This window comes from Cellvibrio sp. UBA7671 (assembly GCA_002483145.1).
In the GTDB taxonomy this organism is placed as follows: Bacteria; Pseudomonadota; Gammaproteobacteria; order Pseudomonadales; family Cellvibrionaceae; genus Cellvibrio; species Cellvibrio fibrivorans.
On sequence record DLHJ01000019.1, the window covers coordinates 230,687 to 461,372 of the forward strand.

At 48.8% G+C, this 230,686-nt stretch carries 199 protein-coding genes and 1 tRNA gene (1 of these 200 only partly in view); 149 read left to right on the top strand and 51 right to left on the bottom strand.

Annotated features, from left to right (window positions below):
* Window positions 1-427: 427 nt before the first annotated feature.
* The 13 genes from ppc to B4E62_RS20085 all read left to right on the top strand — a co-directional run bounded on the left by ppc (window position 428) and on the right by B4E62_RS20085 (window position 16,910).
* The gene (ppc, locus tag B4E62_RS20025) at window positions 428-3,043 is read left to right on the top strand and encodes a phosphoenolpyruvate carboxylase (RefSeq protein WP_331353309.1); all 2,616 of its coding nucleotides are present in this window, start codon (window positions 428-430) and stop codon (window positions 3,041-3,043) included.
* A gap of 371 nt (window positions 3,044-3,414) precedes the next feature.
* The gene (locus B4E62_RS20030; protein ID WP_331353310.1) at window positions 3,415-4,671 is read left to right on the top strand and encodes a methyl-accepting chemotaxis protein; all 1,257 of its coding nucleotides are present in this window, start codon (window positions 3,415-3,417) and stop codon (window positions 4,669-4,671) included.
* A 9-nt stretch (window positions 4,672-4,680) separates the two neighbouring features.
* Window positions 4,681-5,043, top strand: coding sequence for a response regulator (locus B4E62_RS20035; RefSeq protein WP_133685375.1), 363 nt, complete (start codon window positions 4,681-4,683; stop codon window positions 5,041-5,043).
* 57 nt (window positions 5,044-5,100) lie between these two features.
* The gene (locus tag B4E62_RS20040; RefSeq protein ID WP_310075000.1) at window positions 5,101-5,406 is read left to right on the top strand and encodes an STAS domain-containing protein; all 306 of its coding nucleotides are present in this window, start codon (window positions 5,101-5,103) and stop codon (window positions 5,404-5,406) included.
* 10 nt (window positions 5,407-5,416) lie between these two features.
* Entirely contained in the window at window positions 5,417-7,612 is a 2,196-nt protein-coding gene (locus tag B4E62_RS20045; protein ID WP_331353311.1) for a chemotaxis protein CheA, read from the top strand.
* Window positions 7,609-8,118 (top strand): chemotaxis protein CheW, encoded by a 510-nt coding sequence (locus tag B4E62_RS20050; protein WP_310074996.1) that lies wholly within the window; start codon window positions 7,609-7,611, stop codon window positions 8,116-8,118. Before B4E62_RS20045 ends, B4E62_RS20050 begins: the two co-directional genes overlap by 4 nt.
* A gap of 40 nt (window positions 8,119-8,158) precedes the next feature.
* A complete protein-coding gene (locus B4E62_RS20055; protein WP_331353312.1) occupies window positions 8,159-9,823 on the top strand; it encodes a methyl-accepting chemotaxis protein in 1,665 nt (554 codons plus the stop codon).
* A 63-nt stretch (window positions 9,824-9,886) separates the two neighbouring features.
* The gene (locus B4E62_RS20060; protein WP_331353313.1) at window positions 9,887-11,512 is read left to right on the top strand and encodes a methyl-accepting chemotaxis protein; all 1,626 of its coding nucleotides are present in this window, start codon (window positions 9,887-9,889) and stop codon (window positions 11,510-11,512) included.
* A gap of 100 nt (window positions 11,513-11,612) precedes the next feature.
* Complete coding sequence (locus B4E62_RS20065; RefSeq protein WP_331353314.1) at window positions 11,613-13,136, top strand: methyl-accepting chemotaxis protein; 1,524 nt, start codon at window positions 11,613-11,615, stop codon at window positions 13,134-13,136.
* Window positions 13,137-13,177: 41 nt separating this feature from the next.
* Window positions 13,178-13,999 (top strand): CheR family methyltransferase, encoded by an 822-nt coding sequence (locus B4E62_RS20070; protein WP_331353315.1) that lies wholly within the window; start codon window positions 13,178-13,180, stop codon window positions 13,997-13,999.
* 4 nt (window positions 14,000-14,003) lie between these two features.
* Complete coding sequence (locus B4E62_RS20075; RefSeq protein WP_331353316.1) at window positions 14,004-14,525, top strand: chemotaxis protein CheD; 522 nt, start codon at window positions 14,004-14,006, stop codon at window positions 14,523-14,525.
* A 115-nt stretch (window positions 14,526-14,640) separates the two neighbouring features.
* Window positions 14,641-15,687: a chemotaxis response regulator protein-glutamate methylesterase gene (locus tag B4E62_RS20080; RefSeq protein ID WP_310074984.1), complete on the top strand. Its 1,047-nt coding sequence runs from the start codon at window positions 14,641-14,643 to the stop codon at window positions 15,685-15,687.
* Complete coding sequence (locus B4E62_RS20085) at window positions 15,684-16,910, top strand: EAL domain-containing response regulator (protein ID WP_331353317.1); 1,227 nt, start codon at window positions 15,684-15,686, stop codon at window positions 16,908-16,910. The genes B4E62_RS20080 and B4E62_RS20085 overlap by 4 nt, the downstream gene beginning before the upstream one ends.
* A gap of 90 nt (window positions 16,911-17,000) precedes the next feature.
* On the opposite strand, the gene B4E62_RS20090 is transcribed toward B4E62_RS20085, so the two are convergent.
* Window positions 17,001-18,461, bottom strand: coding sequence for an alkaline phosphatase PhoX (locus B4E62_RS20090; protein WP_331353318.1), 1,461 nt, complete (start codon window positions 18,459-18,461; stop codon window positions 17,001-17,003).
* Between the two features lie 184 nt (window positions 18,462-18,645).
* Between B4E62_RS20090 and B4E62_RS20095 the strand changes: the two genes are divergently transcribed.
* From B4E62_RS20095 to B4E62_RS20125, 7 genes are all read left to right on the top strand, one after another.
* Complete coding sequence (locus B4E62_RS20095; protein ID WP_331353482.1) at window positions 18,646-19,035, top strand: VOC family protein; 390 nt, start codon at window positions 18,646-18,648, stop codon at window positions 19,033-19,035.
* Between the two features lie 52 nt (window positions 19,036-19,087).
* Entirely contained in the window at window positions 19,088-20,020 is a 933-nt protein-coding gene (locus B4E62_RS20100; protein ID WP_331353319.1) for a hypothetical protein, read from the top strand.
* Between the two features lie 64 nt (window positions 20,021-20,084).
* The gene (gene bdpA, locus B4E62_RS20105) at window positions 20,085-21,602 is read left to right on the top strand and encodes a BAR domain-like protein A BdpA (RefSeq protein ID WP_310074975.1); all 1,518 of its coding nucleotides are present in this window, start codon (window positions 20,085-20,087) and stop codon (window positions 21,600-21,602) included.
* Between the two features lie 173 nt (window positions 21,603-21,775).
* Complete coding sequence (locus B4E62_RS20110) at window positions 21,776-24,139, top strand: YfiR/HmsC family protein (RefSeq protein WP_331353320.1); 2,364 nt, start codon at window positions 21,776-21,778, stop codon at window positions 24,137-24,139.
* A 173-nt stretch (window positions 24,140-24,312) separates the two neighbouring features.
* On the top strand, window positions 24,313-26,505 hold the full coding sequence (locus B4E62_RS20115; protein ID WP_331353321.1) for a TonB-dependent receptor: 2,193 nt from the start codon (window positions 24,313-24,315) through the stop codon (window positions 26,503-26,505).
* A gap of 47 nt (window positions 26,506-26,552) precedes the next feature.
* Window positions 26,553-27,347: a citrate synthase gene (locus tag B4E62_RS20120; protein WP_331353322.1), complete on the top strand. Its 795-nt coding sequence runs from the start codon at window positions 26,553-26,555 to the stop codon at window positions 27,345-27,347.
* Between the two features lie 5 nt (window positions 27,348-27,352).
* Window positions 27,353-28,936, top strand: a complete 1,584-nt coding sequence (locus tag B4E62_RS20125; RefSeq protein ID WP_331353323.1) for an SDR family oxidoreductase — start codon at window positions 27,353-27,355, stop codon at window positions 28,934-28,936.
* Between the two features lie 87 nt (window positions 28,937-29,023).
* Here B4E62_RS20125 and B4E62_RS20130 read toward each other — a convergent pair whose 3' ends face one another.
* From B4E62_RS20130 to B4E62_RS20150, 5 genes are all read right to left on the bottom strand, one after another.
* Window positions 29,024-31,558, bottom strand: coding sequence for a two-component system response regulator (locus B4E62_RS20130; protein WP_310074964.1), 2,535 nt, complete (start codon window positions 31,556-31,558; stop codon window positions 29,024-29,026).
* 129 nt (window positions 31,559-31,687) lie between these two features.
* A complete protein-coding gene (locus tag B4E62_RS20135) occupies window positions 31,688-33,559 on the bottom strand; it encodes a thiamine pyrophosphate-binding protein (protein WP_310074962.1) in 1,872 nt (623 codons plus the stop codon).
* A 275-nt stretch (window positions 33,560-33,834) separates the two neighbouring features.
* Window positions 33,835-34,695: an ABC transporter ATP-binding protein gene (locus B4E62_RS20140; protein WP_310074960.1), complete on the bottom strand. Its 861-nt coding sequence runs from the start codon at window positions 34,693-34,695 to the stop codon at window positions 33,835-33,837.
* A gap of 110 nt (window positions 34,696-34,805) precedes the next feature.
* A complete protein-coding gene (locus B4E62_RS20145) occupies window positions 34,806-35,783 on the bottom strand; it encodes an ABC transporter permease (protein ID WP_310074958.1) in 978 nt (325 codons plus the stop codon).
* A 90-nt stretch (window positions 35,784-35,873) separates the two neighbouring features.
* The gene (locus tag B4E62_RS20150; protein WP_414633277.1) at window positions 35,874-37,250 is read right to left on the bottom strand and encodes a CmpA/NrtA family ABC transporter substrate-binding protein; all 1,377 of its coding nucleotides are present in this window, start codon (window positions 37,248-37,250) and stop codon (window positions 35,874-35,876) included.
* A gap of 547 nt (window positions 37,251-37,797) precedes the next feature.
* Here B4E62_RS20150 and B4E62_RS20155 point away from each other — a divergent pair.
* The 4 genes from B4E62_RS20155 to B4E62_RS20170 all read left to right on the top strand — a co-directional run bounded on the left by B4E62_RS20155 (window position 37,798) and on the right by B4E62_RS20170 (window position 42,728).
* Window positions 37,798-38,961, top strand: a complete 1,164-nt coding sequence (locus B4E62_RS20155; RefSeq protein WP_331353325.1) for a tetratricopeptide repeat protein — start codon at window positions 37,798-37,800, stop codon at window positions 38,959-38,961.
* A 130-nt stretch (window positions 38,962-39,091) separates the two neighbouring features.
* Window positions 39,092-40,744: a diguanylate cyclase gene (locus B4E62_RS20160; RefSeq protein ID WP_331353326.1), complete on the top strand. Its 1,653-nt coding sequence runs from the start codon at window positions 39,092-39,094 to the stop codon at window positions 40,742-40,744.
* A gap of 472 nt (window positions 40,745-41,216) precedes the next feature.
* Complete coding sequence (locus tag B4E62_RS20165) at window positions 41,217-41,546, top strand: hypothetical protein (protein WP_331353327.1); 330 nt, start codon at window positions 41,217-41,219, stop codon at window positions 41,544-41,546.
* A 153-nt stretch (window positions 41,547-41,699) separates the two neighbouring features.
* Window positions 41,700-42,728, top strand: a complete 1,029-nt coding sequence (locus B4E62_RS20170; RefSeq protein WP_331353328.1) for a hypothetical protein — start codon at window positions 41,700-41,702, stop codon at window positions 42,726-42,728.
* Window positions 42,729-42,896: 168 nt separating this feature from the next.
* Here B4E62_RS20170 and B4E62_RS20175 read toward each other — a convergent pair whose 3' ends face one another.
* Window positions 42,897-44,720 carry an endo-1,4-beta-xylanase gene (locus B4E62_RS20175; protein ID WP_331353329.1) on the bottom strand — a complete coding sequence of 608 codons (1,824 nt, stop codon included), beginning with the start codon at window positions 44,718-44,720 and terminating at the stop codon, window positions 42,897-42,899.
* 404 nt (window positions 44,721-45,124) lie between these two features.
* On the opposite strand from B4E62_RS20175, the gene hflX reads away from it, so the two are divergent.
* Window positions 45,125-46,489 carry a GTPase HflX gene (hflX, locus tag B4E62_RS20180; protein WP_310074943.1) on the top strand — a complete coding sequence of 455 codons (1,365 nt, stop codon included), beginning with the start codon at window positions 45,125-45,127 and terminating at the stop codon, window positions 46,487-46,489.
* A gap of 33 nt (window positions 46,490-46,522) precedes the next feature.
* Window positions 46,523-46,798: a hypothetical protein gene (locus B4E62_RS20185; RefSeq protein WP_331353330.1), complete on the top strand. Its 276-nt coding sequence runs from the start codon at window positions 46,523-46,525 to the stop codon at window positions 46,796-46,798.
* 25 nt (window positions 46,799-46,823) lie between these two features.
* Here B4E62_RS20185 and B4E62_RS20190 read toward each other — a convergent pair whose 3' ends face one another.
* Window positions 46,824-47,309 (bottom strand): DUF3833 domain-containing protein, encoded by a 486-nt coding sequence (locus tag B4E62_RS20190; protein ID WP_310074940.1) that lies wholly within the window; start codon window positions 47,307-47,309, stop codon window positions 46,824-46,826.
* 233 nt (window positions 47,310-47,542) lie between these two features.
* Here B4E62_RS20190 and B4E62_RS20195 point away from each other — a divergent pair, with 233 nt between their 5' ends.
* From B4E62_RS20195 to B4E62_RS20210, 4 genes are all read left to right on the top strand, one after another.
* Entirely contained in the window at window positions 47,543-48,361 is an 819-nt protein-coding gene (locus B4E62_RS20195) for a DUF1080 domain-containing protein (protein WP_331353331.1), read from the top strand.
* Window positions 48,362-48,456: 95 nt separating this feature from the next.
* Window positions 48,457-48,942 carry a glutathione peroxidase gene (locus tag B4E62_RS20200; protein ID WP_331353332.1) on the top strand — a complete coding sequence of 162 codons (486 nt, stop codon included), beginning with the start codon at window positions 48,457-48,459 and terminating at the stop codon, window positions 48,940-48,942.
* A 37-nt stretch (window positions 48,943-48,979) separates the two neighbouring features.
* Window positions 48,980-50,080 carry an aspartyl protease family protein gene (locus B4E62_RS20205; RefSeq protein ID WP_331353333.1) on the top strand — a complete coding sequence of 367 codons (1,101 nt, stop codon included), beginning with the start codon at window positions 48,980-48,982 and terminating at the stop codon, window positions 50,078-50,080.
* A gap of 188 nt (window positions 50,081-50,268) precedes the next feature.
* Window positions 50,269-50,868, top strand: coding sequence for a DUF998 domain-containing protein (locus B4E62_RS20210; RefSeq protein WP_331353334.1), 600 nt, complete (start codon window positions 50,269-50,271; stop codon window positions 50,866-50,868).
* A gap of 90 nt (window positions 50,869-50,958) precedes the next feature.
* On the opposite strand, the gene dinB is transcribed toward B4E62_RS20210, so the two are convergent.
* Window positions 50,959-52,089: a DNA polymerase IV gene (gene dinB / locus B4E62_RS20215; RefSeq protein WP_331353335.1), complete on the bottom strand. Its 1,131-nt coding sequence runs from the start codon at window positions 52,087-52,089 to the stop codon at window positions 50,959-50,961.
* A 223-nt stretch (window positions 52,090-52,312) separates the two neighbouring features.
* On the opposite strand from dinB, the gene B4E62_RS20220 reads away from it, so the two are divergent.
* A complete protein-coding gene (locus tag B4E62_RS20220) occupies window positions 52,313-53,866 on the top strand; it encodes an alpha-N-arabinofuranosidase (RefSeq protein WP_310074928.1) in 1,554 nt (517 codons plus the stop codon).
* A 55-nt stretch (window positions 53,867-53,921) separates the two neighbouring features.
* On the opposite strand, the gene B4E62_RS20225 is transcribed toward B4E62_RS20220, so the two are convergent.
* Window positions 53,922-54,608, bottom strand: coding sequence for a mobilization protein (locus B4E62_RS20225; protein ID WP_310074926.1), 687 nt, complete (start codon window positions 54,606-54,608; stop codon window positions 53,922-53,924).
* 165 nt (window positions 54,609-54,773) lie between these two features.
* The gene (gene cysK / locus B4E62_RS20230) at window positions 54,774-55,685 is read right to left on the bottom strand and encodes a cysteine synthase A (RefSeq protein WP_331353336.1); all 912 of its coding nucleotides are present in this window, start codon (window positions 55,683-55,685) and stop codon (window positions 54,774-54,776) included.
* 199 nt (window positions 55,686-55,884) lie between these two features.
* On the opposite strand from cysK, the gene B4E62_RS20235 reads away from it, so the two are divergent.
* Window positions 55,885-56,319: a hypothetical protein gene (locus B4E62_RS20235; RefSeq protein WP_310074922.1), complete on the top strand. Its 435-nt coding sequence runs from the start codon at window positions 55,885-55,887 to the stop codon at window positions 56,317-56,319.
* Between the two features lie 14 nt (window positions 56,320-56,333).
* Window positions 56,334-56,855, top strand: coding sequence for a hypothetical protein (locus B4E62_RS20240; RefSeq protein WP_310074921.1), 522 nt, complete (start codon window positions 56,334-56,336; stop codon window positions 56,853-56,855).
* A gap of 103 nt (window positions 56,856-56,958) precedes the next feature.
* Here B4E62_RS20240 and B4E62_RS20245 read toward each other — a convergent pair whose 3' ends face one another.
* From B4E62_RS20245 to B4E62_RS20260, 4 genes are all read right to left on the bottom strand, one after another.
* On the bottom strand, window positions 56,959-57,966 hold the full coding sequence (locus tag B4E62_RS20245) for a choice-of-anchor A family protein (protein ID WP_310074918.1): 1,008 nt from the start codon (window positions 57,964-57,966) through the stop codon (window positions 56,959-56,961).
* A gap of 158 nt (window positions 57,967-58,124) precedes the next feature.
* Window positions 58,125-59,264 carry an ABC transporter permease gene (locus B4E62_RS20250; RefSeq protein ID WP_331353337.1) on the bottom strand — a complete coding sequence of 380 codons (1,140 nt, stop codon included), beginning with the start codon at window positions 59,262-59,264 and terminating at the stop codon, window positions 58,125-58,127.
* Window positions 59,261-60,235: an ABC transporter ATP-binding protein gene (locus B4E62_RS20255; RefSeq protein ID WP_331353338.1), complete on the bottom strand. Its 975-nt coding sequence runs from the start codon at window positions 60,233-60,235 to the stop codon at window positions 59,261-59,263. The genes B4E62_RS20250 and B4E62_RS20255 overlap by 4 nt, the downstream gene beginning before the upstream one ends.
* The gene (locus B4E62_RS20260; protein ID WP_310074911.1) at window positions 60,228-61,199 is read right to left on the bottom strand and encodes an HlyD family secretion protein; all 972 of its coding nucleotides are present in this window, start codon (window positions 61,197-61,199) and stop codon (window positions 60,228-60,230) included. Before B4E62_RS20260 ends, B4E62_RS20255 begins: the two co-directional genes overlap by 8 nt.
* Before the next feature lie 193 nt (window positions 61,200-61,392).
* Here B4E62_RS20260 and B4E62_RS20265 point away from each other — a divergent pair, with 193 nt between their 5' ends.
* The 5 genes from B4E62_RS20265 to B4E62_RS20285 all read left to right on the top strand — a co-directional run bounded on the left by B4E62_RS20265 (window position 61,393) and on the right by B4E62_RS20285 (window position 64,982).
* Window positions 61,393-61,806 carry a DUF350 domain-containing protein gene (locus B4E62_RS20265; protein ID WP_310074909.1) on the top strand — a complete coding sequence of 138 codons (414 nt, stop codon included), beginning with the start codon at window positions 61,393-61,395 and terminating at the stop codon, window positions 61,804-61,806.
* 27 nt (window positions 61,807-61,833) lie between these two features.
* On the top strand, window positions 61,834-62,418 hold the full coding sequence (locus B4E62_RS20270; protein ID WP_310074907.1) for a DUF1190 domain-containing protein: 585 nt from the start codon (window positions 61,834-61,836) through the stop codon (window positions 62,416-62,418).
* A gap of 3 nt (window positions 62,419-62,421) precedes the next feature.
* Window positions 62,422-63,594: a glutathionylspermidine synthase family protein gene (locus B4E62_RS20275; protein WP_310074905.1), complete on the top strand. Its 1,173-nt coding sequence runs from the start codon at window positions 62,422-62,424 to the stop codon at window positions 63,592-63,594.
* Between the two features lie 101 nt (window positions 63,595-63,695).
* The gene (locus B4E62_RS20280) at window positions 63,696-64,301 is read left to right on the top strand and encodes a hypothetical protein (RefSeq protein WP_331353339.1); all 606 of its coding nucleotides are present in this window, start codon (window positions 63,696-63,698) and stop codon (window positions 64,299-64,301) included.
* Window positions 64,302-64,331: 30 nt separating this feature from the next.
* Entirely contained in the window at window positions 64,332-64,982 is a 651-nt protein-coding gene (locus B4E62_RS20285) for a hypothetical protein (protein WP_331353340.1), read from the top strand.
* An 85-nt stretch (window positions 64,983-65,067) separates the two neighbouring features.
* Here the strand turns inward: B4E62_RS20285 and B4E62_RS20290 are convergent, their stop codons facing one another.
* On the bottom strand, window positions 65,068-65,613 hold the full coding sequence (locus B4E62_RS20290; RefSeq protein ID WP_331353341.1) for a sugar O-acetyltransferase: 546 nt from the start codon (window positions 65,611-65,613) through the stop codon (window positions 65,068-65,070).
* A gap of 73 nt (window positions 65,614-65,686) precedes the next feature.
* On the opposite strand from B4E62_RS20290, the gene B4E62_RS20295 reads away from it, so the two are divergent.
* Together B4E62_RS20295 and B4E62_RS20300 are read left to right on the top strand one after the other, a co-directional pair.
* Window positions 65,687-66,169, top strand: coding sequence for a DUF1456 family protein (locus B4E62_RS20295; protein ID WP_331353342.1), 483 nt, complete (start codon window positions 65,687-65,689; stop codon window positions 66,167-66,169).
* Window positions 66,170-66,173: 4 nt separating this feature from the next.
* Window positions 66,174-66,737: a DUF1415 domain-containing protein gene (locus B4E62_RS20300; protein ID WP_331353343.1), complete on the top strand. Its 564-nt coding sequence runs from the start codon at window positions 66,174-66,176 to the stop codon at window positions 66,735-66,737.
* A 65-nt stretch (window positions 66,738-66,802) separates the two neighbouring features.
* Here B4E62_RS20300 and B4E62_RS20305 read toward each other — a convergent pair whose 3' ends face one another.
* The 3 genes from B4E62_RS20305 to B4E62_RS20315 all read right to left on the bottom strand — a co-directional run bounded on the left by B4E62_RS20305 (window position 66,803) and on the right by B4E62_RS20315 (window position 72,034).
* Window positions 66,803-69,841, bottom strand: coding sequence for a TonB-dependent receptor domain-containing protein (locus B4E62_RS20305; protein ID WP_310074896.1), 3,039 nt, complete (start codon window positions 69,839-69,841; stop codon window positions 66,803-66,805).
* Between the two features lie 341 nt (window positions 69,842-70,182).
* The gene (locus B4E62_RS20310) at window positions 70,183-71,172 is read right to left on the bottom strand and encodes a Gfo/Idh/MocA family oxidoreductase (protein WP_331353344.1); all 990 of its coding nucleotides are present in this window, start codon (window positions 71,170-71,172) and stop codon (window positions 70,183-70,185) included.
* A gap of 31 nt (window positions 71,173-71,203) precedes the next feature.
* Window positions 71,204-72,034 carry a CvfB family protein gene (locus B4E62_RS20315; RefSeq protein ID WP_310074892.1) on the bottom strand — a complete coding sequence of 277 codons (831 nt, stop codon included), beginning with the start codon at window positions 72,032-72,034 and terminating at the stop codon, window positions 71,204-71,206.
* Between the two features lie 164 nt (window positions 72,035-72,198).
* On the opposite strand from B4E62_RS20315, the gene B4E62_RS20320 reads away from it, so the two are divergent.
* Both B4E62_RS20320 and B4E62_RS20325 read left to right on the top strand, forming a co-directional pair.
* The gene (locus B4E62_RS20320) at window positions 72,199-73,296 is read left to right on the top strand and encodes a site-2 protease family protein (protein WP_310074890.1); all 1,098 of its coding nucleotides are present in this window, start codon (window positions 72,199-72,201) and stop codon (window positions 73,294-73,296) included.
* 155 nt (window positions 73,297-73,451) lie between these two features.
* Complete coding sequence (locus tag B4E62_RS20325; protein WP_331353345.1) at window positions 73,452-76,400, top strand: TonB-dependent receptor; 2,949 nt, start codon at window positions 73,452-73,454, stop codon at window positions 76,398-76,400.
* Between the two features lie 84 nt (window positions 76,401-76,484).
* On the opposite strand, the gene B4E62_RS20330 is transcribed toward B4E62_RS20325, so the two are convergent.
* Together B4E62_RS20330 and B4E62_RS20335 are read right to left on the bottom strand one after the other, a co-directional pair.
* Window positions 76,485-76,931 carry a hypothetical protein gene (locus B4E62_RS20330; protein ID WP_310074886.1) on the bottom strand — a complete coding sequence of 149 codons (447 nt, stop codon included), beginning with the start codon at window positions 76,929-76,931 and terminating at the stop codon, window positions 76,485-76,487.
* Between the two features lie 293 nt (window positions 76,932-77,224).
* The gene (locus tag B4E62_RS20335; RefSeq protein ID WP_331353346.1) at window positions 77,225-78,865 is read right to left on the bottom strand and encodes a DUF3300 domain-containing protein; all 1,641 of its coding nucleotides are present in this window, start codon (window positions 78,863-78,865) and stop codon (window positions 77,225-77,227) included.
* 210 nt (window positions 78,866-79,075) lie between these two features.
* Between B4E62_RS20335 and minC the strand changes: the two genes are divergently transcribed.
* From minC to B4E62_RS20370, 7 genes are all read left to right on the top strand, one after another.
* Complete coding sequence (gene minC, locus B4E62_RS20340) at window positions 79,076-79,837, top strand: septum site-determining protein MinC (protein ID WP_331353347.1); 762 nt, start codon at window positions 79,076-79,078, stop codon at window positions 79,835-79,837.
* 93 nt (window positions 79,838-79,930) lie between these two features.
* Window positions 79,931-80,740: a septum site-determining protein MinD gene (minD, locus tag B4E62_RS20345; protein ID WP_310074879.1), complete on the top strand. Its 810-nt coding sequence runs from the start codon at window positions 79,931-79,933 to the stop codon at window positions 80,738-80,740.
* 3 nt (window positions 80,741-80,743) lie between these two features.
* A complete protein-coding gene (gene minE, locus B4E62_RS20350) occupies window positions 80,744-81,001 on the top strand; it encodes a cell division topological specificity factor MinE (protein ID WP_310074877.1) in 258 nt (85 codons plus the stop codon).
* Between the two features lie 107 nt (window positions 81,002-81,108).
* Complete coding sequence (locus tag B4E62_RS20355; protein WP_331353348.1) at window positions 81,109-81,759, top strand: 3'-5' exonuclease; 651 nt, start codon at window positions 81,109-81,111, stop codon at window positions 81,757-81,759.
* Between the two features lie 37 nt (window positions 81,760-81,796).
* Window positions 81,797-82,414, top strand: a complete 618-nt coding sequence (locus B4E62_RS20360) for a YceI family protein (RefSeq protein ID WP_331353349.1) — start codon at window positions 81,797-81,799, stop codon at window positions 82,412-82,414.
* Between the two features lie 68 nt (window positions 82,415-82,482).
* The gene (locus B4E62_RS20365) at window positions 82,483-84,024 is read left to right on the top strand and encodes a helicase HerA-like domain-containing protein (protein ID WP_331353350.1); all 1,542 of its coding nucleotides are present in this window, start codon (window positions 82,483-82,485) and stop codon (window positions 84,022-84,024) included.
* 224 nt (window positions 84,025-84,248) lie between these two features.
* Window positions 84,249-85,913 (top strand): di-heme-cytochrome C peroxidase, encoded by a 1,665-nt coding sequence (locus B4E62_RS20370; RefSeq protein WP_331353351.1) that lies wholly within the window; start codon window positions 84,249-84,251, stop codon window positions 85,911-85,913.
* 72 nt (window positions 85,914-85,985) lie between these two features.
* Here B4E62_RS20370 and B4E62_RS20375 read toward each other — a convergent pair whose 3' ends face one another.
* A complete protein-coding gene (locus tag B4E62_RS20375) occupies window positions 85,986-86,489 on the bottom strand; it encodes a M48 family metallopeptidase (RefSeq protein WP_310074861.1) in 504 nt (167 codons plus the stop codon).
* 452 nt (window positions 86,490-86,941) lie between these two features.
* On the opposite strand from B4E62_RS20375, the gene B4E62_RS20380 reads away from it, so the two are divergent.
* Genes B4E62_RS20380 through B4E62_RS20390 form a run of 3 tightly spaced genes read left to right on the top strand, consistent with a single transcriptional unit; the run spans window position 86,942 to window position 90,400 of the window.
* Window positions 86,942-88,399, top strand: a complete 1,458-nt coding sequence (locus B4E62_RS20380; protein ID WP_310074857.1) for an undecaprenyl-phosphate glucose phosphotransferase — start codon at window positions 86,942-86,944, stop codon at window positions 88,397-88,399.
* Window positions 88,389-89,546 (top strand): hypothetical protein, encoded by a 1,158-nt coding sequence (locus B4E62_RS20385; protein ID WP_310074855.1) that lies wholly within the window; start codon window positions 88,389-88,391, stop codon window positions 89,544-89,546. The genes B4E62_RS20380 and B4E62_RS20385 overlap by 11 nt, the downstream gene beginning before the upstream one ends.
* 38 nt (window positions 89,547-89,584) lie before the next feature.
* Window positions 89,585-90,400, top strand: coding sequence for a polysaccharide pyruvyl transferase family protein (locus B4E62_RS20390; protein ID WP_310074853.1), 816 nt, complete (start codon window positions 89,585-89,587; stop codon window positions 90,398-90,400).
* Window positions 90,401-90,478: 78 nt separating this feature from the next.
* Here B4E62_RS20390 and B4E62_RS20395 read toward each other — a convergent pair whose 3' ends face one another.
* From B4E62_RS20395 to B4E62_RS20440, 10 genes are all read right to left on the bottom strand, one after another.
* Window positions 90,479-91,969: a lipopolysaccharide biosynthesis protein gene (locus B4E62_RS20395; RefSeq protein WP_331353352.1), complete on the bottom strand. Its 1,491-nt coding sequence runs from the start codon at window positions 91,967-91,969 to the stop codon at window positions 90,479-90,481.
* A gap of 64 nt (window positions 91,970-92,033) precedes the next feature.
* Entirely contained in the window at window positions 92,034-93,110 is a 1,077-nt protein-coding gene (locus B4E62_RS20400; protein WP_331353353.1) for a glycosyltransferase family 4 protein, read from the bottom strand.
* A 5-nt stretch (window positions 93,111-93,115) separates the two neighbouring features.
* Window positions 93,116-93,883: a WecB/TagA/CpsF family glycosyltransferase gene (locus tag B4E62_RS20405; protein WP_331353354.1), complete on the bottom strand. Its 768-nt coding sequence runs from the start codon at window positions 93,881-93,883 to the stop codon at window positions 93,116-93,118.
* Window positions 93,880-95,061: a glycosyltransferase family 1 protein gene (locus B4E62_RS20410; protein WP_331353355.1), complete on the bottom strand. Its 1,182-nt coding sequence runs from the start codon at window positions 95,059-95,061 to the stop codon at window positions 93,880-93,882. The genes B4E62_RS20405 and B4E62_RS20410 overlap by 4 nt, the downstream gene beginning before the upstream one ends.
* 64 nt (window positions 95,062-95,125) lie before the next feature.
* The gene (locus B4E62_RS20415) at window positions 95,126-96,172 is read right to left on the bottom strand and encodes a glycoside hydrolase family 5 protein (protein ID WP_310074840.1); all 1,047 of its coding nucleotides are present in this window, start codon (window positions 96,170-96,172) and stop codon (window positions 95,126-95,128) included.
* Window positions 96,169-97,299, bottom strand: a complete 1,131-nt coding sequence (locus tag B4E62_RS20420) for a glycosyltransferase family 4 protein (RefSeq protein WP_331353356.1) — start codon at window positions 97,297-97,299, stop codon at window positions 96,169-96,171. The genes B4E62_RS20415 and B4E62_RS20420 overlap by 4 nt, the downstream gene beginning before the upstream one ends.
* Window positions 97,296-98,591 carry a polysaccharide biosynthesis protein GumE gene (locus tag B4E62_RS20425; protein ID WP_331353357.1) on the bottom strand — a complete coding sequence of 432 codons (1,296 nt, stop codon included), beginning with the start codon at window positions 98,589-98,591 and terminating at the stop codon, window positions 97,296-97,298. The genes B4E62_RS20420 and B4E62_RS20425 overlap by 4 nt, the downstream gene beginning before the upstream one ends.
* An 11-nt stretch (window positions 98,592-98,602) precedes the next feature.
* Complete coding sequence (locus B4E62_RS20430) at window positions 98,603-99,535, bottom strand: polysaccharide biosynthesis tyrosine autokinase (RefSeq protein WP_331353358.1); 933 nt, start codon at window positions 99,533-99,535, stop codon at window positions 98,603-98,605.
* On the bottom strand, window positions 99,532-100,950 hold the full coding sequence (locus B4E62_RS20435; RefSeq protein ID WP_310074834.1) for a Wzz/FepE/Etk N-terminal domain-containing protein: 1,419 nt from the start codon (window positions 100,948-100,950) through the stop codon (window positions 99,532-99,534). The genes B4E62_RS20430 and B4E62_RS20435 overlap by 4 nt, the downstream gene beginning before the upstream one ends.
* A 12-nt stretch (window positions 100,951-100,962) precedes the next feature.
* The gene (locus B4E62_RS20440; RefSeq protein ID WP_331353359.1) at window positions 100,963-101,799 is read right to left on the bottom strand and encodes a polysaccharide biosynthesis/export family protein; all 837 of its coding nucleotides are present in this window, start codon (window positions 101,797-101,799) and stop codon (window positions 100,963-100,965) included.
* 425 nt (window positions 101,800-102,224) lie between these two features.
* Here B4E62_RS20440 and glyA point away from each other — a divergent pair, with 425 nt between their 5' ends.
* Complete coding sequence (gene glyA / locus B4E62_RS20445; RefSeq protein ID WP_310074830.1) at window positions 102,225-103,490, top strand: serine hydroxymethyltransferase; 1,266 nt, start codon at window positions 102,225-102,227, stop codon at window positions 103,488-103,490.
* A 126-nt stretch (window positions 103,491-103,616) separates the two neighbouring features.
* Here the strand turns inward: glyA and B4E62_RS20450 are convergent, their stop codons facing one another.
* Window positions 103,617-104,045: a collagen-like protein gene (locus B4E62_RS20450; protein ID WP_331353360.1), complete on the bottom strand. Its 429-nt coding sequence runs from the start codon at window positions 104,043-104,045 to the stop codon at window positions 103,617-103,619.
* A gap of 374 nt (window positions 104,046-104,419) precedes the next feature.
* On the opposite strand from B4E62_RS20450, the gene B4E62_RS20455 reads away from it, so the two are divergent.
* The 20 genes from B4E62_RS20455 to greA all read left to right on the top strand — a co-directional run bounded on the left by B4E62_RS20455 (window position 104,420) and on the right by greA (window position 124,511).
* A complete protein-coding gene (locus B4E62_RS20455) occupies window positions 104,420-105,133 on the top strand; it encodes a hypothetical protein (RefSeq protein WP_331353361.1) in 714 nt (237 codons plus the stop codon).
* A gap of 163 nt (window positions 105,134-105,296) precedes the next feature.
* Entirely contained in the window at window positions 105,297-106,766 is a 1,470-nt protein-coding gene (locus tag B4E62_RS20460) for a M12 family metallo-peptidase (protein WP_331353362.1), read from the top strand.
* Window positions 106,767-107,008: 242 nt separating this feature from the next.
* Complete coding sequence (locus B4E62_RS20465; protein WP_331353363.1) at window positions 107,009-108,184, top strand: glycoside hydrolase family 88 protein; 1,176 nt, start codon at window positions 107,009-107,011, stop codon at window positions 108,182-108,184.
* A 123-nt stretch (window positions 108,185-108,307) separates the two neighbouring features.
* Complete coding sequence (locus tag B4E62_RS20470) at window positions 108,308-109,258, top strand: hypothetical protein (RefSeq protein ID WP_331353364.1); 951 nt, start codon at window positions 108,308-108,310, stop codon at window positions 109,256-109,258.
* A gap of 180 nt (window positions 109,259-109,438) precedes the next feature.
* Window positions 109,439-109,903, top strand: a complete 465-nt coding sequence (gene nrdR / locus B4E62_RS20475) for a transcriptional regulator NrdR (protein ID WP_310074004.1) — start codon at window positions 109,439-109,441, stop codon at window positions 109,901-109,903.
* A gap of 7 nt (window positions 109,904-109,910) precedes the next feature.
* Window positions 109,911-111,050 (top strand): bifunctional diaminohydroxyphosphoribosylaminopyrimidine deaminase/5-amino-6-(5-phosphoribosylamino)uracil reductase RibD, encoded by a 1,140-nt coding sequence (ribD, locus tag B4E62_RS20480; protein ID WP_331353365.1) that lies wholly within the window; start codon window positions 109,911-109,913, stop codon window positions 111,048-111,050.
* 12 nt (window positions 111,051-111,062) lie between these two features.
* Window positions 111,063-111,638 carry an RDD family protein gene (locus B4E62_RS20485; RefSeq protein WP_331353366.1) on the top strand — a complete coding sequence of 192 codons (576 nt, stop codon included), beginning with the start codon at window positions 111,063-111,065 and terminating at the stop codon, window positions 111,636-111,638.
* Window positions 111,639-111,671: 33 nt separating this feature from the next.
* Window positions 111,672-112,328 (top strand): riboflavin synthase, encoded by a 657-nt coding sequence (locus tag B4E62_RS20490; protein ID WP_310073276.1) that lies wholly within the window; start codon window positions 111,672-111,674, stop codon window positions 112,326-112,328.
* Between the two features lie 31 nt (window positions 112,329-112,359).
* Window positions 112,360-113,475, top strand: a complete 1,116-nt coding sequence (gene ribBA / locus B4E62_RS20495; protein WP_310073278.1) for a bifunctional 3,4-dihydroxy-2-butanone-4-phosphate synthase/GTP cyclohydrolase II — start codon at window positions 112,360-112,362, stop codon at window positions 113,473-113,475.
* A gap of 50 nt (window positions 113,476-113,525) precedes the next feature.
* Window positions 113,526-113,996: a 6,7-dimethyl-8-ribityllumazine synthase gene (gene ribE, locus B4E62_RS20500; protein ID WP_310073279.1), complete on the top strand. Its 471-nt coding sequence runs from the start codon at window positions 113,526-113,528 to the stop codon at window positions 113,994-113,996.
* Between the two features lie 82 nt (window positions 113,997-114,078).
* A complete protein-coding gene (gene nusB / locus B4E62_RS20505; RefSeq protein WP_331353367.1) occupies window positions 114,079-114,567 on the top strand; it encodes a transcription antitermination factor NusB in 489 nt (162 codons plus the stop codon).
* A gap of 85 nt (window positions 114,568-114,652) precedes the next feature.
* Window positions 114,653-115,618: a thiamine-phosphate kinase gene (gene thiL / locus B4E62_RS20510; protein ID WP_331353368.1), complete on the top strand. Its 966-nt coding sequence runs from the start codon at window positions 114,653-114,655 to the stop codon at window positions 115,616-115,618.
* Window positions 115,618-116,112 (top strand): phosphatidylglycerophosphatase A family protein, encoded by a 495-nt coding sequence (locus B4E62_RS20515; RefSeq protein WP_331353369.1) that lies wholly within the window; start codon window positions 115,618-115,620, stop codon window positions 116,110-116,112. The genes thiL and B4E62_RS20515 overlap by 1 nt, the downstream gene beginning before the upstream one ends.
* Before the next feature lie 9 nt (window positions 116,113-116,121).
* Window positions 116,122-116,763, top strand: coding sequence for a retropepsin-like aspartic protease family protein (locus B4E62_RS20520; RefSeq protein WP_331353370.1), 642 nt, complete (start codon window positions 116,122-116,124; stop codon window positions 116,761-116,763).
* Window positions 116,764-116,828: 65 nt separating this feature from the next.
* Window positions 116,829-117,431, top strand: a complete 603-nt coding sequence (gene ribA, locus B4E62_RS20525; protein ID WP_331353371.1) for a GTP cyclohydrolase II — start codon at window positions 116,829-116,831, stop codon at window positions 117,429-117,431.
* 42 nt (window positions 117,432-117,473) lie between these two features.
* On the top strand, window positions 117,474-118,277 hold the full coding sequence (gene dapB / locus B4E62_RS20530; protein ID WP_310073288.1) for a 4-hydroxy-tetrahydrodipicolinate reductase: 804 nt from the start codon (window positions 117,474-117,476) through the stop codon (window positions 118,275-118,277).
* A 43-nt stretch (window positions 118,278-118,320) separates the two neighbouring features.
* Complete coding sequence (locus B4E62_RS20535) at window positions 118,321-119,229, top strand: DUF808 domain-containing protein (RefSeq protein WP_331353372.1); 909 nt, start codon at window positions 118,321-118,323, stop codon at window positions 119,227-119,229.
* A gap of 399 nt (window positions 119,230-119,628) precedes the next feature.
* Window positions 119,629-120,789 carry a glutamine-hydrolyzing carbamoyl-phosphate synthase small subunit gene (carA, locus tag B4E62_RS20540; protein WP_331353373.1) on the top strand — a complete coding sequence of 387 codons (1,161 nt, stop codon included), beginning with the start codon at window positions 119,629-119,631 and terminating at the stop codon, window positions 120,787-120,789.
* Between the two features lie 11 nt (window positions 120,790-120,800).
* Entirely contained in the window at window positions 120,801-124,022 is a 3,222-nt protein-coding gene (gene carB, locus B4E62_RS20545; protein ID WP_331353374.1) for a carbamoyl-phosphate synthase large subunit, read from the top strand.
* A gap of 9 nt (window positions 124,023-124,031) precedes the next feature.
* Window positions 124,032-124,511 carry a transcription elongation factor GreA gene (gene greA, locus B4E62_RS20550; protein ID WP_310073297.1) on the top strand — a complete coding sequence of 160 codons (480 nt, stop codon included), beginning with the start codon at window positions 124,032-124,034 and terminating at the stop codon, window positions 124,509-124,511.
* A 76-nt stretch (window positions 124,512-124,587) separates the two neighbouring features.
* Here the strand turns inward: greA and B4E62_RS20555 are convergent, their stop codons facing one another.
* The gene (locus B4E62_RS20555) at window positions 124,588-124,890 is read right to left on the bottom strand and encodes a YhbY family RNA-binding protein (protein ID WP_133684458.1); all 303 of its coding nucleotides are present in this window, start codon (window positions 124,888-124,890) and stop codon (window positions 124,588-124,590) included.
* A 409-nt stretch (window positions 124,891-125,299) separates the two neighbouring features.
* Here B4E62_RS20555 and ftsH point away from each other — a divergent pair, with 409 nt between their 5' ends.
* The 7 genes from ftsH to B4E62_RS20590 all read left to right on the top strand — a co-directional run bounded on the left by ftsH (window position 125,300) and on the right by B4E62_RS20590 (window position 131,896).
* Window positions 125,300-127,207, top strand: a complete 1,908-nt coding sequence (gene ftsH / locus B4E62_RS20560; protein WP_331353375.1) for an ATP-dependent zinc metalloprotease FtsH — start codon at window positions 125,300-125,302, stop codon at window positions 127,205-127,207.
* A gap of 99 nt (window positions 127,208-127,306) precedes the next feature.
* Window positions 127,307-128,167, top strand: a complete 861-nt coding sequence (folP, locus tag B4E62_RS20565) for a dihydropteroate synthase (protein WP_310073302.1) — start codon at window positions 127,307-127,309, stop codon at window positions 128,165-128,167.
* 36 nt (window positions 128,168-128,203) lie between these two features.
* Complete coding sequence (glmM, locus tag B4E62_RS20570; protein WP_310073303.1) at window positions 128,204-129,541, top strand: phosphoglucosamine mutase; 1,338 nt, start codon at window positions 128,204-128,206, stop codon at window positions 129,539-129,541.
* Window positions 129,542-129,763: 222 nt separating this feature from the next.
* Complete coding sequence (gene tpiA / locus B4E62_RS20575) at window positions 129,764-130,525, top strand: triose-phosphate isomerase (RefSeq protein ID WP_310073304.1); 762 nt, start codon at window positions 129,764-129,766, stop codon at window positions 130,523-130,525.
* A 40-nt stretch (window positions 130,526-130,565) separates the two neighbouring features.
* The gene (secG, locus tag B4E62_RS20580; protein WP_331353376.1) at window positions 130,566-130,979 is read left to right on the top strand and encodes a preprotein translocase subunit SecG; all 414 of its coding nucleotides are present in this window, start codon (window positions 130,566-130,568) and stop codon (window positions 130,977-130,979) included.
* 13 nt (window positions 130,980-130,992) lie between these two features.
* Window positions 130,993-131,077 (top strand) — tRNA-Leu (locus B4E62_RS20585).
* Between the two features lie 81 nt (window positions 131,078-131,158).
* On the top strand, window positions 131,159-131,896 hold the full coding sequence (locus B4E62_RS20590; RefSeq protein ID WP_331353377.1) for a tRNA-uridine aminocarboxypropyltransferase: 738 nt from the start codon (window positions 131,159-131,161) through the stop codon (window positions 131,894-131,896).
* Between the two features lie 309 nt (window positions 131,897-132,205).
* On the opposite strand, the gene B4E62_RS20595 is transcribed toward B4E62_RS20590, so the two are convergent.
* Entirely contained in the window at window positions 132,206-133,312 is a 1,107-nt protein-coding gene (locus B4E62_RS20595; protein ID WP_331353378.1) for a DUF3530 family protein, read from the bottom strand.
* Between the two features lie 80 nt (window positions 133,313-133,392).
* On the opposite strand from B4E62_RS20595, the gene rpe reads away from it, so the two are divergent.
* The gene (rpe, locus tag B4E62_RS20600) at window positions 133,393-134,076 is read left to right on the top strand and encodes a ribulose-phosphate 3-epimerase (RefSeq protein WP_331353379.1); all 684 of its coding nucleotides are present in this window, start codon (window positions 133,393-133,395) and stop codon (window positions 134,074-134,076) included.
* A gap of 107 nt (window positions 134,077-134,183) precedes the next feature.
* On the opposite strand, the gene B4E62_RS20605 is transcribed toward rpe, so the two are convergent.
* Entirely contained in the window at window positions 134,184-134,399 is a 216-nt protein-coding gene (locus tag B4E62_RS20605; RefSeq protein WP_331353380.1) for a hypothetical protein, read from the bottom strand.
* A 12-nt stretch (window positions 134,400-134,411) separates the two neighbouring features.
* On the opposite strand from B4E62_RS20605, the gene trpE reads away from it, so the two are divergent.
* The 4 genes from trpE to trpC are packed head-to-tail and all read left to right on the top strand — an operon-like array spanning window position 134,412 to window position 138,384.
* Entirely contained in the window at window positions 134,412-135,923 is a 1,512-nt protein-coding gene (gene trpE / locus B4E62_RS20610; RefSeq protein WP_414633275.1) for an anthranilate synthase component I, read from the top strand.
* Window positions 135,920-136,501, top strand: a complete 582-nt coding sequence (locus B4E62_RS20615) for an aminodeoxychorismate/anthranilate synthase component II (protein ID WP_331353381.1) — start codon at window positions 135,920-135,922, stop codon at window positions 136,499-136,501. The genes trpE and B4E62_RS20615 overlap by 4 nt, the downstream gene beginning before the upstream one ends.
* Before the next feature lie 19 nt (window positions 136,502-136,520).
* Complete coding sequence (gene trpD, locus B4E62_RS20620; RefSeq protein ID WP_310073317.1) at window positions 136,521-137,552, top strand: anthranilate phosphoribosyltransferase; 1,032 nt, start codon at window positions 136,521-136,523, stop codon at window positions 137,550-137,552.
* 31 nt (window positions 137,553-137,583) lie between these two features.
* Window positions 137,584-138,384 carry an indole-3-glycerol phosphate synthase TrpC gene (gene trpC, locus B4E62_RS20625; RefSeq protein WP_331353382.1) on the top strand — a complete coding sequence of 267 codons (801 nt, stop codon included), beginning with the start codon at window positions 137,584-137,586 and terminating at the stop codon, window positions 138,382-138,384.
* A gap of 94 nt (window positions 138,385-138,478) precedes the next feature.
* Here trpC and crp read toward each other — a convergent pair whose 3' ends face one another.
* A complete protein-coding gene (crp, locus tag B4E62_RS20630; protein ID WP_133684469.1) occupies window positions 138,479-139,114 on the bottom strand; it encodes a cAMP-activated global transcriptional regulator CRP in 636 nt (211 codons plus the stop codon).
* Between the two features lie 261 nt (window positions 139,115-139,375).
* On the opposite strand from crp, the gene B4E62_RS20635 reads away from it, so the two are divergent.
* Window positions 139,376-139,795: an OsmC family protein gene (locus B4E62_RS20635; RefSeq protein WP_310073319.1), complete on the top strand. Its 420-nt coding sequence runs from the start codon at window positions 139,376-139,378 to the stop codon at window positions 139,793-139,795.
* Between the two features lie 82 nt (window positions 139,796-139,877).
* Here the strand turns inward: B4E62_RS20635 and coq7 are convergent, their stop codons facing one another.
* Window positions 139,878-140,525, bottom strand: a complete 648-nt coding sequence (gene coq7, locus B4E62_RS20640; protein ID WP_331353383.1) for a 2-polyprenyl-3-methyl-6-methoxy-1,4-benzoquinone monooxygenase — start codon at window positions 140,523-140,525, stop codon at window positions 139,878-139,880.
* Window positions 140,526-140,668: 143 nt separating this feature from the next.
* Between coq7 and B4E62_RS20645 the strand changes: the two genes are divergently transcribed.
* The 5 genes from B4E62_RS20645 to B4E62_RS20665 all read left to right on the top strand — a co-directional run bounded on the left by B4E62_RS20645 (window position 140,669) and on the right by B4E62_RS20665 (window position 147,050).
* Complete coding sequence (locus B4E62_RS20645; protein ID WP_331353384.1) at window positions 140,669-143,356, top strand: glycoside hydrolase family 3 protein; 2,688 nt, start codon at window positions 140,669-140,671, stop codon at window positions 143,354-143,356.
* Between the two features lie 105 nt (window positions 143,357-143,461).
* Complete coding sequence (locus B4E62_RS20650) at window positions 143,462-144,943, top strand: AAA family ATPase (RefSeq protein WP_310073322.1); 1,482 nt, start codon at window positions 143,462-143,464, stop codon at window positions 144,941-144,943.
* 9 nt (window positions 144,944-144,952) lie between these two features.
* Window positions 144,953-145,519, top strand: coding sequence for a 1,6-anhydro-N-acetylmuramyl-L-alanine amidase AmpD (gene ampD / locus B4E62_RS20655; protein WP_374725277.1), 567 nt, complete (start codon window positions 144,953-144,955; stop codon window positions 145,517-145,519).
* Between the two features lie 48 nt (window positions 145,520-145,567).
* Window positions 145,568-146,533 (top strand): regulatory signaling modulator protein AmpE, encoded by a 966-nt coding sequence (gene ampE, locus B4E62_RS20660; RefSeq protein WP_310073323.1) that lies wholly within the window; start codon window positions 145,568-145,570, stop codon window positions 146,531-146,533.
* 34 nt (window positions 146,534-146,567) lie between these two features.
* A complete protein-coding gene (locus tag B4E62_RS20665) occupies window positions 146,568-147,050 on the top strand; it encodes a YajQ family cyclic di-GMP-binding protein (protein WP_310073324.1) in 483 nt (160 codons plus the stop codon).
* A 70-nt stretch (window positions 147,051-147,120) separates the two neighbouring features.
* Here B4E62_RS20665 and B4E62_RS20670 read toward each other — a convergent pair whose 3' ends face one another.
* Together B4E62_RS20670 and B4E62_RS20675 are read right to left on the bottom strand one after the other, a co-directional pair.
* Window positions 147,121-148,422 (bottom strand): AmpG family muropeptide MFS transporter, encoded by a 1,302-nt coding sequence (locus tag B4E62_RS20670; protein ID WP_310073326.1) that lies wholly within the window; start codon window positions 148,420-148,422, stop codon window positions 147,121-147,123.
* Window positions 148,423-148,481: 59 nt separating this feature from the next.
* Window positions 148,482-148,814 (bottom strand): MGMT family protein, encoded by a 333-nt coding sequence (locus tag B4E62_RS20675; RefSeq protein ID WP_310073328.1) that lies wholly within the window; start codon window positions 148,812-148,814, stop codon window positions 148,482-148,484.
* A 177-nt stretch (window positions 148,815-148,991) separates the two neighbouring features.
* Here B4E62_RS20675 and B4E62_RS20680 point away from each other — a divergent pair, with 177 nt between their 5' ends.
* The 6 genes from B4E62_RS20680 (at window position 148,992) to B4E62_RS20705 (ending at window position 154,719) form a co-directional block, all read left to right on the top strand.
* On the top strand, window positions 148,992-150,014 hold the full coding sequence (locus tag B4E62_RS20680) for a DUF481 domain-containing protein (RefSeq protein WP_331353385.1): 1,023 nt from the start codon (window positions 148,992-148,994) through the stop codon (window positions 150,012-150,014).
* Between the two features lie 31 nt (window positions 150,015-150,045).
* Window positions 150,046-150,597 carry an FxsA family protein gene (locus B4E62_RS20685; protein WP_331353386.1) on the top strand — a complete coding sequence of 184 codons (552 nt, stop codon included), beginning with the start codon at window positions 150,046-150,048 and terminating at the stop codon, window positions 150,595-150,597.
* A gap of 275 nt (window positions 150,598-150,872) precedes the next feature.
* Window positions 150,873-151,163 carry a co-chaperone GroES gene (locus B4E62_RS20690; RefSeq protein ID WP_310073334.1) on the top strand — a complete coding sequence of 97 codons (291 nt, stop codon included), beginning with the start codon at window positions 150,873-150,875 and terminating at the stop codon, window positions 151,161-151,163.
* Window positions 151,164-151,254: 91 nt separating this feature from the next.
* A complete protein-coding gene (gene groL / locus B4E62_RS20695) occupies window positions 151,255-152,898 on the top strand; it encodes a chaperonin GroEL (RefSeq protein WP_331353387.1) in 1,644 nt (547 codons plus the stop codon).
* A gap of 291 nt (window positions 152,899-153,189) precedes the next feature.
* Window positions 153,190-153,774 carry a superoxide dismutase [Fe] gene (sodB, locus tag B4E62_RS20700; protein ID WP_331353388.1) on the top strand — a complete coding sequence of 195 codons (585 nt, stop codon included), beginning with the start codon at window positions 153,190-153,192 and terminating at the stop codon, window positions 153,772-153,774.
* A gap of 153 nt (window positions 153,775-153,927) precedes the next feature.
* Window positions 153,928-154,719 carry a hypothetical protein gene (locus B4E62_RS20705; protein ID WP_331353389.1) on the top strand — a complete coding sequence of 264 codons (792 nt, stop codon included), beginning with the start codon at window positions 153,928-153,930 and terminating at the stop codon, window positions 154,717-154,719.
* 74 nt (window positions 154,720-154,793) lie between these two features.
* Here B4E62_RS20705 and B4E62_RS20710 read toward each other — a convergent pair whose 3' ends face one another.
* A complete protein-coding gene (locus B4E62_RS20710) occupies window positions 154,794-156,905 on the bottom strand; it encodes a methyl-accepting chemotaxis protein (protein WP_331353390.1) in 2,112 nt (703 codons plus the stop codon).
* Between the two features lie 154 nt (window positions 156,906-157,059).
* Between B4E62_RS20710 and B4E62_RS20715 the strand changes: the two genes are divergently transcribed.
* The 12 genes from B4E62_RS20715 (at window position 157,060) to B4E62_RS20770 (ending at window position 170,407) form a co-directional block, all read left to right on the top strand.
* Entirely contained in the window at window positions 157,060-158,580 is a 1,521-nt protein-coding gene (locus B4E62_RS20715; protein WP_331353391.1) for a fumarate hydratase, read from the top strand.
* Between the two features lie 297 nt (window positions 158,581-158,877).
* Window positions 158,878-160,041: a methyl-accepting chemotaxis protein gene (locus B4E62_RS20720; RefSeq protein WP_331353392.1), complete on the top strand. Its 1,164-nt coding sequence runs from the start codon at window positions 158,878-158,880 to the stop codon at window positions 160,039-160,041.
* Between the two features lie 21 nt (window positions 160,042-160,062).
* Window positions 160,063-160,341 (top strand): STAS domain-containing protein, encoded by a 279-nt coding sequence (locus B4E62_RS20725; RefSeq protein ID WP_331353393.1) that lies wholly within the window; start codon window positions 160,063-160,065, stop codon window positions 160,339-160,341.
* 48 nt (window positions 160,342-160,389) lie between these two features.
* The gene (locus B4E62_RS20730) at window positions 160,390-160,674 is read left to right on the top strand and encodes an STAS domain-containing protein (RefSeq protein WP_331353394.1); all 285 of its coding nucleotides are present in this window, start codon (window positions 160,390-160,392) and stop codon (window positions 160,672-160,674) included.
* 5 nt (window positions 160,675-160,679) lie between these two features.
* Window positions 160,680-162,389 carry a SpoIIE family protein phosphatase gene (locus tag B4E62_RS20735; protein WP_331353395.1) on the top strand — a complete coding sequence of 570 codons (1,710 nt, stop codon included), beginning with the start codon at window positions 160,680-160,682 and terminating at the stop codon, window positions 162,387-162,389.
* Between the two features lie 36 nt (window positions 162,390-162,425).
* Window positions 162,426-162,791 (top strand): response regulator, encoded by a 366-nt coding sequence (locus tag B4E62_RS20740; RefSeq protein ID WP_331353396.1) that lies wholly within the window; start codon window positions 162,426-162,428, stop codon window positions 162,789-162,791.
* A 68-nt stretch (window positions 162,792-162,859) separates the two neighbouring features.
* A complete protein-coding gene (locus tag B4E62_RS20745; protein WP_331353397.1) occupies window positions 162,860-164,857 on the top strand; it encodes a chemotaxis protein CheA in 1,998 nt (665 codons plus the stop codon).
* A gap of 53 nt (window positions 164,858-164,910) precedes the next feature.
* Window positions 164,911-165,390, top strand: coding sequence for a chemotaxis protein CheW (locus B4E62_RS20750; protein WP_331353398.1), 480 nt, complete (start codon window positions 164,911-164,913; stop codon window positions 165,388-165,390).
* A gap of 12 nt (window positions 165,391-165,402) precedes the next feature.
* Window positions 165,403-167,754: a methyl-accepting chemotaxis protein gene (locus tag B4E62_RS20755; protein ID WP_331353399.1), complete on the top strand. Its 2,352-nt coding sequence runs from the start codon at window positions 165,403-165,405 to the stop codon at window positions 167,752-167,754.
* 71 nt (window positions 167,755-167,825) lie between these two features.
* Entirely contained in the window at window positions 167,826-168,674 is an 849-nt protein-coding gene (locus B4E62_RS20760; RefSeq protein WP_331353400.1) for a CheR family methyltransferase, read from the top strand.
* Complete coding sequence (gene cheD / locus B4E62_RS20765) at window positions 168,671-169,285, top strand: chemoreceptor glutamine deamidase CheD (RefSeq protein ID WP_331353401.1); 615 nt, start codon at window positions 168,671-168,673, stop codon at window positions 169,283-169,285. Before B4E62_RS20760 ends, cheD begins: the two co-directional genes overlap by 4 nt.
* 54 nt (window positions 169,286-169,339) lie before the next feature.
* On the top strand, window positions 169,340-170,407 hold the full coding sequence (locus B4E62_RS20770; protein ID WP_331353402.1) for a chemotaxis response regulator protein-glutamate methylesterase: 1,068 nt from the start codon (window positions 169,340-169,342) through the stop codon (window positions 170,405-170,407).
* A 23-nt stretch (window positions 170,408-170,430) separates the two neighbouring features.
* On the opposite strand, the gene B4E62_RS20775 is transcribed toward B4E62_RS20770, so the two are convergent.
* On the bottom strand, window positions 170,431-172,722 hold the full coding sequence (locus B4E62_RS20775; protein WP_331353403.1) for a PAS domain S-box protein: 2,292 nt from the start codon (window positions 172,720-172,722) through the stop codon (window positions 170,431-170,433).
* Window positions 172,723-172,930: 208 nt separating this feature from the next.
* Here B4E62_RS20775 and B4E62_RS20780 point away from each other — a divergent pair, with 208 nt between their 5' ends.
* Window positions 172,931-173,290, top strand: coding sequence for a 4a-hydroxytetrahydrobiopterin dehydratase (locus B4E62_RS20780; protein WP_331353404.1), 360 nt, complete (start codon window positions 172,931-172,933; stop codon window positions 173,288-173,290).
* A gap of 28 nt (window positions 173,291-173,318) precedes the next feature.
* Here B4E62_RS20780 and can read toward each other — a convergent pair whose 3' ends face one another.
* Window positions 173,319-173,948 carry a carbonate dehydratase gene (gene can / locus B4E62_RS20785; RefSeq protein WP_310073370.1) on the bottom strand — a complete coding sequence of 210 codons (630 nt, stop codon included), beginning with the start codon at window positions 173,946-173,948 and terminating at the stop codon, window positions 173,319-173,321.
* 152 nt (window positions 173,949-174,100) lie between these two features.
* Here can and sbcB point away from each other — a divergent pair, with 152 nt between their 5' ends.
* The 18 genes from sbcB to B4E62_RS20875 all read left to right on the top strand — a co-directional run bounded on the left by sbcB (window position 174,101) and on the right by B4E62_RS20875 (window position 195,563).
* Window positions 174,101-175,579, top strand: a complete 1,479-nt coding sequence (sbcB, locus tag B4E62_RS20790) for an exodeoxyribonuclease I (RefSeq protein WP_331353405.1) — start codon at window positions 174,101-174,103, stop codon at window positions 175,577-175,579.
* Window positions 175,580-175,728: 149 nt separating this feature from the next.
* A complete protein-coding gene (locus B4E62_RS20795; RefSeq protein ID WP_331353406.1) occupies window positions 175,729-177,624 on the top strand; it encodes a methyl-accepting chemotaxis protein in 1,896 nt (631 codons plus the stop codon).
* A gap of 233 nt (window positions 177,625-177,857) precedes the next feature.
* Window positions 177,858-179,075: an argininosuccinate synthase gene (locus B4E62_RS20800; RefSeq protein ID WP_310073377.1), complete on the top strand. Its 1,218-nt coding sequence runs from the start codon at window positions 177,858-177,860 to the stop codon at window positions 179,073-179,075.
* Between the two features lie 318 nt (window positions 179,076-179,393).
* Window positions 179,394-180,848: a cytochrome-c oxidase, cbb3-type subunit I gene (ccoN, locus tag B4E62_RS20805; RefSeq protein WP_310073379.1), complete on the top strand. Its 1,455-nt coding sequence runs from the start codon at window positions 179,394-179,396 to the stop codon at window positions 180,846-180,848.
* A 10-nt stretch (window positions 180,849-180,858) separates the two neighbouring features.
* Entirely contained in the window at window positions 180,859-181,470 is a 612-nt protein-coding gene (gene ccoO / locus B4E62_RS20810) for a cytochrome-c oxidase, cbb3-type subunit II (protein ID WP_310073381.1), read from the top strand.
* Window positions 181,470-181,637 carry a cbb3-type cytochrome c oxidase subunit 3 gene (locus B4E62_RS20815; RefSeq protein ID WP_310073383.1) on the top strand — a complete coding sequence of 56 codons (168 nt, stop codon included), beginning with the start codon at window positions 181,470-181,472 and terminating at the stop codon, window positions 181,635-181,637. The genes ccoO and B4E62_RS20815 overlap by 1 nt, the downstream gene beginning before the upstream one ends.
* Before the next feature lie 24 nt (window positions 181,638-181,661).
* Window positions 181,662-182,579 carry a cytochrome-c oxidase, cbb3-type subunit III gene (ccoP, locus tag B4E62_RS20820; protein WP_310073385.1) on the top strand — a complete coding sequence of 306 codons (918 nt, stop codon included), beginning with the start codon at window positions 181,662-181,664 and terminating at the stop codon, window positions 182,577-182,579.
* A 103-nt stretch (window positions 182,580-182,682) separates the two neighbouring features.
* A complete protein-coding gene (gene ccoG / locus B4E62_RS20825; RefSeq protein WP_310073388.1) occupies window positions 182,683-184,089 on the top strand; it encodes a cytochrome c oxidase accessory protein CcoG in 1,407 nt (468 codons plus the stop codon).
* Between the two features lie 23 nt (window positions 184,090-184,112).
* On the top strand, window positions 184,113-184,682 hold the full coding sequence (locus tag B4E62_RS20830) for a FixH family protein (protein WP_331353407.1): 570 nt from the start codon (window positions 184,113-184,115) through the stop codon (window positions 184,680-184,682).
* 11 nt (window positions 184,683-184,693) lie between these two features.
* Window positions 184,694-187,120 carry a heavy metal translocating P-type ATPase gene (locus B4E62_RS20835; protein WP_331353408.1) on the top strand — a complete coding sequence of 809 codons (2,427 nt, stop codon included), beginning with the start codon at window positions 184,694-184,696 and terminating at the stop codon, window positions 187,118-187,120.
* Between the two features lie 21 nt (window positions 187,121-187,141).
* Window positions 187,142-187,345: a cbb3-type cytochrome oxidase assembly protein CcoS gene (ccoS, locus tag B4E62_RS20840; protein WP_331353409.1), complete on the top strand. Its 204-nt coding sequence runs from the start codon at window positions 187,142-187,144 to the stop codon at window positions 187,343-187,345.
* Window positions 187,342-188,208: a sulfite exporter TauE/SafE family protein gene (locus B4E62_RS20845; protein WP_310073394.1), complete on the top strand. Its 867-nt coding sequence runs from the start codon at window positions 187,342-187,344 to the stop codon at window positions 188,206-188,208. Before ccoS ends, B4E62_RS20845 begins: the two co-directional genes overlap by 4 nt.
* A gap of 158 nt (window positions 188,209-188,366) precedes the next feature.
* Complete coding sequence (locus B4E62_RS20850; protein ID WP_310073396.1) at window positions 188,367-190,091, top strand: hypothetical protein; 1,725 nt, start codon at window positions 188,367-188,369, stop codon at window positions 190,089-190,091.
* Between the two features lie 33 nt (window positions 190,092-190,124).
* Window positions 190,125-190,508: a lactoylglutathione lyase gene (gloA, locus tag B4E62_RS20855; protein ID WP_310073397.1), complete on the top strand. Its 384-nt coding sequence runs from the start codon at window positions 190,125-190,127 to the stop codon at window positions 190,506-190,508.
* An 82-nt stretch (window positions 190,509-190,590) separates the two neighbouring features.
* Window positions 190,591-192,210: a protein adenylyltransferase SelO gene (locus tag B4E62_RS20860; protein ID WP_331353410.1), complete on the top strand. Its 1,620-nt coding sequence runs from the start codon at window positions 190,591-190,593 to the stop codon at window positions 192,208-192,210.
* Between the two features lie 81 nt (window positions 192,211-192,291).
* A complete protein-coding gene (gene djlA / locus B4E62_RS20865; protein ID WP_331353411.1) occupies window positions 192,292-193,101 on the top strand; it encodes a co-chaperone DjlA in 810 nt (269 codons plus the stop codon).
* A 668-nt stretch (window positions 193,102-193,769) separates the two neighbouring features.
* On the top strand, window positions 193,770-194,012 hold the full coding sequence (locus tag B4E62_RS20870; protein WP_331353412.1) for a hypothetical protein: 243 nt from the start codon (window positions 193,770-193,772) through the stop codon (window positions 194,010-194,012).
* Window positions 194,013-194,069: 57 nt separating this feature from the next.
* Window positions 194,070-195,563, top strand: coding sequence for a glycosyl hydrolase family 18 protein (locus B4E62_RS20875; protein ID WP_331353413.1), 1,494 nt, complete (start codon window positions 194,070-194,072; stop codon window positions 195,561-195,563).
* Window positions 195,564-195,753: 190 nt separating this feature from the next.
* On the opposite strand, the gene B4E62_RS20880 is transcribed toward B4E62_RS20875, so the two are convergent.
* Window positions 195,754-196,578: a universal stress protein gene (locus B4E62_RS20880; RefSeq protein WP_310073405.1), complete on the bottom strand. Its 825-nt coding sequence runs from the start codon at window positions 196,576-196,578 to the stop codon at window positions 195,754-195,756.
* A 177-nt stretch (window positions 196,579-196,755) separates the two neighbouring features.
* On the opposite strand from B4E62_RS20880, the gene B4E62_RS20885 reads away from it, so the two are divergent.
* Window positions 196,756-197,229 carry a MaoC family dehydratase gene (locus B4E62_RS20885; RefSeq protein WP_331353414.1) on the top strand — a complete coding sequence of 158 codons (474 nt, stop codon included), beginning with the start codon at window positions 196,756-196,758 and terminating at the stop codon, window positions 197,227-197,229.
* Between the two features lie 69 nt (window positions 197,230-197,298).
* Here B4E62_RS20885 and B4E62_RS20890 read toward each other — a convergent pair whose 3' ends face one another.
* The 4 genes from B4E62_RS20890 to pyrC are packed head-to-tail and all read right to left on the bottom strand — an operon-like array spanning window position 197,299 to window position 201,410.
* On the bottom strand, window positions 197,299-199,293 hold the full coding sequence (locus tag B4E62_RS20890; RefSeq protein WP_310073407.1) for a S9 family peptidase: 1,995 nt from the start codon (window positions 199,291-199,293) through the stop codon (window positions 197,299-197,301).
* 19 nt (window positions 199,294-199,312) lie between these two features.
* The gene (locus B4E62_RS20895) at window positions 199,313-199,663 is read right to left on the bottom strand and encodes an MmcQ/YjbR family DNA-binding protein (RefSeq protein ID WP_331353415.1); all 351 of its coding nucleotides are present in this window, start codon (window positions 199,661-199,663) and stop codon (window positions 199,313-199,315) included.
* A gap of 28 nt (window positions 199,664-199,691) precedes the next feature.
* A complete protein-coding gene (rnt, locus tag B4E62_RS20900) occupies window positions 199,692-200,363 on the bottom strand; it encodes a ribonuclease T (RefSeq protein ID WP_374725278.1) in 672 nt (223 codons plus the stop codon).
* A 9-nt stretch (window positions 200,364-200,372) separates the two neighbouring features.
* Complete coding sequence (gene pyrC / locus B4E62_RS20905; protein WP_331353416.1) at window positions 200,373-201,410, bottom strand: dihydroorotase; 1,038 nt, start codon at window positions 201,408-201,410, stop codon at window positions 200,373-200,375.
* 183 nt (window positions 201,411-201,593) lie between these two features.
* Between pyrC and B4E62_RS20910 the strand changes: the two genes are divergently transcribed.
* From B4E62_RS20910 to recO, 12 genes are all read left to right on the top strand, one after another.
* Window positions 201,594-202,643, top strand: coding sequence for an OmpA family protein (locus B4E62_RS20910; RefSeq protein WP_331353417.1), 1,050 nt, complete (start codon window positions 201,594-201,596; stop codon window positions 202,641-202,643).
* 185 nt (window positions 202,644-202,828) lie between these two features.
* Window positions 202,829-204,235 carry a Do family serine endopeptidase gene (locus B4E62_RS20915; protein WP_331353418.1) on the top strand — a complete coding sequence of 469 codons (1,407 nt, stop codon included), beginning with the start codon at window positions 202,829-202,831 and terminating at the stop codon, window positions 204,233-204,235.
* Window positions 204,236-204,627: 392 nt separating this feature from the next.
* A complete protein-coding gene (locus tag B4E62_RS20920) occupies window positions 204,628-205,677 on the top strand; it encodes a glycoside hydrolase family 11 protein (RefSeq protein WP_310073418.1) in 1,050 nt (349 codons plus the stop codon).
* A gap of 118 nt (window positions 205,678-205,795) precedes the next feature.
* Entirely contained in the window at window positions 205,796-206,749 is a 954-nt protein-coding gene (locus B4E62_RS20925) for a HEAT repeat domain-containing protein (protein ID WP_310073420.1), read from the top strand.
* A gap of 393 nt (window positions 206,750-207,142) precedes the next feature.
* A complete protein-coding gene (locus B4E62_RS20930) occupies window positions 207,143-208,210 on the top strand; it encodes a glycoside hydrolase family 11 protein (RefSeq protein WP_331353419.1) in 1,068 nt (355 codons plus the stop codon).
* A gap of 95 nt (window positions 208,211-208,305) precedes the next feature.
* Window positions 208,306-209,118: a HEAT repeat domain-containing protein gene (locus tag B4E62_RS20935; RefSeq protein WP_331353420.1), complete on the top strand. Its 813-nt coding sequence runs from the start codon at window positions 208,306-208,308 to the stop codon at window positions 209,116-209,118.
* A 174-nt stretch (window positions 209,119-209,292) separates the two neighbouring features.
* Window positions 209,293-211,083 (top strand): translation elongation factor 4, encoded by a 1,791-nt coding sequence (gene lepA / locus B4E62_RS20940; protein WP_414633278.1) that lies wholly within the window; start codon window positions 209,293-209,295, stop codon window positions 211,081-211,083.
* 50 nt (window positions 211,084-211,133) lie between these two features.
* The gene (gene lepB / locus B4E62_RS20945) at window positions 211,134-211,982 is read left to right on the top strand and encodes a signal peptidase I (RefSeq protein WP_331353421.1); all 849 of its coding nucleotides are present in this window, start codon (window positions 211,134-211,136) and stop codon (window positions 211,980-211,982) included.
* A gap of 53 nt (window positions 211,983-212,035) precedes the next feature.
* Window positions 212,036-212,470 carry a DUF4845 domain-containing protein gene (locus B4E62_RS20950; protein ID WP_331353422.1) on the top strand — a complete coding sequence of 145 codons (435 nt, stop codon included), beginning with the start codon at window positions 212,036-212,038 and terminating at the stop codon, window positions 212,468-212,470.
* A gap of 3 nt (window positions 212,471-212,473) precedes the next feature.
* On the top strand, window positions 212,474-213,154 hold the full coding sequence (rnc, locus tag B4E62_RS20955) for a ribonuclease III (RefSeq protein WP_331353423.1): 681 nt from the start codon (window positions 212,474-212,476) through the stop codon (window positions 213,152-213,154).
* 63 nt (window positions 213,155-213,217) lie between these two features.
* Entirely contained in the window at window positions 213,218-214,144 is a 927-nt protein-coding gene (era, locus tag B4E62_RS20960) for a GTPase Era (RefSeq protein WP_331353424.1), read from the top strand.
* A 9-nt stretch (window positions 214,145-214,153) separates the two neighbouring features.
* A complete protein-coding gene (gene recO / locus B4E62_RS20965) occupies window positions 214,154-214,864 on the top strand; it encodes a DNA repair protein RecO (RefSeq protein WP_331353425.1) in 711 nt (236 codons plus the stop codon).
* 31 nt (window positions 214,865-214,895) lie between these two features.
* Here the strand turns inward: recO and B4E62_RS20970 are convergent, their stop codons facing one another.
* A complete protein-coding gene (locus tag B4E62_RS20970; RefSeq protein ID WP_331353426.1) occupies window positions 214,896-217,700 on the bottom strand; it encodes a response regulator in 2,805 nt (934 codons plus the stop codon).
* 157 nt (window positions 217,701-217,857) lie between these two features.
* Here B4E62_RS20970 and cysM point away from each other — a divergent pair, with 157 nt between their 5' ends.
* The 6 genes from cysM (at window position 217,858) to B4E62_RS21000 (ending at window position 226,442) form a co-directional block, all read left to right on the top strand.
* Window positions 217,858-218,745 carry a cysteine synthase CysM gene (cysM, locus tag B4E62_RS20975; protein WP_310073437.1) on the top strand — a complete coding sequence of 296 codons (888 nt, stop codon included), beginning with the start codon at window positions 217,858-217,860 and terminating at the stop codon, window positions 218,743-218,745.
* Between the two features lie 82 nt (window positions 218,746-218,827).
* Window positions 218,828-220,282 carry a CotH kinase family protein gene (locus tag B4E62_RS20980; RefSeq protein ID WP_331353427.1) on the top strand — a complete coding sequence of 485 codons (1,455 nt, stop codon included), beginning with the start codon at window positions 218,828-218,830 and terminating at the stop codon, window positions 220,280-220,282.
* A gap of 67 nt (window positions 220,283-220,349) precedes the next feature.
* Window positions 220,350-221,855 carry a 23S rRNA (uracil(1939)-C(5))-methyltransferase RlmD gene (gene rlmD / locus B4E62_RS20985; protein WP_331353428.1) on the top strand — a complete coding sequence of 502 codons (1,506 nt, stop codon included), beginning with the start codon at window positions 220,350-220,352 and terminating at the stop codon, window positions 221,853-221,855.
* Window positions 221,856-221,912: 57 nt separating this feature from the next.
* Window positions 221,913-224,153, top strand: coding sequence for a GTP diphosphokinase (relA, locus tag B4E62_RS20990; protein WP_310073444.1), 2,241 nt, complete (start codon window positions 221,913-221,915; stop codon window positions 224,151-224,153).
* 10 nt (window positions 224,154-224,163) lie between these two features.
* Window positions 224,164-224,958, top strand: coding sequence for a nucleoside triphosphate pyrophosphohydrolase (mazG, locus tag B4E62_RS20995; protein WP_310073446.1), 795 nt, complete (start codon window positions 224,164-224,166; stop codon window positions 224,956-224,958).
* 224 nt (window positions 224,959-225,182) lie between these two features.
* Complete coding sequence (locus tag B4E62_RS21000; RefSeq protein ID WP_331353429.1) at window positions 225,183-226,442, top strand: HD-GYP domain-containing protein; 1,260 nt, start codon at window positions 225,183-225,185, stop codon at window positions 226,440-226,442.
* Between the two features lie 68 nt (window positions 226,443-226,510).
* On the opposite strand, the gene B4E62_RS21005 is transcribed toward B4E62_RS21000, so the two are convergent.
* Complete coding sequence (locus B4E62_RS21005) at window positions 226,511-227,323, bottom strand: pseudouridine synthase (protein ID WP_414633276.1); 813 nt, start codon at window positions 227,321-227,323, stop codon at window positions 226,511-226,513.
* 226 nt (window positions 227,324-227,549) lie between these two features.
* Here B4E62_RS21005 and B4E62_RS21010 point away from each other — a divergent pair, with 226 nt between their 5' ends.
* Window positions 227,550-229,775, top strand: a complete 2,226-nt coding sequence (locus B4E62_RS21010) for an NADP-dependent isocitrate dehydrogenase (RefSeq protein ID WP_331353430.1) — start codon at window positions 227,550-227,552, stop codon at window positions 229,773-229,775.
* A gap of 95 nt (window positions 229,776-229,870) precedes the next feature.
* Here B4E62_RS21010 and cspD read toward each other — a convergent pair whose 3' ends face one another.
* Window positions 229,871-230,125 (bottom strand): cold shock domain-containing protein CspD, encoded by a 255-nt coding sequence (cspD, locus tag B4E62_RS21015; RefSeq protein ID WP_331353431.1) that lies wholly within the window; start codon window positions 230,123-230,125, stop codon window positions 229,871-229,873.
* 321 nt (window positions 230,126-230,446) lie between these two features.
* Between cspD and clpS the strand changes: the two genes are divergently transcribed.
* Window positions 230,447-230,686, top strand: the 5' portion of a protein-coding gene (clpS, locus tag B4E62_RS21020) for an ATP-dependent Clp protease adapter ClpS (protein WP_310073450.1). 132 nt of this gene lie beyond the right edge of the window; the window shows 240 of its 372 coding nt (coding positions 1-240); the start codon lies at window positions 230,447-230,449; its stop codon lies beyond the right edge, outside the window.

The window sequence follows — 230,686 nt, forward strand, 5'->3', positions numbered from 1 at the left end:
GTATGGCTTACGGCTATTACCGCTGATGGGCATAGTATTTGCTGATGTCCCTGGTGTATCGGCGAATAAAGCGCTGCTGTGTTTTTATTTCCGGATGGGGTTAATGGTTGATGCCATTGTCAGTGGCTTTTTGGTGGACTGACACCGTGGACGTCGTATTGTTAGCTCCTTTGGGTGTAAATTCTGTGCATTTTCTGAGCTTGGCATGCCCGCTCTTGTTTGGTGCGCTTGCATCGCAGCCTGCACCTTTGTAATCTGCGCGGCCGCGAAAAAGCCCGAATAATTCTATAACGCGAGTTTTTATCATTAAGTAAGCTATTCCTGCTGCCATTTTCTACCCATAAAAGGGGTGATGGCGTAGAATGCCGCCCGCTTTTGGTGATTCGCTTGTGCGTTTTTTAATCCCTCGATTTGTTGGAGAAACCCAATGTTAAAGCTGCCTGAAACCCTGCGCGAAAATGTCCGCCTGCTGGGGGAGCTCTTAGGTGAGACGATTCATGCCCACGAAGGTGCAGAACTGTTTACCAAGGTAGAAGGTATTCGCAAGTTGGGTAAGGCCATCACCAAAGCGGAGAATGGTGATTCTGCCCCGCTGGTGGCGATGCTGAGCAGCCTGGATGACCAGAACATCCTGCCAATAGTGCGCGCCTTTAACCAATTCCTGAACCTGGCGAACATCGCCGACCAGGAGTACTTCTCCAGCGCTGAAGCCGAGCGCGATGACAGTTTGCAAACCATGATTCAGGAGTTTGCCGAAGTACACGGCAAAAACGCCCTGACCGAGATTATCAACAAGCTGCGGATTGAATTGGTACTCACGGCACATCCGACTGAAGTCACCCGCCGCACCCTGATTCGCAAGTACGACCAAATCGTCGATACTCTTGCCGATCGCCAAAACGGCAGCTTGCTGACCTTCGAGCAAGACAAACTACGCGGCCGCTTACACCGTTTGGTGGAAGAGATCTGGGCTACCGACGAAATCCGTACCACTCGCCCAACCGCCGTCGATGAAGCCAAATGGGGTTTTGCGGTAATTGAAAACAGCCTCTGGCAGGCAGTGCCGGACTTTATCCGCCACTTGGATCGCATGTGCACCCGCCATTTGGGCGAGTCGCTGCCGGTGGATATCCGCCCCATCAAGTTCTATTCATGGATGGGCGGCGACCGCGACGGCAACCCGAATGTAACCCACAAAATTACCCGCGAAGTGTTGTTGCTAGGCCGCTGGATGGCCGCTGAACTCTATTCGCGCGATGTCTACAGCCTGGGTGGCGACCTGAGTATGATCGAGGCGAGCGATGAGTTGCGCGCCCAGTACCCCGACAGTACCACCCCGTATCGCGATGTGATGTTTGATCTTCGTCGCCGTATCCAATCCACTTTGGAGTGGGCAGAAGCGCGCTTGCAAGGCCGTTCGGTAGAAGTGCCGGTTGACCTAATCACCAGCCGCGAAGATTTGTTGTCCCCTTTAATGCTCTGCTTCCGCTCACTTAACGAGGTTGGTTTACCGCATATTGCCAATGGTCCGCTGGTCGATACGATTCGCCGTATTCACTGCTTCGGCATCAACCTTGTGCCGCTCGATATCCGTCAGGATGGCGACCGCCATGTGCAGGCGATTGATGAGTTGGTGCAATACCTCGGCATTGGCGAATACCGCGAGTGGCCGGAAGAACAACGTCAGGCTTTCCTGTTGGAATCTCTCACCAGTAAGCGTCCGCTCTTGCCGATTAGTTGGCCAATGAGCGACGAAACTGCTGAAGTCCTGGCAACCTGCCGCGTAGTGGCGCAAGAGCCGCGAGAAATTCTCTCGCACTATGTGATTTCCATGGCGCAGCAGCCATCAGACGTTCTGGCTGTTGCCCTCTTGCTCAAAGAGTGCGGCATGACCTGGAATATGCCGATTGTGCCGCTGTTTGAAACCCTTGACGACCTTGACCGCGCGCCGATTGTGATGGAGCGCTTGTGGGACCTGGAGTGGTATCAACAGTATTCTGCGCAGCAGCAAACTGTGATGATCGGCTACTCCGACTCCGCTAAAGATGCGGGCAAGCTGGCGGCAACCTGGGCGCAATATAAAGCGCAGGAAAAACTGGTCGCCCTGGCCGATAAATTCGATGTATCCCTGGTGCTTTTCCACGGCCGTGGCGGTACTGTTGGTCGCGGCGGCGGCCCGGTAGAAAAAGCTATGGCATCGCAACCGCCGGGTTCGGTCAAAGGCCGTATCCGCGTAACCGAACAGGGCGAGATGATCCGCTACAAGTTTGGTTTGCCGCGTGTAGCCTTCAGCAGCCTTTCCTCTTATGTCGTGGCGACTATGCGCGCGACTATGGCGCCTAACGCTGCACCTAAACCCGAGTGGCGCGATCTGATCGAACGGATGGGCAAGGCGAGTCTTGAGGCTTATCGCGCAGTTGTTCGCGGTCACAAAGACTTCGTTCCTTACTTCCGCAACCTGACTCCCGAGCAAGAGTTGAGCTTGCTGGCGTTAGGCAGCCGCCCGGCCAAACGTAAATCCACCGGCGGTGTAGAAAGCCTGCGTGCCATTCCCTGGGTATTCGCCTGGACGCAAGTGCGCCTGAACCTGCCAGCTTGGCTGGGTACCCGTCAGGCATTTGAATATGCGATGCAACATGACCCGGCGCTGCTGGAAGATATGGTCAGCAACTGGGCATTTTTCTCCAGCTTCCTCGATCTGTTGGAAATGGTGATCGGCAAGGCCGACGGCCCTATCTGTACCTATTACGAAGAGCAGTTGGTGCCGGTGGAGTATCGTGGCTTGGGTCAGGAATTGCGCGGCGATTTGAAAGCGCTCGAAGGCCTGATCAACAAGATGAAAAAGCAGGATGTGTTGTTGAACGATGACCCTATGCTGCGCCAATCGCTGGAAGTGCGTAAACCTTATGTCGATCCACTGAACTACTTGCAGGCTGAGTTGCTCAAGCGCTATCGCAGCAGTGAAACCATCAGCCCGGATCTTGAGCGTGCACTCAAGGTAACTATGGCTGGTATCGCGGCGGGTATGCGCAATACGGGTTGATCGGCTTGTGGTTGCTGCCGGCTCCGTATTTTAGCGGGGCTGGAGTGCCTGTTGTCTCTATATTCTTCTCTTTACAAATCGATTTCCCATCGATAACAAAAAACAGCGCAATGGAATCTTTCCATTGCGCTGTTTTTTTATGTGCCCCAACACGAAACCCAGCAGATTTTTTGCGAAGAAATAGCATGAATAGAGCCGTCAATTTTCCGTGTTAAGTCCGCGTCGTCCTGAGTAATTTCACTCAAAGTAGCCTCTTTGACACCTATATAAACCCCGTCTATACCTAGTTAACCCATATGGCAGCAAAGTGTGCAGGGATAACGACCTACAACATCCTGCGTTTTTGCTATTGAATTTGACGGATACAACCCATGAATAGCAGCTACTTCCACGGGAACTCTCCCGTTTCTTACCCACTTACACATACGCAGCGCGGCTCATCACAGGTCGTGGTGATTGGGGCAATCGCAGTTATGGGCTTGATTGCGCTCTTGTTGCTTTCGCTTGCAGAATTGTCGATGGTCTGGAAGGCGTTATTGCTGTTAGCCCTATTGTCTGCTGCGGTAATTGCCGGAGTGCAAGTCTTACAAGCGGCAAAGCGCGAGAGCGATACCCAGATGGCCTTGGCGCAAGCGCAAAGCGGGCAACAACTCGCGCAAATGTATCGGCCGCTGCTGGAAAACTACCAGCATTTACTGAAAGAAATCCTGCCGCTGTGGCAGCGCCAAACTGAATTGGCGCGGCATCAGCTGGAAGGCAGTATCACCGAATTGGTGGGGCGTTTTTCCGATATCCATCAGCGCTTGCAAGCGGCGGTGGCCAGTTCATCGTCTACTGCCAGCAGCATGAAAGGCGATAACGGATTGGGCGGGGTGATTCATTTCGCCAACGACGAATTAAGCCAAATCACCCACACTCTGCGTCAGGCCATTGATCAGCGCGATGAGTTGCTAACAGAAATTTCCGGCCTTTCCAAAATCACGGTTGAACTGAGTGGGATGAGTGCAGAGGTTGCGGGCATTGCATCGCAAACTAATTTGCTAGCGCTTAACGCTGCCATTGAAGCGGCGCGCGCTGGTGAATACGGGCGCGGGTTTGCAGTGGTGGCTGATGAAGTGCGCACACTATCTACCCGCTCGGGTGAAACTGGTGCACGTATTGGTCGCCGTATCGAGCAAGTCAATTCTGCGTTGCAAACAACATTGGACAGAACTGCTGAATACGCTGCTGAAGATAATTCCCGCTTAACAAAATCAGAAACTTCCATCGCGCAAGTGCTCGAACAATTCCAGCACTCCAGTGAACATATTTTGCAGTCAGCACACGTCTTGGAACAGGAGAGTGCAGCGGTTCAATCGAGTGTTGAAGAGGTGCTGGTGAATTTGCAATTCCAGGATCGCGTCAGCCAAATCCTGGGGCACGTCATTGATGATATGGAAAAACTGGTTGGTGCGATTGCCGATCAGGAAACCCGCTTGCGCCACGGTGAGCCGGTGATTGCCATTGATACCGGTGAATGGCTGCGTTCTCTGCAAAAAACTTATACCACACTAGAGCAGGTTGATGTGCATCGCGGCAGCGGAGCACAAGCCAAAGGTTCAAACAATTCAGAAATCACGTTTTTTTAGGAGTAGTGAATGTCCAAAGTAATTCTCGTCGTAGATGATTCTGCCAGCGTGCGGCAAGTGGTGGGCATTGCGCTCCGCGGTGCTGGTTATACCGTTGTTGAAGCCAGTGATGGCAAAGATGCACTAACCAAATTGGATGGGCAAAAAATCAATTTGGTGATCTCGGATGTGAATATGCCCAATATGGATGGCATTACCTTTTTGAAAGAAATGAAAACAAAAGCCAACTACAAATTTACCCCGGTGATCATGCTCACGACGGAAGGTGCAGAAGAGAAAAAGCGCGAAGGCCAAGCTGCAGGTGCAAAAGCCTGGATTGTTAAACCCTTCCGCCCTGAACAAATGTTACAAGCAGTTTCCATGCTGATTTGATAGGAGCTCTATTTTATAGGACTCTCTTTTACAGGATTTTTTTAATAGGTGTAGGCCATGAATATTTCGCGCAAAAAGAGCAAGGACACAACCACGCTAATATTTGAAGGCGACCTCACTATTTATTACGTCGCCCATATCAAAGACGAATTATTTGCCGATTATGAAAAATTGGCTGATAAGGTCGCGCTGGATTTGGCCGCTGTCGGTGAAATAGATACTGCGGGAGTGCAGCTGCTGCTATTCGCGAAAAAGTTTTTTGCTTCGGTACACCGCCCATTATTTATTACCAAGAGCAATGAATCTGTAGAAAGTGTGTTGACTGCGTTGGATGTAAATACCCAATTTGCTATGGAATCATAAGGAATCCACTATGAATCTTGACGGTGCCTTACAGACCTTCTTCGCCGAAGCGGATGATTTGCTCAGCTCCATGGAGGCGGCATTGCTGCGTTTGGATGAGGGTGATAAGGATATGGAAACCATCAATGAAATTTTTCGTGCAGCACATACGATCAAAGGTTCGGCCGGTTTATTTGGGTTGGATGATATTGTCAGTTTTACGCATATTGTGGAAAACGTATTGGATCGCGCGCGCGACGGAAAAATTGTCATCACCAGCGATTTGCTGAGTATTTTTTTGCCGTGTCGCGATCACATCGCAGTGTTGGTGGAAAATGCGCGGCAGGAACAGGAAAACGATGCAGAATGCCTTGCGCAAGGCAAAGCACTACTTGATTCATTGCAACCTTGGTTGGAAGCAGTACCACAACCTGCTGTGGCCAGTGTACCTGTCATCGGCGCATCGCCGAAAAAAAGTAGTGGTGCTGAGGCCAATCACGATGCCTGGCATATCTCAGTGCGCTTGGGGCCAGATTTGTTACGCAATGGCATGGATCCTCTGTCTATTTTACGTTTTCTGCGCACATTAGGTGACATTACCCATATCACCACCATCACCGACCACTTGCCCGAATATAACGATTACGATCCAGAGCAGCTGTATCTCGGTTTTGAAATTACCCTGGTAAGCAATGCCTCGCAGCAACAAATTGAAGATGCGTTTATGTTTGTGCGCGACGACTCGGATCTCAAATTGATTCCGCCGCGCAGCAATATCGAAGCCTATGTCAATTTGATTAAGTCCCTGCCTGAAAATACCCAGCGCTTAGGAGAAATTTTGGTAAAAAGCCATGCGATTAGCTTTCAGGAATTAGATGCTGCATTGGCAACGCAAAAACAGCAGGCAAAAACCACCGGTGCGGTGGGGATGTTGGGCGATATTCTTATTGAAGAACAATCGATCGCCCCCGAAATTGTCAACGCAGCGCTCGATAAGCAAAAGAAAATCAGCGAGAAAAAGACCAGCGGTGAAAATCGTTTTATCCGTGTTGATGCCGAGCGTTTGGATGTTTTGATTAATTTAATTGGCGAATTGGTTATTAATCGCCAGCGCGTTGATTTGCTGTCATCAAAAATGGGTAACCCAACATTGATCGAAGCGGTTACTTCCATGGGTAACTTTACTGAGGCGATCCGCGATGCGGCGCTCACCTTACGCATGGTTCCGATTGGCGATACTTTCCAAAAATTCAAACGCGTTGTGCGCGATACGGCCAAATCCATTGGCAAAGAAATCGAGCTGGAAATTGAAGGCGCGGAAACCGAGCTGGATAGATCCATGGTGGAAAAATTAAATGATCCACTAATGCATATTGTACGCAATGCAATGGATCACGGCATCGAAGCCATTGCAGTGCGGCAAACGCGCGGCAAACCCGATTCCGGCACCATCAAACTTACCGCGCGTCATGACGCGGGCAATATTGTGATTGGCATCCACGATGACGGTGGTGGTTTGGATGTGGAGCGCATCCGCAAAAAAGCCATTGCCAATGGGATTTTGGAGGAGGGTATCCATCTCTCGCGTCAGGAGTTGTTCCAATTAATTTTCCATCCCGGTTTGTCCACTGCTGAGCAGGTGACCAACTTGTCCGGCCGCGGTGTGGGCATGGATGTGGTCAAACGCAATATTGAAGAGTTGCAGGGTGGCATTGAAATCGAAAGTGAAATTGGCGTGGGTACCAGTTTTAGTATTCGTTTGCCCCTGACCCTCGCAATCATTGATGGCTTCCACGTCACGGCTGGCCATATTGATTTTATTGTGCCGCAAAACACCATTCTTGAATGTGTGGATTTAAATTCCTTGAGTCATGTGCAAGGCCAGAATTGCGTTAATTTGCGTGGCGAGCAAGTGCCTTACATTCGCTTGCGTGAAATTTTTTCACTGCAGCCCAAAGACCACAGTCGCGAAAAAATTGTGGTGGTGCAATTTGGTGAAAAACGTGCGGGCATAGTGGTTGATGAACTGCACGGCGAAATTCAAACCGTCGTAAAACCTATGGGGCCTATTTTTCAAGCACTCAAAGGCATCGGCGGCTCCAGTCTTTTGGGTACAGGGGCAGTAGCCTTGATTCTGGATATCCAACAGTTAATCGGGTTTGCAATTAATCGCGAACATTTACGCAACAATGCCTTTTTGGTAAGTGCGCAGGAGCAGGAAGAATGAACCAGCCAAGCAGACAAAAAAAGACTCAATCAGTAGAAGTCATCAAGCAGTACCTGACCTTTCGCATTGGTAATGAAAACTACGGGTTGGAGTTGTCGCAAACCCGCGAAATTATTGAGTACAGCGGCATCACCGAAGTGCCGTTAATGCCCAATTTTTTGCGCGGGGTTATTAACCTGCGTGGTGAGGTGGTGCCGGTTATTGATTTGGCAGTGCGCTTGGGGCGTAAATCAATCGAGGTGCAAAAGCGAACCTGCATTATTGTAGTTGAGTTGCAAAACAATGAACAGAACCATGTGCTCGGGTTGCTTGCTGATTCGGTCAGTGAAGTGATCGAAATGAATGATGAAAATATTGAAGATGCCCCTTCTTTTGGTGCCAATATCCGCGCCGATTTTATCCAGGGCATTGCCAAGCGAGAGGATGAGTTTGTGGTATTGCTGGACGCAAATAACGCCTTGTCTATCCGCGAGCTTGCTCATTTGGTTGAAGCACAGTTGCAATAACCCTTCCCGTTAATAATTCAGAATTTTTGAGGGATTAGTAATGTTCAGCAACCCCACCTTGAAGTTTAAAATATTATTGCTTAGCGCGTTGATTGTGCTTGGCTTATCTACATTGGGGATTACCGCCTATGTGCAAATCCGCTCCTATAATGCCGTCGTGGATGATACTGCCACCCATAGTCAACGGCGCTCGGATATATTGGCCGAAATTCAAGCGGCGGCAATTAATTTCAAGACCCAAGTGCAAGAATGGAAAAATATTCTTATCCGTGGCAACGACGCTGAACAATTTACCAAATATGTTGATGGTTTTATCAAGTCTGAAGAAATCGTACAGAAGCATCTCTCTGCTGCACTGGCGCTACAAAAGGAAGAGGGGGTTCCAACTGAGGCGGTAATCCTATTACAGAAGGAGCACGTGCAGCTGGGGAAAAATTATCGCGAAGCTCTAAAAAGTTATGATCAGGAAAATCCCGGCACAGGAAAAGTGGTTGATAAACTGGTGAGCGGTATGGATCGCGAAACCAGCAAACAAATGCAGGAACTGGCAGATTTTACTACTGCTGGATTCGATCAGTTTTTACATGATTCGGATGTGAAGACTGAAAATATTTATAACGACACCGTGCGCCTGCTGTTGATCATTTGCCTCGGTGCATCGGCCATTATTATTGCAATAATGATATTTATATTCCGCGATATGTTTAAACTCCTTGGTGGCGAGCCTGCCTATACCGCGAGTGTGGTTTCGCAAGTGGCTGACGGGCATCTTAATATTGATATCCAACTCAAAAACGGCGACAAGAGTTCGCTGCTCGCGAGTGTGGCCAATATGAGCAAACAGCTTGCTGAAATTATTGGCGATGTACGCAGTTCGGCCGATGCACTTTCATCTGCTTCTGAAGAGGTCAATGCGACTGCACAGTCCCTTGCTAAAGGTGCATCAGTTCAGGCGGCAAGCGTTGAAGAAACCTCTGCATCTATGGAGCAAATGTCTGCCTCCATTTCGCAAAATAGTGAAAACGCCAAAATTACTGATGGCATGGCTCAAAAAGCGGCACGTGATGCTGCTACAGGCGGTGAGGCGGTAATGGGTACTGTAGAAGCTATGCAAAAAATTGCGGAGCGTATCAGTGTGATTGATGACATCGCTTACCAAACCAATTTGCTCGCATTAAACGCTGCAATTGAAGCCGGGCGCGCAGGAGAGCATGGGCGCGGATTTGCAGTAGTGGCATCAGAGGTTCGCAAGTTGGCTGAGCGCAGCCAGGTAGCTGCGCAAGAAATTGGCACACTCGCACTGGATACAGTTAAGCGTGCTGAATTAGCGGGAACCATGCTCAAGGATATGGTTCCTGCCATTCGCAAAACGGCTGATTTGGTACAGGAAATTGCGGCTGCCTCTTCTGAGCAAAACGCTGGTGTTGCCCAAATTAATGGCGCGATTGGTCAGGTAAGCCAAACACTACAACAAAATGCCGCCGCTTCTGAAGAATTAAGCTCCACATCTGAGGAAATGAGTGCACAAGCTATTCGCCTGCAGGAATCCATGACCTATTTTACGCTTGATAACCATCGTGCTAAAAAAACTATTCAACCCGCCAATAAAAAGCCATCAGCAGGTAATAAGCCGAAATCTGTTAGCCATAAAACGAATCCTGTAAATGATGATGAATTAGATAAAAATTTTGTACGTTACAACTGACAACGAAACGGCTTGATTTAATTATTAGGCAAAGCGATCAATGGATGTTAATGGAGTTAGAAAATGACTGTCGCAAAAAAAATGCTGCTGTTGGTGGCTACTGCATTGCTGGGAATTATTATTCTGGCTGGTGCTGCGCAAGTGCAAATCAATACTGTCTTTGAGCAGACGAATTACAGTAACGAAAATGTTATTCCCAGTATGCACTTATTATCGGAAATACAAAACAATGTATACCGTACGCGTATCCGCCTTAATCGTCACATTCTCAATACCGATACCACTCAATCGGAAAAGCTTGAAGCAAGTATGAATGATGCAATTGCCAAGGTTAGAGAGGGATTTAAAGAATATGAAACCATGCTTGCTGATGAAAAAGACCGTAAGCTATTGGAAGAAAATATTAAGAGTTTTGATCGTTACCTATCACATGTTCCTGCAATCTTAGCCGCTTCAGAAAAAAATCAATTGGAGGTGGCTCGGGATTTGTTAGAGGTTGCAACACCCGATGCATTGGCAGCGTCTGCAGCAATTGAAAATCATGCTGTTTACAATATGGAGATAGCAGAAAATTCCAAAAATCTGGCGTTAGCTACTAAATCACAGGCAACGACTTATTCCATCATTATCTCTGTGGTTACTTTATTGGCAATTGCTGCAATTGGTTTTTTCATTGCGCGGAATCTACTGCGCCAATTGGGTGGTGAGCCAGACTATGCCGCTGCTGTTGTAGCAAAAATCGCCGAGGGTGATTTAACTGTGCAAGTGAATACCAGACAAGGTGATAGCTCCAGCATGTTGGCGGCGATCCGCGAAATGTCCAATACCTTGTCGCAAGTGTTAGGTGAGGTGCGCAGTTCTGCCGATGCTTTGGCTTCTGCATCGGAAGAAGTCAACGCAACGGCGCAATCACTTGCAAAAGGCGCATCAGTGCAGGCCGCAAGTGTGGAGGAAACATCTGCGTCAATGGAGGAAATGTCTGCCTCCATTATGCAAAACAATGAGAACGCCAGTATCACTGACGGAATGGCCCAAAAGGCGGCTATCGATGCGGCTACTGGTGGTTCAGCAGTGGCAAGTACTGTCGAGGCTATGCAAAAAATCGCCGACCGTATTGGGGTAATAGATGACATTGCCTACCAAACAAATTTGCTCGCACTTAATGCTGCTATTGAAGCAGGGCGTGCCGGGGAACACGGGCGCGGTTTTGCAGTGGTGGCTTCAGAGGTACGCAAGTTAGCTGAGCGAAGCCAGGTTGCTGCACAGGAAATTGGTTCGCTCGCGGGTGAAACGGTAAGCAAAGCTGATAACGCGGGCAAACTCCTGCAAGAGATGGTTCCCTCGATTCGCAAGACCGCCGATTTGGTGCAAGAAATTGCGGCCGCGTCTACTGAGCAAACAGCGGGTGTTAATCAAATTAACGCTGCTATTGGTCAAGTTAGCCAAACCATGCAACAGAATGCTGCTGCTGCCGAAGAATTAAGTTCTACGTCAGAAGAACTCAGTTCACAGGCATTGCGTCTACAAGAGGCCGTGAGCTATTTCACTCTGAGTAACCAGGATTCACGCCCTTCTTATTCTCGCGCACCAAAAGCCAATGTTCAGTCTCAGCCGCAACCGCGCAAAAAAGCGGATAAGAAAATGCTGAGTGATGACGATCTGGATAAAGACTTTGTACGCTATTCCTAAGAGACAATTGCTTATTCTTTGCTAACCACAGTTAATCCGGTCGGTAAATAAAACAGGATGCCAGCTTATGTTCAGCAAACTCAGTCTAAAAGCAAAGCTTATGATTCTGACCTGCCTGATTATGCTCGGCTTGGTTGGTTTGGGTGCGTCTGCACTTTTTCAGCTACAAAAATACAACACCACGGTTGATGAAAAGCTCACACAAATCCAGATGCAATCGGATTTGCTTTCTGCTGTTGATAGTTCCTCGCTGCAGTTGCGCATCCAGATTCAAGCGTGGAAAAACATCATGATCAGTGGCAATGAAAAGTCCCAGTATGAGCGCTATTTGAAAGCGTTTAATGCGTCCACTGAAAAAGTTAAAACCAATTTAAAATCCGGTATTGCGCTGCAGGAAAAATTAGGACAAAACTCTGAGGAGCTCACTTACTTTTTGGCAGAGTACGACCGTGTGCTCGACCGGTACAATCGCGCACTGCAGCGGTTTGATTTTAATGACCCTGCTACCGGTTTGAAGGTGGATGGACGTGCGGCGGGAATTGTGTCGGCTCTGGGCGCCAATATTCTCGTGGTATCAGAGCAAATGAGCGAGCAATTTAATCAATTGGTCATCAGCACCGATGAAGAAATTGCACGCCTTTATTCCGCATCATTACGCACCTTCGGCATTATTTTATTGGTGGCCATTGCATTTATTCTCGGCGTGTTAATTTATATCTTTCGCGATCTATTCCGCACTTTGGGTGGCGAGCCTGCTTACACCGCGAGTGTGGTTAGTCAGGTAGCTGATGGCAATTTGGATGTGGCGATTGAGTTGCGCGCAGGCGATGATCGCTCACTGCTAGCCAGTGTCGATAATATGTGTAAACAACTGGGGCAAATTATTGCGGAAGTACGTTCTTCCGCAGATTCACTTTCTTCAGCGTCGGAAGAGGTGAATGCAACTGCGCAATCGCTTGCAAAAGGTGCCTCTATGCAGGCAGCCAGTGTGGAAGAAACATCAGCCTCGATGGAACAAATGGCAGCCTCAATTGCACAAAATAATGAAAATGCCCGTGTCACCGATGGGATGGCACAGAAGGCGGCGAACGATGCTGCTTCTGGTGGTGCTGCGGTGGTAGGAACTGTGGATGCAATGCAAAAAATTGCCGAGCGAATCGGTGTGATTGATGACATCGCCTACCAAACGAATTTGCTTGCGCTCAATGCGGCAATTGAAGCAGGACGCGCCGGTGAGCATGGGCGCGGGTTTGCGGTAGTTGCATCGGAAGTACGCAAATTGGCTGAGCGCAGTCAGCGAGCCGCGCAAGAAATAGGTACGCTCGCCACCGATTCAGTAAAACAAGCGGATAGTGCGGGAAAATTATTGCAAGAGGTGGTACCCGCCATTCGCAAGACTGCCGATTTAATTCAGGAAATAGCCGCGGCTTCAGGCGAGCAGACTACCGGTGTTAATCAGATCAATTTGGCAATTGGCCAAGTCAGTCAAACCCTTCAGCAAAATGCAGCGGCATCTGAAGAGTTGAGTTCAACGTCGGAAGAGATGAGTGCGCAGGCGCTGCGTTTGCAGGAGTCGATGACTTATTTCAAATTGGTTGGCGATAAACAGCGCAGGACGAATTAAATGAACTGTGCTGATAAAAGTAAATAATGATGAGTCACGCTATGGAAATGGACAGCGCAACACCTATCCCCTCAGATAAAGAGTTCCAGTTATTTCAGCAGTTAATTCAGGATAAGTTGGGGATTTTTTTACCTGCACAAAAAAAAGCGTTGTTAAGTAATCGTTTGTGGAAGCGTTTGCAGGCGTGTCAGGTTAAAGGCTTTGGCGATTATTATCGCTTGATCCAGAGCCCTCAAGGCAAAGGCGAGTTGAATATTGCGCTGGAACTGATTACTACTAACGAAACCTATTTTTTTCGCGAGCAAAAACATTTTGATTATTTGCAGGAAGAGATTCTGCCCAAATTGCGGCCGGGTACCAATTTCCGAGTGTGGAGTGCAGCCTCTTCCACCGGTGAGGAACCTTACAGTATCGCTATGGTATTGCGCGACCGCTGCCCCAGTGAATGGGAACTATTGTGTTCGGATGTAAACCGCACTGTAGTTGAACAAGCAAAAATTGGTATTTATCCAGATATGCGTGTAAAAAATATTCCACCTGAATATTTACGCCGGTTTTGCCGGAAAGGTGTTGGCCCCCAGCAAGGTAATGTGCGCGTAACTGCCGAGTTGCGCGATGCAGTGCAATTTTTTACATTGAATTTGCATGAGGATTTTCCCGATATTGGAAAATTCGATCTTGTGTTTTTGCGCAATGTATTGATTTATTTCGAGAATGACAACAAGTCAAAAATTTTGGAGCGGATTGCCGATAAATTAAATCCAGGAGGGATATTGTTTGTTGGCCATTCCGAAAGTTTGCATGGTATCAGTACCCGTTTTACGCCGGTAAAACCTGCCATTTACCGTTTGGCTGGGCGGTGAACCTATGGCCGTCGCGACGGTTATCAAACCATTGCACAGCATACATCCTGGCGAGTGGTACTTCGGTGTTGAATACGAGCGTTTGCATACCGTGTTGGGTTCCTGTGTTGCGTTAACCGCGTGGCATCCGGCACTCAAAATTGGTGGTATGTGCCATTACTTATTGGCCATTGAGCCAAATAAAAAAAATACCCCTGCGGCGGGTGGCGGGCCTAGCCAGCAGCGAATGATTGCAGGTGATTGTCGCTATGCCAATAACGCTCTGGAACAAATGAAACGCTCGATGCAAGCCTATGCTGATATGAATGAATTCCAACTCGGCATATTTGGCGGTGGCGATATGTTTGCCTACAGTACGCCAACCTCGATTGGTTTCGACAATATTGCTTATGCGCGCCAATGGCTAATACGCGAAAAGCTCAAGCCTCTCCACGTCGATGTGGGGGGCTCTATTTCCCGCTCGTTAATGTTGGTTATACCCACCGGTGAAATTCAGTTAAAACATTATCAGATGAATCAGCCTTGAATGATTGAAATAACGGTTTGATCGACAATACTTTATAAATTGCAGCATCGCCGGTGCAAGTGTTCTGGTAGCTGAGTCGATTGATACTTAAAACGCGCTGAAAAGTTGAGAGATTATGACAATTGATGTGTTGGTAGTGGATGATTCAGCGGTTGTGCGCCAAGTGCTCAGTGGCGTGCTCAATGAAGCGCCGGACATTAATGTCTATGCTACTGCGTCGGACCCCATTTTTGCCCAACAGCAAATGCAAAAAAAATGGCCCGATGTGATTTTGCTGGATATTGAAATGCCGCGCATGGACGGTTTGACTTTCTTGCGCCAGCTGATGCATGAAAAACCTACGCCAGTAATTATTTGTTCGTCGCTGGCGGAGAAGGGTGCCGAGTTGACATTACAGGCGCTCTCGGCGGGTGCTATTGATGTGATTACCAAACCGCAATTAGGCGTTAAGGATTTTTTATTGGAGGCAAAACATTTGCTCTGGCAAACCGTGCGCGGTGCAGCCGGCGCTCATGTGTCGCGTCGGGTGGCGACGGTTGATACCAAAAAAGCGGCGCCGTTAATACCTGCCTCGGATCTGGTCTCTATGACCGCCACTACCGATACGATTATCGTGATTGGTACTTCAACAGGTGGCACACAAGCGCTGGAGGAAATCCTCAGCAAAATTCCGCGCACTTGCCCAGGTATCGCTGTGGTGCAACACATGCCAGAAAAGTTTACCGCAGCCTTTGCCAAGCGTTTGGATGGTTTGTGTGAAGTGGATGTAAAAGAGGCGGAGAGTGGTGATCGCCTGATCCCCGGGCGAGTGCTCATCGCACCGGGCGGGCATCACCTCGAAGTACAGCGCTCGGGTGCCCAGTATATTGCCAAGGTATTTCGCGGCCCAAGCGTGAACCGCCACTGTCCGTCAGTCGATGTTCTGTTTCGCTCTGCTGCTCGCGCCGCCGGGCGCAATGCCATGGGCATCATCATGACGGGCATGGGGGATGATGGCGCGAGAGGGTTGTTGGAAATGCGGCAAGTTGGTTGTAGAACCATCGCGCAGGATGAGCAATCCTGTGTTGTCTTTGGCATGCCGAAAGAGGCGATTAGTCTCGGTGCCGCGAAAGAAGTTATGCCTTTATCCCAGATTCCCGCAGTATTAGGGGGCAAGGCATGAAGTCCGTTATCTCCGAATTGAGTGTATTGGTCACTGATGACAGTTTGACCCAGCGCCAGTACGCCAAAGAGTTGTGCCAGGACTTGGGTGTCAGCGATCTCCATGACGCTGCCAATGGCGTTGATGCCTTGCAGGTGCTCGAATCGCGCAGCGTAGATGTGGTGTTGATCGACCTTGAAATGCCGATTATGGATGGTGTTGAATTAATCCGTTCGATGGCGCAGAAAAAGTATGTGAGCAGCGTCATTATCCTCAGCGCTAAAGATCCCATTTTAATTGCCAGCGTCGGCACCATGGCCGAAGCAGACGGCTTGCATGTGCTTGGTACTTTTCAAAAGCCGCTCCTGCCAGATGCGCTTGAATGCAGTTTGCTGCGCTTTATCCAGGATGCAAAAAACCAGGCCGCCGAGCCCAAAGCCGCGCCCGAGAATGAAGTCACCGCGGTTGAGCTGGGGCAGGCAATTACCAATGGTGAATTGACATTGGCATTCCAACCCAAACTCACTGTGCATGGGTTGATGCTAAAAGGAGTCGAGGCTTTGGCGCGCTGGAAACATCCGCACAAAGGCACTATTTCCCCCGGTGTTTTTATCCCCTTGGCTGAGCGCCATGGCATGATTGATTCGCTTACCCGGCATCTGCTGCAGGTAGCTTTCCAGCACAAAAAAAATTGGCAAAATTACGGTTTGCGTTTCAATCTCGCGTTTAATTTGTCGCCGCTCTCACTGGCAGATTCGGATATGGTGGAGTGGTTGTGCAAGCTCACCGAAGATTACGGCATAGCGCCCGCTGACGTGACTTTTGAGATTACGGAAAATGCGCTGCTCGGAGAATTGGCAAGCGCTATCCGCACACTCGCACGCTTGCGCTTAAAAGGTTTCCATATTGCGATTGATGATTACGGCACTGGTTTTGCGAATGCGCAGCAGCTCTCGCGTGTGCCTGCAACGGAATTAAAAATTGATCGCTCATTGGTACATCGCTCTGCTGCGCGGCCGCAACAGCGGACGATTTTAGCCAGCACGGTCGATCTCGCCAAAAATCTGAATCTCACTACCGTTGCAGAAGGTGTGGAGACGGAAGAGGATTTTAAAATAATTTATGATTTAGGCGTGGATCTGGTACAGGGTTACTATTTTTCCAAACCGTTATTTCCTGATGATTTACTGGCGTTTATCAAAACTGGATTAAGCCAATTGCGCCGGCAGCATGAGCGCAAATAAACAATACAATATTGTTTGTTGACCAATCACATTAAAAAAATCCCGGCGCGTCCGGGATTTTTTTAATGCGTAAAGTTTATGGAAAAGTGATCAGGCTGGGCGCAGTGTTTGCCATGGGCCGGTAATGGCCAGTGTTAATCCCGGTTGTTGGATATTCACAAACAAGGTAGTACCGTCGGGTGAGAAACAGGCGCCGCAAAATTCACCTTTTTTCTTATGCGCATTCATCGCCAGAGTATAAATTTTCCCTTGCGGTGTCAGGCCGCGCAAGTAATTGGTGTTGTCGCGCTCACCGGAATAACTATCCTCGCACACAATTAAATCACCCCAGGGGGCGATGGTGAGGTTGTCACAACCTTCCAGATAGGCGCGATCCTGGCTTTCATAGGTCAGTTCAAGTTTGCCCGGCGCTTCATGTTCGCGCGCGGTACCCTCGTAGGGGCTGGGTTGATAGCGCCATATTTGCCCCAAGCCTTTGTTGCCGCCCGTGGTGGCAGTAAAAAATAATTCTCGCGTCTGTGGCTGCGTGTTGTCGCGCAGGGCAAAGGCGAGGCCTTCGCAGCGGGCAAAAATAGCGGCGCCCTTTGCTTGGCCACGTGCAGCTAAATCAGCCTCTGGGGCGATGACATTATCCAGGTCTATCCAGTCGCACAGGAATTCTTGTTGCATGACAACATTGCGTGCGTGGGAATCTTTTTCATCATCGCGCCAGTTGCGGGTATTGGCAGAGTGCCAATCGCGGATCACCAGCGCCTGCAGTTTGCCACCTTTGTGCAATTCGCCCGGGGTAGCAGGGATAAATCGATAAAAGAGCGCGTCCTTGGCATCTTCCGTTTGGTACACAATGCCGGTGGTGATATCGACTGCGCAGGCTTCATGGGCGAAACGCCCCATCGCAGTCAAGGGGACTGCCGCGACTAATTCAGTCGCACTGGCGGGAACCTCAAACACAAATCCGTGATCTTTGCCAAAACCCTGTTTAGTGCCATAAGTAGTCTCTTCGCAGGTGAGCCACGACCCCCAGGGTGTTGCTCCGCCTGAGCAATTGCGCGATGTACCGGCGAGGCTCAAATGGCTGCGCTCGATTTTGCCGGAGCTGTGGTTGTACAAGAGCGTGGTGGTGCCGCCATTAGCCGGTAAGCCGTTGCGATAAAAATCAAAGGCTTTATGGCCCACGCTGTTTCTCGCCCGTTTCTTATCGCCACTGAAAGCATCCACATCACCCCAGGAGGAGCTCAATTCATGGTTGCGCACCAAGACGGTCTGTGTGGGATTCATTGCAACGGGGAAGGCCGCCATACCATCGGGAGCGCCGGGCATGATCAATCCATCGCTCATGGGGTCGCCAGTGCGCGCGATGATTTGGTAGTGGAAACCGGCAGGCAAATCGATTATCTGGTGCGGGTCTTTAATGAGCGGACCATATTTATCAATGCCGTATTTGGGGTCGCGCGCATAGGCTTCAGCCCGGGCGGGCAAATGGCGAAAGGCGGCCAGGGCGATTGCAGCGGCACCTGCATTGTGTAAAAAATGACGGCGGGAGAGACTCATAATATATCCGTGAGTGTTTTTTTATTCAGATAAGATACAGCCAAATGACGGCAGCATAACGACTGGCTGGTTTACAAAGGTAAAAGCCGTCGTCTTTTGTAAAGTGAAGGTTATACTAAAATGCGCCCATTGCGAGTATCAGGCGATGAGTAGTGAGTGTTAAGAAATGAAGAATGCGTTATCCATGTTGCAGGCAGTTCATCACCTAGCCTTGATCTGTTCGGATTATGAAAAATCCAAACATTTCTATGTCACTATTTTAGGTCTGCAGGTTATTGCCGAGCATTATCGTGCGGCACGATCCTCGTGGAAGTTGGATTTGGCATTACCGGATGGCACCCAGCTGGAATTGTTTTCATTCCCCAATCCGCCCGCGCGCCCGTCGCAACCCGAAGCATGCGGTTTGCGCCACCTGGCATTTGTGGTGCGCGATCTTGACCGGACTGTTGCTTGGCTGGAATCCAATAATATTTCGGTAGAGCCTATTCGCATCGATGAATACACCTTAAAACGTTTTACGTTTTTTCAAGATCCCGATGGTTTGCCGTTGGAATTGTATGAGTTGCCGGAATAACGTTTTTTGTCCAACAATGTTGTCCAACGACCTATTTACATGAGATAAGACTGTGTTGAAAAAATGGTTGCTCGGTAGTTTATTGTTGCTCAGTGGGCTGATTAGTACTGGCATGGCTCACGCGCGCGAATTGGTCATTGCGTTTGACCATACCTTGCAAGCATCCACTTCATTGGATGCAATGGCGCGCTCGCAAATGTTGGTGCGCAATCTGGCCACGGCGGGTGTTCCACAAGCGATGTTTTTAATTAAAACCAAAGGTGCTGATCAAAAAGACAAAGCGCGTTTGGCGCTGTATAGCGATAAAGGGCATTTGCTGGTGAATGCCGGCCATGGTCATAGCCTGGTGACCAAGAGTGATCTCTATGTGTATGAAATTGGCATTATGAAAGCCAATCGCATATTGCAGGCTTATAGCGGCTATAAAAAACATGTGCACTTTTCTTATCTGCATGAATTTGGCGACGCCAACATCCAGCGTGAACTTGCGGATTTTTTGCAAGAGCGCGGCTATCGCCCTGCATTTACCGGTGTGAATGCCATGCGCGGTGTGGATCAATATCTGGATCAGTTGTACCAGAAAAAAATCCGCAGCAATCGCGCAGTGAATATGGCATCGCTGGAGGGAGCCTATATTGATCTGATCACGCAGTCGCTCGTGCAAGAGGACGCCAAAGCATTTAATGTATTGGGTTATTCTCCGCGGCAAGTGCTGGTGCTGCAGGAAAATGATTTGGCGGCGTATTTTATCGTTGCGTTGGCTGATCGTTTAGTCGCCCAGGGCTGGACTATTATCGCGGCCGAGCGCGCGATGAACGATCCTATCGCTAATCCTATTGCGGCAAATCGCTGGGGCGCAAATGGCTATTTGAATTCCATAACCCGCTTGCCTGATGAGCGCGTGGCTTATGCGCGCGTACTCGGTGAGCGTAAAACTGCAGTGGATAATTTTTTGCAAAATCGGATCCCGGGTTTTATTGAATAACATCCAGCGTTCATTGCTGTTTTATCGGTTACCTATGTATTTTTTTAAGGATTGCGAGACCACCATGTTAAAAACAATCGCGAGTGTTTTGGTTTTATCCACCGCCAGCCTGATGGCATCGCTGGCGTTTGCCCAGCAGAAATCGGTTATTTTCAAAAACGGTTTTGAAAGCGATTCCGACCATAAAAAATGGGCGCTAATATACGGTGCAAAATTTACCGGTGAGCAGGCGCGTACGGGCACTGGCGCACTGCAAATAGAGCAGGGCGAGGCATCAGTGCGTTCGCGGGTGAATTTAAGTGAGCAGGGTACGCTGGAGTTTTGGATCAAAACTTCATCGCCCGCTACCCAATACAAAATCAATGTGCTGGTAGCTGCCAACCAAAATGTAGACAGTGGTTGGGTGCAGGTTGGTCAAATTTTGGGTAATAACGATTCGGCGGAATACCATGCAAAGCGTATTTCTATTGACGACCCTGGCAAAAAATACTTGCGTCTGGATTTTGAAATTACCAATGGCCAGGTATGGATTGATGACCTGAGCGTAGAAAAAATTCTGCTGGATACGGCGCTGCAAAAAAATCAGGAAAAAGTGATTGCAGAAGTGCTGGGCAAATTACGCGATGACAAAAATTATCAGGTGCAGGCGGACGCGCTGCGTACGCTGGGTAAAAATTACGCTGCACAGATCGATGTGCAGCGCCAATATCTGGAATACGCCAATGGTATTTATTCCAGTGTGACACTGGTACTCGCCACCTCAGAGCGGGGCAAGATGGCTAACCCGCTTGGTTACCAAACCTTTAAAGGCATAGTGAGCGATGTGAAGATGGTGGCATCACCCATACAAAAGGCGCGTATGGATTCGCTGTTAAAACCCCTGGGTGATATAGCAACCGCTACCCTGAATGTAATGACCCAGGGAGCCTATGCAGCGTTCGCAGAACCCTTTAAAACCATAGTGGCAACTACCTTCGATAAAGTGGCCTATGAAAATGCCGGTGTGGATCGCAAAACACGTAAGTTTGCTGAAGAAAACGGTTTAAAAACCTTTTCCAAAGCCGAAGGTTTTCTGGGAGAAGTGGAAAAAGAATTAAACACGGTGGTTGCTCTGGACAAAGATTTAATGGATATCCAGCGTGAGGTTGATAAATTTCGCAAAGATTTGGACAAGCATTTAAAGGAATCACTGATTGCCGGTGGTATGGGACGTGGTCAGGAAAATTACAACCGTGTCATGAGTAAAGACGAAGCTATTCGCAGTGCGGCGCTGGAGGAAATCAACAGCTACTTTACGTTGCAAGCAGAGAGCTATCAAAATCATTCCAGCTCCAATACCGAGTTCGTGCAATTCATGATGAAAGCCACTGGTACTATGGAGGAAACCCAAGTGTTTAAAGAGCGCTTCAATCAAATCGCTTCGTCGGTCATTACATTTTATGACAAGTTTGATCGCTCGGTCGCGAAAGACCAAAACCCCTTCTCTGACGAAAAAGACCGCGGGCTCTGGGAATCCCACGCGGTAAAAGTCCGCACTTATATCCAGGAGTCCAAGGCCGCATTTGCTAAAGCCTATATGTAGCTTATGTCCGGCACTTTTGATTAGCGTTCAGTTATTAAAAGAGGCACCTACGGGTGCCTCTTTGTATTCTGTGCAAGAGTAATTTTACTCCCGTGCTGCAACCTGCAAGACCTATCAATAGCGGAATGAACAAGCTATGCTTCAGTGATTAAAAATAGATAAGACCAACGACAATGTTAACAACCCCCTTCCTGTCAGTAGCCATCGCTACACTCGGCCCTCGGCTGCCACAGCAAGCAAGGCAGCAGGTTTTTTCGTTGCTGTTTATCCCTCTGATCCTGATAGTGTTTATCTGCTGCACCACACCTGCGTGGGCGCAGGGACTCAATAAGGAAAAAATTACCGCCTCTTATTTGTACAACTTTGCCAAAAACATTGAGTGGCCCAATCAGGCGACCATGACCTCTTTTGATATCGCCGTCTATGGAGCAAGCTCCCCGGCATTAATGAATGAGTTGGCGGTTTTACGCGACAGGGTAAAGCTGCGCGATCTGCCGATTACCGTTAACCAGGTGAATCGAGTGGACTCACTGGCGAATTACCATCTGGTGTATGTTGAGCAGGTGAATGCGAAAATAATCGCGGATATTTACGACGAGCTTGAAGGCAAGCCGGTCTTGCTGGTTACTGATTCCTATAACAACAAGCAGCTGGTGATGATAAACCTGATCACTACAGAAAATGATCGCCTTAAGTTTGAAGTCAATAAATCCAACATCATCAACCATGGCTTAACCCCGCTGCCGGAGTTAATTTTAAACGGCGGGACTGAAATTGATGTTGCCAAACTTTACCGCGAGGGACAGGCCTCACTGGTTGCGCTGCAAAAACAATTGCGTGGCCGGGAAAAAATACTCAGTGAATTAACGGAAGCGATTAAAACGCAAGAGGAGATGACGGCGCGCCTGCAGGGACAAATGGCTGAGTTAAACCAAAATATCCACAAAAGCGATGCGTTAATTGCCGAGCAAAAAATACTCCTGCAAAACCAACAGGCACAAATCGAAACCAGTAAGCAAGAACGTGAAGCACTATTGCGAGAAGTAGAGCTGCGCACCAAAGAGTTGGACGAGCAACAGACTCATCTGCGCACTATTTTGCAGGAGATTGATACGCGCGAAAAACGTCTGACCTATTTGAATACGACGATTAAATCGCAAGAAAATACCATCCTTAAACAAAAAAATGCCATTGTCGATCTTGATGAATTAGTTGACTCACAACAAGTGGCATTGCGTTATTTGTGGGGCTCAGTGATTTTGGGAGCCTTATTAATTATCACCGTATTGTTTGCCTACACGATCAAACGCCGCGATAACCAACGTTTGGCTGCGCATAGCCAGGACTTGCAAATTGCGCGCGACCGGCTCGCGATTGCCAAGCGCAAAGCGGAAGATGCAAGCAAGGCAAAAAGTGAATTCCTGTCACTTATGAGCCACGAATTACGCACGCCGCTGCAGGCAATTATTGGTTATACCGAAGTGGTGATTGAAGAACTTAAACTGGCGGATGACGAGCATCACCTGAAAGATTTAAACCGGGTGATACTCAATAGTGAACGTTTGTTAAAACTGATCAATGGTGTGCTGGATCTGGCCAAAATTGAATCAGGCCGCATGGATCTTGATTTAACCGAAGTGAAATTGTCGAGTTTGGTCGAGGAGGCCTTGGGTACCGTTGCGCCGCTGATGGAAAAAAATGCCATACAGTTGCAGGTTGATGTTGATGATGGTGAGTCCCTGCCGGTTGCCGATCCGGAAAAATTGCTGCACATCTTGATTAACCTGTTGGGCAATGCGATTAAATTTGCTCCCAACGGCCAAGTGCGGATCAAGGCTTACCATCAACCGCAACAAATTTATATCAGTGTTGCCGACACGGGAATCGGCATTTCGAAAGAGCAGCAAGCCACCATTTTTGATCCCTTCAAACAGGCTGATTCTGGCACAACACGCAAATTCCAGGGCAGCGGTCTGGGGTTATCCATCACTCGCCAGTTGTGCGAGCTAATGGGGGGCGGAATTCGTGTTGAAAGTGACTTGGGAGCGGGCTCCAAGTTTATTGTTGAGCTGCCACTGCCGATCACTCCTACAGCGGTGCAGGCACCCAAGTCCGATGATGAGCCGCAAATATCGGTACCGGCAGCGTTGACGCCCGCTGGCGAGCAGGTGGTGATGATCGACGATGATCCGGCATTTCTGGACATCATGGCGCGCACTATTCGCGCGGAAGGCTACAACGTGCACACCGCCAGTGATGCGGAAAGTGGTTGGCGCTTAATTCAGGCGATTAAACCCGACGTGATTACGCTGGATTTATTTTTGCCTGACCAGCACGGTTGGATTTTGTTTGAGCGAATCAAAGCCGATCCCGATGTGTGCGACATTCCTGTAATTGTGATTTCCATGATTGAAGAGCGTAAGCGTTTCAATCGCCAACCGGCGGAAGAATATTTAACCAAACCGGTGAGACGCGAAACCCTTAAACACGCCATCCAGCGCCTCGCACCGCATAAAAATACTGAACCTCTATTCTAAAGTTGCATCAATCTGCTTTGCTTTCATGCAAAGGTAAACTATCTTTAAGCACTCTTAGTGCAAAAAGTGCTTAGACCCAGTTTCTTAGATGATCAGCTATCTGTCAGGTTTAATGGTTTATCGAGTGATTTTGTCAGCGGAATGACGTAGGCCCTTTTGAATAGGTTGTCATTATGCGCGTGATAAGAACACCAACGACTCCGCTTGCATTGGCTTTAGCCCTTTGGGCTGGCAGCGCTAACGCAGAAACGGGCGCACAATCCTCCTCCAGTGACTTTTACAACCTATCGCTGGCCGAACTGGGTCAGGTCGAAATTTCTATCGCTACGGGCAATAGCACACCGCTTGATCGCGCTCCAGCGACGGCAACGGTTATCTCCGCCAGTGAAATCCAAGCCATGGGTGCCCGCAATCTGAATGAAGTACTGGAAACCGTTCCGGGCTTACATGTGTCTCTCTCATCCTTAAGCCGATTGGATTCGGTGTATTCCATTCGCGGTATTCACACTGGCTTGAACCCACATGTATTGTTAATGCTGAATGGAATACCCGTCCAGTACAACGCTCAGGGTGGCCGCCCAACCTTATTTCGCTTACCTTCGGCCAGCATTGAACGAGTGGAGGTCATCCGTGGGCCAGGCTCAGCAATTTATGGTGCGGATGCGTTTTCGGGGGTGATCAATGTTATTACTAAAGATGCATCGGCAATAGATTCAACACGAGTGGGTGCAACATCCGGATCTTTTGGCACGCGCGAATTGTGGTTGGAGACGGCCGCCGATTGGCAAGCCGTGGATATTGCCTTCACTATGGCCTACCAAAAATCGGACGGTGATAGCGAGCGGAGGGTAAGTACCGATTTGCAATCCACACTCGATTCACTCTTGGGCACCAAAGCATCGCTGGCTCCCGGCAGTTTATCTACCCGTTATGAGGTACTTGACTCGCATCTGGCGTTGAGCGGCAAACAATGGCAATTTAATTTTTGGAACTGGTTATCGCGCGATGCTGGCGTCGGTGCGGGGGCTGCTCAGGTGCTTGATGCCTCAGGAAGTGACGATAGCGACTTATGGATGGCCGACTTCACTTACCGTTTTGATAACGACGATAGCGAATGGGATAAGAGCGTACGACTCAGCTATTTTCGCTATGATCAGGAATCCACATTTACGCTCTTTCCCAGCGGTGCAGTATTGCCAATTAGCAAGCAGGAGGGCAATCAGGGCAACATTGACTTTGCCCAACCTAATGCCAACTGGACGTTATTTTCTGAGGGGTTAATTGGTAAACCAGGAGGAGCAACGGAAGATGCGCAATTGGATTACGTTGCGATCTTTAAGGGCCTGGATTCTCATCAAGTGCGCGCCGCAGTGGGCGCTCGCGACCAGTCTGCAGAACCGCGCGAGCACAAAAATTTTGGTCCTGGTGTACTTACTGGATCGGAAATGATAGTCGATGGAACCTTAAAGGATGTAAGCGGCACTGAGTATGCTTTTTTGTCCAATTATTCGCGCACTATCGGTTACGTATCCCTGCAAGATGAGTGGCAGATGACAGGCAATTTGCAATTGACCAGCGGAGTGCGTTACGACCATTACTCGGATTTTGGTTCAACGACCAATCCGCGTGTCGCACTGGTGTGGGCAACTAACGAGCGCTTGACAACCAAACTTATGCATGGTCGCGCATTTCGTGCGCCTTCATTTACTGAAAAAGCCAGCAAAAATAATCCTGTGTCATTGGGGAATCCGGCTGTTGGGGCGGAGCGCATAGCAACCACAGAATTGTCATTGAATTTTTATGTATCTGAAAACGTGGGAACTAACCTGACATTATTTGATTATCGCGCGACCGATCTGATTGAGTTTGTTCCTTCCGACCTTACCAACAAAATTGCCAAAAATACGGGCGATCAAGAAGGTGATGGTTACGAGGCAGAGTTGAATTGGCGACCACTGAATAACTTTTCGTTAGCATCCAGTTACTCTTATCAAAATGCGCGTGATCAAAGCACCGGTGCCGCTGTTCAGGATGCGCCAGCAAAACAATTCAAGTTAATGTTGGACTGGGAGTTTTTACCTGATTGGCATTGGCATAACCAATATATCTGGGTGGGTGACCGCAGTCGTCGTCTGGCAGATCCAATTCTTAAAACCCCGGGTGATAACCGCGCTCCAATCGCCAATTACAGTTTGTGGGATATGAATCTGCGCAGAGCCAATGTGCTGCAAAATCTGGATTTGATGATTGCCGTGCGCAACGTTGCGGATAGAGACGCGCGTGAGCCAAGCAGTGGTGAAATTCCGGAAGATTATTTGTTGGAATCGCGCAGTGTTTTGCTGGAGCTAAGTTATAGATTCCATTGAGTGCCACCTAATTATCACTCATCTCTAATCATTGCCGGACTTTACTGATGCAAGAAAAAAATACCAATCAGGTGCGCAGCAGAAATGAAATTTTTGCAGAGCGGACCAGCACTAAAATTTACCTCGAGCAACCTAGTGATGATAATCCTTACATCGCCAGTGCCGCTTTTTGTCATGGCTATGATGTCAGTGAGCTGATGGCGAAGCGGTCATTTACCGATGTGTTTTACTTATTGTTTCGTGGTGAGTTACCAGCACCGGATGAAGTTCAAATTCTGCAACAACTGATGATTGCCCTCATCAATCCCGGTCCCCGCCATCCCGCCACTCGCGCAGCGATGAACGCTGGTATCGGTAAAACAGATCCTGCCCACATATTGCCAATTGGCGCGGCACTGCTCGGCGGTGAGTATCACAGCGGCGGATTAGTGGAAGAGGCGATGCGTTTTTTACGCAAGCAACAAAATCAAGATGCTGCCGTTTGTGCTGCGGCGCATGTGGAATCCTCAACGCCTATTCCAGGGTTTGGTGCCTACTACGGTGGCATTGATCTCCTTGCAAACAAGCATGCTGCGCAACTCGCGCAACTACCCGGCGCAGGTAAAGCTTTGAAATGGGGTATGCAATTGAGTTATGCGCTTGAAGCAAAAGGTATGGGCTGGCTAATGCCTGGCGTTGCTTCTGCCGTCTTATCGGATTTGGGGTTCCAGCCCAAAGCGGGTGTGTGTTTGTATCAATTAATGGGAGCACCAGGTGTGGTTGCCCATGGCCTCGAACTGGCCAATAAACCTATTACTGCGATGCCTTTTGTCTCTGATGAAAATTATTTTATTGAGCGGTGATGGGCATGTCTGAAAAAACATTTAGCGATCAACATATCATTGACACACTCAATGCACGCCGTGGAAAAATAATCAGCAAGACGGGTGGTTGGTTTCCTGGCAAGGGCGTTTTCAGTCATGGCTATTCCATGATGGATGATTTGGTGGGGAAAAAATCCTACTTCCAGATTGTGGTATTAAATGCGACGGGGAAAATGATTTCCACCGAGTTTGCCCATTGGATAGAGGTTGGTTACTCGTGCCTTAGCTGGCCTGATCCGCGCATTTGGTGTAATCAAATTGGGGCGCTTGCAGGTGGCGCGCGCACCTCGGCAATTGCAGCAACAGCCATGGGGGTGCTGGCGACAGATTCGCGCACCTACGGCGTTTACCCATTGAAAGAAGGCGTGCAATTTATTCAAACGGCCCTGGCGAGTCATCAGCAAGGATTATCTGCCGAGCAGATAGTTGCGAACGTGCCCTCGCGCGGAGGCAAGCCGTTAATTGTGGGATATATTCGCCCCATTGCAAAAGGTGATGAGCGTATCCGTGCCATGGCAAGCATCGCTGAAGGATATGGTTTTCCAGTGGGTCCGCATCTTGAATTAGCTATGGCAATTGAGGGTGTCTTGCAGGAAAAATATGACGAGGGAATGAATGTTAATGGCTATGTATCTGCCGTAATGGCAGACCATGGTTTTTCACCGGATGAGGTGTATCAAATATTTACCACCTTGGTCGCCAGTGGCGTAACTGCCTGTTATCTGGATACCTACCATCAGGCTCCGGATACATTTCTACCACTGCGCTGTGATGATATTGATTATCAGGGTGTTGCTGTACGACCTATACCTGACTTTCAACCTACCAATCAAAGAGAACTTGCAATGCAAAAAATAGCGTTAGTGACCGGTGGCAATTCCGGAATCGGATATGCAACGGCAAAATTATTAAAAGCGCGTGGTTATGCTGTGACTATTTCCGGACGCAATGCGCAGCGGGTTGCTGAAGCGGCGAATGAACTCGGTGTAGATGCTGTGGTAGCCGATATGGCAAATCCGGCGGATGTCGCCAGATTAGCTTCGCACTTTCAGGGTAAAGCACTCAATGCATTGGTGAATAACGCCGGCATTGCACGTTTTATTCCTATGCAATTTTGCAGTGCGGCTGATTTTGATGAGGTCATGAATACTAATGTGCGTGGTCCGTTGGATTTAATTAAAGGCCTGTTACCCGCGCTGGAGAAAGCTAAGGGGAGCATTACGAATGTGTCCTCTGCCGTGGTCAATAACGGGTTGGCAAATGCAGTTTTGTATGCAGCTTCTAAAGGAGCGCTTGAAGCGGCAACCAAAAGTCTTGCGATTGAATTGGCTCCTGTTAATGTGCGTGTCAATGCAGTATCGCCGGGCGCTATTGATACACCGATCATTACCAAGTTCGGCTTGGATGAGCAAACGATTGCGGCAGCCAAGGCGCATATGGAAACGCAAATCCCATTGCGACGTTATGGCAAGGCAGAAGAAGTTGCTGAAATAATTGCGGCGCAGCTGGAGTCAAGTTATACCACGGGTGCAATTTGGGCTGTTGATGGCGGCGTAAATGTAACCTGACGTTGGGTGAATAACCTGGTTCTGTTGATTATTTTTTTATGGAATTGCACTTGGTAATCCAAGTGCAATTTTCGAATCATGATCGATTTACGGCAATGAACCCACAGCCTGTTGCGTAAATAACTGCGCTATCGGCAACGGATGCCCAATGTGATACCCCTGCACAAAATCAATGCCCATGGTTTTTAAAATATCGAGAATTGCCTCATTCTCAACATATTCCGCCACCGCTTTTTTACCCAATGCCTGAATCACCTGGATCATTGATTTGACCAGCGTCTGGTCGATCTTATCGCGGTGCAGGTTTTGGATAAATGACCCATCCAGTTTAATGTAATCCGCGGGCAAATCTTTTAAATAGGCAAAGCTACTGAAGCCGGAGCCAAAATCGTCCACTGAAAAACTGCAGCCCAATTTGTGCAGCTCGGCAATTACCCGCTGGGTGATATGCAGGTTAAACAAACTCGCACTTTCAGTGAGTTCAAAGGTGATGCGTTTGGGGTCAACGCCGGTGGCTTTCAGATTTTCTAAAATGGTTGGTACCAGATTGTCATCTTTAAACGCTTGCGCCGAGAGATTAATGGCGATGTGGTTTAGCTCAGGATGCTCTTTGAGTTTGTGGATCGCCAATTTAATAATCCAGCGATCCAGCAAATGCATTTCACCTGCCGCTTCAAGTGCGGGAATAAAATTGTTTGGTCCAATAATTTTGCCATCGGTTTCTATCAGGCGTACCAATGCTTCGTAGTAAGAAATTTTATTGTTTTTGATATCAAAAATCGGTTGGAAATAGAGGGTCATCCGATCTTCGGTAATAGCCTTGCGCACTTTTTGCGACATGTTGATCGAATGGCGCAGCTCATCGCTCTCGCTATCGAGCGGATCATATTGGTGGATGAGGTTGCGCCCGCGCCCCTTGGCAACGTAGAGCGCAATATCGGCGCGCATTAAATGCTCTTCTGCATTGTTGGTGCTGCCATCGATTAACGTAAGGCCGATACTGCTGCCGAGATTGATGCGCTGCTCCTGCAGTTGGAAACTGAACTCGCTGATAATCTGCTGGATACTGCGCGCAAATTCGTGTGCTTCAGTGCTATGGATATCGCGTAATAAAATCGCAAACTCATCGCCACCCAAACGGCACAGGATATCGGCACCGCGAATGCGTTTGCTAAGCAAGTGCGACATTTCGCGCAGCACTTCATCCCCTTTTTGATGGCCGAAGGTATCGTTGATTACCTTGAAGTGATCCAGATCCAAATACACCAGTGCGTGTTGGCGGTTATTGCGTACCGAATCGGCAGTCAGCTGAGCGAGGGTGGTTTCAAAAAAGTGGCGGTTGTAAAGCCCGGTGAGTGAATCGTGCATCGCCAAATATTTAAGTTGCTCTTGCGATTCGCGCCGCTCGGTGATGTTGTCCAGGCAGACGGTTAGATTGCTCTGCTGTTTGTTGTTGCTGGAGCGGCTGATTTTTAGCTGCGCCCACAATTTTTGGTGGCGACTACTGCTCAAGCAAATTTCTATTTCTGGACAGGGTTTGTTTTGCTGTAATGCTTTACGTATTCTGCTTTTGTACAGCGAAAATTGCGCTATGTCCTCCGGTGCGATAAAACTTTCCAGCGATTGGCCAATACAATCATCAATGGGATAACCCATCATGGTTTCCCATGCGCGGTTGAGATAGCAAATGGTAAAGTTCGCATCCAACTCCATCACTACGGATTGCAAATCATCAAGCAGTTGGTGGTGGTTTTCGTAAAGTTGGCGATAGGCCAGCTCGCGCTCTTGCAGGGATTTTACCTGTGCCGCAAATTGAGCGTTGCTCACTAAAAAATCATCGCGGTGAATGGCGATGTCGCACACTTTGCGCAATTGTTCGGCGCGAAAGGGCTTGGGTAAAAAATCGACCGCACCGAGCAGCATTAATTCTTCGGCCTGATCGATAGTGGTGTGGGCGGTCATAATAACTACAGGTTGATTGGCGTCGATACTTTGGATTTCAATCAAAATATCGCGCCCCGACAGTTTCGGCAGCATCACATCAAGCAGCACCAGATCATGGCGCCGTTGCACCCAGGCCCTCAAGCCTGCATCACCTTCACTGGCCACTTCAATATCAAAGGAGGGCGCGAGCACCCGCTTAATTAAATCGGCAGTATCGGGTTCATCTTCTACCACCAGTAAACGAGGCTTGGGGAAATTATTCTGCTCGCGGTGCGCGAGTTGCGTCACCAGAGTGGGTAATTGGTTGACCTGGTCGAGCGGCAGTAATTGGTTGATGCCATACTCGCGCGCAGTAACTTCAGCGATGCGCTCGCACCAGGTGCTAGCGATAATAATAATTGGCATATCGGCGCGGCAGTGGAGGATGCCGCTGCGCACTAAACGCGAGAGCCGCCAGCCATCCAGGTCAGCGGTATCGACGTCGACAATTAAAACATCAATTGTTTGTTGGCGCAGCACGCGCAGTGCTTTTTGTGCGGAATCGACACTGGTGAGATTATCCAGCCCAGCAGCACGCAAGCTGGCATTGATCGCAGCCAGCGCAGCGGGGTCGTTATTAACGATGAGGAGGTTAATAGGCGAGCTTGGTTGATTAGGATTGGTGTTATTAGTTAACACTCATTAGTCTCCGAATTAATATCCTTTCAGCCTAGCATAAACTGCGCTTTCCTTTTCGCCTAGGGATGTTTTTCGCGTAGACCTTTCCTAAATTAGCCGCGCTTCCCAAATAATCAACTGAGCGGGTTGTTAACCTCCGGGAGTGGCTGAGCCGTTGACTGCAAGCCCTTTGATGCGATCGCCCATGGGCGGGATTTCATTGCGGTCGATACGCACATCAAGCAGGGTCGGGCCATTTTTTTGGAAGAGTGCGGCGTAATCGAGCGCATCTAGTTGCTCAGGTGAATCGATCACTATGCCATCCACACCCATCGCCTGTGCCATTAGGGCGTAATTGACTTCATTTAATTCCCAGCCAATCGATTCCTGCTGTCCGAGCATTTGCCCGTGCATCACCATGCCCATCGCCGAATCGTTTAATACCAGAAACACCACCGGCAGTTTTTGCTGTGCGGCAACAGTAATTTCCTGCGCGCTCATCAAATAGGAACCGTCGCCGACGATACACAGGGTCGGTGCATTGCGATTGGCGATCGCAGAGCCTATCGCTGCGCCAATCGACCAGGCCATTGAGCCGTAACCCATGGCGATGCGGTACAGGCCTTCACTGTTCGAGCGGGTAAGGTAGTGTGTCGCCCAGGACCAGCCGTTGCCGGCATCGACAAAAATACGCGTGTCATCGGGCAGGGCGCGCGACAAGTGACACATCAACCGCTGGGGTTTTACCGGGCTGGCGTTGGAGTGGCATTTGTCTGCATCGTTAAGAGTGAAAAAACCGCCGTTGGCATTTTCTGTGGCGGCGCCTGGCAGTGTTTGCCAGGTGCGGCCCCATTTGCGCACTTCGCGTACGCTTTTGACCAGGCGATCAAAAATCACATCGATATTGCCGAACACATGCAGATTCGCCATAGGCGAGCGGGTGAAGTGTTCAATCGATGAATCTATGTGGACGAGTTTGGTATTGAGCAAATCGTTTTTCCAACCGCTGGTGCCCAGCTCGCCCAGCTCAGTGCCCACCGCGAGGATCAAGTTGACTTCTTTGCTTTGCAGCAGGTTGCGGGCGCTTTCGTGCCCGGCAAAACCGAACACGCCGCGGTATTGCGGATGATGTTCATCGACCCAGGTTTTGCCCATTGGGCCGGTGACAAAGGCGGCGCCGGTCAGTTCGATAAACTCCATAATTTGTTTGCTGGCTTTGCCCACACCGTTGCCAATGTACATGACGATGTTATCGACCTTGCCGAGCTTTTCGCACAGGCGGGCGATGGCCGAATCGTCGGCCATGGCGAAATCGTGCACCAGCAAGTCGCTGTGAATATGTGCATTGATAGTTGCTGGTGCGCGCAATACGTCGGCAGGCACACTGATATGTACCGGTCCATTGGGTTTGCGGTGCGCCGCCATGATTGCCGACACCAATTTGCTTTCGAGTTGTTCGTGGTGCGATACCAGCGTATTGAACTGGGTGACGTAGCGGAACATGCCGACGGTATCGATGGCAGTGCAGCTGGATTCCTGCAGCGCACGTTTGCCGAATTTGGGCAGCGGCGTTTGCGCAGTGATCACCAGCATCGGGATTTCATCAGCCAACGCCGACGCCACCCCGGTGATCAGATTGGTTGCGCCTGGGCCAGTAGTCGCGCACACCACACCCATCTTGCCGGTTTCGCGTGAGTAGCCATCGGCCATAAAGGCAGCACCGCACTCGTGGCGCGCCACTACCAGGCGCGGGCCACCGGCACGCTCGCTGCGCGCAAGAGAGTTGAGCAGGGGTTCTATCGCACCACCCGGAACACCAAAGACCGTATCGATCTGTAATTGCTTGAGGTAATCGATAATCAAATCGGCGTAGGTAGCGGTGACTTCCGGTGTCTGTAGCTGTGTGAATTGCTCCAGCTCGCCGAGAGTCACGGGTTCTACTGCGGGATTAAATTCCGCAACCGGAGGGTGTTCCAGTTTCGATGTGAGGAGGAGATAGGGTTTGTTAATGGCTTGCTGCATGGAGTTCGCGCCTTGTTTCCAGAAGTGCGTGGTCCATCACGGATGGGTGTCGTCAAAATATGCTGCACAATATATACCAATGATGAAAAATGTGCCAACCAAAAAATAGTCAAAACGCTTAATTAATGCGCTTATTTTTTTGATTTGGCTTTTAAGGGGTGAAAATCGCTGTCTTTCGGGCATAAAAAAGCCCCGGCAAGCCGGGGCAAACAGAGGTCGAATTCGCACTTCTGGCCTGTGGAGGTACACCGCCACAAAGCCGGACAAGCGCGAGATCAGGCGACGCTTTTGGCTGGTTCAGCCGCGCCTTTGTCGAGTTGCTTTTCGGCGCGTTTGGCGTCGATGGATTCAATTTTTTTTTGCTTCTCATACAGGAAGCGCAATACCGCTGAGCGGTAGTGGTTGTATTCGACGTTGTCGGCGAGTTCCAGGCGATTGCGTGGACGCGCGAGTGGCACATCGAGGATTTCCCCGACAGTAGCGGCTGGCCCGTTGGTCATCATCACAATGCGGTCAGAGAGCAGTACCGCTTCGTCTACATCATGCGTAATCATAATCACGGTATTGCCCAGCTCGTTCTGGATTTCCATCAGCGAGTCTTGCAAATGGGCGCGGGTCAGTGCGTCCAGCGCACCGAAGGGTTCATCCATCAACAGCACTTGCGGCTCCATTGCCAGCGCGCGCGCAATACCCACGCGCTGCTTCATACCGCCGGAGAGTTCATCCGGGCGTTTGTGGATGGCGTGGGTCATGTGTACCAATTCCAGATTGTGCTCAATCCACTCGCGCATTTCCGCTTTGGTTTTTTTGCCTTTGAAGACGCGTTTCACACCCAGCTCAACGTTTTCGTAGGCAGTCAGCCAAGGCAGGAGCGAATGGTTTTGGAAGACTACGGCACGCTCGGGACCGGGTTCATTTACTTCGCGGCCATTCAGAACCACGCCACCGGTAGTGGCTTGATACAAGCCGGCGACAATATTGAGCACGGTGGATTTGCCGCAGCCCGAGTGGCCAATCAGCGATACAAATTCACCTTTTTTAATTTTTAAATCCACATCGCGCAGTGCGCAAAATGGGCCTTTGGGCGTTGGAAATTCGATGCCGACTTTAGTCAATTCAAGATGAATCTGGCTCATGGTGTTTTCCTCTGTACTTTCTATCGTATTTGGCGAGTGATAAATAATTTGGACACAATTTGATAAGGCACAATTTAACAAGGCAACTAGCATACCGTTTGCGCTGTGCGTTAACGGACGACTGCACTCTTGTCCCAATTGATATAGGTTTGCAGGATCAAAATAATCCGGTCGAGTAGAAAGCCGATCAAACCAATCACCAAAATCGCGAGGCAAATGCGGCTCAGTGAATCCGATGAACCATTTTGGAATTCGTCCCACACAAATTTTCCGAGGCCCGGGTTTTGCGAGAGCATTTCAGCAGCGATCAATACCATCCAGGCGATACCGAGTGAAATACGCAGGCCGGTAAACATCATCGGGATTGCAGATGGCAATACAATTTTCATGACGTGAGTGAACCAGCCGAGGCGCAATACGCGGCTCACGTTGATCAAATCTTTGCTAACACCCGCAACACCAACAGCCGTGTTGATCATGGTTGGCCAGAGCGAGCAGAGGCTCACGGTTAGCAGGGAAATAATGTAAGACTTGGAGAACATCGGCGAATCGGAAACATAGACCGCACTCACCACGATAGTCACCAGCGGCAGCCAGGCAAGAGGCGATACCGGTTTAAATAATTGAATCAGCGGGTTGATGGCGTTGTAGAGCGGTTGGCTCAGGCCAATCAAAATTCCCACCGGAATCGCAATAATCGATGCAACAAAAAATCCGGAAAGCACAGTAACTAAACTGGTTTCAATTTTGTCAAAAAAAGTGGGGCGGCCATTAAATTCACGCTCGTCAATTTTGGCGGCGGGATCTTGAGCAAGCAATTCGGCGTTGCGTTTTTCCTGGCGCTCGTAAAATACCTCAGCGCGCTCTTGTTCAGTTTTATATTCGTCAACCAAATTGCCCCATTGCTCGAATACTTGTTTGGGCTGGGGAAAATCACCCAGTGAAGTGTTGATGTTCGGTGCGGCTGTGTGCCACAGCAAAATAAAGGCGAGTACACCGATCAATGGCATCAAGGTGCTGATCAGGACATCGCGCCATTTGATGGCTTTTAGCTGTTCAAATTTCAAGGTGGCTAATTTACTACTCATGATCGTTTCCTCTGGATTGCCCGCTTGCTCGTAAGCAAGCGGGCTTATTGTCAACAAACGTTACAACTGTGTTCTGCAAGCCTGGTGTGCTTAAATTTTCTCGTCGCCTTTCAAACCGATTTTAAATTTGGTGAGATACTCGTTCGGTTTTGCTGCGTCAAATTGCACACCATCAATCCACTCGGTTTCATTTACTGCGCGAATACCGTTGAAGGTTTTAAAGTCAGGGAAATCGCTCGCTGCCATTTTTCCTTCGGCAATCAAATCGGCTGCAGCCTGTTGATAAATTTCCGGCGCTACCGCTTTTTTGCCCATTTCCATGTACCAGCTGTCAGGTTTTGCTTCAGGGATTTGGCCCCAGCGACGCATTTGGGTCAGGTACCAAACGGCATCAGAAGTATGTGGATAAGAAGCGTTGTAGCGGAAGAACACGTTGAAGTCAGGAGTTGGGCGAACGTCTTTGCGCTCGTATTCAAAGACGCCGGTCATGGAGTTGGCGATAACTTTGTAATCAGCGCCCACGTAGTGCGCAGCGGAAATCATTTTGGCTGCTGCACTGCGGTTAGCATTGTTGTTTTCATCCAGCCACTTAGCCGCGCGAATCATGGCTTTCACCACACGCACACTGGTGTTGGGATATTTTTGAATAAATTCTTTTTTCACACCAAAGACTTTATCGCCCATTTTGTTGTGTACGGCGATTACCGGCACACCAATCCCACGGAATACTGCTTGTTGGTTCCAGGGCTCACCAACTGAGTAACCTTGAATAGTGCCTGCTTCCATAGTGGCGGGCATTTGTGGTGGTGGTGTTACTGACAATAAAACTTCTGCATCAATTTGGCCGGTAGTATCACCTTTATGCGGAGCATATAAACCGGGATTAATTCCACCAGCAGCTAACCAATAACGCAAACCCATGTTGTGGGTGGATACGGGAAACACCACGCCCATTTGAATCGATTTGCCTGCGTCTTTCATGCTGTCGACAACGGGTTTGAGTGTGCTGGCACTGATTGGATGAACGGGCTTTCCATCGGCGCCCACTGGCACATTCTTTTTCATTTTTTTCCAAATTTCATTGGAAACGGTAATCGCATAAGTGTTTTGCGTCATCGTAAAAGGAATTACCAGTTCCGCTTGGGTGCCGTAACCAATGTTGGCTGCCACGGGTTGTGCCATCAACATGTGCGAACCATCCAGCTCGCCTGAAATGACGCGGTCAAGTACGACTTTCCAGTTAGCCTGTGCTTCGAGCTCAACGGTCAAGCCTTCATCGTCGAAGTAACCATTTTCGTAAGCAACAGCAAGGTCGGCCATATCAGTCAATTTAATGAAACCAAATTTTAATTCGGTTTTTTCCGCTGGGCCGGTTGCTGCTTGTGCTGCAGTGATTAAAGAGAACGCAGCAGCAATTGCAAAAGTGGTTTTTGCTAAAGGTCTTAACAAACTGGAAATTTTTTTCATTGTTTTGGTTGTTTCTTTCATCTCTGGCTCCTGGCGGTGGATACAAATCGCTTAAAAAAATGGTGAATTTTTTAGGTCTTGTTTGCGCCACAAAAAAACGTTTTCGAAAAACAAACGGCTGCGCAAAAAAATTAAGAAAATTGAGTTGTTGTAATGAATCAGTACAAACAGGTCTATTCAAACACTGTGCCAATATCAGTAATGCACATTAACGGCGCAGTGAATTTGCTGTTATTGGTCTGTTTCTTTTACTTTTGCACACTGCTGGATCACACAAAAAGCACGTGCGTTTTTTTAGTGCTGGTTTTTGTTGGTGAGGCGTGCGCTGACAGATGTCGAACGAGTGGGTTGGCGCACTTTTTTTGCGCAAAGTGCTTTTGTGGCTGATTTATGTGGGCAGTACAAAGTGCTAATAACACTTTTTTTCGCGCGTGGGTAAATATAAAAATTCTCTTTAATCTCACAGGTTTAGCGTGACATTTGTGACGCGCACAGGGCGTGAATAGCACCTATACTAAATATGACTAAGTGACCGGAACTGAGCCTGATGACAATGAAAACACCACGCTTTTGGGTCTTATTTTTCTGTTTTACGCTTTCTGCCTGTTCCTCCGTGGTGCAGAAAGTCCCTTTTTTGTCGGATAAAGGCTCTTTGGAGCGGGAGTTATCGGGAGAGTTGATTTTGGGGCGCCCCTATTTACCCGAGGAGTTGCCCAATGCAGATTTGTTTGGCTTGACGAAGGAAATGCAGCTATTTGCAGAAACCTCCACTGCCGATGCCAAGCGCAGCGATGCCAAAGCGGAAGCGCTCCATAAAGCGCTCATATCTTCAACCAGTGTCGGCGGTCGCGGCATTACCTACAGCGCCTTTGACACCATCACCGGTATTGATGCGTTTGAGCGGCGCCAAGCTAACTGCATAAGCTACACACTTCTGTTCGTCGCTATGGCTCGCCATCTGGGGTTAAAGGCGGAAGTGAATGAAGTGATTTTGCCTCCCACCTGGGATATGCGCGCAACCGATACCTATCTGCTGATGCGCCATGTCAACGCCAAGGTGTTTATGCCTCGACCCAACCAGTCATTTATCCGTGTTATCGGCACGGCAGACGTGAGCGATATAGTGGTGGATCTGGAAATGCGCCGCTACCGGCCGCATTACAAGCAACAGGTGATCAGTAAGGATTTGGTAGCGGCGCAGTTTTACTCCAATCGCGGGATGGAATTAGCTGCTGAGGGTAATGCGCGCGAGGCCTTTTTGTATTTGCGCAAAGCCTTATTGATGAGTCAGGAACCGAGTTATATCTGGAGCAATTTCGGCAGTTTTTATCGCCGCCAGAAATTACTGCCGGAAGCGGAGGCAATTTATTTGCACGGCCTGAGCATTAATCCGCGCGATTACACCATCATGCATAATCTTGCCGGTCTGTATAAAGATATGGGCAAGCTCGAACAGAGCGAGTATTACCAAAAACGTGTGCGCATGCACCGCAATGCCAATCCGTATTACATGTTTAAGCGCGCGGAAGAGGCGATGGAAAAAAATGATCTCAACGGTGCGTTGGTGCTGATTAAAAAAGCGATTAAGAAAGAAGAGAACGAAGCGCGCTTCTATCGCCTTGCAGCGGATATTTACGACCAGCTCGGCGATAAAGAAAACGCCCAGCATATGCGTGACAAGGTATATCAGTTGAGTACGATTCGGTTTTGATTTTTGTTGATTAATTAAATCCGCCATTTGCGCCTGTGTTGTAGAATTCAACTACCCCCACACACAAAAGGCCTATCGATTGTTTAAACATAACAGCTTCAGGGTAAGGCTCGCGCTTTGGTTCGGCGGCTTGTCTCTGTTTACTTTGCTCAGCGTGGGTATTTACGCTGGCTTGCTCACTACCGCACAAATCAAAGTTACTGCAGGCGAATCGGTTTTTGCTAATGCGATGGCTGCCGCCGAATTATTGGGCGCAAACCTGCGCGAGCGCGAAATGGAAATTGTATTGCTCAGCCAGGCCCCACATTTTGTGCGTGGGGATTTCACTAGCCCGGATCTGCTGGCCTCTCTTGAGCGCCGCCGGATACTGCGCAGTGAATTCGCATGGCTGGGTGTGGCAGATATAAATGGCAAAGTGATTCAGGCCAGCAATAACATGCTCGTCAACGAATCTGTCGCACAGCGCCCCTGGTTTATTGCCGGATTAAAGGGTGTATTTACCGGCGATGTACATGAGGCCTTGTTGCTTGCCAAGCTCTTGCCTAATCCCGCTAGCACCGAACCCTTACGCTTCATCGATTTCGCCGCGCCCATCCGCAATAAAGAGGGGCAGGTCATTGGTGTGGTGGCTGCACATGCGCACTGGAATTGGGTGACAGAGACTGTGCAACGGGTTGCCAATCGCCGTGAACGCGATAGCGGTTCAGAAATTCTCATCGTCAGTGAGGCGGGCAATGTGCTTTATCCGCAGGCATTGGCTGGTATTAGTCGCTTACCTGAAAATCTATCCGACAACAAAAATTATTCGAAAAATCATTCGGCAAATTATTCGATAGCTACGTGGGACGATGGACGTCAATATTTGACCAGTCAAGTAATGGTAGACGCGAGCGCTAATACCCATTTCGGTTGGCGAATTGTAGTGCGTCAGCCATTGGAAAATGCATTAGCGCCTGTGTATGCCACCTATTGGCATTTTCTGATTCTTGCAGTCATTGCGATGATATTGTTTTCACTGCTGGCGTGGCGCCTCGCCCAAAGTGTTAGTAAACCCATCGAGCAACTTGCCGCCGCTGCGCGCAGTATCAAACTCCACACCACCGCACCGCGCTACCCAACCGGCACCAACTTGCGTGAAGTTGCGCAATTAAGTAATGCCATGCAATCCATGACTGAGTCATTACTCACGCGCGAGCGCGAACTGGAATTGCTGAATCAAACACTGGAGCAGCAAGTATTGCAGCGCACGGAAGCATTGGCAGCGGCGAATAAACAATTGGAACACCTCGCCACCACTGACCCACTTACTGGCGTTAACAATCGCCGTTCGTTTGATGAAAAACTGGCAGACTGTGTACGCATGGGGCAGCGCACCGGTCACGGTTTTTCACTTTTATTACTCGATGCGGATCACTTCAAAAAAGTAAATGACAACCACGGCCACCCGGTCGGCGACGCCGTGTTGCAACAAATCGCCCGCGTAATTAAAGACAATATCCGCACGACTGATTTTGTCGCTCGTTACGGTGGTGAAGAGTTTGCCGTAATTTTGCCAAATTCCCCCAATGCCATCGCTGTCAGCACCGTCGCTGAAAAAATTCGCCGTGCAATTGAAACCGCCATCTTCCCCGATGTCGGCCACATGACCATGAGCATCGGCAGCAGCGCCTGGCACCCCAACGAAACCAACGCAACCGCCGTTATACAACGCACCGATGAAGCCTTGTACACAGCAAAAGCAGCGGGTCGTAATTGTGTGGTTGCGTTTAGGGAAGGTGATTAAACCAATCCGTTTAATTTATATTGGTGTAATGCGTGGTAATTCCAATTGCGAGCAATATTCATTATTCAGCTCATCTGCGCTTCAGCATGTTGACTGCCTTTGCAGGTCCACACTGGAGTTAAAGCCGAAGCTACCGGATGCCACAAAACTACTCGTAACCGTTGATTGCTAGGGAGTTTACGGAAAGTAATAGATTGAAGGTCGCGAAATCGTAAATCGTCAGAAATACGCAAGTCGTAGTTATAGATTTCTCCGGTTTAGCTTTTGCAGTTAAAAATGCAATTAATTGAGGTTGCCAGTACTGTATAACTCCAAAATTAATTGATTATGACTGTAACCCATTGATTAAAATTATCAATATGTATGAAAAACGCGCCGGCCTCTGAGAGTTATACGGTGACACAACAAATTAATTGGAATAAAACGCTGCGGGTTATATAGTTGGCGCAATGTAATAAACTGTTATGAATCCTTGAATATGGACGTAGGCACAAAAATAGAATCACTATTTCCGAATTATCGCTCATCCGCTAAAACTGATGAGTGGGTTCGCTTGTGCAACGAATTAAAACTGGGCTCACTTACGTCAGGTACAGTTGTTCTTAAATTCGACTTTGGTTATGTCATTAATATCGGCGTGTCATTTCCAGCATTAATGCTTGTTGGAAATTTCACACCCGAAAATTCCAACTTGGAAATTGGCTCAATAATTAGTGGCAATATTTACGCCTTTGATGGTAATAAAAATCAAATAGGCATTACCCAAACTGGCCGTAAAAAATGGATGGAAGGTACATGGTAAGTCGCAATCATAACAAACGGTTGCAGCGCCGCTCCAGCGCTTCGCGCTTGCGCTCGACAGTTTGTAAGCAGCGCATTTAGCGAATCGCTGCGCGAAGTTTATCGTAAATGCGCCGCTTACAAACTGCGGCTGAACCGAACGTTAGGGAGTCGTATGAAAAAAGTAATGTCTTTAATTCTATCAATGGTGTCTGGAGCTTCGTTAGCTGCAAATACCGATACACCGCTTAAACAGGCGTTTCAGCAATCGAGAGTGGAAAAAAATATTGACGTAGTTCGGTCTGTTTTTCTTAAGTCCGAATTGTTCGTCGTATCAAATCCTAATGAAAAAGGTTCATTTGACTTTTTGTTTAAAAAATCAGCCAAAACAGGTCGCCTTACAGTTACTGTAGCTGAAAAGGAAGAATATCTATCTACTGTTAAATATCCTAAGCAAAAGACTACTGGATTAAAATTAATTGCTGATCTTCCAAAGGAAGCAGAAATTACAGTCGTTTATAGTGACGGTGGTGACTATCTAACTCAAGAGCATTTAACTTGGTATAGAGAGCAGGAAAATATTAAGCCAACTTCTAAAGCATTATCAGAAAATGTGGCTGTAATTTCAAAACCTGAAGCTGCTAATTCAGCATCAGATTGGAAATATTTGTACTTCTACGGCTTATCCAAAAGCGCTCCCGAATTGGCTGACTTACCGCAGCAAATGGTAGCTTCACTACTTTCAATGCAAAAAATTGATTCCGCGTTATCTACTGGTGCTTTGGTAGAACCTGAATATCTATTCAATGCTAAGGGAGTTGGTGCATGGTTGGTCATGTACGCGCTTGTATCTTTGAAAAATGAAGCAGCGCTGAATTCGTTAAAAACTGAAGGCGGTGTTTTGTTTGTTCCAAATCAATATGTACACAACGCATTGGGCAAAAATAACAATTGGCCTAAAGATATGCTTGCTCGCCATGAAATTAATCTCAAAGGCTACCATTTATTTATATTGCCAATTGTTGTTCCCTCGAATAAAAGTAGTTATACAAAAATGTCTCAGTCGTTAAAGTCTCCGGATGGAAATTTGGAAATCATGGGTATTGCTGAGTTTGACGAGAAAAAGCCTGAGGGGCTTCTAGTTGAAATCGCAGAAAATATAAAGTTCATTAAAAAGGAACGTTCAGACTTAATCGTGAAGTAGATATCCCTAACAAGCGACTGTGGTGTCAACAGGTAAAAGTTAGGTATGGCACCACTCTTTTCTATCTCGCACCGTCGCACTCAATGCAGTCAATAAAATAGCCTTTTCTTTGAAAAAAATGCCGGAATCATTTCTGATTCCGGCATTTTTTTAGTCAGGCGAATTGGATTAGTTCTGGTTACCGCTCAGTGCATCAGCAAAGCCTTGTAGTGCAGGCTTTGGACTCATGTCGTTGAAGAAGAATAGTGACCAGTCTGGACGGCCATAGAGCGAGTTAATCCAACTATCAACATCGGCAACGCCCCAAACGGTAATGCCGCCACGCTGCTCAGCGGGTACCACCTCGAGGTAGGCTTCAACAATGCCTTTAATTAACGCTTTGTGCTGGTCGGCGCGCGCTGGAGTGTAGGCGTTAGCTGACAGTGGCGGATCTACGTAATTTAAGCGTACGTCCAGCTCGGTAATTTTAACTTTGATCGCCGGGCGAATATCTGCCACTAACTTCAGGTGCTCACGGATGGTGGCGACGTTAGCGTTGCCCCACACGTGCATTTGGAAACCAACACCATCGATAGGAATATTGCGCGCTTGGAAATCCTTTACCATCGTGATGACGGCATCCAATTTCGGCCGGTTCCACTCAGTGCTGAAGTCGTTGTAATACAAATCGGCATTAGGAGCGGCCGCATCGGCAGCTTTGAACGCTTCTTCAATAAATTCCGGGCCGATATTGGTGTACCACACGGAAGATCCGGTATTTGCCGCTGAACCGCGATAACGACCGCCCGCGTCTTCGAACGCCTCATTCACCACGTCCCAACTAACGACTGACTGGCGCGCGGCAAAGTGACTAGCCACGGTAGAGACATGCGTTCTCAATACGTCTAACCATTGGTCTTTGGTGCCCGAGAAATTTTGCATCCAGGTTGGAATTTGGTTGTGCCACAGCAACGTATGACCATGCACCTTCAAACTATTAGCTTCAGCAAAGTCGATAAGGGCGTCTGCGTCGTTGAAGAAGAACTGACCTTGGGTCGGTTGCAAATAGCTGGGCTTCATAATGTTTTCTGCGGTCAGCTGATTGAAGTGCTGGGTCACGACGGTTTGGCGCGGGATGTTAGTCAGCGGGCTGATCGCAGAATTGCCTGCTGCCACAGCAACACCAATTGGCATATTGCCAGGGCTCAGGCTGCGGAGGCTTTCAACTGTGACAGGCGAATATTCGTAAGTGATGGATTCCACTTTGGTGAAAGAAAAATCATCGACGTAAATAGTCGCGCCTACGTTTGCTGCGAGGGAAAAATGAACTGGCAATCGCAATAGCGTATCGTCCGGACTAGTGGTGACTTCGATACTCACCTCTTGCCATTCACCGCTCAGAGTGACATTGCTACGTGCACGCTCAGCGTAAGCTGGAGCGGGAGTGCCGACGGTGAAATTGGCTTGCGCTCCGGCAGGGCCTTTTACCCAAGCTTTGTAGGCGTAAATGCTGCCACCAACTACCGGAATACCTCCGTTATTGAGCCCGGTATGAGTGGTTTCTATCGACCAAGGGTTAGCGCCGATCGTGTTGATGGCGACCTCCAGGGCTCGATCGCCGGTGTGAACATTGGATGGTTGATTAGCCGCGCTAATAACTTGAATTGCCGCGGTGCCTCCATTGGTCGCCAACGACCAATTCGCGGGCGCGGTGCTGCCCGCTTCCGAGATTTCGAAACCGCCGTTTTCGGCTAGCTCAATCACTACTGGTGTCGAACTTGAGCTGGCGCTGGATATGCTGGAGGTAATGGCGGAGGAAGATACTGAACTCATCGCCGCTGATGATGGTATTGAACTCACTGCCGATGATAGGGAAGCCATGGAAGCCGCCGAACTCGACACCATCGAACTGACGACCGACGAACTGGAGGATTTGGATCCAGAGCCGGACCCGCCACCGCAGGCAGTCAGTGCCAGTAGAACGGCTAATAAGCTACAACGATTCATATTCATAGTGATCACTCTCTTATGGTTTTTGGAAATCTATCTTCACAACCGCAGGCGCGGCACCCTGTAGGATACAAGTGGCGTAGCATCTAGAATTGTGGCTTATTGTATATTTGACCATATGTTTGGTAAATCGTTCGCTCGCAAACGATGAGGCTGGCGCCATTAATCGAGATGCTGTGCTCAAAATGTTGGCGCGCGACGACTAATTGAACGGAACCTTGCGCTGCAAGCCTTGCAATGACAACCAGCAGGTACGCAGATCGCAAATCTATGCCGCAACTCTGTGCGTGCAACGGGGGATTAATACCCGTTAAGCTGCGACCCTATTAAGCCGCTAACCTTTTAAGCTGCTAACCCATGTTTAAATTCTGGCGCCGCTATCGCGCCCTTATCCGAGATGTGACTCCATGTTAAACCCCGAACAAACACGCGTTCCGCGTGCGCTTATCGTCGCTGTGCAGTTAGACGGTGTTGACGATACTGAATTTAACTCGTCGTTGGCTGAATTAGGCGAGCTAGCAAAAACCTTGGGTTTGGAGGTGGTTGGGCAATTTACGCAAAAGCGTGCAGCGTTTGATTCGACGGCGTATATGGGCGTTGGTAAGCGCGATGAGATACGGCAATTCGTGCAAGCGCAGCAAGATGCCTCGAATGGCCGTGCGCAAGTTGATCCGCACGCGGTGAGTCAGGCGGTGGATTATATTCTTGTCGATCATGAAATCTCGCCGTCGCAAGCGCTCAATCTTGAAAATGAAGTGGGTTGTGAGGTGATGGATCGCACCGTTGTCATCCTCGAAATTTTTCATCGCAACGCCAGTTCACACGCCGCAAGAATTCAAGTTGAAATCGCGCGCCTGACTTATATGGCGCCGCGTTTGCGTGAAGCAGCGAAACGCGAAGGCCCTTCAGGGCGGCAGCGCAGTGGTGTGGGTGGGCGCGGTTCGGGTCAGTCGCGCAGTGAAATCGATAGCCGCAAAGTGCGCGACCGTATTGCCGAGCTGCAAAAAGAAATTGATGCAATGGAAGCAGGGCGTGAAACCCAGCGCGCGCAGCGGCAAGGGCAAACCGGATTGGCGCAAGTGGCGTTGGTCGGTTATACCAACGCGGGTAAATCTACCTTGATGCGCGCTTTGACTGGCAATGAGGTATTGGTGGCCAATAAGCTCTTTGCCACACTCGACACAAAAGTACGCACCTTACAGCCGGACACTGTGCCCAAAGTGTTGGTGAGTGACACTGTGGGTTTTATCAAAAATTTGCCGCATGGTTTAGTCGCCTCGTTTAAATCAACGCTGGACGAAGCGCTCAACGCATCGTTGTTGTTACACGTTATCGACGCGGGTGACGCAGGCTATGAGGCGCAGCTTGAGGTCACGGACAAAGTATTAGCCGAGATTGGTGCTGATACAGTGCCGCGCATTCGCGTGTTCAATAAGATTGATTATCTACAGGATGCCGATGCGCAAGCCGAGCGAATTGCCGAGCTGCAAGCGAGTTATCCCGGCTGTATTGTGTTGAGTGCGCAGCGCGACGAGGATATAAAAAAGTTGCATCAAACGATTGTGCAGTTTTTTCAAAAAGATCTGGTGGAAACCGAGATTTTTTTGCCTTGGTCGGCGCAAGAATTGCGTGGCGAGATATTTGCGTCGTGCAATGTGCTGGAAGAGCGCGCTGATGCGACCGGTGCTTTTTTTCGTTTGCGCGCCGCACCGGACATGGTTGCCAAACTGAGTAAACTCGCCGACGATGCCGGTTCAAATCGAGCGGGATAATAGTCGTCACATCTAAATTCACAAAAGTTGAATATGCAATCAGATCCTAAAAAACTGGTAGAGAAAAACAGCAGCCTCAATCATTCCGAATTGTTGAAAGTGGTATCCCATGTTCAACGGGAGCAAGGTGAATGGATTTTACATACGCTAATGGTGGAGGGTTGTGATGTCCCGTTTAAGTTCAAGCGCAAAGGTAAGTACTTGAGTTTAAATGGGGCCAGAGTGAACATTACCTATTACCCGGAACAGCAAGTTGTTGCGGGCATTACATTTGAAGTGATGAAAGTCGTGCGTATTAAAAGAGGTTAATCAGCTTTCGATGCCAGGATCGGTATTAAGGCTTCACAATCACCAACTGAATGCTACCCACTTTAAAGCCCCATTTGCGTAGCGTGGATTCATTCAGCAGCGTTTTGCTATCGACCTGCCACATCCAATCGTCAACTTTCAGTTGCAGTGGTGAGCCTTTGTAATTGATCTCCAGCACATAATTGAGTTGCATGGCATTGCCGCTAACTTGTGCCTTGCCGGCGCCGATTACATCGCCTGCGGTTGCTGCGTAGCCATCGGCGGTGGGTGTTAGCGTCCAATTACGGAATTGGATTTCGCCGTCATCAAAAATGAATTTTTCTTCCAGTGTGCCCACCCCATTTTTCCAATAGGCCTTGATGCTCGCGTTGAAATAGCGCGTCACCTTGCCACTGCGGTCTTTTAACACACCGTGCGCGCTCAGGTTGCCATTAAAAAACTGCTGCGGGTCAAGGCGCGGCTGATTGCTGGCGTAGTCGTCGATGGCGGTAGTAGAGCAGGAAGAGAGCATAAGTATGAGGCCTGATAAAAACAGCATTTTGCAGTGGGTATACATAGTAAAAACCTTGGGTGATGGGATTCCGCACCGGATATAGTCAAAGATACGCACGCCCACACCTGGGGGATCATCGGCGGCGCAAGGTAAAGGACTGTAATTGTCATTCTGGAAATATGGACTGGGCATTGGCCAGGCTCTAGGCTGCGCGCATCTGACGTCATAAAGAACAACAACGAGGAACAGCAATGAAATTAATCGGTTTATGTTTATTTGGCCTTATCGCCAGCACCCAGGTGTTTGCGGCGGACGCGGGTGAGTGGAAATCCCTGTTCAATGGAAAAGATCTGAGTGGTTGGGAGCCTTATGTGAGCTACCAACCGGAAACCAATGAATACAATCTGGTTTCCAAGCACAAGCCGCGCGGCGTGAATAATGATCCGAAGAAAGTCTTCACTGTGGTTGATGGCCTGCTGCGGGTATCGGGGGAAGAGTGGGGCGGTTTGACCAGCCTTGAAGAGTTTGAAAACTTCCATCTGAAATTTGAAGTTAAATGGGGCAAACAAAAATGGCATCCACGCCTGGATGTTGCACGCGACAACGGCCTTCTCTATTTTGCCGTCGGCCCACAAGGTGCACAGAGCACCCACTGGATGCGCAGCCACGAATTCCAGATCCAGGAAGGTGATAGCGGTGACTACCACAGTCTCGACGGTGTGATCATTGATGTGCATGCGGGCGATACTAATCTCGGCGATTGGAAATTTTATCGCTACGACCCCAAATTGCCGCTGCGCAAAGATATAGCCGCGCGCGTATTAAAACTGGGCAACTATGAAAAGCCGAGCGGTGAGTGGGACACCATGGAAGTGATTACCGATGGCAAAACCCTGATCCATAAAGTAAACGGCCATGAAGTGTTTCGCGGCTTTAATTCACGCCACGAAGTCGATGGAAAATTTGTTCCGCTCACACGCGGCAAACTGCAAATCCAATCGGAAGGCGCTGAGACTTTCTTCCGCAATATCCAGATCAAAACGCTCGATAAGCCTGCGGCGGAATATTAATCCTTCACGTCAATGGAGCGCGAGGGTTGATTTAATCCTGCGCTCCATGCAGTCTGGGCTGATGCACTTTCGCCAATAATACTCGCAGGTGAACCATGAGCCCTTTCTACAATTTCACAGCTGAATCCCTGAACGGAACGCCCATCAACCTGTCTGACTACGCAGGCAAGTTGGTGCTGGTGGTGAATACCGCCAGCCAATGCGGGTTTACCCCGCAATATGCTGGACTTGAGGCGCTCTATAAGGAATTTAGCGCTCAGGGTTTGGTGATTCTCGGTTTTCCTTGCAACCAATTTGGTGGACAGGAACCGGGCGATGCGGATCAAATTGCCCATACCTGCCAGATTAATTACGGTGTGAGTTTCCCCATGTTCGCCAAAGTGGATGTCAACGGCAACAATGCGCACCCGCTCTTCAAATGGTTAACCAGTGAATTACCCGGTTGGTTAGGTAAATCGATTAAATGGAATTTCACTAAATTTTTAATCGGTCGCGACGGCAAACCCATCAAACGTTTTGCAACTATTACCAAACCGGAAAATATGGCGGATTTTATCCGTAAGCAGCTACAACAGCCCTAATAAGTACAACTATCCTGACTACTACAAAAAATTAACGATGAATAACAAAAAAATTGTTTTTGTCGCCACGCTGGCATTTGCACTGGGTTTTTACGCCAGCGAATATCGTCATGCCAAAAATGATAAAAATGCGCAGCCGATTGTTGCGGCTAATATTGATGAACCTGATTTTTTTGAAAAGCCAGAACCAAGCCCTCCGCAAGATCTCAGTCCCGCTTCATCTGCATCAACAACTCAGTTTTTACCGACGAAACCCCAGTCGCCACTCGAACGCGCCAATCAGTTAATTGCTAATGGCGCTTACGGCGATGCTGCGCGCCTGCTGAATCAATTACTCGAGTTGGAGCCGCAAAATACCGAGGCGCTGTGGTTGTTGGCGCGTGTGTACGAGCAGCAGGGGCAGCATAAAGAAGCAGTCGGCATTTGGTTCCGCTATATCAATACCGAAGTGGATGCGCAAAAAATTGAAAATGCGCTCGCGTATTTGGCGAAATATTTAATTCGCCTCACTGAGAATCCCTCTATTTTTGGAGAGAGCTACGAATGGTTAATGGCGCAGATCAATGACCTGATCAAACTCACGCCTGACAATGGCGAGTTGCATTTGCAGCTCGCCAAAATGCATTTAAAAATCGAAGATAAAGAGCAAGCGCAATACCATGCTCTCATGGCTGCCAACCAACCCGAAACCCAGGCGCGCGCTGAAGGTATATTGGCAAAACTGGATGAAGGCTCAACTGCGCAAGACGATGGGCCCGCCGAGATTACAGTACCGTTGATTCGTTTCGGCGGCCAATTTTTAGTGCCAATAACAGTAGAGGGTGAGCAAGTAAAATTATTGCTGGATACAGGTGCATCTATCAGCGGCCTGACTGCCAGTTTTATCAATCGCCATTACTCATTTGTAAAATCTCCCAAACCCATCCAACTCAACACCGCAAGCGGCACGGTTGAAAGTTATTTATTTGTAGTCGATACCCTCACCATCGAAAGCATCACCTTCAACAAACACATGCTCGCCCGCCTACCGATGGATAATGGCGATCAATTCGATGGCCTGCTGGGCATTGATATTCTCGGCCGGTTTGATTTTGTGATTGATCAGAATAAAGCGGTGTTGCGGTTGAAGAAGCGGTAGTGATTACACTGTGCATAGATCAGTTTTTGGAGCGGTAAAATGTCTGACACCAATAGTTCAATAATGGAGACAATAAGGCTTTTGCTGATTGAGGGTCAAGAAAGCGACGAATCGAAATTGAGTATTGACGATATAATTGAGATGGAATTTCCTCTGAGAGAGAATTAATAAATTGGAAAAAGTATGATATGGAATTATTAGTTTTAGCGGGAATTGTTGCACCACTGTGGATGCTAGTGGGCGTAATTGTAGTCGCGCGTTTATATCCCGGTTATAACCATCGCCAACAGGTGATGAGTGAGTTGGGTGCACGCAACCGCGCCACTACCAAAATTCACCCATGGATCAATAATTTTCCTATTGGGTTTTGGTTTGTATTGTTTGGTACGATGCTACTGAATATTGAATCCACTAATAACCTTTTATTTTTAACCGGTATTTTGATGATGGTGCAGGGCGTTTCACATTGGGTAACGGGCTTGTTTCCCTGTGATGAAAATTTGGGTGTTCCCAAACCATCAAAGGGGCAGGTAATACATAACCTTGCGGGTTTGGCGATGTATTTTTCTTTGCTTGCCACCTGCTTGCTATGGACGATTAAAATACACAATTTGCCTGCGTGGTTTTCGCTGTATTCCGCAGTTAGTGCAGTAATATCAGTTGTTGCTCTGGTGTTAATGTTGCGTGCGATCAAAACCAATATCAACTTGGGTTTATATCAACGCATTAATTATGGTGTGTTGGCGGTTTGGGTAGTGGTTTTGAGTTTGATGTTGATGAAGAATTAATTTGGATTGCTTTTTTTTATTGTTAATGATTATGAGAGGATAACGGATTGAGCGAGGAATTCACTGGCTGCAGACTCGCCTACATCTTCACTAAACAATGTTTTGTTTTCTTAATTCATCGCTCAATCCATAAAATGGCTTTTCTGTAAGATACTGATTGGTGTTGTTAAATAGTTCCAGCTGAAAAAACGCATTACTCTCCCGCAAATCAATAAACCTCACGCCTACACCGATCAACCGCACTGGCAAATTTTTCCGCTCATAAGCTTCTGCACACAAACTTTGCAATTCCATTAAAGACACCGCACTGGCACTACGCTCGATGGTTGTGATACTGAAATCTGAAAATTTAAGTTTTACAAAGAGTTTTACCACTTTGTAGTCATCATCGACACGGCGCAAGCGTATCGCCAGTTGTTGGCTTAGTGGTGGTAATTCGTGCAGGCAGTTTTCCAATCCGAGAAGATCCTGTGAGAAGGTATTTTCCACACTGAGAGATTTTCGGCGTCTGTCTACCGTTAATTCGCGCTCATCAATTCCACGGCTCAGTTTATAGAGGCGTGAACCCATTTGGCCGTAGCGCTGCGATAACTCAAAGATTGAAAATTTGTGCAGGTCGCCGCAAGTAAAGATATTGGATTCCGCCAGTTTTGCAGCCATGGCTTTGCCGACGCCATAAATTTTTTTGACGGGTAGTTGCGCAACAAATGCCGGGACTTTCTCCGGTGGGATAACAAATTGCCCGTTGGGTTTATTCCAGTCGCTGGCGACCTTGGCGAGAAATTTATTGGGGGCGATACCGGCGGAGACAGTGATACCGATTTCATCTTTAATACGTTGGCGAATTTCTTGTGCGATTAGGGTGGCGCTACCGCGGTGAGTTTTAGTATCGCTCACATCCAAATATGCTTCATCGAGCGAGAGTGGCTCAACTAACTCGGTGTATTCGTAAAAAATATCGCGCATTTTTGCCGAAGCTTCGCGATAGGCATCCATGCGCGTGGGCAGGATTAATAAATCCGGGCACAGGCGTTTTGCGGTCCTAGAGGGCATGGCCGAATGTACGCCATAGCGGCGCGCTTCATAGTTGCAGGTAGAGATTACGCCGCGCCGATCACTGCTGCCGCCCACTGCAATCGGGCGATGGACAAGGCTGGGATCATCGCGCATCTCGACCGCTGCGAAGAAACAATCTGCATCACAATGAATAATTTTGCGCATGGGGAATAATGTTTTTGTAAAGATGCTGTATTTAAACACAGTATTTGGTGAGTGGCAGCTGGTTGAAGCAAAGATCACGGATTCCGCTGACATGGCTTGGCAGTAAGAGGAGGTGTCTATGGGTAAAATTAGGTTAACTTGTATGACAATATGATCTGACAAGGGCTATTCTTTCTGTTGTACAGCGTAATTACTACACCATAACAACAAATAGGAGACATCCATGCGAGCTATCAAGCCGCTCATCGCCGCACTTGGCCTGAGCCTCAGTTTTACCGCCTTGGCTGACACTCAGGTCAGTGTCGATACCACCAAGCCCGGTCCGGTCATCAACAAAAACATCTATGGCCAATTTGCCGAGCACTTGGGGCGCGGAATATACGAAGGTATTTGGGTTGGCCCCAAATCCAAAATCCCCAATACCAAAGGCTGGCGCAACGACGTAGTGGGTGCGCTGAAAGATTTGCAGGTACCGCTGGTGCGTTGGCCGGGCGGTTGTTTTGCCGATGAATATCACTGGCGCGAGGGTATTGGCCCGCGCGATAAGCGCCCTGCACGAGTGAACACCAACTGGGGGGGGGTGATAGAAGATAACGCCGTAGGTACCCATGAGTTCTTTGATCTGGTGGAAATGCTCGGCGCTGAAGCTTACGTCAACGGTAATCTTGGAACTGGTACTCCGCAGGAAATGGCAGAGTGGCTGGAGTACATGACCTCGGATAGCAAATCGACCCTGGCTGAACTGCGCCGCAAAAATGGCCGCGATAAACCTTTTCGTGTGCATTATTTTGCGATCGGTAATGAGGCATGGGGCTGCGGCGGCAATATGACCCCCGAGTTCTACACTCATCTCTACAAGCAATACGCCAGCTTCCTCAAAACGCCGAAAGACAACACACCGATTTTGATTGCCAGCGGCGGCCACACTGACGACACCAGTTGGGCAGATCATCTCACTGCCAATGTAAAACCGAATTGGGCGTTGCGAATGGATGCAGTGAGTTTCCACTATTACACACTGCCGAAAGGCGATTGGACAGTAAAAGGCGCCGCACTTAAATTCCCTGAGGCCGAGTGGATGTCCACCATGGTCAATACACTGAAAATGGATCAGTTTATTGTTAACAACAAAAAAGTGATGGATAAAAATGACCCTGAGAAAAAAGTCGGTTTCTATGTGGATGAGTGGGGCACGTGGTACGACGTAACTGGTGATGATGATCCAGGTTTCCTCTATCAACAAAACAGTTTGCGCGATGCGATTGTCGCTGGCTTGAATTTCAATATTTTCCACAAACACGCTGACCGTGTGCACATGAGTATCATCGCGCAGATGGTGAACGTATTGCAGGCAATGATTTTGACGGACAAGGAAAAAATGGTTCTGACTCCGACTTATCATGTATTCAAAATGTACATTCCATTCCAGGGGGCTACATCTTTGCCGCTGGAGCTGAAAAATGTACCGCAATACACGCTGGGCAGTGCTTCAATCCCTGCAGTGAGTGCAACAGCAGCGCGTGCGAAAGATGGCAAAGTGTATATCGCTTTGGTTAACGCCAACCCCAACAAGGCGGAAACCGTTGATATTAATTTGGCGGGTATAACAGTGAATGGTGTGAGCGGCCAGGTGTTAACTGCAGCAGCAATGGATGCACACAATACCTTCGCAGCGCCAGAGACGATTAAGCCAGCAGCTTACTCAGCGAAAGCCAAAAATGGAAAACTGGCGTTGGAGATTCCAGCTAAAGCAGTGGTAGTTGTTGCAGTAGAATAAGTTTTACCGAGACAAAAAAATGGGCGCAATGTGCGCCCATTTTTTTTGGTATTTTTTACTGGGACAATTTATCAAACTGCGCATAATTATTTTTTAGCCACACTCGCACACGCGAGCGTTCGATAATGTTCATTACATCCGTATTGTTCGCTGCCGCCCAAAAGCTGGTGTTGGCAAAATCAATACGCGCCGCGAGTTGCGGTTGTAGTTTTGCCAGTGTTATAAAAATCGCATTGCGGTCTTTTGCTTTTTGGTAAGTAGTTGATTGCTCAAAGTGTTCAAAACACTCTCCGCGGCCTAAGTTATTGACTACCACAATCTTGATAAAATCCTGCGGGTAACGATTGAGCAGCCCATTTAATAAATTCACGGAATCTGCACCGTCATCCATCACATGCCATAAAAAGACTTGGCTGCCCAACTCCTGCAGCAGTGCGAGCGCATCGCTCTCGTCAATCCACTTGCCCAAGCGGGTGGAGGTTTGTGCTGCTAAATCAACAATCAAATCGCTGCCGGGATTTTCCTGCGCGAGAATAATCAGCTGATCGAGGCTATCGTAATCGTCAACAATTAAGGGCGATGCAAACTCGCTGTAAAAGCGTGAAAAAGTCCCGTGAGATTGATCGGAGTCCAAGCCGATAAAAGGTTTTTCTGCGTCGATCAAATACTGCGCCAATAACCGCGCGGTCATAGATTTGCCAACCCCGCCTTTTTCGCCACCGATAAAATGCACATTACTCATTGCTGTTTCCTTGTTGGGAGCTGTAGAGGGATCTTGTGGTGGGACTGTAACACATGCGATGTGACATTTTTTATGCGCCCTAAAAGAGGGCTGGTTTTTGTGGGCTGATAAAAAATAGGGCGCAATGTGTTGCGCCCTCTTGATACTGCTTTTTTGATTTATTACTTAAAACAAATCCTCAATCGATAAATAACGCTCACCGGTATCGTAACTGAAAATAATTACGCGGCTGCCGGGTTTCATCTCGGCTTGTTTCTGCGCGACTGCAGCGAGGGTTGCGCCGGAGGATATGCCGATAAAAATCCCTTCTTTCAACGCGCATTGGCGAGCCATTTCAAACGCGTCGGTTTCGCTCACGAGGATGGTGCCGTCGAGGGCTTCTTTATTTAATACTTGCGGGATAAAACCGGCACCGATTCCCTGGATGCGGTGCAAGCCTTTCTGGCCGCCGCTGATGACGGGGGATTTTTCCGGCTCTACGGCAAAGGTTTTTAAGTGCGGGAATTTTTCTTTCAACACTTCACTACAACCGGTGATATGACCGCCAGTGCCTACGCCGGTGATCATGTAATCAATTCCTTCCGGGAAATCGTTAAGAATTTCCTGCGCAGTGGTGTTGCGGTGAACTTCCACATTTGCAGGGTTGTTGAATTGCTGCGGCATCCAGCTGTTGTCATTTTCGGCCAGTATTTCATTGGCTTTGGCGATGCAGCCGCCCATGCCTAGCTCTTTCGGGGTAAGCACCAATTCAGCGCCCAGGGCCTTCATGTTTTTGCGGCGCTCGACCGACATGGATTCCGGCATGGTGAGAATGAGGCGATAGCCTTTTACCGCGCAAACGAGTGCGAGGCCGATGCCGGTGTTACCGGAAGTGGGTTCAACAATAAGGGTATCTTTGTTGATCAAGCCTTTGGCTTCGGCGTCTTCAACCATCGCCAACGCGATGCGGTCTTTGATACTGCTGCCTGGATTGAAGCGCTCGACTTTCATCCAGACTTCGATATCGCTGCGGAATAAATGGTTGATGCGGACGTGCGGCGTGTTGCCAATGGTTTGGAGAATATTGTCGAATTTCATAGGTATTCCTTTTTAAGTTAGGCTTGGTTTAGACAAGCTATTTGTCGGGTCGATGTTCTTTCATTAATAGGGTCGAACAATTGAGCGGTTTGGTCAGTAGACAAATATGGCTCAGCTCTGGCGCGTATGTTAGCATTCTGCGGTTGGCGTAAAGGTGCCAACGTCAATCAAATAACATAATTGCACGGAGCTTTAAAAAATGTCGATACGCATTTTATTTACTTTTCTCTTCGTTAGTTTTCTTTCTGGATGTGCTGTTAACAAGATGGATGCGCAGATTTTTCCCGATCAGGATCTCAGCAAGATAAACTCCTTCTATGTCGTTAAGTTGGATGGTGATGATCGTGGTGTGAATGAGCTCATCACTAAAAAATTGTCGGCGATTGGCAAACAAGCCACTACCGGTAATGCCGCTAGTGCCCCTGCTCAGGTTGATGCGTTGGTGACTTATACTGACAAGTGGATGTGGGATATCACCATGTACATGATTGAACTTACCGTTGTTATGCAAGATCCTAAAGATAAGTTCCCCATCGCCAAAGGCTATTCCATGCATACTTCGCTGACTCGATTGTCACCGGAAAAAATGGTGGATGAAGTCATCACTAATATATACAAAAAACAAACTAACTAAGGCGAGGGCAAATAATGTACCGTCTCATCGCATTACTCTGTGCTTCGCTATTATTTACCGGCTGCGCCTCACCAACCAACCCTGTTGCTATGGTACCTGTAGATTACGTACCCGGGAAAATTCAACCCTATTCGGTTAGCGTAAATGTAGCTGGTGGGCAAGACACATCCGCGCTTGGTAAATCCAGTGTGGCTGATGCTGACCTGAAAACAGCAATAGAAGAAACCATCCTGAAAACCAAAGCTTTTAAGCAACTGGTTAAGGTGGGTGGTGCAGATTACGAATTATCCGCCTCTATTTTGACCGTCAACCAACCAACAATGGGTTTCAGTTTTACCGTTAAAACAGACTTGGCCTGGAAGTTGAGAAAAGTGGCTGACGATAACATCGTTTGGCGCAAAGTCATCAACTCTCAACATACCACAGGTGCTGGCGAAGCATTTGCTGGTGTAGAGCGTTTGCGTTTGGCTACTGAAGGTGCAATCAGAAGTAATATCGAGCTTGCACTTAAGGATATTGCTACGCTGGAACTGTGATTTAAAACGGCTTTTGCAGTCAAACAAAAATGCCCAAGCAAGTTGCTTGGGCATTTTTGTTTGTGTGTGGTATGAAACCTAAAGTCTTGGTGATACTAACTGTTTAGCCTTTTTGGCTCTTACTGCGGATGACTACCAATGCCAGCAATCCGCAGAACAACAGCAGTAGAGCAGAGGGTTCAGATACATTACTAACAGGTGTCTTCGGAGGTTCAGGCAGATCCGGCGGTACAAAAAAACCATCCCATAAATTTGCTTGTGCTCCCCAGCCCCCGGTCCAGGATTTTGCAATCACCTGGCCACTCAAATCGCCTTGTAAAAAAGTGAAATCGGCATTGGGGGCGAGGATATTGCCTTTGATACCGCCTTCAAAAGTGATTTTTTCTGCTTCAAAAAAGTTGTACAGGATATTACTGGCCGCCATATTCAATGGATCAAAACCTTCGCGTTTGCCGTAGTTGAGCGAGTCAAATTTAATATTTTTGCCGCTGACATTGATGACCAGCGTATCGTTTTTATCCAGCCCGGTTGCGGTTAGATCGGTCGCTTTTGCCAACTGGTGGCCGGTGATATTGGCAACGTACACATCGTTGTTACTGGTGCCATCCAGAATCAGCCAGTTGTTGTATTTAAATTCCAAGCCGCCGGTATTGGATTGGCCCGCCAGTTCTTTGGATAGCTCAGTAAACTGGTTAAAGGCAGAGTTGAAATCAATCGGGGTAGCTTTTGTGGTACTGCCCAACACAGCATTTTTGCTGGAGCCCTCGGTGAGTTTGCCGCCCAGAATCAGATTGCCTTTGACGTTGCCCCAGGCCCACTGGGTGGTGGTCAGATTGCCACCCACCACTAACACATCAGAATACTTGCCGGGTTCAGTCCAGAATTGTTTGCCGTCGCGCCATGTACCTGGCTCGTAGTTCACACCCACGTCGTATTGGCCGATATTGGCGTTACCGCCAATGGCGATTTTGCCTTGGGAGTCAGCCCCCGGTTGGGTGAAGTTCTCTTTAATAAAGAGGTTGTAGCCAGCCGCTGGGCCCAGATCGATATTAATCGCGCTGGCTTGCGTGGCGGTGACCAAGACTAAAACGGCAGAAACATACTTGAGCATAAGTGCGAACCAGTTCACATAAATCAATGCTGTGCAGTTTAGGTTGATTTATGCTCAATCTCAAGCTGATTGTTATAAAAAATTTCCTGCTTGTTTTTATTTGTTATAAGTAAAAATTGGAAAACTTCCCACCGCATGGATTAATTGGAATAAGCCGGTTAATCCAGTCGCTTTTTGAACCGGCTTGCTGCTGCTATCACCCCAAGCACGGTAAACCCGATCAGCCACCATAAATCTGGCTGCAAATCTTCCAGCGTTGCGCCGCGCAACACAATCGCGCGCACCATGCGAATAAAGTGAGTCGCGGGTAGCGCTTCGGCAATCCACTGCGCTGCTTCAGGCATACCCTCGTAGGGGAACATAAAACCCGAGAGCAGGATTGAAGGGATCAACAAAAACACAGTGAGTTGCATCGCCTGCAATTGGGTTTTGGCGATGGTGGAAACCAGCAGGCCAAGCGTGAGGCTGGCGCTGATAAAGGCGAAGACGCCGAGGACCAGCTGATCCAGCCGGCCATTGATCGGCACATCAAAAATCAGATGGCCGAGGCCGAGAATAATCGACACCTGAATCAGGCCGACAAAAATATAGGGCACGATTTTGCCGATCATAATCTCGCTGGAGCGCACCGGCGTAGTGATCAGCAATTCCAGGTTGCCGCGCTCGCGCTCGCGTACCAGCGCCGCCGAGGTAAACATCACCATGGTCATGGTAAGCACAATAGCCACTAGCCCGGGCACGATATTAATCGCTGAGCGTCGTTCAGGATTAAAGAAGAGCGCGATCTCAAAGGTGTTTTTGCGCGCGCTGGGCTGCGCCTCAAAACCACTGGCAAAGGGCATTTGTTGCAGCGCAAGCAGCGCGTTGCTGACCATGGTATCGGAACCATCGATCAGCCACTGGGCTATCGGGCGTTGGTCTTGCAGCCGTTGGCCAAAATCTTCGGGGATCACCAGTACCGCGTGGACATGGCCGCGCCGAATCGCATCTTCCGCCTGCTTGGGGGTTTGATAGGTTTCGGTAAAACTCACCACTTGCGTGGCTGTGAGGTCGCTCACCAACGCACGGGCAGTCTGGGTATGACTCAAATCCACCACGCCGACGGGCAGTTCGCGCACATTGGTGTTGATGGCGAACCCAAATAGTAACAACTGGATCAAGGGCACCATTACGATCATGCCGAAAGTAGGGCGGTCGCGCGTCAGCTGGCGCAACTCTTTAAACACAATTGCACCGATCCGCTGCAAGCTTTGGCCAAAGGCGTTAATCGCCGTTGCTTTCTTAGTCGGCGCATTCATTGCCGCGCTCCCTGCCCGTCAGGCGCGTTACTGCCAGTGCAATGGACAAACACGTCTTCCAGGCTCGGGCGCACGGTGTGTATCTGGCGATTGGCAACTAATTCGGGGTGCACACTGCGCAACCAGGTTTCCGGATCCTCAATCGCTTCTTTGATCAATACGCGCAGATGCGTTCCCTGTTGCGCGGTAGATACCACTTCCGGCAATTCCCCCAATTGTTGCTTGAGCAAGCGCAGGTTTTCGCCATCGATTTCAACCACCCGGGCGCCCAGCTCGCGCATCAATTGCGCGGGTGCACCATCGGCGCGTTTCACTCCGCTCTCCATAATTGCCAAACCGTGGCAGCGTTCGGCTTCATCCATGTAATGGGTAGAGACCAGAATGGTAGTGCCGCTATCGCAGAGGTCGAACAATTTTTCCCAAAAATCGCGCCGGTTTTCCGGGTCTACGGCGGAGGTGGGTTCGTCGAGGATCAATAATTCCGGTTGATGTAAGGTCGCGGCCGCGAGTGCCAACCGCTGGCGCTGGCCGCCGCTGAGTGCACCGGCGAGACGGGTTTTGCGCTCGTTGAGTTGATAGCGACGGAGTTGGCTGTCGATCAACTGTTTTACGCTGCGGCTTTCAAGGTTGTAGATCTGCGCCATAAAGCGCAGGTTTTCCTGTACGGTTAAATCGTCGTACAGCGAAAACTTTTGCGTCATATAGCCGAGGCGGCGGCGCAGTAATTCCGCTTGTTCGGGAATATCCATTCCCAATACACGCACGCTGCCCGCACTCGGCGTGAGCAGGCCGGTGATTAAACGCATGCTGGTCGATTTCCCGCAGCCGTTGGGGCCGAGGAAGCCGTAAATGGTTTTGTGAGGAATGCGTAAATCCAGCTGGTCTACTGCGACAAAATCGCCAAAGCGACGGGTCATGCCGATGGTTTCTATCGCCCAGTCTTGAGCGCGCGGTTCTTTTAAATCAATCATGGGGCAGTTCAACCTGTACCGGCAAACCGCTCGGCAAATTAGCGGCGGATGCGGGCAGTTGCACTTCGGCTAAATACACAAGGCGGGCGCGATCGGTGGAGTTAAGTGCGAAGTAGGGCGTAAAGGCCGGGTCTTGTGAAACCCAGCGCAGCTTGCCGGTTTGGGGCTGCTCTAGGCCATCAATATGGATCACCAATTCCTGTCCTGCGTTGACTTTCAGGCGATGGGTTTCGGGGACATAAATTCGCGCGTAGGGCGCGTTTTTATCGAGAAGGGTTGCTACCGCTTCACCGATGCTGGTGCGCTCGCCCAAGTGTTTGGGTAGGTGATCCAATCGTGCGTCGCTGGTGGCACGGATGCTCAATTCGCCCAGATTGTATTGCTCCAGCTCCAGTGCAGCTTTGGCGAGCGCAACTTGCGCTTCGGCTTGCTGCAAATCTTCTTCGCGGGTACCGTTGGTAAGTAACAACAGATTCTCGTGGGATTGATCGAGATTGGCTTGCGCCGAATCGCGTTTAGCGCGGGCACTGTCCAACTCGGCGGCACCGGCTAGTTTTTTGCTCACCAATGTTTCAGCGCGGGCAAAGGTTTTTTGCGCTTCAACTAACTGCGCTTCTGCGCCTTTTACTTGCGAGCGCGCAGCGGCTATATCTTCCGTCCGCGCGCCGTTTTGCAATTTGGTGAGATTGGCCTGCGCGCTGGCGAGATTGGCATCGGCCTTGGCGACCAGTGCGTGTTGGCGGCGATCATCCAGCTGCAGCAGTAAATCGCCCGCTTTGACATCGCTGCCTTCGGCAATGGGGAGTTGGGTGATAATTTCGGCGGCGGTCGCTTTGAGCACTATGCGGTCGCGCTCTAGGGTGCCGAGCGCGAGGTGAGCGTTGTTGTCACTGCAGGCTATGAGTTGTGCGGCCAGTGCCAGCAGCAGGCAAAGACGCAAGCTGTAAAACGAAGCTGATTTCATAAATAATCCCTGAGCTATGGATAGCGGAGAGTGTGCCCCCATAGTAATGAGAGTGCCAGATGCCGATTAAACTTTGTTAACCGTTATAGGTGGTTTGGGTGCATCCAGCAAGATAGAGCTGAGTAAGCTTTTGTGTCAGAATCGCGCCAGTTTTCATTTACCATTCGTCAATTTACCAACTGGGGAAATCTCCATGCTTGCAACCACGCTTACATCGCTTAATGGCATTCCACCTTTTCTCGCTTATTTTGCGGTGGCAATTGTATTAGTCCTGATTTTTGTGCGTATTTATACCTGGATGACACCCCATGAGGAGCTGGCATTAATCCGCGCCAATAATTCTGCGGCAGCACTTGCATTTGGTGGTGCGATTATTGGATTCGCATTGCCGCTGTCCAGTGCGATTACACACTCGCAGTCACTGCTTGATTGTGCGGTATGGGGCGCAGTTGCCCTGGTTGTACAGATTCTTACTTTTGTTACGTTGCGCGTAGTACTTAAACAATTATCCGAGCGCATCGACAATGGTGAAATGGCATCCGGTATTTTTGCTGCAACGCTCGCAATTGCCGTGGGTTTAATTAATGCCGCGTGCATGTCCTATTAATTTATCGATAACTGATTGTGGAGTTGAATGATGAAACGCAGTAAAAAAGCCGCATTAGTATTGATGGTACCTGTTGCCACATTGTTGCTTGCCGGTTGTGGCGAAGAGCGCGAACAGGCGATGGTATTTACCGACCCGAGTGAATGTAGCGCCGCCGCATTAAATAGTGCCGCCCAGTGCGAGGCCGATTACGCGGCTGCACAAGCCTTGCATCCGCAAGTTGCGCCAAAATATTTAAACAAAGAAGAATGCGAAGTAGATTTTGGTGCGGGCAATTGCGAAACCGCGCCACAGCAAACGACATCGGGCGGGAGTGTATTTATGCCGATGATGATGGGTTATCTGGCCGGGCAAATGTTGAATCGCGGCGGCAGTAACTTCCAACAGCCCGCTGCTGCCGGTGCAGGAGCTGGAACTAATGTGCCCACGCAGCCGCTGTACAAATCGCGCGATGACCGCGGCACTTTTCGCACGGCAACCAACGCACCCGTCGCCGGTGGTATTGGCCCTATCTCGCTGAAACCCTCGCAAGTAAAACCGCAAGTCGGTCAAGTGGTTCGTCGCGGTGGTTTCGGCCAACAAGCGGCTGCGCGCAATAGTTTTGGTGGTTAATGGATGAAACGTATCAGTGTTGCCGAGCGCGCTAATTGGCGCGCTTACGCCGAAGAAGTTGGCTTTAATTTCCACACCTTCGACGGTGAACCCTATTGGGATGAAACCGCTTACTACCAATTCAGTTTGCAGCAAATTGAAGATGATCTGGAAGCGCCGACCGAAGAATTGCATCAAATGACCATGGATATGGTCGGCGATATTACCCGCAGTGAAGAAATGCTCACGCTGCTCAATATCCCGCGCGATTTCTGGAGTTATATCTGGAACTCCTGGAATAAAGGCGAGCCGCATTTGTATGGCCGTTTTGATTTGGTCTACGACGGCACTGGCCCTGCCAAATTACTCGAATTAAATTACGACACCCCTACCTCGTTATTTGAAACCGGATTTTTCCAGTGGGTGTGGTTGGAAGATCAAATTAAAAACGGTGTATTACCCGAGCGCGCCGATCAATTTAATTCCCTGCACGACAAAATCGAACAAGCCTTTGCACAATTAAATTTACCTCAACCATTTTATTTCACCAGCGTACGCGACAATATCGAAGACCGCGGCACGGTCAATTATTTAATGGATATGGCCGCGCAAGCAGGCGTGAATGTTCGCTATATCGCATTGGAAGATATTGGCGACCTAAATGAACAGTTTGTCGATTTGGATAATCAACCGATAAAAGGTTTATTCAAATTGTATCCTTGGGAATTTATGGTGCAGGAGGATTTTGCACGCACGATTACCGCTGCCAATACCCAAATGATCGAGCCAGCGTGGAAGATGCTGTTGTCCAACAAAGGTATTTTACCGCTGCTCTGGCAACGCTATCCCAATCATCCGAATTTATTGCCCGCATTTTTTGAAACTGCAGCGAGTGAACCACTCGGCGCAGGCTGGGTACGCAAACCCTTGTTTTCGCGCGAGGGCGCCAACGTAGATTTAATTACCGCGAGCGGTGAAAAAATTTCTGCAGCAGGTCCTTATGCTGATGGTAATTATGTCCGTCAGGCATTGCATGCACTACCAAAATATCGCGATGAATATCGCAACGCCGATACTTACGCGATGCTCGGTAGTTGGATCGTAGGTGATAGCGCAGCGGGAATTTGTATCCGTGAAGATGAGTCACTTATCACTAAAGATACCTCGCGGTTTTTGCCGCATATTATTTTGGATTGATTGGTATCAATTTTCTACGGTACTTTTCATTACGTTGACTATACTGTTTCGGCCATACCTCGTTTTTGTATTTTATTCTCTTAATTTAACGGACCTTGATTATGAAAAGAATGTTCCTGCTGTTTTTTTGTTCTGTATTTTTAATGTTACTTGGTTGTTCTCAAATCAAAACCGCGAATGTTGATCCTACCAAAGAATATCAGGAAAACGATGCATTTTTGTTGGTGAGAGTACACGCCCATAAAACCGGCAATCTCGGTATTTGGAAGGGTGATCTAAACAAGATTGCTCAGCTAGAGCAGAGTAAAGAAGATCAATTAAGGTTGGTGCCGGTCAAAGTGATTAAAGGCGCTACCATCACTAATTATTACTATGACGAATACGCGGCTAACTTTGAGGGGTTGAGTTTTAATATTGAGCCCGGTGCAATTAACTATGTTGGTGATGTTCATATAGGGCTTGTCGAAGGTGAGCTAAAGAGCTTTTCTCAGGCTGTAATCGATGGCTGGAATATGGCTTCATCCCAGCGTGTTGATACACAAAAGAATAATGTTTATGCAGGAATTGTTATTAAAGATAATGAGCAAGATACTGTGAAAGCAGCAGCAGAACTATTTCCTGGATTGCTTGAAAAGTACCCAGTGATTAACCAAGTACCGAAAAAGCAACAAGCCACGGCCAGAATGGTGTTTGTTGGCAGGATCTAACCGAAATATAACAAATGGATGATATTAACAATGAAAAAAGTAGCTTTAATATGTGTGTTGTTTGTTATGGGCTGTTCCTCGGGTGGTGGCGGGATTCAGGAGTATCGTGAGGCCGCCAGTAAAGGCCGTTCCCAATCTTTGTCTAACAGTGTGGTTCAAGGTGCATCAAGTGCTGCTTTGACGCAGGATCTTAAAGGCGAAATTACTATTGCAGATCCTATGTTTTTAAATTTGGGTTATGCATCTAATTATGATGTCTATCGAATAAAAATCCCTGCTTCCGGAACATATCATGTAAATGTAAAAGCCTTATGTGACTGTTTGGGCTTTAATAAAACACTGATCTTTCCTTCTATCAAGCTTCTTGATGTAAATATGAAGGAGTTAAAAATTGGTGAAGGCAAAATACAAGAGGGGAAGCAATCAGGCAATTTGCTGAAGGCTAATCTTCCTGCGCATTTGGATGCTGATTGGAAAATAGATGTCGGTGCACCAGGAGAGTATTACCTTGTAGTCGCACCATACAATAAAAATTTGGAAAAATTGGCTTTAGCTATCAATAGTAATTTTACTACATCAACAGGAGGTTATAATGTGTACGGAACAGTCACCAATATACCTCTTGTTGCTCATCCTTACGGAAAATACATCGTCCGTATAGAAAAAAATAGTTTGCTGTAGCAATCTAGTCTTAAATGGCTGGGCAAATATATTTTTCTTTCTCGTTCTCAAGCTCCGCTTGGGAACGAGAAAAATAGAGTGTTTGTCAGGATTGTTTTTGTGTGATGATTTTTATCCCTTTGCAGGGATTCCCTGCCGCAACAACCCCTTCCGGAATATCTTTAGTCACTACACTCCCTGCGCCAATCACTGAGCCTTTCCCAATTGTCACGCCCGCTAAAATAATCGCCCCACCGCCAATCCAACAGTCATCGCCAATGGACACTGCTGCACAAAACTCTTTGCCGGTTGCACGTTCAACCGGGTCAAGCGGATGGGTGGTGGCGTAGATTTGTACATTGGGGCCAAACATAACTCTGTCGCCAATGCGCACCTCGGCGCAATCCAGAATGACGCAGTTGTGGTTGGCATAAAATTTTTCGCCCAGAAAAATATTACTACCGTAATCGCAAAAAAAATGGGGTTCTATATAAGCGCTGGATACTTGGCCGAATAGTTGTTGGTAAATCGGTTTGCGCGCTTTGGTTTGGTCGGCACGCAGTGCATTGAGCTGTTGGCAGAGCAATTTGGCGCGTTTGCGTCCGGTGGCCAATTCGGGTTCAAACGGGTTTACTTCAATAAAGGGATTCATGGATTAGCTCTCGTGCGGAGGATATTTTGGGGTAGAATGCCGTAAAACCCAGTTGCAATCATAGAGCAAGCCCATGAGAACCAATGATATTTTTCGCAAACTTACCCAATCTTTACCTTTGGATACCGCACAAATCCAGGCATTGTTTGCGCCATCGGATATAGACCTGAGTGATAAAGACGTTGCGAATCTACTGAAGACCGACTACCAATCCGGCTTTGAAGCTATGCCGGAATACATTCTGATTATTTTCCTGAATAATTTGATTGATCAGGAGCGCGGTAAAAAAGCCGATGCTGTTGCGGAAGTTATTGAGAGACACGCTAAAATTTCCAATAACGATGTGCTGAAAAAATTGCGCATTGCATTTGTATTGCATGAGCAGGATCTGCGCGATGCACTCAAGCTGGTAACTATTGAGCTAACCAAATCGGATCTCGCGGCATTGTTCCGCAAAGCCGGGCATGAACATTACAAAGCCTGCGATGATGAATTGGTGCTGGATTTTATTGAGGGTATTGGAAAACTTCTGCAGCAGAAAAAAGCCGGAGTTTAATCAGATGAGCGCGCCTGCTGCTGACACGAAGTTTATAGGTGATGTCGCCCGCTGGTTAAATGAGGTGGTGATAGGGTTAAATCTCTGCCCCTTTTCCGGCAAGCCGACCCGCGAAAATCGCGTGCGCTTTTTTGTCAGCAACGCCACTGACGATGAGATGCTCTTGCAGGATTTACAGCAAGAAATGGAATTACTCGACCAAAAACCAGCAAGTGAAATAGAAACGACGTTGGTTATTGTTCCTCATCATTTACAAGATTTTTTTGATTACAACCAATTTTTAAATTGGACGAATCAATTACTCAAGCGCAATCGTTGGGTTGGCGTTTATCAACTCGCCACCTTTCATCCTCAGTATTGTTTTGCTCACGCCGAGCCGGATGATACCGAAAATCTTACCAATCGCGCGCCTTATCCAATCTTGCATATTATTCGTGAAGCCAGCTTGGAAAAAGCGCTGGAGTATTTTGCAGATGTGGAAGAAATACCAGAAGTGAATAAGACGCGGGTGGAAAGTCTAAGCGCAGAAGAAAAACAGAAGTTGTTTCCGTATCTTTTTGGGCGCTAGCTGAATTCTGTGAATATTTCTATCAGCGCAATGAGCAATCCCTTGCTCACTACGTTGATTACGCTTTAATACTGCACTTGAAAATTAATAAAAACCTCTCTGCCGATATAATCATAGCCGCTGTAGAGTGGTGCTGTACCTACGCGATTAAAGTAGCCTGCTGAAATTTGTGGAGGTATTTCATTGGTTAGGTTGCGGACCCCAAAGGTTGTTTTCCAAGAGTCTGCTTGAAAGCGTGCGGAGATGCGATGTTCCAGATAGCTTGGCACTGTGTAATCAGAAAAACTTTCTTCTGGTAATTCGTCAGCTTCTTTGTAACCGTCCATGCTGCTAATCCACTCCACACCATAGAGAAATTTCCAGTTATCAAGCGCATAACCTATTTCCCCTGAGCCACCGAATTCGGGACTTTCCAGGCTTCCGTTCACATCTTCTATTGGTTCGTCTGCGAAAAGTCTTGATGATTGCTCGTAGTAGCGCGTCACGCTCAGATTGACTAACAGGCTGCCGGGTCCGATGTCTTGTGAAAAGTCGGTGCTGATATCAAGCCCTCGCACCACTTCTGTAGCCAGATTGGTGTAGGCATCGTTCACGGTAAGTTGTTTGGTAACAGGGTCACGTGTGACTAATCTGCATAGACCTCGATCTTCAGCAAACTCGGCAGAATCGTAACAGCGATCAAGAATTTCATCTTCTCCTGCTTTTTGTACGCCGTTATCAATTTGAATATCAAAATAATCAATAGTGATACTCAAGCCTGTGGTGTCGGAAATTGCCGGATCGAAAATAATTCCGTAACTGGTGTTCTCTGATGTTTCCGCAAATAATCCGGCGTCCGCACCGCCCAGACTAAATACTTCAACACCTTGAGTTGCCTGAAATTCTGGCTGCCCCGGTAATTCCTGTGTGCAGTTAATGACTCGGTTTGGATTTACCCCATCACTACCATAGTCATTACAGGGGTCAATAGATGCCGGACGAAAACCGCTAGTCGGCCCTTGAAATTGCTCGAATAGTGCCGGCGCACGGAAGGATGTTCCGCGTGATCCTCTGACCGATACCCAATCCGTAGGTGAATAAATAAAGCCCATTTTGTAGGTGTCATCTGAACCGTAAGAATCATAATCCGTGTAGCGAACTGAGCCATTAATAGTAAGCTCTTTAACAAATCTTGCATCGGCTAAGATCGGGATTTGAATCTCGGTATAGTATTCGCTGACGTCATCCTCACCGGACGTAGGAGTCGCAATGCTCAGATTATAGAGATTGCCCGCGATGCTATTTTCATCGGGCTGGTCTTTGAGCTCCATGCGGCGATGTTCAATACCAAATACTCCTTGCGCTGTCCCTGCAGGAACATTGAAAAGAGGGCCATCAATAATGGCACTATAAATAGATTCCTCGTATTCAGTGGAGCCTTGGGTGTTTTGGAAAATATAATCTTTAAAATCCTGTGGCAAATTTCCTCCGACAACAGCTGCCGTTAAGCGTGGAAGAAGAATGCATTTTTCATTGGGATCAGTGAGATTGATTTCGCAAGTGAGACCGTCGCGCACCAGGCTTGAATCTACTGCGCTGGTTGCCGTTACGGCATCACTGGCATAGGTTAATTTATCAATAAGAAATGAATTGCGTTCGTAGGTTGCGTCGGATTTTGCGTAGCTGGTGTAGAGGTCATAGCGCCAGTCGGGCAAAAACTCGAGGTCTCCGCGCAGGCCAACAGTGGGTTTGTAAAAATCGACATTCTGCTCGCTGCTGTCATTGCCAAAGCCGATGAACGCGCGCACACCAACGCGTTCACCTCCACTGGTTCCCTGATCTGCACCAAAGTTGCCGTATGCAAGCTCCGCGGGGATTAGTGGACTACCGCGACGATAATCCAGCGAGAGTTGGCGATAGCCCGTTTGGTTTGACTCGCGTCGTGATGCCAATAGTTCAGCATAGATTTCGGCGTTGCCAAGTGACTCCAGTTCATACTTGCTCTGCAGGAAGCCCGTGTAGTTTTTTGCGGGCGAAATTAAATCTTCATTGAGCATACGCGGCTCAAAAGTATCACGTACGTTAATACTGTTGCTGCCGCCGCCAACGCCCTCATAACCAATCAACCCGGTTGTTACTGCCGGGTTTGGACGAAAACGCGTAAAGGTTGTTCCTGAAGATCCCGGGCCTCCGACAACCGGGCCGTTAAGGCCAAGTGTGCTCCAGTTGGCTGCCGTTACTGCCTGTGTGCCAATGGTATTGACCGTCACCCCATTCGAGCCAGAGGCAGTGGCTGGGTAACATTTGGATTTGCCGGTGCGTGGGTCAATATAATCATCGGAAGCGCCTGTTACAGGGTCGCGAAAAAGATCTTCGTTGCAACGAGTCCAATCCCTGTCTGCCAAGGTGAGAGGTTTTCGCTCGTAATAATCGAAAGAACCAGAGAGGGAAAGTCTCTCTTCATTCATGCCGCCAGTTATTGATAAGCGAATTTGTTCGCCATTGTCTTCGGTGGGGTAGTTGAAGTCACCTTCAATGGCGAATCCCTCAACTTGCTCACGTGTTATGACGTTAATGACTCCACTGACAGCATCAGATCCATAAATCGAGGAAGCGCCATCGCGTAACACTTCTACGCGTTCAATCATTGCGGTTGGTAATACATTCAAATCTGCAGTGCCTACTGCGCCTTGCGTGCCTGATGGTGCAACACGACGCCCATTAATGAGCACCAGAGTTCTACTTGCACCTAAACCACGCAAAGAAATTGTATTGGCACCCGGGCCGCCATCGGTCACATAGCCGCCGTAAGCGTTATTAATTTGCGATGTTCCTCCTGTAAGTACATTTGATTGCAGCAGATCCATTGTGGAATTTAATCCGGCTGCAGCGGCGTCTTCCCGCGTCATCATTTTAATTGGGGAAATAGTTTTGAGATTTGTTTGGCGTATACGCGAGCCGACCACCACAAGTTCTTCAACTTCATCGGCAGCAGGTTCAGCTGATGTTTGGCCGAGGGTAGGAGTACTGGCTAGCAGCATTACGCTGCTAATAGGTAACACATACTTGGTGAAAGAATTTGCTAGTAATTGAATCGCTTGATGCAAAACAGTTTTAGTAAACATCATATCTCCTTAAGCATTCTGTCTGGCTGAATGGGCTCAGGAAGTGCACCAGGCAAATTGATTTGCGCGATGCGCTTACTAATTTTTTTGAAGCGGGTTTCCATTGGTATAGTGGTTTCTTCAGTGAGTGACTAGCAAGAAGCCTGCCGTAGAAAAGATTGGAGATTGTGTGATGTTGCGCACAAGCAAGGATTAATTATTGCGCGCAATTTTATCATTGCGAACAGAGGTGCCAGTGTGAATCATTAAGCGACAAACCAGTTTGTCGCTTAAAATTTCATTTAAAATAGAGGAGTAAAAACGCCAGGGAGGGGGATTGTTTTTTATAAATTATTTTTTGTTTAGATAGGCCTGCTAAAACAATCAATTAATTCCATCACCGCTTTTGCTTCACTCACACTGCAGGGATTATCCCGCTCATCGCGAAAATAATTATTGACCTGTTCAATCATCGGTTGCTGGATATGTTGTGGGTTGGGGACGATAATTTCCTGCTCGCCATCGCTGTTGGTTAGATGAATAACTTGTTGACCAAAAAAATTAATGGTTAGTTTACCTGTTGTGCCGATAATTTCGCACAGATCGCGAGTTTGCGCCTGAGCCACGGCGTAATGCCAGCGGCCTTGCAAAACTACGCCACTGTCAAATTTTGCCCACCCATGCACGCAGTCATCAGCTGCATTAAATCGGCGTTGGTTGTAGCCAAAACCACTTGCTTGCACTACTGATCCAAACCAATAAATCATTAAATCTAATTGATGTGGTGATAAATCGTGAAATAAACCGCCGCCAGACAGGGCGGGATTCACTCGCCAGTTATCATCTGTTTCAGTAATAATTTTTGATTTTGCGGGTTGCAGCATATCCAGCTGCACCATTAGTGGCTGACCGATTGCACCAGAGCGAATCAACTCGCCGACTTTCATAAAGCAGGGCACATAGCGGCGATAATGCGCAACGCTGACTTTTTTGCCGCTGGTTTTCTCTGCCGCGATAATCGCATCGCATTCGGTGGCATTAAGGGTGACAGGTTTTTCGATGTACACATGCTTGCCGGCATTTAATGCGGCAATTGCGTAGTCTTTGTGCTGTGCTGGTGGTGTGGCGATATAAACGGCGGTGATGTTGGGATCGGTGAGCAGTGCTTCGGCATTGTCGTGCCATGAATCTACATTGTGGCGGGCCGCAAAATCTTTGGCTTTTTCACCGTTGCGGCGCATTACCGCCGCGAGTTGTGAATTGGGTGCTTTATAAAACCCGGGGCCGCTTTTTAGTTCACAGACATCACCAACACCAATAATGCCCCAGCGAATGATTTTTTCAGCCCCCATCTTCTTCTCCATCTCTATTTCACTTTCATTTTTACACTAATGTAATTTTATCTTTTTCAATCAAAATTTTACGCTGCTTATAAAGCAAGCTGAGGGCATTTTTGTAATTGCCTTTGCTGACATTAAACACTTTGTAAATTAATTCAGGTTCGCTTTTGTCGGTCAGATAAGAAGTGCCGCCCTGGCGCTGCAAATCGGCGAGAATTTTTTCAGCCAGATCTTCTTTGCTGTCGCGCGCTTGCGCTTGCAGGCTTAAATCGATTTTGCGGTCGGGTCGGATACTTTTGATATAGCCTTTGACTTTTTCACCGTAGAGCAGTGTGCGGAAAGCTTCGTCGCGGAAGATCAAACCCAAATGGGTGTGGTTGATGACGGCTTTGTAACCCATATCGCTGCGGCCACAAATAATTAAATCCACCGCTTGTTTTACACTCAGCCCGCTCGCGCGTTCTTCCAAGTGACGGCTCAGGCGCGATGAGGCGGTAATGCGGCCGGTGTATTCATCCTGATAAATACACACTACGTAAGAGCGGCCAGCTTCCATGGGTTTGTGTTGTTCGCCGTAGGGCACCAGCAAATCTTTTGGTAGACCCCAATCCAGAAACGCGCCGACGTTGTTGACTTCTTTTACTTCGAGAAAGGCGCACTCTCCGACCATGGCTTTGGGTGTGAGGGTAGTGGCGATAATGCAGTCATCGGAATCCAGATAGATAAACACATCCAAAATCCCACCGATTTTCATATCCTCGGTAACATAGCGCTTGGGTAATAATATGTTGCCAAACTTGCCACCATCGAGAAAAATGCCGAAATCGGTGTGTTTGACGATGGTTAAGCGGTTTTGTCGGCCAATTTGTAACATACTGAACTCATTCTCGCGGTTAGGTGCAGATAAGACGGTTGCATCAATAGTGCACAGTTTATTAGCAAGGGTGGGTTAAGGCCAGTAAAACTCCCGCGGCCCCTTGGTTTTGTTTATAGTCCTGTTGGTTTTTGATTTTTTGTATCAGTTTAGAGTCGTTATTTATGCAGTTATTTTCGTTTGATTATGCCAATCGTGTGTTTAGTGTCGATGCAACCCCGGCGAGCGGGGAGGAGCAGGTTGCAGTGGATACTGTGGTGGTATCGCAGAAGCGCAATTTTGGTATTACCAGTGAGCATAGTTTTGTATTGGATGACCTGGGTGAAGTGAAATTGATCTATGTGCTCAATATGCGCGCGGCCGATGTCAATTATGAATTGTGGGTAAATGGTGAGCGGGTGATTGAGGCTGCTGCACGAGTATCGGTTGCGCAGCAAGAGTCTTTTAGCGAAGCCCAAGTGCAATCCGAACAACTGGCGATGCCGATGAATAAACCAACAAAACCCAATTCCTGGTTATCGATTGGCTTGGTTGCCTTTAAATTATTGAAAGCAGTGCAGGTTGTTAAGGTTGCGCTCCTGGCTGCATCCGTTGCTGTATATAGCGTGATGTTTACGTTGGAATTTGCGTTCGCATTAATTGCGGTGTTGGTGTTCCATGAATATGGGCATTTGCGTGCAATGAAAAAATTTGGCCTGCCCACCAAAGGTATGTATTTAATTCCGTTTGTGGGTGGCATTGCGGTGGGCGATATGCCCAAGACCCGCTGGCAGGATGTGTACATTTCCATGATGGGACCGGTGTATGGTTTGATAATGACGGTGGCGTTTTATATTGTGTATCTTGTTACCGATAGCCATTTTGCCGGTTTGGTTGCATCCACCAGTGCGCTGTTAAATTTATTTAATTTAATTCCTGTCTATCCGCTCGATGGCGGGCGCGTGGTGAAATCACTGGTATTTTCCGGACGCAATTATTTAGCTTTGGTTGCGTTGCTTGCGATCTCGGCGGCGTGTTTTGTCTTGGCATGGAAACTTGGATTTTATTTCATCACCTTTTTTATTGTATTGGGTGTGATTGATATTGTGGCGGGTTGGCGCGTTGGTTTGGCAGAAGATATTACCCCGCTCAAAACCTACGGCATTTGGTTTTCAGTGCTTTGGTATTTGGTAGTCGTCGCGATGTTTTTAGGCATGATTATGTTGATCGCACAGGACGGTTTGCCCGGTTCGGAAATTGCGCTCAAGGTGTTGGCATCTTAATCATCTAAATGACATTTTTTATTTGGTGCAAAAGGCTCGCCGTACGGTGAGCCTTTTTTGTTTTCTGATCTAAACTTGAATGAGGCTAATGGCCTTGCCGGTTAGTTAAATATTGAAATGCCGGCTAATTCAATAATTAAGAAAAGGAAACGCTTATGCACGCACATCTTTGGAAAAATCCCGTCGCTAAAAAAATTCTCGCCTCTGTTATGAGTGCTATCGCACTGACATCATTCAGTGGTGTGTTGTATGCGCAAATTGGCAGCGCCAGTTTGTCCGGTATTATTGAAGTGAGTGACAAACCTACAGCGGGCATAGAGGTTACCGCGGTCAATATCGCTAATGGCCACAGCTATAAGGTCGTCACCCAAGCCAATGGGGGATATTTATTTACCGGGTTGCCGCCAGGCGATTACCGCTTGGCAATTGCAGGAAAAAATCTTCAAGAGCAGCAACAAATTAATTTGCGTGTGGGACAGAAAGTCAATCTGAATATTGAGCTTGGCAAGGCGAACCCTGAACAACCGGTAGAGGAAATGCTAGTGCTAGGCACTCAGGTGAATTACAACTTGGGTGGTGAAATCGGTACCAATATTTCGCTGGAGCAGATTGAATCCCTACCGCAAACCACGCGCAATTTTTTGGCGTTTGCGGATTTGGCGCCCGGCGTGCAATTTAACGAGGGGCAGGATGGCAGCACCAGTATCCAGGGCGGTGCCCAGAGTCCGAATGCAATCAATATTTTTATCGATGGTGTCGGGCAAAAAAATTATGTTTTGCGCGGTGGCGTAACCGGGCAGGACGCCAGTCGCGGTAACCCTTTCCCACAATCCGCGATTGCAGAATACAAAGTCATCACGCAGAACTATTCCGCGGAGTACGACCAACTCAGTAGCGCAGCGATTGTCGCAGTCACAGCCTCTGGTACAAATGAATTTCACGGTGGATTTTTTTACGATTACTCTGATGAAGGTATGCGTGAAAAAAATCCAAATGAGTTAAAGGACAATAAAAAAATACCCAGCCAACAAATACAGTATGGCGTTAATGTCGGTGGGCCAATTATTCAGGACAAGCTGCATTTCTTTTTTGCCTATGAAGGTAAAAGTAATAGCGATCCACGCGATGTCGTTGTGGGTGCCGGTTACGATGTTAATAAGTTGCCCGCTAATGTGCAAGCCAAGCTGGGCGGCGTTAGCGCGAGTTTTGAGGAGGATCTGTATTTCGGTAAATTGAGTTATGTGATCAATGATGCGCAAAAAATCGAGCTGACTGCCAAGTATCGAGATGAGACAGAATTAACCGGTATAGGTGGGCAGCGGCCACTCGAATTTGGCACAGATAAAAATAATGAAGAAACCCGCGTTGTGCTCAGCCACAACTGGCGTACCGATAATTGGCTCAATGATGCACGCATCACTTACGAGGATTACACCTTTAATCCGCGCCCGCATACTCTGGGTAACGGGACTATTTTATTGAATGCGGGTAAACAACTGGTATTGAGCACGGGTGCAGGGCGTGACTATCAGGAAAAAAGCCAATCCGGTTGGGCACTGCAAGAAGATTTCACTTACATTGCCTTGGCAAACCATCAATTAAAAACCGGCATTAAATATAAGGAAGTTGAATTAACCTCGGTGGAGCAGCAGCCGTTTAATCCGCAATACAGTTACAACATCGATTATTCATGGACGCAGCCTTATATGGTGGAGTGGGGCGCACCTTTGGCCGGTATTGGCAATGGTGCTGCAGTGGCGGATAACAAACAACTCGGCTTGTATTTTCAGGATGACTGGAGTGCGACCGAACGTTTGACGATTAATGCAGGCTTGCGCTGGGATTATGAAGAGTCCGATGCGTATCTGGATTACAAAACGCCTGATGCTGTAGTGACTGCACTGCGTGGCTGGAGCAATCTCGACAATTCCAATATCAATGTCGATGATTACATCAGCACTGGCAATAACCGCGATACTTTTAAAGACGCTTGGCAACCGCGTTTGGGTTTTAGTTATGACATAGGCACCGATAATAATCTGGTTCTATTTGGCGGTGCTGGCCGCGCGTTTGATCGCAATTTATTTGATAACTTGCAGCTAGAAGCCACCAAAGCCACCTTCCCAACCTATCGCGTGAATTTTGATTCAGAAGATCCGCAAAATAATTGCGACCCTGCTGCCAGCAATTGTGTGGCATGGGATCCGAAATATTTAACGGCGCAAGGGCTGGATGAATTGCTCTATGCAAATTCAGGTGCAGGGCGCGAAGTGTTTTTGGTGAATAACGATTTAAAAACACCTTATTCGGATCAATTCAGTTTAGGTGTGCGCGGCACTTTGGGAGATTGGGATGCTGAATTCAGTTTGTCGCATATCAAAAGCGAAGATGGTTTTGTATGGATGCTGATGAATCGTCGACCTGGCGGTAGTTTTTTTGATGGCAACAGCACCTGGGGGCAGCCATGGGGATTTGGCATTCCTGGGTACAGCAATGGCTTGATCGGCATGAATGCCTTGGAATCCAAAGCCGATTCACTCTACATCAAATTGGATAAACCCAAAGTCGATGATTATTGGGGGATGACGGTTGCCTACACCTACACCGATGCGCAGGACAGACGCAAAGCGGGTGAGGTTTTTGCGCTGGATTATCCGGATATCGACGATTACGGTTGGCACGATTCGCTCTCGGTACCTGAGCATCGTTTGGTGATTGCCGCACTCTTTGATTTGCCGAATGGTTTTGATTTGTCGGCAAAATTAAATCTGGAAAGTGTAAAAACCTATCAGGGTACGGATTGCCGCGCGGGTTGGAATGCTTGCCGATACAATACTTTTCAACCGGATGGCGATGGCTTTCTCGGTTACAAACAATTGGATGTTGCTATTAGCAAACAGTTTGCGACGGGTATGATCGCTCAGGATAGTTATATCACTTTGCGCCTGGATATTTTAAATGTCACCAATGCGGTGAATCACGGAGGTTATCAGGATTGGTTTGGTGGAGCTGGCGAGAATTTGCCAGCCAATTTTGCGCAGCCTAACGGCACCTTTAACGGGCCGCCAACAACCTTGAAGTTGGGTGTGAATTGGGCGTGGTAAATATTTGTGACGGATAAAAATAATCCCCGGTTTTTGGCCGGGGATTATTTTTTAACGGTCGTCATTCTTGATTAAACATACTTGCTATAAAAACGGATCATCTTCGTCAGCAGGGAAGTAGCGCTCGGCAGTAATGACATCGGCCTTGATTCTGTGCGCGAGTAAATCATCGACATCCTGATTAACGCGGTTGATGAGCGGCAGGGCTTCATTGCGATCCAGAGATTCGAGTAATGCATTGCCCCAGATGGAAACATGGCGCAAATAAATCGTGCGCGTATCCGCTTTTTTCGCCCACTCGCCAGATACCAGTCGGCCGATGCGATTTATTTTGTAGCGAATTTCTTTTACCTGGCTTGGGTCTTCTACCTGGGCCACCAATTCGTTTGTCATTTTGATCCAGCCGCGGCGATACAATTCCCAGCCACTGTAAAAGCGCACAATCCAGGTGAGGTATTCCTCTTTGGTCTGGATTTTTTTATTGGCCTCATCTGCCTCATAGATTTTGAGGAAATAGGCGCGGGATGGCATGTCGCTGGGCCAGGCATCTGCCTGCTTAACAATTTTATTACTGCTACAAGCGAAAAGGCTGCTGACCAATATTACTGCGGCTATAACGCGGGTTAGGGGTGCGATTTTCTGCATAAACAAAATTGGGCTCTATGTAATACGCGGGGTTGTTAATGGAGTGTGGCGGATGAATGTTGCAGTAGTATAAAAGTTTGCACGCGTAATGGACAGGCGGGAAGTTGGTTTAGGAGTTATCAAAAAGTTATAGCCCCAAGCCAAGTGTCGGTTTGGGGCTATTAGGGTTACTCATAATGCTAGCGTTCGCGACCACCGCGCATTTCAGTGCGGCCACCACGATCTGAATCGCCCCCTCCTGTGCGCTCGATACGTTGCGGGCGCTCACTGCGCTCCATCCGCTCCACTCGTTCAACCCGCGGGGCTTCACGGCGCTCGACTTGTTGAACTTGTGGGCGTTCAACCGGTTGGGCACGTTCGACCGATTGCGCGCGTTCGATACGTTGAATGGTCGGGCGTTCAACTCGGTTATGCTGCTGTGCTTGCTGGATACGTGGGTCTGTCCGTTGCACGCGCTCTGTCGATTGGGCGCGTTGCACATCGGTGCGCTCGACGCGGTTGCTGCGCTCATTGTTAAGACGATTTTCCCTGTTGCGGTTTTCGCCCTGTTCAGTCTGCTGTCTGCGCTCTATCTGACGAACATCACCACTTTGGCGCTCGGTACGATTGCCCTGTTCGCGACTTTGGACATTGCCCAGATCGCGCCCGTTGCGGTTGTTCATCCGCTCGCGCAATTGTTCTGCGCGCGGTTGGGGGCTTTGCACGGCTCTATCGCTGTTCACGTTGGCCCTGTTAGTCGTGATTTGGCCAGCTTGACGGCGCTCTAAGCGTTGTACCGCCTGATCATCGCGCCCCTGACGTTGGTCGCGCGCAGCATTGGGTGCGATGCGGCCATTGCCGCGATTCTCGCCAAGGTAACCGCCGCGATTGCCATTGTTGTCGCGCAGGCTGGCGCGATACTGTTGGGTGTCGCGATAGCTTTCGCGTGGGCTGTGGAAGCGCTCGCGGGTGTGGTTATCGTGATAGGCAACACCGCGTCTGTGCGCCGGATTGTGGTGCCAATGTCTGGCATTGCTGTGACGAACCACGCTGCGGCTATCGTAAAAACGGTGGCCGTGATGGTGGTGATGGTCAACTACAACAACGCGGCGATCGCGCCAGTGGCAGCCGCTGAAATAAAAGCGCGGGCCTATATGAACGCGGGGTCCCCAGTAAAAGCCGGATACAAACACATAGCTGCTAGGGTAATGCCAATATACCGGTGGATAATCCGCCCACCACCAGTTGCCATAGACCACGCGGGTATCGTAAGCGGGCACGTAGACAACGCGCTCGACCGAAGGCTCAATCACAATGACTTTATCTTCGCGCACTACACGTACATGCTCGACTTTATCGAGATTGCCTGAGGCATAAGCGCGGTTGCGAAGTTTCTGGATGCTGTCCATCACCCGCTCTTCATCGGCAAGGAAGGCATCGCCCAGCTGTTGGGTCCAATCCAGGTCGTCGCTCATACGCTGCAAAATGTCGGGGAACGCGACCAGCGCTTTAACACTCGGGTCCCAATCCTGGTTATCGACAGCATTGACAGCATCATCGCCTTTCAAGCGACTGTTGTTGCGCGCCCAGCGGTCAGCTTCGACCACTTCTAGCGGGTAAGTCGAGGCGATAAGAACGTGTGAGAGCACGGTATCCGGATAGAGGGCGATGGGGGCCAGCAGTGAGTCCAGCTGCGCCTCACTAAAGCTGGCCTGTGCCGCTATGGTGCTATAGCTCGTCTTGTCCACTGCCTGGGTGGTGGTGCAACCCACCAGTAATGGCAGCAGCAGGCTGATCGTTAACGCAAGTTTTCCTGGGCGTTGCAGAAGCTGGCTAGTCATGATGGTTCTCGCTCGGATACCGGTTATTACCCTCTCAGAGGGCGGAGTGGTGCCAATGGTTCATTTATAGGAGCCTGGCGCTTAACGCGAGCTGAACTAGGTGCAGACTCTTGCTTGACTAATCAGGTGGCGCCCCGATAATGGCGCACTTTTGCGATATCCATCCTAAACACACATGGCGCAGATACGCCGGGTAATAGAGAGTAGCGCATGATCGATGTGAATTTTCAGTTAAAAGGCAGTGCTATTACCGTAGTGGTGCTGGCGATTGTCCGCTATGAGCCCAAGAGTTTGTTGGCGGAGTTAAAAGAAAAGGTCGTCCAGGCGCCACAGTTTTTCAATAACTCCCCAGTATTGATCAATCTCGACCGTTTGGAAAACCCCGAATCCTTGAAAAAACTCGGGGATTTGCTGGCAATTTGCCGCGAACTGGATTTACAACCACTAGGTTTTAGCGGCGTACCTGAGGTATTGTTAGCGGCAGTTAATAAGACCGGTCTGGCAGTGCTGCCGACCCCCAGCGAACGCGCGCTTAAACTGCCAAAACAGGAAGCGGCACCCCAGGCAGTTGAGGCAGTGATCGAACGCGTGGTGGAGACGGTGGTCGAAACCGTGATCGAAGAGCGACTGGTTCAGCGGCAGAGTAAAGTCGTCACCCGCCCGGTGCGCTCCGGCCAGCAAATTTACGCTGAAGGTGCAGATTTGATTGTGCTGGCGCAAGTGAGTGAAGGGGCTGAAGTACTGGCCGATGGCCATATCCATATTTACGGCACTTTACGTGGTCGCGCGTTGGCCGGCGTAAAAGGCGATGAAACCGCGCGTATTTTTTGCCAGCAAATTGAAGCCGAATTAGTGTCGGTCGCCGGTAATTTTGTACTGCAGGATTCACTGCCCAAAGAACTGTTAAAAAAGCCGGTGCAAATTTCTCTTAAGGGCGAAAAGGTTGTTGTCGAAGCCCTTGTCAGTAATTAAGCCTGGTGAGTAAATAAATTTCTGCATCCATTTATTGTTTATTTTTTTGGATGTTATTTTTTTAGACATTGAATATTTTACAGGAGCCTTCCCTTGGCCAAGATTATCGTTGTTACATCAGGTAAAGGCGGTGTGGGCAAAACCACATCCAGCGCAGCAATTAGCACCGGTTTGGCGATGCGCGGCCATAAAACTGTGGTTATCGATTTTGACGTCGGCCTGCGTAATTTGGATTTGATCATGGGCTGCGAACGTCGTGTAGTGTACGATTTTGTCAACGTGATTAAAGGTGAAGCGACCCTGAATCAAGCGATGATCAAAGACAAGCGCACTGAAGGTCTTTACGTATTACCCGCATCGCAAACCCGCGACAAAGATGCATTGACCCGCGAAGGCGTTGAAACAGTCATTAACGAACTCGCCAAAGATTTTGAATTTATTGTGTGCGATTCTCCTGCCGGTATTGAGCAGGGCGCATTGATGGCATTGTATTTTGCCGACATCGCGATTGTTGTGACCAACCCGGAAGTGTCTTCGGTGCGCGACTCGGATCGAATCCTCGGTATTCTGCAAAGTAAATCGCGCCGAGCAGAACAAAATCTGGAACCGATCAAAGAACATTTGTTGTTGACTCGCTACAACCCGGTGCGTGTTGAAGCGGGTGAAATGCTCAGCGTGAATGATGTGGAAGAGATTCTGGCAATCCCATTGCTCGGTGTAATCCCGGAATCAGAAGCGGTATTAAAAGCGTCTAACCAGGGTACACCAGTGATTCTGGATGAAACGACACCAGCTGGACAAGCCTACAACGATGCCGTTGATCGCCTGCTCGGTAAAGAAATACCACACCGCTTCCTTGAAGCGGAAAAGAAAAGTTTCCTGAAGCGTTTGCTGGGGGTATAAGCCGTGAGTATTCTGGATTTCCTCATCAAAAAACGTGCGCCCTCGTCGGCCTCGGTCGCCAAGGAGCGTTTGCAAATTATCGTTGCGCACGAGCGCACCAAACGCAATTTAAGCCAACCGGATTTTCTGCCACAGATGCAGCAAGAAATTATTGCGGTGATCCGTAAATATATCCATATCGAATCCGATCAGGTCACAGTTAATCTCGACAATTCCGATAACTGTTCGGTGTTGGAATTGAATATTACCTTGCCGGATTAAAGCGTTATGCTGCATGACCCACGCAGCAGGAAAAAAGGGATGCGCCGACTCTGGTGCATCCCTTTTTTATTGCACTACATTTTTTGTTATCCATCTGGCTTTGATTTATGAATATTGATTTTCATTCCTTGCCTGCTGACCAATTGGTAGTATTCGATTTTGAAACTACCGGTCTCTCACCTGATATGGGCGATCGGTCAATTGAAATTGGCGCCGTGCTGATTGAAAACGGAAAAATTACCGGCCGCTTTCAGCAGTTGATGAATCCCGGTGTACGCATTCCACTATTTATTGAGAATCTCACCGGCATTACCAATGCGATGATTAACGAATCGCGTAGTAACACTGAAGTAATGAGCGATTTTTACGATTTTATCGCCGGCCGCAATCTGGTTGCACACAACGCCAGTTTTGATGAGCGCTTTCTGCGCGCGGAATTTCGTCGTATTAAAAAGCAGTGTTCGTCAGGTATTGCCTGCAGTTTATTAGCCGCACGCCGCATCTTTCAAAATGCCCCCAACCATCAATTGGCAACTCTGGCGCAGTATAAAAATTTGCCCAGCGATGGCGTTTACCACCGCGCCTTGGCAGATGCCGAAGTCACAGCGCATTTATGGTTGAGTTTATTGGCCGAGTTACGCGAGCAGCATGAGTTTGATGAACTCACATTTGGCTTTATGCATACACTGACTAAAACGCCCAAGCACCAATTGCGTCAGTTTTATGCAAAACACAAGGTTAAATCTCCAGTTATCTAATCAAGACTGGTTATGAATACTAAGGAGTCGATCTGCAATGCAACACAATTTTATTAAAACCGTTGCCATTTTTATCCTACTGCTTCTGGTCAGCTGTGGCACGCTCATCAAGCCCAATGTAAAAACCGGCATAGTGCAACTGGAAAAAGGTTCTTACCAGCTCGATCAAACCCACGTCGCTGTTTTATTTAAAATCAACCACATGGGCTTGTCTACGTTTGTGGGCCGTTTTAATAAAGTCGATGCAACGCTGGAGTTTGATCCTGCTAATATTGCCGCTGCTAAATTGTCGGCGATAATCGATGTTGCCAGTATCGATGCGAATAATCCCGATTTGGAAGAGACCTTGCGCGGTAGCAGTTGGCTCGATACTGAAAAATATCCGCAAGCGTTTTTCCAAACTACCAATGTCAAAGTGCTTGACCAACATTCTGCGATATTTTCCGGTGATTTAACCCTACACGGAGTGACGGCCCCAATTGATTTAACTGTTACCTTTAATGGCGGCGCTAACAATATGCTTACCGGCTTCTATACTTTAGGTTTCTCTGCTGCCAGCACTTTGAACCGCTCGACGTTTGGTGTGGATTATTTAATTCCCGCGATTGGTGATGCAGTGGCAATTGAAGTCTTTGCTGAGTTTCAAAAAAATTAGCTTAACAACATTGGTTCGACAAAAAATAGTTCAACAGTAATAAAAACGATTATTTTTCAGGAGTTGTTATGACCACTCACTTTCTTATTGGCGGCAACGGCGCTCAATCAGCACAGTTGAACTTGCGTATGGCGAATCGCCACGGGTTGATCGCTGGTGCAACGGGTACGGGTAAAACTGTGAGCTTGCAAGTGCTCGCCGAAGGTTTTGCCAAAGCCGGTGTGCCGGTATTTATGGCCGATATTAAAGGCGATTTGTCCGGCCTCGCCAAAGCCGGCAAGCCACACTCCAAAGTGGATGAGCGTGTGCAGCTGATGAATATTACCGATTACCAGCAACGCTTATTCCCCTGCGTATTTTGGGATTTGTACGCAAAAAAAGGCCATCCGGTACGCGCCACTATTTCAGATTTTGGCCCGCTGTTATTGGCGAATTTTTTCGATCTCAACGAAACCCAAACCGGTGTGCTCTACGCCGCGTTTAAAATTGCCGATGACCAGGGCATGTTGATGCTGGATTTAAAAGACCTGCAAGCCATGCTCAATTGGATGAAGGACGAACGTAAAACATTGGAGGATGAATACGGTGGTATCAGCGAGGCCAGCATCGCCGCCATCCAACGTCGGTTAATGATGTTGGAGCAAGAAGGTGCAGATCAATTTTTTGGTGAACCGGCGCTGGATCTAAATCACCTGATGCAAATCACTCTTGAAGGTACTGGCGTCATCAATATTCTCGATGCCACCACCCTTGTCAACCAGCCCAAACTCTACGCGATATTTTTACTCTGGTTAATTTCTGAATTATTTGAAAATTTACCTGAGCAGGGCGATGCCGATAAACCCAAATTGGTATTTTTCTTTGATGAGGCGCATTTGCTGTTTAACGATGCGCCTAAATTATTGGTCGATAAAATTGAACAAGTCGTGCGCTTGATTCGCTCTAAAGGCGTGGGTATTTATTTTATCTCCCAAAGCCCTGCCGATATTCCCGATACAGTGCTCGGCCAATTGGGCAACCGCGTGCAACACGCGCTGCGCGCTTACACACCCAAAGACCAGCAAGCAGTAAAAATTGCGGCGCAAACTTTTCGCCCCAATCCAGCATTTTCAACCGAAGCGGTGATCACTGAGTTGGGTATAGGGGAAGCATTGGTATCGGTATTGGATGAGAAGGGTTCACCCACACCGGTTGAGCGTGTGATGGTTGCGCCGCCTGCATCGCGTATTGGCCCCTTGGCCGATGAGGAGCGCACCGAGGTAATGGGGCGCTCACCTTACAAGGCGATTTATAACCAAATAATTGACCGTGAGTCTGCGTATGAAATTTTAAAAGGGCGTGTTGCCCAGCAAGCACAAACCGAGCAGCAACAAATAATCCAGGAGCAGTTGCGCGTTGAGCAGGAGCGCATTTTTAAACAGCAGCAAAAGGAACAGGTGCAACAACAGAAAGAGCAGGCGCGTGCACAGCAGCAAGCTGAGCGCACAAGTGCACAGCGTGCAACGGCGGTAGATGCCTTTGCCAAAAGTGCAGCACGTGCGATAGGCAGTAGCCTTGGTCGACAAATCGTGCGCGGCATCCTCGGGTCGCTGTTAGGCGGACGGCGTTAGGCCGCGTAATGTTATTGTCGGATTCATCGGCTATAGTGAAGTAAATATTCCGGCCAAGTAAAACATTCTGGCGAAATAAAACAGGATCTACTTGGGTCATTTAACCGTTAATGTGGGGTAGCAAAACGTAAAACAGCAAGGAAAATTCAGCATTCGTCATGTCAAATAAGACTGCACTTTTCAATGGATGGTCAGGTGCAGTCATAAAATGTTGAGGATGCAGCATGAAAAAAATGACAAGCATAGGAGGGCAATCCTCCATGTTAATGCCGATGTTAAACTGCTTTTTCTTGAGCCTTCTTCTTTATGGTGCTGCCAGCCAGGCTACAAAACCCGTTGAGGATGATACGATTTATTTAGATCAGGGCTGGGATCATCATACCCGCCAAACGCTATCCTTCACTTCTTTTGGTTCCCGATTTATTCCCTACGCCTGGTTTCTCGCGCTGGAGCAGCCTGATAATTCCCGCTCATTTCGCGATAATGATTATCTGTCTGCAATGGGTTTTATTTCTACAATTGCAGACCAATACAATCCAGATGGATTACCAGTTGGACTGGTACGCGATAGCGATAAAAAAAATGGTGATGCTCTAGGTATGACGTGCGCATTTTGCCATACCGGGCAAGTCAGGATTCACGGCAAACGTATTCGCATTGATGGCGGTCAAGCGTTGGTTGATTACACACAATTTGAGCAGGCAACACTAGCCGCACTAAAAGCAACGCTCACTGACAATGAAAAGTTTTCTCGTTTTTCCCAACAAGTCATTGCCAGTGAACCAAGCGCAACACTGACACCACAACTGCTGAAAACCCAATTGCAAACTCGCATTGCAGAATTGGAAAAACACTACGCTGTTAATGCAACCGAGGTCCCCTACGGGCACGGGCGGCTGGACGCATTTGGGCAAATTTTTAATGCGATTGCCGTTGAAGCACTCAATATGCCCGAAAATATTCGCGCACCCAATGCGCCTACCAGCTATCCGGTATTGTGGGATGCATCGCATTTAAACATCGTACAGTGGAATGCATCGGCGCCCAATAAAGAACCGGGGCCACTATTTCAAAATGCGATTACGGCACTCGCGGTTTACGGTATTGTCTCCGTATCCAAAGATAAACTCACTTATCAATCATCAATTCGCATCAGTAATCTCGGTGATATACAGCGAGATTTTTATCAGCTCGTCGCACCGCAATGGCCGGTAGAAATTGCCGGAGCTCTTGATGCAGAAAAAGTTGCTGTTGGTAAAAAACTCTATGATCAGCATTGCTTGAAATGCCACAGCATTGTTGATCCAACTAATAGAAAACGTAAGTTGCAGGCAGTACTAACCCACTATAAAGAAGTGGGTACTGATCCGTTAATGGCAGAAAATTTTATCCAGCACAAAGTGAAAAGCGGCTTGTTGGAGGGCGATAAAGTCATGGTGTTATTTGGCGACAAACTCCCTGCGGAAACCTCGCCGCTGGACTTGGTCACCCATGTAGCAACTGGCGCACTCTTTAACCAACCATGGCAAACCACAAAGGCATTGTTTAAAGAATATCGTTCCAATGATGCACCGCCCGAGCAAACGGTGTTTAACAGTTATAAGGCTCGCCCCATCAACGGTATCTGGGCGTCTGCACCTTATTTGCATAATGGTTCAGTTCCCAGCATTTATGATTTGTTACTGCCGGCGGAACAGAGGCCAGCAACATTTTATGTCGGTAACATTGAATTGGATTTGGTAAAAGTGGGACATGTTTATAGCGCGGCGCCTAACACCAGTTTTTTCGATACCCGCCTGCTCGGTAATTCTAATGCGGGGCATGAATATGGCACCCAACTCAATGATGAGGAGCGGTGGGCCTTGGTAGAGTATGTAAAAAATTTATAATTCTGCAAAATTTACACAAATGTAACCGCTTGTTAGTAAACAGAAGGCATACGCTTTCTGTTTACTACAGCATCAATAAATCCCTCCAAATAAATCCAACTGCGTTAAATACAAACGCAAATCAAATTCGTACTGATGATAGTTGGGTTCCATATGCCGGCAGAGTTGATAAAAGGCTTTGTTATGCTCTTTTTCTTTGAAATGCGCTAATTCGTGCACGACTATCATTTTTAGAAAGGCTTCCGGGGCAGTGCGGAACACGCTAGCGATTTTAATCTCATTAACGGTTTTTAATTTGGCTCCCTGTACCCGGCTAATGTAATGGTGTTGGCCGAGTGCATGTTGAATAACTTTTATTTTGCTGTCGTAGCCCACCCGGCTCAGGGGCTGGGTTTTGCCCATATATTCACTTTTGATGTTTTGGGTGTACTGGTAGAGCGCATTGTCGGTGCGTACATCGTGAATCTGTGGATAGCGCTTAAGTAATACTTCGCCAAGGCGGCCTTCTGCGACGATTTGCTGGACTTGCTGCAGGGTTTCGGTGGGGTAGCCGGTGAGATATTTCAAATGTGACATGCTGACCTATGCGTCGCTGGGTACGTGAATAACCGTATGGCGAATGGCTATAGGCGGCAATTATAAAGGTTGTTATTGGTTTAGGGTCAATACCAGGTTGTTTTCATCAGTGCATTTTAGGGCGTTCACTGCATTAAAGTGGGGCGCTTGATGTCTGCATTGTGAAAAATAGGTAACCATGATGCGTTCGATTAGTGGATTTATCGAGTGCGACTTTTTTCTGCAGGATTTTTTTCACATTCTGTGTGTGCGCTTTTAGCGAAAAGTCGTTAATCAGCGTAGGTAGATTAATTCTTGGCCTGATAAATGCTTTGACTAAATATGCAGCAGAAGGGTATTCGCTAAAACTTCATGTGTCGTTTCACCTCCCGCTGCTAAAAACGTAATTTACCTATTAGTAATTTATTTGCATATTCGTACTTTACTCATGAGTGATTCGCATGGAGGTAGTAATGAGCGATTTATCGGTAGAAGGCGTTGCGGTCAATCCCATTGGCTTATCAAGTGAACCGCCTGTGGTTCGCTTCCATCATTCGAAAATACTTGCGCTATTTCGCGCGCTCGATAGCGCCCTCATCGTATTTATGCTGTGGGGTTGCCTCAAATTATTGGGGTTAGAGTGGAATAATATTTACACCGGCTTTGCTATTAGCGCGGTGATTATTTTCGGTTTTTTTGCCGAGAGTAATGAAGTGTATTATTTGTGGCGTGGCCACTCGATGATTGATTTATCCATTCGTTTATTCCTCGCGTGGTTTGCTACCTTATTGTTCTTGGTTTTGTCACTGGTAGTAGTTTATCCATTTACGACATTGAGTTTACTGGCGATATCTGTCTGGTTCGTAACAACCCCCGGGGTGATGATTGCGATGCATATCGGGCGGCGGCTGTTGCTGGCCAAATTGCGTGCAAAGCCTACTGAACCGCGCAGAGTTGCGATTGTAGGTGCTAATGATTTGGGTCTGCGGCTAATTAATTCCATGTCTGTTATGCCTTGGTTGGGTTACAAGGTGACTGGTTTTTACGACGACCGGGCACCTAGCAATGATGTGGGGCGCCGCCTGTTTGGAAAGAACATTGAAGTGAAAGGCGGTCTGGAACAACTGTATCAGGATGCGCACGATGGCAAGATTGATATTGTTTTCGTGGCGCTCCCTATGCGTGCGGAGTTGCGTATGCATTCGGTGATTGATCGCTTGGCCGATACGACAGTCTCCCCCTACGTGATTCCCGACGTATTCAGTTTTGACTTGTTACATTCGCGCCTGACTTGTTTGCAGGGCATTCCTGCGCTGAGTATCTACGATTCGCCGCTGGTGGATAACAGCTGGGCGAAACGTTTGGAGGATCTAGTGCTGGGGCTGGGTATTTTAATGGTACTGGCGATTCCTATGTTATTGATTGCTGTCGGTGTAAAGATTACATCGCCTGGGCCCATTTTTTTCAAACAGACTCGTTACGGCATGGGGGGCGATCGCATCAAAGTGTGGAAGTTCCGCTCCATGACGGTATGTGAAGATGGCGCTAATGTTGCACAAGCAAAGCGTGCGGATCCACGTATTACGCCTTACGGAAATTTTTTGCGTCGCACATCGCTCGATGAGTTGCCGCAATTGTTTAATGTGATCTCCGGTAGTATGTCGCTTGTTGGCCCGCGTCCACACGCCGTTGCACATAACGAATTTTATCGTGGCCAAATTAAAGGATATATGTTGCGTCATAAAGTGAAGCCTGGCATTACCGGGTTGGCGCAAGTGAATGGCTTTCGCGGTGAGACCGAAACGTTAGACAAAATGTCTGGCCGTATTGCTTATGACTTGGAATACATCCGCAATTGGTCGGTGATTTTGGATATCAAAATTTTATGGAAAACTATTTTCAAGGGTTTCGTCGGACAGAATGTTTATTGATGTGTGTGCAAAAAAAAAATGGCTGCGTTTGCTGCAATGGATGGTTATAGCACCACTTGCACCGGCAACCGTCGCAGCTCCCGATCGCGTTACCCTTTCGGTGGGCGCGCAAGAATACTGGGACAGTAATTTTGCGCGCAGCGCTGATGTGGATTCAGAGCATTACACTCGCTCCGTAGTTTCGCTCGCACTAAATGAGCGATTGAGTAAACAGGATTTTTCGCTTGGTGTGAGTGGCAACCGCTATGAGTACACGCAGCGTGATGATCTGGATGTCGATTTTGTTGAAGGCAATGCCAGTTGGCGCAGTGACTGGAGTTCACGCATTAAAACCTCGGTGAATTGGACGCGTGATGCCTATGCGGTAGATCGATTGGAATTTGCCGATAAAGATGTAGTTTCACTTAATAATTTTACTGGCCAATTGACTCTCGGTACGCGCAAACATCTTGGCATTACTGTCGGCGCCCGGCAGGCAACGCAGACTCATTCCAATGACCTGCGCGAATCTCTGGATTTTGATGAAGATGAATGGTTTGTGGCTGGCACTTACAACACACCCAATAAATCTTCATTAAATGTGCGCTTGCGCGAGGGTGAACGCTTGTATGTTCACTTGGTGCCTGGTGATTTACGCGTGTTGGATTTTGATTATCGCCAGTTGGAGTTAGAAGGTAACTGGGCACTCACGCGCAAGACGCAATTGGGATTTACCCTGGGACGCTTCAAGCGCGAAGGAGAGATCAACGCCGGCACTGGTACTCAAGCGCTGGTAGATTTGGGCTGGTCAGTCAGCGAAAAGCTCAGCTTTTCACTCAGCTACAGCCAGAGTGAACCTGCTGTTGGTGAAACATCAGATTCACCGGCGGATGTGCGCACCAGCAAACTTGCACTGAGCTGGGAGCCTTCGCCCAAATGGTTACTCAGCATGGATGCTGCCTATAGTGAACAGACTTACCTCCAGCGTTTGATGGAACCGGCGCGTGCTGAAACCATCACGGCAGTTAGTCCCTTGACGCTGACCTACCGTTTCTCTGATTTGCTCAATATTCGCCTCGATAGCCAGTGGGTGGATCGCAAATCGCCACTGTTTTACCGAGATTATGACTATGCACTGGCCAGCCTGGGGCTGACGCTGGTTTTCTAAGATATTGTTTGATGCATTGATTGCTTAAAGGAGTACCTATGTTTAGACGTCTGGCTGCTTATCTGGAGACACCGGCCGAGTTGAAGCCGCGTTTACCATTCCCCTATGTGGATCTCTACAACTGGATGCCCAAAGACGGACGCATTAATTTTGGTGATCATCTCGCCGAAATTGTGACACGCCAACTGCTGGCACTGCAGGGATTGAGTCTGGATCAGGAGGTGAGCCAATGTGCGCGTCTGCTGGCGATAGGCTCGATCTTGCAAAACAGTACCGATGGCGATCACATTTGGGGTAGCGGCTGGAATGGCAAGGTGCCAGAGTCGATGTTCAAATCCCGGAAGCTCAATGTGCATGCTGTGCGCGGGCCTTTAACCGGGGAGTTTCTGCGCAGCCGCGGCTTTGTGGTGCCGGAAGTTTACGGTGACCCGGCACTGTTGGTGCCGCATTTGTTCAAGGGACGTTTTAGTCCCAATCCCCAGCGCGATTATGTGTTTGTGCCCAATCTCCATGATTTGTCGATCCTGCCAAATGGCACCCCAAATGTTATTTCACCATTACAGGGGTGGAATAGGGTGATTGAGCAGATCCTGCAAGCCAAACTGGTGCTGGCCAGTTCGTTACATGGGTTGATTATCGCTGAGGCTTACGGAATTCCTGCACGTTACGTGCGCCTGTCGCAGACGGAGGATCCGTTCAAGTACAAGGATTATTATCTGGGGAGCGGCAGGCTTGAGTCAGAGCTGCAATTTGCCAGTTCCATTGACGAGGGGAAGGAGATGGGCGGGATGCCCGGATTGCGCTTTGATCATCAGCCATTGCTGAATGCGTTTCCACTGCAGCTATGGCGATAAATTGAGTTTATCTTGTCTCTGAACTCCCGCGCAGGCGGGAGTTAGTTTTTTGTCCCTCGAGTAACCCGTACATCACTTCTACACCAACCTTAGTAACCGTTGTAAATAATTGATTACCGGTTTTGCTCTGGCTGGAGCCATAGCGGCGCTTTCGCCGAGAAAATGTTTGGTCTCCTGCCGGAAGATACTGGACATAAGGGCGACGTAACTCAGTGCGCCCAAACCCGCCAGCAGCAACAGGCGAACCCCCAGGGCAAGGTCGCCAGGCAGGGTGTATTTGGCGAGCAGCACTATTCCCAGCATCATCAGTGAAGCTGCAAAAGTGGGCGCGATAGTACGTAGTTGCCGGCTGATATCCACCGCGAATACCTGCTTGAAAAAATACATATTGAAGAAAATGCTGAGGTAAGTCCGCAGGGCAAAACCGGCTGCCGCTGCGACTATCCCGTAGGGCACCAACAGAAATCCGAGCAGGCAATTCAGTGCAAAAGTGATGCTGGCGAGGATCATTACCCGCTGTGAATGTCCGCCTGCGGTGAGCGCTGCGTTGACCTGATAGCCTATGACCAACGGCGCTATACCCAGTGCCAACAATGTCATCACCTGGCCGCTTTGTGCCCATTTTTCGGTGAACGCGAGCTGGATAAATTCTGGCCCCAAAGCAGCTGCACCAAAAAAAATCGGGAAAGTAAAATAGGCGCTCATGCGCATCACCCGGAGGGTTCCCTGGGCGCGCTGTTCCCGTTCGCTCATGCGCGCTAATGCCGGTAGCAGGGTCTGTTCAAAGGGTTTGAGCACAATTTCCTGCAGGATAAACAGCGCCCGTCCACCGACACGGAAAAACCCCAGTGCGGCTGGGCCGAGCAGCAGGCCGACCAGCATTTCATAAATCTTGGAGGCGAAGTTGCTGATCATCTGCGCCAGCGTCAGTGGTGTGGAAAAGGCCAGAAGGGCACGCGCGTGGGCGAGCGAAAATTGCAAGCCGGGTAGCCAGCGGGCGCTGTGCAAGGTCACCAGCGTCACTACCAGTTGGTTGAGCAATTGCTGCCAGACCAGTGCCCACACCCCATAACCCTGGAACGCCAGAACCACGCCCACCAAACCTGCGAACAGGCTACCGACCACAGTGCGTAAAGCGATGGCGCGGAAATTAAATTCGCGTTTGAGCTTCCCCTCGTGCACGGCCTTTACGCCTTCCAGTAAAAACACTATCGACAAGACTTGCACCAGCAGTTCTGCACGCGCGTCGTAGTAGTAGGCGATCACGGGTGCGGCGATAAAAAACACCAGCAGTGTCACCAGCGCGGCCAGCAGCAGGTTGAGATAAAAACAGGTGGCGGCATAGCGTTCATCCCACTCGGGATAGCGCACTATTGCTTGTGGCAGCCCGGCATTCACAAGGATCTTTCCCAACTCCACCACAATCAGCGCAAAAGCCACCAAGCCGATTTCTTCGGGCGCCAGCAGGCGCGAGAGGATAATAAAAATCACAAAGCTGATCAGGCTGTTGCCGCTTGCCGCGGCGCTCATCCAGAGGGTGCTTTTGCCAAAACTTTTTTTCAGGCTCATGGGCTACTTAGGTCAGTGGCTATTAGGGCGATTGATCAGGGGCGATTGGTTATGCGCCGGGCAATTAGCGCGACTTGCCAGCCTCCGGTATTTCCGCTGTGTCAGTTGGTGGCGTGGTGAGTTGGCGATAAAAATCCAGGGTGCTGGCGGCGAGTCTATCCCAATTGTAGTTGTCGAGTGGGCAGATGGGCGGGCGCGTGCTGTGCTCCAGCGCGACCAGTGCATGTTGCAGGCAGCTTGGTGTCAGCTCCCCGGCGTAACCGTAAATCCACTGCAGGCCGAGGTTTTTTTGCAGGTCGATAATCGCCCCCATATGCGGTGCTATCACCGGCCGGTTGTACGAGAGTGCCAGCAGCAGCGCACCCGAGTTAAGGATCGCTTTGTAGGGCAGGATCACCACATCTGCCGCGCTCATATACACGTTCAGTTCACTGTCGGGGATAAAACGCAAAAACAGGCGTGTATTAGCACCTTTGAGTGTCTCCAGCTCTGCGCGCAAGGCATCGCTGTCGGGCGTGCCGGCGATGACTAATTGATAGTCGCCCAGATGGGCTTCATTGAACGCTTTCATCAATCCGGGAATATTTTTGTAGGGCTTTATCATGCCTACAAATAGCAGCACCTTCTTTTTGGTGTTCAGCGCCAGCTTCTGTTTTGCAGCCACTTGGTCCATGGCCGGTGGGTAGCAGCTGCGATAGTGGCCGTGGGGGATTATTGCGTAGCGGGTGTTTTCCGGCGGTTGATAGCGCTGGTAAAACGCAGCCTTGTTTGCCTCGCTCATAAAGATAAAACCATCGCAGCGGCGGATAAACCAGCCCATAAACCATTGCGATAACTTTGGCCGTATGGCGTCGTGGGGTGCGGTATTGTGCACTGTCCACACCAGTTTGCTGCCCTTGAGTTTGAGCGCGCAGACCATCATTCCCAGCAGCAGCATGCGCTGCCAGGTTTTTACCAATCCCCGTTGGTTGATATAGCCGTCCGGCCAGTGAAAGTGCACCAGATCCGTTGGTTCTTGCAGGGCTTTTGCGTGGCGATACTCTCCAACACCGACCCCCAATTTTTGCAGTTCGCGGTAGAGCAGGGCGTTGTAGGGATTGACCTTTTCGTTGCTGAACGCAGGTGCGGCGAGAATACGCATAACCATTAACCTTTGCTGGAGCCACTGTTTGTGTAATTGCCGGTGCGCTTGCCGGTGCGCAGACAGAGGGCGAGGAACAAGCCGATATCCAGGGTGTAGCGGCGGGCGAGTCGGGCGGGTTCAAGGCAAAGGCGATAGAACCACTCCAGACGCAGGCGGCGGATCCAGTCGGGAGCGCGCGGTTTATCGCCGGCCAGGAAATCCAGCAGGGCGCCGACACCAAACAATAGCGTCACCTTCAAATTGGCGCGCTGCTGCAATATCCAGCGCTCCTGCAATGGGTTGCCCATAGCCACCAGCAGCACATTGGCACCGCTGTTGTTGATTTGGTTAATCAGGGCTTGGGTGTCTTGCCCCTGGCTATAACCATCGCTGACACCTACCACATTCACGCCAAATTCCGTGCGCAGGGTGTTGGCGGCACGCAGGGCGATACCGGGTTTGCCGCCAAACAGGTACACCCGCCCCTGCTGCTGGATGCTGTGCAAGAATGCCGGGATAAAGTCGGTTCCATTGAGGTTCTGCGGGAAGCGGGTGCGGTGTACCAGCCAGGTGCCTATATCCACCCCGATACCGTCATTGATGATCAAGGTACTCTGTGCCATCTGCTCCTGCAGCCCCTGGCATTGCACAATAAAATTGGTATTGGCAAAAAAAAGCGCCGTTTGCTCACCATGCTCCAGATGACCTTGCAATTGCTGTTCAAGCTCATTGCCTGTGGTGCGCAGCAGCTTGAAACCGCCGAGGGCGAGGTACTTGTCCGCTTGGCTCATACCACCAACTCCGTATCGGCAAAGGCATTGGGGGTGAGCATGCGCTCGGCTACTTGCTCCCAGTTGAGTACCGGTTGGGCGCGCAGTGGCTGTTCAGGGTGAAGTGCGCGCTCAATCGCAGCGGCGATGGAGTCTGCATCCCCCAAATCATAGCCAAAGCGGTTGCTGTAATCGGCCGCGATAAAATGCGGGCAGATCGCCGGTACCCCAAAAAAGGCATATTGGATTAACTTCATGGACGTATCGCGCAGGTATACCGGCAAATTGATACTGGAATAGGGGGCGATCCCCAACTGCGCGTGTTTGATATAGGGCAGGGTTTGGGCAAAGGGCATCTCGCCGTAGAGATGCACATTGGGACCGTAATCCGGATGTGCTGGTTGTCCACAGCCAATAATGTGGAACTGGATATCTGGAAAACGGCGCGCTGCAAGTACAAAAAATTCCGGGTCAAATAGCATAGAGCCGACCGACACCGCGTGGATGCCTTCACCATAAGGAGATGGGTCGGCCTGCTCCGCCACGGCATGGTCTATACCGTGGGGCACAAACGCCAGGTTGTGGCGGCTGGGGATGCCTTCAGCCAGCGCCTTGGATGGCAGGGCGATGGCATCCATCTGCGGCGCGGCGCGCGCAAACGCCTGGTTCACATACTCGGCCACATTGATGGTATCCAACGCATCCGAGGCGCGGTAGAGCACTTTGGCCGACGGGTTTAGCTGCTTGATCAGATCGAAGAAGATCGGCGCTACACCGCTTTCCAGCAGAATCACATCCGCCTCGCGGATCCAGCGGCGCAAGACCTGATTGCGCCCGCGGCTGTAAAGGCGGTACATCAGGTTTTCCAGCGGGCGTAGCCAGGGGCGGCGGGTGTTAAAGGGGTGATAAAGCGTCTTCCATAAATAGCACTCCACACCGTAATAAAAGCCGATTTGATTGGCCTCATTGTCGAGCGACAGGCGCGGGTCATGCGTGTAGCGCGACAGCTTGCTGTAGCGCAGCGAGAAGAACCGGGTGGTGCCGAGTTTGGCCAGCTCACGCGTAATAAAATGGATATTCGCCCGGCGCGGGGAGCGGTAGTCGTGGGCGGAGAGCACCAAAAAAACGGGTTTTGAGGCAGCAGTTACTGTGTTTGCCGGTGTAGGCGCAGGTGCCGGGGCGTTTACAGTCTGGTTCATGATGCACTCCTTAAAGTGATGTTGATCTTTAGGTGACTCATTGGTTGCAGGTGACCCTGGGCGTTCAATCTGTTGCATCCTTCGGGGGCAGTGGCGGACTTAGATCGCCTCCCCGGTAAAATGCGGCTTTCAGGGGTGCCCATTGAGGTGAGGGGTTGAGTAGATCGCTATTTAACGCAAAGGGGTAATCACCCCACCAGCGGCCGCCGGCCCAATAGCTCCAACCTTTCCATTCGTTCCCCCGCATGAGCTTCAGGAAGTACGCCAGCGTTTCCATGCAGGGCTGGGTGGCGGCCATACCGAATTCACCCAGAAAGAGTTGCAGTTCGTTGTCGCGCGCCCATTGGCTGATGCGTGCAAAAGGTAGGTCAAAATGGGTTGGTGGATAACAGTCTTGCGCGGTACCGGAATAGTCGCGGTCGGCGTATTGGTGCACTTCGATTACGGTGCGTTTGAGTGGGTCTTTGAGCCCGGCAAACGCTATGGCGTTGGAGGCGCCATCTTGCTCACTAAACCAGCTGTGCAAACCGTTCCAGCCACCGCCACCCACCATCACCAGATGGCTAAGCCCCGCCTTGCGCAACGCGGCAAGGGTACGTTTGGCCAGTGTTGCCCAGTCGGCCAGCGGGATATAAGCCGGTTCATTCATTAGCCCGAGGGCGACATAATCCGGATTACCCAGCGCGCTGGCCAGATTAACCCAGAGGTCCACAAACGCATCCTGTTGAGCGGCGCTGGTGATTGGCTCGCTGTAGTATTTGGCGTAGTTATGCACATCCAGTAACACACACAAATCGTGCATTTGTGCCTGGATGATGGTGGTTTGCAGACGCCTGAGTTCAGCTGCATCAAACGCGAGATCCAGCCGTGGTTGCAGCCGCTCCCAGCGGAATGGCAGACGGATGATAGTGGCGCCCTGAGCGGCGACAAAGGCCAGTTCCTGGTTGGAGGGATAGATGTAATCCTTGGCGATCACACCGGGTAGTTTTTTGCTGTTGAACTCCGCTCCGGCCAGATTCACGCCAGTGAGCCGGGTGTTGTCCAAACAGCCCGCCGAGACGCCAAAAGGCATCAGCAGCGAGAGCAGAAGAATCCATCCAAACCTGTTCATGGCCGCCGCCCCAGTTGTTCATAGAGTGCCAGATAGCGGTCAGCTACCTGCGGCCAGGCGTAGCGCTGGGCAAATTCCATGGCCGCAGCACGGCGCACTTGATAACCCGCATCACCCTGGGCATGAAGTTGCACGAGCATATTGATACTTGCCGAAGGGGCTGAGTCCAGCTCGGTGAGGCTGCCCAGGCCGGACTCATCCACCAGGCGGCGGAAGGGAGGAATATCGCTCAGGATGGGGGTTAAGCCGGCACTCATTGCTTCGATTGGGGCGATCCCAAATCCCTCGTGGCGTGACAGGCAGAGGAAGTAGCTCGACTGGCGGATCAACTGGCGGATTTCTTCATCGCTTGGGTTGGGAACCAATTGCACTGCGCCCTGTAGTCCCAAGCTGTCGATTTTCTGTTGCAGCTCGACGGCCGTGTGGTCGTACTCGCGTCCGGCGACAGTGAAACGCCACTCGGGATGCTGACGATGCAGAGCGGCAAACAGCTCCAACGCGGGTAGCAAGCCTTTGTTGATCGACCAGCGGCCAAAGTAAATCAGGCTCGGTTGTAACGCTGTTGCACCCTGGTTGGCGTACTTTTCGATATCTACCCCGTTTTCAATTACCTGCAATTTGTCCTGCCCCATGATTTGGCCAAACAGCTGGCCATCGTTGGCGCTGGTTGCCACTACCTGGCTGTAGGCATGGGCGGAGAGGCGGGTGACGGTGTTGAAATAGGCGAGTTTGGCGCGAGAGGCGAAGCGGGTGTGAAAGAAACCGCCGTGAGTGGACAGCAGCAGTGGGCGTCGGTGCAACCATTGGGTCGCGGCGAGGAAGTCGTAAAAAAAATCCACTCCGTGGACATGGATCAGGTCGCTGTCACTAACATACTTGAGCACTGTGGGGCAGAGCGGGTAACGGCTGGAACCGCGATAGGGCAGACGAATAACCTCAATACCATCAATCAGCTCGCGCGCCGGCAACTGCTCGTCAGTATTGCGGAACAAGCGGTCGAGGGTAATTATTCGCGTCGCCTTGTGCCCTTGGCGCAACTGGTGCCGGGCAATATTACGCACGACTTCTTCCATACCGCCAATCGAAGGTAAATATTGACGTACCACATGGGTGACACTGACGGTCATGGGTTACCTCGGTAGTTGGGAGTGGGAAGTGGCAGCGAAGTGGCATAGCCCGGCACCGATGTGCGGGTGGCCAGGCGCGCCGGGTTTTGCAGCAGACATCCAAGCATGCACCAGAGTAATGCTGAGGTCTTGAAGGCAAACAGCGAAGAGCCACTGATGGCCAAAATGAGTGAGATATAAAGTGCGATAAAAGCACGAAAGCGGCGGCCGCGTTCGTCGGGCATCGGCTGCAACCAGATGCTAAACCAGAGTAACAGGCATAGTGGCAGGCCAAAACCGGCAATCAAGTAGGCGTAACCCATGTCGCCGTAAAAGCGAGGTGTGGTTATGGCGAGCAACAGTTCAACGTCAAATTCCAGCAATGCCCAACCACTCAGGGCAATTCTGCCCATAAAGTTGTCGCCGTATTCGGATGTGGTTACCCCGACCAGCAGGACAAGCCCAATCGCAATGAAGGGAGCGAGCAAGGCCAGATTGAGTGCCGCACCGTGTAAAAAAACGCGAGTCAGCAGCATTAAGGGCACTAGTATGAGCGCGAAACGGGAATCGCACAGGATGATCATCACCACAGCTGAGCTCACAAAAAACACGCCTTTGCGCCAATCGCGTAGATCGCGGCTCAGCCCCCAGGCAGCAGTGATAGTGGCGAAGTTGCCCAGGGATACCGGCTCCAGAAATACCGATGACACCCTGTGGCTACCCAGCAGGCTTGGCAATAGCGTGCGCCCTATACCCTCCGGGCGGGTGCCGTTGAGCTGCAGTTTGCTCTCGCGCACATAATCCGTAATGGGTGCCAGGTTTCCGGTGCTGACGTAGTAGCTGAAAATATCGAAAAAACGTGTGTAAGTGTCGAGCATCAACAGCTCAAATAACCCCAGGCCAAGCACTACCGTAACAATGCTTACCAATGCGCGATCCACCACCTCCGGTCGGCCGAGGTTGCAGCCCAGCCAGAAAAAGCACAGGGGAATGGCAAGGTCGCGGAAGGTTTTGGGATTGAGTTGGCCGCTGGCGATGGCCCCTATGCAGAAATAAGCGACCGCTACCAGACCGATAATGATGAGCCCGGGTCGCAGGCGGCGAACTAACATGGGCAGGCAAGCGAGCATTATCAACGCCTCAGTCATACCCACAACCGCCACCGATGTGCGCAGACCGAAGGTATTCAGCAGGCACAACACCGCTTGATAGGCCACCGCGGCGAGCAGTATGCCGGTCACCCACCATTGATCCTGGTTGGCAGCAGTTGTTGCCAACGGGAGCGGATTCGTAAGGTGATGCCCGTTGTTCATACAAGCGTCTCCTACGTCTGTTTTACCTGGCCGAGCATGGCGGCGCCCAACAAACGCACACCCAGATCACGCAACCTTTGGCAAATGGCTGCCAGTGCCTGGGAGCGGGTCTGGTGTTGACGTGCGAGTAACAAGGCAGCGCCAGCCTGCGCAGCGACTATCTGCGCATCGCGGTTGGAATCCATGGGAGTAGTGCTGATTAGGGTGATATCAAACTGCTGCGTCAATGCCGCAAGCCGCTCTTGGTAACGTTTACCTGAAAGCAGTTCTTGGGGATTGGGCGCGCGCGTGCCAGCGGGCAGTACCCATAGCGAGCGCACCATTGCAATATTGATTGGAGCTACCGCCGTGCGGCTGGCGAGCCAATCAGACAAACCGGGCGTATGCTCTGGCAGATGCAACAAGCGATTGAGTTGGGGTGAACGCAGGTTGGTATCGATTAGCAGGGTGCGCAGTCCCAATTGCGCAAAGCAGATCGCAAGATCGGCGGCTGCCAGCGCCGAACCTTCGGCATCTTCGGCACTGACCAGCGCCAGCGAACGCTGCGACTGGTTGTTGAAATAGCGCAGCATTAACTCACTGCGCAGACTGCGCAGCGCTTCTGCCTGGGGGCTATCGGGTTGGAACAGGGCGCTCAGGCGATGGTCGAGCTGGCTCGACTGCGCAGGAGTTTGTGTATAGGCAAATTGCTCGGCGAGTATGGAGTTGATGTCCTCTACCTGCACCAGTCCAAGCTTTAATGCTGCCTCGCCAAAGCGCAGCCCTTCCCGTTTTTGCAAGGCGAGGATTAGCGTCAGGTCTTTCTGACCGAGTTTGCCTGCCGCCACCAGCATAGGTCCCATTTGAGTGGAAGATTGATTGGCGCTAGTGGGGATGCTGCTGGAGTGCAAGGTATGGGCAAGCCGGCCATCGCCATTGAGGAGCTGTGCTGTGAGATCGTTCATATCTTGGCCTCCTTCAATACAGCAGAGCCTCTGCGGGGTCGGTAGTTAGCACGGTTGTAGGTTGCAGGGATGTGTGCGAGTAGCACCAGTCCCAGCCCTTGCTCAAGGTCAAGTGGATGGCGGATTCGTGGATCAAACCATTCCCAACCCAGTGCAATTGCAGTGCCTAATAACAGCCCGGCTACGCACGCCAAAACCAGCGTTATGGCCGGTTTGGGGGAGGTTGGGCGCGCTGGAGGTGTAGCGCTATTGAGTACCGCAACATCGGTAGTGGCGATCTGGCTTTCCAGGCGCGACTGCGCGCTGCGCGCCAGTGCTGCGTCATAGGCGGCCTGGGCATTATCGGCCTCCTGTTTGAGCAGGGTGAGTTCGTTGCGGTTGCGGCTGAGTTGTAACACCAATTCTTTCTGACGCGCCAACTCGATTTTGAGCTGCTCTTCACGCGCTTGTGACAATTCCACCGAGGACTGCAAGCTGCCGCTGATTAGCTCCAGCATAAGATCCATTTGCTTTTTCAGTGTGTCTACTTCACTCAGTGCCTGCTTGTATTGCGGGTGGTTTTCCCCTACCTGGCGCGCCACTTCAATCAAGCGCGCTTGCGCTTGCGCCAAAGTAGCCGCCAGATTTTGTACTTGTGGGTTATCCAGCCCACGGGTATCTAATTGGCCTTTTTTGGGATTGGCCGCGGTGTTGGCAATCTGGTCGCTGCGGCTTTGGGAGTTCAAACGCTCGTTTTGCACTGCAATCAGCATGGACGACAAGTCAGCTAGCTTGGCTGACTCCAAATCCAGCCGATCCGAAGAGGCGAGGATGTTGTGCTCCTCCTGATAGGTGGAAAGCAGGTTTTGTTTCTCGATCAATTCATTGCGTAGCCCGGTCAGTTGTTGGTTGTACCACTGGCTAGTCTGTTTGGCGGGCTCAATGCGCAATTCCAGGTTGGTGATCATATAGGCCTGCGCAAAGGCATTGGCGAGCTGCGCAGCCAGCGCCGGATCTTGCGCCTTGAAGCTGATGGTCAATACGCTGCTATCGCGCTTGGGGGTGACGCCCAGACCCTGCGCGAGAAAGCTAAGTATAAGACGTTGGTCGCGGATGGCATCGCCGGTGAGTTTGACTGCTTTGAGCATCGCCGGGTGGCTGGTTAACCGCAGGTCGGTGATGACTTTTATAGCAACATTGCGGCTGCGGATGATATCGGTCTGTGTTGCCAGATAGCCGCCAGTGATACGTCCGGGTTGGGCTTGGCCACTAATAGGATCTAGCCCCCGGCTGTCAATTAGCAGGTCGGTCGCGGCGGTGTAGGATTTGGGGGTGAGTAAGATCAGCAGCAGGGCAGCAGCTAGAGCTGCAATAGTGGTGGCGATAATTGCCCATCGGCGTGCACGCAAAATACCGATCAGAGTAGTAGGGTTCATATATTGCTCCCGTTAAAAGAGGCTTTCCTTAATCACCAGGACATCGCCATCCAATACCCGGTCATCGGGCTTGGCACGTAACTCCTGAACCGATCCATCTGCCCGCTGGCGGAACACTTTCACACTGCTCTCGCTGGCGCGCGCTGTTGGACCACCCCCGGCGCTAAGTGCCTGACGCACATTGAGTGGGCGGTCGAGGCTGTACATGCCCGGGGTATGGACTTCGCCGTTCAAATAAAATCGCCCGGCGTTGGGCACATAGAGTGTATCGCCATCCTTCAGCCACACCGTTGGCGATGGATCTGCTGCCTGATTTAGCAATTGCTGTAAATCATATTCCGTTCGCTCCTGACGGCCATCCGGGGCCATGCGCATCAGCACTAGCCGCTCACTGCCATTGGCAGCTATGCCACCCGCCCAGGCCAGCGCCTGGGTCAGGCTGGTTGGTCCTTCCAATACCAGCTTCCCTGGGTTATTGACCTTGCCGAGAATCGCGACTACCTGGCTGCGGTATTTGGTTACCAAGAGATTTACCTGGGCATTTTTAAGGACGTTGTCTTGCTCGTAGCGATTGGCGATCAGGGCAGCGGCAGCTGTGCTGGTTTTGCCCGCAATGGGCAAATTGCCCAGTAGGGGTACCATCACCATGCCATCAGCGCTGACCTGAGTTTCCGCAGTCAGATCCGGCTGCCCGTACACGCTGATACGAAGTTCATCGCCGGCGCCAATTAAATAGCTGGCATTGCTGGCTGTTTGCGCATGCACTTGTACTAGCGCCCCCAGCATGACCAAGCCTAGCGTCCATCGGTAAAATTGTCGGTAGCACTGCCCGCACCACTGGAAAACCATATGCTGTCCTTAAAAAGCCTGAATCGGTTCGGGGCGAACCCGCGAGCCGGTGTGTGAATAGTCATCAGCTTGAGCTGTGCAAAAGCGAGGCCTATCCGGCGGAATGGCGCTAAAAAAAAGTAAAAATGCGCTACAGCGCAGATTCCACGCGGGATTTGGCGTGAAAATAGGGTGGGAAATCGGAGAAAAACTCTATCAAGTATCCATTAATGCCCTTTTTTGGTGCCATAGTGGTATTCAACGGTAGGTGTTTGAGGAGCATTCCATAGGCGACCGTCGTCATGAATGTAATTGCTACACTGCATGAGTTTTTTGCGTGGCAGCTTTTTGGGCGCCTGGTGTACAATGCGCGCCTAAATTTCCCTCCTTCCCATCCATACCCTCGGCCAGCTTTTTTGGTCCGCAGGTCAACTCAGGACTTATCTATGTTTGATAAAAACCAAACTATTGCTTCTTTTGATCCCGAAATCTGGGCTTCCATCCAGAATGAAGGCAAGCGCCAGGAAGAGCATATCGAGTTGATTGCCTCGGAAAACTACACCAGCCCTATGGTGATAGCAGCCCAAGGCACCAAGCTGACCAATAAGTACGCCGAAGGCTATCCGGGTAAGCGTTACTACGGTGGTTGCGAATATGTAGATGTCACCGAAGCCTTGGCGATTTCGCGCGCGAAAGAGTTGTTCGGTGCCGATTATGCCAACGTACAACCGCATTCGGGTTCACAAGCGAACAACGCCGTTTACGCTGCACTCTGCGCACCGGGCGATACCGTGCTGGGCATGAGCCTGGCACACGGTGGTCATCTGACTCACGGTGCCAAAGTGAACTTCTCTGGTAAAATTTACAATGCTGTGCAATATGGTCTAAATCCTGAGACTGGCCTGGTTGATTACGATGAAGTTGAGCGTCTGGCGATTGAGCACAAACCCAAAATGATCGTTGCCGGTTTTTCAGCCTACTCACAAGTATTGGATTGGCAGCGTTTCCGCGATATCGCCGATAAAGTAGGTGCTTATTTGTTTGTTGATATGGCGCATGTTGCCGGTCTGGTAGCCGCTGGTGTTTACCCTAACCCGGTACAAATTGCCGATGTAACTACTTCTACCACCCACAAAACCCTGCGCGGTCCACGTGGCGGTATCATCCTTGCCAAAGCCAACGAAGAGATTGAGAAAAAGCTCAACTCAGCAGTATTCCCCGGTGGCCAGGGCGGTCCTTTGATGCATGTGATTGCCGCTAAAGCCGTCAGCTTTAAAGAAGCCATGACTCCTGAATACAAGGCTTACCAAAAGCAAGTAGTGGTGAATGCCAAGGCAATGGCCAAGACTTTCTTGTCGCGCGGAATCAAAATTGTGTCTGGCGGTACTGAAAACCACCTGATGCTGGTTGACCTGATAGGCAAATCCTACAGCGGTAAAGATGCGGATGAAGCCTTGGGTAAAGCACACATCACCGTGAACAAAAACGCGGTACCTAACGACCCTCGCTCGCCTTTCGTAACCTCTGGTATTCGCGTAGGTACTCCTGCGGTTACCACTCGAGGCTTCAAAGAAGCAGAGTGTGTGCAGTTGACCAATTGGATCTGCGATATTTTTGATGCGCTGGAAGCAGGTAACGCCGATGCGGTTATCGCCAGTGTTAAAGCGAAAGTGTCTGATCTGTGCAAGAAATTCCCTGTTTACGCAGAGTAATAACCGGCTAAATAAAGCTCCAAGGTGTGACTTTGGGGTGTTTTTCAGATAACAAAAAGGCAGCCCAAGTGGCTGCCTTTTTGTTTCTGGTGATAATCCTTACCCCAGCATCAATAGCGTTTTCGATTAATTAGGTACCACAATTACAGTGTCGCCCGTTGAACCCGTTTCGCCAGTATCACCCGTTGCGCCCGTATCTCCGGTTGCACCAGTATCACCAGTATTGCCGGTATTACCCGTATTTCCGGTCGCGCCGGTATCGCCAGTTGCGCCTGCATCACCTGTTGCGCCAGTGTCGCCAGTATTGCCAGTGTTTCCCGTATTACCGGTTGCTCCTTGTACACCTTCAACGCCAGTTGCACCTCTGCTGCCCGTATTACCCGTATTACCCGTATTACCCGTATTACCCGTATTGCCCGTATTGCCGGTATCACCGGTAGCCCCTTTTTCGCCGGCCGGACCGGGAACTGTGAGTACAACAGTGTCTGTTTGGCGTTCGCACGCGGCAAGGCCAATGGAGCCAATAAGTGTTAATAAAAGAAGGGGATGTTTCATAGGATGCCTTTTTAATGAGTCAGATAAAACCGCAGTTTTCAAGGCAAGAGAACCTGTTGGACAGCGCTGGGAAGTAAACAACATTCGTTTAAGTTGGGTGCAGTCTAAACACTGAGGTTGAATAGTGCGGTGCGCCAGCGAACAAAGAGAAAACGGAAGTGCTTATGTCGCCAAGCTTTCTCGCGATCGGATAGTGGCACCGATTACAACATCTAAAAATTTCTCTTTCATAACCACACCTTCATTTTTAATTACTATAATTATCAGTTTTTCTTCAAATTAGATTATTTTTTATAGAAGGGTAATAAAAACTCGATTTTTTGGACGTATTGACTTATTTTTAATCAACTTTGATAGCAAATTGGTTCCATTCAATGGCGCTTTCTTCCTCGGTCAATATCAAGCGATTTTATCTGGCAGTGAGCGCCATTTTGATTGCCGCCTTGGTGTATCAAATCACACGGGAAGAAACCTTGCTGAAACCAGACCAGCGCTTACAACTGGCACTCGATGAGCAGTCGCCGTTGACTACTGATCCTGCTGTCAATCCGGTGTTAGCCAAGGCGAATAGCAAACTGGCTCGTGCACAGCAGGCGTTGAATCCGGCCGCAGCGAAGCCAGTCCCCCCGGTTGAGCTGGCAAAGGCGAATGAAACCACTGCAGTAGTGCCCGACGCTTGGCGCGCGGCAGATGCAAACGCTGCTACCCCGGTAATGCCCCTGCCAAGTGGAGTTTCGGTCTATGAACCGGTATCGGTCGATATGGAAAATCCGTCCTATCCAGAAGGGGGTCAGCAAACGAGTGTGATATTGCCCGGCGGAGAGCGATTGCAAGTGAATGTGGAATCTGGCGGTACGAATCCTAATGGTGATTACAGCTGGCGCGGACATCTGGATGGCCATGGCGATGAGTATCCGGTTGTGATGACCTATGGCGGCAACTCGGTCTTTGCCACAGTGACAACCCCCAAAGGCAGTTACACATTGGAATCCGTTAATGGCAGCGGATGGATTTACAAAAATCCATCCGAGTTTGAATTATCCCATCCAGGCGCTAATGACTTTCTTGAAATACCGCACGACCATTAGTGCTTTTTAAAACATATTTTTCATTGTTTGTAATCAGACGGAGTCGTTATGCACAGTTAATAAAGCAACACGTTGAACTTTAATGGATACGCGCAAATTTTGGTTTTATATCTGAGTTTGTCAATCACGGAAGGTTTTAAGTAAAGTCAATCGAGAGAATTCTATGAAAAATTTTATTCAAAATTTTATCCGTGCTTCTGCTATCACATTATTGTCAGCCGCCGCTTTTCCTGCGCTTGCAGCCTCCACCGTAATTGATGTTCTTGTTGTGTATACCAAAGGCACTGCCAATTTATACGGTGGTGATCCCACCACTCGCATCAATCAAATTTTTCAGGTCACCAATCAAATTTATGCCGACAGCGGCGTGGATTTGGAAATTCGCGTTGCCCAAACCTTGCAGGTGGATTACACCGACGACAACAACGCCGAGACCGCGTTGAATAATATTACTTTCAATCAACATACTGCATTTAGTGGTGTTGCCGCTGCACGCGAACAGGCTAAAGCGGACATGGTTATTTTGTATCGCCCCTATATGAATTCACACGGCAGTTGTGGCATCGCCTGGATAGGTGGCAGCAATGGTGCCATGAGTGCAGGCCACAAAGCCTACATGTTTGCCCATGTCGCAATAAATTCTTGTGGAGATTTTGTAACGGCGCATGAGCTGGGTCATAACATGGGTTTAAAACATTCACGCAAACAAGATGGTGTGGGTGGTGTTTTCCATTATGCATTGGGGTACGGAGTAGCAAATTCATTTACTACAATAATGGCTTACCAAAGCGAATTTAATGTGGATTACTGGACTGGCAAAGTGTACAAATTTTCCAATCCTGACATTATTTGCAAAAACAATTTGCCCTGTGGCGTGGTTCGTACCAATACCACCAGTGGGGCAGATGCTCGCCACGCCTTGAGCATTACTGCACCACAAATTGCCAGTTATTATGCGGGCGCTTCGGTATCCAGCGCTGCATCTTCTTCACTCAATTCGAGTTCCAGCGTGGCCTTGTCATCCAGCAGATCTTCCAGCTCGGCAAGCAGTGTTAGCAGTGTCGACGCAGCGACATTAAAAACCCGGGTGGAAGCAGCACGCACAGCGCACTCTGCAGCAGTGGCTGCGGTAAGCGCAAACAAAGTGGCGATCAGTGCAAAAACTGCAGTAGAGAAAGCGGCAAAAACAACGCTGACGACGGCCACTAAAAATCTTACCACTGCTACCAAAAATTATGAAAAAGCGGTTGCTACTTACAATGGGTTGGTTGCAAAAGTGAATCCATTGGTAACCCAACTAAATACGGCATTCGCTGCTTACAATTCTGCTACTGCTTCGGCCAAAGGATCTAAATTAACCGCCTATAACAATTTGGTGGCTAAATACAATGCATTGGTTGCGCAAATCAGTGCCGCAGTTACTGCAGCCAATACTGCATTTCAGCAAATAGCTCCTGCTACAACAGCGGCCAATGCAGCGACCAATGCTTACAACGTCGCTGTTGCAGCAACTACAGCGGAAAAAGCCAAAACTGCCGGGCTGACTGCAACAGTGACCAGCGCATTAGCGACGTTAAAAACCTTGGAAAGCGAGTACAAGGCCGCGTTGAAAGCCTGTAAATGTACGGTGTAGTTCTTCTGCGTTTATCGCACATCACCTGATTTTTTGTTCGTTGTTTTAGTGGTCTGTCTTCACCCGGCTTCGGTCGGGTTTTTTGTTTTTGCAGAAAGGTAAAACTCCGTAAAGCCCTTCTATTTAACCAACGCCTGGCCTAAGATCCCCGCACAACCATAATCAGTGATCACAACAGAATTACACATAGCAGACCTGACATAACAATAAATTCCCTGGACTTTTACGCAGGAGTTATCTGGATGAACCATTTTTTAGTGCATTACCTTCGCTCGCACCTCGTTTCTATTTGCTCAATGTTATTGTTTCTGTTGCTAATCAGTGGCTGTGCACACAAGCCTGTTGCAACAATCCCTGCACCTCAATCAGTTGCCGAAGTTGCCAACCGCGCTGCAGATTGGCAATTGGCGCATATGGAAAATTTTGATTATGTACGCACCTTTCGCGACCACACTGAAAACCCGCATGGCTGGATTCAAGGCGCATTTTTTGTAGGATTAAATCGCTGGGCAGAGCACAGCCAGAATGCAGATTATCTGCAAGCCTTGGTTGCAAAGGGCAAAGCCAATAAATGGAAGCTCGGCGACAAAAGCTGGCATGCCGATGACCAGGTAATTGGTTTCTCCTACGCCGCAGTCGCCGCGCGCAAAAATGATCTCAGTCTGATCGCACCAACACAAAAAATATTTAAAGAGATCATGGCAAACCGCAAAACTCACAGTCTGGAATACAACTCCGATCCAACAGGCCAGGGCGAAGCAACTTGCCAGCATCGCTGGTGCTGGTGCGATGCCTTATTTATGGCACCACCCGTGTGGGCAGCCGTGGGTAAATTAACCGGTGACCCTGTTTATTTAAATTACGTCGATGAAGAATATCAGGCAACAATTGATTATTTGTTTGATAAAGAAGAGCACCTGTTTTATCGCGATGGCCGCTTTTTTGAGCGCCGCAGTAAAAATGATAAAAAAATATTCTGGAGCCGCGGCAACGGCTGGGTGTTTGCGGGCTTGCCCCTGTTGATTGAACAAATTCCAGCGAATGATCCGCGCAAACAAAAATACGAAAACCTATTTAAAACCATGGCAGCAAGTTTGCTCAAGCTCCAACAACCCAACGGTTTCTGGCCGTCATCACTTCTGGATAAAGACGAATTCAATGTGCCCGAAACCAGCGGCACGGGTTTTATGACGTTTGGTATCGCGTGGGGAATCAATAATGGTTTGTTATCAAAAGCAGAATATTTACCGGCAGTAAATGCTGGCTGGAACGGGCTCTCCAGCGCAGTCGATAAAACAGGCAAGCTCGGTTGGGTTCAGCAGGTGGGTGCATCGCCAGAAAAAATATTACCGGAGGATACACAACTCTACGGCGTAGGCGCACTATTGTTGGCCGCGTCAGAGGTTAGTCTGTTGTAATGGGTTGATTGGTGTAATTGACATTAAGGTAACAGAAAGATTGATCTTGTTGCCAGCAAACAGATATTTCTGTAGTTTTTTGCTTGATGTGTCTAATAAATTTATAAATATTGGAGGTTTCTAATGTTTGTTGGAATGGAAAAAAAGGAAATTCATTTTCTTATGGGAGCTGGAGCCAGTTTTGCAAGTGCCGACACTACTCCATTTCGAGTCCCGTTGGGGAAAGATTTATTCGATAGTCTGGAGAGGACTATCGGAGGTTATTATTTCCAGAATATGGAAGAAAAAATAAAAATAGTTTTTCGGGATGATTTCGAAAAAGGTATGGAAATTTTATTTCAAAATAATGTTGATGCTACTTGGATGCAGATTGCATTATCTAAATATTTTTTACAATTCGTGGCGGGGGAGCAAAATGTTTATTTGAGGCTTCTCGACATGCTTATTAATCGTGATGTCGTTTATTCATTTTCTACTACCAATTATGAATTGTTGATTGAGCAGTGTTTGAACCAAAAAGAACTGGTTCCATATTATGGTATTGGCATAAGACAAAATTCTTACAATCTCATCTCTCTTCTTAAGATTCATGGTTCGCCCAATTTTATCCCTGACGCAAATGTAGATAATTTTCTTATGCAGGGATGTGTTTTTCCTGCAAAAAAAACTATTGCATCATATCCCGTGAAGGCTGTTATGCCGCAAGAGGCTTTAGATTTTGCGTATAAAAATAATGGTCTTGCAGCATCTATGGCAATGTATGCAATGGGCAAAGATGTTCTTCATGCTCCTAGTGTCGTTGAATTGCAGCAAGAACTATGGCGCTTGAAATTAAAGCATCAGTGCAAGTTTATTGTAATTATCGGGTTGCGTATTATAGAGCGTGACGAACATATATGGTCTTTTTTGGCAATCCAAGTAAACATCCCAATATTGTATGTGGGTGATGAAGTTGAATTTTTCGATTGGAAACGCAGAAACAATAGGAAAAATTGCTTTTATTTGGGAGATAGGTTCGAAAACTGTATATCTGAAATCGAAGCGTATATATCGGGGGAGAGAAGTTTGACGTAGCTTTAAATTGTTTTGGTGCGGAGCTACCTATGTAGGGCAGTCATGACACCTAATTGGAGTTGCTTTTCCCATCCGCCAACCCGCTGGTTCTTCCCCTTGTTGTGATATGGAGCATGGGGCGAAAACCCTGCATTTTGTGCTAGTATGCGCCCACTTTATCAATCGCTGGGGCCGATGATCATGCATTGTCCGTTTTGTAGTGCGGAAGATACCAAAGTTATAGATTCACGCCTGGTGGCGGAAGGCGACCAGGTGCGCCGTCGCCGTGAGTGTTTATCCTGCCATGAGCGCTTCACTACTTTTGAAGTGGCCGAATTGGTGATGCCGCGCATCATCAAGCAAAACGGTACCCGCGAACCCTTCGATGAAAACAAACTGCGCGCTGGTTTATTGCGTGCGCTGGAAAAACGCCCGGTGAGTATCGAGGCGATTGAATCGGCCATTAACCATATCAAACACTTTTTGCAGGCGACCGGCGAGCGCGAAGTAAAGGCATTGCTGGTAGGCGAGAAAGTGATGGAGCAATTGCAAAAGCTCGATGAAGTTGCCTATGTGCGCTTCGCTTCTGTGTATCGCCGCTTTAAGGATCTCAACGAATTCCGCCAGGAAATCGACCGCCTCGAACAGCAACCTGAAAACGACTAATTTTCTGATGACCCTATCTTCGGTTGATTTTGAATTTATGGCGCATGCGTTCCGTTTGGCGGAGCGCGGCCTTTACACCACCATGCCCAATCCGCGTGTCGGTTGTGTGCTGGTGAAGGACGGGCAGGTGATCGCTGAAGGCTGGCATGTCCGTGCCGGTGAAGCCCATGCCGAGGTTAATGCGTTAACTGCGGCGGGCGATTCTGCAGTTCACGACGGCGCGCGCGGCGCAACGGCTTATGTAAGCCTTGAACCCTGCAGCCATACCGGTAAAACCGGCCCCTGCTCGCAAGCCTTGATCGATGCCGGTATCGCGCGGTTGGTCTACGGTATGGAAGATCCCAATCCGCTCGTTTCGGGCAATGGCATCGCTATGGTGCGCGCTGCGGGTATTCAAGTTGATGGCCCGGTTTTGGAAGATGATGCGCGTGCACTCAATCCCGGTTTTGTCCGCCGTATGGAACGCAAACTGCCTTACGTGCGCTGCAAAATGGCGATGAGTATTGATGGCCGTACTGCTATGGCTTCGGGCGAAAGCAAGTGGATTACAGGCCCCAAAGCGCGTGCCGATGTGCAGCGTCTACGTGCTCGTTCATGCGCGATTATTTCCGGTGTCGATTCCATCCTGCAGGACAACGCTTCACTTACCGTGCGTGTGGATGAGTTGGGTTTGCCTAACGCTGAAGAGGCCGCCGCGAAACAACCGCTGCGGGTGATCCTCGATTCACAACTGCGCACACCGCGCACCGCCTTGATGTTTAAACAATCCACCCCGATATTGCTGGTGCACAATGGCAAGGTAGAAGCTGAGCAGTTAAATGATTGGCCGGATTTTGTTGAGCTGATTGCGTTGCCGGGCAAAGATGACCGCATCGATTTAAACGTGCTCTTGCGCGAGCTCGCCAAACGTCACTGCAACGAAGTGTTAGTCGAAGCGGGCGCCAGGCTTTCTGGCAGTTTTTTACGCCGTGGCTTGCTCGATGAAATCATTATGTACATGGCGCCGAAACTGCTCGGCAGCAATGCGCTGCCACTGTTTGATTTGCCGCTGGATACTATGTCCGCTGCGCTTTCGCTGAAAATTAAAGACATTCGCGCCGTCGGGCGTGACTGGCGTATCACCGCCGTGCCTGACACTGAATACTAGATAGGTAACACCTTGAACGATCAAGCTCCCGATTTACAACCCACTCCAAACTCACCTCAGGTGGACAACACGGCGTCGCTCGGCCAGCGTTTTGCTGCGTTTATGTTGGACGGCGTATTCATGGTTATTTCGATGATGTTCCTGATGCAGTATTTGGGCTTGACCGAGTTTGATCCCAACAAGGCGCAAGATGCCCAGGCGATGCAAACCGAAATCCTTGCCAAAGTGGCCGCTTTGTCGAATGGGCAAAAGGTATTGCTCGCGTTGTTTCCCTACATTTCATTTTTGGTATTACATGGGTATTTGCTCAGCCGCTACGGGCAAACCATCGGCAAGCGCATCATGGGTATTGCCATTGTAACTATGGATAATCGCCTCCCGCCGTTTTTCCAATTGATCGTCCAGCGCTATTTGATCCAATGGTTGGCAGGCCGTGTGCCTATGGTGGGTGGCATATTGCGCTTGGTGGATATTCTGGCGATTTTCCGTGCGGACAAGCGCTGCATCCACGATCATCTTGCCGGCACTAAAGTGATTGATTTAAGAATCCCTGTTACCCAAGGCAAACCAACCAGCATCATCGTATAAGTCTCTCGACTATCGCGATTCCGAGGTAAATCTATGTTCACCGGAATTATTGAAGCCATCGGCGAAGTGGTGGCGTTGCAACCTAAAAATGGCGATCTGCGTCTGCGCATCAAAACCCACAGCCTGAATCTGGGTGATGTGCATCTGGGGGATTCCATCGCTACCAACGGCGTTTGCCTGACGGTGGTGGATTTGCCCGGCGATGGCTATTGGGCGGATGTATCGCGCGAAACTTTGGATAACACCACCTTGCCCGGCTGGAAAGTTGGCCAGCGGGTTAATCTGGAAAAAGCCCTGACCCCGCAAACCCGCTTGGGTGGCCATATTGTTAGCGGCCATGTCGATGGTGTGGGCGAAGTTGTCAGTCGTCATCCTGACGCGCGCTCCGAGCGCTTTCGCATCCGCGCACCCAAGTCATTGGCAAAATATATCGCCCACAAGGGGTCAATCACGGTAGATGGTACTAGTCTTACCGTTAATAAAGTGGACGGCGCCGAATTTGAACTCAACATAGTCCCGCACACCTTGCAGTGGACCATTATGGATAGCTACAAAACTGGTACCCAGCTCAATCTGGAAGTGGACGTGCTCGCTCGCTACCTTGAGCGCCTGATGCTTGGCGATAAAGCGGCCGAGGGCGAAGGGCAGGGTATTACCCTGGAATTTTTGGCGAAGAACGGTTTTGCCTAAGCGGAATTACTTCCTTACATAGAGATTGTCTATGCAACTCAACACAATTGAAGAACTGATCGAAGACCTGCGCCACGGTAAAATGGTCATCCTGATGGATGACGAAGACCGTGAAAACGAAGGCGATTTGATTATGGTCGCCGAGCAGGTGCGCCCGGAAGATATCAACTTTATGGCGACTCACGCTCGCGGTTTGATCTGTTTAACCCTATCGCCTGAGCGCTGCAAACAACTGGATTTGCCGCTGATGGTGAGCGACAACAAATCCCAGCACACCACTAATTTCACTTTATCGATTGAGGCAGCAGAAGGTGTTAGTACCGGTATTTCGGCGGCCGATCGCGCGCTGACTGTGCGTGCAGCGGTAAAAGCTAATGCCAAGCCGACAGACATAGTGCAGCCCGGTCATATCTTCCCCTTGATGGCGCAACCGGGTGGTGTTATGAGCCGTGCGGGTCATACGGAAGCTGGTTGCGACCTTGCGCGTCTGGCCGGTTTCGAGCCAGCAGCGGTGATTGTTGAAGTGATGAACCCCGACGGCACCATGGCGCGCCGCGCGGATCTTGAGCAATTTGCCGAGCAACATCACCTGAAAATCGGTACCATTGCCGACCTGATTCACTACCGCGCCACCAAAGAGAAAACCGTTGCCTGCATCAATACCCGCAAAGTAGAAACCCTTTACGGTGAATTTGAACTGCGCACTTATCGCGATCTGGCGCGCGGCGATCTGCACTTTGTGATGATCAAAGGCGAGATAGATGCCGAGCCAACGCTGGTTCGTGTACACGTTATGGATATTGCCCGCGACGTGTTGAGTCTCAAGCGCACGTCAGTCGCTGGTGGCAAAAGCTGGACCTACCAGGATGCGCTGCGCAAAGTGAGCGAAGAGGGTAAGGGTGTCGTACTGCTGATCTGCCACGACGAATCGACTAAAGAAGTTGAAGACAGCATCGATTGGTTGATCTCCGGCAAACAAATGCGCCGCAGCTCGGAAGTGCTCTACAAACAAGTGGGCACCGGCTCGCAAATCCTGCGTGATTTAGGCGTGCGCAAAATGCGCGTGATGTCGGCGCCCATGCGCTACTCAGCGCTCTCGGGTTTTGATTTGGAAGTAGTTGAATATATTTGCCCTGAGGGTGACTAAAAGGTTTGCCCTGAGGGCGATTAACAATTTCATCGTTAAGAGAAAATAGCATGAGCAATATCAAAGTAGTTGAAGGTGATTTTTCCGCGTCAGCAGGTAAGTACGCGTTGATCGTTAGCCGTTGGAACAGCTTTGTTGTAGAGAGTCTGAAAGACGGCGCATTGGATACTTTGCGCCGCCACGGCATCAAAGATGAAAATGTCACCATCTATTACGCTCCCGGCGCTTTTGAATTTCCATTGACTGCACAAAAAATTGCAGCGAAAAAAGAATTCGACGCGATCATTGCGTTAGGTGCAGTCATTCGCGGTGGCACACCGCACTTTGATTATGTTGCGGGCGAGTGCGTTAAAGGTTTAGCTCAGGTTTCCTTGCAATATGGTGTGCCCGTAACCTTTGGTGTACTGACTGTTGATTCAATCGAGCAAGCAATTGAACGCTCGGGCACCAAAGCGGGTAACAAAGGTGTTGAGGCTGCTTCCACCGCACTGGAAATGGTTTCCCTGTTTGGGAAAATATAACGCCCGTTACGATTTAATTGTTGTTATTTTTATTTCATGCCCGTGCACGCGGGCATTCAAGTTCTTTATCAGGTAATTGTTCATGACTACTCCTTCAGGTCAAGCCGGAGCATCCGCGCAAAAAGGCCACACCGCTGCAACCCGCCGTATGGCTCGTCACTACGCGATGCAAGCGCTGTATCAATGGCATATGACCGGTAATTCGCTCAACTCAATCGAAGCAGAATTCCGCACCGATAACGATATGAGCAAAGTGGATGTGGAATATTTCCACGATATCCTCCACGGTGTGCCTGAACATTTAAGCGAACTTGATGCTGTTTACGAACCCTTTCTGGTTGATCGCTCACTGGCAGAATTGGATGCAATCACTCGCGCGTTGCTGCGTCTTGCCACTTACGAATTTAAATTCCGTATTGATGTTCCATACAAAGTAGTCATTAACGAAGCTGTTGCGTTGGCGAAAAAATTTGGCGCAGAAGACAGTCACAAATTTATCAACGGTGTGTTAGATAAAACGGCCGTGGTATTGCGCGCATTGGAAGTCAACGCCGAACGCAAAAGCCGTTAATTGTTCGGGCGATTGTCCGTCGCTCTTCGTTCCAAAGGCGATTCAACTCTTCTAAAACGGCTTAATTTTTTAAAAAGACGTAAAAGTGCCCAGTGAATTCCAACTGATCCAACAATTTTTCCAGCGCGAGCAAGCCGAGCAGCCTGCCGAAGGCGTGTTGCTGGGGATTGGTGATGACTGCGCACTTTTGCAAATCCCCGCTGGAAAGCAACTAGCAGTATCGGTCGATACGCTGGTTGCTGATGTACATTTTCCCAGGGATGCTGATCCCGAACTAATTGCCGAGCGCGCATTAAGAACCAATTTAAGCGATCTCGCCGCTATGGGCGCAGATCCGCTCTGGTTCACACTTGCACTGACCCTACCGGAAGCCAATGAAGACTGGCTGCGCAGTTTTAGTCGTGGGTTATTTAAATGCGCGCGCGCATACGGCATTGCACTGGTTGGGGGGGATACGACATCAGGCCCCTTATCGATTACGATCCAGGTGATGGGTGCAACCCAACCGCAACACACACTGCGGCGCGATGGTGCCAATATTGGTGATTTTGTTTTAGTGACCAATTTTGTGGGTGACGGTGCAGCTGCATTGGCCGCAATTCAAAATACCCAACAATTTACCGATGAGCATACAGACTATTTGCAGCAACGTTTTTATCGCCCAACACCGCGTTTGGCTGAGTCTGCATTAATTCGTGAACTCGCCAGCAGTGCATTGGATATTTCTGATGGTTTGGTTGCCGACTTGCAACATATATGCGATGCAAGTGATTTGGGGGCGGTGATTGATGTCGAAAACTTGCCGCTATCACCTGCGCTAAAATCTTTAAACAATGATGCGCAAGCTTACCAATGGGCGCTCAGTGGTGGCGATGACTACGAACTGTGTTTTACGGTTCAGCCTGAAAAGATGGCTGATATCGCCATGTTAATTGCGCAGGGAGAATTACAAGCCACAGTGATTGGGGAAATGATCGCGGGCGGTGAAGTCATCTGTGAGTATGAAGGCGCACCATTCAAGGTGGCCACAACGGGATATCAACATTTCTAATGACGACACCCACTTTTAAACAATTGTTTAACAATCCCAACCACTTGTTTGCGTTTGGATTTGGCAGTGGGCTTGCAAAAAGGGCTCCCGGCACCTTTGGCACACTTGCAGCGATTCCGTTTTTTTTGCTATTGCAAAATTTATCCTGGCCAGTGTATTTGAGTTGGTTAATAGTGACCTTTGCATTAGGTGTGCTCTGGTGTGACCGCTCATCCCGGGCGCTAGGAGTGCACGACCATGGTGGCATTGTGTGGGACGAATTTGTCGGCTTCTGGATCACTATGTTTATGGCGCCGACTGGTTGGCTGTGGATACTCATCGGGTTTGTGTTGTTTCGGTTTTTTGATGTTCTGAAGCCCTGGCCAATCAATTGGCTGGATAAAAAAGTGCACGGGGGTTTCGGCATAATGATCGATGATGCGCTCGCCGGGATTTATGCGTTCATTTTTTTACAATTGGCAGCTCTCTGGTGGGGCGTTTCATTGTTCGGATAGGGAGGTCGCATGTTGTATTACTGGTTGAATCTTTCGTTGATTGCGTGTGTTTTTTTTGCTGCTCAGGTGAAAGCGATGGATTTGCAGGTAAAAATGTTGGCAAAGGATGCCGCGCTAATTGTTGTTGATGGTAAGCAGCGCATGTTACGTGTAGGCGCGGTCAGCCCTGAAGGAGTTAAGTTGGTATCAGCAGATGGTCTTCATGCAGTAGTTGATGTGGCTGGCAAGCGAGAAACATTGAAGTTAAATCGAAAAATCTCTACACAATTTATTCAGGCGGAAAAAGCGGAAGTGCGTATAGCCTCCGCAGAAGGTGGACATTACTTTACGCAGGGGAAAATCAACGGCACTTCAGTTAAGTTTATGATTGATACTGGTGCGACTGGTATTGCAATGAATTACCGTGAAGCTGAAAAAATTGGTATTGACTACCTTGCGGGAACTCCAATTTCTGTGAGAACGGCGAATGGTGTTGCGCAAGCATACGCGGTTGTTCTGAATCGTGTTTCCGTGGGCGATATTGAGCTTAATCAGGTGACCGCAGCTGTCAGCACAACAGAGTCACCGGAGGTGATTCTATTGGGCAATAGTTACCTGGGTAAAGTGAATATGTCCATCGCTAACGGTGTGTTAGTTCTTACAGAAAAGTAAATGTAATGAATAAGCAGTTAATTTTTTAGTGTGCTCTTTTTGTGAAAGAGTAATTGAGGTCTTCAGTGACAATTCGATTTATAGAGTCCTGTAAATTGCCAACTCCCTTTGGGGTGTTTGTGATGCATGGTTTTACTGATGTTGAAACAGATAAAGAGCATGTTGCGTTAACAATGGGTGATATTAATGACCCTGCACCTTTGCTTGCCCGTATTCATTCCGAGTGTCTTACTGGTGATGGATTATTTAGTCTGCGATGCGATTGTGGCCCGCAGTTACAGGCTGCGATGCACAAAATTGGTGTTGCTGGGCGCGGCGTAATTTTTTATCTGCGTCAGGAAGGGCGCGGAATTGGCTTGCTGAATAAAATCAAAGCCTATCATTTGCAAGATCAAGGCGCAGACACCGTTGAAGCAAATGAGCAATTGGGTTTTGGTGCAGATATGCGCGATTACTCCATCCTCAAGCCCATGCTCGAACATCTCAATATCAAAGCTTTAAAATTGCTCACCAATAATCCACGTAAAGTAAAAGCCTTGCAGGATATGGGCATCAATGTAGTGGAACGCATCCCGCATCAAACCGGCCGCAATCCTCACAACGCAAAATACCTTGAAACAAAAGCAGGTAAGCTTGGCCATTTGTTTAATAGTGAAGACGACGAATAATGTTTAATTTTTTTGCAATGATCTTTTATCGAGAGTAAGACAATGACAAGAATAGCAATCGCCGGTGCCGCAGGCCGTATGGGCAAGGCGTTGATTGAAGCCACACAAAAAAATCCACAAACCACATTGGGTACTGCAACCGTGCGTGCAGGTAGTTCACTGGTGGGTGTGGATGCCGGTGAGCTGGGTAATGTGGGAAAACTCGGTGTAACCCTGGTAGATAACATCGCCGATGTAATCGACCAATTCGATGTGTTGATCGATTTCAGCTCGCCGCTCGCGACACTCGATCATGTAAAAATTTGCGCAGCGCACAATAAGCCTATCGTCATTGGTACCACCGGATTCAGTGCCACAGAAAAAGCGGATCTGCTCTCCTATCAAACACAAATTCCTTTGCTGTTATCGGCCAATTTTTCTACCGGTGTAAACCTGTGTTTTAAATTGCTCGATTTAGCCGCGCGGGTATTGGGCGATGAATATGATGTTGAAGTCTACGAGGCGCATCATCGTCATAAAGTTGATTCACCTTCCGGCACTGCGGTGCGTATGGGTGAAGTACTCGCGAATGCATTGGAGCGCGATTTGGATAAAGTGGCGGTTTATGGTCGCGAAGGCCAAATCGGTGCGCGTCCGCGCGATACTATTGGTTTTGCGACTGTACGCGGCGGCGATGTAGTGGGTGATCACACAGTGATGTTTATGGCTGATGGAGAGCGTGTGGAAATTACTCACAAAGCATCAAGCCGTCTGGCATTTGCCAACGGCGCCGTGCGCGCAGCAGTATGGTTGCAACAACAAAAATCCGGTTTGTTTGATATGCAGGATGTGTTGGGTTTGCGATAAATTTAAAATCAACTTTCCAGAAAATCGCTCAGGGAATTAAAGAATGGCTGGTTCCAGTTTATTAGCATTGCTTGATGATATTGCTACAGTGCTCGACGATGTGGCGGTTATGACCAAAGTCGCTGCGAAAAAAACAGCCGGTGTACTGGGCGATGATCTAGCGCTCAATGCACAGCAAGTTGCGGGTGTGCGCGCAGAACGCGAGTTGCCCGTGGTATGGGCGGTTGCCAAAGGTTCTGCGCTCAATAAAGCGATTCTGGTTCCCGCCGCACTGTTGATCAGCGCATTTGTTCCCTGGTTAATTGTTCCACTGCTGATGATCGGTGGTGCTTATTTGTGTTTTGAAGGATTTGAAAAACTCGCGCACAAATATTTCCATTCCAAAGCAGAGGATTCCGCACATCATCGCGAATTGATCGAAGCCGTTGCCAATCCGGAGGTGGATATGGTCGCTTTCGAAAAAGATAAAATTAAAGGCGCTGTGCGTACGGACTTTATTCTTTCGGCAGAAATCATCGTTATCGCTCTTGGATCGGTAGCTGCTGCGACTTTTGCCAAGCAGGCCGCAGTGGTCGTCAGTATTGCGGTATTGATGACTGTGGGCGTCTATGGGTTTGTCGCATTGATTGTGAAGTTGGATGATATAGGCATGCACCTGTGCAAAAAGCCCAACCCAGTTGCACAATTTTTCGGAGATTTTTTACTGGCCGCTGCTCCGCGCCTGATGAAGCTCTTATCCGTATTGGGTACTGCGGCGATGTTTATGGTCGGCGGCGGTATTGTGACGCACAGTATTCCTGTTATTCATCATTGGATTGAGCATGCCACTGCCGCAACTGAACCAGTGGGTTGGTTGACTTCATCGGTATTGAACGGAGTCGCTGGCGTGGTCATTGGTGCGCTGGTGCTAGCAGTGGTGAGTTTGATTGGGAAGTTGATTCGTAAAGGCTGATACTGGCCCGATTCGGGTAGATTCCCATGGACAGGCGCGGGCGAGTCCCGTAGAATCCGCAGCCAGATTGCGGCCACCTCAAGTGGCTCTGCACAAAGAATACAAAACGGTTCGCACAAGAACATAAAAAAGCGAGATGAGATTAGAGTTTCATCTCGCTTTTTTACAACCAAACGTTTTACAGTCAGATTAATTTTGCCTTTTAACTCAATGACTTATCGCGATGCTCACTTCATAAGTGTCAATGCGACTGACTTTTTGAGCCTGAAGAAACTGAACGTCTGTGCGATTTGGATGACGAACCTACAACGATTTATTAGCTTGCTTTAAGGGTATCCCGCAGGGTTAGTAACTGCAGGTGTTCTCCAAGCCAAAACCCAACCAGCTCAGGAGGTTGTTTTGACTACTCAGGAATCCCTTCCTGCCCCGAAGAAGGCCATTTTGGTCCTTGCCGATGGTAGTGTTTTCCGTGGTATCGCAATTGGTGCTGAAGGTTTATCCGTTGGTGAGGTGGTGTTTAATACCGCAATCACCGGCTATCAGGAAATCCTTACCGATCCATCCTATGCCCAGCAAATTGTTACCCTCACTTATCCCCATATCGGCAATACCGGTACCAACAGCGAAGATGAAGAATGCGAGCGTATTTGGGCCACTGGCCTGGTGATTCGCGATTTGCCTTTGTTAGCCAGCAGCTTCCGCAATCAGGAAAGCCTTTCCGATTACCTCAAAGCGCGCAATGTGATTGGCATTGCCGATATCGATACCCGTCGCTTGACCCGCATCCTGCGCGACAAAGGAGCTCAAAACGGCTGTTTGATGGCAGGAGATGAAATCGACGAAGCCAAAGCTCTCGCCGCTGCCAAAGCGTTTGGTGGATTGAAAGGCTTGGATCTCGCCAAAGAAGTGACCGTAAGCGAGTCATACACCTGGAATGAAAGTAGTTGGACTTTGGGCGAAGGCCACAAAGCCTTAAACGGTGCAAAAAAGTTCAAAGTAGTGGCTTACGATTACGGCGTGAAGCGCAATATTCTGCGCATGCTCGCAGACCGCGATTGCGAGCTAATTGTTGTGCCCGCTAAAACCACGGCTGCCGAAGTACTGGCAATGAATCCGGACGGTGTTTTCCTCTCCAATGGCCCTGGCGATCCTGAGCCATGTACATACGCCATCGAAGCGATTAAAAATATTCTGGAAACTGATACTCCCGTATTTGGTATCTGCCTCGGTCACCAATTGTTGGCGCTGGCCTCGGGTGCCAAAACCATCAAGATGAAATTTGGCCACCACGGCGGCAACCATCCGGTACAGGATCTTGAATCCAAACGCGTGATGATCACCGCGCAGAACCACGGTTTTGCGGTGGAAGAATCCAGCTTGCCCGCAAACCTCAAGGCGACACATAAATCCTTATTCGATGGTTCCTTGCAAGGTATTCATCGCACCGATAAGGCCGCGTTCAGCTTCCAGGGTCACCCTGAAGCCAGCCCTGGCCCACACGATGCCGATACCTTATTCGACCACTTTATTGAATTGATGCAAGCGCGCAAGGCGTCCTAATCGGAGCAGACATGCCAAAACGTACAGACATAAACAGTGTATTGATTCTCGGCGCTGGCCCGATCGTAATCGGCCAGGCGTGTGAATTTGACTACTCAGGCGCGCAAGCCTGTAAAGCCCTGCGTGAAGAGGGTTACCGCGTTATTTTGGTGAACTCCAATCCAGCCACCATCATGACCGACCCGGCGATGGCGGATGCAACCTACATCGAGCCGATTGAATGGCAAACCGTAGAAAAAATTATTGAAAAAGAACGCCCCGATGTAATCCTGCCCACCATGGGCGGCCAAACGGCGCTCAACTGTGCGTTGGCGCTTGCTAAACACGGTGTGTTGGAAAAGTACAATGTTGAGTTGATTGGCGCGAAAGAAGAAGCCATCAACATGGCAGAAGACCGCAATTTGTTCGACCAGGCGATGAAGCGTATTGGCCTTTCATGCGCTCGCGCGAAAATCGTTCATACCTTGGAAGAGGCGAAAGAAGCACCGAAAGAATTCGGTTTCCCATGCATCATTCGCCCGTCATTTACCATGGGTGGTTCCGGTGGCGGTATCGCTTACAACTGGGACGAGTTCGAAGAAATTTGTACGCGCGGTTTGGATCTGTCACCGACCAATGAACTGCTGATTGATGAATCCCTGCTCGGTTGGAAAGAGTACGAGATGGAAGTTGTGCGTGATAAAAATGACAACTGCATCATCGTCTGTTCGATTGAAAACTTTGATCCGATGGGCGTGCATACCGGCGACTCGATCACCGTTGCTCCAGCGCAAACTCTCACCGATAAGGAATACCAAATCATGCGTAATGCATCGATTGCGGTATTGCGTGAAATCGGTGTGGAAACGGGCGGTTCCAACGTGCAATTTGCGGTGAATCCAGTTGATGGCCGCATGGTGGTGATTGAGATGAACCCGCGTGTATCGCGTTCATCAGCACTTGCATCCAAAGCGACGGGTTTCCCGATTGCAAAAATCGCTGCCAAGTTGGCGATTGGTTATACCCTCGACGAATTACAAAATGAAATTACCGGCGGCGCAACACCGGCATCATTTGAGCCATCGATCGATTACGTCGTTACCAAAGTGCCACGCTTTACCTTTGAAAAATTCGGTGACGCTGATGCGCGTTTAACAACGCAAATGAAATCCGTTGGTGAGGTGATGGCGATTGGTCGCACTTTCCAGGAGTCGCTGCAAAAAGCATTGCGCGGTTTGGAAGTGGGCTCTGCCGGTTTTGAATCCAAAGTGGATTACACCACCGAAGAAGGCGCAGCAAAAGTTCGTCGCGAATTGACGACTGCTGGTGCAGAGCGTATCTGGTATCTCGGTGATGCGTTCCGCATGGGCATGAGCGTCAATGATGCATTTAATCTGTCAAAAATCGATCCTTGGTTTTTGGTGCAAGTCAAAGAGTTGATCGATATCGAGCAGTCACTGCGTGGTAAATCACTCACCGATCTCGATGCAGACAAATTGTTCCAGCTAAAGCGCAAAGGTTTTTCTGACAAGCGTTTAGCTTTGTTGGTAGGCGCGACTGAAAAAGCAGTGCGTCATCATCGCCAGGGTTTAAATATTCGCCCGGCGTACAAGCGTGTTGATACCTGCGCGGCGGAATTCTCTACCTCGACTGCTTACATGTATTCGACTTACGAAGAAGAGTGTGAAGCTAACCCGAGCGATAAGAAAAAGATTTTGGTTATTGGCGGCGGCCCTAACCGTATCGGTCAAGGTATCGAGTTCGATTACTGCTGTGTACACGCCGCATTAGCGATGCGCGAAGACGGTTACGAAACCATTATGGTTAACTGTAACCCTGAAACCGTATCGACCGATTACGACACGTCTGATCGCTTGTTCTTCGAGCCGGTGACTCTGGAAGACGTATTGGAAATCGTCCACAAAGAAAAACCGGTTGGTGTGATTGTGCAATTCGGTGGCCAGACGCCGCTGAAATTAGCGCGTGCATTGGAAGCGGAAGGCGTACCCATTATCGGCACCAGCCCGGATGCTATCGATAAAGCGGAAGACCGCGAGCGCTTCCAACAAATGATCCACAAGTTGGGTCTGTTGCAGCCGCCAAATGCGATCGTTCGTTCGCTGGAAGAAGCATTACTTGCCGCTGATAAAGTTGGCTATCCATTGGTAGTTCGCCCGTCTTATGTATTGGGCGGCCGCGCGATGGAAATCGTTTACAAAGAAGATGAGCTGCGCACCTACATGCGCACCGCCGTACAAGTATCGGAAGATGCGCCTGTTTTGCTTGATCACTTCCTCAATAATGCTATCGAAGTCGATATTGATTCTGTGTCTGATGGCCAACAAGTTGTGATCGGCGGCATCATGCAACACATTGAACAATGTGGCGTTCACTCCGGTGACTCGGCTTGTTCGCTGCCACCTTACTCGCTACCTGCCGATGTGCAGGACGAAATGCGCGAGCAAGTAAAACAAATGGCAATTGAGTTGGGCGTTATCGGTTTGATGAACACCCAGCTCGCGTATCAAGATGGCAAAATTTATGTCATCGAAGTAAATCCGCGTGCATCGCGCACTGTGCCGTTTGTGTCCAAATGTATCGGTGTGTCGCTGGCGAAAGTTGCTGCACGCTGTCAGGCAGGCACCTCTTTGGCGGAGCAAGGCTTTACCAAAGAAATTATCCCAACCTATTTCAGCGTGAAAGAAGCGGTATTCCCGTTCAATAAGTTCCCGGCCGTTGACCCGATCCTCGGGCCAGAAATGAAATCGACCGGTGAGGTGATGGGCGTGGGCGACACCTTCGGCGAGGCCTATGGCAAATCCCAATTGGGCGCGAGCAACCGTATTCCTGCAACTGGAACTGCGTTCCTGAGTGTTCGCGATATGGATAAAGATGGTATTGTCGGCGTTGGCCTGGATTTGGCGAAGCTTGGTTTCAAACTGGTTGCGACGCGCGGTACCGCCGCAGTATTAGCCGCAGCAGGTCTGGACGTGCAGATCGTCAATAAAGTTCAAGAAGGCCGCCCACATATTGTGGATATGATCAAGAATGATGAGATCGACTTAATCCTCAATACCGTTGAAGGCCGTCAGGCTACGCGCGATTCATCATCCATTCGCCGCAGTGCCGAAAATCACCGTGTCTATTACAACACCACATTGGCTGCAAGTCAGGCTGTATGTATGGCGCTGAAACAAGGTCAACATATTGAAGTGCGCCGTTTGCAAGATTTGCATCAGCGCCTGAATAAATAAGGATTGTCCATGAGCACCAAGTTCCCCATGACTAATCAAGGCGCTGAAAGATTAGCGCTTGAATTGGAAGACCTGAAAAAAGTACAGCGCCCGCGCATCGTTAACGCGATTGCCGAGGCGCGTGCCCACGGCGACTTGAAAGAAAACGCTGAGTATTCTGCCGCGCGTGAGCAGCAGAGTTTTTGTGAAGGCCGCATTCAGGAAATTGAAGGCAAGCTTAGCAATGCGCAAATTATTGATGTGACCAAAATCCCGCATACCGGCAAAGTGATTTTTGGCACTACCGTTACCATCATTAATCTTGATACTGATCAGTCAGTGACTTATCAGATCGTGGGCGATGACGAGGCGGATGTAAAAGCCAATAAAATCTCGGTCAACTCACCGATTGCGCGCGCATTGGTGGGGAAGGAAGAGGGTGATGTGGTGGTGGTCAGAGCACCGGGCGGCGATGTAGATTACGAAATCGATAAAGTAGAGCATATCTAGCTGATCCAGGAATTATCACCCATAAAAAAACCGCCATTTAACGGCGGTTTTTTTATGGGTATTTGGCTCTGTGATCTTAACGCTGCACATTAGAAAGCTTGGGATTGGCTCTTTTATTGTGGCGATAGAGTAAAACTACTTTGCCAATTTCCTGAATCAGTTCAACATTGGGCAGGGCTTCAAGCTCGGCGACGACTTCTTTGCGTTCGTCGCGCTCGGCAATGGCCAGCTTTACTTTGATCAGCTCATGGTCATCTAACGCACGATTGAGTTCGGCGAGTACGCCATCGCTCAAGCCATTACCGGCAATGGTGACAATGGGATTAAGCTTGTGGCCAATAGTACGAAATTGTTTTTTACGCTCAGGATTAATCGGCATAAACTTACCTTAAGGATTGGAAGAAATAATGGTGGTCATTCTACTCCATTCTGCGTCCCGACGTTTGGATTTGCCTGGCTGGTTGCCTTAGTTTTACTACTAGGCGTATGTGGATTTACAAGTCGGGGCTTGCAATTTGAGCACCAGCCCCCAAATGACTTGCATAGATAAGTTTGTCTGGCGGCTCGTCTAAGGTATCCTGATTGTTCGTATTTCAAGGTGATGAATGCTACCTTGAAAGTCAGATTCAGGCGTCAAAAAGGCGTTAAGCTATGAAAAATTCGACGATTTCAACTGGTAAATGTGCAAGTATCTGTTATCGGTAAACCATAGCTAATATTACTAGCCTATCGATTGGGCGTTTATTGCCAGCCATTAATAAATTTGATGTAACTGTGAGGAATTTTCCTTGAACGATATAACCAAGAATCTCGTGCTTTGGCTGGTCATTGCCGTAGTCCTTTTCAGTGTCTTTGAGGGCTTCAACAAGCAATCTACCAGCAACACGCTCAACTACTCCGATTTTATCTCCAGTGTGCGCGATGATCGGGTGCAGGAGGTAACCATTGATGGTTTGGTTATCGAGGGGATCTATAAGGACAATACCACCTTTAAGTCTATTCGCCCCAATCTGCAAGATCCCAAGTTGATTGACGACCTTTACAACCACAATGTAGTGATTAAAGGGCGCGAAGTTGAGCAGCCAAGCCTGTTGAACCAATTGCTGGTCGCCAGTTTCCCTATTTTGATCATTATTGCAGTCTTCTGGTTCTTTATGCGTCAGATGCAAGGTGGCGCTGGTGGTAAAGGCGGCCCTATGAGTTTTGGTAAAAGTAAGGCGCGTCTGCTCGGTGAAGATCAAATCAAAACAACCTTTGCCGATGTGGCAGGGGTCGATGAAGCCAAAGAAGAGGTGCAGGAACTGGTGCAGTACCTGCGCGACCCCACCAAGTTCCAGCGTTTGGGTGGCCAGATCCCGCGCGGCGTATTGATGGTGGGCCCACCAGGTACCGGTAAAACCTTGCTGGCCAAAGCCATTGCTGGTGAAGCAAAAGTCCCTTTCTTTTCAATCTCCGGTTCTGACTTTGTTGAGATGTTTGTCGGTGTAGGCGCAAGCCGTGTACGCGACATGTTTGAGCAGGCCAAGAAGCAGGCGCCGTGCATTATTTTTATCGACGAAATCGATGCCGTGGGTCGTCATCGCGGCGGCGGGCATGGTGGTGGTCATGATGAGCGCGAACAAACCCTGAACCAATTGCTGGTGGAGATGGATGGTTTTGAAGGCAACGATGGTGTAATCATTATCGCTGCAACTAACCGTGCCGATGTGCTGGATAAAGCGCTGTTGCGCCCAGGTCGTTTTGACCGTCAGGTTTATGTTGGTTTGCCGGATATTCGCGGCCGCGAGCAAATCCTGAAAGTCCACATGCGAAAAGTACCATTGGAGGATCGTGTCAGTGCATCAGTTATCGCACGCGGTACTCCGGGTTTTTCCGGTGCTGAGCTGGCTAACCTTGTCAATGAAGCGGCTTTGATGGCAGCGCGTGGCAACAAGCGTTTGGTCACTATGGAAGACTTCGAAAAAGCGCGCGATAAAATCATGATGGGTGCTGAGCGCAAATCCATGGTGATGAGCGAAAAGGAAAAAGAAAACACTGCTTATCATGAGGCTGGGCACGCCATTATTGGCTGTGTAGTGCCAGAACATGATCCGGTGCATAAGGTGACTATTATTCCTCGTGGCCGCGCATTGGGTGTTACCCAGTATCTGCCCGAGGAAGACAAATACAGTTACAGCAAACGCTCACTGGAGTCGCGTTTGTGTACGCTTTTCGGCGGACGCATCGCAGAAGAAATGACTTTGGGAATCGATGGCGTTACTACCGGTGCGTCGAATGATATCGAACGTGCTACCCAGCTGGCACGCAATATGGTGACCAAATGGGGCTTGTCCGCTAAGTTGGGTCCACTGCATTACGGCGAGGAAGAGGGCGCTTATCCGGGCATGGCGACACAACAATACTCTGATGACACTTCGCGCAATATCGATGAAGAAGTGCGCCGAATTATTAATGACTGCTATGCACGTGCTACCAAAATTCTTGAGGATAACCGCGATATTCTGGAAGCGATGAAAAATGCCCTTATGGAATATGAAACCATCGATGCTGAACAGGTTGCTGATTTGATGGCGCGCCGTAAAGTGCGCCCGCCGCGCGAGTGGAATGATGATGATTTCAACAGCCATTTGCGCGATAAGGATGCCTCTGGGGAAACCCCGGCAGGCCCTATAGGTGGCCCAGCTAACACGCATTAATTTTTTGTATTTTTGCCAATAATAACCCCGGGCTTGCTCGGGGTTATTGTTTTTCCCTCTATCAGTTTTAATCACCTCAAAAATAGCTTAGGCATTTGAATGCAATCCCATCCAGATAAAACCCTTCTTATTTGCGGTAGACATCAACTTGATCTCACTCGCCCTGTAGTGATGGGAATTCTCAATACTACGCCGGACTCCTTTTCCGACGGAGGCAGCTATTACACCGGCAGCGCGCTGAATCTGGATCTGGTTGTGCATCGCGCAGAACAGATGATGGCAGAAGGCGCGCAGATCATTGATGTTGGCGGGGAATCAACAAGGCCAGGCGCCGCAACAGTATCTGAGCAAGAAGAGTTGGATCGTGTTGCCCCTGTGGTCGAGGCATTGGTTGATAAACTGGGTGCATTAGTCTCGGTCGATACCAGCACCGCGAGTGTGATCACCGAATCGGCAAAAAAAGGTGCAGGATTGATTAATGATGTGCGCGCACTTCAGCGTGACGGTGCATTGCTTGCTGCTGCTGCTAGCGGTTTGCCTGTCTGTTTGATGCATATGCAAGGGCAACCTGACAGCATGCAGCAAAACCCACACTACGATGATGTGATAGCAGAAGTGAGTGATTTTTTACACGCACGTATAGCGGCTTGTCATGCACAGGGTATTCCTTCAGAGCGAATTATTCTCGATCCCGGGTTTGGCTTTGGTAAAACACTCGCGCATAATCTCGCGCTTTTACGGCGCTTGCCGGAGTTGGGTGACTGGGGTTATCCCTTGTTGGTGGGTATGTCGCGCAAGTCCATGGTCGCGCAGTTGCTCAATCGTCCGGTTGATGGGCGTTTACCGGGCAGTTTGGCTTTGGCAATGCTGGCAGCTGAACGCGGCGCTGCCATTATCCGTGTGCATGATGTTGCTGCCACGGTAGATGTATTAAAGGTTCTCGCTGCTGTGGTTGAATAATCGCAGCGCATTTTTTTGTTAGCGGAGTAAGGAATTATGTCTCGCAAGTATTTTGGCACTGATGGTATTCGCGGTTTGGTGGGCGAGTTCCCAATCACTCCGGATTTTATGCTCAAGTTAGGTTGGGCGGCTGGCTGTGTACTCAAGGATCGTTTTGATGGCCAAAACATGATTTTGATCGGTAAAGACACGCGTATTTCCGGTTATATGTTTGAATCTGCATTGCAGGCTGGATTGATTAATGCCGGCGTTGATGTCGGCTTGCTTGGCCCTATGCCCACCCCTGGTGTCGCTTATCTCTCACGAACATTTAAGGCTCAGGCCGGAATAGTGATCAGCGCATCTCACAACAGCTATGTCGATAACGGGATCAAGTTTTTTGGTGGCAATGGCAGCAAGCTTCCCGACGAATTGGAAACCCTGATTGAAGCGCAACTTGAAAGACCCATGTCCACCGGCGAAAAGCTGGGTAAAGCTCGCCGTATTGCGGATGCATCGGGTCGCTATATTGAGTTCTGCAAAGGCACTATGCCGTGGGGATTTAATCTCAAAGGGATGCATATCGTTCTGGACTGCGCAAACGGTGCAACCTACAACATCGCACCTGATGTATTCACCGAATTGGGTGCCCATGTCACCTCTTTGTTTGTTGAACCTAACGGCACCAATATCAATCGCAGTTGCGGCTCCACTAAACCTGAAGCACTGCAGGAAAAGGTAGTTGAGCTGGGCGCTGATATAGGTATCGCGTTTGATGGCGATGGCGACCGCGTAGTGTTTGTGGATCACAAGGGTGAATTAGTTGATGGCGATGAGCTGCTCTACATCATTGCCGCATATCAACAGGAATATGCGGGCGGTTGCGATGGTGTGGTCGGCACTTTAATGAGTAACTTCGGCTTCGAGTTGGGGCTTAAAAAACTGAATGTCCCTTTTGCGCGCGCTAAGGTGGGTGATCGTTACGTTATCGAGATGATGCGCAGCAACGGCTGGCGATTGGGAGGCGAGAACTCTGGTCACATCGTGTGCAGCAATGTCACCACTACGGGTGATGGAATAATTGCAGCCTTACAAGTGCTGCTTGCTGTAACCACAATGGGTGATTCTTTACATCGCATCAAGAAGGGGATGAACAAGCTGCCTCAGGTCATGATTAACGTACATATATCAAAGCGTGTTGATCTGGCGAATAATGACACCGTTCAAGCAGCAGTAAAACTGACGGAAGAAAAGCTCGCGGGAACCGGACGCGTTCTTCTGCGCCCTTCGGGCACTGAGCCTGTGGTGCGGGTAATGGTTGAAGGAGAGGATAAAAAACAAGTTAAAGAGTTGGCTCAAGAGCTTGCAGCGACGGTAGAGGCCGCGCTCAGCTAATATTAACGGGAATGCAATTTGTTAATAAAAAGAGTGATGACAAATCAGCGCTCAAAAATCGGCCAAGGCGCAGATTTTATATTCAGATGCTCGGTGCTCAGGGCAATATTGCCGGTTGTATCGTAAAAAAACGGATAAAAATCAGGGTGTAAGCGAAGATTGGGTTGTATGTTCAAATCTTCTTAGCTAACATTGGCGCCCGCTTTGGGGGAGGTATTGCTGTTGAACAAAGCAAGTAACGCCAAGCGTCGCCAACTGGTGGTTGGCAATTGGAAAATGAATGGAAACCTGCATGAAAATGCAGACTTGTTGGTCAAGGTTGTGGCTGGTTGGCAAGGTGAGCATAATGCAGATGTAGTTATCTGCCCACCGTTTCCTTATTTAATACACACTGGAAGTTTGTTGTCTGGTTCAGCGATATTGCTGGGTGCACAAACCACAAGTGAGCATAGTAAGGGGGCTTACACAGGCGAAGTTTCAGCATCAATGCTTGCAGATTTGGATTGCAAATTTGTAATAATTGGTCACAATGAGCGCCGCCGACTGCAGGGTGAAACGGATGAGCAAGTTGCTCGCCAATTTATAGCTGTACAGCAAGCTGGTTTAATACCGATACTCTGTGTAGGTGAATCTCTAAAGGATCGCGAACAGGGGCGTCAGTTAGAGACTATTGGCCGGCAGCTCGATGCGGTCTTTGCGCATACAGGTAAAGATGTATTCAATAATGCCGTGCTTGCGTACGAACCTGTATGGGCTGTAGGGACCGGCAAGACAGCTACACCTGAGCAAGCAGAAGAAGTGCACCGTTTTATGCGTGCACAGCTGGGTGAGTTAGCTGGGAAAGTCAGGATTTTGTACGGTGGTAGCGTCAAAGCGCACAATGCACAACAGTTGTTTGCATTGCCCGATATAGACGGTGCCTTACTTGGCGGCGCATCTTTAGACGCTGACGAGTTTTTAGCAATCTGTAGGGCTGCTGATTAATTTCATCAGCTAAACACCAAGCGCTCAAGAGAGCTTTGCAATGGAAAAACTGGTACTGATTATTCATTCGCTTGCGGCACTGGCTATTATTGGCTTGATTTTGCTGCAGCAAGGTAAGGGCGCAGCAGCAGGCGCATCATTTGGCGCTGGAGCTTCGCAAACTGTATTCGGCAGTGAAGGGAGCGGTAATTTTTTCACTCGCGCAACTTGGATTATTGCAACCGTGTTTTTTTGTACTAGCTTTGGTTTGGCAATTATTGCGAAAAATCATTCAAAAGTAGCAACGCAGGGTATAGTTGTCCCCGCTGTGCAGCAACAAGAAGTCCCCTCTGCTTCCGATGTGCCTGCCAGTGAAGTACCTGCAGCGGCTGCATCTGATGTGCCAGCTGCGCGAGCTGAAGTTGCTCCAGCGTCTGTAGATGCAGCCGCTCAAACAGAAGCAAAGAAAGAGTAATTTTAGAGTTAATGCCCCGGTGGTGGAATTGGTAGACACGCTATGTTGAGGTCGTAGTGGCGAATGCTGTGCCGGTTCGAGTCCGGCCCAGGGCACCAAATTAAAAGCGCTCACAAGAGCGCTTTTTTTTCGTCTGTAATTTGATGGTTTGTGTAGCTAACTCTCCCTGCGGGTAATTGATGACCAATAATTTCTCCAACCAATATTTGCAATTGCGTGCACAGCGTTTGGCTGAATCCACTCGCGAATTTCTTGCGCGTGGTAAATCGGTTGTGCGCTGTGAGCATTGTCAATTAGCTGCATTTGCCTGTATATGTCCGTGGCGCCCGGATTTGGAGGCGCGCTGCGAGTTTGTATTGTTGATGCATCGCAATGAGGTATTCAAACCAACTAATACCGGGCGCTTGATCGCTGAGCTATTGCCGCAGCAGACTCATGTGTTTTGCTGGAGCCGCACGGAACCTGCGCAGGAATTGTTGGGTTTGTTGGGGGATTCCCGCCGCCGCTGTGTGATTGTATTCCCTGCTGATGCTAACGAAACGGGTTCAAAGCAGCGGGGTTTGGTAACTGAATTACCGGATGATGGAAAAATCACAACTTTTGTATTGTTGGATGGCACCTGGAAGCAAAGTGGCCGAATGTTTCATTTGAGCCGATGGTTGGAGGAAATCCCCTGTGTAGTCTTGCCTGAAGCTTTAGTGCGCGGCTATGCGGTGCGTAAATCTCATCAGGAGCATTATCTGTCTACCGCTGAAGCGGCTGGATTGTGTTTGGAGATGGCGGGCGAAGTGCGTGCCGCCAGTGCCTTACAGGATTATTTTGGATTATTTAATCTGCACTACCTAGCAACGCGCGGGGCAGTCGCCCCCGTCATTGGCGAGTTGCATGAACGGATGGCGGCTTACAAAAAGGCTTGATATCTGCCTGGTTTCCGCAGGGTTATAAGCCAAATGCCGCTGTGAGCTGTAGCTAATTTCCTACAACATTCATTGAATTTTGCGACTATCGTCACTCCCCAACTTGCTTGAAAATGGCTTCTAACAAGGAGGTCGTCAGGGAAGGTAGGTTGACCAAGCAGGGTCAAGGGAAGCGCCTAATTCATAGCGCCATTTTCATTTAATCAGGTCATGCTCACGAGTGGCGATTCCACGATTCGGAACCGGATGTTCCGAATCTGGTAAGCAAAACGAAAACGGGATCAGTCGGCGACTGATCCCGTTTTCGTTTTACTGTTGTACATTTTCGCTTTGTGCTTTCAGCTCAGTACCACTGGCTTTTTGTTGCATGAAGCCGCGCACCCTTCCTAATAAAAAGCTTTGGTGATCCTGTTCGACTAACTTGGGTTGATCATCGATTAGTAGCTGTTGGTAATCCACTACTTTCTTGCGCATGGCGACTGCTCTGTGCAACTCCCTCGCTTGCAGTTGCCCCGCATCAATCGGTGCGAAGAAAAGATCTAGTACGGGCAGTTGTTTTGCAGCAAAAATGGTTTCCAGTTCCTGCTTGATGATTGGCTCTTGTTGCTGGAGGTTGGTGACAATAAGGGCTTGTAGTGGTCCATCAACAACTGTTGTATCGCGGCTGTTATCCTTAATTTTCGGGGCTAGTATCTGCATAATCTGAAATGCCAAGCTGTTGTCGGTCAGTACTACCGTGTTGAGTTGACCCTTTTCTTTTAAGAAATTAAACGCCGCATCGACATAAGTGGCGATTAGCGCATCGCGCGCAACGCTTGAAGAGGTTGCGGTGGATGAGCTTGGTACACTGCTGGAGGCGGATGCCGCCGCCGTCTCTTCGGGGGGTGTTTCCGCTGCAGCTTCAGTATCTGCAGCGGCGCTTGATAAGGATGCGCTCGCCGATGCTGAACTAGGCCGGGCGGGAATTGCCGCCAGATAACGTTGTGGCAGGCTAATCGCCAGAGTTTCCCATCCGTAGCGCGGCAGGTTCGCGCGCAGGTTCTCCAGAGTGGGCGGCCAGAGTTGGGGGTTTTCTGCCGCATGGAGCAGGATCAATACGCCGAGCGTTTTTTTAGCCTCAGTCGGGCGATAAAGCGCAAGAATTTTTCCGTGTTCAGTCTCCAACCATTGCGCCTCATCATTCATGGCGGCGGCGATCAAACTTTTATCGCGAATATCGCGCGATGGGTAAAGCGGAGCTTCGGATGATTTGCTAATCGAGCTGATCGCACTGCTTGCGGTAGAGGATTCGGTGTTTTCTTCCGGCTCCTGCGCGATCGCAGCCAGGGGTGACAGGCAAAGGGCAAGCAGGGCATGCGCTAATCGCGGGCGGCGGTTAATAAATCTCATTGGCCATGGGCCGGTGTTCGCAGGCATGGTTTGGCTCTTTAGTGGGTTTTGGTGGCAAACCTTATCACGTAGAATGCGGGCTGCCATTTATCAATATCGGGACATTTATGCAGAACTTTAAGCGAGATTACAAAATAGCACCTTCAATCCTTTCGGCGGATTTTGCCCGTTTGGGTGCTGAGGTAGATGCAGTACTCGCTGCTGGTGCCGATATCATCCACTTCGATGTGATGGATAACCACTATGTCCCCAATCTGACTGTCGGCCCTATGGTCTGCGAAGCCCTGCGCAAATATGGAATTACGGCTCCGATTGATGTGCACCTGATGGTCGAGCCGGTGGATGATTTGATCGTCCAGTTTGCCGATGCAGGTGCGACCTACATCACTTTCCATCCGGAAGCCTCGCGCCATGTAGATCGTTCGCTGCAACTGATTAAGGATAAGGGCTGCAAAGCGGGTCTGGTGCTCACTCCCGCCAGTTCTCTCGACAATATCAAGTATGTAATGGGTAAGCTGGATATGCTGCTGTTGATGTCGGTTAACCCGGGTTTCGGCGGTCAGACGTTTATTCCCTATATCCTCGATAAGCTGCGCGAAGCCCGCGCGCTTATCGATGCCAGTGGTTTTCCTATCCGTCTCGAGGTTGATGGTGGGGTTGGTCTGGCGAACATTCGCGAAGTTGCAGAAGCCGGTGCCGACACCTTTGTCGCAGGTTCGGCGATCTTTAATGCGCCCGATTACGCTGCGGTTATCGCCCAAATGCGCGAGCAATTGGCTTTGGTTAAATAGCCGCTCCTTTGCGGGTTAGGCGGCGTCCAGAGGGTAGGCACAGGCGCTTTATTTCAGTACACTTGCTCGAAGCTCAAACAGGAATCATCCTCGTGAAACACGCAACCTTATTTACAGAGTGCGCTACCCACCTTGCCGCCCGATGGCGTCGCTAGTTCATCTCGCTTTGGCAACATCTTCATTGATTTTGCACTGAGCCTGCCTTTCCCTGTTTGCGCATAGGCTATCTGTTCATAGATGTTTAAAAATGATTTTTCATGAACACTGCTGCGCAAATACAATATTGATAAAGATAAAAGCTTGCCCCTTCGTCTGGCGAGCATAAAGGTAATTCCATGAACTCTGACCCGTTTATTGATCAAGAAAAATTCACCCAATTGGCCGCGCAAGGGTACAACCGTATTCCCGTTATGCGTGAAGTGCTGGCGGATCTGGATACACCACTGTCTTCTTATCTGAAGTTGGCCGCTGGCCCTTACTCCTACCTATTTGAATCTGTGCAAGGCGGCGAAAAATGGGGGCGTTACTCCATGATCGGCTTGCCTGCGCGCACTGTGCTTAAAGCCTTTGGCGATGCGATTCAAATTGAACGCGATGGCAAGATTGTTGAAACCCATATCTGCGCCGATGCTCTGACGTTTGTGAAAGAGTTCAAGAAGCGTTATCGCGCACCTGAGTTGCCTGGGCTGCCGCGTTTTACCGGTGGGTTGGTTGGTTATTTTGGTTATGACTGCGTGCGTTATGTGGAACCACATTTAAAGGCCGGCACACCCAAAGATGTGATCGGCACACCGGATATTTTGCTCAGCGTCTCCGATGAAGTATTGGTGTTCGATAACCTTGCCGGTAAATTGATTTTTGTAATCCATGCGAATCCGGAAGTGGAAAACGCATTTGTGAAAGCCAATGCGCGTTTGGATGAGTTGGAGCAAAAACTGCGCGGTGAAATTCCGGCAACACCCAGTTTATCGCTGGGGAATAATGGCCATAACGAACCGCTGTTTAGTTCCAATTGCGGTGAAGAAAACTTCCACCGCTATGTTGATAAAATCAAAGAATTTATTTTAGCTGGCGATACCATGCAAGTGGTTGTGTCCCAGCGCTTATCGATTGATTTTACCCAGGAGCCGATTAATCTTTATCGCGCCCTGCGCAATTTAAATCCATCGCCTTATATGTATTTTATGGATCTTGGCGATCACCATGTTGTAGGTTCCAGCCCGGAAATTCTCGCGCGTTTGGAAGATGGTGAAGTGACCGTGCGCCCGATTGCAGGAACCCGTCGTCGCGGCTACACGCCAGAAGAAGATAAAGCGCTGGAAATTGAATTGGTGAATGACCCCAAAGAAATTGCCGAGCATTTAATGCTGATTGATTTGGGGCGCAATGATGTGGGCCGTGTGGCGAAAATCGGCAGCGTAAAACTGACCGATAAAATGGTGGTAGAGCGCTACTCACATGTGATGCACATTACCTCCAATGTCATCGGTAAATTAAAAGATGATCTGCGTGCGATGGATGTATTGCGCGCGGCATTACCGGCCGGCACTTTAAGTGGTGCGCCCAAAATTCGCGCGATGGAAATTATCGACGAATTGGAGCCGGAAAAACGCGGTATCTACGGTGGCGCTGTGGGCTATATCTCCTGGAATGGCAATATGGATACTGCCATTGCTATTCGCACTGCTGTCATTAAAAACGGCAAACTCTATGTACAAGCAGGTGCAGGGGTAGTGGCCGATTCAGTGCCTGCGCTGGAGTGGAAAGAAACCATGAATAAAGCGCGCGCAATTTTTAAAGCCGTTGATATGGTAGGCACTGCTGCAGTAATAGGGGATGCAACATGATTTTAATGATTGATAACTACGATTCATTCACCTACAACCTGGTGCAATATTTTGGCGAGTTGGGTGCGGATATTAAAGTTGTACGCAATGATGAAATCACCATCGAAGAGATTGCAGCCTTAGCACCAGAAAAAATTGTTATTTCCCCTGGCCCTTGTACCCCTACTGAAGCGGGGGTGTCGGTGGATACCATCAAAACCTTCGCCGGAAAAATTCCGCTGCTCGGGGTTTGTCTTGGTCATCAAAGTATTGGTCAGGCGTTGGGCGGTAAAGTGATTCGCGCCCCCTTCGTAATGCACGGTAAAACGTCACCTGTATATCACAACAATAAAGGTGTATTTGCCGGGTTGAAAAATCCGTTTCAGGCAACGCGCTATCACTCGCTGGTTATTGAAAAGGAGTCCATCCCTGAATGTTTGGAGATCACCGCCTGGACGCAAAATGAAGATGGCAGCATGGCAGAAATTATGGGAGTGAAACATAAAACGCTCGCATTGGAAGGCGTGCAATTTCATCCGGAATCGATTTTGACCGAGCATGGCCACGATATGCTGCGCAATTTTTTAAAGGCGTACTGATTCATAAAAGGTAATGGCAATGGATATCAAACAAGCATTAACAAAATTGGTAGCACGGATTGATTTAAGCACAGAAGAAATGATTTCTGTGATGCGAGTAGTTATGACAGGTGGAGCAACACCCGCACAAATTGGTGGCTTTTTGGTGGCGCTGCGGATGAAAGGCGAAACCCTGGATGAAATCACCGGTGCGGCCATGGTGATGCGCGAACTGGCGACGCCGGTAGATATTGATGTGAATTATTTAGTCGATACCTGCGGCACCGGTGGCGATGGTGCAAACTTATTTAATATTTCCACTGCCAGCGCATTTGTTGTCGCCGCTGCCGGTGGACGCGTGGCAAAACACGGTAATCGCTCTGTCTCCAGCTCAACCGGTAGCGCAGATGTTTTGGAGGCGGCGGGGATTAAGCTTGATATTACCGCTGAACAAGTTGCGCGCTGTGTGCGTGAAATTGGAGTGGGTTTTATGTTTGCCCCTGCACATCACAGTGCGATGCGCCATGCAATTGGCCCGCGCAAAGAACTAGGTATGCGCACCATTTTTAATATGCTCGGCCCTATGACTAACCCCGCGAAAGTTAAGCGTCAGGTTATTGGTGTGTTTAATGGCGAGTTGTGTAAACCTATGGCTGAAGTGCTTGGTCGTCTTGGCAGCGAGCATGTGATGGTGGTGCACGCTAAAGACGGTTTGGATGAAATTAGCTTGTCGACTGAAACACAGATCGCTGAACTAAAAAACGGTGAGATTCGCGAATACATCATCAAGCCCGAAGATTTTGGTATGCAGTCCAAAAGTTTGATTGGCTTGAGTGTATCTAATGCCGAAGATTCATTGTTGTTGATTCGCGATGCATTAGGTAATCGCCGTGGTCAATACGCGGAAAAAGCAGCCGATATCATCGCGCTTAATGCTGGTGCAGCGATTTATGTTAGCGGCGTTGCTAGTACTTTATCTGACGGTGTTGAAATGGCGCGCGATGCTATCGGTAGCAGCCTTGCGGGTGAAAAAATTCGCGAACTGGCCGCTTTTACGCAATATTTGCAATAACTTTTTTTGCCACACGTTTTTGGAAAATTCAATGTCTGATACACCAACGGTACTGCGTAAGATTATTGCGCGCAAATGGGAAGAAATTGCTGAGCGTAAGGCGCAGGTTTCGCTGGAACAATTAAAAGCACTTGCAGCTCAACAAGCACCAGCACGTGGTTTTGTAAAGGCAATCGAAAATAAAATTGCGCAAGGTAACGCGGGTGTGATTGCGGAAATTAAAAAAGCATCGCCCAGTAAAGGTGTGATTCGCGAGCATTTTATTCCCTCTGAACTTGCGCGTTCTTATGAACGAGGTGGCGCTGCTTGCCTGTCAATCCTGACTGATGTGGATTTCTTCCAAGGTGCAGATGAATATTTGCAGCAGGCGCGTGCAGCGGTAAGTTTGCCGGTGATCCGTAAAGACTTTCTCGTTGACGAATACCAGATTTACGAAGCGCGTGCCATGGGGGCTGATTGTGTACTCTTGATTGTGTCCGCACTGTCATCGGAAAAATTAAAGGAACTCAATACGCTTGCGCAATCAATCGGGTTGGATGTATTGGTAGAAGTGCACGATGAAGTCGAGCTGGATATTGCGCTGGAGTTGCCGAATAAATTGATCGGTATTAATAACCGCAATCTGCACACCTTTGATGTAACTCTGGAAACGACATACAAATTGCTGGATAAAATCGCCAGCGATCGTATTGTAGTAACAGAAAGCGGAATTCTTGCACCAGCCGATGTGCAGGCCATGCGCAGCAAAAATGTAAATGCATTTTTGGTGGGTGAGGCCTTTATGCGAGCAGATGAGCCGGGTGTCGCATTGGCAGAGTTCTTCTCCCAATAAATATATTTTACTTAGCATCGACCATTTTTTTACAGTCAGTAGAAAAACAAAGCCCGCATTGTGCGGGCTTTATTTTTTGCACTAAGCAAAAGTCTTAGCGTGTACCGTAAACCACCATGGTTTTGCCTTTTACCATCACCAAGCCTTGCTCTTCCAAGGTCTTGAGTACGCGGCCAACCATCTCGCGGGAGCAGCCAACAATACGGCCGATTTCCTGGCGGGTGATTTTAATTTGCATACCATCCGGGTGGGTCATTGCATCTGGTTCTTTGCAGAGTTCCAGCAGCGTACGTGCAACACGGCCAGTCACATCAAGGAAGGCCAGATCGCCCACCTTGCGTGTCGTAGCGCGCAAGCGACGAGCCATTTGGCTGCCCAGTGCAAACAGAAACTCAGGGTGGGTTTCAGAGATTTCCTGGAATTTGGCGTAGCTGATTTCAGCTACTTCACATTCGGATTTCGCGCGCACCCAAGCACTGCGCGAATCTTTCTCGTCGAACAAGCCCATTTCACCGAAGAAGTCGCCGTCATTTAGATAGGCGACAATCATCTCGTGCCCTTCATCGTCCTCGATCAATACAGTGACTGAACCTTTAACGATGTAGTACAGCGAATCACTTTTGTCGCCCGCGTAAATAATGGTGCTTTTGGCGGGATAACGGCGACGGTGACAATGAATTAAAAACTCTTCCACATTCTTAATGTGCGGTGTAAGCGAGACAGCGACCAAGGTGTGGCTCCTGTTGATGGATTTTTATATTACTAATTCAAATATGAAATTTATTATGACGACAAGGCCTTCACACTGCTATAGATATGCCATGACAACCTGAAAATTTGTGATGCAGTTATAAGCCTAGATAATTGAATTGTCTACAAAAAGTCACCATTTATAAGATAATTGTTGATTTTGACGCCATTTTCGATTTTTCGCCTCGCTGTGATAGGCTAGGCGCCAATTTTCTGGGGCATTCTTACAACGGGTACGATTATGCAAGCAGTAGTGAAATGGGTTGATGGTGCGCAATTTTTAGGCGAATCGGGCAGCGGGCATGCGGTATTAATGGATGGTCCGCCGGATCACGGTGGCCGCAATACGGGTGTTCGCCCTATGGAAATGCTGCTGATTGGTTTGGGTGGTTGTTCTTCATTCGATGTCATGAGCATTCTGACTAAGGCGCGTCAGCAGGTAACAGATTGCCGCTGCGAGCTGGATGCGGAGCGCGCGGATGGTGTGCCGTCACCGTTTACCAAAATTCATATGAAATTTTTGGTCACCGGCAAAGAATTAAAAGAGGCACAGGTAAAACGCGCGGTGGAGTTGTCAGCCACCAAATACTGCTCTGCATCGATTATGTTGGAAGCCGGTGGAGTAGAGATTACTCACTCCTACGAGATTCGCGAAGCGTAAGTTTAGAATCGGTTTTGTGAAATAAAAATGCCCGCTGATAGCGGGCATTTTTTTGTGATAATTTTGTGCGAAGACTTTATTCTTAAATTCGGTAACTGGTTGTTGTCATTACTTTAGATACCAGCGTCATAAAGCCTTTCACCGGTCTTGGAAAGTTATAACCACCAGCGTTCAATGCCATATCCGCATGGCGCGCTTCATCTTCGAGCATTTGTCCGACGACCGCGCGGCTGCGGACATCCTGCTCCGGTAATTCGTGTAAGTGATCTTGTAAATGTTTGCATACCTGATCTTCTGTTGCTGCAACAAATCCCAAGCTGACTTTGTCGCTAACCAAACCTGCACCTGCACCAATCGCAAATGAAAGTCCGTACCACAGCGGATTTAAATAGCTGGTGTGGCTGCCGAGTGCGTCTATGCGCTCCTGGCACCAGACTAAATGATCGATTTCCTCTTCGGCTGCCTTTTCCATTTCGGCGCGTACATTAGGTAATTTGGCCGTTAGCGCCTGTCCCTGATAAAGCGCTTGGGCGCAGACTTCGCCGGTGTGATTTACGCGCATCAATGCCGCTGATTTTTTGCGTTCGGCCTCGCTGAGATCGGCTTCATTTAATGAACGAGCGGGCGAAGCGCGCTCACTGGTCATATCACTTCCGGCTGCGAGGGTTCGCAAGGCGCGGTCCGCGTTGACGATAAGTGTGTCGATCAGGCTTAACTGTGTGCTGGGCATATTGGTTCCCCCTTGGGCGATAAGCTATTTAAACAGAAATCCGGCAGCCACTTAACCCTATTTTACTTGTATGCAAGCAAAACTCTATTTATAGTCATTTAAACAATAACATTTTGATAGTGGCTCTCTTGGGGAAATTCATCATGGCTTTATTTAGGTCTTTACTGCTGATGCTTATTGGCAGCGCTTCTTCATTATGTCTTTCCCAGCAGGCGACATCGATAACACCAACCCCAATTTACAAGGATCAATCGCGCAATTTTGAAATGCGCGCCGCAGATTTAGTCGCGCGCATGACACTGGAAGAAAAAGTCAGCCAGATGCTGAATGACGCTCCCTCCATTCCGCGGTTGGGTGTGCCCAAATACGAATGGTGGAATGAAGCGTTGCATGGTGTGGCGCGTGCGGGTGATGCGACGGTATTCCCGCAGGCGATTGGGTTGGCGGCGACTTTTGATCCTGAATTGGTGGGTAAAGTTGCGCGCGTGATAAGTGACGAAGGCCGCGCAAAGCATCATGCCTTTGCTAAACGCGATCAGCGGCTGCGCTATCAAGGCCTGACGTTCTGGTCGCCCAATATCAATATTTTTCGTGATCCGCGCTGGGGGCGCGGCCAGGAAACCTACGGGGAAGACCCCTACCTCACGAGCCGGATGGGCGTTGAATTTGTAAAAGGTTTGCAAGGTGATTACACCGATGCACCCACGCACAAATATCGCAAAACCGATGCAACAGCTAAACATTTTGCGGTGCATAGCGGCCCGGAAGCCGATCGCCACCATTTCGATGTCTACCCCAGTGAGCGCGATCTATACGAGACCTACTTGCCCGCCTTCAAAGCCTTGGTACAAGAGGCCAATGTTGCTTCAGTGATGGGTGCATACAATCGTGTCAATGGTGAATCAGCCTCTGCCAGCCAGCGTTTGTTAATTGATGTGCTGCGTAAAGACTGGGGTTTTACTGGTTACGTGGTATCGGACTGTGATTCGATTGAAGATATTTTTTTGTATCACAAGATAGTTAAAACGGCCGAAGAGGCGGCGGCACTCGGTGTTAGAAAAGGCACTGAATTAAATTGTGGAAAAACTTATCATGCGCTAGTAGGCGCAGTTAAAAAAGGGTTGATTACGGAAGCAGAGTTGGATGATTCGCTGCGTCGTTTATTTTTAACTCGTTTCCGCTTGGGAATGTTCGATGCAGATAGCGATGTGCCTTGGGCGCAAATTCCCTATTCGATAAACCAATCCACCGAACATGATCAGCTCGCGCACAAAGCTGCGCAATCATCGATTGTGCTATTAAAAAATAACGGCATCTTACCCCTAAAAAAATCATTGAAAAAAATTGCTGTGATTGGACCAACTGCAGATGAGGTAATGTCGCTGCTCGGTAATTATTACGGCACACCAGCGGCACCCGTGACGATTCTGCAAGGCATCCGTGCAGCGGTTCCCAATACCCAAGTAAGTTATGCGCGCGGAGTGGATTTGGTGGAGGGAAGGGAAGATCCGCGCGCGGCGACTGTGATTGAACCCACTTACTTACGCCCCTCGCCAAATTCGACCGAACAAGGTTTACGCGGAGAGTATTTTAAAACTGCTGATTTAACCGGCGCACCACTGCTAACCCGTATCGATGCGCGCATTGCTTTTCGTTGGGATCGCGGCGCACCAACCGATTCACTTGTTGCGCGCGGTGAAATTGCAGCAGGCACCGGGTTACCCAGTGATAATTACAGTGTGCGCTGGACGGGGCAATTGCTGCCGCCCGTATCCGGTATGTACGAATTAAATGTCAGCGCCAACGATGGTGTGCGATTAACAATTAATGGCAAGACCCTGATCGATTCCTGGGAGTTGGCTGAGCGTTTGCGCAGCCACAGTGTTGCGGTTGAATTGGAGGCGGGCAAAGCATACGACATCCGGCTCGACTATTTTGAAGATATCCGCGATGCCGAAGTGCGTTTGGGTTGGCGTTTGCCTAAAGCGAAGGCACCATTCGAAGAGGCGATTGAAATAGCGCAGGATGCTGAGGTCATTATTTTTGTGGGCGGTTTAACGGGCGATGTAGAGGGCGAAGAAATGAAAGTGAATTACCCCGGTTTTGCCGGTGGTGACCGCACTGATATTCGCTTGCCTGCAATCCAACAAAAATTACTGGAAGCCCTGCATAAAACGGGCAAGCCAGTCGTGATGGTGCTCACCGGCGGCGCGGCCATGGCGATTGATTGGGCCGATCAAAACCTGCCTGCGATTCTGATGGGTTGGTATCCCGGCCAGCGCGGTGGCAATGCAATGGCGGACGTGCTGTTTGGTGATGTGAATCCCGCTGGTCGTCTGCCCGTTACCTTTTACAAAGCCGATGAAAAATTGCCCGCGTTTGACGACTACTCAATGCACAACCGCACCTATCGTTATTTTAGCGGCGAAGCGCTTTATCCTTTTGGTTACGGGTTGTCCTATACGCGTTTTAGCTATTCCAACCTAAACGTGAATCAAAAAACATTCGCTGCGGATGAATCTATTAAGGTGCGGATGCAACTAAAAAATACAGGCAAATACGCGGGCGATGAAGTGGTGCAGGTGTATATCAAACCTATTAATCCCCAGCGTGCCCGTGCTCTAAAAGAGTTGCGCGCAGTTGAGCGAGTGCATTTGCAAAAAGGCGAGCAGCAGGAGTTGAGTTTCACCCTGTTGCCGAATAAGGATTTGCTTATTTACGATGAACAGAAAAAAGCCTATGCCGTAGATGCTGGACGCTATGAGATCCAGGTGGGTGCTTCCAGTAGTGATATCCGCTTGCGCCAGGAGATTGATATCAGCGTCCCTTGACCCTCGCAACATACTTACCGCGTAAAAAACGATTGCAAGGATGCAATCCTCACTTCATGCTTATTCAGCCACTATAACTATTCGCCCGGCTGAAAGGAGACAAGCGTGCAAGACGTTGACGAAATAAAACTGCTGTTAGATTCCCGTATCCCACTGTTAGTGATTGAAACCTTCGAGGAAAAAAAGGCGCTGGACGTGCTGCTCAAAGTTGCCAATAAACATGGCAAGGATCTGCATCGCTGGTCAGTTACTGAAGGGCTCACACGTTTGAATTTTGGTCCGCAATTAGTGCCCAAGGGCAGTGAACTGAATGAGCCGGAAGAAATGTTGCGCCATATCAAACAACAGCAGCAACCAGCCATGTTTGCACTTTGCGATATACATCCCTTCCTCATCGATCAACCGCAAGTTGTGCGCTTACTAAAAGATATTGCACTCAATCATTTTGCGGTACCGCATACACTTGTGTTGCTTAGCCATCAATTGCGCTTACCGCCCGAGCTGACACGCTACAGTGCTGCCTATTCACTGACCTTGCCCGATGAAGACAAGATCATGGAAATTATTCGCGAAGAGGCGAAAGATTGGTCTGATCGCCATGCCGGCGCGCGTGTCAAAACCGATAACATTACCCTCAAAAAAGTCGTGAACAATTTGCAAGGTATGAGCGCCAGCGATGTGCGCCGTTTGGTGCGCTCCGCAATTTGGAATGATGGTTCGCTCAGTGAAGATGATTTACCGCGCATCAACAAAGCAAAATTTGCTCTGCTGGATATGGAAGGTGTCGTCAGTTTTGAACAGCAGACTGAAGATTTTTCCAATGTGGGTGGTCTGGTTAATTTAAAACGTTGGTTATTAACACGGCGCGATGCGTTTAACGATGACGACTCCACGCTCGACCGTCCCAAAGGTATTTTACTGCTTGGCGTGCAGGGTGGTGGTAAAAGTCTCGCGGCTAAAGCCGTTGCTGGTTTGTGGGGATTACCATTAATGCGTATGGATGTCGGTGCGCTCTACAATAAATTCCACGGCGAAACGGAGAGAAATTTGCGCGAGGCATTAAAGCTCGCCGATGCAATGTCGCCCTGTGTGTTGTGGCTCGACGAAATCGAAAAAGGCATGGCGCAAGACGGCAACGACAACGGTGTATCGCAACGTTTACTCGGTACATTACTGACCTGGATGGCAGAGCGGCGCACGCGTGTATTTATTGTTGCCACCAGTAATGATATTTCCCGCTTGCCACCAGAATTAATTCGTAAAGGCCGTCTCGACGAAATCTTTTTTGTCGATTTGCCGGAGCAAAGTGTGCGCAAAGATATTTTTGCGATTCACTTGCGTAAGCGCAACTGTATTGTTGCAAACTTCAATCTCGATCAGCTCGCTGATGCGACCCAGGGCTTTTCCGGTTCGGAAATTGAGCAGGCGATTATCGCCGCACTCTACTCGGCTGGTGCAGAGGGTAAGCCGCTTGTTACGGATATTTTGTTGCGCGAAATTGCCGCAACCAGTCCGCTCTCGGTGGTGATGTCCGAGCAAATCGCAAGCCTGCGTGTGTGGGCCCAAGACCGGACTATTCCCGCGTAAGGTGTTTAGATGACTGATGCTTATGAAAATGGCGCGATGATCATTGATGGCTGGCTGCAATGGTCCACGCAATGTCCGTCGCCCAATTTTAATTTTCGCCCTGAAAATACCGATATCAGCCTATTGGTTATCCACAACATCAGCTTGCCGCCCGGTGAATTTGGCGGCGGTTATGTGCAGAAGTTTTTTCAAAATACACTGGATGCAAGCCTGCATCCGTATTTTTCAACTATCGCTGAACTCAAGGTTTCTGCGCACTTATTCATCGAACGTGACGGTAAAGTCACACAATTTGTCCCGTTTGATGCGCGCGCATGGCATGCGGGTAGCTCCAGCTTTGCCGGCATCGCCGACTGCAATAATTACAGCATTGGTATCGAGTTGGAGGGGGCAGACGACATTCCCTACAGCGATGCGCAATACCGGGCACTGGAGAAAGTTTCTCGCCAGTTGCTGCTGACTTATCCTAAACTAACACCTGAGCGTATCACTGGTCATTCAGATATCGCACCCGGGCGAAAGACCGATCCAGGGCCCGCATTTGATTGGCAGCGTTATCGCAATTCTCTCGGCTAACGCCATTTTTTCTTTCTTTCTTTATTGACTGACGAGTGATTAACAAAAATGATTTTTCTCAGTTTGGTTGCGGTACTCGCTATCGTCTATTGGCTCGGCTCTGCCAGCATCCTCCAATATGATGGCTGGTTCAAATGGCTGATTAGCCGCCTGCAAAAAATTCCAGGCCTCTCTGCGGCACCTGTGTTACCTCTGGCATTGGCTCTGTTGATTCCATTATCTGTGTTGGTGCTCGCCTTTTTGTTGGTGCATCAGCTCGCAGGCAAACAGTGGTTATTTTTTCTCTATGTTCCTGTGTTGCTCTACAGTCTCGGACGCGGAAATATTTTGACGGATGTTCAGGAATATATTGCACTCGCCACTCGTGGAGACACTGTCGCGGCTGCACAATTATTGGATCGTCTAAGCACAGGTGGCCCCGCTGCTGACGTCAGCGATTGGCGCGGGCTGCATACCGAGGCATTGAAAGTATTTGCTTATCGCGGTTTTGAACGCATGTTTGCTGTGCTCTTCTGGTTTTTTATTGCCGGACCTTTTGGTGCCTTGTTATACCGCCTGAGTGTTTTGTATCGTGATTTTTCGGAAGACGGCAGCGACGCTGCAACAACAGCGGGTAAATGGTTGTGGTTGCTGGAGTTGCCATCGGTTCGGTTGATGGGTGTAACCTGGGCATTTGTGGGCAATTTTGAAACCTGTCCGCTGCGAAAAAATTTATTGGACATGCACAGCCCGTCTGATTACATCTTAAATGAATGCCTGCGCGGTGCATTAGGTGCCTCGACTGATTGTTCTGCTGCCGCTATGGCACAGATGGCGCCTGTAGAAAAAGCTGAAATGCAGGAGGAGATGGAAGAAGAGACGCAGGATATTATTGAGGACCTGACCGGTGATGTCATCACCACTCACTCCGAACCCGCCTATTCGTTTGCCTTGGTAAAATCCAGCGTGCCGCTGTATTCGCGCTCGCTGTTGTTCTGGATTTGTGCGATAGCGTTTGCAACGCTTATTGTTTAAATAGCAATTTAATTTTGTTTGTAAGAGGTTAGTTATGCCATCGTTTGATGTAGTGTCCGAAGTGGATAAACACAATTTGACCAATGCGGTTGATCAAGCCCAGCGTTTGATCACCAATCGCTTTGATTTTAAGGGTGTGAATGCAAGTTTCGAACTTAAAGAGTATGTGATTACCCTTACCTCTGATGTTGAAATGCAGCTCGATCAAATGCTGGATTTACTCAGGCCCGCTATGGCAAAAAATGGTATTGATGTGAGTTGTTTGGACATCGGCCAGGTAAAAAGCGCGGGTAAACAAGTGAAGCGCGATGTCACTGTGCGAACGGGAATTGATAAAGACTTGGCGAAAAAAATTGTTGCACTCGTAAAAGATAAAAAATTGAAAGTTCAGGCCAGCATCCAGGGTGAGCAGGTGCGCATTACTGGAAAAAAGCGCGACGACTTGCAAGAGTGTATTGCGGCATTGCGCGCTGCTGAACTGGGAATGCCGATGCAGTTTGAGAACTTCAGGGATTAATTATCGCAGGCAGATGCACTGAAATAAAAAAGCCGCTAGAGAAAATCCAGCGGCTTTTTTATTTGTTTCGTTAAAGATTTTGCGAGTTATCACCCTGAATGCGATGCCAGATCCAGGCTAGCAATAACAGTGTAGGTATGACAGAAAAAGTGCTCATAATAAAAAAAGTGGAATAGCTACTGGCTTCCACTATGTATCCTGACAAGCCACCGATAAATTTTCCTGGCAAGTGCGCGAGTGAAACGAGTAGCGCATATTGTGTTGCGGTGAAATTGCGGTTGGTAAGGCTCGACATAAATGCGACCAACACAACGCCAGCAAAGCCTTGCGATAAATTGTCTGCACTGATTGTGGCAAAAAAAGCCCAGCTCTCACCGGGGTTATGCGCCATCAATAAGTAGGCAACATTGGAAACAGATATAGCCAGTGCGGCAATCACCAACATTGAGCGCAAACTAAATGCCGCAATGCAGATACCACCCAAAAATGCGCCCGCGATACCAATCCACACGCCGTACACTTTTGAAACTGTGGCTATATCGGCTTTGGTATAACCTGAGTCTAGATAGAACGGTCCAGCCAGTACACCGATCATTTGGTCGGGCAATTTAAATAATCCCACAAACGCCAACAACGCCAGCGCGAGCCAAAAACCATTGCGTGAAAAAAATTCCTGAAAGGGTTTTATAAACGCATCCCACAAACGAATTTCGCGCACAATTAATTCTTGTGCGGCGGGTTCTTTGGATAATAAGCCCGCTAGTAACGGCAGTAAAATGCAGGCGGCCATTATTAAATAAGCTGTCGTCCAACCAGTGAGTTCTGCTAAATAAAGGGCTATGGCGCCCGATATAATCAACCCGAAGCGATAGCCCAAAATATAGGTCGCCGCGAGTGCAGCTTGCGATTCCACTGGCGCTACTTCAATACGATAGGCATCAATCACTATGTCCTGCGTAGCCCCCGCAAATGCAACGAGCCCGGCGAGCGCAACAAACAATAACAGCGATGATTGTGGCCCTATTATTGCCATGCTAGAGAGCGCGACAATGAGTAGTAATTGCGATAGCGCCAACCAGCCTTTGCGCCGACCTAAAAAAGGCAGTGGGTAGCGATCAATTAACGGCGCCCACAAAAATTTCAGCACATAAAAAAAACTGGCGTAACTTATCAGCCCAATCACACTTAATGCGACACCGGTGTCTCGCAACCAAGTGGAGAGCGTAACGCCCACCAATAAAAAGGGTAGCCCTGAACCAAAACCTAAAAACAGCATAGTGAGTGCGGAGGGGGTAGCAAACGCGCGCTTGATACCGCGCCAGCCTTTGTAGTTATTTTCTTCGGGTGAAGTTTGCGCAGTTGGTGTCATCATTTTTTAGTTCAGTGCTGTTTCAGCAATAGGGATAAGAAATTGCGGTATTTAAACGGCGGTTAATTATTGTAACCATAAATACGCAAATTGATTTTTCCATTTTTTATTTCTACGCCTTCTGCTTGTAAGCGCTGCCATTGTTTTTTATACGCGGCTGAGTCGGGCGGCAGAGAAATTTTTCCTTGCGCATTAATCACCCTGTGCCAGGGCAGTTCGGTATTTTCCGGTAATCCACACAGCACGGTTCCCGCGAGGCGCGCTGCACCGGGTAACCCAGCCAAGGTAGCCAGTTGCCCGTAGGTAATCACGTTGCCTGCGGGAATCGACATCAATGCCAGATAAATGGCTTCCCGGTTGGTTGCAGAGGTGGTGCTTGCTAGAGTTGATGCCATATTGACTGATGTGCCTGTAAATTGATCTTGCTAAACCTGTGCTTACCGGAATAAACCCAAGCCTAACCTAAATTAACACTATTAACATTTCTGGCGTTGCCCGTTGCTGATGCGGTTACTTTAATTGACATAGGTCAGTTGATAAACCGGAGCAGGCTCTTGGTACCAAAAATAGTTGTGAAGCATCTTATCGTCTTTTTTATTCTGTTCTTTAACTCTGGCGCGAAGGCTGGCGTAGTGGAATTGCGCAATGGCGACCGGCTAGAAGGTGAGCTGGTACGTGTTGACGGCGAGCACTTGGTGTGGAAATCCACCAATTTTGGCGAGCAGTGGATTAAAAAAACCAACATCTCCAATATCACTTCAAGCAAACCACTCAAAATCAATGGCAGTAAATCCGCATGCTTGCTGGAAAAAATGGAAGCAGAGCAGTTGGTTTACCAATGCGAAAAATCATCGCGTATTAAGCGCACTTCATTGCTAACCATCAAAACCCTGTTGCCTTACGAAGACTATAAAAAAGGTGACTATGTTCATCATGGGCGTTTGAATTTGTGGGGCGCCTACTCGCGCGGCAATGAAGTGCGCGATGAGTGGAATTTACAGAGTGAGATGGATTTTCGTCGCAGTGATTTCCGCCATGTAGTGGGTGCTGAATACGCGCGCTCTTCCTGGTTTTATTCTGCGCCGCAAGAGCGTTGGAATACCCGCTATTCCCTCGATTGGTTTTTGGGTGACCATTGGTTTTGGTATAACGGTGCGCTGATCGGGGCAGATCCACAGCGGGGCATGGCTAAGTACAAAAGTTTGGGGTCGGGGGCGGGCTATCAGTTTTTTGAAACCTCTGCTTCGGCGTTATCGTTCAAGAGCGGCATGGCCTATATGGATGAACGCTACGTATTCCCCGCGGATTTGATCGGTGATTTTGCTGCGGAAGATTCTTTTATGGCACTGCGCCTCGCTACGGATTTCCGCTACAACTTGCCTTGGGGGGTTGGTTTTTTCCACAACAATGAGATGTTTCAATCGACCGAGGATGAGCCCAATTGGCGGGTGAAGACCACCACGGGTTTAAGTTCGATGATCCTCAAGCGCATTTATTCCGAGTTCAAAATTGATTATTGGCTAGATAACGAGCCGCAACCAGCACGCAAAGGCAAAGATACGCGTATGTCGCTGGGGGTGAGTTACAAGTGGTAAACTGCCTGTTCCACGACTTTGGGCTCTCTTGATGCGCATTCCTCTTTTTCCTGTCTTTGTGCTTTTACCGGTATTAGAACTCTGGCTGATGATTGAAATCGGCGGGGAAGTGGGTGCCTTGGCGGTGATCCTCTGGCTGGTGGCGATGATTGTTCTTGGCATAAATCTGCTCCGTTACCTGGGCGCGTCCAGCATGCTGCAAGCGGCGCAAAATATGCGCAGCGGCGGCGCTATGCCCGCCCAAACCTTGGCGGATGGACTCTTTAAAGCTGTGGGGGCAGTGTTATTGATTATTCCCGGTTTCATTACAGATCTAATGGCACTGTTGTGCTTTATCCCACTGGTGCGCGGGCTACTGCTCAAGCGCTGGTTGGCAAAAGTCGCCATGAATGCCAGCGCGCGCGGTTTTAAAATGACAGGTTTTGGGGCTGATCCATTCAAGTCTGACTCATTTACCTCCGCAACCGGTAATGTCTACGAGCATCAAGGTTCGGCTCAAACCGATACTGATAAAGCCATTAGCGGTGTGCTAATTGACCAACAGCCTGAATCACCAACGCCTAAAGTCCCCAAAAGCGAATAAATCAGCGTTCTTTCGACAAAATTAAACCTTCCTCTGTTGAAATCCCCAAACCCAGCCCCAGATAGGTGTCACCACTTTTTGGTCACCGCTTTTTGGTCACTATTTAAGGGGCTAGCCCCTTAAAATCGGTGGCTTTAATGGACGGCCTTGAAACTTTTCCGGGCGTCCCTATATGTCATCACGCGGAGCCACAACGCTTTTTCCATACCCTCAGGGTGTCGGTGAAAGCCCGGTTCCAAGCTCGTTCAATCTGTTTTGTTAGGAGACAAAGTTCCATGAAAATTCGTCCGTTGCATGATCGCGTTGTAGTTCGTCGCAAAGAAGAAGAAACCAAAACCGCTGGCGGGATCATCCTGTCGGGTGCTGCGAAAGAGAAGCCGAATCAAGGTGAAGTGCTGGCTGTTGGCAATGGCCGTGTACTGGCAAGTGGTGAATTGCGTCCTTTGGATGTGAAAGTTGGCGATGTAGTGGTGTTCGGTAAGTATGCAGGCAGCGATACCATCAATATCGATGGCGAAGAGCTGGTGATCCTGAGCGAATCCGATATCAAAGCGGTTCTGGTGTAATCCACCGCTCAAGCCCGGATCTCAAGAATATAACGGTAGCCGCATAGCGTCGGCTTCCTGGTGTTAACACAAGATTGTAGGAATTAAAGATATGTCAGCTAAAGATGTGAAATTTGGTGATAACGCGCGTCAACGTATGTTGGTTGGTGTAAATATTCTGGCCGATGCAGTTAAAGCGACCCTTGGCCCGAAAGGCCGTAACGTGGTGTTGGAGAAGTCATTCGGCGCTCCTACCGTTACTAAAGACGGCGTATCCGTTGCCAAAGAAATCAACTTGAAAGACAAGTTCGAAAACATGGGTGCACAAATGTTGAAAGAAGTTGCTTCACGCGCTTCTGACGACGCTGGTGACGGTACTACTACTGCAACCGTATTGGCGCAAGCCATTGTTAACGAAGGTTTGAAATCTGTTGCCGCCGGTATGAACCCGATGGACCTGAAGCGCGGTATCGACAAAGCAATCACTGCTGCTGTTGCTCACGTTAAGTCAATCGCGCAGCCATGTGTTGATAGCAAATCTATTTCACAAGTGGGCAGTATTTCTGCCAACAGCGATACCTCTGTCGGTGCTCTGATTGCAGAAGCCATGGACAAAGTCGGTAAAGAAGGTGTGATTACCGTTGAAGAAGGTACCAGCCTCGACAACGAGTTAGACGTAGTAGAAGGTATGCAGTTTGACCGCGGTTACCTGTCTCCTTACTTCATCAACAATCAAGACAACATGAGTGTTGAGCACGACCATCCTTACATTCTGCTGGTCGACAAAAAAATCTCCAATATTCGCGAATTGCTGCCAGTGTTGGAAGGCGTTGCCAAATCTGGCAAGCCGCTGGTAATCGTTGCGGAAGATGTTGAAGGCGAAGCGCTGGCAACTCTGGTTGTTAACAACATCCGCGGCATCGTGAAAGTGGCTGCTGTGAAGGCACCTGGTTTCGGTGATCGTCGTAAAGCAATGTTGCAAGACATCGCTGTATTGACTGGCGCTACCGTGATCTCTGAAGAAGTTGGTCTGGATCTGGAAAGTGCAACCTTGGAGCACTTGGGTACTGCAAAACGCGTCACCATGAACAAAGACAACACCACCATTGTTGATGGTGCTGGTAACGCGGCAGAAATCAAAGCGCGCGTACAACAAATTCGTGTGCAAATCGAAGAAACCTCTTCAGATTACGACCGCGAAAAACTGCAAGAGCGCGTGGCTAAATTGGCTGGCGGTGTTGCGGTAATCAAAGTTGGCGCTGCTACCGAAATGGAAATGAAAGAGAAGAAAGCACGCGTTGAAGACGCCCTGCACGCTACCCGTGCTGCGGTTGAAGAAGGCGTGGTTCCTGGAGGCGGTACTGCATTGCTGCGCGCTGTTGCGGCAATCGCTGACCTGAAAGGTGACAACGAAGACCAAAATGCGGGTATTTCGATTGCACGTCGCGCAATGGAAGCTCCTTTGCGTCAAATCGTTGCCAACGCGGGCGATGAACCATCAGTTGTTGCTGATCAAGTGAAGAAAGGTTCCGGCAACTACGGCTACAACGCTGCTACTGGTGTTTTCGGCGATATGTTGGAAATGGGTATTCTCGACCCAGCAAAAGTAACCCGCTCTGCATTGCAGGCTGCAGGTTCCATCGCTGGCTTGATGATCACCACCGAAGCTATGGTTGCCGATCTGCCAGAAGACAAGCCAGCTGGTGGCCATGGCCACGATATGGGCGGTATGGGTGGTATGGGCGGCATGATGTAAGCCGTACACTCCGGTGACTTGTAAAATGTACGCAAATATTTCTTTAGTTTGTTCAGCGCGTGAGCACCGCTATGGTGCCGACGCTGTTAAACAGTAATTTTGCGTTATAGTTGCGGCCCCTAGTGGGCCGCAATTGTTTTTGGCGATTGTTGATTGCTTTTAGTAATAGATAGCCCCCAATTCTTGCGATAGCGAATTTTTAATAAGCGCAAATTTGTTTAGTTGTTATTATTCGCTACCGGATTTTAAACAGAGATAGAACCTAAACAACCGTGACCTAGGAGAAACATCATGGCTTTTGAATTACCTGCACTGCCTTACGCAAAAGATGCATTGGCTCCCCACATTTCTGCTGAGACCCTGGAATTCCACCACGGCAAGCATCACAAGACCTACGTAGACAAACTGAATGGTTTGATCCCTGGCACCGAGTTTGAAGGCAAGAGCCTGGAAGAGATCATCAAAACTTCTTCCGGCGGAGTGTTCAACAATGCGGCGCAAATCTGGAACCACACTTTTTACTGGCACTGCCTGAGCCCTAACGGCGGTGGCGCAGCAACAGGTGCAGTGGCTGAAGCAATCAACAAAGCCTTCGGTTCATTCGATAAATTTAAAGAAGATTTCACCAACTCTGCTATCAACAACTTCGGTTCAAGCTGGACTTGGTTGGTGAAAAAGGCAGACGGTTCTGTTGCCATCGTTAACACCAGCAACGCAGCCACTCCGTTGACTGATGCTTCTGTTACTCCAATTCTGACTGTGGACTTGTGGGAACATGCTTACTACATTGATTACCGCAACGCACGCCCAACTTACATGAACGCTTTCTGGGCGTTGGTAAACTGGGAATTCGTAAACGCCAACTACAGTAAGTAATTGGTTTTGCGGTACAAAAAAACGGGCCTCGCGCCCGTTTTTTATTATGCGAAATAAAATACTTGGCCTATGTTTGTACTGGCCGCTGCTATAAAATGCGCGCACACATGATATTCATCTGATCACTGTCTCATTGTTAAGGTATTTGTTGTTATGGAACGCAGAGAACCCACGTTATCTACCGGCGGAGTGTCCGAGCCGACAGAATCCGCAGCGCGTCGTCAACAACCTCAAGCACACGACCATGACGACGATTTGCCACCGGCGCGACCAACTCGCAAGCCTACACCCCAATCGACCCCTGCCTATGCTCCGGCTGCTCCATCTAGCAGTGTGCCTGCTATCGCGCTGGTGATTGCGTTGGTAGCTGCCGGTGGTGCAGGGTTCCTGGGGTGGCAATTGTTTCAGGCGCAAGAGATGCTTAAACAGGCTGATACCCGTATTCAAGGGTTGGAGCAGCAGCTAAGTTTGACTTCAGAAGAGTCCAGCGCATCAGTAGTGACCTTGCAATCCAATTTAAAAAAATTGGATGCGGAAGTGCGCCGCATCGCGGGTCTGGTAGAGACCAATCGTAAAGCCATTGCAGCGAATACTGAAAAAACCACTGCCGTTGCACGCGATGCCGCCAATGCCCAAAAATTAGGGACTGATGCAAAAGCGGGTGTGACTTCGCTCAAGCAAGAAGTGGCAGCCAATAAAACGGTTGCTGATGCTGCCGCTGCAAAAATTGATGGCATGAGCACCAGTGTGAGCCAGCAAACCCAGAGCGTTCAAAACCTGAAAGAAGAATTGGATAAAATGCAGTTGGAAATGACGGCGCTGGATAGTTTGGCGGCGCGTATGCGCACTAATGAAGAAGCGATTTCTGCGATAGATGATTTCCGTCGCAGTACTAACCGTGAGATTTTACAAATCAAGCAACAAATGGGTACTGTACCCAAGTAATTACGCGCTACTCGAACGTAAGTTTTGGCGATAAAAAAGGGGATCGATGAAGAATCGATCCCCTTTTGCTTTTGTTAACAGCGCAGTTGGGTTAGATGGCTGTCGATATCCTGGGTAATTTTATCGACATTGCCACTGGCTGTATAAATGCTGTTTGAAAGCCGCTCCAATTCTTGTGTTGCGTCGCCGATGGCGGAAATATTGCGATTAATTTCTTCAGTGACCAGGTTTTGCTCTTCTGCAGCAGCGGCGACCTGGTAAGAACTGTCGGTGATGGCATTCATACCTTCAGTTGCCGTGGTTAATCGCTCATACGCGTGCTCTGCTTCAATTAATGTATCACCAACACGCTGAGTGTTTTGATTGATTTGTACAACCGTTTGATCGACTTGTTGCTGCAAGGCTTGAATCAATTGTTTAATTTCTTCAGTAGACTTTTGGGTGCGCGCAGCCAGTGAGCGCACCTCATCTGCAACCACTGCAAACCCTCGGCCTTGCTCGCCAGCGCGTGCTGCTTCAATTGCCGCATTGAGTGCAAGTAAGTTGGTTTGCGCCGCTATTCCCTGGATTACATCGGTAATGCCGCTGATTTTTTTACTGCTTTCAGCTACCAGTTGAATTTTTTGACTGGAGTTGGAAAAGTCGGTTGCGACACCTTTAAATTCTTCCACTGTACGCTGGAATAAATCGCGCGCATTAGTAATGGCTTTGACTGAGCTTTCTGAGTCGGTGGAGGTGTTGCTCGCCAGCTTCGCCACTTCATTCGCCGTGGCCGACATCTCGTGGATTGCCGTCATAATGTTGTGAATTTGTTCTACCTGCACTTCGGTCGCAGAGCGGGTATTTTTTGATGTGCCGGTTAAATTGTTGCATTGCTGTTTGAGTTCTTCGGAGTCGCGCTTGATGGCTAGGATCATCGCGCGCAATTTTTCGGTAAAACTGTTGAAGCCATCGGCCATATCAATTAATTCTTTATCTTTGGAGGGAATTAATTTACGAGTCAGGTCGCCATCGGAGCTTGCGAGGTCGCGCATCATTGCACTCATGCGCACAATCGGTTGAGTCGAAGTTTTAATCCAGAGAGAGACAATCGCCACAAAGACGATAAGCAAAACAATGGCGAGGCTAATCATATTGGTTGCTGTACGAATGCTGCTTTCCTGAAGTGACGTGGAAAGCGCATCGACCACCTCATACGCGATTGAACGCGGCGTCACTATCACCATCTTCCACTGATTTTGTACTGCATCTACTTTGATGGTTGCGATGGTAATAATATTGCCGTTGAAAACGAATTGGTTTTTGCTGCTTTGTGCAATTGCGTCGGCGAGAGATTTGTCGCCTGCTTCAAGTGGTTTACCCAAAAGCTCTGGATGTTGATTGCTCGCCAGCACCAAATTTTTGGTACTTAACAGGTACATACTGGTTTTGCCGGAATAAAGCGATTGAGCCTGCGCGAGCAAGCGCTCTTGCAACACAGGTAAATTAATATCCAAACCACCCACACCACGAAATTGGTTGTTGACCACAACGGGCGCAACGACTGATGTCATCAGCATAAAGTTGCCAGGGCTGATTTCATAAAGGTAGGGCTCCATCAGGCAGGTTTTTACGGTGTCCTTGCTGCACAAATACCATTCAGATTTGCGCTGGCCATTTTCATCAAGGCTGGTATCGGTCTGCGAGGAATACTCAATTTTATTGAAGACAGGTTTGCCATTTTCTTTGACCCAATAGATGGCCATGCTGCCGATTTCCGAGCTGTAGAGTTGGTCCCCCACAAACTCACTGTCGCGTCCGTCATAACCATTAGGATCAAATTGAGCGTAAATAGCTGAAATCGAAGGGGAGGAAAGCAACAGGTCATAAGTGAGTTGCTTAACCTGCGCGCGTGAATAACCAGGCGCGCTCGCGCCAACCGCCGTGCTGCTGAGAATGGCGGCCAAATGTTGTGATATATCGGCGCTGCGATTGAGTAATGCACTGGTTTCCAATGCACTGGCTTGAGCTATATCGCGCAGCCTGCCATCAATGGTCTCCTGCATTGAGCTGGCGCTTTGCTCGATTGAGGTTTCAGCACTATTGGACATAGAGCGCCAAGCGACAAAACTTAAACTGCCCATGCTAAAGGCGAGGATAAGTGCAATGCTGAGGCTGAGTTTGAAGCGCAGTGAAAACGAGTTCATAACCATTTGATTCCTTGTGGACGTCGCTCATTTCAGCCTAGTTGGTTGTCGCTTGTTTGCACGCAATCTGGCGAAATAATCGGTCGGCATGGTGTAGAATTGCCGCCACTTTTTACCCGGTCCGCTTTACGACCTAACAATCGAGAAGTCCATTATGCCAACCGTGATTCGCCAACAAGACCTGATCGACAGCGTCGCCGATGCGCTGCAATTCATTTCCTATTACCATCCCGTTGATTTCATCCAGGCCATACACCAAGCCTATGAGCGGGAGCAAAGCAAAGCGGCAAAAGATGCTATGGCGCAGATCCTTATTAACTCGCGCATGTGTGCCATGGGCCATCGCCCGATTTGTCAGGACACAGGTATCGTCACCGTATTTGTCACCGTGGGTATGGATGTGCAATGGGACGCGCAAATGAGCCTCACCGATATGGTTAATGAAGGTGTGCGCCGCGCTTATATGAATCCCGATAACGTACTGCGTGCATCGATCCTTGCCGATCCCGACGGTGCGCGTAAAAACACTGGCGACAATACTCCAGCCGTTATTCACTACAACATCGTTCCCGGCAATACTGTCGATGTGCATGTCGCGGCCAAAGGCGGCGGATCTGAAGCAAAAACCAAATTTGCTATGCTGAATCCGTCTGACTCCGTTGTGGATTGGGTACTTAAGGTAGTTCCCGAGATGGGCGCTGGCTGGTGCCCGCCGGGTATGCTCGGAATTGGTATTGGTGGGACTGCTGAAAAAGCCATGCTGCTTGCGAAAGAGGCACTGCTAGATCCAGTTGATATTCAAGAACTGCAAGCGCGCGGTGCAAAAGATCGCTACGAAGAATTGCGCATTGAGCTGTACGACAAAGTAAATCGCTTGGGTATCGGCGCCCAAGGCTTGGGAGGTTTGACTACCGTACTCGATGTCAAAATCAAAGATTACCCAACTCACGCCGCTAACAAAGCCATTGCAATTATTCCTAACTGCGCGGCTACCCGCCATGCGCACTTTGTATTGGATGGTTCGGGTCCAGCATTACAAACTCCTCCAGCGTTGGAAGACTATCCAGAAATCAGTTGGGATGTGGGCGATAGCGTGCGTCGCGTAAATCTCGATACATTGAAACCCGAAGATGTGTTGGAATGGAAAACCGGTGAAACCGTATTGCTCTCCGGCAAAATGCTCACCGGTCGCGATGCTGCACACAAGAAAATGACTGATATGCTCGCCAGGGGAGAGGAGTTGCCAGTGAGCATGAAAGGACGCTTCATCTATTACGTCGGCCCGGTTGATCCAATCCGCGACGAAGTGGTTGGTCCTGCAGGCCCCACGACCGCAACCCGCATGGATAAATTCACCCGCACCATGCTGGAGCAAACTGGTCTACTCGGCATGATCGGTAAATCCGAACGCGGCCCTGCGGCAATTGAAGCCATTCGCGATAACAAATCCGTGTATTTAATGGCTGTTGGTGGCGCTGCTTATCTAGTAGCGCAAGCGATTAAATCCGCCAAGGTTCTGGGTTTCCCGGAATTGGGAATGGAAGCGATTTATGAATTTGACGTCAAAGATATGCCAGTAACTGTCGCGGTAGATTCGCGCGGCGAATCAGTGCACAACACTGGGCCGAAAATTTGGAAAGCAAAAATTGAAGAAGGTGTGTTACAGGTTCAATAGATGGAAAGTGTGTAATCTCGTGTAATATTTTTCCCTTCCCTAAAAAAGCCGACAACGAATAACTGTCGGCTTTTTTATTTCTAAAAACAAATTTTAATGCAAAATTGTGATAAGAGTTCATCTTCTAAGTATTTCCTGCTCTTCATCGCGTGATTTGCATTAAGCGTTTCATTGCAAATTTATAAAAACCGCATCAAACCTCTAGCAAACAAAGCAGGCTGGAATAAACCTGCTACTTTTAATAAATCGTGCAGTGGTCCCTGCCTAGTGTCAGGTGATTAGCATGCATTTGCTGCCATGGAATCAATGAAGTTGGATGCGTTTATGCAGGTGAAATCTCTTTGGCTAATAGCCATTGCCTTGTTGGGCGGGTGCTTGTTGGGCATCTATCTCCATCCACTGGTTGGTCCGATTTTCGTGTCTGCAGTATTGGGGTATGCCTTGGTGTCGGCTATTAATAATAAATCGTCCGACGCTATTCAGGATCAAGCTGTTGCATCCGTCACAGCTCCCATCGCACTCTCTGAAACCAGTATGGTTATCAATGAAATCGTGCAGGAAAGTATGAGCAATCTCGTTGCACAAATTGGCATCCAATCTGATGCGGTAAACACACTGTCAACTGCGTTTCAGGGAATTAAGAGTTTGTTGGAGGAGCAACAGAAAAGTGTAAAAAACCTGTTGCAGGATGTTGGTGACGACAATGGTAATGACGCGATTTCACAGAGTATGAGTAATTTTGCTGATAGCACTTATGAGCTGTTGAATCGATTTGTTGATACCACTGTAACGATGAGCGCTTCATTTATGGAGTTAGTTGAAAAAGTAGGATCGATATCAGAAAAAATGCCCAAGGCTTTAAAGGCGTTGCAAGATATCGACCAGATTGCGTCGCAGACTAATTTATTAGCGTTGAATGCTGCCATAGAGGCTGCTAGAGCAGGCGAGAGTGGGAGGGGGTTTGCTGTTGTGGCAGATGAGGTGCGTGCTCTCTCAAACCGCTCGGCGGGGTTTAGCTTGGCGATCCAGACACAACTGCGTGAAATAGCGCAAGGAATTGATGATCTTAAAGATACGGTCAGCGAAGTTGCGTCGCAAGATATGACCTATGTTTTACAAGTCAAAGCTAAAATGAAGTTAGTTAGTGATAATTTAATTCAAAGAGCTGAGCACGATCGGCAAGTTACGAAGCAGATGGAGCCTATCGTAGCTGGGTTAGTCTCTCAATTGCACAATGCTATACGCGCACTGCAATTTGAAGACATGTCAACCCAAAACATGCGCTACATAATTCAGCGATTAGAAGAGTTAATTCCACTGGCTAGCTCTTTGACTGCTTCGCACAATAATTTTTCACAGTTAACGAATGAATTAATTCGATATAAAGAAACTCGCACTCGTCAAAAACATAACCCCGTATCCGCCAGTTCGGTTGAAAGTGGCTCGGTAGATCTATTCTAAATTAATTGAGCAGGGAATTTTATGAGTAATATAGTAACCATTAAAATGCCAAAGCGTTTTGATTATTCATCCAGTATGGAATTTAATTCAAAAGTTTCTGATCTCCTTGGCAATGCCGGCACTATCACCTTGGATTGTGTTGATTTGGAATATATTGATAGCGCTGGTATAGGCTTATTAGTTATGTCGCAAAAAAAAGCGCAAGCACGGCAGTCGAAACTGGTAATGATAAATTTAAAAACATCGCCAAAAGAAATTCTACAGTTGGCTAATTTGCAAAAAATTATCGATATAAGCTAGTTTTTCATTTTAAAAAAATAGATTAAATTTTACTGAGCGGGTTGGGCTATGAGCAAGCATGCTAGCGTGGTTTTACCTAATAAATTTGATTATGGTTACCACACCGAATTTCAGCGGCAATGTTCGTTGTATATTGATGATGTTGCAGTTGACGGGATAATCTTTGATTTTAGCCGTGTTGAATACTTGGATAGTGCTGCGCTTGGAATGATGATGATGTGGCAGCGGCGCGCTGCTGCTGCGAATAAAAAAATGATGATTAAAGGTGCTAAAGGGGCTACAGCGCAAATATTGGCGATGGCAAATATGCAAAGGATTTTTGAGTACATCTGATTATTATGAATGCCCACTCCAATGCCTCGCTTCACTATATTCTTGTCGTGGATGATGATGAATTGCTTAATGAGCTTTTCTGTCATTTTTTGCAAGCCAAAGGCTTTAATACCTGCTCTGCTCCTAGCATGGCCGCTGCAATGCGGATAGTGGAGGCTGGTGCTGAAATCGATTTGATTGTTCTGGATTATCAACTGACCGACGGCAATGGATTGGAATTGTTATCTACTATAAATGAAAAAAAATTATTACATAATCCGCCGGTAATTATGATTAGCGGGAATGAAGATACTCTTTTTTTAGAGAATTGTTTTGCTTGTGGTGTTGCTGATTACGTTATTAAGCCGGTTAACTTGTCACTCCTGGCATTAAAGGTAAATGCGTTAATTAATTCGGTTTCTATGCAGCGGCTTATCATTAAGCAGAACGCTGAGTTGGAGCGATTTAAACGCGAGGCTGAGCGTGAAGAATCAATTGCAAAATTTACTTACGAATATTTGTTGCGCCAAAATAGTGAGGTTATTGATGGCGTATCGATGTGGTTGAAATCTTCATCTTCTTTTAGCGGTGACATCGCATTGGCAAAGATATCGCCTGGAGGGGACCTCTATTTCCTGTTGGCGGATGCTACAGGTCACGGTTTATCTGCTGCCATTACGGTTATGCCGGTTGTATCCATTTTTACTAGTATGGTTGCTAAGGGTTTTCACATTCAACGCATAGTAACCGAAATCAATAAAAAATTAATTCGCGATACTCCGCAAGATAGATTTGTAGCAGCGATTTTAATTCAGATGCATCGAGAGCGAAAAGAAATTGATGTGTGGAATGGTGGCATTCCGACAGCCTACTGGGTGCAGGAGGGCGTGATTTTGCAGTCGTTCCACTCACAGCATATGGCATTGGGGATTCTAGAGGATGACATGTTTGATGCAAATGTTATCACCTGTGACTTTCCTGGCGGGGGAGCCCTAATTGCGCATAGTGATGGTTTAACGGAAGAGGTAAATGATGAAGGTATCTGTTTTTCATCTGAGCGTGTGCTAGAACTTGTGAAAGCTAAAACTAAAGATTTGCAGTCGCTATTAGTGAATGAATTAAAAAGCTTCACAGGTCGCGATCATTACAAAGATGATGTGTCCATTTGTGTGTTGGAGCCAGAAAAAATATATAAAAGCTGCGGTAAGCAACTGCAAGATTCAATTGGTAACCGGTTTGCGCAGGAAAATATAGGAAATTTTTCTTGGAGTTTGAAGATTTCTGGTGGAAAAATTGCATCATGTGAGATTCCACCTTTGTGTAATAAATTTTTACAATACTTGGATCTTAACCAGAATTTCTGCCATGTTGTTTTTATTGTTGTAAGTGAGATGGTAGCTAATGCAATTGATCACGGAATATTAAAGTTGAATTCCGCAATTAAAGAAAGCCCCGACGGTTTTAATGCCTATATTAAGGAGCGGGATAAGCGTTTGTCGGAATTGGATGATTCTGATTTTGTTGAGGTGCATCTCGTATGGGCGGAGAGCAAAGAGCGGTCCGGTCTGGAAATTGGAGTGCGTGACAGTGGAAGTGGTTATGATGTTTGTGCTGAAAAAAATACTTGTGACCTTGCTTTCTCTGGTCGTGGATTAAGGTTGATACGCAATCTTGCACAATCTGTTGAAATTTATCCGCCGGGTAATTTTATTAAGGTCGTATTAGGTCCGTCGTAATGGTTATTGTTTTACTTAGCTCACAGGATAATTGTCATGAGTAAGCATGTATTAATTGTGGATGATTCAACCTCTGTACGACAAATGGTAGAGGCCACACTGAAATCTGCAGGTTACACAGTGACCGCAGCTAAAGACGGTTTGGAGGCATTTAATTTATGTAAAACCAAATCTTACGATTTTGTATTGACTGACCAAAATATGCCAAATATGGATGGTCTCACTCTAATTAAATCATTGCGTGGATTGCCTGCGCACACTCGTACGCCGATTGTGATGCTAACAACAGAAGCAAGCGATGCAATGAAAGCGCAGGGGCGTGCAGCAGGGGCAACCGGTTGGATGGTCAAGCCATTTGATCCAACCAAATTGTTGGAGATTGCCAAAAAGGTGATGGGTTAATTCTAAGCAAGGGCGCAGCAAGCGGCGCCCCTACAGGTATGATGTTGGTATTGCGAAGGATGTGAGAAATGTCGATTGACATGAAACAATTCCATGCCGTTTTCTTCGAGGAGAGCCAGGAACACCTCGATGAGATGGAGCAGCTATTGCTCGAATTGGATGTGACTAATCCCGATAGCGAAATGCTGAATAGCATATTTCGTGCGGCGCACTCCATTAAAGGTGGTAGCGGTATTTTCGGTTTTGATGCGCTGGCGAGTGTGACACATATTATGGAAAGCCTGCTCGATAAAATTCGTCAGGGGAAAATGGCGATCACGACAGAAATGGTGGATTTGTTTTTAAGTTCAGTTGATCAGCTAAAAGAAATTTTGCGCTGTTACCGCACGGCTGATGAATTAAATTGGGCTGGTGTATATGAACTAACAAAAAAACTTGAGTTGGTCACCGCAGGTAATTTAGCAAGTATGACCGAAATAGATAATAACAACCAGGAAGACTATGGCTTTTTTGGTGCCATTGAAACTGAAGTAGAAGAGGAAAGTTATGGCTTCTTTGACGAGACTGTGAAATCCGGCTCCGTGCAAGCGGCACCTTTGCAAGATGAATCTTCCGGTTTTTTTGAGGATCTTCCAGTACTTGAATCTGTTTCAGTATCTATCCCTTCGCCAGGGCAGGCAATTAATGATTATTTTGGCTTTTTTGAGGATCCATCTTCTTCAGCCGACTCCACAATGCCTCCTCCCGTAATCTCATCCCCAGCAATAGATGAGCCTGCTCCAGCAAGTCTAATAGATTCCCTTCCGCAATCCCCATCGACAGAGAAAGCTTCCGCCGCATTGCCATCAAAAGTAAAAAGTGGTGAAACAGTCAATGTGGAAAGTTCTTCTATCCGGGTGGATGTTGGCAAAGTCGATCAGCTAATCAATTTGGTGGGTGAAATTGTGATTACCCAATCCATGATGAGCCTGCTGGGAAAAAGTCTGGAAGGGCCAATGGCGGAAAAATTTCAAGCGGTGGCCAATGAGCTTGAACGCAATACACGTGAGATTCAAGAGGCGGTAATGTCTATTCGCATGCTGCCGGTATCCTTTGTATTTAACCGTTTTCCGCGAGTGGTACGCGACTTGTCGAGCAAACTGGGGAAACAAATTGATTTGATTATTGAAGGTGGGGAAACCGAACTGGATAAAGGGTTGACTGAGAAACTGGTTGATCCATTAACGCACCTGGTGCGCAACAGTATTGACCATGGTATCGAATCGGCTGAGGTGCGCCGCGAGCGCGGTAAAAATCCTACTGGTACTGTGGTTCTGCGTGCAGCGCAACAAGGTGGCAATATTGTGATTAGCATCAGTGATGATGGGGGAGGGTTGAATCGCGAGCGTATTTTGGAAAAGGCGCGCGAGAATAATATTGTTGTGAGTGAAAACCCTAAAGATGAAGAGGTGTGGCAATTAATTTTTGCGCCGGGTTTTTCCACTGCGGCAGCAGTTACTGATGTCTCCGGGCGCGGAGTTGGGATGGACGTTGTGAAACGCAATGTGCAAAGTTTAGGTGGCCGCATTGATATTGAATCCCGCGCCGGGCAGGGCGCCACCTTTACTATTCATCTGCCATTAACCCTCGCTATTGTTGATGGCATGTGTGTTTCAGTGGGCGAGCAAACCTTCATCATACCGCTAGTGCATATCGTTGAATCCATGCAGCCCGCCGCCAAGGATATAAAAACGCTGGCGGGAGATGATCAATTGCTGCATGTGCGCAATGAGTACTGGCCAATTTTGTCGCTCTATAAAGTCATGCAATTGGAACCGCAGTTTACTGATGTCAGCAAAGGCATAGCAGTATTAATTGAAACCAATAAATACCGTTTTGCATTATTTGTGGACGGTTTGGTTGGGCAGCAACAAGTGGTGATTAAAAGCCTTGAACAACATTACAAACGGGTAAAGGGTGTCGCTGGGGCAACTATTATGGGGGATGGCAGCGTTGCCTTGATTGTAGATGTGGAGTCACTTGCATTGACGGTCAATAGCTGCCTTCAGTTAGCCACAGCTGTATGATTTTCTATGAAAAGGCGTTGTGAAATAAACAAAGCAATAATGTCGGGAAAAATATGATGACAGCTGATGCACAAGAATTTTTAACCTTCACACTTGGCGATGAAAATTATGCGCTCGACATTTTAACCGTAAAGGAAATTCGCGGTTACGAGTCTGTGACTAAAATTGCGAATGCACCGCCTTTTATTAAAGGTGTCATCAATTTGCGCGGTGACATAGTTCCTATTGTGGATTTGCGTATCAAGTTCAATGTTGGAAAGGTGACTTATGATGAATTCACGATTGTCATCGTTTTACATATTCATAGCCGCATTGTTGGAATTGTGGTTGATGGTGTTTCTGATGTGGTGAGTCTGACAAAGGAGCAGCTGCGGCCGCCGCCCGACTTTGGTGTGGCATTTAATAGCCGTTATTTGTTGGGATTGGCAACAGTAAACGAACAAATGATTATTTTGGTCGATATTAATGAACTTATATCCAGCGACGAGTTGGGTTTATTTGATACGGCTGAATCACCTGCCGCAAAATCATAAGGAGAAACACTCATGAGCATTATCGATAATTTTTTTAACAGTAATAAATCTCTTGTGAAAGTGGATTCCAATGAATTGGAAAATATGCGCGGCCAATTGGCAGCGATTAACCGTGTGCAGGCTGTGATTGAATTTGCTTTGGATGGGACCATACTGAATGCCAACCACAATTTTCTCTCGGTAATGGGCTACAGTCTCGATGAAATAAAAGGCCGTCATCATAGTATGTTTGTTGATCCTGATTACCGCGCGAGCAATGAGTATCGGGGTTTTTGGGAGCGACTGGGGCGCGGTGATTTCGAGGCGGGGCAATATAAACGTATTGGTCGCGGAGGAAAAGAAGTTTGGATTCAGGCCAGTTATAACCCTATTCTGGATGCTAACAACAAGCCGATAAAAGTTGTTAAATATGCGACTGATATCTCGGATGAAGCAAAAAGAAAAATTGCGTCACAACGAGAGATGGATCGTATATTGGGAGCCCTGGGTTCGACCTCATCTAACGTAATGGTCGCTGACAACGAGCGCACGATTATTTACATGAATAAATCAGTTGAGAAAATGTTGCGTGGGGTTGAAGCTGATTTACGCAAGGCGTTGCCACACTTCTCGGTCGATAAAATTATCGGCAGTAACATGGATATATTCCATAAAAATCCTGCGCATCAAAGCCATTTATTGGCCAATTTACGCGAGACTTATATTGGCAACATTGTGGTAGCAGGTTGTAGTTTCCGTTTGATTGCAAACCCTATTTTTTCCGAATCAGGTGATCGTTTGGGTTCTGTTGTTGAGTGGATTGATCGCACCAAAGAAGTCGCAGCTGAACATGAAATGAGCCGAATCCTTGGTGCATTAGAGACGACCACGACGAATGTGATGATTGCTGATCCCGAGCGGAAAATTATTTACATGAATAAATCAGTCGAAAAAATGCTGCGTGTGGCGGAGGCTGATATACGCTCGGTATTGCCTCATTTTGCGGTAGATAAAATTGTTGGCAGCAATATGGATATCTTCCATAAAAATCCTGCTCACCAAATGAAGCTTCTGGAAAGCCTGACAACTACTTACACATCCAACATCGTCGTTGGTAAACGCCATTTTCGCTTGGTGGCAAATCCTATTTTTTCCAAAGATGGCACGCGTTTAGGATCAGTCGTTGAGTGGTTGGATAGGACCATCGAAGTGGGTGTGGAAGGGGAAGTGAATGCCTTGGTTGATGCAGCAGCGGCGGGTAATTTTAGCGAGCGAATTAAAACCGACGGTAAAGATGGCTTTTTCTTGAAATTGGCCGAAGGTTTGAACGCGTTAGTCACCACTGCAGAAAAAGGGTTGAACGATGTGGCGCGTGTACTCGGGGCGATCGCCAAAGGCGATCTCACGGAAAAAATTGATGCCGAGTACATGGGGACATTTGGTGAACTCAAAAATTACTGCAATGAAACTACCAACAGTCTAACCAGCATGCTGGGCGATATACGTATTGCCGCAGATACGATTTTTACTGCTTCAAGTGAAATAGCCCAAGGTAATGCTGACCTGTCATCGCGCACCGAACAACAGGCGGCAAATCTTGAAGAAACGGCATCATCAATGGAGGAGCTTACTTCCACCGTGAAACTCAATGCCGATAATGCCAAACAAGCTAACGTCTTGGCAGAGCAGGCGTCGACAGTAGCTATTGATGGCGGCACGCTGATCCAGCAAGTGGTGACCACCATGAATGCGATTAATGAATCCGCGCGCAAAATTTCTGACATCATTGGTGTGATTGATGGCATTGCATTCCAAACCAATATCCTTGCGTTAAATGCCGCCGTAGAAGCGGCGCGTGCTGGTGATCAAGGGCGCGGGTTTGCAGTAGTTGCATCAGAGGTGCGCACACTTGCACAGCGTTCTGCGAATGCGGCAAAAGATATTAAAGCGCTGATCTCAGATTCTGTGCAAAAAATTGATGACGGCAACCAGTTGGTGGGCAAGTCTGGCAATACCATGAAAGAGATCGTCAATGCGATTAAACGCGTGAACGATATTATGGCTGAAATTGCCGCTGCTTCTGCAGAGCAATCGACAGGTATCGAAGAGGTATCGACCGCTGTATCGCAAATGGATGAGATGACTCAACAAAATGCGGCACTTGTTGAGCAGGCTGCAGCGGCGGCGGAGAGTATGCAGTCACAGGCGGATCAGTTGACCCAAAGCGTAGCACAATTCCGATTGTCGGATGATCAGGTGCGCAGCCCCGCTCCGGCAAAACGTGTGGCGGCGCCATCTAAACCGGCGGTTAAAAAAGCGCCTGCTGCCAGTAAAAAATTAACACCGCCACCTTCATCACAGGACGATGAGTGGGAACAGTTTTAATTCCTGCTTCGTTGTAACAGCGGTTGCATGCAACCGCTGTTAAATAATGATTACCAGTGTGGATGGCGCTAGTGAATACTATTCCGGAACGCGAGTTTGATTATGCCGATGCCGACTTTGCCCGGGTGAAGGCTATTATCTATCGCAAAGCCGGGATTAATTTGGGGGACAGTAAAAAACAGTTGGTCTACAGCCGCTTGGCGCGGCGCTTACGGGTTTTACAATTAGATAATTTTGATGAATATCTTGCTTACCTTGATCACAATAAAAATGAACAGCAAGAATTTATCAATGCGCTAACCACCAATCTCACTGCCTTTTTTCGCGAGGCGCATCATTTTTCTACTCTTGCCGATTATGCTCGCAATCGAAAAGCTGCTGCAGGTAAGTTGCGCGTTTGGTGCGCGGCATCCAGTACTGGTGAGGAGCCTTATTCGATTGCGATGACGCTAGTAGAAGCCTATGGCTCCTATTCACCTCCGGTAGAAATTATTGCCTCCGATATAGACAGCTCGGTCTTAGAGTTTGCTGCTCAAGGTATTTATTCTCTGGATCGGTTGGATGCCTTGAGCCTTGAACAAAAAAAGCATTTTTTTTTACGCGGCAAGGGACGAAACAACGGCAGCGCTAAAGTGATCGATAAGTTGCGCCAATTGGTCGACTTTCGCCAAATCAATTTGCTGGATCGCGACTGGCGTTTGGGAGCAGGGTTTGATGTGATCTTCTGCCGCAATGTAATGATTTATTTTGATAAGCCAACCCAGTTACAGCTGCTCGAGCGTATGGTGCGCCTGTTGAAGCCGGAGGGTCTATATATTGCTGGCCATTCAGAAAGTTTTTCTAACGCCTCTCATTTGGTTAAGTTAGTTGCTAAGACAACCTATAAGCTTATTGATAATCATGCAGGTGAGCGCCAATGAACTTTGATAATAATGTTCATCTTGCACCTACTACCTATTATGACCGTCACTTTGAACGGCACGCGGTAAAAATATTACCTGGAGAATATTTCGTTACCAATGGCGACAAATTGATAGTAACTGTTCTGGGCTCCTGTGTGGCTGTATGTCTGCGTGACAAGGTCAATGGAATTGGCGGGATGAACCATTTTTTATTGCCAAATGATGGCACTAATGAAACCGGCTTGCTGACTGAGTCAGCGCGTTATGGCGTCTATGCGATGGAGTTGCTTGTCAATCATTTGTTAAAAATGGGCGCAACGCGAGCGCGTATGGAAGCTAAAGTATTTGGCGGAGGCAACGTGTTGCCTGGTCTTAAAGTAAATAATGTCGGTCAGCGCAATGTGGAGTTTGTCTTGGATTATTTGCAAACCGAGAGAATACCCATAGTCGCAAAGGATTTGCTCGATGATTATCCGCGCAAAGTTTATTTTTTCCCAGATACCGGAAAAGTCCTTGTGAAAAAAATTAAATCTATACATAACACCACTATTGTTGATCGCGAAAGTGAGTACCGGATGAAGGTCAAGTTCACGCCTAAGAGCGGTGAAGTGGAATTATTTGATGATTAAGTTTTTACCTTTGGCCTTTTTTCATAAACAGAATATTGAGTGATTGGACTGCGCATGACAATTAAAGTGTTGGTTGTGGATGATTCGGCGCTGGTGCGCAGCCTCCTGGCGGAGATCATCCGCGAGACTTCCGATATGACGCTTGTGGGTGCAGCGCCCGATGCATATGTTGCGCGCGATATGGTGAATGAATTTGCACCTGATGTAATTACCTTGGATATTGAAATGCCGCGCATGGATGGTTTGGCTTTTTTGGAAAAGTTAATGAAGGCGCGCCCCACACCTGTGGTAATGATTTCAACCCTGACTGAAGCCGGTGCAGAGGCAACCTTGCATGCATTGGAGTTAGGCGCGGTTGATTTTATTCCCAAGCCAAAATTGGGTGTCACCAGTGGTATTCGTGAATACGCCGAGTTGATTGTAGAAAAAATTCGTGCGGCAGCGGCGGTGCGGGTGAAAGCCAGTGTTAAGAAAAGCCAACCGGATATATCACCAAACCAAAAAGCTGTGATATCAGGGCGCTTGCAAAGTACTGAAAAAATAATTGCAATAGGTGCCTCAACCGGTGGCACAGAGGCGATTAAAGATTTATTGATGCAATTACCTACTGCCGTACCTGGAATTGTGATGACCCAGCACATGCCTGCTGGTTTTACCCGCACCTATGCTGAACGTTTAAATAAAGTGACGCGCTTGCATGTGGTGGAAGCAAAAGGCGGCGAGCGTATTTTACCTGGGCACGCTTTTTTAGCGCCCGGTGGTCATCATTTGGTGGTGGTGCGCTCGGGAGCGGATTATATCGTGAAGCTATCTGACGCCGAACCTGTGCATCGTCACCGGCCTGCGGTGGATGTGATGATGGAATCTGTGGCGTTGGCCGGTGGTAAAAATGTGTTGGGGGTGTTGCTAACCGGTATGGGTAAAGACGGCGCCAAGGGCATGTTGGATATTCGCAATCAGGGTGGTTATACCTTCGCGCAGGATGAGGCGAGCTGTGTTGTTTACGGCATGCCGAAAGAGGCGGTGATTATAGGTGGAGTCGATCAGGTAGTCGCCTTGGAGCGGATGGGGGCAGCGCTGTTAGATAAAATTAACACTATGGGCAGCGGCAATCGTTTGTAATATCCCACTAGGGATCAATCCCGCTATGCGAATTGTTTAAATGCCTGCGGGAACTCCACGACAAAATAATATTCCTCATTCTTGTTTTCCATATCCTTTTTCTCTATGTAAATATTTCCGTGCATTTTTTCAATAATTTCTTTTGCAATCGCAAGGCCCAAGTCACCTTCGGCATACTGTTCCTGATTGATTGGCTCGCCATGCCGGCCAAAATACAGCGTTAGATTTTTGCGGATATTTTCGGAGAGTGTTTTGCCTCCAATGCTAAAGCTGATTTTAACCCGGCTGCGCTCTTCATTCACTCGAATCTGAAGCTCACTTTTGGGATCGGTCAATTTTACAGCGTATTGCAGTAGTTGCGCCAAAGCTTGATAAAAGCGCGAGCTGTCAGTGTGGATAGTGAGGTCGTTCGCAGCGGCTTTTATTGACATGCTGCACTGGTATATGTCGCTATAGACTTTATTGCGTCTTAATGTCTCTTCAAGCAGCGGTAGTACCATTTGAGTCTGTAATTTAAAGGCAGCCTCTCCATTGGAAAGGTTTTGCACCTCAATTAAATCATTCATTAGTTTTTGTAATTTAATACTGTTGTTCTTGGCGATGGTGACCGCGTGCTGGAATGATTCAGGGAGAGCGTCTGGATCATTGGTTTGTAACAGGCTAATCGCTTCAGCAATCACGTTTAAAGGTCCGAGAATTTCTTTGCTGGCGGCACTGATAAATTGGCTGCGCAAACTATCAACCCGTCTTTTTTCAGTGATATCGCGCACTATGCCAATAAAAATCGGCTCCCCATTTTGGAATACCCGCGACACCATTAAATCCATAGGAAACTCATCGCCATTACGTCGTAATCCACTGACCTCACGTCCGATGCCGAGAATATTCTTTTTGCCCGTTTTCAGATGATTTTTTAGGTAGTCATTGTGCTGTGATTTGTGCGGCTCCGGCATGAGCTCGCTGACATTCTTGCCGATAATCTGCTTGGCGCGATACCCAAAAATAGTTTCGGCCGCATGATTAAAACTTTGGATAATCCCCTCTTTTGATATGGTGATGATACCGTCAGCAATATCATTGAGGATTGTTTGCGTGTGTTGGGTGCTGGCTTCCAACGCGGCCTTGTCATGCGCATGTTGTTGCTCGTGATTCATGGTTTGCACAAATTGCGCGATGCTTTTAAGGATGGGCTCCAGCTCTTCGGCGGTTTGGGTAGTGTAACCAAGGGGCGAATTAGCCAGCCCGAGAATAGCAATTTGTTCGCGCCCACTGAATATAGGAATACCAATAAAACTGCCGATGGCCGGGTGCCCTTGGGGCAAGGTGCCTGCGCGCATGTCGCGTGCAAGGTTGGGGCTGATAATGGGTTTGTCCGAGCGCATAATCATGCCAAACATATTGTCCAGATTGCGGTATTCACCATTTTCCGGCAGGTTGGTCGCACGGAAGTTTTCTAATATACGGTCCTCTTTTTTATGGCTGCCAAATACCAGAGCGCACATATAAGGTTTTTTTTCCGAGTCTTTTTTTACTTGGCCAATAAAACCTAACTCGCTGTGGCAAATTGGCAGAGTCTCGTGTAGCAGCGTACTGAGTGCAGTTTTTATGTCGCCATCACTAATGTAAATGGATTGGGCGTTATTGATAATTTTTTCCAGTTTTTGTTTGTGATTTAATTTGTTGGTGAGCTGCAATAAGCGAAAGTTTTTATTGAGTTGATCTTCCATGTTGTGACGTGCACGTGTGGAGCTGGCGATAACAAAAAAGATAAATAACAAACTCATGCCAGTCATGGCGATGGCGGTTGGGCCATCTTCTAAAAAAATCATCACACTGAGCGGGGAGATGGCGAGAACCACAAAGCCCAGCGATGAATATTTATCGACATTCAGTGATGTCATCGAGCCGCTCGCTACGCCCGCGAGGGAAAATGCCAGAAGCGCTTGATAAATAGTGTCATCGTGTGCGAACAATAAAATCGCAGCCATGCCCCAAGCCGCTCCGGTTAGCCATACACCGATACGGAAGCAGCTCATCCAAAAAAGTGTGGAGTAGAGTTGGTGCACGTTGTGCCAGAATATCCACAGAATCAGTCGCGCCAGCAAAGAGCCGCCCAATAATAGGTTCCATAAAATAATTTCTGCCTGGCCAATGACTTTCCAATGCGAGATGCTGAGGATCAGTGCGATGATGATGGAGGAGAGCAGCGATATCGGCAGGCTATGGTAGAGCGAGCGCATTTGTTCGTCAGCCAGCGTAAACTGGCTGAGTGCCTCATCGTCTATAGGTTGCTGTAATAGCGTCTTCTCGGGCATTGAATATTCCGTTAATCAACTGGTGTAGGTTGTAGGAGGGCACGGGAGTGGTTGCGATGGAACTGGTATAAGCTGCTGTGAGTATAGAACAGCTTGTGCTGGTTTCTAGTGTGTCATCTTGATCATCTTAGATGTTCTTGCGACTGCGGCCTATTACAAGTTATTACCCGATTTTTTGATTTAAGTACTGTTCGATACGAGGTGAATAATGAGTAGTTTAAGTGAGAAAAACTGTAGCGCTTGCCGCGCTGATTCGCCCCTGCTCAGCGAGGTCGATTTGCAAGCGGCGCTGCTACAGTTGCCGGAGTGGGCGGTGGAAATCGTGGCGGGGGTTAATCAGCTTACGCGCACCTATCGTTTTAACAATTTTGTGCAGGCCATGGCGTTTACCCAGGCGGTGGGGGCGTTGGCGGAGGAATATGGCCACCACCCTGCACTGTTAACCGAGTGGGGCAAGGTAAAGGTGAGCTGGTGGACACATAAGATTCGTGGCTTGCATGAAAATGATGTGATTATGGCGGCTAAAACTGAACAGTTATTTCATGCAAGGTTTGCCGCTGGTGTTTAACAGCGGCGCATTTTAATGAAGGCGACTTTTAATAAAGTCGATACTGCTCGGGAATTTGTTCGATGCGATCGATCGGCGGGGTGAGTTTGTGCAAGATGCCGTCATGAATATCGTAAATCCAACCGTGAATAGTTAACTCCTGACCACGCGCCCACGCATTTTGTACAATATTGCTGCGTGAAATATTGTCCACCTGTTGTATTACGTTCAGCTCGCATAGACGGTTCACGCGCTCATCCTGATCATCCAGTCGATCAAGCACATTTTTGTTGGCGTAGTACACATCGCGAATATTGCGCAACCAGTAATCGATCAGCCCCAGTTTGTGATTTTCCAGCGCTGCCCTGACACCGCCGCAACCATAGTGGCCGGTAACCATCACATGCTTCACTTTCAAAAACTCTACGGCGTAATTTAATACGGTCATGCAGTTCAAGTCGGTATGGATAACGACGTTGGCGACATTGCGGTGCACGAAGATCTCGCCGGGTGCCAGATTGAGAATCTGGTTAGCGGGTACACGGCTATCGGAGCAACCTATCCACAAATATTCCGGGGCTTGCTGCTTGGCCAGATTGGAAAAAAAGTCAGGCTCCTTACGTCTGATGTCTTCTGCCCATTTCACGTTGGCGGCAAACAGGCTATCTAAATCACTCATGGCATTCTCCCCGTGGACACTTACAAAATTCAAAATTGTGGTGTGGCTTTGCGACGCAAAAATCAGGCCGCAGTATAGGGGAAAGCGAAGGTCGAGTGTTACATTGTGCTTTTTCTTAGGCTTGATCCGGATAATCTGAAGGGATAAAAACAATGAAGCCCGCTGTGCAAAGTACCCTCTACTGGCATGATTACGAAACCTGGGGCGAAACCCCTGGGCTTGATAAACCCTCACAATTTGCCGGTATTCGCACCGATGAGGAATTAAATATCCTCGGTGAGCCGCTGATGATCTATTGCAAACCTGCGCATGATTTATTGCCCAAACCGGAGGCCTGTTTGATCACTGGTCTGCTTCCACAGGTGGCGGAAGAGCGCGGCCTGCCGGAGTGCGAATTTATCGCGGCGATCCATGCGGAATTAGCCCGCCCCGGCACCTGCGGCGTGGGTTACAACTCCATTCGTTTTGACGATGAAGTTACGCGCTATATGCTCTACCGCAATTTTTATGATCCCTATGAACGCGAGTGGCGCAACGGCAATTCGCGCTGGGACATTATCGATATGGTGCGCATGACCCGCGCCCTGCGTCCCGAGGGCATTGAGTGGCCTAATTACGAGGATGGCCGCCCCTGTTTTAAATTGGAGATGCTGAGTAAAGCCAACAACCTCAAGCATGAGGCGGCGCACGATGCGCTCTCGGATGTTTACGCCACTATCGCCGTGGCCAGGCTGATCAAAACCAAACAACCCAAACTGTACGACTACGCTTATCGCCTGCGCGATAAACGGTTTGTCGCCAGCCTGATCGATATTGATAGTCATAAACCGCTGCTGCATATCTCGTCGCGCTTCCCCGTTGAAAATGGCAATGCGGCGCTGGTCTTGCCGCTGATGATGCATCCCACGAACAAGAATTCGGTGATCGCATTTAACCTGGGCACTGATCCGCAAGCGTTGCTGACCTTGCCAGTTGATGAGTTGCGCTTGCGTCTATTTACTCGCACGGAGGATTTACCTGAGGGAGTTGAGCGTCTGGCGCTTAAGGAAATCCACTTGAACAAAACCCCTATGGTGTTGCCACCGTCGATGTTAGATGACTCGACAGCGCAGCGATTGGCAATTGATAAACCGACCTGTGAACAACACTGGCAAACCTTGCGCAATCTCAGTCTCTACGAGCGGCAATCCCTGCAACAGAAGCTTTACCAGCTCTATAGCGGCCAGGAGTTTGCGGAAAAAACCGACCCGGAACAAATGCTCTACAGCGGTTTTTTTGATGAGCAGGACAAACAGTTGATGGTGCAGGTACGTCAAGCAACGCCTGAGTTACTGTCACGCGAACCATTTGCTTTTCGTGATCCGCGCTTAAAAGAAATGCTGTTTCGCTACCGCGCACGCAATTTCCCAACTAGTCTTAGCCATGAGGAGCGACAGCGTTGGCTGGCATTTTGCCGCTGGCGGTTAACCTCCAAAGAGGCGCAAGCCAGCTTAACCCTGGATGAGTTTTATAAACGCATGCAGCTGCTGGTGGCGGATGAGAACACAACTGAATCGCAACAAGATCTGTTAAAGCAATTGGCAGTATATGCCGATAAGTTAAAACAGAGCCTTTTTGGACCAGATGTATAAATAACGGAGGCGTGTTTAGCAGTAATCACTACAACAATGGCCAGATGAATAAATAAGGAAAGGGTCTGGCCGGTACGCATAACTACTTTCCATTAATAATTATATTTTCCATCTTTCACGGGGTGGACCACTATGTTGGAGGTCAAACAATGTCGGCTCGCTGGTCATTACGCAAGAAAATAAGTGCGTCAGTTGCGGTATCGCTCCTGCTCGTTGGATGCGCAGTTTCCTATCTCTCATATTCCTCTGCCATGAAGGCGATGGAGATCAATATCAACCGTCAGGTCGCCGGTATTTCCGCGACCTTCAGTAAATACGTCCATGACTGGTTTGCACTCAAAGGAAAGGCTCTGGAAGGCTTTCCCGCCAGTGCGACGGAAGAAAGCTACAACGCGCATCTCACCCAGGTAAAAATTTCGGCTGATGTAGACAACAGTTTCCTGGCCTTTGCCGACGGCAAACTCTACAACGCTAATAATCTGGTGATGGCGCCGGGCAATGATGATCCGCGTGTCTGGGGTTGGTATATAGCAGCTGTTAAAAACCCGCGCGAAACCTTTATCGATAATCCCTCGGTCGCATCGGCAACAGGGAAAAATGTGGTATCACTCGGGCGTGCGGTAATCAATAGCGATGGCAGCATCAAAGCTATTCTCGGCGTTGATGTGGTAATTGATGCAATCGTCCAGCAGCTGCGCGATATCGATTTACCGGGCAACGGTTATATGTTTATCGCACGCGGCGACAAGGTGTTTTCCCATGCTGACCAAAAGCTGTTGAATAAATCCCTGTTGGATATTTCCGCTGATCTAACCAGTAGCAAACTTGAACAATTGTTGCGTGCAAAAGATGGTTTATATCTGATTGAATTGGATGGCAAGACCATGCAAATTTTTGCCGACGCCATCCCTGGTACCGATTTGACCCTGATCATGGTGTTGGAGCGCGAGCTATTAGTCGGTCCCGTCCATTCCACGCTGCTGGGGCAGTTAGCCGCGATTTTGATTTTGCTGGTAGTCACAATATTGGTGCTCAACTGGTTTAACGGCGTACTCTTGTTGCCGCTCCACAATGTGTCCCAGTCGCTGTCAGACATTGCATCCGGTGGTGGTGATTTGTCGCGTCGCCTGCCGGTGACTTCCAATGACGAAGTTGGGTTGTTGGCTGCGAATTTTAATTCGTTTGTCGAGCATATGAATGATCTGGTCAAACATATCCGCACTCAGGCGACTGACCTACAGGACAATGCCCGTGCTATGGCCGATTCAGCGGTGACATCCGTGCGTGAGTTGGGGGTACAGCAACAGCAAATCGGCATGGTGGTGCAGGCCATGAATGAGATGACCAGCGCGACCCAGGAAATCGCCCATCACGCCGAACACACCGCAGATTCGGTGCGCGAATCAGTCAACAGCGCGAGCGATGGCAAGCAGCAAGTGGATAAAACCCGCGACTCGATCGTTGTGCTGGCTGAGAAGGTGGAGCAGGCTGGTGGTGTTATTTCTACCCTCAATACGAATGCGCAAAATATCAGCGGTATTCTCGCTACGATCAAAGGCATCGCTGAGCAGACCAACTTGCTAGCGCTCAACGCGGCGATTGAAGCGGCGCGTGCCGGTGAGCAGGGCAGGGGGTTTGCAGTGGTGGCGGATGAAGTGCGGGTGCTATCGCAGCGTACCCATGCCAGCACCGAGGAAATTCAGTCTATGATTGGCTCTCTGCAATCGACTGCGCAAAATGCGGTATCGATCATGGAGGAGGGGCGTCGCCTGGCCACTGGTAGTGTTGATAATGCCGACAACGCCTCCCACTCCCTCGATAAAATTAACGTAGCCGTAGGTGCAATCAGTGGCATGGCGGTGCAGATTGCCACTGCAGCAGAAGAGCAAAGCCATGTGGTGAAAGAGGTGTTGAATAATATCAACGCGATTAAACAAGTGGCTGACAACTCCGCTGAAGTTGCCCACCAAGGTGATGCGCGTGCACAAAGCTTACAGGATTTGGCGCGTGCGCTTAACGCTAAGGTGTCTACCTTCCGCCTGTAAAAATTGCTGAATTTATTCGCACAGCAGAAGCAGCCCATAAGGCTGCTTTTGTTTTTGGAGTAGGGGGTTAGCTAATGGCTGAGAGCTATTTTCATTTAGCGCTAAAAGCAGTGATTTAGCCGTCGCAAGTGTGGGAATTTGGCCGGCTTGCGAGTACAATCCCGCGCCCAAGTAGGTACTGGTCTATGGCTTGTGCCCGGTGAATTGTCAACGAGTTATAGCGGGAGCTTCCCATGTCATCTATCAAGAAAGTCGTGTTGGCCTATTCCGGTGGCCTCGATACCTCAGTTATCGTCAAATGGCTGCAAGAAAACTACAACTGTGAAGTAATCACCTTTACCGCTGACATAGGTCAGGGTGAAGAAGTAGAGCCAGCGCGTGCTAAAGCCGAAGCGCTTGGTGTTAAGCAAATTTATATCGACGATCTGCGTGAAGAATTTGTCCGCGATTTTGTATTCCCTATGTTCCGCGCTAACACTATTTACGAAGGTGAATATCTGCTCGGTACGTCTATTGCTCGCCCATTGATCGCCAAGCGTTTGATTGAAATCGCCAACGAAGTGGGTGCAGATGCAATTTCCCATGGCGCTACCGGTAAAGGTAATGACCAAGTTCGTTTTGAACTGGGTGCCTACGCACTTAAGCCAGGTATCAAAGTAATCGCCCCATGGCGTGAGTGGGATCTGACTTCCCGCGAAACCCTGATGGCTTATTGTGAGAAGCACAATATTCCTGTTGATTACTCCAAGAAGAAAAAATCACCTTACTCTATGGATGCTAACCTGCTGCACATCTCTTACGAAGGCAAAGTTCTGGAAAACCCATGGACTGAAGCTGAAGAAGATATGTGGCGCTGGACTGTTGCTCCTGAAGCAGCTCCGGATAAAGCGACATACCTTGAATTGACTTACGAAAAAGGCGATATCGTTGCTATAGATGGCAAACCAATGTCTCCCGCTACCGTACTGGCTTACTTGAACAAAGTAGGCGGTGAGAACGGTGTTGGTCGTCTGGATATTGTAGAGAATCGCTACGTAGGCATGAAATCTCGCGGCTGCTATGAAACTCCTGGTGGCACCATCATGATGCGTGCGCACCGTGCGATTGAATCTATCACCTTGGACCGTGAAGTTGCCCACTTGAAGGACAGCTTGATTCCCAAGTATGCGGACATGATTTACAACGGCTACTGGTGGAGTCCTGAGCGTCTTATGATGCAGGCGATGATTGATCAGTCACAAGTGCATGTGAATGGCGATGTGCGTGTGAAGCTGTATAAAGGTTCTGTAAGTGTGGTTGGCCGTCGTTCTCCCGACAGTCTGTTTGACGAAAAAATAGCGACCTTCGAAGACGATGCCGGTGCATACAACCAGAAAGATGCAGAAGGCTTCATTAAACTGAATGCGCTGCGTATGCGTATTGCTGCTAACAAAGGTCGTTCTCTCAAGTAAAACAGTTCATTAAAACATTGTGGCACCTGCATCCACTTGCAGATGCGGGTTGCCAATTAATGACCTATTGTGGATCTATTGATCAAAAGCGCTCTGTTCGCAGGTAAAAGCGCATAAATTATTTGATAAATATCAATCCTGTACCGACAAGGGTGAGACAAATTGCCGCTCATAAGGCAAAATGCCGCACCTAAAGTAGGGTTATAGGCTTGCTATAAATTGGCCTTTTACAAAGATAGTGCCGTGTTGCTCCGGGCGATAAGTAGCGCTGACAGAGACAAAAAGTTTTCATTTTTCTTTAAGTAATAGGAAAGTCCTATGGGTAGTCATGCGACAGTGGCTGGAGATCCTCCAGCATACGACTTCGATATAGTGCGCAAATTCTCCATTATGACCATTGTATGGGGCATATTTGGGATGGGAGTTGGCGTTCTTATCGCTTCTCAATTGGTTTGGCCAGGTCTGAATGATCTGCTCCAGCCTTACACCAGCTTCGGTCGCTTGCGTCCGCTGCATACAAACGCGGTTATTTTTGCCTTTGGTGGCTGTGCGCTTTTTGCTACTTCTTATTATGTGGTTCAGCGTACCTGTCAGGCTCCACTCTTTGGTGGCTGGTTAGTCCCCTTCACGTTCTGGGGTTGGCAGGCGGTTATTGTTCTGGCAGCGATTACCCTGCCATTGGGTATGACCTCTGCTAAGGAGTATGCCGAGCTGGAGTGGCCAATCGATATTCTGCTGGCGCTGGTTTGGATTTCTTATGCGATTGTATTCTTCGGTACTATCGTCAAGCGCCGTACTTCGCACATCTATGTAGCTAACTGGTTCTACGGTGGTTTTATTGTCACTGTTGCCGTGCTGCACATTGTTAACAGTGCTGCTATCCCGGTTACCCTGACCAAATCTTATTCTGCTTATGCCGGTGCTGCCGATGCTATGGTGCAATGGTGGTATGGCCACAACGCGGTAGGCTTCTTTCTGACTGCAGGCTTCCTCGGGATGATGTACTACTTTGTGCCAAAACAAGCTGGTCGCCCGGTTTACTCTTATCAATTGTCAATTGTGCACTTCTGGGCACTGATCTCCCTTTATATCTGGGCGGGTTCGCACCATCTGCATTATTCCGCATTGCCGGACTGGACCCAATCTTTGGGTATGGTGATGTCGCTGATCCTGCTCGCGCCAAGCTGGGGCGGTATGATCAACGGTATTATGACCCTGTCAGGTGCATGGCATAAATTGCGCACCGACCCCACCTTGCGTTTCCTCGTTGTCGCACTGTCTTTCTATGGTATGTCTACCTTTGAAGGTCCGATGATGGCAATCAAAAACGTCAACGCACTCTCTCACAACACTGACTGGACCGTGGGTCACGTTCATTCAGGCGCTTTGGGTTGGGTGGCGATGATTTCTATTGGTGCGCTTTACCACATGCTGCCAAAACTGTTTAACCGCGAAGAGATGTACAGCGTTAAATTGATCAATTTGCACTTCTGGTTGGCAACTGTGGGCACTGTACTTTACGTAGTAGCCATGTGGATCAACGGTATTGGCCAAGGTTTGATGTGGCGTGCCTTTAACCCGGATGGTTCACTGACTTACAGCTTCATCGAAACAGTTGTATTCAGTAAAGGTGGTTATGTGATGCGTGCAATCGGCGGTGCCTTCTTCCTCACTGGCATGTTGATCATGGCATATAACACCTATCGCACCGTAAACGCGGCCAAAAAAGCGGCCGAAAGTGCTCATCAGCCTGCTCAGGCGCCAGCTGTTTAAGGGGAATGCCATGAAAGGTCATGAAATAGTAGAAAAGAATATCGGCTTGATGACTGTGTTTATGGTTGTCGCTATTAGTTTTGGTGGTTTGGTAGAAATTGTTCCGCAATTCTTCCTTAAACAAACCACTACTCCAATTGAAGGTTTAAAGCCGCTCAATGCAGTGCAACTGGAAGGCCGCGATGTTTACATCCGTGAAGGTTGCCATGTATGCCATACCCAAATGGTGCGTCCATTACGTGCAGAAGTTGAGCGTTATGGTCATTACTCGGTAGCGGGCGAATCAGTCTACGAGCACCCGTTCCTCTGGGGTTCCAAGCGTACTGGTCCAGATTTGGCACGTGTAGGCGGCCGTTACTCGGATGATTGGCACAAAGTGCATTTGTTTAACCCGCGTATTGTGGTACCTGAATCAATTATGCCTGCTTACCCGCAGTTGTATGACAATAAGCTTGACGGCAAGCACACCGCAGACAAAATGCGCGCTTTGGCGAAAGTAGGGGTGCCATACACCGAAGAAGATTTCGCCGGTGCCGAGCGAGCGGTTAAAGGCGTAACCGAAATGGATGCGCTGGTAGCTTACCTGCAAAACTTGGGCGTGTTGCTCAAAGAGAAGCGCTAATGGACGCAGGCACAGTCGGCGCAATTTCAACGGTTCTGGTGACCATCGCATTCTTTGGTGTGTGCTTCTGGGCGTTTTCGCCCAAGCTCAAAAAGCGCTTTGAAGAAGATGCCAAGTTGCCATTTGCTGATGAACCTCAAGACAAGCACACAGATGATCACAAGTAATCATCGATTAGGGCGGATTTAACTATGAGTACTTTTTGGAGCCTTTGGATCGTTATCCTGACAACCACCAATCTGGTGCTGCTGTTATGGATTCTCCTTGCCAACCGCAAGCGTGCGGTTGTAGGGGAAGAAAGCACGGAAGCAAAAACCACCGGTCATGAATATGACGGTATTGAGGAATATGACAATCCGTTACCACGCTGGTGGTTCTGGATGTTCATCCTGACGTTTGTATTCTCTGTTGGATACCTGATTATCTATCCGGGTATGGGCGCTTATGAAGGCCTTAAAGATGGAGAGGGTAAGTCCTGGACCTCAGTTAACGAATTGCGTGGCCATCAAGCGGAAGCGGAAAAAGTCTATGCAGAAACCTATGGCGTCTACTCCAAAATGCCAATTGAGGAAGTCGCCAAAAATCCGGATGCGCTCAAAATGGGCTTCCGTCTGTTCTCCAACAACTGCGCTGTATGCCATGGTGCGGATGGTGGTGGCAATCCAGGCTTCCCCAATTTGACCGACAAAGATTGGCTGTATGGTGGCACGCCGGAAAAAATCCATGAAACTATCGTGCTTGGCCGCAAAGCCGCGATGCCTGCCTGGGGTTCAATTCTGGGCGAAGAGGGTGTTGCTGATGTCGCCGAGTATGTACTGCAAATCTCTGGCAATGACCACGATGCCGCAAAAGCCGAAATAGGCGCCAAGCTCTACACAACTAACTGTGTTGCTTGTCACGGTGTTGATGGCAAAGGTAACCAGCTGGTTGGTGCGCCTAACCTGACTGACAACATCTGGCTTTACGGTGGTGAACCAGCCACTATTCGCCAGACGCTGCGTGATGGCCGCAACGGGGTAATGCCAGCACAGCAAGAGCTACTTAAAGAAGACCGTATACATTTGCTGGCTGCCTACGTTTACAGCCTGTCACTGGAAGAATCCAACTAATTCTTCCTGCAAGGAAGGCAGGCTCAGGCCTGCCTTTTTTTTCGCGCTCAATTAGTTTCCCGCTACTGCAGTGACGGTGTAGTGAGGATAAGAGGTAATTCCTTTGAGTGAAAAACCTTCGTCAGAACACAAGTCAGCTGCGGATAACAATATCCGCTATGTAAACCTCTACGAGGCTGATGACAAAATCTACACCCGCCGTATCACTGGCTTCTACCAGCGTTTGCGCCGCTATACCGGCCTGCCGTTGATGCTCGGCTTTCTGATCATGCCTTGGCTAGTGATCGATGGTCGCCCGGCGATTCTGTTTGATCTTCCCGAGCGTAAATTCCATATCCTTTGGCTCACCTTCTGGCCGCAGGATGCGATGTATCTCGCGTGGTTGCTGGTGATCGCTGCCTTTTTGCTATTTACAGTAACTGTGTTGGTTGGGCGCGTCTGGTGTGGGTTTACCTGCCCACAAACCGTTTGGACACAAATGTTTATTTGGGCCGAGCATTTGTGTGAGGGTGACCGAAATAAACGCATGAAGCTGGATGCCCAGCCTTGGGGATTTGAGAAGCTTTGGCGAAAGGGTGCGACACAATCTATCTGGATTGTGATTTCGTTAGTCACATCCCTCACCTTTGTTGGTTATTTCACACCTGTCCGCGATTTAGTGGTGGGTTTTTTCACCTTTAATTTGGATTTGATAACCACTTTTTGGGTGTTTCTGTATTTGGTCGCGACCTATATGAATGCCGGTTTTATGCGCGAGCAATTTTGTAAGTACATTTGTCCTTATGCGCGCTTTCAGGCAGTTATGTACGATCAGGATACCTTAACTGTTTCCTATAACAGTGTCCGTGGTGAAAAACGGGGGCCGCGCAAGATTGGCGATGATTACAAAGCACAAGGTTTGGGCGATTGTATCGACTGCTCCTGGTGTGTGCAGGTGTGCCCGGTGGATATCGATATTCGCGATGGTTTGCAGGCAGAGTGCATCGATTGCGGTTTGTGCGTCGATGCTTGCAATAGCGTGATGGATAAGATGGATTACCCGCGCGGTCTAATCAGCTTTACCACGGAAGATGCCATCCTGAATGGCAAAACCAAAGTTTTCCGCCCGCGCCTGCTGGGTTATGGTTTGATGTTGACGATCATGATTTCCATGTTTATCTACTCCATCGCCACCCGTGTACCAGTGGGGTTGGAAGCGCAACGTGACCGCGGTGTGCGGATGTACCGGGTGGTGGAAGATAGCATCCAGAACGTATACACCCTGAAAATCAGCAATATGGATCGCGCGACCCATACCTATGATGTCGAAGTGGAGGGTGATTACCAGTTTGATGTTCAGGGCTACAAATCTATTCCCGCCATTGAAGGCGAAGTACTGACGATTCCGGTGCGGGTTTCGGTTAAAAAGTCTGAATTGAAAAGTAAAAAGTCCGAGATCCGCTTCCGCGTGCGAGCGCGGGAAAACCCGGAAATTACTGCAACCAACACTACGACCTTTATTGGCCCTTAAGCGATTGTTTCCCAGGTGTTTGCATGAGCGTTTTACAGCAAGATCCTACTAGCGAGGTAGCGGACGAGGCGAGTAAGCCTTGGTATCGCCAATTTTGGTTCTGGTTTGTATTCAGTCCATTAATTTACATCGTCATCATGTGTTCCGTTACCGTGACTATTGCACTCAAAGGTGCTGATGACGTGATTATCGATAACTATTACAAAGAAGGGCGCATGATTAATCAGGCGCTGGAGCAGGACAAGCGCGCGCAAGCCTTGGGCTTGAGTGGCGACCTCAGTTTTGATCGCACTAGCGGGGAGGTTTCGTTGACGATTGCCAATGCGCCTGCTGATTCGACCTTGATGCCAGAGCAACTGCTATTGATGATGGGGCACCCCGTCAAAGCGGCGAAAGACCAGCTTATTACTCTGGTTGCAATCGCACCAGGCAAATATCGTGGTGAGTTGGTGAGCGAGCCGAATTATTCCTGGTACTTAACGCTTTACCCCGTCAACGATATCGCCTTGCGCAAAGAAGCGCCGTGGACCTTGAGCGGTGAAATCAACTTTCGCTCCACCGAAAAAACCATGCTGGCGCCGCGCGTCAAGTAATCGAGCAGTTGATGGCGACCCCAGCGTCCCCCACAAGTATCACCACTGGGCAGGCCTGTTATCACTGCGGCCTGCCGGTGCCCCCCGCCAGCTATTACCCTGTCATCATTCAGGATACAGAACAGCTTATGTGCTGCCCTGGCTGCCAAGCGGTGGCTATGGCAATTGTTGATGGTGGCCTTGAGAACTTTTACCAATTTCGCACCGCGAGCAATGACCGCCCCGAATTGTCGGCGTCGCAGCGCTGGGATATCTACGACCTGCCCGAAGTACAGGCCGAGTTTGTGATTCCCTTTGACGACAAACTCAAACAGGCCAATTTGTTACTGGAGGGAATTAGCTGCGCCGCCTGCAGTTGGTTGATCGAAACCCATCTCAAGAAAAATCCGGCCATCCAATCGGTTACTGTCAACCTCAGCACCCATCGTTGTGCAGTTGTGTGGGATGCGCAGTATCCACTCAGTGCTATTTTCAAATCCCTCGCCGCCATCGGCTATTTGCCGCGCCCTGCTACCGATGACCAGCAACAGCAGTTGATCAAAAAAGAAAACCGTATCGCCCTGTTTCGTATTGGCGTTGCGGGTTTTGGCACCATGCAGGCGATGATGGTGGCGGTAGGGATGTACACCGGCGCGACGGATTTCTGGCTGGATTTTTTGCGCTGGCTGTCAATGTTGGTGGCGACACCGGTGGTATTTTTTTCCGCCTGGCCATTTTTCCAAGCCGCCTGGCGCAGCGTTCAAATGCGCCATCTGGTAATGGATGTGCCGGTCGCATTGGCGATCGGCTTGGCCTATAGCGCCAGCGTCTGGGCGACAGTCTCAGGCACCGGCGAGGTCTATTTTGAATCTGTGTCCATGTTCACGCTGTTCCTGTTGGTGGGGCGCTATGTGGAGCTGCGCGCGCGCCACCGCAACCGCCTTGCGTTTGGCAATCTCGCGCAGTTGATGCCGCTTACCGCCTGCTGTTTGCGCGTTGAAAACGGCTGTGAAGTTGAGCAGTCGATGCCAATCAAAACCCTCAAGCTGGGCGACCTGATCCTGGTTAAAGCGGGTGAAACCTTTCCTTGTGATGGCCGTGTGTTGGCTGGTGAAAGCGCTGTAGTGGAGGCGTTGTTGACCGGTGAATCCCACCCTGTAAGCAAAAAACCGGGGGATCTGGTGATCGCGGGTACGCTCAATAATCACAGCCCATTAAAAGTAGAAGTGACTGCTCTGGGCGCCGCGACCCAACTCTCGGCCATCGAGCGCTTGGCAACCCAGGCGGCAGACGAAAAGCCACAGCAGGTACTGGCGGCCGACCGTATCGCGCGTTTTTTTATCGCCCGCTTATTGGTGGTATGCAGCGCCGTGTTTGCTTTTTGGCTTTGGTATCGCCCCGAGCAGGCGCTTTGGGTCACGCTCTCGGTATTAGTGGTGACTTGTCCCTGCGCTCTGGCCTTGGCGATGCCCGCGGCTTTATCGGCCGCAACTGCCAACTTGCGCAAGCGCGGATTTCTGGTGGCGCGCGGCCATGTGATCGAGGCGTTGAACGGCATCAATCGGGTGATTTTCGATAAAACCGGTACCTTGACCAAAGGCCGGTTTGCGGTTGAACAGGTCAGCTTGTTCAGTGAAGTCGATTTTTCACGGGAGCGCGTATTGGGGTTGGCTGCTGCGCTTGAAGCGGGGTCCAACCACCCATTGGCCGCTGCCTTCCGTCCTTGGCAAGATAAATACAAAGCGGACGACGTCAAGCAAATCACGGCCGCCGGCGTAGAAGGGCGAATTGAAGGTGAGACGTACCGTCTGGGTACGGCAGAGTTTGCAGCTGAATTTATGAGGGATAAGGCATCACTTCCATTACCGGATGCTCTTCACACGTGGCTGCTGTTGGCCAATGAACAAATACCTCTCGCTTGGATTGCCCTGGTTGATGAAGTCCGCCCCGATGCGGCGGCCTTGATCCAGCGGCTTAAAGCCTGCGGCATTGCCGTCGAGCTATTGAGTGGCGATCAATCCGGCGCCGTCGCACAACTCGCGCAGCATTTAGGTATAGATGAGTATGTCGCCGGTGCAAAACCGGGCGACAAATTATCGCATCTGAGCCAGCGCCAGGCGGCCGGTGATAAAGTACTGATGATTGGTGATGGCATTAACGATGTGCCAGTGCTCGCAGGTGCGGACGTTTCTGTCGCTATGGCTTCGGCCTCCGATTTGGCGCAAACCCGGGCCGATTCGGTGCTGCTAAATGACCGCCTTGAGGTGATAGCAGATGCACTGGAAATCGCCCGGCGTACCAAAGGTATCATCACCCAAAACCTGCGTTTTTCGTTGGTTTACAATTTGCTCGCCTTGCCGCTGGCGGCGGCTGGTATGATTCCCCCTTGGCTGGCGGCGCTGGGTATGACCGCCAGCTCGCTAATCGTGATTTTTAACGCACTGCGTTTAACCAAGTAGTTTCAACATCGTGAGCTGTTAATGGAAAGTCTGTATTTTCTAGTCCCCTGTGCACTGGTCTTTATTGGTCTGGCAATCAAGGTGCTGTTTTGGGCGATCAACAATGGCCAATACGACAATCTCGATACTGAGGCGCATCGCATTTTGTTTGATGCGGATAAATCCAAAAAAGCCCAGTCCCAGGCTGCTGCAGACACGTCCGACGATAAGAATCCTCAAGCATGATAATTGAATGGTCTGCCCTTACTGCCGCATTTCTGCTCGGCCTCTTTAGTAGCGCCCATTGCGTGGGTATGTGCGGCGGCATTATGGGCGCGCTGAGCATGGCGATACCGGCCAATGCCAAGGCGCGTCGCTGGACGATTATGCTCAGCTATAACCTCGGGCGGGTTTTCAGCTACGCATTGATGGGTGCGATAGTTGGTATCTTTGCGCAGCAGATTACTGAATCGGGTGGGGCAGTGTGGCTGCGTTGGCTGGCTGGTTTGCTGTTGATCGCCATGGGTCTGTACCTTGCCAACTGGTGGCGCGGATTGACCTATCTGGAAGCCGGCGGCCGCTATCTGTGGGCTTATTTGCAGCCTTTGGGGAAAGCATTAATGCCGGTTGATAACACCTCCAAAGCGCTTGCATTGGGAGGAATCTGGGGCTGGCTGCCCTGCGGGTTGGTCTATTCCGCGCTGGCTTATGCCATGGCCCAAGGCGATGCAATTGGAGGCGGCCTGATCATGCTCGCGTTCGGTTTGGGCACTTTACCTGCCGTACTGGCTACTGGTTTTGTTGCGCAACAGTTGGGGCGCTTGTTGCAACGTCGCCAAATCCGCTGGAGCTTTGCGCTGGTGGTTATTGTGTTTGGATTGTGGACTATTTGGGGCGGTGGCCACGGCAGCCATCAACACCAGCATGACCAGCATCAATCGATGAAGGAGGGGGTGGACCATTCGGCGATGGATCACACTGGAATGAATCACGCCAATATGCATCACTCCACCACGCTACAACAACCGGCAGAACCAGAATCTGTGCGGGAACAGACAGACACCCATCACCACCATTCCGTAACATCCTCAGATGCAGCGCATGAATAGCACTGGTAAAAACTCTTAACAGTGTTGTGCTAGGCGAACGAATTTCACCATGCTAAGGTGCGCGCCTGCTAAGCTTGAAACTGAAGTGATACTTTTTTGTCCAAGTGTTTACCAACAGTTTTATCGTCTGTTCTCTAGCGAGCGTTTGAGATATCACTATGATCAAAACCCCGCGTATCGGGTTCTTCTGCGCTTCACATTTTTTATTGACGGTTGTTTTTGGGGTTCTGTCAGTGGGTGCGCATGCCCAAACTGAACTGGCTGTTGATACTGATCCCAGCTGCGAAAATTTTTATGTCTCGCGTGAGAAAGTGGCTGATGCCAAAGACACTCGTATTGATTCCAAATTGTTTGACGGTCTTGAAGGCAAACACATCCGCAGTATTCAATTCAATACACTCTCGGTGTTTGATGAGAATGATCCTGATGAAAATAACTGGCTGTATTTATCCCTGAATAAATTGCATATCAATACCCGCCCCAAGGTTGTCCGCGCGCAATTATTGTTTGAAGAAGGAGAGGCTCTGAATGTTAAAAAAATTCAGGAGAGTGAACGTATTTTGCGTAAGCGCCCTTATCTTACTAACGCTTACATAGTCCCAGTCATCGTCTGTGCCGATCAGGTAGACATAATGGTGGTAACGCAGGATGCATGGGCACTTGAGCCACAATTATCACTTAGCAAAGAATCTGAAGGTACTAAATCCGGGTTTGCAATTGCCGACGGTAATATTTTTGGCACTGGCAATAGTTTGACCATTGGTTATGAAGAAAACACCCAGCGCAATTTAATCAGTTACGATTTTAGTAACCCGCACATTTTTAATTCACAAATAGCCACACGAATTTATTACGCCGACACAAGTGATGGGCGCGATACCATTTTTGATGTTTCCCATCCCTTTTATTCGTTGGAAACACCTTGGGCTGCCGGGTTTTATACGCAAGACGTAACGCTTGAAGAACCCATCCGCCATATGGATGAACAGATTAACGAATTCCGCCACCAAACCATGCACAACCGCATTTATTTTGGTTTGGCGACAGACGTAACACCGACTCATACACAGCGTTGGTTGGTGGGTATTTCCAATGAGGAAGATAATTTTTTTGCAACAGACGATACTTTGCAGTCAATTCCCGGTGAGCGTAAAGCCGTCTATCCCTGGATTGAATATCAGTATCTTGAAAATCGTTACGGTGTATTTAAAAACGTCAATCAAATCCAGCGCCCGGAAGATATCGCACTCGGCCAGAATTTGAGTTTTCGTTTGGGATATGCCGGTACCCAATTTGATAACCCCGATGACGTAGTTCGCTACATCGGCAACTATACCAATATCGTTGATTTCGATAGCCAACATATTTTCGAAACGACATTTGAGTTAGATGGACGCCATCACTCAAAACTCAACGGTATGGATAGCACCGTGGCGGGCATTAATCTGACTTACAATTATTTTCAGGATGAAAAACGACGTTGGTATATGGGCTTGCTTTATGAAGTGGGACAAGACCTGGCGCAGTATGAAGAGTTAACTGTGGGCGATATCACTGGCCTGCGCGGTTACCCCACGGATTACCAGCGTGGCGATGAGCGCTATGTGTTCACCGTCGAGCGGCGCTATTTTACTGACATGCATATTTTTAATCTATTACGTGTCGGAGCGGTCGTGTTTTTCGATATGGGTAAAGCCTGGGGGGTAGAGCAATATGGTTATAGCCCGCTGTTGAGTAATGTCGGTTTCGGCTTGCGTCTGAGTTCAAGTAAAGTGCGCATCGGCAATGTGGTGCACATTGATATAGCTACACCTACTTCCGCCAGAAATGAACCGGGCGTGGGCAAATACCAATTGACGGTAGGTGCCCAGTCAAGATTTTAGTCATGGGTATTTTTAAGGTTTAACTAAGTTATTATGCGTATTCTTCACACTATGCTGCGTGTCGGCAATTTGCAAAAGTCCATTGATTTTTATACCCAGGTATTGGGAATGAAATTATTGCGTCAGCACGATTATCCCGAGGGAAAATTTACGTTGGCGTTTATCGGCTATGGCGATGAGGCGAGCAACACTGTCATCGAGTTAACCTACAACTACGGTGTTGATCACTACGATTTAGGCAAGGGCTATGGACACATAGCGCTGGGGTGCGATGATGTTTATGCAACTTGCGATAACATTCGTGCTGCAGGCGGGAAAATTGTGCGAGAGCCAGGCCCTATGATGCACGGCGCTACTATCCTTGCCTTTGTTGAAGATCCTGATGGCTACAAAATTGAGTTGCTCGGTATAAAATAGTTCTTCACTTCCCCTCGTGCTTAAGCTTATCTTGGGGGTATTAATCCCCCATTAGAGATAAGCGACTTTTCGCTCAGTAGCCATGATCACACAGCTCAACCAACTCCAATTTGATAATCGCCTCGTACGCGAATTGCCTGCTGACCCTGAAATGGAAAATTGTCGTCGGCAGGTTACCGGGGCGATTTATTCGCGCGTAAATCCTACGGCTGTAAAAAATCCTCAACTGGTTGCCGGTGCAAAAGAAGTGGCCGCGCTCTTGGATTTGCCTGAATCGATTTTCACCCAAACAGAATTTGCACAGATATTTGGCGGCAACCAATTGCTTGCCGGAATGGAACCGCATGCCTGCTGTTATGGTGGTCATCAATTTGGCAATTGGGCGGGGCAATTGGGTGATGGTCGAGCAATTAATCTCGGTGAAGTGCGCAATCAAAAAAGTGAACATTGGACGCTGCAATTAAAAGGTGCGGGGCCGACCCCTTATTCACGTACGGCCGATGGCCTTGCCGTTTTGCGTTCATCGGTGCGCGAGTTTTTATGCAGTGAAGCCATGTTTCATTTGGGGGTTCCTACAACACGTGCGCTAAGCCTGATCACTACTGGCGAATGGGTGCGGCGCGATATGTTTTACGATGGCAATCCACAATTGGAACCCGGTGCGGTGGTATGCCGTGTTGCCCCGAATTTTACCCGCTTTGGTAATTTCGAAATTTTTTCCGCACGCGGTGAAATTGATTTGCTAAAACAACTCGCCGATTTCACTATCCGCACTGACTTCTCCCATTTGTTGGTAAATGCAACGGTGGAAATTACTGTTGATACTTATCTGCAATGGTTCAATGAAATCTGCATCAGCACCGCGCAATTAATGGCGCACTGGATGCGCGTGGGTTTTGTGCATGGTGTTATGAATACTGACAATATGTCTATTCTCGGGTTAACTATTGACTATGGTCCCTACGGCTGGTTGGAAGGTTATGAACCGGATTGGACCCCCAATACCACCGATGCCCAAGGTCGCCGTTATAGATACATCAATCAACCGCGTATCGCGCTCTGGAATCTGGCGCAATTGGGTAACGCGCTTTATCCACTTATTAATGCAGTTGAACCATTACAGCAAGCGCTGGAAAATTACCGCGCTGAATATGAGCGCTGTGCGCAGCGCGATATGACCAATAAATTGGGTTTAAGCCAATTTGACGCAGTGCAAGATCAGCCACTCACAGAGAATTTATTACACGCATTACAATCCGCTGAAATCGATATGACGATTTTTTATCGTCTGCTTGCGCGCGTATCACTCGATGACATTCATCAATACACAGATCAGCAGTGGGTTGATATTGTGCGGCCAGCCTATTACCAAGCCCCGGATGCCAATGCAGAAAATATCATGGCTAATTGGTTGCGCAGCTATGCACAGCGCTTGCGACAGGATTATGTCGTCAATGGCAATGATGATCTGCAGCGTCGTCAGCGAATGAATGCAGTCAATCCCAAATATGTGTTGCGCAATTATTTGGCGCAACAGGCGATTGATAAAGCGGTTGATGGTGATAATTCTGAAGTTGAAAAGTTGTTACAAATACTGCGCAACCCTTATGATGAACAACCGGAGTATGAAGCTTATTTTGCCAGGCGCCCCGAGTGGGCGCGACGCAAAGCGGGTTGTTCAATGTTGTCATGTAGTTCGTAAGATAGATTGATGTTTGGCTCGGCATTCCATTTATTGGTGTGCGGAAGATGTCCGCATTTATTGAAAAATTAAGAGAAAATTATGATTGGGAAGCTGCTGGGTTTTATTGCAGGGTTAGTTGTAGGTGGTCCTTTTGGTGCGATTGTTGGTGCACTTCTGGGGCACTTTTTGATTGATCGTAAAAGACGTTACGCCCCCAAAATGTCGAATGAACAACTGCATGCAGTGCAGGCGAATTTTTTCACCACCGTTTTTTTACTGCTCGGACATTTGGCCAAAGCAGACGGACGCGTGAGTGAGACCGAGATTCAACTCACCGAATCCTTGATGAGTAAAATGGGTTTAACCCCCGAGCATCGCCGCGAAGCTATTCGGTTATTCAAGTTGGGTGCGGCAGATGATTTTAGCCTCGATGCAGTAGTGGGTGAGTTTAAACAACACTGCGGAGCGAGCTCTAATTTGATCAATATGCTATTGGTCAATCTCGTCAATTTGGCGATGGCCGACGGCGTACTGGATGAGGAAGAGGCGCAGGTATTGCGTCAGGTTGCCGAGCGCCTCGGATTTTCCCGCTTCGCTTTTGAACAATTGCTGCGCATGCTCAATGCGCAAAATGCGTTTAGACAAGAGCAAGCGAACTCCCGGGGTTCCTATCAGCGCAGTACACAACAGGCGCCTCGCGCAGATGAATTGGCCTTGGCATATGAAGCCCTGGGGGTAGAAAAAACGGTGACCGATGCAGAGCTCAAAAAAGCTTATCGTAAATTAATGAGCGAATATCACCCCGATAAACTAATCGGGCAGGGCATGCCGGAGGATATGATCAAAGCCGCCACTGAGCGCTCCCAAGAAATACAGGCGGCTTACGACCTGATAAAAAAATCCCGTTAATCAATTCCTTTGCTGCGGGCAATTTTGTCCGCTGCGCATTAATCCCGCGATGATTCTTATAGCTGTTTTTACGTTACAGCACTGCCAACTGCCCGTAGTCACTACAAATTTTCATAAGCAGCACTCTGCGTGTTGGGCTTTATCCTGACGTCAATATTTCGTTGCCAGCCAATAATTGTGACGCTAAAAACATTTTTCTGATAATTCGTTGACAACGTTGTCGCATTGGGTGTAATTTCAGCTTGTCTTTTGAGTTTACACATTTTTACAACAATAAAAGCAGTGTGCTAAGCCAAGGAGCGACAGTGAAGACTGATTTCCCTCGCTGGAAATTATTATAGTTTTCATGGACTTTTCTCGATCGGGACATTGATTCCACCTTGTTCATACAAGGGTGCGTGCGTTTATTTTCCAACTTCAATTTACGAATTTTTATTGGGTGATAACTCAGGGTCTTCTGTTGCCTAAAGGTTTCTATTACCCGAAAAAATATGGATGTGTGTCTGGCAAGGAGCCTGTCTGATGGAAAAAAAATAACAAATGGAGCGAGGTGTGTTATGGGCCGCAAGGCTTTGTAAACGAGTCTGGGAGACTCTCAGGCACGCGCAGATTTTTTGCGGCGATCATGAGAGCGATGAAGAACAAAAAAATATTCCGAGGAAAATTCGATGAAATCCTTCAAAGTATTAAAACTGTTATCAACTGTCGGCCTGCTGTCGGCGGCAGGCTTATTGGCATCACAAGCGCAGGCCTATAACTGCACCGGTGTTGCCAATTACAAGCAGGGTACCTATGCGACGGGTGCCTTGGTACAAAATGCCGGTAAAGCTTATTCCTGTACGGTCGGCGGCTGGTGTACTGTCGGTGGCCCTTATGAGCCGGGTGTGGGTTGGGCATGGACTAATGCGTAGTCAAGCCTGGGTGCGTGCACATCTACTAATTCTTCAACTGCATCCAGCGTTGCCTCGGTGGCAAGTTCAGTAAAAAGTTCGGTGCAAAGCTCTGCGGTTCAAAGTTCAGTGGTTGCCTCAGTAGCGGGCTGCAATGGTGTTGCCGCTTGGGCCAGTGCAGCAATTTATACCGGTGGAATTAAAGCGAGCCGCAATGGCTCATTGTACGAAGCAAGATGGTGGACCCAGGGGCAAGATCCTGTTACCAATTCTGGTTCCGATGGTGTTTGGATTAACAAGGGTGCTTGCGGTACGTCTTCGGTATCTTCAGTAGCAAATTCTGTCGCCAGCTCGGTCGTCACTTCAAGCAAAAGCTCTGTCGCTAGTTCGGTACCAAGCTCTATCGCCAGCTCAGTTGCCAGTTCAATCGCATCGAGCAAAAGCTCCAGCTCGGTAGCATCCGTTGGTGGTAAACGCGTGGTTGGTTATTTCGCGCAGTGGGGCACTTATGCCCGTAATTATCATGTGAAAAATATTGCGACCAGTGGTTCAGCAGCGCAGCTTACGCATATCCTATACGCGTTCGGTAATGTGCAAAATGGCCAGTGTGTGATTGGTGATGCCTACGCCGACTACGAGCGCGCCTATGATGCCAATCTAAGTGTTGATGGTGTTGCCGATACCTGGGATCAACCATTGCGCGGTAGCTTCAACCAATTGCGCAAATTGAAAAAGGCCTATCCGAATATCAAAGTTATCTGGTCATTCGGTGGTTGGACCTGGTCAGGTGGTTTCGGTCAAGCTGCTGCTAACCCGACTGCGTTTGCCAATTCTTGCTACAACCTGGTAGAAGATCCTCGTTGGGCAGATGTGTTCGACGGTATCGATATCGATTGGGAATATCCAAACGATTGCGGCCTGACTTGTGATACCAGCGGTTTCTCGGCGTACAAAAATATGATTCAGGCGTTGCGTGCCCGCTTCGGTGCCAGTGCGTTGGTGACCTCGGCGATTGGTGCTGCCCCATCAAAAATCAATGCGGCTGATTATGCTGGTGCTGCGCAATATCTGGACTTCATCATGCCAATGACCTACGACTACTTTGGTGCATTTGCGGCTAAAGGGCCCACTGCTCCGCATTCAGCACTCTACGGTTACTCTGGTATTCCAACTGCAGAATTTTATTCCGATGCGGCAGTACAGTTGCTGAAAGCGAAAGGCATTCCCGCTAACAAAATTTTGTTAGGTGTTGGTTTCTACGGTCGTGGTTGGTCTGGTGTAACCCAGGCAGCTCCCGGTGGCGCCGCGACTGGTGCAGCAACTGGTAGTTATGAAGCGGGTATTGAAGACTATAAAGTGTTGAAAAATACTTGCCCTGCAACAGGCACTGTTGGTGGAACCGCTTACGCATTCTGCGGTGGCAACTGGTGGAGCTACGACACGCCGCAAACCATGGTTGGTAAAATGGATTATGTGCACCAACAAAGCTTGGGTGGTACTTTCTTCTGGGAGTTAAGTGGAGATACCAACAGCGGTGAGCTGATCAAAGTGATTGGCGATTCGATGCGTTAATTTCCACAGCACTCATCTTCAGTATGCTAAAGAAATCCGGCGAGTTTTTCTCGCCGGTTTTTTTTGTAATATTTATTGTTGCACTATTTATTGACGCACGTTCTATCAGTTCATTAGATTCTCGTCGTGTAAAAAAACAAAACCCCGGTTATTGTTGATAACCAGGGTTTTGTCTTACGCGAATAAAAAATTATTCGTGATGATTGATAACCATCACGTCGGTATCGACAGCAGCAATCAAACGCTCAGCGGTGTTGCCGCGGCGGGTTTTAGTCATACCGTTTTGGCCAAGTGTACCCATGATAATCAAATCGGCATTAATTTTTTCCGCCAATGCTGAAACAACATCAGAGGTGTAGCCATTGTCGACATGGATTTTATCGTTAGGCAAACCGGTTTCGTTTACCAAGCGGCCGCGATCCGGATAGCTCATGGAGTCGAGATAGCCGTTGATTACGTGCAAATCCGCACCGTAGGTTTCAGCATAAAATTTTGCGCGCTCAATAATTTTTTTATTGAGTTCAACCTGTACATCGCGTTGTGCCTGAAAGTTTACGGCGGCAATAATAACTTTACGCTGTGCTTTTGCATTGGGACGAATCAACACTACCGGGCAGTAAGCACCTTTCAACAATTCCCATTTGGATTCGCTGAAGCTGAAACGGCTGGTATTGGTTTTTGCATGCACGGGCAAATAAATTAAATCCGCATCAAAACGTTTGGCCGATTCCATAATCGATTTTTGCCACTCGCTCGACCAGGATACTTCCAGCGTGTATTCAATACCGGCATTGGCCAGCGGGCTTTTGATATTTTGCTCAAACCAGGTGAGGTCGCGGAACAGATTATCGTTAACGGAGCGGGTATCTACTGCATCGCTATCAACCGCAACAAAAGCGTGAACCTTGGGTTTTGGGCCCTGGATCAAGGAAGAAACGATAATGGCGCGTTCAAGGGCAATGTGATGGGTATCATTGGGGTCGACAACAACGAACAGCTTCTGTGACTTGGACATATTGGCTCCTACTGGTTCCCTAAAAAGTTAGGTTGTTATTTTCTGGTTGGGGCTAGCATAGCAACCCCTTTGGGGTTTTTACAGCGCGAAAGCCCCCAGCCGCTTAGGATAGCGATGAAATAAAGTTGATATGGATTAAACTGTACGCCATTTTTACAGTTCACCCAGGATAAGGCTATGAATTTGCTTGAAAATTACCCAATCAATGAACTTGTTGTCGGCCAGCGCGCAAATTACAGCAAGACTCTCACGGAGCAGGACATCATCCTGTTTGCCGCCTGTTCCGGCGATGTAAATCCGGTGCATCTCGATAAAGAATACGCGGCAACTACCGCTTTCGGCGAACCTATCGGTCATGGCATGTGGACGGGAGCACTGGTGTCGGCGGCGATTGCAACCTGCTTACCGGGGCCTGGTTCTGTTTATCGCAGCCAAAGCCTCAATTTCAAACACCCGGTAAAAATTGGCGATACCGTTACCGTCACCTTGATTGTTAGTGAAATTAAAGACCGTATAAAACTGGTGACACTTGAATGCGAAGCCCACAACCAGGTTGGCAAATTAATTGCGAAAGGTATTGCTGAGGTGATCGCACCTGCCGAAAAACAACGCCTGGCTGCAGGCGTACTGCCAATCATTGTTATTGATTAAATCGTGTTACTTTAGCTTGCTTGTAGCCCCCACTCCTCCGTACTTCATGCGGTAAAGCGGGGGGGGGGATTATTGAGCTGATTTTTTATTGGCTTTGAATAACTCCACTGCTTTTTCAGCAAAATAAGTGTTGCTGCTTACCAAATCCCATCCATGTCCTTCTGACTGGATAATTCTAACGGGAATATTCAGCTTTTTCTTCTCAACTAATTTTTTAAAGTCTTCAGCTTGTTCCTTCGGAATTATACTGTCTTGGTCACCGTGAAATACCAGCAGGGGAATTTTAATATCATCGACGCGTTGATAAGGCGAAATAGACTCTACAAATTTTTTGCCTTGCTGTTTAACACCGATCAAATCCTGCCAGAATTCATAAGCAAACCAGTGTTCTTCTTTTTTGTAATGTTTTAGCTGTTTATTTAAATCCAGCGGTGCTGCAGCCGAAACTGCGGCACTGTATAAATCAGGGTATTTAATTGCACTCATGATTGCGGCATAACCACCGTAACTAAAGCCCAGTATATAAACCTGTGAAGGATCAACTTTATTTTCGTTGATAAGTGCTCGAACACCATCTGCGATATCCGCGAGCATTAGATCTGCTATTTGTTGTTTTCCTGCAATCAGATGCTGTACGCCATAGCCGGTAGAACCTCTAAAATTAGGTTCCAATACTGCAAAACCGCGCGTAGAAAAGTATTGCATATGGCCATCATACCCATAGTGGCTACGTGCAAATGGGCCTCCATGCGGCATTACTATCAATGGCCACTTTTTAGTGCTGCTTGTGGCTGGAGGTGTCAGGTACGACGTAATAGCTGTTCCATCCTGCGTTTTGTATTTATAGATTGAAGTATCCTTCATGTGGTCGGGACTTAACACATTGGAATAGTCTGTTTGTACTATCGCCTTGTTTTTAGCGGCGTCGAAAACAATCACTTTACCTTTGGTCTTGGAGTCACTACTGACGACTAATAATTTGTCTGCATTTTCGTTCCAGTCATAAATTATGTTGATTTGCCCAGGGTATTTTTTATCCAGTGTTTGCTGGTACTTTTTGAACCGTTCATCTAGCCACACTGTTTTATGCTTGTCAGCATTGTAGCTAAAACCTACTAATTTTCTATTTTTGTAGTCATAGTGAAGTGATACTCTTTCGTCGGGGCTGCCTACATCGTAGACAGGATCACTGCCAATAACTTCGTGCGCATTGGTTGCATAGTTATATTTCACCAGCTGATATCTGTCTCCTGATGTTTTCTCAGAGAGATACATGGTGTCTTTTTCATAGCCTATCTCGTGAACTACAACAGAGCGGTTCAAATAGGATTTAGCATCGTAATTTAATTGGTAGCGTTGATTGGCGATATCGAGGCTCGCCAATTCCAGATCATCTTTGTCATTGACCAAACGATAAAATGAATGCTGTTCCTTTTTAATTTTTTCAATCAGGATAACTTTTCCGTCGCGATCAGTGTAAAGACCGTCAGCTTTTAGTTCTTCAGCATCATACAGGTCGGTTTTTTCGCCGGTATAAATGTTGATTTTATGCACATTGGCATGGCCATCGCTGTTATAGGAGAGAAACAATACATCTTCTTCATTGCCTCTGGGACGTTTTAATAGTGACCAATAGCGTAGGTTGTCCACAAAGGAAATGTAGCCTTTTACTTTATCTGCATCATAAATGTTGCTGAGTAAGACGCGCAGGTCTGCCCCGTCCTGGTTGACAGAGTAGATAACACCGCTCAAACCAAAAACTAGTCTGCTATTGCTGATCCAGGTTAAATGTTCCGGTGAGTTTTTACTAACAGCGAACTCGTGTACTTCTACAAACTTATCCAGATCAGTGATCACTATATTGTAGGTTTGCGTGTACTTTCGAATAAACGCCAGTTGTTTTCCGTCGGGAGATATACGGTAACTAAATTCGGTATTTTCTTTGAAAAAATTTTCGGCGGGGATTTGTGCTGGATCTGTTATTCCTTCTAATCCATACGCCGATGTGATGATGTTGGCATAACCAAACAGTAGGAAAAGAAACAGATATTTCAACCTTGTCATAATTGCTCCTGATGAGTCTTTATTTTAAAAGAAGTTGCGCCGCTGATTTGCCCAGTTTTTTTACGATCAACGCATAAGAATTATCAATCATCCGTTTCACTTCGCTATCGGGAATTGAACCGTTGATAATCACTGTGTTCCAGTGTTTTTTGTTCATGTGATAGCCGGGTAGCACGGCATCAAAGACCATGTGCAGTTGCTCTGCTTCGGCGGGATCGCATTTCAGGTTGATGCGCGCTTCATTATTTTCCATACCGATCAAGGCAAATATTTTGTCGCGCACTTTATAGACGGCAACCTCGGGGCCGAAGGGGAAAGCTTCGACGGCCTCGGGTTTGTTGAGCAGGTATTTTTTTACATCAAACGCCATGTGTTTACCGCTCCCGGGAAACCATCATTTATTCGGTTTCTTCGTCACCGTACTCGTCGTCGGCTATCCAACCGCCCAATTCTTTCCAGCGATTCACAATCACGCAAAACAATTCCGCTGTTTTTTCCGCATCGTATGCGGCTGAATGGGCGGCACTGTTGCTGAATTCGATTCCTGCAACCTGACAGGTTTTGGCGAGAACGGTTTGGCCAAATGCGAGGCCGGCGAGGGTAGCCGTATCGAAGACCGAGAAGGGATGAAACGGGCTGCGTTTGATATTGCAGCGCTCAATCACGGCGTTGACGAAATTCAAATCGAAATGGGCGTTGTGGCCGACGATCACGGCGCGGGTGCAGCCGTTTTCTTTTACGGCGCGACGCACCGCGCTGAGCAAATCGGTCATTACCATCAATTCCGGTTCGGCCATACGCTCGGGGCAGTCGAGATCGATACCGGTAAAATCCAGTGCGGCTTGTTCGATGTTGGCGCCTTCAAAAGGCTCGACATGAAACGAAAAAGTTTCGTGGCGATGTAAATAGCCATCTTGGTCCATGCGGATGGTGACGGCAGCGATTTCTAATAAGGCGTCGGTTTGTGCGTTAAAGCCGCCGGTTTCCACATCGACAATCACGGGCAAAAAGCCGCGAAAGCGTTGCGCCATAGGTGAATCAGGATCGCGGTTATTTTCAGGTGGATTCACTTGTTCGCCTTAAGCAGTCTGTAACTGCCAACGTAAAATTTCACCGGCGCGCAGCGGCACCAGCGGTTGGTCGCCCAAGCTCAAAGTGTCAGGCACTTGCCAGTCTTGTTTGATCAGGGTGATGGTGTCGGTATTGCGTGGCAGACCATAAAAATCAGCGCCGAAATGGCTGGCGAAGGCTTCGAGTTTATCGAGCGCACCGGCATCTTCAAAGGCTTCGGCATAGAGTTCAATCGCTGCATAGGCAGTGTAACTACCGGCGCAACCGCAGGCGGCTTCTTTTTTGTCTTTGGCGTGGGGTGCAGAATCGGTACCCAAAAAGAATTTCGGGCTACCGCTGGTAGCTGCTTTGATCAGCGCTTGCTGATGCGTGCTGCGCTTCAAGATCGGCAGGCAGTAGTAGTGCGGGCGAATCCCGCCAGCGAGCATATGGTTGCGGTTGTAGAGCAGGTGATGCGCGGTAATAGTGGCCGCAACATTGCTGGGCGCCTCGGCAACAAACTGGGCAGCATCGGCGGTGGTGATATGTTCCAGTACCATGTTCAATGCGGGGAAATCTTTCACCACCTGGCTGAAAGTGCGGTCGAGGAAGACTTTTTCGCGGTCAAAAATATCAATCGCGCTGTCGGTTACTTCGCCATGCAACAAGAAGTGCATACCGGCGTTTTGCATAGCTGCCAGCACCGGGTAGATTTTTTTCAGGTCGGTTACGCCCGAGGCGGAGTTAGTGGTTGCACCGGCCGGATAAAGTTTGCAGGCGGTGACACCGTTGGCTTTGGCGATAGCGATCTCGGCTGGGTCGGTATTGTCGGTGAGGTAAAGCACCATTAGTGGCTCAAATTGGCTGCCCTTAGGGCGTGCGTCCAAAATGCGCTCTTTGTAAGCGAGCGCTTGCTCGGTATTCATTACCGGCGGCACCAGGTTGGGCATGACAATCGCGCGGGCAAACTGTTGTGCGGCATCACCCACTGTGCGGGTGAGAGCGGCACCATCGCGGAGGTGGATATGCCAATCGTCGGGGCGGGTAAGGGTTAGCTGCTGGGTCATGGGGCAGGTTATTCCGTAAAAATAGACAGGCGTAACGGTTGAAAGTCGCCGCATGCTATCAAAATTGCCCCTTATCCGCAGCCTTAATTCGTGGTGGCTCCAGATGATATTCGTCGCAGACTGCATTCCCCGGTTGGCTGGCTATACTGCAAAGACTCTCTCGTGCCATAACCGGATCGATTCATGTTGTTGTCTGCCTCGCCTGCTTTAAAACCTGTGCTGATTAAGTTCCCGCTTGTGCTAGCGCTTCTTGGAGGTGCCCAGTGGTTGCAGGCACAGGTTTACAGCGCCAGTTTCTCTGACTCCCAATGGTCGGCGCAGTCGGGACCGTTTGCCTGTAGTCTCAACCATAAAATTCCCGGGTTTGGCAGTGCGCGTTTTACTCGTAATGCAAATGCTGCCGAATTCTTGGAGCTGCTCCATACTAGTCAGGCATTTCCCGGAGGGGCTGTGCGTATTGAAACCATGCCACCCACGTGGCGCAGTGATATTAGCCCCTTGGTTCTTGGGCAGGCACAGAGCGTTGGTGGTGAGCCTTTGAAAATAACGGCAAATATTGCAGCGATAAAAGGCGCGCTGGAGCAGGGAACCAATGTGGTGGCCAGTAGCACGCAAATCAGTTCGGATGGCACCAGTTTGCGGGTGGCCCTAGCGGCACGGAATTTCGGCCCTGCTTCTGGTCAGTACCGCCAATGTATTGAGGGATTGATCCCTTACACTTTCGACCAGTTGTCGCGCACTGTTATCAATTACGCCAACAATGCCGATGATCTCAACGCTGCTGCAAAAAGCCAGTTGGATAAGATAGTCCGCTATACCAAAGCCGATCCCCGCGTGCTGGGGATTCTTATCGATGCCCACAGTGACAAACTGGCTACACCAGAGGCAGGGGAGGTAGTAACGCAGCGTCAGGCGGAACTGGTTGCGAGCTATCTGATCGACAAAGGAGTAGATGCTGGGACCATCACAATCCGCTGGCATGGCGATAAATTTCCTATTGCCAATAATATGAACAAGGCTGGGCAGGCAAAAAACCGCCGGGTAACGGTGCGGCTGGAAAATGCGTCCACCCGTCAGGAGATGGACAAGAAAATTGCCGCCATTAAATTAGCAGAGCAAAAAGCGGCGGAAAAAACGGTAGGCCAATCCTCTGCCAGTAATTCCTCACTACCTTCCACGCTTGAGCAGTTGGAGCAGATGGTGGAGCAGCAGGATCTCACCAGTGGCAGATAACCAGATGCGCTGTTGATTGCCCCCAGCCTTTCTTTCGTCCCTTGCAATTTTTAACCACAATTCCCAAATCATTCTTAACTCGGTATTTGTGCCGGGTTCGGAATTTTTTTATATCGTGTCAGTCTGAAATTGCGAATCCAGATTACTTATGATCTGTTCGTTATCGTTTAATTCAGGAGTCATCCATGCATAAATTGATTGCCAGTTGGGCGAGTCTGGTCGCAGTAGTGACTATCAGCGTGTTGCCCTTCTCTAGTCGTGCGGCGGAGTTGCCGGACTTCACCCAACTGATTGAACAGCATGCTCCGGCTGTGGTGAAAATTACAGCGGAATCCAAAGGCGAAATCGCGCAAGCCCCGCAGCAATTACCGCCCAATATGGAGGGGTTACCCGATATTTTTCGCGAGTTGTTGGAGCGCCGCCAGATGCCGCGCGATCGGGGTTCACTCGGCTCAGGTTTTATTATTTCCAGTGATGGCTATGTGCTGACCAATGACCATGTGGTAACCAATATGGACACCATTACGGTGATCCTCAATGACCAGCGCGAATTTACAGCGACGCTGATTGGCAGCGATGAACGCTCTGATCTGGCGTTGCTGAAAGTGGATGCCAAAGGCTTGCCGACCCTGAGTTTGGCGAAAGATGAAACACTCAAAGTTGGTCAGTGGGTGGTTGCTATAGGCTCGCCCTTCGGGCTGGATTACTCCGCGAGTGCAGGTATTGTCAGTGCCATTGGTCGCAGCATTCCTTCGGCACATAGTGAAAGTAATTATGTGCCATTCATCCAGACGGACGTTGCCATCAACCCCGGCAATTCCGGTGGGCCTTTGTTCAATATGAACGGCGAGGTGGTAGGTATTAACTCACAGATCTACTCGCCTAGCGGTGGTTCTGTCGGCCTTTCGTTTGCAATCCCGTCATCATTAGCTGTCGATGTGGTCGCCCAATTAAAAGAAAAAGGTCGTGTAGATCGTGGTTGGCTCGGGGTGATGATTCAGGATGTGGATAAGGATTTGGCCAGTTCGCTCGGTATGGATAAGCCCATGGGTGCTTTGATCAATGAAGTCGATAGCGAGGGACCAGCTGCGAAATCGGGTTTGAAGGCGGGCGATTTAATTATCAAATTCAATGGCAATGCGGTACATAATTCCAGTGATTTGCCCTCTCTCGTGGGGCGTACTGCGCCTAAATCCAAGGTGCCGGTGGTCATTATGCGCAAAGGTAAAGAGCAGACAATTAATGTCACCGTGGGTATATTGCCGGTATCGCCTGCAGAAGCAGCGGTGCGTCCAGCTTCGGTCCCTTTGCAAAACTCGGCAGATGTACTTGGGTTGGTTGTCAGCCCTCTGGAGCAAAGCCAGCGTGGTGGTGCTGAGGCGGGTGTAGTCGTGCGCGATGTCAAACCCGGTAGCCCGGCAGCTGAAGCAGGTTTGCAGGCGGGTGATGTGATTACCCAACTGGCTTTCAGTGAGATTAAATCTACTGACGATTACGCCAGGATAGTCAAGACGCTTCCTAAAAATGAACCCAAGGCAATCCGGTTCTATCGCCAAAACCGCCCAGTCTTCAGGTCAGTGATAGTCAAATAATGGTTAGTTGCTTCAACCTTATTTTTTCAGCGGGTTGATCAATACCTCTGCAATAGTTCTCCCTGACAGCTCCGTTTTACGAACTGTCAGGGTGTTTCTAAAATACCATCGTATGGGAACAAAAATACGGTAGGTGTTACTTTCCAGGTAACCTATTTTCTCATTGATTATGTTTATATAGTTTATTTGACTATATGCTTATGGTTTTATTGACAATAAATAGTCTCGACGGTATACATGTATACATCGAGCACCGGGTGGTTTTAACAATAACAGCAAGCCTGTTTGGTTCTCGATATACACCTGTCCGCAACAGACAGGATCAACCTTGCAACAGTCCTCATCCTCTATGGGTGGTATTGGTTGAGAGGCTCAAAAACGAGAGACTAATAATGAAAATCACTGGCAAAAAAATCCTGACTTCACTAATCGGTGCTGCAGCCTTGTGTGTAACTGCAGTAAGTGCGCAAACCTTGAGTTCAAATTCTACCGGTACCAACAACGGTTTTTACTATACCTTTTGGAAAGATTCTGGCAGTGCCTCTATGACCTTACAGGCTGGCGGACGCTACACCTCGCAGTGGACCAGCAACACTAATAACTGGGTCGGTGGTAAAGGGTGGAATCCGGGTACCAGTTCGCGCGTGGTCAGCTACTCCGGTAATTACGGTGTCAGCAACTCACAAAACTCCTATCTGGCATTTTATGGGTGGACCAGAAATCCGCTGATCGAGTATTACATCATTGAAAGCTACGGTTCATACAATCCGGCTTCCTGCTCGGGCGGTACTGACTACGGCAGTTTCACCAGCGATGGTGCTACCTACAATGTGCGGCGCTGTCTGCGCACCCAACAGCCTTCTATTGATGGCACGCAAACCTTCTACCAATACTTCAGCGTGAGAAATCCGAAGAAAGGTTTTGGTAACATCTCCGGCACTATCACCTTTGCTAACCACGCCAACTTCTGGGCGAGCAAGGGTTTGAATCTGGGTAACCACGACTATCAAGTGTTGGCGACCGAAGGTTATCAAAGCACCGGCAGTTCTGATATCACCGTAAGTGCCGGTACCAGCGGTGGCAGCTCCAGCTCGGCACCGTCTGGTAGCAAGACGATTGTTGTGCGCGCCCGCGGTGCGGCCGGTGGTGAAAGCATCAGCTTGAAGGTGAACAACACTGTGGTGCAAACCTGGACCTTGTCTACCACTATGACCAATTACACAGCGACTACCAGCCTGTCGGGCGGTTCGCTGGTGGAATACACCAACGATTCCGGTAGCCGCGATGTGCAAGTGGATTACATCAGTGTGAACGGCAGCGTTCGTCAATCGGAAGCGCAAAGCTACAACACCGGGGTTTACCAAAACGGTGCTTGTGGTGGTGGCAATGGCCTGAGCGAGTGGATGCACTGCAACGGCGCCATCGGTTACGGTAATCTGTAAGCCTTAGTGCGATTGAACTGCAATGTGAAACAAAGGGGCAGATTATCTGCCCCTTTGTTCATCAAATTAATTACTCTAACAATAACAATAAAACCAAACACAACGAGGGATATTGAAGATGAGTATCCAACCTGATTTCAAAAAACATCTGTTATTGCCCGCACTGATCGGGGCCGCTATTACCTACGGTGCTCTCTCCTTACTTGACGATGAATCGCTCCAGCGCGAACAGATTAGCGCCCTTGAAAGCCGGATTCTGGATTTGGAGTTGTTATTGGCGCAAAAAGAAGAAGAGCTGACCGATGCGCGCTTTTTTTCCGCAGGCGTATTTGGTGTAGCTGACGCATCTGCGCTATCCGGATCTGGTGCGACCAACCATCAGAAGCCTGCTGCAGCGGCCAACGTGCTGCCTGACCAGGCCGGCAGCGAGCAGACGAGTGACACGGCAAGCTTGGATAGCCAGCAGCTAATAAAAGATTTGGGCACCCTCTCTGACCGCGACCCGCGCTCGTTTTCCGAAAAAGCCAATGCCCTGCTGGCGGGTAATGCGGGTATAGAAGGCGTCGCTATTGTCAGCAAAAGTGTGTTTGATCTGGCGGAGAATCCTGAAGTTCTGCCTGACTATGAATTGGAATCGCTCTACCAGAGCCAGTCCAACCCGGATCTGCAACGGGTTATCGCCCAGGTGATGTCGACGCGCGGCGATAACCGGTTGCTTGAAAAGCAAATCACCAAAGCACAGGCCAGCTTGAGCAGTGATAACCCGTCCATACGCCAGCAAGCGCTGGTCGAGCTGGGTAAAACACGTTACGCCAGTGCCGCCAGTGCAATCGCACCGCTGCTGCAGGACAGCGACACCAACGTAAAACTGGATGCCTTATTAGCACTGCGCGCAACCGGCAACCAAAGCCATGTCCGGTTGGCTGAAACGCTAGTCAGTCACCCTGATCCGGCGGTGAGTTGGTTGGCAAAAGATGTTGTCAATAGTCTGCAAAACCTGAGTGAGCGGGCGCGCACCCAATTGGCCAGCACAGATATTGTCGCTGAATTACCGGTAATAGCAGCGCCATAGCTCTAGTTTGGCTTCTAATGAAATTAATCGTTTACTAATAAAATGATGGCGCATTTTTCATCTCAATGTAGCTCGGATAACCGTAGTATTGATGCGAAAATGCACTCAATCCAGAAGCAAAAATTGTTAAAAAAGGGAACCTTTTAACATTTATTGTTAATAAGACCATAAGCATATGGTTATTAAGACCATAATATATATGGTTTATTTGACAATAAGACAATATCACAATAAATAGGCACTTATCGCGGTGGCCAAGCCGGTTCATACCTATAAACAGCAACGCAGTATGGCCCCCGATAAACGCCTGTTCGCAATGAACAGGGTAAGTCCCAACAGCCCCTCCTCCTCTACGGTGGTATTGGTTGGGTGGCTATATCCTGGAGTCTAATAATGAAACTAGTTATCAACAGCAAGCATGTAATTTCATCCTTTATCTGCGCAGCAGCGCTTTGTGCAACAACCGTTAGCGCGCAGACCTTAACGTCCAACTCGACCGGTACCAATAACGGCTTTTACTACAGCTTTTGGAAAGATTCAGGCAGCGCATCCATGACCTTGCATTCCGGTGGTCGTTACGCGTCCCAATGGACCAACAACACCAATAACTGGGTGGGCGGCAAAGGCTGGAATCCTGGCAGCAGCTCAAAAGTCGTCAACTATTCGGGTTACTACGGCGTAAGCAACAGCCAAAACTCCTACCTGGCACTTTATGGTTGGACCAGAAGCCCGCTGATTGAATACTACGTAATCGAAAGCTACGGTTCTTACAACCCGGCTTCGTGCTCTGGTGGTACTGACTACGGCAGCTTCACCAGCGATGGTGCTACTTATAATGTGCGTCGTTGCCTGCGCACCCAACAGCCCTCGATTGATGGCACCCAAACGTTTTATCAATACTTCAGCGTGAGAAATCCTAAAAAAGGTTTCGGCAATATTTCCGGCACCATCACCTTTGCTAACCACGTTAACTTCTGGAGAAGCAAAGGCCTGAATTTGGGTAATCACAACTACATGGTATTGGCGACTGAGGGCTATCAAAGTAACGGCAATTCTGACATCACTGTCGGTGAAGGTGCCGGTAATGGTGGTGGGGGCGGCAGCTCAAGTTCAGCATCCGGCGGGAACAAAACTATTGTAGTGCGCGCCAGAGGGACAACCGGCCAGGAACAAATCCGCTTGAAAGTGAACAACACCACTGTGCAAACCTGGACTTTGTCTACCGGTATGAACAACTACACGGCGACGACCAATTTGTCGGGTGGTTCGCTGGTTGAATACTTCAACGATTCCGGCAGTCGCGATGTGCAGGTGGATTACATCAGTGTGAATGGCAGCGTGCGTCAGTCAGAAGCGCAAACTTACAACACCGGTGTTTACCAAAACAACGCCTGTGGCGGTGGCAATGGCGGCAGTGAATGGCTGCATTGCAATGGTGCTATTGGTTACGGCAATCTGTAAGTCTTAAGTTGCACAACCAAGGGGCGGGATTTCCTGCCCCTTTTTTAATCGACATATTTTAAACGATACCGACAAAATAATAACGAGAGATATGAATGAGTAATCCCCGCTACTCCAACAAACATCTGTTACTGGCTGCATTTATCGGCGCGACGGTGAGTTATGGCGTGCTCAATATCTTGTTGGATGGCAGCGCACAGCGCGAAAAAATTATTGCACTTGAACATAAAGTTCACGCACTGGAATCGACACAGAAACCAGTAACTTTACCAGCCGATAAAACCGCGCCCCAGGCGTTGGATATTGAGCAGATTCGCAAAGATTTGAGCACACGTTTTATTGGTGACCCGCGCAGCTTTGGGGAAAAACTGCGCGACTTTGTAGCAGAAAACACCCATCCACAAACCATCGCAATTGCCTGTAAAGTCGTTGCCGATCTGGCTGAGAACCCGGATACCCTGACAAACCAGGAACTGGATTCACTCTATCGCAACCAAACCAATCCAGAATTAAAACGCGTGCTTGCACAGGTACTGTCGCTGCGCGGTGATAACAATTTGATGCACATGTTAGTCGCCGAAGCCCAGCCAGGTTTGCGCAGTACCAACCCCGCGGTGCGCCGCCAGACACTGAACGATCTGGCCAAAACCCACTATGCCGGTGCCGCCGCTGCGATTGTGCCACTGGTACAAGACAGTGATACCAGTGTAATTCTGGATGCGCTGCTCGCCCTGCGCGCTACCGGTAACGAAAGTCATATCCCCTCTGCAGAAAATCTGTTGAGCCATCCGGATCAATCAGTCAGCTGGCTCGCCAATGATGTGATTAACCATTTGCAAAATCTGAGTACCAAGGCGCGCACCAAACTCACCAGCGCTGATGTTGCGGCGGAATTGCCGCCATTGTGAAGCGTGGGTAGGCTGAAGTTGGTTAGTCGTAGGCTGAAGTCGGTTAGTCGTAGGCTGCAGGGTGTGCTCATGGCATGCCCCTACCAAATAGGCTAGAATGCCGCCCACTATTTCCGCCCCCCATTCCGGGGACAAATTCCAACTTCATAAAGTAGTTAAGCGCCTGTGACTGACCTGAGCCATATCCGTAACTTTTCCATTATTGCCCACATTGACCACGGTAAATCCACCATCGCCGACCGCTTCATCCAGATGTGCGGTGGTCTGAGTGACCGTGAAATGGAAGCGCAAGTGCTTGATTCCATGGATTTGGAGCGTGAAAGGGGCATCACCATCAAAGCCCACAGCGTGACGCTTTACTACAATGCGCGCGATGGCAAAACCTACCAGCTTAACTTTATTGATACCCCCGGCCATGTGGACTTCACCTATGAAGTATCCCGCTCGCTGGCTGCCTGTGAAGGTGCGTTGCTGGTTGTCGATGCGGGGCAGGGCGTAGAGGCACAGTCAGTTGCCAACTGCTACACCGCGATTGAGCAGGGCCTGGAGGTAATTCCGGTTTTGAACAAGATGGACCTGCCGCAGGCAGAGCCAGACCGCGTTGCACAGGAAATCGAAGACATTATCGGTATCGACGCCACCGAAGCCGTGCGCTGTTCCGCCAAGTCCGGCTTGGGCATGGAAGATGTATTGGAAGAGCTGGTGCGCCTGGTTCCGCCACCCGTAGGCGATGTTGATGCACCGCTGCAAGCGCTAATTATCGATTCCTGGTTCGACAACTATCTCGGCGTTGTCTCGCTGGTGCGCGTAAAGCAGGGCACACTGCGCTTGAAAGACAAGATCATCACCAAAACCATCGGCAAAGCGCAAATTGTTGACGGTGTGGGTGTATTTAGCCCCAAGCCCACCCAGTTAAAAGAACTCAAGGCCGGTGAAGTAGGCTTTGTGGTCGCTGGTATCAAAGACATTCATGGCGCACCTGTAGGCGATACCATCACTCATGCGCAAACTCCTGACGTTGAAGCGCTGGAAGGTTTCCAGAAGATCAAGCCGCAGGTTTACGCCGGTATGTTCCCCATCAGCTCCGACGACTTCGAGGACTTCCGCGAAGCCTTGGCCAAGCTGACATTGAACGATGCTTCCTTGTTCTACGAACCCGAAAGTTCAGATGCGCTGGGTTTCGGCTTCCGCGTCGGTTTCCTTGGCATGCTGCACATGGAGATCATCCAGGAGCGTTTGGAGCGTGAATACGATCTCGACCTGATCACTACGGCTCCAACAGTAGTGTTTGAGGTAGTCAAGCGCGGCGGTGAAGTTATCTATGTTGATAACCCGTCCAAATTACCTGACCCTGGCTCGATCGAGGAAATGCGCGAGCCGATCGTTGAGGCCAATATCCTTGTGCCGCAAGAACACTTGGGTAACGTCATTACCCTGTGTATCGAAAAGCGCGGCGTGCAAAAAGATTTGCAGTTCACCGGTTCGCAAGTGCGTGTGCGCTATGAGTTGCCGATGAATGAAGTGGTTACTGATTTCTTTGACCGGTTAAAGTCAGTTAGCCGCGGTTATGCATCGCTGGATTACAGTTTTACCCGCTTCCAAGCTGCAAGTCTGGTTCGTTTGGATGTGTTGATCAACAGTGAAAAAGTGGATGCCTTGGCGATTATTGTGCATCGCGATAAAGCGCACGGTATGGGTCGCTCGCTCACTGAAAAAATGAAAGAGCTGATTCCTCGGCAGATGTATGACGTTGCAATCCAGGCCGCTATTGGTGGACAAATCGTTGCGCGTTCAACTGTAAAAGCATTGCGTAAAGATGTAACAGCCAAATGTTACGGTGGCGATGCAACCCGTAAGAAAAAGCTGTTGGAAAAACAAAAAGCTGGTAAGAAACGCATGAAGCAAGTGGGCAGTGTTGAAATTCCACAAGCTGCGTTCTTTGCCGTACTGAAAATCGATAGCTAGTTAACATAGATAATAGTAATCGCAGACAAATAACCCACTAAGGAAACTTGATGAGCAGTATTAACCTTCCTCTGATTCTCACGCTCGCGGTATTGATTACTGGTTTGGTGTGGTTGTTTGATGCATTGGTATTGTCGCGTCCGCGCAAAGTCAAAGTGGTTGCCGTGGAAAAACAGTTTGCTGGTATGGCATTGGATACTGAGCAGCAAAAAGAGGCATTTGAAGAAGCCAAGGCGGTGGCTGGCAAAGAGCCGATTTTGGTGGAATATTCCAAATCTTTTTTCCCGGTATTATTTATCGTTTTCTTTTTGCGCTCATTCCTCGTCGAGCCTTTTCAAATTCCCTCGGGCTCGATGATTCCTACATTGGAGGTCGGTGATTTTATTTTGGTGAATAAATTTGCCTACGGTGTACGTGCGCCTGTACTCAATACCGAAATTATCCCGATTGGCAAACCCGAGCGTGGTGATGTGATGGTATTTTTCCCACCGCATCAACCTGAGACTTATTACATCAAGCGGGTTATTGGTTTACCGGGTGATCATATTTCTTATAACAATCACGTGTTGACTATTAATGGCAAGGTGATCGAAGAGAAGTTGGTCGCCGAGTTGCCAGCCGGTGCACCAGTATTACGTATGGTTACCGAGAATATTGACGGTAAAGAGTTCACCGCCTATAAACACATACAACCTAGCCGTTTAAGTGTGCGCGGCTCATGGGTAGTGCCACAAGGCCATTACTTTATGATGGGCGACAATCGCGACAATAGTCTCGATAGCCGTGAGTGGTTGTATGTATCTGAAGATGCGATTGTCGGCAAGGCGTTTGCTGTCTGGATGCACTGGGAGAAGTTCCTGAGCATTCCGTCTTTTGATCATGTCGGCGTTATTAAATAAGTGCCTGTGTTAAGTTGAATGCTGGTCATTCCTCTCAATCGGAGTCAATTACAATGAACGTGCGCAACCGTAAATCGATCAAACATCAGCGTGGCTTGGGGATGTTGCAGTGGGCCTTGGTGATTGCCATCGCAGGTTTCTTTTTGTTATTTGCCTTCAAAGTCATTCCGCTCTACGCCGAGAACCGCTATGTTGAATCAGCTTTACGCTCTCTGGAAACCGGTGGCGAAAAGCTGGAGCAGATGACAGACGCTGAAATCAAAAGTAAGTTAAACAAGTTTTACACGATTAATAATGTTCGAAGCATTGGTCCTGTTGAAAATATTAAAATTGAGCGTGAAAGCGAAAAAGCCGTGGTGACTGTGGATTATGAAACCCGCGTACCGCTTTTCTGGAACATTGATTTGGTGGTGAGCTTCCAGAATCATCTCGACAGCTCTCGCCCCGGTCAATGCTGCAAACCTCCTGCTACCCCAAAGACCAAGTAATTTGTGTTAACACTTAAATACCAGCGCCTTGAGCTACGTCTTGGCTATCACTTTGAGGATCAGCGCCAATTACAGCTGGCGCTAACACACCGCAGCCATGGTGCAACCAACAATGAACGCCTTGAGTTCTTGGGTGATTCGATTTTAAATTTTATTGTTGGCGAGGCTCTGTTCAAACGTTTCCCTGAAGCGCGTGAAGGTCAGTTGAGCCGCCTGCGCTCGCAGATGGTAAAAGGCGATACCCTTGCAGAACTCGCACGCGAATTTGAATTGGGTGAGTGCCTGGTGCTGGGCGAAGGAGAGATGAAATCTGGCGGCCACGCGCGCGATTCGATTTTAGCGGACAGCGTTGAGGCGATTATCGGGGCAATATATCTCGCCAGCGGCCTGGATATCTGCCGCGAGCGTGTGCTCACTTGGTTCGCGCCACGCCTTGATACCTTAAGTATTGATACCAGTGCCAAAGATTCCAAATCGCGCTTGCAAGAATATATGCAAGCCCAGCGCCAGCCATTGCCGGAGTATGTTGTGGTAGCGGTGGGGGGCGAAGGGCATGCGCAAATGTTTACTATAGAATGCCGTGTTGCATTAACCAAACAGCCTACCAGTGCGACGGCCTCAAGCCGCCGTGAAGCGGAAAAACAAGCCGCGGTATTGATGCTGGCGCAGTTAAAAATCGATTGAATTTTGTAAGCTCGCTTATTAATAGATCGCCCCGAATTTCCATTCTCTCTTCCAGTATTATTTATGACTTTTGAATCAGATACATATCAGCCTGAAACCATCGGCAGTCGCTGCGGTTATGTTGCCATCGTTGGTCGCCCTAATGTGGGCAAGTCCACGCTGCTCAATCATATCCTTGGGCAAAAAATCAGTATCACCTCGCGCAAGCCACAAACAACACGCAATGCTGTTGTGGGTATTAAAACGGAAGGCGATGTGCAGATTATTTTTGTGGATACCCCCGGTATGCACCTCGGCCAACAAAAGGCCATCAATCGTTATATGAATAAAGCTGCCACCAGTGCGATGAAAGATGTGGATGTGGTGGTTTTTGTAATCGACCGTTTTATTTGGACTGAAGAAGATGAAGCAGTTGCGGAAAAATTGCAGCATGTAAAATGTCCGATTATTTTGGCAGTAAATAAAGTCGATCAAATTGAAGACAAAGAAACCTTGCTGCCCCATTTGCAAAGCTTGTCGGAAAAATTAAACGTAGCCGAAATTGTTCCTATGTCGGCGCTGCGCAATACTAATCTGAATCGGTTGGAACAGTTGGTTACCGAGCGTTTACCGGAAGGTATACATATGTATCCGGAAGATCAAATCACTGACCGCAGTTCGCGTTTTATGGCTGCCGAAATTGTGCGTGAAAAGATTACCCGTCAATTGGGCGATGAATTGCCCTACGAGATGGCAGTAGAGATTGAAGAGTTTAAGCAGGAAGGTAAATTGCTTAATATTTCTGCACTGATTTTAGTTGAGCGCGATGGCCAGAAAAAAATCCTGATCGGTGATAAAGGCAGCCGTATTAAATTGATTGGTACTGAAGCGCGCACAGATATGGAAAAACTGTTTGAGATGAAGATCATGCTCAAGCTTTGGGTTAAAGTAAAATCCGGTTGGTCTGATGACGAGCGCGCCTTGCGCAGCCTCGGCTACAACGAGTTTTAATTCACCGCTATGCGTGTTGATCTTCAGCCCGCTTATATCCTGCACACACGTCCATATCGCGATACCAGTTTATTGATTGATTTTCTCACGCCCGACTTCGGGCGTGTCACAGCAGTTGCGCGCGGTGTGCGCAAAAACAAAACCCCCAAGCGTCAATTATTAAATCCGTTTAGCCGTTTGCTGGTTTGTTGGCAGGGAAAAACTGATATGAAACTCTTAACCAGTTTTGAATCCGACAACCATTTTCTCTCGCTTACCGCCAATCATTTATATTCCGGTTTTTATCTCAATGAATTGCTGGTGCGGCTCTTGCCTGAAATGGATGGGCACAACGGTTTGTATTTTGCTTACGAACAAAGCCTGAATGCACTGCAAAACAAAGCCGATATTGAACCTTTGCTACGCGAATTTGAATTTCGGTTATTAACTGAGTTGGGCTACGGACTGGATTTTACTGCAGATGCGCGCAATGACTGTGCAATAGAAGCGCAGGGATTTTACGAGTGCCATGTGCAGGAGGGTTTTTTTAGTGCAGAGTCAGATGTTCCCGAGCAGCTCTTGCTGAAAGGTGAATGGTTGTTGTCGATAGCAGCAGGAGATTATTCAGACCCTGCAACGCGCCTCGCAGCCAAGTATCTCTCCCGCCGGTTATTGAAACCGTTGCTTGGTAGTCGCCCGCTTAATAGTCGACAGTTGTTTGTATCTGTCAAACAAGACTGAGTTCTCGCGTTATTTATTTCTCTGTTATTTTTTAGGCGTCCGCTTTTTCCAAACCAAATAATGGGTCCAGTTCTTTATCGCGCCCCCAATTAATTAAATCGTCGAGCGCATGATTGAGCGCGGGGATTGCATCGCGCGCTTGTTCGTATTGTTCACTTTGGAAAAGTTTATCGAGCAACCCGCTGATATGTTTCAGGCGCGGTACACCGCAATAACAACTGCTACCGTACAGACGGTGAATCAGCTCGCCCAATTCCTCATACGCTCTATTCTCCAGTGCAGCATTGATTTGTTGTTTTTCGGTTTCCAAGCCACTGAGTAACATGCTAAGCATGTCGCGGGCGAGTGCCGGTTTGTTGTTAGCCAGTTTCAGGCAGAGTTGGATATCTACTGAGCCAGTGAGGTCTTGTGTTGGGATTGGTTCGCGCACATTCAGATTGTGGTTTTTTTCTTCGATTTGGATCACAACTTCTTTTTTACCTGACAAACTCGCCCAGCGATTAATGATATGTGCCAGCTGCGCCTCATTAACCGGTTTGCTGATGCAGTCGTCCATGCCAGCAATTAATAATTCGGCTTTTTGTTCGGTGATGGTATGTGCTGTGAGCGCAATAATTGGCGTGCGGCGTTTGCCTTGTTCCAAAGCACGGATATGCCGTGTTGCCTCCATACCATCCATCCCCGGCATTTGGATGTCCATAAAAATCACATCAAATTCATTATCGTTACAGGCTTCAATTGCCTGCTTGCCATTGCTGGCTTGCACGACTTGGGTATTTAAACCGCGCAATAATTCGGAGGCGAGCTGCAAGTTGGCAAGATTGTCATCTACCAATAAAACCGCAACACTCGGTCGCAACGCTTCCTCTTCATCTTGCTCGCGCATATCTTTGATATGCAAATCCAATTGGCGACCGAGCGTTTGCAGGAGTGAATCGTAAGCAATAGGTTTATTGATAAATAATACTTGCGATTTATCTGAGTGCGCGCGGAATAAACGCTGGTGTGCGGGGGTGCAGCAGGCGATCAGCGTGCAATTAAATTCCACATTTAATTGCTCGGCCAGATTGTTCAATAAAACGGGCGGAATTTTTCGCTCGTTGGGGGCAATATCCAAAATCAATAAATCAAAATTATTATTGCTGTTGCGCGCATTGCGCAAAATAGGGAAACAATCATGTATTGCCGGAATGCTTTGTGTGTTGCCGTTCCACTCGCGCAGTAAACAGTCAATTTGTTTTAGCGACGCAGCATTTTCACCGCAGAGTAAAATACGGTAGTCACTCAGATTGGCCAATTGGCTGACGGAAGGTTGGCGTTTGTCGATACCCAAGCGCGCGGTGAACCAAAAGGTAGAGCCTTGCTCCGGCTCACTCACCACACCGATTTCCCCGTGCATGCGCTCCACCAACCCTTTGCAAATTGCCAAGCCGAGACCAGTGCCTTCATGTTCGCGGGTGTTGGAGGAATCAGCTTGATTAAAAGGGCTAAAGAGTTGGTCTTGCTCTTCGCGGGTTAGGCCTATGCCTTCATCGCTTACGCATACCTTCAGTGTGATTTGCGTTTCCTGTTGTTGCAGTATGCTGACATCAATCAGGATGTTGCCGGTGCTGCTGTATTTAATGGCGTTGCTCACCAAGTTGGATAGCACTTGCTTGAAGCGCAGCGCATCACCCAATAAATTTTTGGGAATGCAGGGCTCGACATAATTAATTAATTCCAGATTTTTTTCATGAGCATCGGGTGCCAATATATGCAGCACTTCATCGATGCAATTGCGAATAGGGACGGGTGCGTAATCCAGCGTGAGCTTACCCGATTCAATTTTAGAAAAATCAAGAATGCCGTTGATTACCGTGAGCAGGTTTTGCGCTGAATCGCGAATCGTTTCCAAATATTCGCGCTGCTGTTCATTGAGTTCCGTTTTGAGTGCAAGATTAATAAAGCCGAGAATACCATTTAGCGGCGTGCGAATTTCATGGCTGGTGTTGGCGAGAAATTCGGATTTCACCCGGCTGGCTTCCAGTGCCTCTTTTCTCGCCAGATCAAGCTCTACGTTTTGTATTTCAATGGTTTCCAATGTCTCGCGCAAATCTTCAATCGCGTGGTCAATGTGCGATTGCATATCGGCCTGCGCAGCTTCCATATAATCGGCCATGGTGTTGATCGACTCAGCCAAACCTAAAAATTCGCTGGAGTTTTGCTGCTCCACCCGCTCATTCAGCCGACCGCGCGCCAGTGCATGGACAATATTTTTAATATGGTCGAGAGGATCGGTAATGCGGTAATAAAGTGAAATAGCAAAATAGGCCCCCATAATCAAACACAACAGCGTGAGTGCGATGGTCAACACTATGGCTTCATAGCGCACCACGGCGTATGGTGCAGCCATTAATTCAAGTTCGACCCAACCGATAGGATTTTTATTTTCGAGGTTAACCAGCGGATGCGAAAAGCGTAAGGTGCGATCAGTGCGCCGCTCCAACGGCTGCTGCATGTTGGGTTCGCCCGCATCCTCGGTTTGCATAAATTGCGGGCCGCTGTGAAAGCTTTGGTCGGTATCGGTGTAATGCGCATGTACAGCGCGAATGTAAGGTTCTTCGATGGAGGCATCGAGAATGTATTGCACCAATTCGCGATTATTTTCCAGCATAGGTTTATGCAGTAAGTGTGCTGTTTTTTGTGCAAGTACACTGCCGCGTAAATCTATAAATTTATTGATTTGTGAAATACATAAATAGGTAAGACTGGCAGCAATAAGAATAATAATGCTGATCGAGGGAATAAAAATCAGGCGCCAGACATCGGATTTAATGCTGCTGCGTTTATTATTCATAGAGTTTTGCCTTATTTTTTACTATGCCGGCGAGTGTTGGGCCTAAATGAGTTTCACCACAGGGTGTTCGCAGGGTGGGTGATCACAGGTAGAATAGCCGTCCCACGCGCGCCAGCGCAACCGGCTATTTACCTGAATCATCAGCTTTGAGGTCAGTATGGATTTTCCCACCATAGAGGCATTTGTTGGCAATACACCACTGGTGCGTTTGCAGCGCTTGCCGGGTGTATCGAGCAATACAATATTGGTAAAGCTGGAGGGCAATAATCCCGCAGGTTCAGTGAAAGACCGTCCCGCATTATCCATGATCAGCCGTGCTGAGTTACGCGGCGATATTAAACCCGGGGATACGCTAATCGAAGCCACCAGCGGCAACACTGGCATTGCACTGGCGATGGTCGCGGCGATCAAGGGCTACCGGATGATTTTGATCATGCCTGATAACTCCACTGCCGAGCGCAAAGCGTCAATGGCAGCTTATGGGGCGGAGCTGATTTTGGTGAGCAAAGAGGCGGGCATGGAAGGCGCGCGCGATCTCGCACTCAAAATGCAAGCCGAAGGTAAGGGTAAGGTATTGGATCAGTTCGGCAACCCCGATAATCCACTCGCTCACTACACTACCACCGGCCCGGAGCTCTGGCAGCAAACTGGTGGCACTATCACCCATTTCGTCAGTTCCATGGGTACCACGGGTACGATCATGGGTACATCGCTTTATCTAAAAGAAAAAAATCCGGCAATTCAGATTATTGGTTTGCAACCAGCTGAGGGTGCGCAAATTCCCGGTATTCGCCGTTGGCCGGAAGCCTATTTGCCCAAGATATACGAGCGCGATCGCGTCGATGGAATTGTCAGTATGCCCCAGCCGCTGGCCGAGCAAACGATGCGCGACCTCGCACGCAAAGAGGGGATTTTTTGTGGTGTGTCATCTGGAGGTGCAGTAGCGGCAGCGCTGGAATTAAGTCGGCAAGTAGAAAATGCCGTGATAGTGGCGATTATTTGCGATCGTGGTGACCGCTATTTATCGTCTGGCTTGTTTAATTAAGGATTGCAGACCGGAGCACAATCCGTGATCAATTCAAGGCGTTCGTGGATTTATTAAAAATAACTAATGTGGATGGTTTTTTATGACGGCAATAATTCGGTTTACGTTTATTTTTTTTGCAGTGTTACTGCAGGCTTGTGGTGGTGGCAGCTCGGGTTCAAGAGATCCGGTTGCTATTAGTTCGTCACCGGCGAGTTCAGCTGCAGCGACTATTTCATCGACCGCAAATTTTTCATCCTTCAGCTCTAGTTCCAGTGTTGTATCGAGCATGCCAGCAGATTTTCCAGTTGGTGTTGTTGACGCATTACCTGTGTTAAAAATTACCACTGCTGGCAGTGCACCTATCTTGTCCAAAGAAACCTATGTCAACGGCAATTTTGAATTGACCGGTGTAGGTATGGCGCCAGTAGACGGTGCGTTGGAAATTCGTGGTCGCGGCAATTCGACTTGGAGTTGGGTCAAAAAACCCTATCGGCTTAAACTGGCTAATTCCACTGAAATGTTGGGTATGCCAGCAAGTAAACATTGGGTATTGCTGGCGAACTATGCGGACAAAACATTAATGCGCAACGATATCGCATTTATGTTAAGTCGCCACTTGGGAATGGAATATACCGTTAGAAACCAGTATGTAGAAGTGACACTTAACGGCGCCTATCAGGGTGTGTATCAATTAGTCGAACATATTCGCGTTGGTAAAGACAGGGTAAATATTCCTGAGTTAAAAGTCGCTGATACCGATGCTGAAAAAATTACCGGTGGTTATTTGATGGAAGTGGATTTCCGTATGCACAAGGATTATTGCCAAACTGCGTTCTGGGAAAGTTTTTGTGTAAATGGCGTCAACATGGATCGCGAAGCGGCTTTTTGTGTGGACTCAACCCATGGCATGAACCCGTTCTGTATCGATACTCCCGAAACATTGTTAGAGGCAAATTGGTCGGCTCAGCGCGAATACATCAACAAATACATCACAGATACTGAAGCAGCATTGTTTGGCAATAACTTTACCGATCCGCAACTGGGTTACGCCGCCTATATCGATGTGGATTCAGCGGTGAATTATTTTTTAATTAACGAACTGTTTAAAAATCCCGATGGCGCGGTCGCGAGTTTTTATTTGTATAAAAAACGCAATGGCAAATTATTTTTCGGACCAATTTGGGATTTTGATTTGGCATTTGGCAACGCGGGTTACGATGATGTTGATAAAACCTATGGCTGGCATATTCGTCCCGCACCCTGGTTTGACCGTTTATTTCAAGATCCTGCTTTTAAAGCCAAAGTAAAAGCGCGGTGGAATAGTGCAAAAGCGGACGGAAAACTGGATTACGTTTTCCAATATGCTGAAGCGCGTGCGGCCTGGCTGGATAAGCAACAAAAGGAAAATTATCTGCTCTGGTCAGTCACGGATTTTGCTGATTGGATTATACATGGCAGCCATGGTGGCACTGGTAGCTATGAAGCGGAAGTAAAAGAAATGATCCGCTGGCAGCGCGAGCGCTACAAATGGATAGATACTGAGCTCAATAAATAAACCTGATGATGGCGCATGATTCACACAACTACTGCGCCGTTACTTTTTGTAATCCCGGGAATTTTTAATGTCCAATCGCAGTGGTAAAAATGGCGGCTCATCAAAAAATGGTACGCCGAAAAAAGGCGGCAGCCTGTTGGGCAAAAAACCGCGCCCTAAAAAAGCCGATGGCAGCGTGTATGTGCGCGATGATGCACCGCGCCGCAATCAGGCGCGTGTTGAAGAAAAGCAACTGCCGCAAACCAATAAGCGCCTCGGTGAATTTACCATTGATCGTTTAAGTCACGACGGCCGCGGTGTTGCTAGTCTCGACGGCAAAACTGTTTTTATCGATGGTGCTCTGGTTGGTGAAAAAGTTACTGCGCGGCTGGTGGAAGATCATGCGCGTTTTATCGATGCACGTATCGACCAGTTAATTGATAGCTCCCAGGAACGTGTTGTGCCGCCCTGCGAACATTTCGCCAGCTGCGGCGGTTGTCAGTTGCAGTATATGCAGCCAAGTGCGCAAGTGGAGTTGAAACAAAAAGCAGTGTTGGAGCAATTGCAGCGCTGGGGCGGGGTAGTTCCTAAACAGATATTGCCGGCAATCAGTGCAGGCGACCGCGCTTATCGCAGCCGCGCGCGCCTGGGTGTTTGGTATGAAGCCGACGGCAGCGTGACGCTCGGCTTTCGCCAGCGCTACAGCAATGACATTACTCCCATCAAACAGTGTGTGGTGTTGGTACCTGAATTAAATGTGCTGCTCGCACCTTTGCACCGCTGGTTGACGGAACTGCATGCAGTTAAAGCGGTGACCCATATTGAATTGGTCAAAGGGCAAAACACGACGGCGATTATTTTGCGTCACACGAAAAAGTTGGCGGAGGCAGATTTACTGGCACTCGCTGAATTGGCAGAAGCGACACAATGCAAGGTGTGGCTGGAGCCCAATGGTAATCTCGGCTTGACGGATCTTACTGGCGAGCCCTGCGATCCACGTTTGGGGTATTCCGTTGAAGGGGTGGAGCTTGGGTTTCACCCGCAGGATTTCACTCAGGTAAATCCACAAGTGAACCGGCAGATGATCGCGCAAGCCCTGGACTTGCTGGCATTAAAGCCCACTGACCGGGTGCTGGATTTATTCTGCGGCATCGGCAACTTCACCCTGCCTATCGCGCAGCAGTGTGCTGAAGTGGTTGGCATTGAAGCTGTTGAGTCGATGGTCTTGCGAGGGCGTGAAAATGCCGAACGGTTAAATATCACTAACGCCAAATTTATTGCCGCCAACCTGGCGGATATGACCCATACTCAATTGCGACGTTTGGGGGGCGCTAATAAGGAACAGGGAATCGACGCGATTTTGCTTGATCCGCCCCGCGATGGTGCAAAAGATATTATTGCCAGCATTCTGCGCTGGGATGCGGAAAAGCAACTTTCTCCCAACCGGATTGTCTACGTCAGTTGCAACCCTGCAACTTTGGCGCGTGATTCCGCATTGTTGGCAGAGGCTGGCTACCAGTTGGATAAGCTTGGTGTGCTGGATATGTTCCCCCACACCAGCCACATTGAATCTATGGCGCTATTTTTGCGTTAGCAAATGCTTTCTTAAAGAGCTGCGTAAGTAAGACCCAATTTATTGAAGTAAACGCGTATGGTTAAAGTCAGAGCAGATCATCCCATAGCCGCGGATGGTCAGGTCGATATAGATGCCTGGATCGATCGCCTCAATCAGGGTTACATCCAATCGGACGCGAGCCGTGCCGAGTTGCGTCGCGCGGCTGAGTTAAGTTTATCTCTGGTCGATATCCATGCCGATGATGACCACAACTGGGGAGAGGATTTCTCCTGCTTCCGTATTGGCCTGGAGATGGCCGAGATACTTGCGGACTTACAGCTCGATCAGGATGCGTTGGTTGCCGCCATTCTCTACCGCGCTGTGCGCGAGCACAAAATCAGCCTTATTGATGTCCAAGCCCGCTTTGGCGATACCGTCGGCAAACTGGTGAAAGGTGTGCTGCGGATGGCGGCCATCAGCTACCAGCGCAACGAAGAGGAGCGAGTACTGGGTTCACAGGCGACCGAGCAGGCGGAAAAAATCCGCAAGATGTTGGTTTCCATGGTGGACGATGTTCGCGTCGCCCTGATCAAACTGGCTGAGCGCACCTGCGCCATCCGCTCGGTGAAAAACGCTGAACCAGACCGCCGCCGCCAGGTATCGCGCGAAGTGGCTGATATCTACGCGCCGCTTGCCCATCGTCTCGGTATCGGTCATATCAAGTGGGAGCTGGAAGATTTGTCCTTCCGCTACCTGCAGCCCGATGATTACAAACGCATCGCCAAACTGCTCGATGAGCGCCGCTTGGCGCGGCAGGAATACATTGACAATCTGCTTAACCTGATCCGCACTGAACTGAAAAAAGCGGGTATCGAAGGTTCTGTCGGCGGCCGCGCCAAACATATCTACAGTATTTGGCGCAAAATGCAGCGCAAAGGCATTCCCTTTTCGCAGGTGTACGATATCCGCGCCGTGCGCATCCTTGTGCCCAGTGTGCGCGATTGTTACGCGGTGCTGGGGATAGTCCATAGCCTCTGGCGCAATATTCCCCACGAGTTCGATGACTACATTGCTTCGCCCAAGGAGAATGGCTATCGCTCATTACACACTGCCGTTTGGGGACCGGAAAACAAGGTGTTGGAAATCCAGATTCGCACCCAGGAAATGCACGAAGAATCCGAGCTGGGTGTCTGCGCCCACTGGCGCTACAAAGGTACCGATACCAAAGCGGTACAGGATGGCTACGAGCAGAAAATCGCCTGGTTGCGTCAAGTCCTCGAATGGCATGAAGAACTGGGTGGTGATTCCGAGCATCTGCAAGATGATTTGCGTTCGGTCAATCAGGACCGCATTTACGTGTTTACCCCCGAAGGCCACGTTGTGGATTTGCCGCGTACTGCCACGCCACTCGATTTCGCTTACAAAATTCACACCGATGTCGGCCATCGCTGCCGCGGTGCCAAGGTCAACAACCGCATAGTGCCGCTCAACTACCAACTGACTAATGCGGATCAGGTCGAAATTCTCACCGGTAAAATGGAATCGCCTAGTCGTGATTGGCTCAATGCGGCGCTCGGTTATGTGAACACGCCGCGTGCGCGCGCCAAAATCCAACATTGGTATAAACAACAGGCACGCGATAAAAATATCGCCGAAGGGCAGGCGCTGCTCGATCGCGAATTCAAACGTCTCGCACTTCTGGATCTCGACTTTGAAGAGCTTGCGAAAAAATTGCGCTTCAACAATCTCGATGATCTATATGCCGCCGTAGGCGCAAGTGATATTGGTGTCGGCCAGGTTTTAAATGCTGCGCAGAAACAATTGGATGATGCTGATCCGCAACAGCCGTTAATCCCGTTTAAAACAAAATCACCCCGGCAGAAAAAAGATTCGGATTTTTATATCGAAGGTGTGGGTAACTTACTCACCCAAATCGCCAATTGCTGCAACCCGGTACCGGGCGATGCGATCACAGGCTACATCACCTTGGGTAAAGGCGTATCCATTCATCGGCAGGATTGCTCTAATATTTTGCAGCTGCAAACCGATGAACCCCAGCGCATTATTAAAGTGGAGTGGGGCGATACACCGCAGAGTTTTTACTCGGTGGATGTGGTTATTGAAGCTTATGACCGCTACGGTTTGTTGAAAGACATTACCACGCTGCTGGATACCGAACGCATCAATATTGTTGCTATGCAAACCCTGTCAGATAAGCGTAAAAACACAGTGGATATGCAAGTGACGGTAGAAATTCGCAGCTTCGATGAATTGAGCCGCATACTTACCAAACTCAACCAGTTACCTAATATCGCGTCGGCACGCCGTAAACACTAGGATTTGATTTGTGACTCAATACTCTATCGACGATTTGCTTTATTTGATGGCACGCTTGCGCGATCCGGAATCCGGTTGCCCATGGGATCTCACACAGGATTACGCCAGCATCGCGCCATCAACGTTGGAAGAAGCCTATGAGGTCGTCGATGCAATTGAGAAGCAGGATTTTGTCCATCTCAAAGAGGAGCTGGGCGATTTATTATTCCAAGTGATTTTTTATAGCCAGCTCGGAATGGAAGAAGACCGGTTTGAATTTGCGGGTGTGGTTTCTGATCTGGTTGCCAAACTAATACGTCGCCACCCACATGTATTTCCTGACGGTACTTTGCATAGCCGGGTAGAAAATCGCCACACATTACCGACGGATGTCAAAGCGCGTTGGGAAGCCATCAAACAACAAGAGCGCGCCGAAAAAGGTGCAAATGGAATTCTCGCGGATGTCCCACTAAATTTGCCGGCGTTAAGTCGGGCCGCAAAGTTGCAAAAACGTGCCGCCAGTGTGGGTTTTGATTGGGATGATGTGTACGGCCCCATTGCCAAAGTGCGAGAAGAATTAATGGAAGTAGAAGCTGAGTTGGATTCGGGCGATATGGCTGCGCTTGAAGAAGAGTTGGGCGATTTATTATTTGCTGTAGTAAATATTGCGCGCTACCAGAAAATCGACCCGGAGCAGGCTTTGCGTCGCGCCAATCAAAAATTTGAGCAGCGCTTTCATTTTATCGAGACCCACAGCCCAACCCCCTTGGCCGAGACCTCTATCCATGACATGAATCGTCTCTGGGACGAGGCCAAAAAACACTGAGTGTGATAGCGCTTTAGTGTCCTTCCTTTCTTTAGAACAAAATGACATCGCCGCTTGGCAAATCGTCGGTGTGGCGCCTAAGTCATCTCAAGAGGTATAAGATGTTCAGGTTTTCATAGCTTTTTGTTACATGTGACCGGTTTCAAAAGCAGCTATGATTCATTGGTAGCAAGCAATAAAAGCCCCCCTGTTGAAACAATAAAAACACGAATAGTGAGGTTCCTTTGGATCGGCGCGAAGTAAAGCCGGGCTATGTGGATAAGAAGCTGAGCACCATTAAAATCCACATCTCAGAGCTAAAAATTGGCATGTTTGTCTCTAAACTGGATCGCGACTGGCAGGAAACCCCGTTTTTGATGCAGGGTTTTATGATTGAAAGTCTCGATGATATAGACACAGTGGCTGAGTTTTCGCAGCATGTGTGGATAGATGCAGTGCGCGAGCAATGGATACCTCCAGAAGAGCGCGGAGTTGCTGGTCCCGCCATTGCTAAATCGACGTCTTATATCAACAAAGTTGCGGCCCAGAAAGAACACGAGGCGGCCTTAGGCATTTTTCGCGAAGCCAAGAAGCTGACCAAAACGCTGCTTGAGGATGTTCGGTTGGGAGGTGTGGTTAATACCGAGCAGGCAAAAGCAACTGTTAAAGATTGCGTCGGCAGTATTTTGCGCAATGCCGATGCTCTCATCTGGATGTCGCGCATGCGCAATGAAGATGAGTACACCGCTGAGCATTGTTTGAATGTGTGCATTTTGGCAATCGCCTTTGGTCGCCATCTTGGCATGAGTGAGGCCGAGCTGGAAAAGTTAGGTTTGTGTGGTTTATTGCATGATGTAGGCAAAATGCGCGTGCCTCCGCAAATTCTCAATAAGCATGAAGAACTCACCGACAAAGAATTCAATATCATCAAAGCGCATACAGTACACGGGCGCAATTTGCTGATGTCATCACTTGGTGTACCCAATTCCACTGTTGATGTTGCCTACAGTCACCATGAACGGGTTGATGGCACAGGTTATCCACGCAAATTAAAAGCGGCGGGTATTTCCGATTTCGCGCGAATTGTTTGTATTGTCGATGCCTACGACGCAATGACCGGTGACCGTTGTTATTCCCGCGCCATTCCCAGCACTGATGCACTCAAACGTATATTCCAGGATCGTGGCACCCATTTTGATGAGCGGCTCGCGTTGGAATTTATCAAGTGTGTCGGTTTGTATCCGCCTGGCAGTATTGTTGAGCTGGTCAATGGTTTGGTGGGTATCGTGCTTGAGTCCAATCATCGCTATCGTCATTTGCCAAAAATTATTACTGTGAAAGATTTAAATAAACCGCTCGAAAAAGAACAGGTTATTAATTTAAATGAGATTGAACAGAAAACTCTGGATAAAGGCTTTTTGATAAAGCGGGCACTTTGTGATGGTAGCTACGGAATCCGTATTCGCGACTATCGCGAGAAGGGGTTGGCCTTTACCTTTGCATAACGCCTTTGCATCGATGTTAATCAATAAGGCGCTTCTATGAGCGCCTTATTTTTTGCCTGAAACATCCGTTAATCTTTATCAACAATACGCCTGGGTTTTGGTTTTTGAATCACCAGGGTTTTGGTTGCAGGTTTTGTTGTCTGCACCGGTTTATTTGCGCGTGGTGAAGGCCGTTTATTTTGCGGCGTACTTTTGGTTTTATTGGATGGTTTTTTATTTGTATCAGCGCCATGTGGATGTAGCGAGTTTGCTCCTGCCATTTTTGTTGCGGGTTTGTGTTTGGCATTATGGTTTCTGGTGCGCGCGCTATTTGCACCAGCTGTTACAGCTGATTTCGGTGGTTGTACCGTTTCGGTTTTGTATTTTCCTTGTTCTATTCCTTCCAATGTCCAATTACCAATTTTTACACGTACCAAACGTAAAGTGGGGTGACCTACTGCGGCTGTCATACGGCGTACCTGACGATTGCGTCCTTCAGTAATGACTAATTCCAACCATTGAGTGGGAATATTCGTGCGTTCGCGAATGGGCGGCACTCGCTCCCAGAGTTTGGGGGTAGGGATCAATCGCACCTCGGCCGGTTGCGTCATACCATCATTGAGTTCAACACCCTGACGCAACTTGGTCAGGGCATAGCTATTGGGAGCGCCCTCTACTTGCACCCAATAGGTTTTGGGTTGTTTGTGTGCAGGGTGGCTGATGTGGTGCTGCAAATCGCCATCATCGGTTAGCAATAACAAACCTTCGGAGTCGTGATCCAACCGACCGGCAGGGTAGACGTGGGGGATCTTGATGTAATCCTTGAGTGTTGGGCGACCTTCACCATCGGTAAATTGTGAGAGCACGCCAAAGGGTTTATTGAACAGAATCAGGGAAGCCATAATACTCACACAACCAAAAGATAAGTCCGTAAAAGTGGATTTTAACTGAGATTGGCTCTGTCGCCATAGCAACATAATCCATGCATAAAGGACTGTAGAGGTGTAGAATCGCCCGCGCTCTGGCAAGGGGCAGTTCCCTGTGGCGGGGCTCTTTTTCTAAATTTTCATATCGTTAATGGTAAAGCTCACAAGGCCGAGCCGCATGAATTGATGGAGCCATCTTTAAATGACAGATTCAAAAATTATCTACACCCAAACCGACGAAGCGCCAGCCCTGGCAACTTACTCCTTACTCCCCATTGTTCAGTCCTTTACCAAATCTTCCGGCATCGCTATCGAAACCCGCGACATTTCGCTTTCCGGCCGTATTATCGCCGCTTTCCCCGATGTCCTGACCAAAGAACAATTTATCGGTGATCACCTTGCCGAACTGGGTAAACTGGCAACGACGCCAGAAGCCAATATCATCAAGCTACCTAACATCAGCGCCTCTGTTCCGCAATTAAAAGCGGCGATCAAAGAGTTGCAATCACAAGGTTACAAGCTTCCTGACTACCCTGAAAACCCGACTAACGATGCCGAAAAAGACGCTAAAGCGCGCTATGACAAAATCAAAGGTTCTGCAGTAAACCCGGTTCTGCGTGAAGGTAACTCGGATCGTCGTGCACCTCTGTCAGTCAAAAATTACGCGCGTAAGAATCCTCACAAAATGGGTGCTTGGGCGGCGGATTCCAAATCGCATGTTGCGCACATGTCCGCTGGCGATTTTTACGGCAGCGAAAAATCAGCGTTGATCGCCGATGCGGGCAATTTGAAAATCGAATTTGTTGGTAAAGACGGCAGCGCCAAAGTATTGAAAGAATCGGTAAAAGTTCTGGCTGGTGAAATTATCGACGCCTCAGTGCTGAGCAAAAACGCGCTGCGTGCGTTTATCGCCGAGCAAATTGAAGATGCGAAAAACAAAGGCGTGTTGCTGTCTGTGCATCTCAAAGCGACCATGATGAAAGTATCTGACCCGATTATTTTCGGTCACTTTGTGTCGGTGTTTTACGCTCCGGTATTGGAAAAGCATGCAGCTGTATTGAGCGAGTTGGCGGTTGATCTGAACAATGGTCTCGGCGATCTTTACGCCAAAATCAAATCCTTGCCTGCTGAAAAACAAGCGGAAATCGAAGGCGATATCAAAGCGCTTTACGCAACCCGTCCTGAATTGGCGATGGTGAATTCCGACAAAGGCATCACCAACTTGCACGTGCCAAGCGATGTGATCGTTGATGCATCCATGCCAGCGATGATTCGCGACTCAGGCAAAATGTGGAATACCGCTGGCAAGTTGCAAGATACCAAAGCGTGTATCCCGGACCGTTGCTACGCTGGTATTTATCAAGTTGTTATCGACGATTGCAAAAAGCACGGCGCTTTCAACCCAACCACCATGGGCAGCGTGCCTAACGTGGGCTTGATGGCACAAGCGGCAGAAGAATACGGTTCACATGACAAGACTTTCCAAATCGCGGCTGACGGTGTTGTACGTGTAGTGGACGCAGCTGGCAAAGTGTTGATCGAACAAACTGTTGAGCAAGGCGATATTTTCCGCGCTTGCCAAGTAAAAGATGCACCGATTCAGGATTGGGTAAAGCTGGCGGTTAATCGCGCCCGCGCCTCCAATACTCCTGCAGTATTTTGGTTGGATCCAAAACGCGCTCACGATGCCCAATTGATCACCAAGGTGAATACCTACCTGAAAGATCACGATACATCAGGCCTTGAGATTTACATCAAAACTCCGGAAGAGGCGATTCAATACTCGCTCGACCGTATCCGTGCCGGTAAAGACACTATTTCGGTGACCGGTAACGTACTGCGCGATTACCTCACCGATTTGTTCCCGATCATGGAGTTGGGTACTTCAGCCAAAATGCTGTCGATTGTTCCATTAATGAACGGTGGCGGTTTGTTTGAAACCGGTGCGGGCGGTTCTGCGCCCAAGCATGTCCAACAATTCGTTGAAGAAGGCCATCTGCGTTGGGACTCACTGGGTGAATTCCTGGCGTTGGCTGAATCTCTAGATCACTTTGGCAATGTTACTCACAACGCCAAAGCCAAAGTATTCGCCAAAACCCTGGACCAAGCCAACGGCAAGTTCCTCGACGAAAACAAGTCACCAGGCCGTGCGGCGGGTGAATTGGACAACCGTGGCAGCCATTTCTATTTGGCGCTCTACTGGGCTCAAGCGCTGGCGGCTCAAACGGAAGATGCTGCTTTGCAGGCTCAGTTCGCTCCAGTTGCCAAAACCTTAACCGAAAACGAAGCCAAAATCGTTGACGAGCTAAAAGCGGCATCAGGTAAGCCGGTTGATTTGGGTGGTTACTACCGTCCAGATTTCGCCAAGGCATCTGCTGCTTTGCGCCCAAGCGCAACCTTTAATGCAGTTTTGGCAAGCTTGAGCTAAGCTCTCCGAACATCTGTAAGCGGTAGAAGCACAAGAAGCCCCCTGTAGTAATACAGGGGGCTTTTTTCATGAGGGGAGTTAGCTCCGTCCGAACTTTAGGCGGGAACCGCGCTCGTTCGGCTAATATGTTGCAAAGCTGTATCGTTGGCCGGGGCGGTGATATTGACTGCGTGCAGCCCTTTGTCGCCTTTGGTGACCTCAAATGTCACCTGTTGGCCAGCTTTGAGGGTCTTGTAACCCTCCATAGTGATGGCGGAATAGTGCGCAAATAGGTCTTCACCGCCTTCATCCGCCAGGATAAAGCCGTAGCCTTTTGCATTATTGAACCATTTAACGGTGCCAGTTGGCATGATTGGAGTCCTTCTGCCCAAGTGATGCCCTTGAAAAACATCACTGTCGTTATTATTGTCCCAAGTACAGCTATTGCTCGGGGTTTGGACGAGATGTCTGCTTTTGTGTTGCTGAAAGTGTACCGCTGAAAGTCTTTAAGTGAGTTCTGGTGCTTTTATTTGAACTATATGCCGCATTTGTGTGCAAATGCGCTCTTTTTTTATCCAACAATTGACCCAAAGTCAAGCATTTATCCGTATTAGGTCTCATTAGGGCTTGTTATGCCGATGAGTTACAATACCGCCGAACAACTAATCATTTTTACTTTGTATTGAATCTCTATGGGCAATCTCCAAAACCTTCAACTAACCTTAGGTAAAGACGACGACAATTCTGCCGATGAATCTGATGGCGGTCTTGCGGTCTTAACCTCCAAGCCGAAGCTGAAACGGCCACCTATGTATAAGGTGATGCTACTAAATGACGATTACACACCGATGGATTTTGTGGTGGAAATACTGGAAGTGTTTTTTTCCATGTCGCGCGAAAAAGCCACCCACGTAATGTTAACGGTACATGTT

Excerpts from the sequence above, each read along its gene's own strand:
- ppc (WP_331353309.1), top strand. The coding sequence starts at position 428 with ATGTTAAAGCTGCCTGAAACCCTGCGCGAAAATGTCCGCCTGCTGGGG.
- B4E62_RS20030 (WP_331353310.1), top strand. The coding sequence starts at position 3,415 with ATGAATAGCAGCTACTTCCACGGGAACTCTCCCGTTTCTTACCCACTT.
- B4E62_RS20035 (WP_133685375.1), top strand. The coding sequence starts at position 4,681 with ATGTCCAAAGTAATTCTCGTCGTAGATGATTCTGCCAGCGTGCGGCAA.
- B4E62_RS20040 (WP_310075000.1), top strand. The coding sequence starts at position 5,101 with ATGAATATTTCGCGCAAAAAGAGCAAGGACACAACCACGCTAATATTT.
- B4E62_RS20045 (WP_331353311.1), top strand. The coding sequence starts at position 5,417 with ATGAATCTTGACGGTGCCTTACAGACCTTCTTCGCCGAAGCGGATGAT.
- B4E62_RS20050 (WP_310074996.1), top strand. The coding sequence starts at position 7,609 with ATGAACCAGCCAAGCAGACAAAAAAAGACTCAATCAGTAGAAGTCATC.
- B4E62_RS20055 (WP_331353312.1), top strand. The coding sequence starts at position 8,159 with ATGTTCAGCAACCCCACCTTGAAGTTTAAAATATTATTGCTTAGCGCG.
- B4E62_RS20060 (WP_331353313.1), top strand. The coding sequence starts at position 9,887 with ATGACTGTCGCAAAAAAAATGCTGCTGTTGGTGGCTACTGCATTGCTG.
- B4E62_RS20065 (WP_331353314.1), top strand. The coding sequence starts at position 11,613 with ATGATTCTGACCTGCCTGATTATGCTCGGCTTGGTTGGTTTGGGTGCG.
- B4E62_RS20070 (WP_331353315.1), top strand. The coding sequence starts at position 13,178 with ATGGAAATGGACAGCGCAACACCTATCCCCTCAGATAAAGAGTTCCAG.
- B4E62_RS20075 (WP_331353316.1), top strand. The coding sequence starts at position 14,004 with ATGGCCGTCGCGACGGTTATCAAACCATTGCACAGCATACATCCTGGC.
- B4E62_RS20080 (WP_310074984.1), top strand. The coding sequence starts at position 14,641 with ATGACAATTGATGTGTTGGTAGTGGATGATTCAGCGGTTGTGCGCCAA.
- B4E62_RS20085 (WP_331353317.1), top strand. The coding sequence starts at position 15,684 with ATGAAGTCCGTTATCTCCGAATTGAGTGTATTGGTCACTGATGACAGT.
- B4E62_RS20090 (WP_331353318.1), bottom strand. The coding sequence starts at position 18,461 with ATGAGTCTCTCCCGCCGTCATTTTTTACACAATGCAGGTGCCGCTGCA.
- B4E62_RS20095 (WP_331353482.1), top strand. The coding sequence starts at position 18,646 with ATGTTGCAGGCAGTTCATCACCTAGCCTTGATCTGTTCGGATTATGAA.
- bdpA (WP_310074975.1), top strand. The coding sequence starts at position 20,085 with ATGTTAAAAACAATCGCGAGTGTTTTGGTTTTATCCACCGCCAGCCTG.
- B4E62_RS20110 (WP_331353320.1), top strand. The coding sequence starts at position 21,776 with ATGTTAACAACCCCCTTCCTGTCAGTAGCCATCGCTACACTCGGCCCT.
- B4E62_RS20115 (WP_331353321.1), top strand. The coding sequence starts at position 24,313 with ATGCGCGTGATAAGAACACCAACGACTCCGCTTGCATTGGCTTTAGCC.
- B4E62_RS20120 (WP_331353322.1), top strand. The coding sequence starts at position 26,553 with ATGCAAGAAAAAAATACCAATCAGGTGCGCAGCAGAAATGAAATTTTT.
- B4E62_RS20125 (WP_331353323.1), top strand. The coding sequence starts at position 27,353 with ATGTCTGAAAAAACATTTAGCGATCAACATATCATTGACACACTCAAT.
- B4E62_RS20135 (WP_310074962.1), bottom strand. The coding sequence starts at position 33,559 with ATGCAGCAAGCCATTAACAAACCCTATCTCCTCCTCACATCGAAACTG.
- B4E62_RS20140 (WP_310074960.1), bottom strand. The coding sequence starts at position 34,695 with ATGAGCCAGATTCATCTTGAATTGACTAAAGTCGGCATCGAATTTCCA.
- B4E62_RS20145 (WP_310074958.1), bottom strand. The coding sequence starts at position 35,783 with ATGAGTAGTAAATTAGCCACCTTGAAATTTGAACAGCTAAAAGCCATC.
- B4E62_RS20150 (WP_414633277.1), bottom strand. The coding sequence starts at position 37,250 with ATGAAAAAAATTTCCAGTTTGTTAAGACCTTTAGCAAAAACCACTTTT.
- B4E62_RS20155 (WP_331353325.1), top strand. The coding sequence starts at position 37,798 with ATGACAATGAAAACACCACGCTTTTGGGTCTTATTTTTCTGTTTTACG.
- B4E62_RS20170 (WP_331353328.1), top strand. The coding sequence starts at position 41,700 with ATGAAAAAAGTAATGTCTTTAATTCTATCAATGGTGTCTGGAGCTTCG.
- B4E62_RS20175 (WP_331353329.1), bottom strand. The coding sequence starts at position 44,720 with ATGAATATGAATCGTTGTAGCTTATTAGCCGTTCTACTGGCACTGACT.
- hflX (WP_310074943.1), top strand. The coding sequence starts at position 45,125 with ATGTTAAACCCCGAACAAACACGCGTTCCGCGTGCGCTTATCGTCGCT.
- B4E62_RS20185 (WP_331353330.1), top strand. The coding sequence starts at position 46,523 with ATGCAATCAGATCCTAAAAAACTGGTAGAGAAAAACAGCAGCCTCAAT.
- B4E62_RS20190 (WP_310074940.1), bottom strand. The coding sequence starts at position 47,309 with ATGCTCTCTTCCTGCTCTACTACCGCCATCGACGACTACGCCAGCAAT.
- B4E62_RS20195 (WP_331353331.1), top strand. The coding sequence starts at position 47,543 with ATGAAATTAATCGGTTTATGTTTATTTGGCCTTATCGCCAGCACCCAG.
- B4E62_RS20200 (WP_331353332.1), top strand. The coding sequence starts at position 48,457 with ATGAGCCCTTTCTACAATTTCACAGCTGAATCCCTGAACGGAACGCCC.
- B4E62_RS20205 (WP_331353333.1), top strand. The coding sequence starts at position 48,980 with ATGAATAACAAAAAAATTGTTTTTGTCGCCACGCTGGCATTTGCACTG.
- B4E62_RS20210 (WP_331353334.1), top strand. The coding sequence starts at position 50,269 with ATGGAATTATTAGTTTTAGCGGGAATTGTTGCACCACTGTGGATGCTA.
- dinB (WP_331353335.1), bottom strand. The coding sequence starts at position 52,089 with ATGCGCAAAATTATTCATTGTGATGCAGATTGTTTCTTCGCAGCGGTC.
- B4E62_RS20220 (WP_310074928.1), top strand. The coding sequence starts at position 52,313 with ATGCGAGCTATCAAGCCGCTCATCGCCGCACTTGGCCTGAGCCTCAGT.
- B4E62_RS20225 (WP_310074926.1), bottom strand. The coding sequence starts at position 54,608 with ATGAGTAATGTGCATTTTATCGGTGGCGAAAAAGGCGGGGTTGGCAAA.
- cysK (WP_331353336.1), bottom strand. The coding sequence starts at position 55,685 with ATGAAATTCGACAATATTCTCCAAACCATTGGCAACACGCCGCACGTC.
- B4E62_RS20235 (WP_310074922.1), top strand. The coding sequence starts at position 55,885 with ATGTCGATACGCATTTTATTTACTTTTCTCTTCGTTAGTTTTCTTTCT.
- B4E62_RS20240 (WP_310074921.1), top strand. The coding sequence starts at position 56,334 with ATGTACCGTCTCATCGCATTACTCTGTGCTTCGCTATTATTTACCGGC.
- B4E62_RS20245 (WP_310074918.1), bottom strand. The coding sequence starts at position 57,966 with ATGCTCAAGTATGTTTCTGCCGTTTTAGTCTTGGTCACCGCCACGCAA.
- B4E62_RS20250 (WP_331353337.1), bottom strand. The coding sequence starts at position 59,264 with ATGAATGCGCCGACTAAGAAAGCAACGGCGATTAACGCCTTTGGCCAA.
- B4E62_RS20255 (WP_331353338.1), bottom strand. The coding sequence starts at position 60,235 with ATGATTGATTTAAAAGAACCGCGCGCTCAAGACTGGGCGATAGAAACC.
- B4E62_RS20260 (WP_310074911.1), bottom strand. The coding sequence starts at position 61,199 with ATGAAATCAGCTTCGTTTTACAGCTTGCGTCTTTGCCTGCTGCTGGCA.
- B4E62_RS20265 (WP_310074909.1), top strand. The coding sequence starts at position 61,393 with ATGCTTGCAACCACGCTTACATCGCTTAATGGCATTCCACCTTTTCTC.
- B4E62_RS20270 (WP_310074907.1), top strand. The coding sequence starts at position 61,834 with ATGATGAAACGCAGTAAAAAAGCCGCATTAGTATTGATGGTACCTGTT.
- B4E62_RS20275 (WP_310074905.1), top strand. The coding sequence starts at position 62,422 with ATGAAACGTATCAGTGTTGCCGAGCGCGCTAATTGGCGCGCTTACGCC.
- B4E62_RS20280 (WP_331353339.1), top strand. The coding sequence starts at position 63,696 with ATGAAAAGAATGTTCCTGCTGTTTTTTTGTTCTGTATTTTTAATGTTA.
- B4E62_RS20285 (WP_331353340.1), top strand. The coding sequence starts at position 64,332 with ATGAAAAAAGTAGCTTTAATATGTGTGTTGTTTGTTATGGGCTGTTCC.
- B4E62_RS20290 (WP_331353341.1), bottom strand. The coding sequence starts at position 65,613 with ATGAATCCCTTTATTGAAGTAAACCCGTTTGAACCCGAATTGGCCACC.
- B4E62_RS20295 (WP_331353342.1), top strand. The coding sequence starts at position 65,687 with ATGAGAACCAATGATATTTTTCGCAAACTTACCCAATCTTTACCTTTG.
- B4E62_RS20300 (WP_331353343.1), top strand. The coding sequence starts at position 66,174 with ATGAGCGCGCCTGCTGCTGACACGAAGTTTATAGGTGATGTCGCCCGC.
- B4E62_RS20305 (WP_310074896.1), bottom strand. The coding sequence starts at position 69,841 with ATGTTTACTAAAACTGTTTTGCATCAAGCGATTCAATTACTAGCAAAT.
- B4E62_RS20310 (WP_331353344.1), bottom strand. The coding sequence starts at position 71,172 with ATGGGGGCTGAAAAAATCATTCGCTGGGGCATTATTGGTGTTGGTGAT.
- B4E62_RS20315 (WP_310074892.1), bottom strand. The coding sequence starts at position 72,034 with ATGTTACAAATTGGCCGACAAAACCGCTTAACCATCGTCAAACACACC.
- B4E62_RS20320 (WP_310074890.1), top strand. The coding sequence starts at position 72,199 with ATGCAGTTATTTTCGTTTGATTATGCCAATCGTGTGTTTAGTGTCGAT.
- B4E62_RS20325 (WP_331353345.1), top strand. The coding sequence starts at position 73,452 with ATGCACGCACATCTTTGGAAAAATCCCGTCGCTAAAAAAATTCTCGCC.
- B4E62_RS20330 (WP_310074886.1), bottom strand. The coding sequence starts at position 76,931 with ATGCCATCCCGCGCCTATTTCCTCAAAATCTATGAGGCAGATGAGGCC.
- B4E62_RS20335 (WP_331353346.1), bottom strand. The coding sequence starts at position 78,865 with ATGACTAGCCAGCTTCTGCAACGCCCAGGAAAACTTGCGTTAACGATC.
- minC (WP_331353347.1), top strand. The coding sequence starts at position 79,076 with ATGATCGATGTGAATTTTCAGTTAAAAGGCAGTGCTATTACCGTAGTG.
- B4E62_RS20355 (WP_331353348.1), top strand. The coding sequence starts at position 81,109 with ATGAATATTGATTTTCATTCCTTGCCTGCTGACCAATTGGTAGTATTC.
- B4E62_RS20360 (WP_331353349.1), top strand. The coding sequence starts at position 81,797 with ATGCAACACAATTTTATTAAAACCGTTGCCATTTTTATCCTACTGCTT.
- B4E62_RS20365 (WP_331353350.1), top strand. The coding sequence starts at position 82,483 with ATGACCACTCACTTTCTTATTGGCGGCAACGGCGCTCAATCAGCACAG.
- B4E62_RS20370 (WP_331353351.1), top strand. The coding sequence starts at position 84,249 with ATGAAAAAAATGACAAGCATAGGAGGGCAATCCTCCATGTTAATGCCG.
- B4E62_RS20375 (WP_310074861.1), bottom strand. The coding sequence starts at position 86,489 with ATGTCACATTTGAAATATCTCACCGGCTACCCCACCGAAACCCTGCAG.
- B4E62_RS20380 (WP_310074857.1), top strand. The coding sequence starts at position 86,942 with ATGAGCGATTTATCGGTAGAAGGCGTTGCGGTCAATCCCATTGGCTTA.
- B4E62_RS20385 (WP_310074855.1), top strand. The coding sequence starts at position 88,389 with ATGTTTATTGATGTGTGTGCAAAAAAAAAATGGCTGCGTTTGCTGCAA.
- B4E62_RS20390 (WP_310074853.1), top strand. The coding sequence starts at position 89,585 with ATGTTTAGACGTCTGGCTGCTTATCTGGAGACACCGGCCGAGTTGAAG.
- B4E62_RS20395 (WP_331353352.1), bottom strand. The coding sequence starts at position 91,969 with ATGAGCCTGAAAAAAAGTTTTGGCAAAAGCACCCTCTGGATGAGCGCC.
- B4E62_RS20400 (WP_331353353.1), bottom strand. The coding sequence starts at position 93,110 with ATGCGTATTCTCGCCGCACCTGCGTTCAGCAACGAAAAGGTCAATCCC.
- B4E62_RS20405 (WP_331353354.1), bottom strand. The coding sequence starts at position 93,883 with ATGAGCCAAGCGGACAAGTACCTCGCCCTCGGCGGTTTCAAGCTGCTG.
- B4E62_RS20410 (WP_331353355.1), bottom strand. The coding sequence starts at position 95,061 with ATGAACCAGACTGTAAACGCCCCGGCACCTGCGCCTACACCGGCAAAC.
- B4E62_RS20415 (WP_310074840.1), bottom strand. The coding sequence starts at position 96,172 with ATGAACAGGTTTGGATGGATTCTTCTGCTCTCGCTGCTGATGCCTTTT.
- B4E62_RS20420 (WP_331353356.1), bottom strand. The coding sequence starts at position 97,299 with ATGACCGTCAGTGTCACCCATGTGGTACGTCAATATTTACCTTCGATT.
- B4E62_RS20425 (WP_331353357.1), bottom strand. The coding sequence starts at position 98,591 with ATGAACAACGGGCATCACCTTACGAATCCGCTCCCGTTGGCAACAACT.
- B4E62_RS20430 (WP_331353358.1), bottom strand. The coding sequence starts at position 99,535 with ATGAACGATCTCACAGCACAGCTCCTCAATGGCGATGGCCGGCTTGCC.
- B4E62_RS20435 (WP_310074834.1), bottom strand. The coding sequence starts at position 100,950 with ATGAACCCTACTACTCTGATCGGTATTTTGCGTGCACGCCGATGGGCA.
- B4E62_RS20440 (WP_331353359.1), bottom strand. The coding sequence starts at position 101,799 with ATGGTTTTCCAGTGGTGCGGGCAGTGCTACCGACAATTTTACCGATGG.
- glyA (WP_310074830.1), top strand. The coding sequence starts at position 102,225 with ATGTTTGATAAAAACCAAACTATTGCTTCTTTTGATCCCGAAATCTGG.
- B4E62_RS20450 (WP_331353360.1), bottom strand. The coding sequence starts at position 104,045 with ATGAAACATCCCCTTCTTTTATTAACACTTATTGGCTCCATTGGCCTT.
- B4E62_RS20455 (WP_331353361.1), top strand. The coding sequence starts at position 104,420 with ATGGCGCTTTCTTCCTCGGTCAATATCAAGCGATTTTATCTGGCAGTG.
- B4E62_RS20460 (WP_331353362.1), top strand. The coding sequence starts at position 105,297 with ATGAAAAATTTTATTCAAAATTTTATCCGTGCTTCTGCTATCACATTA.
- B4E62_RS20465 (WP_331353363.1), top strand. The coding sequence starts at position 107,009 with ATGAACCATTTTTTAGTGCATTACCTTCGCTCGCACCTCGTTTCTATT.
- B4E62_RS20470 (WP_331353364.1), top strand. The coding sequence starts at position 108,308 with ATGTTTGTTGGAATGGAAAAAAAGGAAATTCATTTTCTTATGGGAGCT.
- nrdR (WP_310074004.1), top strand. The coding sequence starts at position 109,439 with ATGCATTGTCCGTTTTGTAGTGCGGAAGATACCAAAGTTATAGATTCA.
- ribD (WP_331353365.1), top strand. The coding sequence starts at position 109,911 with ATGACCCTATCTTCGGTTGATTTTGAATTTATGGCGCATGCGTTCCGT.
- B4E62_RS20490 (WP_310073276.1), top strand. The coding sequence starts at position 111,672 with ATGTTCACCGGAATTATTGAAGCCATCGGCGAAGTGGTGGCGTTGCAA.
- ribBA (WP_310073278.1), top strand. The coding sequence starts at position 112,360 with ATGCAACTCAACACAATTGAAGAACTGATCGAAGACCTGCGCCACGGT.
- ribE (WP_310073279.1), top strand. The coding sequence starts at position 113,526 with ATGAGCAATATCAAAGTAGTTGAAGGTGATTTTTCCGCGTCAGCAGGT.
- nusB (WP_331353367.1), top strand. The coding sequence starts at position 114,079 with ATGACTACTCCTTCAGGTCAAGCCGGAGCATCCGCGCAAAAAGGCCAC.
- B4E62_RS20515 (WP_331353369.1), top strand. The coding sequence starts at position 115,618 with ATGACGACACCCACTTTTAAACAATTGTTTAACAATCCCAACCACTTG.
- B4E62_RS20520 (WP_331353370.1), top strand. The coding sequence starts at position 116,122 with ATGTTGTATTACTGGTTGAATCTTTCGTTGATTGCGTGTGTTTTTTTT.
- dapB (WP_310073288.1), top strand. The coding sequence starts at position 117,474 with ATGACAAGAATAGCAATCGCCGGTGCCGCAGGCCGTATGGGCAAGGCG.
- B4E62_RS20535 (WP_331353372.1), top strand. The coding sequence starts at position 118,321 with ATGGCTGGTTCCAGTTTATTAGCATTGCTTGATGATATTGCTACAGTG.
- carB (WP_331353374.1), top strand. The coding sequence starts at position 120,801 with ATGCCAAAACGTACAGACATAAACAGTGTATTGATTCTCGGCGCTGGC.
- greA (WP_310073297.1), top strand. The coding sequence starts at position 124,032 with ATGAGCACCAAGTTCCCCATGACTAATCAAGGCGCTGAAAGATTAGCG.
- B4E62_RS20555 (WP_133684458.1), bottom strand. The coding sequence starts at position 124,890 with ATGCCGATTAATCCTGAGCGTAAAAAACAATTTCGTACTATTGGCCAC.
- folP (WP_310073302.1), top strand. The coding sequence starts at position 127,307 with ATGCAATCCCATCCAGATAAAACCCTTCTTATTTGCGGTAGACATCAA.
- glmM (WP_310073303.1), top strand. The coding sequence starts at position 128,204 with ATGTCTCGCAAGTATTTTGGCACTGATGGTATTCGCGGTTTGGTGGGC.
- secG (WP_331353376.1), top strand. The coding sequence starts at position 130,566 with ATGGAAAAACTGGTACTGATTATTCATTCGCTTGCGGCACTGGCTATT.
- B4E62_RS20590 (WP_331353377.1), top strand. The coding sequence starts at position 131,159 with ATGACCAATAATTTCTCCAACCAATATTTGCAATTGCGTGCACAGCGT.
- B4E62_RS20595 (WP_331353378.1), bottom strand. The coding sequence starts at position 133,312 with ATGCCTGCGAACACCGGCCCATGGCCAATGAGATTTATTAACCGCCGC.
- rpe (WP_331353379.1), top strand. The coding sequence starts at position 133,393 with ATGCAGAACTTTAAGCGAGATTACAAAATAGCACCTTCAATCCTTTCG.
- B4E62_RS20605 (WP_331353380.1), bottom strand. The coding sequence starts at position 134,399 with ATGCTCGCCAGACGAAGGGGCAAGCTTTTATCTTTATCAATATTGTAT.
- trpE (WP_414633275.1), top strand. The coding sequence starts at position 134,412 with ATGAACTCTGACCCGTTTATTGATCAAGAAAAATTCACCCAATTGGCC.
- B4E62_RS20615 (WP_331353381.1), top strand. The coding sequence starts at position 135,920 with ATGATTTTAATGATTGATAACTACGATTCATTCACCTACAACCTGGTG.
- trpD (WP_310073317.1), top strand. The coding sequence starts at position 136,521 with ATGGATATCAAACAAGCATTAACAAAATTGGTAGCACGGATTGATTTA.
- trpC (WP_331353382.1), top strand. The coding sequence starts at position 137,584 with ATGTCTGATACACCAACGGTACTGCGTAAGATTATTGCGCGCAAATGG.
- B4E62_RS20635 (WP_310073319.1), top strand. The coding sequence starts at position 139,376 with ATGCAAGCAGTAGTGAAATGGGTTGATGGTGCGCAATTTTTAGGCGAA.
- coq7 (WP_331353383.1), bottom strand. The coding sequence starts at position 140,525 with ATGCCCAGCACACAGTTAAGCCTGATCGACACACTTATCGTCAACGCG.
- B4E62_RS20645 (WP_331353384.1), top strand. The coding sequence starts at position 140,669 with ATGGCTTTATTTAGGTCTTTACTGCTGATGCTTATTGGCAGCGCTTCT.
- ampD (WP_374725277.1), top strand. The coding sequence starts at position 144,953 with ATGACTGATGCTTATGAAAATGGCGCGATGATCATTGATGGCTGGCTG.
- ampE (WP_310073323.1), top strand. The coding sequence starts at position 145,568 with ATGATTTTTCTCAGTTTGGTTGCGGTACTCGCTATCGTCTATTGGCTC.
- B4E62_RS20665 (WP_310073324.1), top strand. The coding sequence starts at position 146,568 with ATGCCATCGTTTGATGTAGTGTCCGAAGTGGATAAACACAATTTGACC.
- B4E62_RS20670 (WP_310073326.1), bottom strand. The coding sequence starts at position 148,422 with ATGATGACACCAACTGCGCAAACTTCACCCGAAGAAAATAACTACAAA.
- B4E62_RS20675 (WP_310073328.1), bottom strand. The coding sequence starts at position 148,814 with ATGGCATCAACTCTAGCAAGCACCACCTCTGCAACCAACCGGGAAGCC.
- B4E62_RS20685 (WP_331353386.1), top strand. The coding sequence starts at position 150,046 with ATGCGCATTCCTCTTTTTCCTGTCTTTGTGCTTTTACCGGTATTAGAA.
- B4E62_RS20690 (WP_310073334.1), top strand. The coding sequence starts at position 150,873 with ATGAAAATTCGTCCGTTGCATGATCGCGTTGTAGTTCGTCGCAAAGAA.
- groL (WP_331353387.1), top strand. The coding sequence starts at position 151,255 with ATGTCAGCTAAAGATGTGAAATTTGGTGATAACGCGCGTCAACGTATG.
- sodB (WP_331353388.1), top strand. The coding sequence starts at position 153,190 with ATGGCTTTTGAATTACCTGCACTGCCTTACGCAAAAGATGCATTGGCT.
- B4E62_RS20705 (WP_331353389.1), top strand. The coding sequence starts at position 153,928 with ATGGAACGCAGAGAACCCACGTTATCTACCGGCGGAGTGTCCGAGCCG.
- B4E62_RS20710 (WP_331353390.1), bottom strand. The coding sequence starts at position 156,905 with ATGAACTCGTTTTCACTGCGCTTCAAACTCAGCCTCAGCATTGCACTT.
- B4E62_RS20715 (WP_331353391.1), top strand. The coding sequence starts at position 157,060 with ATGCCAACCGTGATTCGCCAACAAGACCTGATCGACAGCGTCGCCGAT.
- B4E62_RS20720 (WP_331353392.1), top strand. The coding sequence starts at position 158,878 with ATGGAATCAATGAAGTTGGATGCGTTTATGCAGGTGAAATCTCTTTGG.
- B4E62_RS20725 (WP_331353393.1), top strand. The coding sequence starts at position 160,063 with ATGAGTAATATAGTAACCATTAAAATGCCAAAGCGTTTTGATTATTCA.
- B4E62_RS20730 (WP_331353394.1), top strand. The coding sequence starts at position 160,390 with ATGAGCAAGCATGCTAGCGTGGTTTTACCTAATAAATTTGATTATGGT.
- B4E62_RS20735 (WP_331353395.1), top strand. The coding sequence starts at position 160,680 with ATGAATGCCCACTCCAATGCCTCGCTTCACTATATTCTTGTCGTGGAT.
- B4E62_RS20740 (WP_331353396.1), top strand. The coding sequence starts at position 162,426 with ATGAGTAAGCATGTATTAATTGTGGATGATTCAACCTCTGTACGACAA.
- B4E62_RS20745 (WP_331353397.1), top strand. The coding sequence starts at position 162,860 with ATGTCGATTGACATGAAACAATTCCATGCCGTTTTCTTCGAGGAGAGC.
- B4E62_RS20750 (WP_331353398.1), top strand. The coding sequence starts at position 164,911 with ATGATGACAGCTGATGCACAAGAATTTTTAACCTTCACACTTGGCGAT.
- B4E62_RS20755 (WP_331353399.1), top strand. The coding sequence starts at position 165,403 with ATGAGCATTATCGATAATTTTTTTAACAGTAATAAATCTCTTGTGAAA.
- cheD (WP_331353401.1), top strand. The coding sequence starts at position 168,671 with ATGAACTTTGATAATAATGTTCATCTTGCACCTACTACCTATTATGAC.
- B4E62_RS20770 (WP_331353402.1), top strand. The coding sequence starts at position 169,340 with ATGACAATTAAAGTGTTGGTTGTGGATGATTCGGCGCTGGTGCGCAGC.
- B4E62_RS20775 (WP_331353403.1), bottom strand. The coding sequence starts at position 172,722 with ATGCCCGAGAAGACGCTATTACAGCAACCTATAGACGATGAGGCACTC.
- B4E62_RS20780 (WP_331353404.1), top strand. The coding sequence starts at position 172,931 with ATGAGTAGTTTAAGTGAGAAAAACTGTAGCGCTTGCCGCGCTGATTCG.
- can (WP_310073370.1), bottom strand. The coding sequence starts at position 173,948 with ATGAGTGATTTAGATAGCCTGTTTGCCGCCAACGTGAAATGGGCAGAA.
- sbcB (WP_331353405.1), top strand. The coding sequence starts at position 174,101 with ATGAAGCCCGCTGTGCAAAGTACCCTCTACTGGCATGATTACGAAACC.
- B4E62_RS20795 (WP_331353406.1), top strand. The coding sequence starts at position 175,729 with ATGTCGGCTCGCTGGTCATTACGCAAGAAAATAAGTGCGTCAGTTGCG.
- B4E62_RS20800 (WP_310073377.1), top strand. The coding sequence starts at position 177,858 with ATGTCATCTATCAAGAAAGTCGTGTTGGCCTATTCCGGTGGCCTCGAT.
- ccoN (WP_310073379.1), top strand. The coding sequence starts at position 179,394 with ATGGGTAGTCATGCGACAGTGGCTGGAGATCCTCCAGCATACGACTTC.
- ccoO (WP_310073381.1), top strand. The coding sequence starts at position 180,859 with ATGAAAGGTCATGAAATAGTAGAAAAGAATATCGGCTTGATGACTGTG.
- B4E62_RS20815 (WP_310073383.1), top strand. The coding sequence starts at position 181,470 with ATGGACGCAGGCACAGTCGGCGCAATTTCAACGGTTCTGGTGACCATC.
- ccoP (WP_310073385.1), top strand. The coding sequence starts at position 181,662 with ATGAGTACTTTTTGGAGCCTTTGGATCGTTATCCTGACAACCACCAAT.
- B4E62_RS20830 (WP_331353407.1), top strand. The coding sequence starts at position 184,113 with ATGAGCGTTTTACAGCAAGATCCTACTAGCGAGGTAGCGGACGAGGCG.
- B4E62_RS20835 (WP_331353408.1), top strand. The coding sequence starts at position 184,694 with ATGGCGACCCCAGCGTCCCCCACAAGTATCACCACTGGGCAGGCCTGT.
- ccoS (WP_331353409.1), top strand. The coding sequence starts at position 187,142 with ATGGAAAGTCTGTATTTTCTAGTCCCCTGTGCACTGGTCTTTATTGGT.
- B4E62_RS20845 (WP_310073394.1), top strand. The coding sequence starts at position 187,342 with ATGATAATTGAATGGTCTGCCCTTACTGCCGCATTTCTGCTCGGCCTC.
- B4E62_RS20850 (WP_310073396.1), top strand. The coding sequence starts at position 188,367 with ATGATCAAAACCCCGCGTATCGGGTTCTTCTGCGCTTCACATTTTTTA.
- gloA (WP_310073397.1), top strand. The coding sequence starts at position 190,125 with ATGCGTATTCTTCACACTATGCTGCGTGTCGGCAATTTGCAAAAGTCC.
- B4E62_RS20860 (WP_331353410.1), top strand. The coding sequence starts at position 190,591 with ATGATCACACAGCTCAACCAACTCCAATTTGATAATCGCCTCGTACGC.
- djlA (WP_331353411.1), top strand. The coding sequence starts at position 192,292 with ATGATTGGGAAGCTGCTGGGTTTTATTGCAGGGTTAGTTGTAGGTGGT.
- B4E62_RS20870 (WP_331353412.1), top strand. The coding sequence starts at position 193,770 with ATGAAATCCTTCAAAGTATTAAAACTGTTATCAACTGTCGGCCTGCTG.
- B4E62_RS20880 (WP_310073405.1), bottom strand. The coding sequence starts at position 196,578 with ATGTCCAAGTCACAGAAGCTGTTCGTTGTTGTCGACCCCAATGATACC.
- B4E62_RS20885 (WP_331353414.1), top strand. The coding sequence starts at position 196,756 with ATGAATTTGCTTGAAAATTACCCAATCAATGAACTTGTTGTCGGCCAG.
- B4E62_RS20890 (WP_310073407.1), bottom strand. The coding sequence starts at position 199,293 with ATGACAAGGTTGAAATATCTGTTTCTTTTCCTACTGTTTGGTTATGCC.
- B4E62_RS20895 (WP_331353415.1), bottom strand. The coding sequence starts at position 199,663 with ATGGCGTTTGATGTAAAAAAATACCTGCTCAACAAACCCGAGGCCGTC.
- pyrC (WP_331353416.1), bottom strand. The coding sequence starts at position 201,410 with ATGACCCAGCAGCTAACCCTTACCCGCCCCGACGATTGGCATATCCAC.
- B4E62_RS20910 (WP_331353417.1), top strand. The coding sequence starts at position 201,594 with ATGTTGTTGTCTGCCTCGCCTGCTTTAAAACCTGTGCTGATTAAGTTC.
- B4E62_RS20915 (WP_331353418.1), top strand. The coding sequence starts at position 202,829 with ATGCATAAATTGATTGCCAGTTGGGCGAGTCTGGTCGCAGTAGTGACT.
- B4E62_RS20920 (WP_310073418.1), top strand. The coding sequence starts at position 204,628 with ATGAAAATCACTGGCAAAAAAATCCTGACTTCACTAATCGGTGCTGCA.
- B4E62_RS20925 (WP_310073420.1), top strand. The coding sequence starts at position 205,796 with ATGAGTATCCAACCTGATTTCAAAAAACATCTGTTATTGCCCGCACTG.
- B4E62_RS20930 (WP_331353419.1), top strand. The coding sequence starts at position 207,143 with ATGAAACTAGTTATCAACAGCAAGCATGTAATTTCATCCTTTATCTGC.
- B4E62_RS20935 (WP_331353420.1), top strand. The coding sequence starts at position 208,306 with ATGAGTAATCCCCGCTACTCCAACAAACATCTGTTACTGGCTGCATTT.
- lepB (WP_331353421.1), top strand. The coding sequence starts at position 211,134 with ATGAGCAGTATTAACCTTCCTCTGATTCTCACGCTCGCGGTATTGATT.
- B4E62_RS20950 (WP_331353422.1), top strand. The coding sequence starts at position 212,036 with ATGAACGTGCGCAACCGTAAATCGATCAAACATCAGCGTGGCTTGGGG.
- era (WP_331353424.1), top strand. The coding sequence starts at position 213,218 with ATGACTTTTGAATCAGATACATATCAGCCTGAAACCATCGGCAGTCGC.
- recO (WP_331353425.1), top strand. The coding sequence starts at position 214,154 with ATGCGTGTTGATCTTCAGCCCGCTTATATCCTGCACACACGTCCATAT.
- B4E62_RS20970 (WP_331353426.1), bottom strand. The coding sequence starts at position 217,700 with ATGAATAATAAACGCAGCAGCATTAAATCCGATGTCTGGCGCCTGATT.
- cysM (WP_310073437.1), top strand. The coding sequence starts at position 217,858 with ATGGATTTTCCCACCATAGAGGCATTTGTTGGCAATACACCACTGGTG.
- B4E62_RS20980 (WP_331353427.1), top strand. The coding sequence starts at position 218,828 with ATGACGGCAATAATTCGGTTTACGTTTATTTTTTTTGCAGTGTTACTG.
- rlmD (WP_331353428.1), top strand. The coding sequence starts at position 220,350 with ATGTCCAATCGCAGTGGTAAAAATGGCGGCTCATCAAAAAATGGTACG.
- relA (WP_310073444.1), top strand. The coding sequence starts at position 221,913 with ATGGTTAAAGTCAGAGCAGATCATCCCATAGCCGCGGATGGTCAGGTC.
- B4E62_RS21005 (WP_414633276.1), bottom strand. The coding sequence starts at position 227,323 with ATGGCTTCCCTGATTCTGTTCAATAAACCCTTTGGCGTGCTCTCACAA.
- B4E62_RS21010 (WP_331353430.1), top strand. The coding sequence starts at position 227,550 with ATGACAGATTCAAAAATTATCTACACCCAAACCGACGAAGCGCCAGCC.
- cspD (WP_331353431.1), bottom strand. The coding sequence starts at position 230,125 with ATGCCAACTGGCACCGTTAAATGGTTCAATAATGCAAAAGGCTACGGC.